This is a genomic window from Filomicrobium insigne (assembly GCF_900104305.1).
Lineage (GTDB): Bacteria > Pseudomonadota > Alphaproteobacteria > Rhizobiales > Hyphomicrobiaceae > Filomicrobium > Filomicrobium insigne.
This window is the reverse complement of record NZ_FNJC01000002.1, coordinates 113,995-341,033: the sequence shown is the minus strand read 5'-3', so window position 1 is coordinate 341,033 and position 227,039 is coordinate 113,995. Positions and strand designations below refer to the sequence as shown.

Here is a 227,039-nt window from a genome sequence, read left to right as displayed (position 1 = left end):
CGGGATTTTGGATCGTTTCGCCAGTGTACATGAGTACATGTTCGAGATGCGCGCGCACGCCGCTGTCGACGTCCCGGAAACGTTCGCCTTTTACGCCGCCACCGGTTGCGCCAAGTCCGGCGAAATTATTCTGTGATGCGTCCACGTCGCCTGTGTAAGCAAGGTTCGCCGTTTCAACGAGCATCTGAAAGAACGCAATATCCCACCGTATCCCGAGTTGTTCGCCATGACGCATGTAGGAGACGGCGATTTTGTCATAGCGCGGGTTCATGCGGGTATTGCGTGATCGCAGGAATGCCATGAGGCGCCCTGGTGTCGCGCAGGCTGGCACCACGTTGTTGGGTGCCACTTTAATCCCCGGCAAACGGGCAGCAGATGCTGGCGCCGTGCCGTATAGGACAGACATGGCAATGAGGGCCGGGATTGCGAGACGGGTTAGCATATCAAACACCTTCGGGCGTTCTGGCTTCTTCTTGCGAAGGGCGTTGGCGGCTTACACGCCCATGACAAAACTATCTATTCCGTTAACGTTAAGGGCTGGTTGACGACTGGCCTGCTTTCCGCCCCTCAACGTCCGGTCTTTGGATTGTATCGATCAATAATCCGGCATCAATTTGGGTAGTGCAGGGAAGAAATAAGGCGATCAGAGGGCTGATCTATTACAAAAGCTCGGCAACTACCCTTTGTTGGGCTGAGTTACGCCTGAGCGAGGCTCATTCGCCCATGTCAGATGCTGGCCGCCGTCTAGCGCGATCATTTGGCCTGTTAGCGCCGGTGCGGCCAGGATGAAGCGGGCGGCCGCAGCCACTTCTTCCGGGGTTGGTCCGCGGCCGAGCAATGTGCTCTCTGCTTCAGCCGCGAAGTCAGCATCTGTTTGATGTATGCTTTTGAGGACCGGCCCCGGTCCGATCGCATTGACGCGGACGCGCGGCGCCATGGCTTGAGCAAGAGTACGTGTTGCCGTCCAGAGCCCGGATTTGGAAATCGTATATGAGAAGAACTCGGGAGTCAGGCGCCAAACACGTTGATCAATAATGTTGATGACATTGCCCTGTTTATCGGAGGGAAGATCAACATAGAGGGCACGCGCAAGAAATACTGGCGTCCTAAGATTTATATCAAGATGTGTGTTCCATATTTCTTCGGTCATCTCTGCAACCGAGTCCGGAAGGAATGCCGACGCGTTATTGATCAAGCATACCGGCTGAGCGAGGGCATCCGCGCAGCGCGGTATCAACTTGGCAACGGCGTCGCCGTCGGCAAGGTCGCAATCCAGAACCGCAGCTGAGCTCCCGAGAGTTGTGATCTCGTGGGCCAGCTCCTCAGCCTCGCCGCGAGAATGGCGGCAATGGATAGCCACACGCCAGCCATGACGTGCAAGATCAAGCGCGAGGGCGCGTCCGATCCGGCGCGCTGCGCCGGTAATTAGTACAGTATCCGGTGTGCCGGTCGCGGTGGTGCTCATGATGAACTGTCGTTCCTTTGGCGGGATAGGCTCGGTTAAGCCGCCGTTGTCGTGCGGAGGATCATATTTGCCAAGTGCGACGTGTGAAGCATCTACGGATGGTGAGGGCGAAGAAGTTCGGTGCTTTGTGACGCGTCGCAATGAAGAATGTGTTGGGACTCTGTGGGTAGATCTTGCGGTCTTGGCGAGGGAGCGAAAAGCTGTGGCTGCGGTGCCTCTTCTTGAGCCCGAATCAAAAATGAATTCTCGTCTATTTGATGTGCACACTGCCCAATAAACAGACTTGCTTCATTTCAAAATTGCACTGCTCGCAGTCGAGTTATGCGCAATTGTTGTTCAGTTAACTGTGCGTGTTGCTCCATCAGCACAGTTTCCACTCAAGCGTTGTGTCCGGATCGACTTAGGACTTGTTTCCTCCAGCTGATTTGCGCTTCCTATCCATCATGGTCGCGGCAGATTCAATGGAGGATCGGGCCGCAGTGAACCCGGGGGGTGTAACCATATCATGACGACGACTTCGAAATTTGTTCGCACGGCAGCCGTGGCGGCGTTGGTACTCGGGATCGGTGCCACAACGGCTGTTGCAGGTGGTTTTGAGCGCTATGAGCGCGACGGAAGCATTAAGGATGCTCCTGTCGCAAGCGAGGGCCGGAAATTTGAATGGTCCGTCAATGGCGGCTTGATGTCCGACTATGTTTTCCGCGGCGTTTCGCAGAGCGGTGAAGATCCTTCGTGGTTCGCTGGTGCGGATGCGTCCTACGGAATCTTCTACGCCGGTGTTTGGGCTGCAAAGGTTGATCAGGCCTTCACATCTTCAGATGCAGAAGTCGACCTGTACTTCGGCATTAAGCCGGTCCTTGGTCCGGCAACCTTCGATTTTGGTGTCATTTACTATGGTTATGCTGGTCAGACCGCTAACGTTGACGTCGACTATTGGGAATTCAAGGCTGGCGTCAGCGGCGAAATCCTGCCGAAGTTGAGTGCTGGCGTAACCTATTACTATACGCCAGACGACACGTTTGAGATCGGCCCTGGCCACGCTGTCGAGGGTACCCTCGGTTACGCGCTGCCAAAGGTCTGGATCTTCGATCCATCCATCAGCGGTACGCTTGGTTATAAAGAGAACGAGGACGTAGCGAACTCCGACTACACGTATTGGAACGCTGGTCTCTCGCTCGCTGTTGAACAGCTGACTCTCGACTTCCGCTACTGGGGTACGGACACCGACCAGTTTGGTGATCTTGGCGATGACCGGTTTGTCTTCAAGGCAACGGTGGCCCTGCCATAATCTAAGATACGTCTCCTGTTAGAACGCGACGCCCGGTTCTTCCCCGAGAGCCGGGCGTTCGTTTATCTAAAGCCTGATTTGTGGTGGGCCTAGACGGCATCGCCGTAAGTCTTGCCCGCCAGATAACCCGGCCGAGTTATGCACCGGCTCAGATCAAGGGTGTCATGGCTTCATGGAGTTTCCGGGGGTGTTGTCAATCTGTCAAACTACGGGCTTATATTCGCCGTAAATATCAGACTGCAGACCGTTAGGTGCGATGTATTAAGAAGCGACGTATCGCGCGTTCCGGTTTGGTGATCGGGTGGTCTGCGTCTATCGCCCTCTCTCTTGGCGCCCACTCGACGGAGGCCAGCTCTGTATCTGCTGTCGGCTCTCTAACCCCGCTGCCGGGCGTGGCTTGGAGCTGGTCTCCATCACACAGCGTGCTTCGCCAGACGAATCAGCTATCTCTCCCGTCATCGACGCGCTCTCACGTGGTCGACTCATCCCCAGTTCTCGCTTTCGCATGTATTGCCGTTTGCGAGATGGGCGCATTAACTAGCCGAGCGCAGCCACGCGAGGGTGGGAATGGTCGTCGCATTCGTGATTGCAGGCTTCATTGTCGCGACAATAACAATCGCGGCAGTGTGGGTTGCGCCGAAAATGCTGCCACAGGTGATCGTTTTTGAGAACGACCCTGATGCCCCGAAGCCCTTCGGCTATAAGATGGCGTGGCTTGCTATCCACTCTACTGACGTTGAGCGCGTTGCTGAACTTCTTGGTTTCAGCGACGGTGAGAAGGCGAATTGGAACGCTGGCATCGGTACGGTCTACGATGATCGCCTTGGTGCCACCCATTTATTCCTCAGTCCTCCGGTTGAGGGATGGACATTCGTCATCGGTCTCACGCTCCCGCATCCGGTCGGGCCCGCCTTTGTCGATAAGCTGACGCCGTTGATGTTGCGATTGGGTCAGTCGTTTGACGATGTGCAGTACTTCTTCACCTATCCGTTGCTCGATTTCTTTGCCTGGGGGCGGGTGCGACAAGGCAAGTTGGTACGTGGCTTTGCTGTGAGCGACGAAGGCGTGGTCTGGAACAAGGGACGTGTCACCCCGGAAGAGCGTTCCTTGGGCTTACGCCTCTTTGAACTCAGAGGCGTACGAGAAAGGAGTGGTGATGCGGGCGGAGAGATGGTGCTCTATCCGACAGAGGACCATGTCTTGCAGATCGCGCGAGGTTGGAGCCTCGATCCGATGCAGCTTGAACGCATGCAAAATGCACCAGGCCATGGCTACGTGGTGCGTGTGCCGATAGCGTGGTGCGCAGAGCGCTCGGGCAAACGCGCGGCGGCATAAACAAAAATCGGCGAAGAGACAAGGTCTACGCCGATGAGGGTTTTTGTTTCGCTTTTCTTTATTAGTTCTTTGGAGCTGTGTACGTCGACCAGCGGCTTCCTGTTCCAGTCGGCGCGCGTGCCTGTTCCACGGCAAGATTCTCGCGTGTGCCTTCGGGATTGTGCGGCAGTGAACGTTCAGCTTCGGTGCAGGGACGGCTCAAGATTTCGCCTGTAGCGCGGTCTCGTGTGAAGCTGGCACAGTTCGTTTGCCCTGGAGCCGTTGCCTGGCCTTCGTTTCCACCCAGTCGTTCGGCGTTCTTTTCTAGCGAGATTGCCCCGGTTGTGATGGGAGTCGCTTCACTCGGCGGAGTGGCCTGCGAGATGGCACGGTCTATCGCGTCGGCGAATGTTCCTGAGCTTTTGTTTGTTGGCTGAGCATCGGCAACGTTCGACAAGCGATCATCGGTTCCCTGGTAGACGGTGTTTTGTACAACAGTCCAGAATCCGACGGCATGCCAGAAGACGATACCTGCTACGAAGCCAGCGACGCCGAAATAGACGGCCTGCCGTTTTGGAAGCGCGAGGTACGTCGGGACTTTGTGATCACCTGCAGCATCGTCTGCCACGGGTTCAATGCGCAATTCGATGCGTGGCTCCGAACGAGGTTCAACGCGCGGTTCAACGCGAGGTTCTGGGCGTGGCTCAACGCGAGGTTCAGAACGCGGCGGAAGCGGCGGAGGAGTCGCCGGATCGCGAGGCGTGGCGTTGGCTTTGCGCGGATCTTGCATTGATACGTCCCGTTAGTGGTTCAAGTGGAATCACTGGGGAAGCATCGCGAAAAAGTGAGGCGTTGAACTAGGACGTTAACGCCTCACTGATGGAGAACGCACCGGCTATCCACAGGTGCGCCACCTTTTCGATTCGCCAATTGTGACTGGCTGATTTTGCAAGCGAATTCGTGGCTCGCTGGGCCGCAAATTTGGTGTCCGTGTCAGCGTGGGCCAGGCAAAGGCGAATCTTGCTCGCGCATAGATTTTTTGTTGTTTGTGGAGGCCGCCGCCGTCGCACGGACAGGCGGGACATACATGCGTTGAGCCCGGCACATCCGATGCTGGTTCTCGTTTGCGCCGCACGGTCGCAAGGAGCCTGATTTCGAGAAGCAGATGCGGACCTCACGTAGGCGATTTCCAGCCCCTCGGCAGGAGATGGCCAACATGTCGTGCTTCATTCCTGGGTTCGCTGCGACGAACTCGTCAATAAGGTCATCTGGGGAAACAAGCTGCGCTTCCATCGGCTGGATGTAGCGCGCCGGGATTTTGATCGACTCGAACATGCGACGCGAGAGGTCGTAGTACCCGCGCGCATCTAAGCCCGAGCAGGTTCCGTGCTTCTTGTATTCGTGTATGACCAGCGCGGGACTCGGCATGATGTCCAGCATCTGATCGATGACGGGTTTGGGGACCCAGGGCTTATCCCTCGTCCAACAACGTTCGGGATAGCCGCGATTATGTTGGGGCCAAAGGCCATGCAACACGAATGCGTACGGCCGGGCTGCACGGATATCGCATTGACGTTCGTACCGATCCCCGGTGCGGTCCGCGCAGTATGTCGGGCTCCAAGATAGGACGAGCGCGTAGTAATCGAAGTCACCGGGGCGATCCTGCCTCGTCCGATTACTCTCATAGGTTTGGCGCTGCGCCTCTGCTGTCGCGGACAAGCACGTGGCTAGGATCAAGGCGCTAAGCAGCGTGAACGTTAGGGAACGGCGTTGCGTCATCGTTCTATTGTCCCTCCCTCAGTGAGCGCTCAGGCGGCTTCCGCCAGCCGGTCAAGGATGCGCGCCCAACTCCGTGTACCCTTCATGAAGCTGCGGAGATTGTACTTCTCATTCGGCGAGTGGATTCGGTCGTCTTCGAGACCAAAGCCAACCAACAAACTGTCCATCCCGAGAGCGTCCTTAAAGGCGGTGACGATTGGAATAGATGCGCCGCAGCCCATGAGTACCGCCGGTTTGCCCCACTCGTCTTCGAGAGCGGAGGCTGCGGCTTTGATGGCCGGCGTGTCAGTATTGAATGCAATCGCGCTGCTGCCATGACTTCCGACAAATTCTACGCTGCAGTCAGAGGGAAGACGTTCGCGTACGAATGCATGCAGAGCTTCGATGACTGCTTCCGGGTCCTGGCCCGGAACGAGCCGGCACGTTATTTTTACGGACGCTTCGGCCGGAATGATGGTTTTGAATCCTGCTCCCTGATAGCCACCCTTGATGCCGTTGAATTCCAACGTTGGGCGGGACCAGAGCTGCTCCAGCGGTGAGTGCCGTTTCTCGCCAGCGGGCGTGTCGAGGCCGATCGATCGCAGGACGTCGCCCGCGTCGAAATCTATCGCGGCCCACTGTTTGAGCTGACGTGCCGAGGGCTTTTTGATGCCGTCGTAGAAGCCAGCGATCTTTACGCGGCCGTTTGCGTCGTGCATGGCGCCGCAGATGCCGGTAAGAACACGGATGGGGTTCGCGGCTATGCCACCATAGAGGCCCGAGTGGAGATCGCGGGCGGGGCCGCGGACTATGATTTCCGTTCCGGCCAGACCCCGCAGCATTGTGGTTATTGCAGGAGTGTCGCGGTCCCACTGCCCGGTATCGCAAACCAGGACGAGGTCGGATTTAATTTCGCGGCCATGCTTTTTCAGGAAGCCTGGTAGCGAGGGTGAGCCGCATTCCTCTTCCCCTTCGATGAGGACTGAGACGGCAACGGGCAGTTCGCCATTCACCTCTTTCCAGGCGCGCGCGGCTTCAAAGAAGGTCATCAGCTGACCTTTGTTGTCTTCAGCACCGCGGGCGACGATGACCTTGCCGTTTCCTTTTTCCGTGGCAATGCGTGGCTCGAAGGGTGGCGACTTCCAGAGCTCAAGCGGATCGGGCGGTTGAACATCGTAGTGGCCGTAGAAGAGAAGGTGGGGTTTGGATTTGTCACGCTTGGGACGGTCGTGGGCGACGACCATTGGATGACCGGTTGTCTTTTTTACATCTGCGTCAAAGCCAGAATCTGCGAGCGTCTTTGCACACCATTCGGCGGCGGTTTGGCATTGTGCCGCATAGGCCGGATCGGTTGAAACGCTTGGAATTGAGAGCAACTCGAACAGGCGTTTGAGTTGTTCATCATGCGTCGCATCGATGCGTTTGAGGACTTCTGGCAAGGCGGAGGTCATCGGCTAAACAGTCCCAGGGTTGATGTAAGGGGAGAAGGGGTGGGATTTGCCGTGAGTTTAGCGCAATTGCTCACGGAGGCCTATTCGCAAAGAGGCCGAAAGCTGTCGTGTCTTAAACGGCCAGACGAAAGTGAGATTATCAGCCGAACCCTCAAGGAGTATTACACGAATAACATCGACCATTTGACGAGCCCCGACATGTGGTCGCAGACCAAATGACAAATTACAGACTTCAATCAAACGCCGTGCGCTGCTAGGCAGTCTTCCATCCGAGACAGACCGGATTTTCGTCGTGTGTCTGCCGCCCGCCTTCCTTTCGATGTTGCTTGGAGCAAGACCATGAACACTGCGCCCACTTCTGCGCCTCGCTGGGTCTATTTGTTTGGTGCTGATCGCACGGATGGCGATGCAGGAATGAAAACGCTTCTCGGAGGGAAGGGCGCCAACCTCGCGGAAATGGCAAACCTCGGTTTGCCGGTGCCGCCCGGCTTTACGATTTCGACGGACGTTTGCACCGCTTACTACGAGGCGGGGCGGAAATTGCCGGAAAGCCTTACTCCGCAAGTCGACGAGGCGTTGGAAACGATCGGGCGTATCGTTGGGGCGAAATTCGGCGATACGGATAACCCGCTGCTCGTGTCTGTGCGCTCGGGCGCCCGGGCCTCAATGCCTGGTATGATGGACACTATTTTGAACCTCGGGCTCAATGACGAGACCGTGGAAGGGCTCGTGCGGCGCTCCGGCGACCGGCGATTTGCGTACGACAGCTATCGCCGGTTCATTCAAATGTATGCCGATATCGTGCTCGGGGTCGATCACGGGGTGTTCGAGGACATTCTGGAAACGTTCAAGAACCTCAATAGCATGCAGCTCGACACGGAGCTGACGGCGGATGATTGGCTGGAGATTATTGAATCCTACAAGGCGGCTATCGCCGATGCTATCGACCGTCCTTTCCCGCAGGATACGGGGGAGCAGCTTTGGGGTGCAATCAGCGCGGTATTCGGCTCCTGGCAGAATGCGCGTGCCAAAACCTATCGTTTCCTTCACGGCATCCCCGATGATTGGGGAACGGCCGTCAACGTGCAGGCCATGGTGTTCGGCAACATGGGCGAGACCAGCGCAACAGGTGTGGCTTTCACACGCAATCCGTCCACGGGGGTGAAGGAGATATTTGGTGAGTTTCTTGTCAACGCCCAGGGCGAAGATGTTGTTGCCGGAATCCGGACGCCACAGCATTTGACGGAAGCTGCACGCATAGAGGCGGGCAGTAACCAGCCGTCGTTAGAGGCTCTGACGCCTGGGATGTTTGCCGAGCTCGTTGCTGTCTTCGATAAGCTCGAGACCCGTTACCGGGATATGCAGGATATCGAGTTCACGATTCAGGACGGCAAACTTTGGATGCTGCAGACGCGATCGGGTAAGCGCACGCTGGAAGCTGCCCTCCGTATCGCGGTGGAGATGGCCGAAGAAGGGCTCATCAGCCGGGAAGAGGCCGTGATGCGGGTGAATGCAGCGGATCTTGATCAGCTTCTGCATCCGACAATCGATCCGGACTCTGAGAAAAATGTCCTGACCAACGGTTTGCCGGCATCCCCCGGTGCGGCAGTCGGTGAGATCGTCTTTCACGCTGAGGACGCCGAGGCGGCCAAGGCGAAGGGGATCGATGTTATTCTCGTGCGGGTTGAGACGAGTCCGGAAGACATCCACGGCATGCACGCTGCTGCAGGCATCCTGACGGCACGGGGTGGCATGACCAGCCATGCCGCGGTCGTGGCGCGCGGGATGGGTCGGCCGTGCGTATCGGGCGCGAGTGCGCTGCAGATCGATGCGCGCGCCCGCACATTGAAGATTGGCAGCACCCTTCTGAAAGAGGGTGATGTCATCACGATTGATGGCAGCACGGGACAAGTGTTGCACGGGCGTGTGAAGATGCGCCAGCCGGAAATGTCCGGGAACTTTGGAACGCTCATGTCATGGGCAGACGAGTTTCGCCGGCTCGGGGTTCGCGCCAATGCTGATACGCCGCGAGATGCTGAGCAATCGCGCATCTTCGGTGCGGATGGCATCGGGCTTTGCCGTACAGAGCATATGTTTTTCGAGGCCGACCGCATTTTGGCGATGCGGGAAATGATCTGCGCTGAAGACGAAGAGGGGCGCCGGGCGGCGTTGGATCGCATTCTGCCGATGCAACGCGGCGATTTCGAGCAACTGTTCGAGACGATGGCTGGTCTGCCTATCACGATCCGTCTGCTCGATCCTCCCTTGCACGAGTTCTTGCCGCATGAGGGCAGTGAGTTGACCTCAGTTGCGGAGGCTCTCGACATCAGCGTTGAGAAGCTTCGTGCGCGTGTGCGTGAACTTTCGGAGTTCAATCCGATGTTGGGTTTTCGCGGGTGCCGTATAGCGATCCGTTACCCGGAAATCACCGAGATGCAGGCGCGAGCCGTTTTCGAAGCGGCTATCGCGGCGGGTAAAAAAACGGGTGCTCCCGTCAAGCCTGAGATCATGATCCCGCTCGTCATATACCGTCGGGAGTTCGATATCCTTGCGGATGTGATCCGAGGGATCGCGCGGGAAGTCGAAGCGGAGCATGGCGTCTCGCTTGATTATGAGATCGGCACGATGGTGGAGCTGCCGCGATGCGCGTTGAAGGCTGACGAGATCGCCGCCGGAGAAGAAGGCGCAGCGTTCTTCTCGTTTGGTACGAACGACCTCACGCAAACCTGCCTCGGATTGTCACGTGATGACGGCGGTCCCATCCTGCAAACCTATACGTCTGCGGGTATCCTTGAGATGGATCCGTTTGTTTCCATCGATGTGTCTGGAGTTGGTGAGTTGGTCCAGATTGGGACCGAACGTGGTCGGCGTGTGAAGCCCGATTTGAAGATCGGTATCTGCGGGGAGCACGCGGGGGATGAGGCCTCAATCCGTTTCTTCCATGAAGCGGGGCTCGATTATGTTTCCTGCTCGCCTTACCGGTTGCCGGTTGCACGCTTAGCGGCCGCGCAGGCTGCGCTTCGCGAGAAAGGCTTCGGCTAAGCTCCAGATTGCAGCGAGAAGCAGCTACCAGTGCTTCTCCTGTTCGTCGAGGGTGGGGCGACGAGGTCGCTCCCCTTTGAAGCGGGGCAGGAATAGCAGAACCAGAACTAGAGGTGGTAGCAGGAACGACCACGCCATCCAGAATGAGTAGTCCCGATTTTTGACTGCAGAGAGGATGCCTGCTGCTGCGGAAGCGGTAATGGCGATTATCGCCCATCCGACAATCCAATAAAGAATATCATCCATGATTCATGTCTGGTCCGCTTAATTGATCACAGCCTGAGGCCGGTACACGCCTCTCAAATGGACGGCGAACATGGCAAAAAAGCAAGCGTTGGAAGCGTAGCTTACGCGTCGGAATAACCCATATCTAGGCCTAGATCGAGTACCGGGGCCGAGTGTGTCAAAGCCCCGACGGAGATCAGATCTACACCGGTTTCCGCGATCGCGCGCACCGTCGTTAGATTAACGCCACCCGAGGCTTCCAGTAGCACGCGTCCGTGAGTAATCGCGACGGCTTCACGTAAAATTGCAGGGGGCATGTTGTCGAGGAGAACGGCATCAATGCGATGTGTTATTGCTTCGCGCAACTGTTGAAGGGTGTCTACTTCCACTTCGATTTTGACCATGTGACCAGCGGTGGTGCGAGCCCGTTCGATAGCCGCTGACAGACCGCCAGCGGCCACGATGTGATTGTCCTTGATCAGAATTGCATCGAATAGACCAAAGCGATGGTTTTGGCCCCCGCCGCACCGCACTGCAAATTTCTCCAGCGCACGCAGGCCTGGCGTCGTCTTGCGTGTGTCCACGATGGTGGCGGAAGTCCCTTCGATGGCATCGACGTAATCGCGCGTGAGGGTGGCAATGCCGCTGAGCCGGCCCAGGTAGTTCAGGGCAACGCGTTCTGCGCCTAATATAGCGCGGGCATTTCCTGACACGTGAGCTATCGGCGTTCCGGGAAAGACGCTGTCGCCGTCGTCTGCTTCGATCCGAAAATCGATTTCAGGGTCCAATGCGCGAAAAGCGTATTCGGCTAGGCTGATGCCGGAAATGACTCCTGGCTGGCGCGTGGCGATCCAGGCGGCAGCCTGCGCAGATGGCGCGATCGTTGCGATGGATGTGATATCGCCAAGCAGCCCGAGATCTTCAGCCAGGGCAGCGTCGACGGCTTGTGCAATCGTTTGATGGGGCAACGGCCCTGGTGTCGTCATGGGGCCGTCAACCGCTCATTTGGCAACTTTGGTGGAGCCGACCGTTTGTCAACGTGGCTCCGTCCGGTTGACGGCTGATGTCGGTAATGATTGCTGTCTTATCCAGGTCCGTTAAGCGCAACAGTGAATGTCGAGCCATAGGGGATGTGTCTGGGAAATCGCTGCGCATGTGTGCGCCGCGGCTTTCCTCGCGATTAAGCGCGGCGGTCGTGATCAGACGAGACGTCAGTACAATATTGGCCAACGTGATATCGCCGCCGGCTTGGTCTTCGACTTCACGGAGAACCCGGAGGGCGTGGTGCAGGCCGGACTGTTCACGGACAACCCCAACCTCGCCGGACATCGTGCGCCGTAGACGTTTGATCAGGGCCGTGCGCAACGTGGGCTCCACGTTCGAACCTTCGCGCATCAGGGACGTCAGTTTGATGGGAAGTTTTGTAGGCGTGGTTATCTTAGCAATGTCTTCGGCGACGTTTCCGCCCACGACGATAGCTTCAAGCAGCGAATTGGATGCAAGGCGATTGGCACCGTGCAAGCCGGTGCAAGCGGCTTCACCAACGGCCCAGAGCCCCTCCACGGTCGTGCGTCCATTCATGTCGGTTGCGATACCGCCCATGTGATAGTGTGCGGCCGGTGCGATTGGGATCAGATCGTTGACTGGATCGAGACCTGCTTCCCGACATTTTTGATATACGCCGGGGAAGGCGTCGGGGAAGCGCAGGCCTATTGTCTTGCGGCAATCCAGATAAGCGCCACGTCCCGCCGCGATTTCGGAGAAGACTGCACGCGCGACGAGATCTCGAGGGGCGAGCTCCGCGTCGGGATGAAGGGCTTTGAGAAAGCGTTCACCGGCACGGTTGACGAGAGTTGCTCCCTCCCCCCGCAAGGCCTCCGTCGCGAGAGGAGCGGGATCTCCCGGCACGTCGATGGCAGTGGGGTGAAACTGCACGAATTCGGGATCGGCAATGACGGCCCCAGCACGGGCAGCAAATGCGAGCGCTTCTCCGCGCGAATATGCCGGGTTGGTGGTGATGGCATAAAGCTTTCCGACGCCGCCGGTGGCGATGACGACGGCGGTGCCGGATATCACTTCATAATCCGCATGGTCGGGACCATCGTTCCGCAGCAAGCGGACACCGGTTACGCGGCCGTCACGAATTTCGAGATCTTTGGCTTCGTAGTTTTCAAGAATTTCTATCGATGGCGTTGCGCGTGCCGAAGCAATGAGCGCTTGCATGATGGCTGCGCCCGCACGGTCACCACTCACCCGGACGACGCGCTTTGCCGAGTGTGCGGCTTCGCGCGAAAGAACGAAGTGTCCGGCCAGGTCGCGGTCGAAGGGTACGCCGTAACTGAGAAGCTCGCGGATGCGCTGTGGTGCGGCCTCAGTGATGATACGCGCGACTTCTTTATCTACGAGGCCACTACCGGCCAAAACGGTGTCGGCTGCATGGGCTTCGGGCGTATCGCCTTCGCCTACGGCGGCGGCAATACCACCCTGGGCCCAGGTACTGGACGCGCCTTGGCCAAGTGGTGCGGCTGCGATCAGGACGACCGGGCGCGGCGCCAGTCGCAGTGCGGTGAACAGACCGGCAAGACCGGCTCCAACGATGACAATCCGGCCGCTGAGTTCGCAAGAAGGATCTTTGAAGCCAGCAACCGCACCGGCATGTCGAGATGATTGGGTCATTTCGGTGTGAAGCCTTTCCGGGAATTGTCCCCCTGGCTATCAGACGTCGACGATGATTGCCGCGTCGAAATCGGCTGAGATGGATCAGTTTGTTAAATTGACCATGCGCTCAACGGCACGACGTGCACGTTCGGCAATCTCAGGATCAACGGTAACCTCATTCTGCATGTAAACGAGGCTATCGAGAATCTTTTCAAGGCTGATGCGTTTCATGTGCGGACACAGATTACATGGCCGGACAAATTCAACGTTCGGTGCTTCGGCTGCGACGTTGGACGACATCGAGCACTCTGTAACCAGGATTACCTTATTAGGCTGGTGGTCCTTCACCCAATTGATCATGGCCGCCGTTGATCCGGTGAAGTCCGCCGTGTTGATGACGTCGGGCGGGCATTCGGGATGCGCGATGATCTTTACTCCGGGATCATCGCCACGCAGAGCCTCCAGTTCGTTCGCTGTGAAGCGTTCATGGACTTCGCAGCGGCCTTTCCACGCGATGATTTCGACGTCAGTCTGAGTCGCAACGTACTTTGCGAGATATTCGTCGGGAATGAGAAGTACGCGCGGTGCGTTGAGGCTTTCGACGACCTTCACAGCGTTGGATGAGGTGCAGCAGATATCGCACTCGGCTTTTACGGCTGCTGACGTGTTCACGTATGTGACGATGGGGACGCCGGGATAGGCTTCGCGCAGCGCCCGTACATCCTCTGCGGTGATGGATGATGCAAGCGAGCAGCCGGCTTCGAGATCCGGGATCAAAACCGTCTTGTTCGGGTTCATCAGCTTGGACGTCTCAGCCATGAAGTGCACGCCAGCTTGGACGATGACATCGGCGTCGACGTTTGCAGCTTCGCGCGCGAGCTGAAGGCTATCGCCGCGGAAGTCTCCCACGCAGTGGAAGATTTCCGGCGTCATGTAATTGTGAGCGAGAACGACGGCGTTGCGCTCTTTCTTCATCACGTTGATGGCCTTGATCAGCGGCGCGTAGTGCGGCCACTCCATCGGGGTGACGACATGCTTTACCTTTTCGTAGAGCGGTGCCATTTCCGCGGCGAGTTCCGGCGTGAATTGGAATTCAGGCCGCGGAACTTCCGAAAAACGCTCATTTGTGGTGCGGACCAGCCCAAGGTCCGGGGCGTTAAGGTTTGCCATGATCACTGCTCCTCCTTCATCATCGTCGATTCGATGTGCTCACATTGAGTATTTTCAATGTAGCTCACGACGCGCGAAGTGCTTTTTGTGTCTTATGCTCGCAACGAGCATTGTCAACCAAGTGTAATATAGGGGAGGTTGCGCGGAATTTGAAGGAGAAATGAGAGTTCGCGGTGCGCTTTTTGCGTCAGGTTCGCGCGCTCAAAAGCCGCCGAGAAAGTGGGCGGGCCACCAATTTTTCTGTGTGAAGACAGCCTTTTACAGTTCTGTATTGTGGCTTTCTAAAGTTAGGAATGGGCCATTGGAGAAAGCGCAAAATTTAAGAAGGTCGTTTCGGCTTTTCGTTCTCTGCACGTTGGCATCGGAGATAGATTGAAGCTCGCTGCGTTGCAGCAAAACTATAACCTTGTATGAGGCCGAACAGATGCTTGCGTTGACCGGCCCCAACGTCTAGAACCCGCGTTTTCCTGAACGCTGGGAGCAGCGGGCGGTGGGAGCTTAAATTACTCTCCGTACGTGCTGCTAATGGGACGATGAGCGCGCAAAACCAGGCAGGCCGACAGGCACAGGTCGGTATTATCATGGGAAGCCAGTCAGACTGGGAAACCATGAAACGTGCCTCGGCGCTGCTTGATGAGCTTCAGATTCCCCATGAGGTTCGGATCGTTTCGGCTCACCGGACGCCGGACCGCCTGTACGACTATGCGCGCAACGCCCAGTCCCGTGGTCTCAAAGTTATTATTGCGGGTGCTGGTGGGGCTGCGCACTTACCGGGTATGGTCGCGGCGTTGACGACGCTTCCGGTGCTTGGCGTGCCAGTATGTTCCAAGGCGCTTGCTGGCTTGGACAGCCTTTATTCAATTGTTCAGATGCCGGCGGGGGTACCGGTCGGTACACTGGCAATTGGCGAGGCGGGTTCGGCGAATGCTGCCTTATTGGCGGCACAGATCCTGGCGCTTGGTGATGAGGCTCTTGGCGCGCGACTGGCAGCATGGCGCAGAGCTCAGACGGAAGCTGTGGGCGAGGTTCCGGAGCGCAATGACTAACCAATTTGATGCACCTGATGACGGCGGTCCAACCGGAAGGGCTGCGCTATGACCGGAGTACTCCCACCGGGATCGGTCATCGGGATCCTGGGTTCGGGGCAGCTTGGGCGCATGTTGGCGGTCTCTGCAGCAGAGCTCGGCTTTCGCGTGCATGTTTTTGGGGACACATCCGGGCCTGCTTTTGACGTTGCCGCTTCGACGACGGTTGGCCCTTATGAAGATCTCGGGGCCATTACGGCATTTGCCGAGACCGTCGATGTCGTTACCTATGAGTTTGAGAATGTCCCGCTTGGTGCGGCTGCTGCGGCCGCCGCAGTCCGTCCGGTTCGCCCAGGAGCGCGCGCACTTGAAGTTGCGCAGGACCGGTTGGTCGAAAAGCGGTTTCTGTCCGATATCGGCCTGCCCGTTGCTCCTTTTGCCAACGTCGACAATTTGAATGACCTGGAAGATGCCCTGGCGACCTTGGGGACACCGGCGATCTTGAAGACCTGTCGGTTCGGCTATGATGGAAAGGGGCAGGTCCGGATCACGTCGGCGGAAGAATCGGATTGGGCGCTTGATGCTATTGGGCGTGCGCCTGCCGTGCTGGAGGGCGTGGTACCGTTTGATTGCGAGATTTCTGTTTTGTGCGTTCGCGGTATCGATGGTCGGACGGCCGTCTACGACGTACCACTCAACAGTCACAAGCACGGAATTCTGGATACTTCTACGGTTCCTGCACCGGTTCCTGCGGAGGTATGTGAAAAGGCTCGTGCTATGGCAGCGCGGGTGGCTGAGGCGCTCGATTACGTCGGCTTGCTCGCGGTCGAAATGTTTTATCTGGGGAAGGACAAGCCGGAGCCGCTCATCATCAATGAGATCGCCCCGCGGGTTCATAATTCCGGACACTGGACGCTGGATGCGTGCGGCGTCAGCCAGTTTGAAAATCACATTCGCGCCGTGGCCGGCTGGCCTCTCGGGAGCGTTGCGCGTCACAGCGATGCGGTCATGACAAATTTGATCGGTGCTGATGTGGAGCAATGGGCCGAGCTGGCTGCTGAGCCGCAGGCCTGCCTCCATATCTACGGGAAGAACGAAGCAAGACCGGGCCGCAAGATGGGCCATGTGACCCGTCTTTCGGCACTTTCAGGCAAGTAAGGTGCGTGGTGGAAGTTGTTGCCGTCTTGGTGGACAAAGCGGTGTCCGTCTGCTACCAAACGGGTTAAATTCGTGAAGCAAGTGCATGGCCCGGCCACGACTGTCCGGGCTTTTTGCCTTGTTGAAGTTTAAAAACTCTGACCGCACAAAAGGATAGGGATTCGCGTGCAGGTTCTCGTTCGCGACAATAATGTCGATCAGGCTCTCAAGGCGCTCAAGAAGAAAATGCAGCGTGAGGGCATCTTCCGTGAGATGAAACTCCGGAATTATTACGAAAAGCCATCCGAGAAGAAGGCTCGTGAAAAGGCTGAAGCGGTGCGTCGGGCTCGTAAGCTGGCTCGTAAGCGCGCTCAGCGCGAAGGATTGTTGCCTGGTAAGGTTGCGCGTCCCGCTCGCTAAGCGGGTTGTATCGCGCGAGAACGCCTGACAACGGCCCTTAATGGGTTTTATACAACATAACGGGCACCGGTTGACTGTAACCGGTGCCCGTTATTCCGTTGGCGTTTGTGCGTCGCGTTTTAGCTGTTATCCGGCGACGCGGTCTTCCTGCGCCGATATCGATGGTTTGACGGCTATGCGGTCGATCCAATCATTTACCACGTCGTAGGAGCCGTATTTGCCGTGGTCAGTGTGGCCCGCGCGGCGGAATGTGACGATTTCGGTTGGGCCGGAGGCTGATTGCGCGACTCGGCGACCCATTTCTACTGGAATGATCGCATCTTGTTCGCCATGGATCACCAAGAGTGGTGTGTGCACGTCGCCAATATAACGCATTGTTTCATAGCGATCCCGCATCATCAGGCGCGCGGGGAGATACGGATAGCAGATCTCTGCGACGTCAACGATTGATGTGTAGGGGGCGTCCAGGATCAAGCCTGCAGTGGAATTTTCGGCAGCGACGCGGACGGCAATGCCGGTTCCGATTGACTCACCGTAGATTACGATATCGTCAGCCGCCACACCCTTATCAATCAAGGTTTCATAAGCCAACTTTGCGTCCGCGATATTGGTTAGCTCCGACGGCCGTCCTGTAGAGCCGGAATAGCCACGATAGGCCATCATCATGATTCCGCGCCCACGTTTCGTGAACGCTCCGATACGTTCGGCCCGATCCGCTAGGGTTCCGGAGTTGCCGTGGATATAAAGTATTGTCGGCTGTCCCGGCTCGGCTTTCGCATACCAAGTCACGAGGGTATGGCCATCGGGGGTGTTGATTAACACTTCCTCAACGTTCGGAAGGCCCGCGGAAGCGGGACGAACACGGTTACCGACCGGATGATACATTAGTGCGCGCTCAACGATGGGAGCGCCCACCATGACCACTACGGCCAGCACAGCGATAATTGCGATGGTACTCAGCACAAAAGACATGGATTCATTTCGCCTGGGATTCTGTCACAGCTCAAGCAAGCTAGTACGCCCAGCAAGCTTGAGTGTGCGGGTGGGAATTCTTATTGCCTAGCCTCATCTTCACAATGCGGGCAGTGCCTGCAAAAATCTCAACGCACAAACATCGTTTTTTGTTCACTTCTGAGGAGTAACGGCTCCGCGTTATCAAAGCACTCCAGCAACGATTGGGCGCGGCGGGGACCGGGTAAATGTCCGAAGCGAGACCCTTTACTCGCCGCTAACCAGGGTGCGAAATCGGCCACCTCTTGGCGGCGAAAAAGGCCTGTGTCACGGCCGTAACGGATGGCCCAACAGTCGGCTTCGATCTCGTTGTTCACAGATGGCGTGTACCAATGCCCTAAAATATGGTGCGCACATTCGTGTGCGTAGAAAAATAGCTGTAACTTTACGGGCAACTGCATAAGCAGATGGGAGTCCATGACAATGAATGGCGTCATGTTCACCACCCAGGCACGTCCGACGTCGCCCAGTTCATCCACCTTCAGAGTTGTAACGTGTCTGCCTCGGAAATCCTGACACTGTACCGTCAGACCTGCGATTGTGACCTCATTTGGAGCCTTGATCGCAGTCTTTCCGGCGACCGCTCCAGACGCCACGAACAATATGGCGATGAGCACGGATGCCGTTGCAGCGGACAGAGTTCTCTTCAATTGACCTCCTCGCTAGTTGCCGGCCTCGTCTTGCAACGCTGCCAACGCTAGAGGATACATCAGTCGAGCGAGTCGAGAAGATTGTATGTGCTAACAGTAAATCAAACATGGTTGATTTCACTGCATTCGTTGTCGCACCTGTTGCAGAAACGACCAGATGTGGCTGTAAAGACCGTCTTGCACTAGTGACACGTGAGTGCTGCCAGGCATACTTACGAAGGTCTTTGGCTCGTTGGCGCGGGCGTAAAGCCGCTGTGCCTGCTCATAGGGAACCGACTTGTCCTGGTTTCCATGAACGATGAGGAGCGGCATTTTGACGTTTTGGATCTCATCGTAGGATCTGAACTGGTCGACCATCAAAAAATGAACGGGTAACCAAGGGTAACGTTCGGCGGCAACATCCACGATTGCTGTAAAGGGCGCTTCCAGGATCAATGCGCTGGCTGGAACCTCCGTCGCGAGGTGGATAGCGACGGCTGTGCCGAGTGAATAGCCGTGAAGTATGATGTCTTCAGCGGCATGTCTTTCGCGAAGCCAGTTATAAGCGGCGAGGGCATCCAAATGTAGACCGGATTCGCTCGGTGCGCCTGTTGAACCTGGAAATCCGCGATACGAGAACGCGAGGACTCCGGCGCCGTGGTCGCGAATTTTGCGCCAGCGTTCGTCGCGTTGTTCGAGTTCTCCTCGCTTGCCGTGCATGAAGAGGAACACGGGCTGATCAGCTTGAGGGGCGAGATACCAACCAGCGAGTTCCTCGCCGTCACTCGTCTTGATGACAATACGCGTGCTCCCCTCGATGGCGAGCGTTCCGGCTGTCGCCAGATTGCCGGTATCAACGGTGTCGAACAGGATGTTGCGCTGAAGAAAGAACATGCCTGCAGCGGCCGCGGCATAGCCCACGAGAAGCAATGCGACCAAAATTGAAAGTGGTCGTTTGAGCAGGTGCATGTGGCCTACCCTTACGGGGCCCTTTCGTCAGTCGATCGCTTTGACGATTTCTTCCGTCATCTTTTTGGCATCACCAAGGAGCATCATGGTGTTGTCACGATAAAACAGCGGATTGTCGATGCCGGCATAACCGGAGGCCAACGAGCGCTTGTTGAACATGACGGTGCCAGCCTTCCAAACTTGAAGCACGGGCATACCATAAATGGGTGATGAGGGGTCATCTTCAGCAGCCGGATTGGTGACGTCGTTCGCGCCGATGACGTAAGCGACATCAGCCTGCTGGAATTCGGAGTTGATGTCCTCCAATTCGAAAACCTCGTCATAGGGGACGTTGGCTTCAGCGAGCAGGACGTTCATGTGACCCGGCATACGACCGGCGACAGGATGGATTGCGTATTTAACCTCGACGCCAGCTTCTTTCAGAGCGTCCGCGAGTTCGCGCAGCGCATGCTGAGCTTGCGCGACGGCCATGCCATAGCCCGGGACGATAATCACCTTTTGGGCGTTCTTCATGATGTAGGCCGCGTCCTCAGCTGAGCCGAGCTTCACGGGCCGCTGTTCGCCGCCTCCACCTGCAGGGCCAGCAACTTCACCGCCAAAGCCGCCGAGAATGACCGATATGAAGGAGCGGTTCATGCCCCGGCACATGATGTAGGACAGGATCGCGCCAGAAGAGCCAACCAATGCGCCGGTGATGATGAGAGCAATATTGCCCAGAGTGAAGCCGATACCTGCTGCGGCCCACCCCGAATACGAGTTTAACATTGAGACGACGACGGGCATGTCCGCGCCGCCGATGGGCACGATGATCAGCACGCCGAACAGTAGCGAGATGACGGTGATGGCCCAGAACAGCTTATCGTCGCCGCCGGAAACCACGAACATGTAGATGAGCACAACCAGGGCTGCGAAAAGACCTGCGTTGATGACGTGGCGCAGAGGCAGGATAATCGGGGCGCCTGACATTCTTCCGGACAACTTCGAGAATGCGATGACGGAGCCGGTGAACGTAATCGCACCGATGGCAACGCCCAGAGACATTTCCACCAGACTGGCGGCCTTGATGCCGCTATTCGGATCGCCTGCAACTTGAAGAATGCCAAATGCGTCTGGTGCGTAGACAGCTGCTGCCGCAACGAAGACAGCTGCAAGGCCGACGAGCGAGTGAAACGCGGCAACCAATTCCGGCATCGACGTCATCGGAATATCGCGGGCAATTTTGCCGCCGATTACGCCACCGATTCCCAAGCCGAGTGCAATCAGAACCCATGTCAGCAGCTGATCGCCGCCTTTAAGCTGAGTGAGCGTCGTCACAATGGCAATGGCCATGCCGATCATGCCGTACAGGTTGCCACGGCGTGACGTTTCGGGGTGCGACAGGCCGCGCAGCGCCAGGATGAAGAGCACGCCGGAGATCAGATAAAGAATCGCGACGAGGTCGGTGGGAATCATCGGTTCGGACATTTTAGGAAAGCACCCAAGAGGTTATCTGCAATCGCACAAGGTGCGTGAAATCAACGCTTCGGCTCTTTCTTCTTGTACATGGCGAGCATGCGGCTTGTGACGAGGAAGCCACCGAAGATGTTGACGGAAGCCATCGTGAGAGCGAGGAAGCCAAAGATCTTTGCGGCTAGTCCACCGTTGGCGATGCTTTCGATGCCGACAGCGAGCAGTGCACCGACGACGATAACGGAGGACACGGCGTTGGTGACCGACATGAGCGGCGTGTGCAGGGCCGGTGTCACGCTCCAGACCACATAGTAGCCGACGAAGATCGCCATCACGAACACCATGATCTGATAGACCCATGGTGCGACGTCGCCACCTCCTGCTGCCGCGGCGGGGAGAGCTGAGGCGGAAAGCGCGAACACTGCAAAGGCGAGCGTAAGGGTACTGTTCCGGAGTGCTGAGATGGTGGGCTTGTGCATCGTCTAGTTCCGTTCCCTAGGCTGTCTTTTCCGTGAGGCTGGGATGGACGATTTCACCGTCCTTGGCGATCAACGTGCCCTTGATGAGCTCGTCATCCCAATCGATTGCGAGTGATTTGTCTTCCTTGGAGATCATCAGGTCCACGAAGGCGGCTAAGTTCCGCGCGTAAAGGTTGGAGGCATTTACGGGAACGGTGCCGGCCAAATTAATCGGACCGATGATCTTTACGCCGTTTGCCGTGGTGATGGTCTCGCCCGGCTTCGTGAGTTCGCAGTTGCCGCCACGTTCCGCTGCGAGGTCAATAATGACGGCGCCAGGTTTCATGCTGGCCACCATGTCGCTCGTGATTAGACGTGGGGCTGGGCGGCCAGGGATCAACGCGGTGGTGATGACGATGTCCTGGGTCTTCACGTGATTTGCGACAAGTTCCGCCTGCTTTGCCTGATAGGCCGCGGACATTTGCTTTGCATAGCCGCCCGCTGTTTGTGCCTGGAGGAATTCCTCGTCTTCAACGGCGATGAACTTGGCGCCGAGAGACTGCACTTGTTCCTTGGTCGCGGGTCTGACGTCAGTTGCGGTAACAATGGCGCCGAGCCGCCGCGCGGTCGCGATAGCCTGGAGACCAGCAACACCAACGCCCATGATGAAGGTTTTCGCCGCTGGCACGGTGCCTGCGGGCGTCATCATCATCGGCAGTGCGCCGCCAAATTTCGAAGCAGCATCGACGACGGCCTTGTAGCCAGCAAGGTTTGCCTGACTAGAGAGAACGTCCATGGCCTGCGCACGTGTCGTGCGCGGCATCAATTCCATCGCGAAGAGGGTCGCCTTGGTGGCGGCCAACGTCTCGATTTCAGTGCGTTGTCCGTAGGGATCAAGCATCGCGACGACGATGGCGCCTGGTTTGAGCGTATTAAATTCTTCGGGTGAGGGACGCCGCACTTTCAGGAGGATATCGGCGCGCGGTAACGCATCATTGGGCGACGAAACTATTTCTGCGCCTTGTGCTTTGTATGCGTCGTCGGAAAAACTCGACCTCAATCCGGCACCGCTTACGATTGCCACCGTACATCCAGCAGCAACGAATTTTTTCACCGTATCGGGGGACACGGCAACGCGGGGTTCATTTGAAGCTTCTGGTGTGACCGCGATGGTGACCATAAAAAAAGTCCGATTGTGCTTGGGTGGCCTTTTCGGCGATCCCTTCCGTATAAAAAACAACGGGCTCGCGTGGAACGCGAACCCGTCATGGGGTCCTCGGTTATTGAATAACCGACTAGCGTTTATCCCTCTTCATTTGCCAAACCATATAGGCAAAATCTAATGAAGGCTAGACCAGGAATATCGCCATACCGGCCAACAAAAGTACTAGAAGTACGACCATAATCTGGGTTGCACGGAGGAATGCGCGGTACGTACGCGCGTGCTCATTGTAGTCCATGTCCGGATGGCCACCCGCACCAGAAAGATCAATGCTCATTCTCATCCCCTCCTACTGGGTTCTACCTGCCGTATTACGGCGCTTTGGATCACTCGTCGCACGCGTTGGATTTCGCGTCACGCGATTGTACCGGCGCATGCCGGCCGATTGCCGCCAGTCCGCCGCTTTTTCGAGGTCTAGAGCGTTGGCGAGAAACAATCAAAGGGTTTTGTGATGTCCCGGTCTCAGTCGTGTGTCAAGCAAGGCTCAAGTATCGCTCAGTTGATGGCTTTTGGCATTTTTGTTGGTGCGTTGGCTGTCCGACCGGCGGTGGCTCTCGAAGAAACCGACGATGAAAAGGACGGCCGCAAAGCCTGCGAAGCCCAGATATGTCGGCTTATCGTTGATAAACCCAAGGAAAAGGGTGCTCTCAAGTGCGACCTTGGGAAGACGTGGGGCAAGGCTAAGATCAAAGAAGGCGCCGATTCAAAACAGATCAAATGGTCGTTTGGTGATGCGCGCTGCAAAGTGAGCGTGCGCATCCCGAAGCGAGTTATTGTTAAAGCCCTGACGCAGCCTAAGTTCACATTCGAAGCACGGCCGCATGTTGTGCATTGCGATGTGGAGACCGGAAACGGGATCGAGCCGGTACGCGCTGTTTTGAAGCCGAAGCTGAAGTTCGAGGGGGGGCGCGTGAAGAAGGCCTGGGTCGGATTGAAGGAGCTGGACGGTCCGACGCTGCTCAAGGGGCTCGTTTGGACGACAGCAAAGCTGGAAGATACGCTCGGGATCTTTCACAGCGAAATGGTCAAAGAGATCAATAAATTTGTCCACAAAACCTGCCCGGCGGACTACGGGCCTGAAAGTGAAAAGGACAAAAAGAAAAAGGGTAAGGACAAGAAGGCCAAAGATACTGAAAACGATACGAAGGTCGTAAAGAAACCCGACCCTGATAAGAGCGCTGAAAAGCCGGAAACATCTAAAGCGGATAGCAATGCGAAACCATCCAAGGAGGATGGAGGAAAATCCGAGGCGGAAGGGAAAGCCGCGTCTGACGCAACACCTAAAAAAGACTAGGAAATGGGTGTGCGCGTGTATGAAGGCGGCAGAAAAGACGCGATTTTGTCGCGATATAAATTTGAATAACAACGCCGTCACGCGACAGGCGATGGCTGCCATGTAAGTGGCAGGCCACTACAACGCGGACAACCATTCGAACGGGATCAGGCGCGGTCCGATGAGTCCATCAAAAGGTTTTCCCGGCCGAGCGCTTTGAAGGCCGTTTCCACGATGCCTGCCGCGGCCAGCCCAGCGTTCGCATACATTTGGTCAGGTTTGGCGTGATCGACGAAGATGTCGGGCATCACCATTGGCCGGACTTTCAGTCCACTGTCGAGCAGGCCGTTTTCGGCCAAGTGCTGCAACACGAAGCTGCCGAAACCACCAACGGAGCCTTCTTCAATAGTGATAAGCACTTCGTGATTGCGCGCGAGGTTATTCACGAGGTCTTTGTCAAGCGGTTTGGCAAAGCGTGCGTCGGCCACGGTGGCTGACAGGCCAAATGCTGCAAGCTGTTCGGCGGCTTTGAGAGATTCCGCGAGCCGTGTGCCGAGCGAAAGAATCGCAATCGTCGAGCCTTCGCGCAGGATGCGACCCTTGCCAATTTCGAGCGGTATGCCGCGCTCGGGAAGTTCAACGCCGACGCCGTCTCCGCGTGGGTAGCGGAAGGCAGAAGGCCGATCGTCGATTGTCACCGCGGTGGCGACCATGTGCTTAAGCTCGGCCTCGTCGGCTGCGGCCATGATGACGAACTCAGGCAAGCAGCCGAGGAACGCAATATCAAATGAGCCGGCATGGGTCGGACCGTCAGCGCCGACGAACCCTGCACGATCGATCGCAAAACGCACAGGCAACTTTTGGATCGCCACGTCGTGCACGACTTGGTCATACGCGCGCTGAAGGAACGTCGAATAAATCGCGGCGAAAGGTTTGAAGCCTTCTGTCGCCAGACCGGCGGCGAAGGTGACAGCGTGTTGCTCCGCGATGCCGACATCGAACATACGGTTCGGGAATTCTTCGCCGAACAGGTCCAATCCCGTTCCGGAAGGCATGGCCGCGGTAACAGCAACGATGCTTGGGTCTCTGCGTGCTTCCTCGACTAAGCTTTTGGCGAAGACCTTGGTGTAGCTCGGCGCGTTGGACTTCGGTTTGTCCTGTGCTCCGGTAATGACGTTGAACTTGCCAACGCCGTGGTACTTGTCCTCGGACTCCTCAGCCGGCGGGTAGCCTTTGCCCTTCTTGGTGACGACATGCACCAGGATTGGGCCCTGGCGTGCATCGCGCACGTTTTTCAGGACGGGGAGCAGCTGGCTCAGATCGTGACCGTCAATGGGGCCGACGTAATAAAAGCCGAGCTCCTCGAACCACATCCCACCCTGCCACAGGTGGCGGGTGTACTCCTCAACGCGCGCCGCGCGACGTTCCCAACTTTTTGGGAGACGTTTCGCCAACTGCTTGGCGATGTCACGCATGTAGAGGTAGGTGCCACTGGATGTGATGCGGGCGAGATACGATGATAGCGCGCCTGTAGGCGGCGCGATGGACATATCGTTGTCGTTGAGGATGACGATCAAGCGCTCGTCGCTGGCGCCGGCATTGTTGAGCGCCTCATAAGCCATGCCCGCCGACATCGCGCCGTCGCCGATAACGGCGATGACATTGTTATCTCTGCCTGCGAGATCCCGTCCCACGGCCATGCCGTGGCCGGCAGAAATCGACGTTGAGGAGTGGGCGGCGCCGAATGGGTCGTAAGGACTTTCATCGCGCTTGGTGAAACCGGACAGGCCGCCAGGTTGGCGCAGTGTGCGGATCTGGTCGCGGCGCCCGGTCAAAATCTTGTGGGGGTATGTCTGGTGACCAACGTCCCAGATGAGGCGGTCACGTGGCGTGTCGAATACCCAGTGGAGGGCAACGGTTAGCTCGATTACACCCAGTCCGGCACCCAGGTGGCCGCCGGTCACCGAGACGGCGTCGATTGTTTCCTGTCGGAGCTCGTCGGCGACCTGGTTGAGGTCGCTTTCTGGAAGCGCCCGTAGGTCCTCGGGGAACTTTATGAGATCGAGTAACGGTGTCGTTGGCACGCTCTTACTACGCTTCCTTGCTTAGTTTGCATTCAAACGGCCGGTTTAAAGCATTTGTACCGGCATAGCACGATAAGGTCTTTTAGGTTGCGATCTTTGCTAACGAGAAGCGGAGCGAGCGGATCGAGCCGGCTTTGCGTCGAACGGCCACACTATCTGTGCAGAGCGCAGATGAAAAGCACGTGGTCGTGAGCCGATCGCCGCGGACTTTCAAGCTCGGTTTATGTGGGATCGAGCGGCTCGGTGCCGGCCGGATTCCCGTTCGTGTCCAGAGTGATCTTCTCAACCTTCGCTTCCGCTTGCCGCAAAAGCTTGTCGCAGTGGGCTCTCAAAGCCTCTCCGCGTTCATATATCGTGATGGACTCTTCGAGTTCCACATCCCCGCGTTCCAGTCGGCCGACAATCGTTTCGAGCTCCTTGAGGGCACGCTCGAAGGTCATACTTGCAATGTCGGCTTGCGGCTCTGATTTCTGATTGGTGGTCATGGATGTCCGGTTGTTCGTCCTTAAACTTGGGGCGTTTTACGTTGATTCGGGAAAACGTCGTTTATTCAGCCGCGTCCATCAAGGTGCGAACGTGGACTGCGACGGAACGGGCGAGAGCTGTCAGATCATAGCCCCCTTCGAGAAGCGAAACGATCCGACCATCGCAATGGCGGTCAGCCGCTTCGGTGAGTTTCTCTGTAACCCACATAAAGTCGGCTTCCACGAGGCGCAAGCTCGCCAGCGGGTCGGCTTCATGGGCGTCGAAGCCCGCGGAAATGATGATCAGGTCCGGCGAGAAGTTCTTCAGTGCCGGGAGAATACGGCTTTCCATGGCTTCGCGGAATCGTTCGCCACCATCGCCACTGCGTAAAGGGGCGTTCCAGATATTGCCGACTCCGGTCTCCGAGAGCGCGCCCGTGCCTGGAAAAAGCGGCATCTGGTGCGTTGAGGAGAAGAACAGGTTTTTGTCGCTCCAGAAGATGTCCTGAGTGCCGTTGCCATGGTGGACATCGAAATCGACAACGGCGACGCGCTCAACGCCGTGTTTCTGGCGTGCATATTTCGCGGCGATCGCGGCATTGGCAAACAAGCAGAAGCCCATGGCCTTGTCCGTTTCGGCATGGTGGCCGCAAGGACGGACCTGACAGAAAGCGTTCTTGATGTCTGACGCTGGGTCCATCACTTCATCAACGGCCATTAAACCGGCTCCAACGGCCCGCAAAGCAGCTTCCCAACTTCCCGGCGACATCAGCGTATCGCCGTCGAGGTAGATGCGTCCTTCCCCCTCTCCGGGCCGCTGAGCGCGGATATGGGCCAAATAGCTCGTTGGGTGCGCCAAAAGGATTTGTTCTTCGACATCGTCGCGCATGGGGGCTTCTTTACGCGTCAAGTCGGTGAAGTACTCATGGGCGAGTACTTTATCGATCGCGCGCATGCGATCGGGACGCTCGGGGTGACCGGGGCCCGTATCGTGATTGAGAAACGAGGGGTGCGTAACGAGGAGTGTCGACATGTCGGCGAGCGCTGTCCTTTGAGGAACCTGTTCGTTTGGCGGGCGAGGCTTCAGGCCATGCTAGACTAAAATTACGTCCAACGCGAAGAAAGCCAGTCGTTTCGACCTTTCTAGGCTTTGGTTCCTAGCTTTGAAAGTATGGCGGCGGGGGCGATGTTCACCCCGGGCGGCGGCAAGGATCTGGCCGGTACAAAGAAATCCGGAGCGAGCATCTGGCCTGGCGTAACGCTGTAACCTTCGAAATCCGTTACATTGCCCGTTTCGTATAGAAACGTGTCGTCGATCAGGAAGTTGCCGGTGAATTCCGAGGCCGGCTGAGAGAAGATCAGGTGAGCTGCATCCGCCAAAATGTCCGGGGTGCGGCTCATATTGATCAATTGGTCGCCTCCGAGAACGTTGCGGATGGCAGCGGTCGCGATGGTGGTGCGCGGCCACAGGGCGTTGACTGCGATCCCATCGGGCGCCAGTTCGCGCGCCAGCCCGAGAACCGCTAAGCTCATGCCATACTTGGCTATGGAATAGCCAACATGCCCGGCAAACCACTGCGGCTGCATGTCAAGCGGTGGCGATAACATCAGCACATGCGGATTGGCAGCAAGCTTGAGGTGGGGCAAGCAAGCTTTAGTGACGAGCAATGTCCCGCGCGTGTTGATGGCGTACATGAGATCGAGACGCTTTGCCTCGGTCTCCGCAAGCGGTGTTAGCGAGATCGCCGACGCGTTATTTACGCAAATGTCGATGCCGCCGAAGGTTTTCGCGGTGCGCGCGACGGCTTCCTCGATCTGCTCTTCACTGCGGATGTCGCATTGGATCGCCAAGGCTTTGCCACCTGCCTTTTCGATTTCTTCAGCGGCTGAGAAGATCGTGCCTTCGAGTTTCGGATGGGGCTCAGCCGTTTTGGCGGCAATGGCAACGTTGGCACCATCGCGTGCTGCCCGTAACGCGATCGCCAAGCCGATGCCACGGCTGGCGCCCGTTACAAATAATGTCTTGGAATGGAGGTTTGCCATGGCTCGTCTCTAGGATCACATCCGCCCCATTTGTTATTGCGGAGCATGGGTTGCTATTGGGCGTCGCCGGTTCGCCTGAAGCCGAATATCCAGGTCAGAATGCGCCAGGGCAAAGTTACGATGGCCCAAAGCTGCTGTATTATACTCACGAGAGCCGCGGGCACGCCAACGAGGGGCATAAACGCAATCAAAAACACCACCAGTTTCAAGATCCGCGTCGCATAGTAGCCCGCGGTGTTTGCAAAGCTTTCCCGCTTCATTTTTGGCCAGACACGGGCCCACCAGTCTCGGACGACATTAAACCCAATCAGTCCGGCGACTAGGCTGAAGAGATAAGCGAACTGGATCGTAGAGGGAATGTTCGGGATGATGCGCAGGTCCAGTTCCGTTTGCCGTTCCCGTGAGTTTACGTGTGCTTCGACCGCGGCGGTGGCGACATTTCCTGTCACGTTTGAAACCACCTCTCCAAGGATGTCGCCGAACATATCTTGCGTGCCGGGGGTGTGATCGTATGGAACGGCATCGATCCGAATGCGTGATGAACTCTGTTTGGTTGCAGAGAGCTCAAGCTTTCCATGCTGGGCGCCGAGGGCATCAAGAAAGTCAGCGTATGTGGCTCGTTTCAGTGCGTCGCGCAGGCCGCTCACCTCTATTGATTGCCAGAACCAGTTGCGGCTGCCTGGCTGTGCGGGAGACGACGTTGCGAGCACGACGAGATTGATGTCGTTTGCTGCGGCTGCCGACTTCAAATTCTCCAGCGGAATGTTGCGTGAGATGCCCGAGATCGGTTTCACGTTGAGCATGTTGCCCTCGACGCGCCCCGTGACGACGACCGTCTGCCCCCGCAATGCATCAAGGCTTGTGATGACGTGATTGGGATCTATAGGTTCGACTAGAACCGATCGTCCGGCTTTGTCGAATTTTCGTGATGCCGCTAAAGTGCGTGGGCCGGCTTCCGTCATGGACAGAATGCGCACGTCGGCTTTCGACAGGTTCCGGGAGAGCTGCCAAATCGCTTCCTTGAACAGCGTTCGGTCCTGCGCTTCGAGTACGACGTTGGGGCGAACTTCAACTAGGGCGGAATCCTTTGGCCCCACCCGGCGCAACACAGGATAGGCTTTTCCATCCACCACGACATGGAGCTTTGCCTTTTCGGGCAAGTCTCGAAGCAGTTGGCGCTGGGTGAAGAGCGTTTCTTCGGACAGATAGAGTGCGAGTCCCGGGCTGCTGCCTGCCAGTTCCGGGGCGAGTGCGGGGACAACACGGGTCATCTCGTCGGCGTTTCCGGCCGTGAAGATTTCGCCCTTGCGATTGACAAATTTCCAGTGGCCTTCGGGTGTCGCGTGGGTCGCGAGCGCGACACTTCCGGGTGCGTGGGGGAGTTTTGAGACGACGGACGCGGCGTCATCGAGGGACGTCACGGCGAGCTTGCTCCCGATGCGGCCGGCGTCGACGCCAGCGTCACCGGCCTCCTTCAAGAGCTTGGTCAGCCAGTTGGCGCCGGCGTGATTGACGGATGCCGTTAACACGAGGCCGATGACCATGACTAGGCTCACAAAGTGTTTCAGGCGCTTCAATCTCATCCCGCTAGCCATATTCCTCTCTCTCCCTCAGGCTAGCACTTCCGTTGGGCTATTTTCAGCCGAATGATTGTTACTTTAAGAAATTTGGCGGCCGTTTTTGTGTGAATGTTGTCAGCGCTTCAACAGTTTCGGGTGCTTTGAGGCGCTCAGCGAAGTGTTCGGCTTCCTCTCGGATGCGATTTTGGACGGTGGTTGGATTTCCCCGGAGCAGGCGGCGAGATATCGCGAGCGCGTGAGGAGGCTTTGCCGCCAGGCCCGCAGCTGCTGCGAGCGCTGCCTGTTCCAGTTCATCCGGCGGCACGACGGCATTGATGAGACCTGCTTCGCGCATTCGTTCAGAAGAGAAGGGTTTGCCAAGAACGAGAAGTTCGAATGCACGCGCGTAGCCCAGCTGCAGTGGTCCGAGCAAACTTGATCCTGCTTCGGGTACGAGACCCAAATCAACAAAGGGGGTTGAAAAGGTGGCACGGTCGCTGGCGAACACCAGATCGCAATGGAACAGCAATGTGGTTCCGATGCCCACCGCGAGTCCGTCAACGGCTGCGAGCAGCGGTTTGCGGATGTGGGGCAGGAGGTGAATGAAGCGCAGTACCTCGGCCATGGCGTCATCGCGGTTCTCATCGGTCTTCAAGAAATCCGTCAGGTCGTTGCCTGCCGAGAACGTGCCTTCGCTGCCGACGATGACATGGACCCTGACATCGTCCGACGCATCGCCGTGTTCCAAGGCGTCAGAAAGAGCGCGATACATTTCTGCATTGATCGCGTTCTTCTTCTCTGGCCGTGAGAGACGCAGCACCTGGACGTGATTTGTAACCTGACCTTCGACGAGTTTGCTCATGCGGAGAGCGCGGTCGGTTCAAGGCCGAGCACAGCATCGCTTCCTGCTGTAACGGTCAATGCGAGACCCGGGGCTGTTGTCGCGATCTGTTCGGCGAAGAAGCGCGCGATTGCGACAGGGGGGGAACTTTGAGTGCCATCACGCGCAGCGGCTAACGCGCCTTTTGCAAGATAACACCCGCCTGCGGTGATCCCAAATAAGCGTAAATACGTCGTGGCACCGGCGAGGGCTTTCTGCGGATCCTGGCCAAGCTGTTCGCCCATCCAGATGGAGGCTTCCGTCAGCGCGGTGACGGCTTCCTCCAGCCGCTTTGCCATGGCGCCGAATTCGGGCTGGTTCGATGCGGATACGGCTTCCACGATCTGTTTGAGTTCAGCGAGATACGCTTTCATGACGCGGCCTTCGCCGAGCGGCAATTTGCGGGTGACGAGGTCGATTGCCTGGATACCGTTAGTGCCCTCATAGATCGGCAGGATTCGTGCATCACGGTAATACTGCGCGGCGCCCGTCTCCTCGATGAATCCCATGCCGCCATGAACCTGCACTCCAAGTGAAGCGACTTCGCAGCCAATATCGGTCGAAAATGCTTTGGCCACGGGGGTGAGCAATGCTGCGCGTGCGGCGGCCTGCTCGCGCTCTTCTGGCGTTGCTGCGCGATTGGACAAATCGAATTCGCGCGCGGTGACGAGGCAGATCGCGCGGGACGCCTGCGTCATGGCCTTCATGGCCAGGAGCATTCGACGTATGTCGGCATGCTGGATGATGGGGACCATCTCATCGCGATTTTGCGGACTGCGGCCCTGTCGACGTTCCTCTGCGTAGGCAACGGCATGTTGGGTCGCGCGTTCTGCGACGGCGACGCCCTGAACGCCAACGGCGAGGCGTGCGGCATTCATCATAATGAACATGCAATTGAGGCCGCGGTTCTCATCCCCGACGAGGAAGCCAATCGCACCATCCTGTTCGCCGAATGTCATGACGCACGTCGGGCTGCCGTGAATGCCAAGCTTGTGTTCCAAGCCGGTGCAGGTGACGTCATTGCGTTCACCGAGTGATCCGTCGTCATTGACGATGAACTTCGGTACGAGGAACAGAGAGATCCCGCGTGTGCCAGGGGGCGCATCAGGCAATCGCGCAAGGACAAGATGAATGATGTTGCCGCTCAGCTCATGTTCGCCGTACGTGATGAAGATCTTTGTGCCGAAGATACGGTACGTGCCGTCGTCTTGGGGAACTGCGCGCGTTTTTATGCCAGCCAGATCGGACCCAGCTTGCGGTTCGGTCAGGTTCATGGTTCCGGTCCATTCCCCTGAAACGAGTTTGGGTAGATAGGTTTCCTTCAGCACATCAGAGCCGCCAGCCTCAAGAGCTCCGATGGCGCCCTGGGTCAGCAGAGGGCAGAGACCGAAGGATAGGTTGGCGGCATTCCAGATCTCGCTTACCGCCATGGAGACGATCTCCGGCAGGCCTTGGCCCCCATATTGTTGAGGCCCTGGCAAGGCGCTCCAGCCTGCGGCCGTGAACTGCTGATAGGCTTCGTTCCAGCCCGGTGGCGTCGTGACTTTTCCGCCATTCAAAGCGCTCGGCTTATGGTCCCCTTCGCTGTTAAGGGGCGAGAGAACCTCCGAACCGAAACGGCCCGCCTCCTCCATGATTGCGCGGATCGTGTCGGCATCGAGATCATCATAGAAATTGCGCTCAATGAGGTCATCCAGACCGACTGCCGACTTGAGGACGTGCATGATGTCGTCTACTGGAGCCTGATAGGTCATGGGCAGCCTCATGGAGTGGTATGGATATCGCCGTGTCGGCGACGTGTCTTGCCGCGAGCTTATTCGCAATGACCGGATCGGCAAGACTGGAGGCGGAGCTGTGGGACAATTTAGTCGATGAATATCGAGAAGGCCGACGCACAGGCCGTGGCAAAAGCGGGTGCCGTGCTCCGCGCGGGTGGGCTTGTGGCGTTTCCGACCGAGACCGTCTACGGACTTGGCGCAGATGCAACGCAAGCTCATGCTGTCGCCGCCATTTTTGCTACGAAGGGCAGGCCTCGGTTTAATCCGCTGATTGTGCACGCGGTGGATGTCGCCACGGTAGAACGCTACGCAATAATGACGCCTGTCGCGAAGGTCTTGGCCGCGGCGTTCTGGCCAGGTCCGCTGACGCTGGTACTTCAACGGCGCGCGGACAGCGGCCTTTCCGACCTTGTGAGCGCCGGTATGGATACGGTTGCCATTCGCGTACCGGGCCATCCGCTTGCGACGGCTCTTCTTGCGGAGGCTCAAGTTCCCGTTGCGGCGCCTTCTGCCAATCGGTCGGGGCGGGTTAGTCCGACGTGCGCAGCGCATGTTGCAGCGGATCTTGGTGATGACGTCGATCTGATCCTGGACGGCGGGCCTGCAACGGTCGGACTTGAGTCTACCATCGTCGATTGTTCTGGAGAGGTTGTTCGACTGCTCCGCCCTGGGGCGATTGCTACCGATCTTATTGAGGAAACGATTGGGTCGCCGATCTCGCGGGTCGAGGGCGCAACGGAAACGCCGACGTCGCCCGGCCAGTTGGAGAGCCATTACGCGCCGGCTGCTCGGGTTCGACTCAATGTGGAGCGACCCGAAAAGGGTGAGGCGCTGTTGGCGTTCGGCCCCAACGTGCCCGAACATAACGGGCTAGTATTAAATTTGAGCGCGCGTGGAGATCTCACGGAGGCGGCCGTGCGATTATTCGCGAGCCTGAGAGAACTCGACCAGCCCGGGGTCTCAGCTATCGCTGTGATGCCTATTCCCGATACCGGCTTGGGTGAGGCCATCAATGACCGGTTGACACGAGCCGCTGCGCCGCGACCGAGGGTGTGATGCTCAATCGCTACGTCGACGATGCACTGTCCTTGATGGCGCGTAGTTCTTCTTCGGTTTGCTTTACCGGGTTTGGCCAGCTTGCCGCGAGCCAGTCCTTTGTGCCGAACAGCCAATACCAGAAGCGATTTCGGCGATGATCGCGTTCCAGCGCTGCGCGATGTAGATCGTCGACGCGTTGAGACATGCGGTGAAGCTGCGCGACCGGGGCCTCGTTGCTGGCGTCGATACGCGCGAGGCGGGTTTCGATCGTTTGGACATGTTCAACGCTTGCGGAACGGAAGGCCTGGATGGCCATAGCCAGCGTGTGCTGGTTCTCATTCAGCGTCATGATGGCCTGATGCACTTCATCAAGCTTGAGCAGGTCAGCTTGGCGTGTGTCATCGATTGGCTGTGTCTGCCGCGAGAGTAGTGTCTCTATGGCTTCGAGACGCTGGGCATTTTTTTCGCGGAGTGCCTGCGCGGCTTCGCGGCTTGTCGTAAGTCCGGCGAGGCTGCTTTCAATTACCGATAGAACGTGGGCTCGAGCTTCCAATTGGGTGTTGGTTGCGGCATTGGCCCGTTCTTCTGCTTCTGAAAGCTTTGCGACTAAGGTCGCTTCGAGTGCATCAATCCGCGTGGCCGTATCGGTGTCGCTGCTCAGGCTCAGGAAGGCGGATTCGATTTCGCCAAGCCGGTCTTCTATTGGGCCCAGGTCAACGCCTGTGTCGCGGTTATCAGCGATGCGATTTTCGACAGATGCCAATCGCGCGGAAACGGCTGAGAGCGACCGTCCTGACTCGCCGGTTTCTTCTCGCACCACTTGTTCCAGTGCATCAAGGCGGGTGGCAATCTTTTCAAAGATACTTTCAATAACTGTAGATGACGCACCGGACGTTGGTGGGTTTCCGAGGTCTCGTTGCAGTTTTTTGAAGGTAGACGTGAGATTGTCGCGGTCTTTTGCGAGGTCGTCGCTCAACGTCTGGATCATGCGTACGAGAGCGTCCAGGCGTGCATTTTGTGTGTTGTCGTTGAGCGGTTGGGGGATGTTGTAGCGAACCGCGCTGGCGGACGGAAAATGCTCGTCTGGATAACTTGGTCGCGCTGGGCGGCGTGGACGCTCCCGCGGCGTCGAATAATCGTTGTAGTCCGGCTCGAAGGCAGATGAGCGCGAGCGATAGTAGTCGCGATTGTTGACCAAGCTAAAGCGATGGAGGAGGTCGAGGCCTGGAAGATCCGGTCGCAGATCAACGAAGACCTGTAGGAGATCGGCAACGCCCGCCGGGCTCTTCCGGCGGAAGGCCAAGTGTGCTGCGGTTCGGAGCGCGTCTTCAAGGGCTGGCTGGCGCCGCGGCGCGCTGTCTTCTCCGTCCAATCCAACGGGAAGCTCGACAGCTATAACGATGCCACACTCGCGGCGAAGGCTGGCCACCCTGATGCGATAGCTTTCCAGAACTTCAGCGGCTTCTTCGACGCGGGTCAGGGCGTAGAGCAGATGCTCGATACGCACTTCGCCCGAGCGGTGGGCGAGCGCGATTTCATAGGCGTGGTTACAACAGGTGAGCAGGAGGTCATCGACCCATATCGGACCGTGGCCGTCAGGTGGGGATGCAAGAGGATCCAAAATCGCGTCGGGGCCGGCTGTGTCAGAGTCGCCTTCACCTCGACCACTCCAGGTTCGCGTCGTGCGCAAATCCAGGTCTTCGCCTCTGTAGCCCATACTCACTCTCCCGATACGCGGGGTTCTGCTCGCTTACATCAAGCAATGCGCCCTATGGCCATCGCTCTAATCGCCCTGAACTCACTCGGTAAATTGCGCGTCTGGGCCGTGGCAGATTAACCGCACTCGAATTGGGAAGCGAGGGGGCAGACAGTATTCGCAATTGATTTGTTCAATTTACCAAGCAGGTGTGGCGAATGTGGCGGTGCCAAGCGGGCTGCGTCCTTACAATAACGTGTCAGGCATGTTGCGCTGGACTTCAGGAAAGTCGTTCCTGGGATTGTTCAGGTCTTTGGAAACGGGCGTAATCTCCAGAGACCTATCAGGAAGCGGACTTAGCAGCTTTTTGGCTTCCTGAGACCGGCCTGAACGACAATCGAGCCACTCATCGAATTGATCGGGCGTAAGAATGACCGGCATACGTTCGTGGATTGCCGCCATTTCGGCATTGGCCGTTGTGGTCAGAATGGCCATCGTTTCCAGTTCGCTGCCATCGGCGCCCAGCCAATGTTCCCAAAGCCCGGCGAGAGCAATGAGCCCGCCGTTTTTTGGTTTGATCAGGTGGGGTTGTTTGGCACCAGCGCGTCCGGTCCATTCGTAAAATCCGTCAGCAGGCACAAGGCAGCGGCGGTGACGGAGGGCGCTGCGGAATGACGGTTTTACGTCTGCGGTTTCGGCGCGCGCATTGATGAGCATTGCAAAGTTCATCGGGTCCTTGACCCAGGGTGGGATCAACCCCCACCGAACCAATGCCAATTCCCGCTGACCGCGCAGGCCATGACGGACAATCGCGACCGGTTGCGACGGCGCGATATTATAGCGGGGTGGAAAACCTGCATCGTTCGCATAACCAAAAAGGGTCCGAACAGCTTCAGGCGGTGATGTCAGAGTATAGCGTGAACACATGGTTTCGTATGGTAGAGTCGCATTAGAAAAATACCATGCCTGCTGCGATTGCGTCGGGTCAAGGAACGTAGGCTAGAGCGCATGTCGGTGCCGCAGAGAAAAGTCGTTTTGGCGGCTAGTGCCGTTATTTTCGAGGGCGGATCGGTTTTGCTCGTCGAGCGTGCGCATCCGCCTGCTGCAGGGTATTGGAGTTTTCCCGGTGGTCATATTTGTGCCGGGGAGGCCCCTCAGGCTGCGGCTATCCGCGAAGTTCGCGAAGAAACCGGTCTGGAACCTGAGATTTTGGGGTGCTTCTGTGAGCGTGAGATTGAAAGCCTCGGGCCGGATGGAAGCCGATCGACTACATATCAGCTCAGCGTGTTTGCGGGTGTGATAAGGGCTGGAGCAGTGCCGGTTGCGGCGAGCGATGCTGCGCAAGCTAGGTTCGTTCCCTTTGCCGAACTCGAACAGTATCGTCTGACGAGCGGAGCGGAGTATGTGATTCGGTCAGCGTGGGCGTATTTGTATGACGAAGTGCTTCAGGCGGGATTACGCTGCGGGGAAAGGTGATCCGACTTCATGGAGGGACAAACGCAAGTGATGAGGTGGCGCTTACGGAGTGCGGCGATCCTTCTTGCTCTCGGTGTTGTTGGGTCGGTGGGCTTTGGGACACACGCAGCGGAAGTGAAACCTTATGACGACAAGCTGATGAGGCTGTCCGAAATACTGGGTGCGGTGCACTATCTGCGCGAGTTATGTGGCGCCGGAGAGGATCAGCTCTGGCGAGACAAGATGCGTGATCTCATTAATGCTGAAGGTTCGAGCGCGCTCCGCCGCGCACAGCTAACGCGCAGTTTCAATAAAGGCTACAATAGTTACAGCCGCACTTATAATGCTTGCACTCAGTCAGCGAAGACGGCTGTTGATCGCTTTCTTGTTGAGGGCGTGGAGCTCTCGGAGAGCCTTGTGAAAGCTTATCCCTAACACGTCGCTTGGTCATCAGCATGGGCGGTTTCTACATCAGCGGTTTACAATGAATTGTTTTGCCAACTCCCGCCGACAAAGCGGCGTGCTACAGCCATACGAATGTCGGTCGCGCAGCTCCGTGTGCTCGCGGTCCGGTCATTGCGACGGTTAGGGGAGCCGTTTGCCAATTGCAGTAACGGGAGTACACAAGCATGCCGACAGCAGAATGGACTGACCCAAGTATCGATACAAGTGATGATACCGTGCGGGCATTGCAGCTAATTCTGACTGCGTGGGACGAGGGTGAGGAAAGCGGGGTTGCCCCCGAACTGATGGCTTACGCAGCTATCTTTGCTGCGATGACAGATCTCGTAACCTTGTTTGGCGAAGATGCGGTCGCAAAAATGGCCGGATCACTGGAACAACGTGTCAAGCTCGGCGAGTTCACGCTTCGCCAATCACGCCACTAATGAATTAGCGCGGTTATCAATTTAAAGACGATCTCGCCGATCAAAACGAGGCCGAATCCCATGAGTAGGATCCCGGCCCAGAGGTTGATGCGCGTGAGATGCTCTGGCTTGAAAATGTTACGTATTCGGCCGACCATGTAAGAGAGCCCGATCCACCAGGACAGGGAGCCAAGCATGACGGAGCCGACCATCAGAAAGGCCTCGCCGGGGCCGCGGACTTCGACGAACGTGCTCGCGCCGCCAAAGATGGCGAAGAGACCTAGGACGGCGCCTGGATTCGTTACCGTCAGAAGAAACGTTTTCGGGATATCCCAGACGTAGTTGCGCAGGGGACCGCCATTGGGCGCGCCGTTCTGGGGGCGTGTATAAGGTGGCGCATGTGCGTAAAGCCGCCAACCAAAATACAGTAGCACCAAGCCGCCGATGATCTGGATTGCCGCGCGATGGTAATCGACGACGCCGGTAATTGCGCCGACGCCCAACGCTGCGAATAGCGCAATCAGACCGTCGCCCAGCATTGCGCCGATGCCGGCAATGATTCCCGCGGCCATACCATGGGCAAGTGTGCGCTGAATGCACAACACATTGACCGGTCCCACCGGAGCGGCCACAAGAATGCCAATGAACATTCCGATCGGGATGATTAGCGGATTTGGGATAAAGCTCATTGGGTGGGCCACCGAGGAACGCCACAGTGGCAGTGCGCGTGTGCGGGTATACTGTCGGTTGCCACGGAGCGTAGGCGCGAAGCCGTCACACTTAAGTGGGGGAGTAGTTGATTATGTGCAGATCTATGTCGCGTTCTTCCAAGAATGTTAGTGCCTGTCGTGTAATCCCTCAATCGCTGTTCCTCCCGATATTGGCCGCCCAGTCCCCCTGGCGTAGGTTTCGACGGCTATTCCTAGTTGGGCTGTCTAGCATTGTCTATTGTGCGGGCCTTACGGCGGGCGTATTGGCGGAACCTACAGCGGGCGTCGCGGCGTCTCAGAAGGCCGAGATGCCACAGTCCGAGGGGGAGAAAAAGCCAGAGTTAGTGCGTGTTCCTTTGGGGGAGTTGCCCATTGCCGTGCAAGAAATGCGGGATGCGATCCTTGCAGGTGTAGTCCGCGGCGATTTTGACGAACTCAGAACGGCTATCGAATGGAACGAGCTGCGTCCGGACTTTGGTCTGGATGCGAACAGTGATCCGATCGCATATTGGAAGGCGAACATGGCCGGGGACGGGATTGAGATCCTCTCGATACTTGGCGAAATACTGCAAGGGCCGCCCGCGAAGCTTCCTATCGGGCCGGATCTTGAAAACAATGCGGTCTACGTTTGGCCCTACATGTCGGAGAAGCCGCCCGCTCAATTCACGCCGGGTGAAAAAGTTGAACTTTATAGGATGGTTGGTCCAGAGCAGGCTTCAGCAATCATCAAATCTGGCAAATGGACGTGGTATCGCCTTGCCATTGGGGCTGATGGCACGTGGCACACTTTTGCACAACATGACTAAAACTGTCTACGCCCGATCTCTCATGGGCAAGTAATCAATCTATATTTGCTTGAGCGCTCAAGATGCGGATACCGATCAATTTTTTGGGATCGGAACGTTCCTTGCGGGCATGGCATTTTCCCCCCATCTTTATGCAGGTTGTCGGTCATCGGAGGGAGGCTTGTCTGCGCTCTGTCGAGATCGGCGCAACGAGTAAGATGGAGAGTTCCCGTGCTGCAACGCCGTTTCGCAATTGCTGCGATCGCAGGATTCGCATTTAGTTCTCCGGTAGCGGCCCAATCCGGCATCACGTGGGAGAATGGCCAGCCGATTTTTCACTCATCTCCGCAGTATCAGGGTGCATATCAGCCGCCCAGATATAATTCGTACGGCGGGTATGGTGGGTATTACGACGACTATTATGGCGAACCGCGCCCAAAACGGCGACCTTCAAATGAGGTCCGTTCCGGGGGCGCGCGCCCACACATAGCCGCCAAGGCTCCACAGACGACTTCTTTCGTCAGTGATGAAGAGCCTGGCACCGTGATTATCGATACCAAGGCGCGAAAGCTCTACTACGTGCTGTCGCCGACTGCGGCCTACACCTATCCCATATCAGTGGGCCGGGAAGGCTTCTCGTGGACGGGTACCGAGCAGGTCAGCCGTGTTGCGGCTTGGCCAGATTGGCACCCACCGGCTGACATGCGGAAGCGCCAGCCCGAATTGCCGAAAAAGATGCTTGGCGGGTTGCGTAACCCGCTTGGCGCAAAAGCGATCTATCTTGGTAATACGCTTTATCGAATTCACGGGACCAATGACGCGAAGTCCATTGGGCGGGCGGCTTCATCAGGCTGCTTCCGCATGATGAACTCGCATGTGATGCATCTCGCGACGTTGGTCGGTGTCGGGACGACGGTAAAGGTCGTTAAGCATTGGCCGCCTTCCGGGAAAGGCGTCGTTGCCGTCGACAATCCTGGTGGTCCGTCCTAACGGACCACCACGTTCGGGCAAGGTTCAATCGCAGCGAGTCTTAAACGCGCTGCGGTTTCACTCTGACGCCCGGAGCAGGCCGTTCCAGTAGAACTTCACGACGGAAGCTGAAGAGTTTGGCGGGACGCCCACCGGTCCGCGTCTTCATTTGACCTGTCGGTTCGACGAGGCCGGCGCTTTCGACGAGGCGTCGGAAGTTTTGCTTGTGCAGATGTGGGCCAAGAATAGCTTCCACAGTTTTCTGCAATTCGAAGAGCGTGAACTCGTCGGGCATCAGTTCGAAGATGACCGGCCGATATTTAATTTTTGCGCGTACACGACCGATCGCTGTTGCCAGTATACGGCGGTGATCAAAACGCATCGGACTGCCGAGCGTCCGCTCGGGCACGTTCATCAGCGACGCTGCCTCGGGGCGATCCCTATGAGCTTCGGCAAGGAGCCCAGCTTCGTAGAGGAGTTCGAGGCGCTCCAGAACTTTTTCTTCGTCCCAGGCAACGCCATCAAAACCGAAGCATACGCGTATGCGTTGATTGCGGTCGAGCGGACGAGCCGATGATGGTCTGCCCTGGTTGCTTTGGGCCCATCGGCGGAGTTCCGGTTCCATGACACTGTCGAGAATTTCAGGGCGGCCTTTGCGCCAATCCTCCCAAGGGAAAAAATGATACCAGCTTCGCCAGGTTCCAGACTGAAGACCTTCCGCCTGGAGTGCGCGCGTTAAGGCGAGATAGCCGATGGATACGACAGGAGGTCTTGTGTCGCCGACCTGTGCGTGCCGGCCTCGATCCCCGAACGTGTACAGCTGTTCGACATAACCGAGTTCCAGGCCTGTTTGATCTGCGACCCACGAGCGCAAACCGATTTCTAACGTTCTGTGATCGATGGGTGAAAATGGTCCAAATGGCAAACCTTCTGTTGCTCCGGCAGCGTCGGCCGCGTCTTTGACCGTCAACACAACGGGCTCATCGTTCGTGACGGCGATGATAGCTGCGTTGAGTTCGATCTCGACGGTCGACTGCTCCAGGTGCATCGAGGTTCGCAAGGGACCCCTCGGTACCGAGGTGGGCATCTCTGGGTGGCGCAGGTTTGCCTGAGACGTCATATGAGGCTCTCCGATGCGGTCTCTCGCATTCTTGTGATTGGGTCGAGCTAGAGGCCGATCATGGCGTTTTTCAGAACAGGTGTTTTGTACAAAATGATGCTAACTCGCTGATCATGCGAGTGTTCCCAAATTGTGCCTTAGTTCGTCGTGGCGGTATTCGCTCGATACCGCGGTATGTTTATGGCGCCGACTTGTCGTTTTGTAGGACTAAGTTGCGCAGTACAACGCAGATATGCTGTCAGCTCAGCGTGGCGTTGGATGCTTCGATAATAGTGCAAAACGGCGCAGGAAAAGATCTTGTGCTTCGGCGGCAGGGAAAGGTGTGAGTTTTTCCAGACGCATGCGTAGAGCCGCGGAAATACCGCTGGGCTTTCCAAAAAATCTCACCGCTTCGTTTCGCTCAAAGCCAGCAAGAACCGTTGCTTCGAAATAGGCCGCGATCCGATCAGCAGATTTTATTTCCGTGGCGACTTCGTCCGGTAAATTTGGTGGTAAGCCAAAGCGAAGGTGAATAGCTTCGTTCAATCTTATCTCAAAAGCTTTGTAGTCGAGACCGATCGCGGTCTTGAAGGGGCTAATGAGGTCGCCGACAACGTATTCTTGCGCATCATGGAGCAATGTCGCCAGCTTCCATGCGGATGACCACTTTGGATTTCGATTGGTGGCGATCTCTTCGACGATCAGCACATGCTGGGCTACCGATAGCGCGTGGTCTCCGATGGTCTGACCATTCCAACGCGCGACGCGGGCGAGACCATGGGCGATATCCTCGATCTCGATATCCAATGGTGAGGGGTCGAGGAGATCCAGCCGACGGCCTGAAAGCATGCGCTGCCAAGCGCGTGGAGGCGGTTGAGAGCTGCGTGAGATCGCGGTCTTCGCTGTTGGGGTTTTCTTGGGCTGTTTTGGGGTCATTCGTGTGCAGGCTAGCGGTTCTTGCTGTTGAGGGCGCGTTGTAGCTTCGCGCAGGGTGCATGCCGATGGCAGGAGACAAGGTGGTCGTTGACCATGCCCACCGACTGCATGAACGCGTAGACGGTCGTTGGGCCAACGAAGCGAAACCCTTCGGTTTTCAGTGCCTTCGAAATGCGTTTCGAGATATCGGTCTGCGCTGGGACATCTCCGAACTCGGTGTGTTTGTTGATGATCGGCTTTCCGTCGACGAATCCCCAAAGGAAATCCGACAAGCTCTGTCGGCGGCTTAATTCAAGGTACGCCCTTGCATTGGATATCGTGGCTTCAATCTTGCTGCGGTTCCGGACAATTCCTGCGTCGGCCATCAGGCGGCTAATGTCCGAGGATCCGTATGCGGCGATCTTCTTGGCGTCGAAGTCATCGAAGGCGGTCCTAAAGTTCTGTCGCTTCCTCAAAATGGTCAGCCAGGAGAGGCCGGCCTGAAAGCCCTCCAGTACAAGCTTTTCGAAAAGCTCACGGTCGCCGAACTTCGGTACACCCCACTCTTCGTCGTGGTAGCGTGTATATTCTGCGTCTTCGATGCCGACCCAAGGACAGCGCGTTGTTTGTTTCGCCATTTCAGCTTTAATCCGCAGAGGCCGCAATTTTGAACGTTGCCCAATCGGGAAGATCGATACGGATGTGGGTATTGCCTGAAAGCAAGGGTTCGCCCTTGCTAGCGGCCTCTGCCGCGCGGTCGATGCGCAAGAGTGCCAGGGCACGGTTGCCCGACGTGCTCGCCAGGGTCCCAATTGCCGCCGTGCCTGCGCGCACTTCTGAACCCGGATCAGGCAGATAGCCGTCAGCGACGACAGGTACGATACGCTTACGCGCTGTCCCCCGGTGCTGCATTCGTGAGACGACTTCCTGGCCCACGAAGCAGCCTTTCGAGAAGGACACGCCGTTGAGTTGGTCGAATAGCGCTTCGTGGGGAAACGCGTCGCCGAACTCGTAGTCTTTACCGCCTTCAGGAACGCCGAGTGTGATGCGATGTGCATCGTAATCTTCTCGGGGAGCCGGGTCTGCTCCGATCTCGGCTGGTATTTTGTCGTTTGCGAGCGTCAAGAGGGCCCGGAAGCCAAGCGTGGGCAGACGCGGGTCGAGGAACGCGATGACCGAACCATCCTTGGGCATTGCGTCAATGCCGTCGTCCCAGATCGCTGTGACCGTATATTCTGCGGAGCAGTCGGTTATCTCGACATTTGACCTTAGTTTGTAAAGGTTAAGCCGCTGTATTAACGCTGGGATTTGGCTACGTGTAACTTCCAGAATGTAGCCGCCTTCGATTTTGGTAACGAAGAAATCGAACAGGATTTTTCCTTGCGGCGTTAGCAGGCCGGCATATATCGCCTGCTGGGTCGCCAGGAGACCCATATCGTTGGTGACGATGCCCTGCAGGAACGTCTGTGCGTCACGTCCGACAATGCTGACGACGCCCCGATCGGGTAGGAAGGCAGACTTTAATTTAGCCATGGTATGTCCAGGGTTGCGGTAATCTAGCAGTTTACGTATGCGGGAGGACGGATCGGGGCAAGTCGGATGCTCTCAATCTTCCATTTATATCGCGGTCTCAGGAGAAGCGCATGCCAGCAATATACGATGTCGTTGTGCGAGGGGGCACCGTCGTCAACCACGACGGCGAGAGCGTGCGCGACATCGGTATACGCGACGGGGGGATTGTCGAACTCGGTTCGATAGCGGCTGATGCCGCTGGCGAGGTGATCGACGCAAAGGGGCTCACGATTCTCCCTGGTGTTATTGACACACAGGTGCATTTCCGAGAGCCGGGTCTAACGCACAAGGAAGATCTTGAGACGGGTAGCCGCGCGGCCGTGATGGGCGGAGTGACTGCCGTCTTCGAGATGCCAAACACCAATCCCCTGACGACAAGTGCCGAGGCCTTGGCTGATAAGGTTTCGCGCGCGCGCCACCGGATGTTTTGCGACTTTGCTTTCTTCGTCGGTGGAACACGGGAAAATATCGAAGATATTCCTGTGCTTGAGCGATTGCCGGGTTCTGCGGGCATCAAAGTCTTTATGGGCTCCTCGACGGGCAACCTCCTGGTCGAAGACGATCCTTCGCTTGATGACATTATTGCCAAACTCAGCCGGCGCGCGTCGTTTCATGCTGAAGACGAGATGCGGCTCAACGAACGCAAGGATCTCAGGCTGGCAGGTGATCCGAGTTCGCACCCTGTCTGGCGAGATCCGGAAGCCGCTTTGATGGCGACTAAGCGACTTGTCGCGTTAGCGGAGAAGCACAAAAAACGCGTGCATGTGCTCCATATTTCGACGGCCGATGAAATGGCTTTTTTGGCAGACCATAAGGAATGGGCGAGTGTCGAAGTCACACCGCATCATCTGACATTGGTTGCGCCTGATTGTTATGAGCGTCTTGGTACGTATGCGCAGATGAACCCACCGGTGCGGGACGATACGCACAGACAAGGGTTGTGGCGGGGGTTGGCATCCGGTGTCGTTGATGTGCTGGGGTCAGATCACGCCCCGCATGCTCGCGAGGAGAAGGATCACGCCTACCCCGCGTCGCATTCCGGCATGACAGGCGTGCAGACTTTGGTTCCCATGATGTTGGATCATGTGAACGCAGGGCGTTTGTCGCTGCAACGTTTCGTTGATCTGACGAGCCATGGTCCGCAACGTCTTTTCGGAATTCGTGGAAAGGGCCGGATTGCAGTTGGATACGATGCCGACCTAACAATCGTCGACATGAAGCGGCGGGAGACAATCCGGAACGATTGGATCGAAAGCCGGTGCGGTTGGACGCCCTATGATGGCGTGACGGTCACGGGTTGGCCCGTCGGCACGATCGTGCGCGGACATCGCGCCATGTGGGAAGGGGAGCTTGCTCCTGCCGCATCCGGCGAAGCTGTACGCTTCTACGAAGGCTAGCCTCGTTTATCGAGCGATGGGGCTTTCAGAAGCGATTGCGCACGTGACAGCGTATCCGCTTCGCTGACGGGCTTGTCCCAGCGTATGCGCGCGATGCGGGGAAAGCGCATCGCGATGCCGGATTTGTGTCGCGTTGATTTCTGCAGTGCGTCGAAAGCAACCTCGAGCACAAGTTTGGGGGAGACAGCGCGCACGGGACCGAAGCGGTCGGTCGTGTTCGATCTGATGAAGCGATCCAGTTCCAAAAGCTCTGCGTCGGTGAAACCCGAGTAGGCTTTTCCCACGGGGACGAGTTCTGCTCCGTCGTCGGGGGCGTCCCGCCAGACGCCGAACGTGTAATCGGAATAGTACGATGACCGTTTGCCGGAGCCGCGCTGCGCGTACATCAGGACACAATCGAGGGTGAGGGGGGCTCGCTTCCATTTCCACCAATGGCCCCGGGGGCGTCCGGAAAGGTAGGGGCTGTCCTTGCGCTTCAGCATCAATCCCTCGATGCCTTCGGCGCGCGTGTTCTGCCAGAGGTGGGTGAGTTCATCGAAGGTGTTGAAGGGGACGAGCGGGCTCAGGTCTGTCGACAATGGTGGATGCGCTCGATGCCAGTGCTCAAGACGTTTGCGTCGTTCGATGAGCGGCAGGTCGCGCAGATCTTTTTCGTCGATTTGGAGTGAATCGTACAGGCGGATGTGTGCCGGGTAGTCGCGCACCATGCGCGCTGAGACCGTCTTGCGATTGAGGCGTTGCTGGAGATCGTTGAAGGGGGCGACTTCATCCTCGCGGACAACCAATAGCTCGCCGTCCAGAATACAGTTTCGCCCAGTAAAGGCTGTCACAATGTCGGGAAAGCCTGCAGAGATGTCATCGCCGGTTCGGGAGAAGAGACGGACCTCTCCCATCTGGGCTGCGACTTGAACGCGGATTCCATCCCACTTCCATTCTGCGAGCAGATCGTCGGGATCAAGTTTCGTGCGGTCTTCGTCCTCGATCGGGTGTGCGAGCATCATCGGGCGGAAGACGGGACGTCCGCCCGGGTCGGGGCGTGGTCCATCGCCGTTTAGCCAGTCGAACAATGCGAGGTAGGGAGCGTCAACTGCGTGCCAGGATTCCTCGATTTCAGAAACGGGCTGCTCGAAGGCTTGGGCTAATGCGAGTTTTGCCAAGCGCGCTGATACGCCAACACGCGGGGCGCCACCGAGGAGTTTGAGAAGTGCAAAACGGCTGGACGGTTCAAGCGCGTCAAGCAGCCCTTTCAGGATTTCTGCGTGGCTCGAGTTGGGTGCGGTCGCGAACGCAGTGACAACGGAGTCAAGAGTTACTCTCGCACCATCGCGTTGGTATTCCGGCCGATCCGGCCATAGCAGTGCGACCGTTTCGGCCGTGTCGCCAACGTAGTCCCGCGACAAGTGATACAGGACCGGATCGACTATATCGGCCAGGATTTCTGGTAGGATCCGCCTTAGTGGGACCCGCAGAGGGAGCCCATCCGTTAGTGCGGCGAGTGCCCAGCCTCTGTCGGGGTCTGAGGTGGTCAGAAAGTAATCCGTCAGCAGAGACAGTTTGCGGTTGCGGCTTTGCGTGAAGGCAAGGCTGTCAACGAGGTTGGCAAAACGCTGCATATGCCCCCTACTCCGCTTCGTCCTCGAAGCCAACCAAGGCGAGCGCCTTGGCCTTGACCCCCATTTGAGACAATTGATGCACGAGGGCGTCATCGCGTCCGTGCGTGACCCAGATTTCCGCGGCGCCGGTTTCTCTGATGGTTCCGATCAATTCCGGCCAATCCGCATGGTCAGATATGACAAGCGGCAGTTCGACGCCGCGTTGCCGGGCCCGCGCACGGATCCGCATCCAGCCACTGGCGAAGGCTGATACCGAATCGGGAAAGCGACGCGACCAGCGATCTCCGAGCGCAGATGGCGGGCACATAATGATGCCTTGTGCGGTACCGCCCGGTTTTTCCGTATCGACGACGCGTAAGTCGCCGAGATCGTGGCCTAGGTCCTTATAGAGATCGCAGAGGCTGATGAGGGCGCCGTGCAGCCATATCGGATCATCGTAGCCTTCTTCACGCAGGAGCTTGATTACCCGCTGGCATTTGCCCAGGCCATAAACGCCTACAAGGTGCGGCCGGTCGGGTTCCAAGCGCAGGGATGCCAGCAATCGCTGAATTTCCTTTTGCGCTACTTCATGACGGAATACCGGAAGTGCGAAGGTCGCTTCGGTGACGAAAACATCGCAGTTTATGGGCTCGAACGCTTCGCACGTCGGGTCTGGGCTGCGCTTATAGTCTCCCGAAATAGCAATGCGACTTCCTTGATACTCGAGTACGACTTGGGCGGATCCCAATATGTGGCCCGCGGGCACGAGTTTCAGGTCGAGACCATTGATACGGTGTGTTTCGCCGTATGCGACCGTTTCGAACCGGCCGACGGCATCGGGACCGTAGCGGAGGCGCATGATCGCTGCGGTTTCGCTCGTTGTCAGAACAGCGTCATGGCCTGCACGGGCGTGATCGGCGTGACCATGGGTGATGACGGCGCGCGGAGTGGGGAGATGGGGATCGATGAAGAAATCGCCGGGTTCGCAATACAGACCCGCGTCCGTTGGATAAAGCCAACGTTCTGCGATGTGAGCCGAGTGTGTCATTACCGAGGGACCAAGTTTGCGTATCAGGCGTCTTGGCTCACTAAACGCGTGAGAGATGCCGGTGGTTCGGTAATCTTGAAACGGATCTTTAGGCGATGATGTCGGGCAGTAACTGATCTTCGATGACTTGGATGCGATCCTTGATTGCGAGTTTTCTCCGTTTCAGCCGTTTGATCAGAAGTTGATCGACCGCAGCCGAGCTTTCGAGCTCAACGATTTCCTCGTCGAGTGCCCGATGTTGCTCTCTCAACTGCACAAGTTCCTCGCGGAGTTCTCGTTCGCGTTCCCGCTGCATTTCACCACGCCGCTTGAGTTTGCCGCCATCAAACACGGCGCGCGCAATATTGTCGCGTTTGCACGATTTCGCAAGCCGTGAACGCGGTTTCTGAGGGGGACCCGAGGCTAGCTAAAGCAGCAATCCGGTTGGGGATAATGTAGGTGCCACCTCCCTTTCGGCGTATTTCGATAGAGACGGGCAAAACTGTTTAACGGCAATTAACGGGAGCGGTAGGGTGGACATAGACAACATGTCACCTATCTGTCACGATAACCATGCCTGAAACCTCAAACGGAGGGTCACGATGTCGCTTGAAGGTCATCTCGCTGAGCTCACAGAGAAGCACCGCCTGCTCGACCGACAGATAAGTGATGAATTGGGGAGACCAGGGTCTGATGACCTGCAGATCAGACGCCTCAAGCGCGAAAAACTGAAGATCAAGGAAGAGATCGAGCGTTTAAAACACGTTACACGCCATTGAAGTTCGAAGCCCCTGTGCGATGCGCCGGGGCTTTCTATTTTTTGCGGATGAACTGATGCGGGGTAATGGTTGCATCGGTTGAATTTCGCTATCGTGCGGTGAGGCGAAGCTGGCCGACATGTAGCGCGTAGCGTCACGTGGGTTCGTTGTGCCTGACGACTGCCCGGTGTGATCGGCTGGCGCTTGCAATCGCTGTGTAATTCGGAATGCTCCTTCAAGAGCGCGCTGTTGATTCGTGGCGCGCGTCAGATGGATCTTGAGGGATGCCCGCACCCAATCCAGTTCGACAAAGAGCGGCTCGCGATAAGCTTGCCGGCCTGTTCGCACACCCATCCAGTGTCTTCATCATTCACTATGCTTGTCAGAGTTTCGATGCGGAAGAGGCGCTGGGGTCACCGTGTGTTACAGCCATAGCGGCTCGGCATCTGGAAAGCGGTGAGACTAGCGTCTTTTCGATTCATATCGAGGCCGAGCTACGAAGGCTTGGTCCGATCCAGGTTCTGAGTCGGATCGAAGAGCTCGAATGCGCGATGCTTGCCAAGTTTTTCGATTTTCTGGCGACCAATCGCATGATGCGGTTCGTGCACTGGAATATGCGCGATGCGATGTACGGTTTTGCCGCTGTCGAACATCGCTATCGGGTGCTCGGGCGAGAACCGTTCTGCTTGCCTGAATCGCAAAAGCTCGATTTGGCTCGCCTTCTTATTGATATGTACGGCAGCGCTTATGTCGAGCGGCCTTATCTGGAAGGGCTTGCGATACGGAATGATCTCGCACTTCAAGGCTTTCTGTCCGGCCCGATCGAAGCAGAGGCATTCGAGCGGGGCAACTATGCGCTCGTTCAGCGTTCTGTGTTGGCCAAGGTGCGGTTGCAGTTCGATATCCTGCATCTTGCCCACGATCGGACGCTAAAGACACGCGCGAATTGGTGGACGCTGAACACGGCGCGCTTGCGAGAGGCCGTTGAGCTGTTTGAGGACAACCCAGTGAAAGCTCTGGCGGGCCTTGGCTTTGCGGGATTAAGCGCGGGGTTTCTGGTTATCTGGCGGCTGTTCTAGAGACCGCCAGTTAGTCAGCCTTCGCAATATCACGCAGTTTGAATTTCTGGATCTTTCCGGTGGGAGTCTTCGGGATTTCAGAGAAGACGACGTAGCGCGGGCACTTGTAATGAGCGAGCCGCTCGCGGCACCATGCGATGATGTCTTCCGCCGTGGTGGATGTCTCCGGCTTCAGCTCAACGAATGCGCAGGGCGTTTCACCCCATTTTTCGTCGGGCTTCGCGACGACGGCGCAATACGCGACAGAGGGATGTTTGTAGATCACGTCTTCGACTTCAATCGAAGAGATGTTTTCGCCGCCGGATATGATGATGTCCTTTGAACGATCCTTCAGCTGGATGTAGCCATCGGGATGCAGGACACCAAGGTCGCCCGAGTGGAACCATCCACCAGCAAATGCTTCTTCGGTCGCTTCGGTGTTTTTCAGGTAGCCCTTCATGACGATGTTGCCACGGAACATGACCTCGCCAAGCGATTCTCCATCCGCGGGAACCTGTTGCATGGTCAGAGGATCGAGCACCGTGAGTCCTTCGAGCGCAACGTAACGGACGCCCTGGCGTACGCGCTTTTGTGCGATGGCTTCCGGGCTGAGATTATCCCACTCAGAATTCCACTCGTTGATTGTTGCCGGCCCGTAGGTCTCGGTGAGCCCATAAAGGTGCGTTAGATCAAAGCCTGCTTCGACCATGCGGTCGAGAACTGCCTGTGGTGGAGGTGCTGCGGCGTGATTGAAGGCGACGCGGTGGGTAATTTCGCGCTTTTCATCCGGGTTTGCGTTCAACAGCGTCGACATCACAATCGGAGCGCCGGAGAGATGAGTGACGCGGTGGTCGGCGATGGCGTCGTACATACCTTTAGCGCGGACCCATCTCAGGCAAACGTGCGTTCCTGCAACGGCGGAAAGCGACCACGGGAAACACCAGCCGTTGCAATGGAACATTGGCAGGGTCCAGAGGTAGACGGGATGCGCCTGCATGCCGGTTGCCAGCGTGTTTGCATAGCACATCAGGGCGGCGCCGCGATGATGGTAGACGACGCCTTTGGGGTTGCCGGTGGTGCCAGATGTGTAGTTGAGGGCGATGGCGTCCCACTCGTCGTCCGGCATCTTCCATTGGAAGCTCGGATCACCCTTCGCGATGAATTCCTCGTAATCCGTATAGGACAGAGGCTCGCCATCCTGGGGGAATTCCAGATCGTTGTAGTCGATGACAAGTGGTTTCACTGTTGCGAGCGTCAAAGCTTCTCGCGCTACGGCAGCGAACTCGCGGTCGACAATCAATACCTTGGCTTCGGCATGGTCGAGTTGGAACGCAATAACGCTGGCGTCGAGCCTGGTGTTGATCGAGTGAAGGACGGCGCCGATCATTGGGACGCCGTAGTGTGCCTCAAGCATTGGCGGCGTGTTGGCCAGCATTACAGATACAGTGTCCCCCTTGCCGATGTAGCGTGTTGCAAGGGCGGAAGCGAGTTGCCGGCTACGGGCGTAAAAATCGGCATATGACGTGCGTTGCTTGCCATGAATGATGGCGGTGTGCCGGGGATAAACGAGCGCCGCGCGTGACAAGAATGTGAGCGGCGTCAGCGGCTGGTAATTGGCTGCATTCTTGTCGAGGTTCTGCTCAAAAGGATTGGCGGACATCTTTCACCAGGGTCAGTATGTTCGATTCAAATAAGCCCAGCTATCTAACCGAGCATGGACAGGGCGTTCCGGCGTTATGGGCGTGTGGTTTTGTCATTCACCCGTGGAGTTATCAATGCACGAGGTGTCGTTTTCCGGCAATATGACCAGTGCATTGAGCGTGTCTTCAAGGTTGGGGTGGGGCGATTGAGGACACGTGCGATAAATCTGTGATATACATTTCCATACTCTCAAGGTGGCAATTGCCGTGTTATGAATACGTGATATTTTTGGAATTGTGCGCGTCGGCTTAGGATGGCGGAGACGTAGCAATGAGCAGTCCGAGCAGATTAGACAGCATCGGCCTCTGGATACTTATGACACTTATCGCTCTTACCCCATTGCTCATTGAGTAATGTTGGATCGGGTTGGCGGCCTTGAGTGTGATGAAACGTTGGCTGCAAGCTGGTTGCGCTGTCTGATGGTCTTTCGCCTGACAGGCGTTCGTCAAAGCAGCGCACTCACGGCATCCCAAATCAGCTTAAGCGAAATCAAAAGCAGACATGCGTAGGCGATTCGGTAGAAGGGCTCCTGTGGAATTCTGCGTGTCAGCCATACACCGATAAGTGTCGCTATGGGGGCTAACGGCAAGAGCACCGCCATTGTGGACATGTTTGCCAAGCTGAATTGGCCTAGAGCTGCATAAGGGATGACCTTCACGAGGTTCACCGTCGTAAAGAACATGACGGAAGTCGCCACAAAGACGGCGTTCGGCAGCCGTTGTGGCAGCATGTAGACCTGAAACGGCGCCGAGCCAGCGTGACTGACGAAGCTGGTGAATCCGGCCACGACACCCCAAAATGAACCCTTGAGAACGTTCGGGCCTTTGGCTGATGCTGTGCGTCCATGCAACTTTATCCAATAGTCGAGGCTAAAGACGAGCCCTACGACTCCAACGATAAGCCGCACATGAGATTCGGTTACGATGGCGGCAGTGGCCCAACCTATGCCGACGCCAATTACCGCGGCCGGTAGCAGGATGCGCAAGTTCACCGGGTCGAATTCTCGCCTGTAGGCGTAGACGCCGATCAAATCCATGACAATCAGGATTGGAAGCATGATGGCAGCAGCTTCGACGGGAGAAATGGCCAAGGCCATGATCGGCACTGAGAACCCGCCGAGGCTGCCTAAAAAGCCGCCCTTGGCGAGCCCCATCAGGAAAACTGCGGGAATTGCTACAGCGTAAAAGTAGGGGTCGGTGATCATCGGCTCTTGGCGAGGCGGCACGTGTGCCTGAGCATTGGGTGACGTATCTCTGGGTGTGCGTGTTGCGACGTCGGCAAGGCGCAGAAATTATTGCGCTTGAGGGGTGCGCAGTGCTCTCATAGCGGAATAATCAAACAATTCCCATGGGAGCGCGCCGTAATGACATCCTCGCAGAGCCGTTATTTTGAGGTGTACGACTCGTGGAAGAGGGATCCTGAAGGTTTTTGGGCCGAGGCAGCCAAGGACATCTCCTGGTATCGTCTTTGGGACAAAGTACACGATCCCTACGCGGGGCATCATGGGGCGTGGTTCGCTGGGGCCGAGTGCAATACCGCTTACAACTGTCTTGACCGTCATGTCGAAGCGGGACGCGGTGATCAAACGGCTCTCATCTACGACAGCCCGGTTACGGGAACCGTCAAAACGTTCTCCTACACTGAACTGACGGCAGAAGTTGCACGCTTGGCGCATGTCCTCATCGAACTTGGGGTCAGGACCGGCGACAGGGTCGTCATTTATATGCCGATGATCCCGGAAGCGGTTATCTCCATGTTGGCGTGCGCCCGCATCGGGGCTGTTCATTCGGTGGTTTTTGGCGGTTTCGCAGCGGCTGAATTGGCAACCCGTATCGATGATTCCAAACCTGTTGCTATTCTCTCTACGTCCTGCGGGATCGAAGGCAGCCGTGTTGTTCCCTACAAACCGCTTATTGATGCTGCGATTGAACGTGCGCAACACAAACCGCGTTATTGTCTCATTCTCAAGCGGCCGATGGCAGAAGCCACTTTGATTCCCGGTCGCGATCTCGATTGGCAGGAAATGCTCGAGCGTGGGAATGGGGCGACTGTCGGTCCCGTCGCAGTAAAGGCGACCGATCCGCTTTACGTACTTTACACATCCGGTACGACTGGAAAGCCAAAAGGGGTCGTTCGCGATAACGGCGGCCACATGGTGGCTCTAAAATGGACGATGCCCAATTTCTACGACATCGCACCTGGTGAGGTTTTCTGGGCGGCTTCCGATGTTGGCTGGGTCGTGGGGCATTCGTACGTCTGTTATGCGCCGCTGCTTCACGGTGCGACGACGCTGGTCTATGAGGGCAAGCCTGTCGGGACACCGGATGCGGGTGCTTTTTGGCGCGTGATTTCCCAGCACAAAGTGTCCGCTTTGTTTACGGCTCCGACGGCATTCCGCGCAATTAAGAAGGAAGATCCGGAAGGCAACCTTGTTCGGGACTATGATCTCTCAAGTCTGCGTACTCTCTTCCTTGCCGGCGAGCGAGCTGATCCGGAAACCCTGAAATGGGCTGAAACCAAGCTGCAAGTTCCTGTGATTGATCACTGGTGGCAGACGGAAACGGGTTGGGCGATTGCCGGCAATCCGGTTGGGCTCGGACTGTTGCCAGTCAAGTATGGTTCTCCGACAGTGCCGATGCCGGGCTATGCTCTCGACGTGTTGGACGAGGTGGGAAATTTGCTACCGTGCGGCAAGCAAGGGACTATCGCGATCAAACTGCCGTTGCCCCCAGGATGTTTGCCCACGCTTTGGCAGGATGATCAGCGTTTTCGCAGCAGCTATCTCACGCAGTTTCCGGGGTACTATTCGACCTCAGACGCCGGGTTCCTTGACGAAGACGGTTACGTTTATGTGATGGCGCGTACGGATGACGTTATCAACGTCGCTGGGCATCGTCTCTCGACGGGACAGATGGAAGAGGTCGTCGCGCAGCACAAAGATGTTGCCGAGTGTGCGGTGATTGGCGTTCAAGACTCGCTCAAAGGGCAACTTCCCGCGGGGTTTGTTGTGTTGAACGCCGGTGTGGATCGGGAGGCTTCCGAAGTGGAGGCCGAGGTCGTCCAACTCGTGCGGGACGTCATCGGCCCGGTCGCGGCTTTCAAGACCGTAATGGTGGTCAATCGTCTTCCGAAGACGCGTTCGGGCAAGATACTGCGCGGAACGATGCGGCAGATGGCTGACGGACAGGCCTGGGCGATGCCCGCCACCATCGATGACCCGGCGATCCTTGAAGAGATAAAAGCTGTTCTGGAGCTGCGGGGGCTAGCGCAGGCCAAAATTGTTTAGGCCGCAAATATCGACCGCTTTAAGGAACTCACGAATCGCGAGGCTCTGAATCTTCTTCATCTTCTTCAGTCTCTGAATCCTCGTCAGTCCCTGAGCCCTCATCAGAGGAAGCTTCGGGCGTTTCCTCAGATTTTTCGTCTTCGCCCTCTTCTTCTTCGTCTTCGTCGGACGTATTGCCGCCGGAGAGCTGTTGAAGCTTCGCAAACATGCGTGCCTCTTCCTCGCTCTCGGATTCGTCGGCTGGAGCCGGAGTCTCGTTGAGGTCGGTCGTTTCGTCAGTTGGCAACAGGCTGCCACCTGGCTCCAGCGGAAGACCGGCGGCTTCACGTTCCTTAGCGGTGCGTTTCGCGGCCTTCTGGACCTCATTGTCGAGATCGATCTGGGAGCACAGGCCGAGGGTTACCGGATCCTGCGGAACCAAGTTGGCCGAATTCCAGTGTGTGCGATCGCGAATCTGGGCGATGGTCGGCTTAGTGGTGCCGACGAGGCGCATGATCTGGCTGTCTTTGAGCTCCGGATGGTTGCGCAATAGCCAGAGGACGGCATTCGGCCGATCGTGACGACGCGAGACAGGTGTATAGCGCGGACCTTTTTTTCGAGTCGCGACCTGCGGCATGTTGACCTTGGGTTCAGCCAATCTCAGGCGATGATTGGGGTCCTCTTCGCCGCGCACGATCTCATCGCGCGTCAATTGGCCGGAGGTAATGGGGTCCATTCCCTTGATGCCCTGCGCCACATCGTCGTCGGCAATGCCCTTGACCTCGAGCACGTGTAGTCCGCAGAACTCGGCAATCTGCTCAAACGTCAGGGCGGTATTGTCGACCAGCCAAACGGCAGTGGCCTTGGGCATCAACGGCTTACGATCGCTCATAAGAGTTTCTCCGGTCCGCGCGCGGTGGAGACGTCCGCGCGGGCCAATAGGCTGAATGAATTAACGGGAGGATCTGCACAATACATTGAATACTTAGCGCATTGCAACAGCTGGCGTCGGAGGTGGATGCAACAGCACGCCGCGCGTTGCCTGTGAGACCAAACCCAATAAGCGGAAATATAGTGCGGAATGGCCCTTTGTGCCTATTCCAGCTCTGTAACTTTTTTGGTCAATGACGTGTGAATGAGCGTGTTGCTCGTATGCGAAGCGGCCATTAGGGTGCGCGGGCTAAATCGCGGTGCGAATGCATCGACAGCTAAGGTGCAGGCACCGAAAAGGGCATTGATGACGGTGGTGACACGAAAAGCATATTACTTCGAGGACCTCGAGCTCGGCATGGAGGCCACCTTCGAGAAAACGGTTCAAGAGGCTGACATCGCGGCGTTCGCGGAGGTCTCGGGCGATCGCAACCCGGTGCATCTGGATCGTGAATACGCCGCCACAACAATCTTCAAAGAGCCCATAGCCCACGGGTTATTGACGGCCAGCTACATTTCGACGGTCTTTGGCATGGAGATGCCCGGGCCAGGCGCGATCTATGTCTCCCAGACGCTCAACTTCAAAGCCCCTGTACGGATTGGTGATACCGTGACGGCGAAGGTCGTCGTTGTTGATCTCGTCCCAGCCAAGAAGCGCGCGCGATTCGATTGCACCTGTTCTGTTAACGGCAAAGTCGTTCTCGATGGCGAGGCGATGATGATGGTGCCGGGACGCCCGGAGTAGTTTGCGTCCGCACAGCGGTGACGTGCTGTAAGGGTTATTCACGCTGACGCGCACATTGGTGTGCTGATGAATGGGAACAGGCCGCATGCTGGTGGTTCACGGTAGTCTTCCGGTGCCGGACGTTGCACGAGGCGCCGTGCTGGCGATCGGCAACTTCGACGGCGTGCATCGCGGACACAAGGCGCTTCTTGCAGAGGCCGTGAAGACGGCCAAGGCGTTGTCGCGGAAGGCGGGTGCGGTCATCTTTGAGCCGCAGCCGCGCGAGTTTTTTCATCCCGAAGAGGCGCATTTCCGCCTGACACCGCTATCGGAAAAATTGCGGTTGCTTGAGCTGTTCGGGCTCGATCTTGTCGCTGTTCTCGACTTCAATGCTGAGCTCGCCGGCTTGTCGGCGGATCAGTTCGTCGAAACAATTCTCGTCAGGACTTATGACGTCGCGCATGTGGTAATCGGCTACGATTTTCGCTTCGGCAAGGCCCGTGCGGGCACGCCTGAGTCATTGTGTCAGGCTGGGGAGAAACACGGATTTGGCGTGAGCGTGATCAATCAGCAAGCCGAGGAGGGCGAAGTTTTTTCTTCGACTGCCATTCGGCTGCATCTGGCTCAAGGCGATGTTCGTGGGGCTGCGCATGCGCTGGGCCATTGGTGGCGCGTTGCCGCACCAGTCATCAGTGGACAAAAGCTTGGGACCGAGCTGGGATTTCCGACGGCAAACGTTGAGTTGCCGCGCGGGACAGCTCTACGACACGGCATTTACGCCGCGCGTGTGGTCATCGGCGACGAAATACACGATGGCGCAGCTTATTTCGGAACTCGACCGAGTGCCGATGACGGTCCCGTTCGGCTAGAGGTCTTTATCCTGGATTTTCAGGGCGATCTTTATGATCGTGAAATTGCCATCGAGTTCGTTGATTTCATACGTGAAGATAAGCGGTTTGAAACCTTCGATGCGCTGAAGGCGCAAATTGTCGAAGATTGCGTGCAGGCCCGTGCGATCCTGTCGGCCGTGCGTGAAAAGCCGCCGATTATTTAGATTTTTTAGATACATAAAGGAATGCGGGTCACGTGGAAGACCAGCTCCCGTTTTTGTTGGCGATCGCCATCATCACATTAGCGGCCGTTACGGCCGGTCTTTTTATGGCTTGGCTCAAGCAGCCGCCGATGGTGGGCTATATTCTGGCAGGCGTAGCGCTTGGTCCGGCTGGTGTCGGATTTATGCCGCAAGTGGATGCGGTGCCCTTGGCGGCTGAATTCGGCGTGCTGTTTCTCCTGTTCGTCATCGGCATGGAAGTCAGCCTAAAGGCGTTCATCGATGATCTTCGGCCCGCCGTTTTGACGGTGGCGGGGCAGATCATCGTAGCATTCGGTGCGCTAGCGCTTTTTGGCGTTATCCTTGAGTGGCGTCCCGAACAGATCGTTCTGATGACCTTTGTTGTCACCATGTCATCGACGGCTGTCGCGTTGAAGCTGTTGGATGACCTTGGCGAATTGCGCACGGACCTCGGGCGTATCGTCGTCGCGGTTATGATCGCGCAGGATATCGCCATCGTGCCGATGTTGGTCATCGCGAACTCGTTCGTACCTGGGGCGTCGTTGGAGCTTTCAACGCTCCTTAAGGTCGTTGGTGCGTTCGCAGGGTTGGCCCTTTTCATCCGCATATTCGGCAAGGGCGGGAAGCTGCCGTTCCCTTGGCAGGAGAATATCCTGGGGCGCGTAGAGTTGGTTACGCTTGTTGCGCTCCTCATTTGCTGCACAGCCGCCGTGCTTACGGGCGTTGCGGGAATGTCGCCGGCTTATGGAGCGTTTCTTGCGGGGTTGCTGATCGGCAAAACAACACTTCGCACAGAGGCGATACGCGCGATGGAGCCGATCCAAGGCGTTCTGATGGTGTTGTTTTTTGTGGCCATCGGCCTCTTGCTCGACGTCGAGTTCATCATTGAGAATGCCGGTCTGGTAGCGGTCTTCGTGGTTGGGACGCTTCTGCTGAAATCCGTCGCCAACATTGTCATCCTTCATCGCGTCGGCTTGCCGTGGAAAACGGCTTATCAGGCCGGTCTCGTGATGGGCCAGATCGGAGAGTTTTCGTTTGTGCTGGCCGCTGTTGGCTTGGCGAATCAGGTTTTCGATCCTGTCGGCTACAAGCTTGCTATCTCGGTTATTGTGCTCTCACTCCTGTTCAGTCCGCTTTGGACGTTTGCAGTGCGTCGCGTGCACGAATCAACAGAGCGACGCATTGCGACGCTGGGATATGGCGTCTTTCACCCGACTGCGCGGGACGGTGGTGACATGGAAGAGAAAACCGATTGGGCCGTGCCGTCGCTCGACCTCGGACCGGTCAAAACCCGGCGCGGTCGCTCAGGCCCGTCTCCGCGGCGTTGAATCGTGCGATTTACCAAGCGAATTCCTAATGTGCCGATATGGTGCTGGTACAGCGGCGGCAGCGTTGCTAGAAGGCGGCTAACCCATAAACACTGGAAAGAACGCCGCCCGGCGTGAAGGACAAATGGCGAAACAGACTGGCCAAGGCGATAACGAAGGCGCGACGACCACGGAAGCACGCGACTGGTCGAAAACACTCTATCTGCCGAAGACTGACTTTCCCATGAAGGCGGGCTTGCCGAAACTTGAGCCCCGATTGCTCGAGCGTTGGGAGCGGATCGGGCTTTATGACAAGCTGCGCGCGGAGGCGAAGGAACGGCACAAGTTCGTGCTGCACGATGGCCCTCCATATGCCAACGGCAACATTCATATCGGGCACGCGCTGAACAAGATCCTCAAGGATCTCGTGGTCAAGAGCCAGCAGATGCTGGGGCACGATTCGAACTATGTGCCGGGCTGGGACTGCCACGGCCTGCCGATCGAATGGAAGATCGAGGAGCAGTATCGTGCCAAGGGCCGGAACAAGGACGAAGTGCCGGTCAATGAGTTCCGTGCTGAATGCCGGGCCTTTGCTGCGAAGTGGCTCGACGTGCAGCGCGAGGAATTCAAACGACTGGGCGTGATCGGCGATTGGGAACATCCCTATTCGACGATGGCGTTTCCCGCTGAGGCGACGATCGCCAACGAGTTGATGAAGTTCGCGCGCAGCGGTCAGCTCTATCGCGGCTCGAAGCCGGTGATGTGGTCGGTCGTCGAGAAGACGGCGCTCGCGGAAGCGGAAGTTGAGTACCAGGACTATCAGTCCGACACGATCTGGGTGAAGTTTCCGATCATCAGTGTTGGGGAGTCTGGAGATGATCCCGTCTCGCAAAAGCTGCTGTCGTCATCGGTCGTCATCTGGACAACAACGCCGTGGACGATTCCTGGGAACCGCGCGATCTCGTATTCGTCGAAAATCGCATATGGGCTCTACGAAGTTACGGCAGCGCCGGAAGGCAATTGGGCCAAATCCGGTGACACGTTTGTACTTGCGGACAAGCTTGCAGCTGACGTGATGAAGGCTGCCAAGGTTGAAAGCTCTGAACGGCTCGGTGACGTGGATTTTGCCAAATTGGGTGGTGCGCAGATTTGTGCGCATCCGCTTCGCGGCAAGGGCTACGATTTCGATGTCCCGCTGCTCGATGGTGACCATGTTACCGATGATACAGGAACCGGCTTCGTACATACGGCGCCGGGACATGGTGCGGACGACTACAACATCTGGACGGCGCGGCAGAAGTCTCTACGGGACCGCGACATCGACACGACGATCCCGTTCACGGTCGATGCGGACGGTGTGCTGACGGATCAAGCGCCTGGGTTCACGGGCAAACGTGTGCTCAAGGAAAACGGCGATAAGGGCGATGCCAACGACGCCGTCATCAAAGCGCTCGCAGAGGCGGGTGCGCTGATCGCGCGCGGCCGCCTCAAGCACCAGTATCCGCATTCGTGGCGGTCGAAGAAGCCGGTCATTTTCCGCAATACACCGCAGTGGTTCATTGCCATGGACCGACCTCTTGCGGCTGCCGGCAACAAGTCGTTGCGCGAGACGGCGCTGGAGGAGATCAAGCGCGTTGAGTGGGTGCCGGCTGCTGGTGAGAACCGCATCACAGGCATGATCGCCAACCGCCCGGATTGGGTGGTTTCGCGTCAGCGCGCGTGGGGCGTGCCGATCACGGTCTTCCGCAACACGGAAACCGATGAAATTATTCCCGGCCCCGGCTTTGCGAAATCGGACGAACTGCAAAAGCGGATCGCCGATGCTTTTGCGGAAAAAGGCGCGGACGTCTGGTTTGAAGAGGGGGCGAAAGAGCGTTTCCTCGATGGTCTCGTCGACGATCCGAGCGCGTGGGAGCAGGTGCGTGACGTTCTGGATGTGTGGTTCGACTCCGGTTCCACGCACGCGTTCACAATGGAAGACCCCGTGCATTTTCCGGGACTCGCCAATATCCATCGGGCTTCCGCCGGTGGCCATGATCGTGTGATGTACCTTGAGGGGTCGGATCAGCACCGCGGCTGGTTCCATTCCTCGCTTCTGGAAAGCTGCGGTACGCGGGGGCATGCGCCTTATGACGTCGTCCTGACCCATGGCTTCGTGCTCGATGAGAAGAGCGCGAAGATGTCCAAGTCGGCGGGCAATGTAACCGCGCCGCAGGACGTCATGGACAAGTCGGGTGCTGATATCCTGCGCTTGTGGGTGGCGGCTTCGGACTATTCCGACGATCTGCGTATTGGTCCCGAGATCCTCAAGACATTCTCTGAGACCTATCGGAAAATGCGCAACACCATCCGTTGGATGTTGGGGGCGCTCTCGCATTTCCGCGAGGAAGATCGCGTTGAAATTGCCGATATGCCCGAGCTCGAAAAGCTGATGCTGCACCGGCTGTCCGAGATGGGGCCAGAGGTGCGGACGGCTTATGCGGAGTACGATTTCCGGAAGGTTGTTTATCTGCTCGCGCAATTCCTGAACACGGATCTATCGGCATTCTACTTCGATATCCGGAAGGATGCGCTTTACTGTGATGCGCCTTCCAGTATGCGCCGACGTGCGGCTCTCAGTGTTATCGATGAGATCTTCAAGGCGACGACGCTTTGGCTTGCTCCGATCCTGTCGTTTACGGCGGAGGAAGCTTGGTTGGAGCGGTATCCGTCCGAAGACAGCTCGGTTCACCTGCAAGACTTTCCGCTGATTTCGCGGCTTTGGCGGAATGAAGCGGTTGATGAAAAGTGGGACCACATCCGAAAGGTGCGCCGGGTGGTGACAGGGGCGTTGGAATTGGAGCGCGCGGCGAAACGCATTGGCTCCAGTCTCGAAGCGGCTCCCGTCGTCTATGTCGACAACGCGGATACCTTGGCTGCGCTCAACGACGTGGATCTGGCCGAAGCGTTTATTACGAGCGGAGCCGAGCTCGTTAGTGGTCCGGCGCCGGAAGATGCGTTCAAGCTCCCCGATGTTGCCGGTGTGGGTGTCGTGCCGAAGCGTGCTGAGGGACGCAAATGCGCGCGCTCATGGCGTATTACTGACGATGTCGGATCTGATCCTGCCTATCCCGATCTTTCGGCGCGGGATGCCGCCGCGATGCGTGAGATAGATGCTGCTGGCGCAGGCCAGGGTTAGGTTAGGGCGTGTGGTGATGACGGGCGATCAACACTCCGGTGGATGGTTTTGGGGCGCGTTCTCGCGGTGGACGCTGTGGGCGGCGCTCATCACCTTGGTGGCCGACCAAGTAAGCAAGTGGTGGATTATCGCCCACTACAACCTAGAAGAGCGAGGGCGGGTTGTCGTGCTCCCGTTTCTCGATCTGGTCTTCGTGAAGAATACCGGTGTGAGCTACTCTATGCTCGATATGGCTCATCCGGCTTGGCAGGCCACTTTGGCGGCATTTGCTGCCGTGGCCAGCATAGCGCTGTGGATATGGTCAGCGCGTTCCACCGGGAGCGCCGTTCTCGCTCTAAGCCTAGGTCTGATCATCGGAGGAGCGATTGGAAATGGCATCGATCGGCTGGTGATCGGGGGCGTAGCCGACTTTGTTTCGCTGCATGCCTTCGGCTTCTACTGGTATGTCTTCAATGTCGCAGATGTCGCTATAGTTGCTGGGGTAATCGGCCTCTTGTATGATTTCTGGGCAACGAGTCGCAAAGACGCCGCAAAGACGTCATAGCGCTCGATGCTGCAGAGGTTGGGCCGGGGCTCGCCTAACGCGATCCACCTCTTGCGGCCAGGGAGATTCGGAAATGAGATCTGTCGGACGGATCAGGGCTTTACTGACCGCACTGAGCGTTTTCGCTGCCGCTGCTTTGGCTGGCTGCTCGCCAGGCGATGTCCAGTTCGAAGGTAAGATCTTCGATGCAATGGGCATGAACGCGCCTACGACCCGTACAACGCCTAAGATGGAATCGCGGAGCCCATTGGTCGTGCCTCCGGATTTGGCCCGTTTGCCTGATCCCAATGCTCCAGCTCAGACACCGGAAGATATCTCTCTTGCTGCGATTAACGATCCTGACCGAGCCAAAGTGGTCGACCAGGAAATGTTGAAGAAGCAGCAGGAAGAGTATTGCGCGAAGCACTATGATACGGCTGTTGCCATGGGACGCGCCGACGCAGACTCGGTCTCTGGGCCATTGGGTCCCTGCCGCAAGTCGGTTCTTTCAGCCATGAAAGAGTGGAACGCGCAGTAGGGCATTCTGGCCGGCGTTCTGACCCCAGATTATTTTGCTTGGCATCGTGGGGCGTCATGGCGCGTGGTTGAGGTGCTCATGCCAGGTAACGCAGCGCATCGTTATCAAATAATATTTATTCAGTTAAAATAATCTCTTATGCGTGTGGCGTAGCTATGTAGCAGCGCCAATTCCGTGGGAACATGGACGCGTTGTCATTTGACAAGGCAGGTCTGAATGCCGACATCCTCGGAGGCTTCGACTCGATAGGTGCACGGTAAATCGGTTACGATTTGCTTCGCTTCCGTAGCCGGGTTTGAAATGCGCGTTTGGAGGTTGAGCTTGTCCTTCATAGCGCGCCGATGTCCGGACCTTTGAGGATCTGAACTCATGCGCATTCTGGCTTCGTGCCGCTTTCCCCTTTTGGTTTCCAGCTTAGTGACGGCTCTCATGCTCGCAACGACGTTGTCCGCTACTTCCGCCCACGCTGCTCCTCGTGCCAACGAATTCAAACTCGCCAATGGCATGCAGGTGGTTGTTATCGAAGACAAGCGTGCGCCGGTCGTGACGCACATGGTGTGGTATCGCGTCGGTGCTGCTGACGAGCCGCGCGGAGAATCCGGCATCGCTCACTTTCTCGAACACCTGATGTTCAAGTCCACCGACAAGATAGCGGTTGGGGAATTTTCCAAGATCGTGGCTAGGTTGGGTGGGCAGGACAATGCCTTCACCAGCCAGGATACGACGGCCTATTTCCAGCGCGTCGCGAAGGACCGACTTGCCAAAGTGATGTCGATGGAAGCGGACCGCATGGTCAATCTTCGGCTTACCGACAATGAGGTTTTGACCGAGCGCAACGTTATTCTCGAAGAGCGCCGCAGTCGTGTCGATAACAACCCTTCAGCTATTTTGTCTGAACAGATGGATGCCACGCTTTATTATTCACATCCCTACGCCATTCCGGTGATCGGTTGGGAGCACGAGATTGCGCGGCTCGATCGGGAAGATGCTCTCAATTTCTACAAACACTACTACGCGCCGAACAACGCGATCCTGGTGGTCTCTGGGGACGTTGGCGTTGACGAGGTGCGCAAGCTCGCTGAAGAAACTTACGGTAAAATCCCTTCTAACCCCGAGGTGGGTGCAAATCGTCTCCGTCCTGTCGAGCCACCGCAGCTTGCAGCTCGCGAGCTGGTGCTTACGGATCCGCGGGCAGGTAAAGCTTCCTTCCATCGTTACTATCTGGCGCCTAGCTATGTGAAGGCGCAGAAAGGTGAGGCCGAGTCGCTCGACGTTCTCGTCCGGATACTTGCCAACGGGTCGACAAGCCGACTGTACAAGTCGCTTGTGGTCGACAAGAAAATCGCTTCGTCGGCGGGTGGCTGGTATCACGGTGATGGGCTCGATAGCGGCAAGGTTGCGCTCTACGCAATCGCGGCTGACGGCTCCGATCTTGATCAGGTAGAAGCTGAGATTGATCGGGTTATTGCAGATGTCGCGAAGAACGGCGTTACCGAAGACGAGCTGAGGCGGGCCAAGATGGGCCTGACGGCGGACTACGTGTACGAGAGCGACAATCAGTCAAATATGGCGCGGCGTTATGGCTGGGGCTTAGTCGTCGGCCAGAGCATCGAAGATATCGAGGAATGGCCAGCGGCCATTGAGCGAGTTACCGCGGCGGATGTGCAGAAGGCTGCACAGAAAAGCCTCGACATTCGGCAGTCTGTGAGTGGACGGCTTCTGCCCGAGGCCGATAACGATCCTGGCACGTCCAATAAGCGGGCGTCGGCTACGGCATCGCCACGCGGTTGACAAGGGAACGAGAAGTCATGAGCCTATTGCGACAAGCCGGGTTGCACGTTCGTGCTGTTGCCCGTGTCAATTTCGTAAATCTCCTCGCCGTTTTTTTTCTCCTTAACATCGTCGCGCTCAGCAGGCCTGCTCAAGCTATGGATATCAAGACCGTTAAAAGTGCCAGCGGCATCGAAGCTTGGCTCGTCGAAGAACACTCTGTCCCGCTCGTTGCGCTGCGCTTTGCGTTTACGGGCGGCAGCTCGCAGGATCCGGCCGACAAGGCAGGCGTTTCTAATTTTCTCTCGGCGATGCTCGATGAGGGCGCGGGTGATCTGAAGTCGGCGGAGTTCCAGGAGCGCATGGAAGATATCGCCATGCGCATGTCCTATGAGGATAGTCGCGACACGTTCTACGGCAGTGTTGAAACTCTTTCTGCGAACCGTCCGCAGGCGATGGAATTGTTGAAGCTGGCGTTGACGAAGCCGCGCTTCGATGATGATGCCATTGAACGTATTCGCGGGCAGCTTAAGGCGAGCATTGTTTACGCGTCGCGTGACCCGGATCGCGTCGCTGGCAACGCATGGTATGCCGCGGCTTTCCCGAACCACCCGTATGGCAAGCCCAAGGATGGAACGCTTGAGACGATCTCCAGCATCACGCGCGATGACCTTGAAGCCTATCGCTCGAGGATCTTTGCTCGGGAGAATCTAAAAGTTGTGGCTGTCGGCGATATTGATGCCGACGCGCTCGCCAAGCTGCTCGACGAAGTTTTTGGGGATCTGCCGCAGAAGGCGAAACTGAATTCCGTGTCGGATGTCGCGCCGCCTAAGAAGGGAAGTCTGATCGTTACGGAAATGGACGTTCCGCAGTCTGTTGCAGTGTTCGGTCTTGGCGGGTTGAAGCGCAAAGATCCAGACTTCATGTCGGCGTTCGTTCTGAACCACATCATCGGTGGTGGCGGGTTTGCCTCGAAGTTGATGGAAGAGGTGCGTGAAAAGCGCGGGCTTGCTTACTCCGTTTACAGCTATCTAAGCCCGATGGATCATTCGGCGATCTTCCTGGGAAGCGTTGCGACGAAGAACGAGGCGATCGCGGAATCTCTCGATGTCATCCGTGCGGAGCTTAAGAAGATGCTGGAAACCGGCCCGACCGAAGAGGATCTTAAGAACGCCAAGGACTACCTGACGGGCTCCTATGCATTGAGGTTTGATAGCAACGCGAAGATTGCCAGCCAGCTTCTGGGCATCATGGTCGAGGACATGGGCATCGACTATGTGAATACGCGTAATGCGCAGATTGAGGCGGTAACCTTGGAAGACATCAAGCAGGCGGCAAAACGGTTTCTCGACCTCAACGATCTCATCGTTACCGTCGTTGGCAAGCCGGCTGGTTTGGCCCCGAGAGGGTGAGTATTTTCTCTTTATTTCGCAGAGGGTTGCACGTTTTGTTTTGAGAGCGCGGGGCAATTTTCCCCGCGTTACTATCTGCGGCTCAGATTCCTGTGCCTTGGCGTGGCCGCAGAAACGGGCTAGGTGGACACACACGTTTCACCAATCCGGGATTGCTCGATGACCAACCCTGTTTCTCTCAGCAAGAATTCAGCATCAGCTGAAGGCTGCGCGCCCTTTCGTATTTCGATCGACGGCTGCATGGAGACGGTCATTGGCCGACATGGTTTGTCCGAGCATTTGCTGAGCCGGTATCTCAAACGTGCCGAGCCCGAACTCGCCAAGCTGAGAGACCACTACAAGACGGGGCGGCTGCCTCTTCTCAATATTCCCGAAGAGACGGCGGATCTTGATGACGCCCATGCAGCTCTCGCGCGGCTCAGCGAGGGGGCCCGGCTGATTGTCTTTTTCGGGACTGGCGGTTCGGGGCTTGGCGGGCAAACTTTGGCTCAGCTTGCGGGATGGAATATCCCCGGCGGTGCAGCTCCCGATCAACGCAAACGGCCTCGGACGCGCTTTTACGACAATCTCGACGGCGCGACGTTGTCCGGTGCGCTGGACATCCTTGATCTAGAGACAACGCGTTTCGTTGTGACATCGAAGTCGGGTAGTACAACCGAAACGCTCGCGCAGGCCATTGCGGCGCTCAGCGCAGTCAAAGCGGCAGGGCTCGAGGCCCGTATCCCGGAGTTGTTCCTCGGGATTACGGAGGAGGATAAGCCGGGTAAAAGCAATGGGTTGCGTTCCCTCTTTGCGGCACACGGCATTCCGATGCTTGCGCATCATGACGGGATCGGTGGGCGGTATTCGTGCCTCACGAACGTCGGATTAATGCCGGCGATGGCGCGTGGGCTCGATGCGTTCGCTGTGCGGCAGGGGGCCGCCGATGTGGTCCAGAAGATGCTGGACGCACGCCGTCCAGCCGACTTCGCGCCGGCCGTATCAGCAGCGGCAGCCGTGGCGCTTAACAAAGAAAAGGGCGTTCGGCTTAGCGTCATCATGCCTTACGCCGACCGTCTGGGAAGGTTGGCAGATTGGTACGTTCAGCTGTGGGCGGAGAGCCTGGGTAAGAATGGCCAAGGCACATGCCCGATTGCGGCAGTCGGACCGCTTGATCAGCATTCCCAGCTTCAGTTTTTCATGGATGGGCCGCCTGAACTGTGGGTCACGGTTGTCCGTGTTGCCACCGTTGGCAATGGGCCGGTCGTGGATGCCGAGATGGCCCGGCAGGCTGGCGCGGACTACATGGCGGGCCGCCATGTTGGGGATATCGTGGCTGCGCAAGCGGCGGCGTTACCGGAAGCGCTCGCGCAGGCTGGGCGGCCGGTTCGCACGATTGATGTGGATCGCCTCGATGAGCGTGCGATCGGCGGGATTTTGATGCATTTTATGCTCGAAACGATTCTCGCCGGACGGATTATGGGCATCGATCCGTTCGATCAACCCGCTGTCGAATTGGCGAAAATCCTCACGCGTAAACGGCTCGACGCCGGTATCTGATCCGCAGCGGCGTTCCGGGTACTCGACGAAGAGGGATTTCTCGGTTTGTCGATACGTCAGCTCTCGCCTGAAACAATCAATCGTATCGCGGCCGGCGAGGTCGTCGAACGGCCGGCGAGCGTCGTCAAGGAACTTGTCGAAAACGCGATCGACGCGGGTGCCCGCGACGTCGAGGTTGTGACCGCAGGCGGTGGCTTGTCGTTGATCCGTGTGAGCGACGACGGCTGCGGCATGAGTGCGGAAGATCTGGCGCTTTGTGTCGAACGTCACGCGACGTCCAAACTCAGCGAGGAAGATCTCTTCGATATTCGAACGCTCGGGTTTCGCGGGGAAGCGCTTCCTTCCATCGGTTCGATTGCGCGGCTGGAGATTGTTACGCAGGAGCAGGGCGGGAGCTCAGGCTGCGCTATCATCGTTGACCGGGGTGCCAAGGGTCCTATTCGGCCCGCAGCGATCAATTCGGGAACCCGTATCGAGGTGACGGATCTTTTCTCTGCGACACCAGCTCGCCTGAAATTCATGAAGTCCGAGCGCTCAGAGAATCTTGCAGTTTCCGATGTCGTCAAACGGTTGGCGATGGCGCATCCCCAGGTCGCTTTCACGCTGGTGACTGGCGAACGGGCCAGTCTCAAGCTGCCAGCGTGCAAGGCCGATGCGGACGGACTTTTGCAGCGCCTCGGCCGGATTATGGGGCGCGATTTTCTCGCAGACGCCTTGGAGATCGCCGGAGAACGGGACGGCGTTCGCGTGGCGGGATTTGCGGGACTGCCGACACTCAATCGCGGGGATGCTTCTCAACAGTTTCTGTTCGTCAATGGACGGCCTGTGAAAGATCGGCTGGTGGTTGGAGCGCTTCGCGCTGCCTACGGGGATACGGTGCCGCGCGGGCGTCATCCTCTCGTTGCGCTCTTTGTTGACGTCGATCCACGTGAGCTGGACGTCAACGTGCACCCAGCTAAGACGGAAGTCCGGTTCCGTGACGCTGGAACGGTGCGCAGCATCATGATCGGTGCGATTCGGCATGCTTTGGAAGGTGCAGGGCATCGTGCGTCGGCGCGGGGCGGGCAGGATACGATCGCAACATTGCGGCCCGTGGAACCGGCGGCACCGTCACGGACTACCGGGGCAGCGTGGTCTGGCGTTTCCTCACGCGTGGCCTCTGTACCTAGCAGCTCACCCCTATCGGACTTCGAGAGTCCGCAGGGCAGGGTGCATGGCTTTGCCGAGCCGGTTCAGGCAGCGTTTACTGCATTCTCGGCAACAGGTGCGGATGCGTCGGCGGACGCGGAACCTGCCCGGGCAGACCTCATGGATAGCCCGCTTGGCGCCGCGCGGGCGCAATTGCACGAGACCTATATTGTTTCGCAGACACGCGACGCCGTTGTCATCGTTGATCAGCACGCCGCGCACGAGCGTCTTGTCTATCAGAAGCTCAAGGCGATGTTGACGGAAGGTGGCGTGGCGCGACAGGGGCTTTTGATCCCCGTTATCGTCGAACTGGGCGAGGAAGGGGCTGAAACCTTAGCCGAGAAGGCGGATGAACTTTTAGAGCTTGGCCTTGTCGCCGACCGGTTTGGTCCCGGCGCGGTGGCCGTACGTGAAGTGCCTGCGCTGCTAGGAGACACCGATGTCGATGGTCTTGTCCGGGATCTTGCCGATGAGATCCTTAGCGAGTCGGATGACAGCGCTCTGAAAACCCGGCTGGAAGCCGTGGCGTCGCGGATGGCGTGTCATGGCAGCGTGCGGGCCGGTCGCCGGCTCACCGCGAGCGAGATGAACGCTTTATTGCGCGAGATGGAAGCCACACCGTTTTCGGGCCAATGCAATCATGGCCGTCCGACGTATGTGGAGTTGAAGCTCTCGGATATCGAGCGTTTGTTCGGGCGTCGCTAACGCGCGTTATCCGTTCGCCGTTGCGTCATTCGTGATAAGCGCGCTTTCGATCTCGGCAAACGTATCGTGTGCGCGCCAGTGGGGGATCGAGGCTACGGGGCTCTTGCGATAGCCCTTCGTGAACAACACGAATTTTACGCCAGCGGCTTGGGCTGTCGCAGCATCGACTTCGCTATCTCCGACGTAGATCGTTTCGTCCGGTTTGCTTCCGAGTTGCGCGATTGTAGCCAACAGGCCGCTCGGGTCCGGCTTGCGCGTTGGCAGCGTATCGCCCCCGACCACGACTCTGAATGTGCTTGTGAGGCCAAGGTCTTTCAGGACCGTGCGCGTTATCGCTTCAGGTTTGTTTGTGCAAATGCCCAGCCGGTCGCCGCGGCTCTGCAGCTTCGCAAGCAGGTCTTGCACGCCAGGGTAGATGACTGTGTGCTTTGCCGGGTCTTCAGCGTAAATCTCGAGAAAGTGAGCCACGGCTTGCTGTATGTCTTCAGGACTGGTGCTGGCGTGCGCATGATCGAGACAGCGCTGCATCAAGACCCGGACACCTTCGCCGACGAATGATTTCAATGTCGGAAGATCGAGTTCAGTGAGGCCTTGTTCGCGGAGGACGCGATTGGCCGCGGCGTGGATATCGAGGGCACTGTCGATGAGGGTACCATCGAGGTCGAAAACAACTGCGCGAACCATTCAGCTTTCCCGCCATTTTATTGAGCATCCCGCCGAGGGGATCTGTTCACGTGGGCCTTGGCCTGTTTCAGCCACTTGCTTCATTGCGAGGAAAAGGTCTCTGCGCAGATCGGCGGGGCCGGTTTCTTTCCGGGACGCATCCAAGCGGCCGCGATATTGAAGGCCGAGATCGGCGTCGAAGCCGAAGAAGTCCGGCGTACATACGGCGTCATAGGTCCGGGCGACGGATTGTGTCTCGTCGTGGAGATAGGGGAACGTGAAGCCGTGATGGGCGGCGAAGGTTTTCATGTTTTCGAATGAATCATCGGGGTATGCGCGCCAATCGTTCGCGCAAATTGCGACGCTCTCAATGCCCAGGGGCTTGAGTTCATTGGCATCGCGGACGATACGGTCGATCACTGCTTTCACGTAAGGGCAGTGATTGCAGATGAACATGATCAGCGTGCCACGTTCTCCACGCAGGTCGGCCAAGCTGTAGGTTTTGCCGTCGACGCCGGGTAGCGTGAAGTTCGGAGCTTTCCAGCCGAAATCGCAGATCGGGGTTTCTACCGCCATTGCCACTCCTCAACAGGGGATCGAGCGGGCGTTCGTTGCTGCGTCCCGGATCGCTTTGATGTTGGCCGCGTAGTGAGCAGGCGTGCCGCCTTTGAATACCGCAGAACCGGCGACGAGTGCGTTGGCGCCTGCTTCGACAATCTTGCCGGTTGTTTCCGGTGTTACGCCGCCATCAACCTCGATGTCGATCGGGCGGTTTCCGATCATCTGTTTGACGCGGCGGACCTTCTCCACCACGGCAGGAATGAAAGCCTGGCCGCCGAAGCCTGGATTGACGGTCATCAGCAGAATGAGGTCGAGGCGGTCGAGAACGTACTCGATCGTGCTTTCAGGTGTCGACGGATTGAGCGAGACGCCCGCGCGTTTTCCGAGAGCCTTGATTGCTTGCAGCGAGCGGTCGAGATGGGTGTCGGCTTCAACGTGCACCGTGATGATGTCCGCACCGGCTTCCGCGAACGCTTCGATATAGGGAACGGCCGGGTCGATCATCAAATGGCAATCGAAGACCTTGGGCGAGGCGTTGCGGATGGCTTTGATAATGGGAGGGCCAAAGGTGATGTTGGGCACGAAATGGCCGTCCATGACATCGAGATGGATCCAGTCAGCCCCAGCGGCATCAATGTCGCGAACCTCTTCGCCCAGACGGGCGAAGTCGGACGATAAAATCGAGGGGGCTATGACGATTGGACGGGTGGCGGCCATGTATCTGAATCCCGGATGACTTTGCTGCCTGCTTCATAGCCCCCGACACGCTTACCTGCCACCCCTTATCGGGCAGGAATTTCGGAGGGGGCCGATTTGTGACGGCCGCTGATGACAATAAAGACGCCGACGACGCCGAGTAATATGAGCGGGATCAATTTCCAGTCGTAGTTCGGGACGGCAAGGATGCCGAACCCTGCGGCCAATGCTTCGAGCGCCAGTGCGCTAAACGGTGTCAAGGCACTGGTTCCCAGGAAGCTTTCTGTGCCGATTTTTACCACGGAGGAGAAGGTTAAATACGTCATGGCGATGAATACAGGCGCGCCGCAGAAAAGGGCCAGGGCAAGCGTTGGCACGTGCCAGAAGGCGGCGGGTTCAGGTGTCATCGGGTTGGCTGGGAGAATGCCATAGACGACCAGAAAGACCGAACAGATCAACGCTGTCGCTGCGATCAGCGTTGTCGCCAGCACGACCAAGCCTGTGACACGCAGTTTTTCGCGTACCGTTTCCGCGCGCCGGTTCCAGGGATGAAATTCGCTGGCGAATGTTTTTATTGAGACGACAAGTGCGCAGGCGAGTGCAAGTAACGTTGCGGAAAATATGCGCGCATTGTCCAAGCCCCAGAGGATCGGGATAACGGCGACAATAATTATGGCCGCACCGAACCAAATGCGGTTCGTCATGGTGCGAGAAAAAAACAGCCAGCCGATCACAAGCGACACGGGCACAGCCAAGCGCAAAGCGAGGCTAGCTTCGGCGGGTGTTAGGATACCCAGCAGGAGGAAATATAGGGCTTCGAGGCCGACGGTGGCGGTGCCGAACACCCAGCTCTGACGCGTCAGGATGACATCGCCTGCGTCTTTGCCCCACCCCGTGATCGCCAGCATTCCGGCAGCCGAGGCGGCCATCGTGTAGAAGATGAAGACAGACATATGCGCGCCGGCGGCCTGGGCAATTGCATAGAGTACGGTCAACGCGGAGATCGCGATGACGAACAGGGCCGCTTCGAGCCATCCGTTCAAACCGCCGTGCGTTTTATCCCGCCAGCGTATGTTCACGGGTGGATCCTCGTCATGCTGTTTCGGAGATTAGCCGGGCAAAATGAACCGTGGTGTCGCCATATGTACGTTCGTCGATAAGTTCGAAGGCAGATGGCAGATCGACTGTTACGCCTGCGCGTTCTTCAAGGACGATGATTGCGCCGGGAGAGAGCCAACCTCCCTCATGAAGGGCTGTGAGTGCGGCTTCGCCGAGTTTTTTGTCGTAGGGCGGGTCAAGGAAGGCGTAGGCGTAGCTGTCCCGCGTTGCGGCTGGGCCAAGCCGGGTGGCGTCACGCCGGAAGATGCGGGTTATGCCTTGCAGTCCGAAGGCTTCGATGTTTCTGCGAATAAGCCCGCGGGCATCGGCGTTGTCTTCGACGAAAAGCGCATAAGAAGCGCCGCGTGAAAGGGCTTCCACCCCAAGTGCTCCCGTGCCGGCGAAGAGGTCGATGACACGTGCGCCCTCCAATGGAGGGCCTTCGATGCCGTGCGTGAGAATGTTGAATACGGACTCGCGGACGCGATCCGAGGTGGGGCGCGTGCCTCCGTGCTGAGGAGCAACCAAAGTGCGCCCTTTGAGACGCCCGCCTACGATACGCATGGCGTCCCCCTTGAGGGTAGGCCATTCATTCCGACTGGCCTTTTGGTTTCGCTGCTTTGCCCTCGGGTTTATGGCCTCGGCCGACGCGGTCAGGGTCAGGTGCTGCGAGGCCCAGTTCCTTTGTCAATTTCGCGCCAAGCTGGTCGGCGAGGACGCGTCGCTTCACGGGTTCGGTGGTTCCGGGAGCAAGGTCGAGCAACTGGAACGGTCCGTAGGACACACGGATCAGGCGGTTTACATCGAGCGAAAGGCTTGAGAGGATTTTGCGCACTTCGCGATTTTTGCCTTCGCGCAGGCCAAGTGTGAGCCAGACGTTGGCACCCTGCGTTGAATCGAGCGTCGCTTCGACTGGGCCATAGCGAACCCCCTCGATTTCCACGCCGTCTTTCAGTTTGTCGAGGTCGGCTTGTGTTACGCGACCGTGCGCGCGTGCGCGATAGCGGCGTAACCAGCCCGTGGACGGTAATTCGAGATGGCGGGCCAGCGCGCCGTCGTTGGTCAAAAGCAGCAAGCCCTCCGTATTGAAGTCTAGACGGCCGATGGAGACAACACGCGGCAACTCAGGCGGAAGACTGTCAAATACTGTAGGACGGCCTTCCGGATCGCGATGCGTCGTGACGAGACCTTTCGGCTTGTGATAGCGCCATAGACGTACGGGCTCGGCGTCCGGTAGTAGGTTGCCGTCAACGACAATCTTATCCAAAGAGGTTACCGTTACGGCGGGGCTGTTTAGCAATTTGCCATTCAGCCGGACACGGCCTTCGGCAATCCAGCGTTCGGCTTCACGCCGCGAGCATAGTCCTGCACGGGCAATCGCCTTGGCGATGCGCATAGGGTCGTTTTGTCCTGCAGCAGGCTCCGGCGCGCGTCCTGGTCCACGCTGTTTCTTGCGGACCGGCGTGCGAGCGGGTTTGGCTGCGGTGGGGCGTTCAGCAGACTTGCGCGTGGTGGATTTTGCCGCGTCCGCGGAGGTTGGTTTTGAACGTGCCTCCGCCTTCACCTTGCGTGCCGGCTTGGCGTGTGTCTGCCGGTCCTTGCTGATAATGTTCGGACGTCGTTTTGTAGGCGCCTTAGGCATTTGCGATTTCTGTTCGAATTGAAGGACGCGCTGTTATGACATCGATGCGGGGCAGCCGCCACATGGAACGCGCATTGGCGGAGGCCAACGCTGCGGCTCAGCGTGGAGAAGTTCCCGTGGGAGCCGTTGTCGCTGCACCGGATGGTACGTTTTTGAGTGCGGCAGGTAACCGTATCCGCGAACTTGCTGATCCTACGGCCCATGCTGAGATCCTCGCGATTCGCGCCGCATGCGAGGCCTTTGGTTCAGAACGGCTCCTAGGCTGCGACCTTTACGTCACGTTAGAGCCGTGCGCCATGTGTGCTGGAGCGATCTCCCTTGCCCGTATCCGGCGGCTTTATTTCGGAGCGGGCGATCCGAAAGGAGGCGGTGTGGAGCATGGTGCCCGGGTGTTTGCTCAGGCTACGTGCAACCACGCGCCGGAAGTATATGGTGGGCTTGACGAAGAGCGCACGGGGGCACTTCTACGCGATTTTTTTGCTGCGCGGAGATGATGCCGGGCCTTGACGCTAGCGGCGACCCAGGAGCCGTTCGGCTAGGCGGGCCCGCCTAGCGGGTTCGGGTTCTTCCAATTTAGGTTGGGGCTCAGGGTCAGGTTCGCTGACGTCGGCGGGTTCAGCAAAAAGAATGCGCTCAAGCTGTTGGCGAAGTCTCGCTTTGGCGGGCGCTGCGGCCTCAAGAACTTTGTCCAGTTTATGAAATTCGAGTACGTGGAAGTTGCCGACTTCGACATCGATCAGAATATCTGGCTTCCGGGTTCGCACTTTCTCGCGAACGATGGATTGCTGTAGAATTTGCAGGGATGTGACGATCGCCTCGAAGGCGCTGGGCTTGCCCTCACTCGCGACCCGACCGGCCCCCGTTACGTTGATTGCGATCGTGATATCTGTGTCTTCTGCGAGGACATCGAAGGGGAGCGGGTTGACGAGGCCGCCATCCAGCAGAATGGCACCGTCGATTTCGACCGGCGTGAACAGGCCGGGGAGCGCCATACTTGCCGCGACCGCCTGCAAGAGTGGTCCTTCCGATAAAACCATCTGTTTTTGTTCGCTGAATTCCGATGCGATCACCTTCAATGGGATCTCGAGCGACGCAAAGTCTGCCGCCGTTCGTGGCGGCATGATCAGGTCGAGCAATGCTTCCGCGTTGAAGATTGAGGATCGCAGTTGGAATACATTCATGAAGCGCTGGAGAGGCTCCTGGCGCGCGCTGAAAGCCTGGCGAAGGATCTCTAGCCGGCTTTTCAGGATTTCCTCCGTATGGGCGCGGATCTGCGCTGCGGTGTAGCCGGAGGCGTATGCCGCGCCGAAGATGGCGCCGATGGAGGTTCCGGCAATGAGCTGGGGGCGTAACCCCATCTCGTCGAAGACTTCCAACATAAGAATGTGCGCCAAACCTCGCGCGCCGCCGCCACCGAGCGCCAGCCCAATGCGCGGTGCGCGCGTCAGATCCCTGCTACTGAGAGAGGTTGTCACTTTGCTGCCGGTCTCATCGGGTGTCGGAACGTCATGACATTACTTTCTCGCACGATGGCGAGATGATGGTAGCTGCGCGGTTCATCAAGCCTCTGTGTCCGAAGTTTCACGCGCCAAAGAGCGCCAGCCGATATCTGATCGGCAGAAGCCGCCCGGCCAGTCGATGCAACTCACGGCTTCATAGGCTCTATCGTGTGCTTCGCGGACGGTTTTGCCGACGGCCGTGACATTAAGAACGCGTCCGCCGTTGGCGAGGATGCGCCCGGTGTCGTCACGGGCGGTGCCAGCGTGAAATACGGTCACACCATCGATTGCAGAAGCGGCATCAATGCCTTTGATCTCGCTGCCTTTTTCTGGAGTTCCGGGATAGCCGTTGGCGGCCAGGACGACCGTGAGGGCAACCGTGTCATGCCAGCGCAGATCGAAACGATCGAGGACGCCGTCTGCTGAGGCGATGAGAGCCGGAAGGAGATCGGATGTGAGCCGGGGCATTAAAACCTGCGCCTCGGGATCGCCAAAGCGGACATTGTATTCGATGAGTTTGGGACCTTCGTCCGTGATCATAAGCCCTGCGAATAGGACGCCCTTGAAGGGTGTTCCACGTCGGGCCATTTCCGCGACCGTCGGCTTGATGATCTCATCCATGGTGCGCGTGATGAGTTCATCCGTCATGACAGGAGCGGGGGAATACGCCCCCATGCCGCCGGTGTTAGGGCCTTGGTCGCCCTCTCCCACGCGTTTGTGGTCTTGGGCGGTCGCGAGGGCGAGGACGTGTTCGCCGTCAACGAGGGCGAAAAAGCTCGCTTCTTCGCCGGTGAGGAATTCCTCGATGACGACTTCGGCTCCGCTGGCGTTTCCTGTGAACAGGCTGTCGATTGCCGAGAGAGCTTCGGCCTGGGTCTGCGCGATGATGACGCCTTTGCCTGCGGCCAGGCCGTCAGCTTTGACAACGATGGGGACAGGTTGTTGTGCTGCGTAAGCTTTTGCGTCGTCAGCACTATCAAAGCGGGCATAAGCGGCTGTCGGGATGCCGATGGCCCGGCAAAGGTCTTTTGTGAAGCCTTTGGAGCCTTCAAGCTGGGCGGCGGCGGCGGACGGGCCAAAGCACTTAATGCCGGCGGCTGTCAGCGTATCGGTCAATCCGGCAACGAGCGGCACTTCGGGACCGACGACAACGAGGTCTATTGCTTTGTCCTTACAGAAGGTAACGACGGCCTCATGATCGTCGACCTTCAGATCAACGCACTGCGCGACATCTGCTATTCCGGCGTTGCCTGGAGCGCAATACAATGTGTCGAGCAGGGGGCTTGCTGATAGCGCCCATGCGAGGGCGTGTTCGCGGCCACCACCGCCGATGAGTAGGACGTTCATGTTCGTTGCGGGCCCTTAGTTTTTCACTTTTTCAGGATCGCTGTAGGTTCACGTCATGTGTTACCGAGCGTCTGCTGCCATTATTCAATGATGTATCATCGCTGATGCAGTTAACAAACCGGGACTGATTCGTGACCGAAACCCTGTCAGATAAGCGCTTAGGGGCGGGTAATGCGCCGGAGTTTTCCGTGTCCGAGTTGTCGGGCGCGATCAAAAGGTCGCTGGAAGACGAGTTTGAGCACGTGCGCGTGCGCGGAGAATTGGGCCGCATTTCCCGCCCGGCATCCGGCCATTTGTATCTCGACCTTAAGGATGATCGCGCCGTAATCGCTGGCGTCATGTGGAAAGGCGTTGCGCAAAGGTTAGCGATCAAGCCGGAACAGGGCATGGAGGTGATCGCTGTTGGGCGTGTGACGACGTTTCCCGGCCAGAGCAAGTATCAGCTTGTTATCGAGAGCTTGGAGCCGGCCGGTGTGGGCGCGCTCATGGCTTTGCTGGAAGCGCGGAAAAAGCAGTTCGCTGAGGAAGGACTGTTTGACGAGGCCCGTAAGGTGCCGCTGCCGTTCCTGCCACGCATCGTTGGTATCGTCACAAGTCCGTCTGGTGCTGTTATCCGTGACATGTTGCATGGCTTCGATGAGCGGTTTCCGACCCGCGCCATTGTGTGGCCGGTTCGGGTTCAGGGCGAAGGGTGCGCGCCGGAAGTCGCTGCCGCGATCCGTGGGTTTAATCAGCTGAAAGCAGGTGGGCCGGTACCACGGCCCGACGTGATCATCGTCGCGCGGGGTGGCGGCAGTCTTGAAGACTTGTGGGGCTTTAACGAGGAAATCGTCGTGCGGGCCGTGGCCGACAGTGCGCTGCCGGTTATCTCGGCGGTCGGGCATGAGACAGACTGGACCCTGATTGACCTTGCCGCGGATGCGCGGGCTCCTACGCCCACGAAGGCTGCGGAATGGGCTGTACCAAAGTTCGGCGATCTCGTGCAGCGGACGGCAGAATACGGGCTCCGTGCGCAGCATACGGTCCGCCGTTGCGTTGAGAGTGCACGGGCGCATTTGCGCGCGGCGGCACGTGGGTTGCCGCGCCGCGAGAACCTTCTTTTGTCGGCGCGACAGCAGTTCGACGATGTGGAGCGTCGCTTGGGTCGCGGATTGATCTCCAACACCAGCCTGCATGCGATGCGCCACGCCCGGATCTCCGGAAGGCTGGTGCCGCGCCTCGTCGAAATGCGGATTGCCCGAGATCGCGAACGATTGGCGCAGTGTGACAATCGCGCGCGTCATGCGCTTTTGCGTACGGCTGGCCAGAGGCGTACGCGGCTTGAAAGCGTCGGCGGGCGTTTGCGTCCTTCGGCATTGCGCAGCCGATTAACGCGTGGGCAAGAGATCTTTGTGGGGGTTGTCGCCCGCAGTCATGCTGCGTTCGCGAATGCGGTCGTTAACCGTCGTCGGATGCTCGATTCACAGGGGAAGCTTTTAAATACGCTTAGTTACCAAGGGGTTCTGGCGCGTGGTTTTGCGCTGGTGCGTGATGCAAAAGGTAAAACTTTGCGTAAAGCGGCCCAGATTGTGCCGCAGCAGAGCATCGAGATCGAGTTTGCCGATGGACGAGTTATGGCAAACGTAACAGGGGGTCCAGGGCAAGGGGATAAGCCTGCGCCGTCGAAAGTCTCTGAGATGACGATTGAGAAACCGAAGGACGAGCGCCGGCCGTCACGCGCGGCTCGCAAATCTGATCAGGGAAGCCTATTCTAGCAATTCGTCGAGGGGGTTCCCAAGTTAGCCCTCACGCGAAAAACATGACCAGCACTGGGTCCTGAAGTGGTGCTTGCGCGAAAGGGACGACTTGACGGGTGTCCGACAACGGGCAATCAATCTGAGGCTTCGGCACCATTGCCGGGCAGGGAGTTCCAATGAACCGGTTTGAGAAGTTTTTCGGCCCGCGGGATGAGGCGAAGGTCAAGTATCAGGGCGGTGACTTTCAGGTCACTTCGCCGGGTGATTTTGTGCGTTGCGCTATAACTGGGCAGCCGATTGCTCTCAATGAGCTGCGGTACTGGAGTGTTGAGCTTCAGGAAGCCTATGCTTCTCCCGAGATTTCTTTCCGTCGCTATCTGGAAGTCAACGGCAAGGTCTGAGGGCGCCCCGGACATGATTGCTTTATGCGGGCAGTTTACTGTCTGCGATGACGGCTTCGAGCAGCGCCCTCATGCGAGACAGATCGTTTTCCTTAAACTGTAGTCGGATGGGTAGTGGACGCGCTGACTGCCGTAGGCGGGCTATTGCCGAGTTCCCTTCTGGGGTCATCCGGACCAGATCTTTTTCGGTTGTCACCAACTGAGCGCCGCTTGCCTTAGCTTGCGCGAGCAATTTTTCCGCTTCGCTGTCAGTGAAAGTGTGATGGTCGCGATACGCCAACTTGGCGAGTACGGTTGCGCCCAATCTTTCTAGGAGCGAGAAAAAACGGTGCGGGTTTGCGATGCCCGCGAACGCGATGACGGGGGTGTCGGCTAGCCAGGAAATATCTCCCGCAGGTTCGGGTTCGGCAACGAGCACGGGGCCTAGGAAGCGGTGGCGCAAGCGGTCAAGAACTCCGGTTCCGGTATTTGACTGCCGATCGTCGTCGTGGGGCGGCTGTGATCCGTTCACGATCACAGCGTCGGTCATTGCGTATTGGAATTGGAGAGGTGCGCGTAGAGGCCCGGCCGGAATAACCCGACCGTTGCCGATGCCGCGCGCGCCATCCACGATCGCAAGGCGCAGGTCTTTTTCCAACGATGGGTTCTGCAGACCATCGTCCATGATGATGACCGTGGGACGCGGCTCACGTGTGAGGATGGCGCGTGCTCCGGCAGGCCGATCCCGGCAGATCATGGTTGGAGCTGAGCTGGCCAGCAGCAGGGGTTCATCGCCTACGTCGATGGCGGAATGCCGGTGAGGGTCCACCCATTCCGGGCCCGCAATGCGGCCAGCGTAACCGCGTGATAAGAACGCTGGGCGTTCGCCAAGTTGTGTCAGGAGTTCAGCCAGCAAGAGCGACATGGGCGTTTTGCCTGTGCCGCCAGCCGTGAAATTTCCGACGCAGATAACAGGGAGCTCGGAGCGGAAGGGTTGCGTTTTTTTGAAGCGCCGTTCGGCGGCCCAGCCGTAAATCCCTGCAACTGGTTCGAGCGCGTTTGCCCGCCAGTCGCTCGTTTGATTGCCATACCACCATGAAGGTTCCTCAAGAGGCACGCTTCATTCCTTCCTGGTCGGGGAGGTAGTGGAGTAATGCCGCGATGGTCTGGTCTAGGGCGCCTGATAACGTTCCGATGGCCAGATCGGCGTTCGCGCGCATGGTATTCAACTTGGCATCGTCGTGCATGAGTTCGGCTACGGCCGCAGCGAGTTCTTCGGAGGAACGCACTTCGCGCATCGCGTCGTGGCGCTTTAGCGCGTCATAGGCGTCGCGGAAATTGTGCCAGCTCGGGCCGGTGAGAACTGCTGCGTGATGACGGACGGCTTCAATCGGATTTTGCCCACCTTTGTCTACAAGCGAACCGCCGATGAAGGCGATCGGTGCGAGAGCATAAAGCGTGCCCAGTTCGCCGATCGTATCGGCGATATAAACATCTGTTCGCGTGTCCGGCAGCTTATTCTCGGAGCGTTGGGTGACGTTCAGGCCGTTCATTTTCAGCGCTTCGGCTATCGCTGTTCCACGTTCAGGATGGCGTGGGGCCAGCAATGTCAGGAAGCCCTCGAATTCATTGGCCAATCGGCGATGTGCTTCGCCGATGATTTCTTCTTCGCCTTCGTGGGTGCTGGTTGCGACATAGCCGCGGCGGCTGTTGACGGCTGCGGCAAGGGCGTCGAACGCGGCCTGATCTATTGGTGGTGGCGGTGCATCGATTTTCAGATTGCCGATCGAGCGGACGCGGCGTGCGCCGAGCTCCGAATACCAGCGCGCGAATTTGTCGTTCTGAGTGAGGACGAGATCGAATCGCGTGAAGAGCGCTGCTGCCATACTGGTATTGCGTCGCCAGCGCTTGAAGCTGCGATTGGACATACGCGCATTGACGAGGACGAGAGGAATTTCCCGGGCGTGTGCCTCCAAAATCAAATTCGGCCAAATTTCTGATTCCGTGAGTACAGCGACGTCCGGTTGCCATCGCTCTAGGAAACGGCGCGCATATTCTGGTGAGTCGAGCGGGAGGAATTGATGGAACGCGTTTGGTCCCAACCTTTGCGCCGCCAACCGTGCCGACGTCAGGGTGCCTGTGGTCAGTAGACAGCGTACGTCAGGGCGTAACGCTGTGAGGGTATCGACGACAGGCAGGATCGCATTGGTTTCGCCAACACTTGCCGCGTGGATCCACACTAAAGGACCTTCCGGCCGCGCTAGGTTCGATTGTCCGAAGCGCTCGTTGCGGCGTGTTGGGTCTTCTTTGCCCTTGTTTTCCCGGAACCGAAGAATGAGCGGTGCTACCGGCTGGATTATGCGTGTCGCGACCCGATACGACTTGAGTCGAAAACCGGCAGGGACCGGAGGTGTTGAAGGATCCGCTGCGCCGGGGGGGGTGGCGCGTGCAGGATCAGCTCCGGCCAATTCGTAGGCGCGTGCTGTTGCGTTATTGAGAGCCGTCTCCAGCCGTTGCCGTAGCTGTTCCATTTGCTCAGGGCTGGCATCGTCCGGAACGTAAATTGGGTCGCCCAATACGTAGCCAAATGTGGAGTACGGCAGATTGATAGTCATTCGGCTCCATGTGTCGAGGGCATGGTAGCGGGATGTGGCGGCCGCAATGGGGAGGATCGGGCGACCGGAAAGGCGTGCGAGCGTGATAATCCCCTGACCGCAGCGGCGCGCGGGGCCCGGTGGAACGTCGGCCGTCATTACGATGTTGGTATTGTCTGCGAGGGCCTTGAGGGAGGCTCTCAGGGCATGGGCTCCGCCGCGGTCTTTGCGGCGGTCCCCCGCGCCGGCGCCGCGGATCAGCTGATGCCCGAGGCGGCTCATAGCTTCGCCAACCAATTCTGCGTCACCGTGGCGCGCGACCATTGCGGCAAAACGCAGCTCTTTGGGGGCCGGGCTGGCCAGCATCATGAATTGCCCGTGCCAACAAGCCATAATTGCTGGATGGAGGGCACGCATGCGTTCTTGGAGGTCGGGAGGCTCGCCCACAAATGTCGAAGTTTGCTCAACAAGCCTTATGGTTCGGGCGATTATTCTGCCGCCCGCACGTCCCAGGGTTGTTTTCAATTTCGGCGAAAGTGCCATTAACCTGCTTGTCTTAGCTTGAGCGGAGTTGACAAACTCGTCGAGGTTGGCGGAGCGAAGACCCTTGCAGTCGCATCCTATAGCGCATAATACCGGCTGGTTAGCAATCGATGTTGCGTCGCAAAGCCTTTATATGATGCGGCTCAGTATTACACGTGTTCGGTGCAAGCGGGGTTAGGTCCAGTCTTAGGATTGGGGCGGCGTGCCGGTGGTGGGCGTGCACCTGTGACTTTCTACAGGTGATCTGCTCTAATACCGGACGCGGTGGCTGACAATCGGGTTCTTTCGGAAGGCAACATGGCAGGGTTGGCCAAACGTGCGAAACGCGCGGTCAAGCGCGTCACGATGGCTTGGCGCCACGGACTTATCGATCATTCTCCCGAATGGTTGCGCCGCCGGTTTGGCGCGCACGCGTCCTATCTCGATATGTTATTCATCGATCACGGCATTTTTCGCCTGATCTATTTGAACATGCATCGCTTGTCTCCCGAGGCATGGCGCAGTGCGCAGCCTGCTCCGCACGATTTCCGGCGTTTCAAGCGGATGGGCATCAAAACCGTCGTGAACTTGCGCGGGGAGCGTGTTTGCGGCAGCTTTTGGCATGAACGCAAGCAATGTGAAGAGCTTGGGCTCAATCTCGTGAACTTTACGATTCGTTCGCGGGCCGCACCCTCCCGTGAGGATATTCTCGCTGCCCGGGAGATGTTCGAAACAATCGAATATCCGATGGTCATGCATTGCAAATCAGGCGCGGACCGTGCGGGCCTCATGAGCGTCCTCTACAAGCATGTTCGCGGGCATCAGCCGATCGATGAGGCGCTGAAGCAGTTGTCGCTCAAATATGGACATATCCGCCAAGCAGATACGGGTATTCTCGATATGTTTTTCGAGCGGTATCTTGCGGATACCGCTGAGCGTCCGATGCCCTTCTTCGAGTGGGTCGAGACCGTTTACGACAGCGAAAAGCTTAAGGAATCATACCAGTCTAATCGCTGGGCCAACCGGCTCGTTGACCGCGTGCTCCAGCGTGAATAAGCGGGTATTGGTTTCCTAGCCAGCTGCCGCTGGATCGTCGACCAAGACCGGGTCGGCCACCAACTGGGTTTTTGCGAGCATTGCGTAGGTGCCGTCTTGCGCCATCAGGTCTGTGTGGTTGCCCAGTTCGATGATTTGGCCTTCGTCCATAACGCAAATCAGGTCGGCATTCTGAACGGTCGAGAGCCGATGCGCGATCACCAATGTCGTGCGGTTTGAGGTGAAGTGGGTCAAGGCCTCCTGGACCAGACGTTCTGACTCTGTGTCGAGTGCACTTGTGGCTTCATCGAGCAAAAGGATCGGAGCATTTTTAAGGATGGCGCGGGCCAGAGCGAGACGCTGACGCTGTCCGCCCGAAAGACGTTGTCCGCTTGAACCGATCTGTGTGTCGTAGCCACTGGGCTGAGCGATGATGAAGTCATGGGCGGCAGCGGCCTTGGCGGCAGCGACAATGTCACTGTCGCTCGCATCGAGACGACCTAGCGCGATATTGGCGCGAATGGTGTCGTCGAAGAGGGTGACGTCCTGGCTTACGATGGCGATGTTGTCGCGCAAGGACGCGAGCCGCACCTGCTGAATATCTTGGCCGTCGATAGATATGGTCCCCCCGGTGAGATCGAAGAGGCGGGGGACTAGGTTGATAAGTGTGGATTTCCCCGCACCCGACCGGCCGACAAAAGCGACGGTCGCTCCTGCTGGGATATCGACATTGATGCCGCGGAGGGCGGGCGCGTCAGGGGCGCTGTCGTAGGCGAAAGCAACGTTGTCGAAGCGGATATTTCCGCCAGTTACCTTGAGCGTTGCGGCGTCCGGGAGATCAATGATCTTAGGCTTCTCTTCGAGCAGTCCATAAAGGCTTTCGGCACCCGCCAACCCTTCCTGGATCTTCCCCGACAAATTACCGAGCGAACGGATGGGCTGGGCGGCCATCAGCAACGCCGTGATGAAGCCCATAAAGTCGCCGACTGTCGAAATTCCGCTGGAGATACGCCAATAGGCGAAGGCGATGACCCCAGCGACGGCCAAGCCCCCAAGCGCTTCTAGCATTGGGTCAAGACGGGCGCGATTGCGCAACGCCTTCATGCGAAGTTTGAAGACCTCTTCAAAGCTAGAGTGCACTTTTTCGGATGCATAGTTCTCAAGCCTGAAGGTTTTGATCAGTCGCGATCCCGAAAGTTTCTCGGACAACAAGGATGTCAGATCACCGAGTTGGCTTTGCGTGCGCTTTGCGACCTTGCGAAGACGTTCGGAAATAATGGCGATCGGCAGCGCTGCAATCGGATAAACGCCCAAGACAAACAATGACATCAGCCAGTCGAGATAGAACATCGAGATAACGAGCGCGACGACCATCAAAACGTCGCGCACCGCCGTGTTCACCGTTGCCTGCACGGCTTGTTGTATCATGTTGATATCGTTAGTCAGTCGCGAGAGCAGGTGGCCTGGGGATTCTCGTGAAAGACGAGCAAAATCAGCTTCAATAAGGTGGGTGAACGCCGCCTTTTGAATGTCGGTGCCCATGCGATGGACAATGCGTTGGGTCGATACCGTCTGCAGATACATGAAAATGCTGCGTGCGACGGTAATTGCGATAATGCCCAGAAGGATGGGTAGCAGCGTTCCGGTTTGCTCCTTCATCAAGGTATCGAACGATAGCTTGATGATCATCGGATAGCCTCCGGTGATCGCAGCGAGGCAGGCGGTCAATACAAGGGCATAGAGAAGGCTGCGCCAGCGGGGCCAGACCCAATCGTTGAGAAAGCGTGAGATCAGAAGACGCGAGTTCGCGTCGAAAGCGACCCGTTTGCGCGCCTTCGCTCCCTTCGGAGGCGTGCCGGTGCTGGCCTTGCTCACACGATCTCCTTTCGAGTGCGAACGACTGCGTTCGCAGTAGCGGCGTCGGTCTGACGATGTTCGGAACTATTATGCAGAGCTTGTATCGGGTTCGAGGAGGCGATGTAGGTGAACAACGAAATAACGCATTTCGGCATTGTCGACTGTGCGTTGGGCGGCGGCCTTCCACGCCGTGTGGGCCTCGGCGTAGTTCGGGTAAATTCCGACGATATCGAGGTTTTTCAGGTCTTTAAACTCAGGCTTATCGAGTGTGCTCACTTCTCCCCCGAAGACGAGGTGTAAAAGTTGCTTCGGCGTAACGGATTTGTCGGCGTTCATTGTCGAGAGATCCTTTGCGCTTGGTTAGATGGGCCACGAAGCCAGTGAGCTTCTTTAAGATTTCTTCCTGCCTGAGCTGCGGGACTTGAGCAAGCCCCGCGGGGATGGGCTGTGAATGTGTTTGCCGCAAATCGGTTCATAACGGAGCGGAGAGCAGCGAATTTTAGAACGTTTCTTTAACTCGGTCTGAAGTGATCCGGTGTATGGTGTGAACATCCACCGCGGAAGACGGTGATGTTCGTCAACAGGACGGCGTAGGTGCGGCACGGGAGAACGCTTTCCCCGTGCCGCATTGCTTTTGGGGCCTTGAATTATAGGTCTAACCCAAGCGCCGCGAGGACGAACTCAGCCAGGATGCCGGCGAAAAATATTACGCCGACAACGCGATTTGCCCTGAACCGTTCAAGGCAATTGTCGCTGTCAGAAATATCCAGCGTTCGAACTTGCCAAATGAAATGTGCCGCTATGATTGCCATTGCGATCAGCGAAGTCGTACCACCCCCAGAAGCGAGAGCGGCTGCCGTCCATAGAATGACGGTCAATGCGAACAAGGCGGCCAGCCAGTTGCGCGTGTGCTCTCCGAAGCGGATAGCGGTAGACTTGAGGCCGAGCATCAGATCGTCCTCCTTGTCTTGGTGTGCGTAAATCGTGTCATAGGCAATGGTCCATGCCACTGATCCCACGTACAGGAGCAATGGGGGCCAAGCGAACGAACCTATCGCTGCCGTCCAGCCGACGAGTGCACCCCAATTAAAGGTTAGTCCGAGCACGAATTGAGGCCAGTAGGTGTAACGCTTTGTGAACGGATAGAGCGCGACGAGTGCAAGCGAAGCGATGCCGGTGGCTACCGTCAACGCATTGAATTGGAGCAAAACGAGCAGGCCGACGAGCGATAAGGCCACGACGAAAACCAAGGCATGGCTCGGGGAGACCTGCCCGGATGGGATTGGGCGTGATCGTGTGCGGGCGACCTGGGCATCGAAATCACGATCGACGTAGTCATTATAGGCGCAGCCAGCGCCGCGCATGACCCAGGCTCCAATAGCGAAGAGCGCAAGGTGCCAAGGATTTGGATAGCTGGCGCCTTCGCTCAGTTCAGCGAGCGCCAGCGACCACCAGCAGGGAAACAGCAGAAGCCACGTCCCGATCGGGCGGTCGGCACGCGCGAGCCGCAGGTAGGGCCTCCACGCGGATGGCGCGTAGCGGTCGACCCAATTGCCCGGAACCGCATCCGCGACCGTCGGGTCTAAGGGAGGAATTTTTCCGGACGTTGCGTTGTTGGGCATGACGTGTGGCTTTCAGGGCAAGGCAAGTGGTGTGCGCCGACTATAGCAATTGTCAATTCGGCGCGGTCTCGGGTATCACCCGCACATGGCAGTACATGATTTCAATGCAGAGCGTCTCTTTGTCGATGCGGCGCTCGCTCCTGGCGCGACCATTACCTGCACCAATGAGCAGGTGAACTACCTCATCAACGTATTGCGGCTCAAGAATGAGGATGAAATTCTCATCTTTAACGGCCGCGACGGGGAATGGCGTGCGGCTGTCAGCGACGCTAGCAAGCGTCGATGCAACTTGATCGTGCACAAACAGGTCCGTCCGCAGGAGAGTGGGGCCGATCTCCACTATGTTTTTGCGCCACTGAAGCGCGCGCGGCTCGACTATATGGTGCAAAAGGCTGTTGAACTCGGTGCCGCGCGGCTCAGACCGGTAATTACACGGCGCACGATTGCTGAGCGGGTCAACCTTGAGCGGATGCGATCCAACGTCATCGAAGCGGCAGAGCAGTGCGGCATCTTGGCGCTGCCGGCCGTTGATGAGCCGGTCAAGTTTTCAGATTTACTCGCGGGGTGGGATGGATCTCGTCGGATCATCTTCTGCGATGAAGCAGCCGAAACGGCCAGCCCACTTGCCGCGCTGCAGAAGATCTCACCGGGACCTGTGGCCGTTTTGGTGGGCCCGGAGGGCGGATTCGATGCCACCGAACGGACTCTTCTTCTGGGACGCTCTGATACAACTGCGATTTCATTGGGCCCAAGAATCATGCGTGCAGACACGGCGGCTGTTGCTGCGTTGAGCCTTGTTAATTCCGTTCTTGGCGACTGGGCCTGAAGTCCGTGCGGCTCAGACCGTGTTCGCAATCTCGTTAACACTGATTGTAGGGCTTGTGCGCGTCGCGGCGCCTCGTCATAACTCGCAGATTCCGACTTCCTATGGCGATGGTTTAAAGCCTGCGCTGGTACGAGGTCTCCTTCGTGCGCTCAGCGGGCGTAAGAATAGAAATGCGGAAGGCCCTTTATGTCGACCCGTCAGGACGCAGCGCCGAGCGAAACGATTAACTCACGCAATGATCTTGTCGCCTGGATTGCTGCCGGCGAAAAGCCGCGTGACGCCTGGAGCATAGGAACCGAACACGAAAAGTTCGTGTTTCATGGAGCGACGCGGCAACCCGTTGCTTACGACGGCGAAACCGGCATCAACGCGCTGATGTCCGGGCTCATGAAGTGCTGCGGATGGGAACCCATTATTGAAGACGGCAACATGATCGCATTGAAACGTGCGATTGGTGAGCCTGGAGCAACGGTCAGTCTCGAACCCGGTGGGCAGTTTGAGCTTTCCGGAGCACCCCTTCGTACCGTTCATGAAACGGCAGCTGAAACGCAGCAGCACCTGGAGCAATGCCACCGTGCCGGCGGGCCGCTCGGACTTGGTTTCCTGGGCCTCGGTTTTGCGCCGACATGGACCTTCGAGGACATGCCGCGGATGCCAAAAAAGCGTTACGGCATCATGACTAGCTATATGCCGAAGGTCGGAACGCGTGGCCTCGACATGATGTATCGGACCGCGACCATCCAGGCCAATCTGGATTTTGGATCCGAAGCGGACATGGTCAAAAAGCTTCGGGTTGCGTTGGCCTGGCAGCCGGTGGCAACGGCATTGTTTGCCTCATCGCCATTCACGGAAGGCAAGCCAAACGGCTTCAAATCAATGCGGAGCGAGATCTGGCGTCATACCGATCCCAATCGTACGGGCATGATGCCGTTCGCTTTCGAAGAGGGCATGGGATACGAGGCCTTTGTCGATTATGCGCTCAAGGTGCCGATGTACTTCGTTTACCGCGACGGACATTACATCGACGTCGCGGGCGCTTCTTTCGCAGATTTTCTCGCTGGTAAGCTTGTCGGCCTGGAGGGCATTCTTCCGACGCTGGATGACTGGTCGGATCATTTAACAACGCTTTTCCCAGAAGCGCGTTTGAAGCGGTTCCTGGAAATGCGGGGCGCAGATGGCGGCCGGGTGGAGATGATCAATGCGCTGCCAGCGCTTTGGTCTGGCCTGCTCTATGACGCTGATGTGCTGGATGCGGCTTGGGACCGCGTTAAAGATTGGACGGCGGACGAGCGTCAGAAACTCCGTGATGAGGTCCCCAGGCTGGCGCTTGAGACGCCCTTCCGTGGCGGACATGTTGCTGACCTTGCGCGTGAGATGGTTGAGTTGGCCGCTAAGGGGCTCGCCAATCGCAATTTCTGCGATTCATCGGGCGCAGATGAACGGCAATATCTGGCGCCTTTAGAAGACATCGTCGATTCGCGTCGTACGGTGGCTGATCAGCTTCTCGAAAAGTATCACGGTGCGTGGGCTGGCGATATTTCGTGGGTCTTTGCTGAGACCGCGATGTAGCCCGTTCGCTTTGATACGGGCGAGGCTAAAGGTTCGCTGTGGGTTGTTGCATCCCCAGGTTGTGTTTGATTGCAAGTTCAGGTCACGTTCATCGAACCTGCGATATGAGTCATCCGCATGGGTGGCGCATTTCATTTTTGGCCTGCAGCTTGGCCGATGCGGTGTTCTTTCAAACCAAGATCTGATGAGGCTCGATTTGACACGACGCGCAATATTCTTGGGGCTCGCGGGGCTTTGCCTTTCAGCCGGGTTGGCGGTTACGGTTGCTAGCTTTGCTGAGACGGCTGCTGCCGATGGCTGCGCCAAATGTCATGAAGAGCACAACAAATGCCGCACCCGACAGGCCTCGCTCGACAGTTCGAAGTGTGACGCGCAGCTCATCAAGTGTCTGCGTTCCTGCAAGCGGAAGTAAGTGGCGTTCCGCGAAATCGATTAGTTTCAAGTGCGTTTAGTTTGTGTTGTCGATTACGACACACAGGCGCCGCGGACCGTGCGCGCCAATGACGATTTTTCCGCCGATGTCGGCAGTGCGGGAAGGCCCTGAAATAAGATTAAGCGTTCGCGGCATACGCCGCTCGCCGAGCAGGTGTCTGAGCCGAACGTAGGCGTCTTCGTAGCTTGCTACGATGTCAGAGCGGCGGACAACGACGATATGTGTATCGGGCAGGAAACAGAGGGTTACGGGATTCTCCGGCCCGGACAGCAATGCGAGTGTGCCCGTCTCGGCAATTCCGCAAAACGCGTGGGATAGGCCGATGTCGTCTTGGGCAGCGGCGGGGCCATGTTGAAGCGCCAGCGTGGGCGCGTCGCGCCATTGCAGTCGTGTGAGCCGCGAATCTGAACCGCAACGTAGTGTTGGTGGGAGAGCGGCTTCTTGCAGGTAGGCCGCGATAGATTGAGGGATCGAACCTTGTGCCTCGATCACGTTCGCTGATTGCCGGCCCAACTCGTATTTGAAGACTTCAATCAGTTCCTGTGTCGGACGTGAGACGCGTTGCAATGGTGGTGCGCTACGCGACGGCTTGGCGACACGGGCTTCGGCGGCTGCTCGGCGCTGAAGCTGTGGTGTTGCGTCAGAGATCGCGGCTCGGACCTTTGCAAGAATCTGATCGCGGCTCATTTGGAGAGCTCCCGCTTGCTCTTGTTCCACAGCTGTTGGAACGTCCGGCCCTGGGGGGCTGGCATATCGCGGTTTTTTGTCCAACCTCCCGCACCGGGCAGATTGCGTACCGCCCCGCGGCTTCCTGCGAGCAGGCGGAGAAACGAGGCCGCGAAGCGAGATGCGAGACGATAGGCCCACGGGCGTTTTGCGAAGGCAGCCCACAGCTTGAGGCCTAGTCGCGCCTGGAACGATGTCTTATTCTGTTCGAATTCGACCTCGCGCCAACGCCGCATCAGGCCGGGAAGCGGGATGCGCATCGGGCAGACGGATTCGCAGCGGCCGCAAAACGTCGACGCGTTGGGTAGGTTCGCAGCTTGTTCGATACCGATGAGGCCTGGCGTTAACACCGCACCGACGGGACCAGGGTAGACCCAACCATAGGCATGCCCTCCGACTGCGCCATAAACAGGGCAATGGTTCATGCATGCACCGCACCGAATGCAGCGTAAAATTTCGCGAAACTGAGATGCCAGCAATTCGCTACGGCCATTGTCTAGCAAGATGACATGGTAGGCTTCGGGGCCGTCAGGATCGCTCGGACGGCGCGGGCCGGTGGAAAAGGTCGTGTAGGCCGTGATGTCCTGGCCTGTTGCTGAGCGCGCGAGAAGGCGAAGCAGTACGGATACGTCTTCGAGCGTTGGAACGACCTTATCGATCGTTGCCAGGACGATGTGCACCTTGGCGAGCGATTGGGTGAGATCGCCGTTGCCTTCATTGGTCACGATGATTGAAGAGCCGGTCTCAGAAATCAGGAAATTCGCGCCCGTTATGCCGACGTCGGCGGTGAGAAATTTCTGGCGCAGGATCTGGCGGGCCTCGTCTACGAGTTCGGCAGGTTCCTTAAGGTCGCGGGAAGGTGGCAGGTCGCTGTGCTCGCGTCGAAAATCAGCTTCGACCTGTCCCTGGGTGAGATGGATCGCCGGTGCGATGATGTGGCTTGGCGTTTCCCCGCGGATTTGCAGGATGTACTCTCCTAGGTCGGTTTCGACGACTTCGAGACCCGCGTTCTGAAGCTCGTGATTTAGGCCGATTTCCTCGGACACCATGGATTTGCCCTTGGTGACGAGTTGCGCGTTCGCCTCCCGGCAAATTTCTAAAATTTTGTCGCAAGCTTCTTGGCCGGTCGCGGCCCAATGCACATGCGCGCCGGCTGCGATGGCATTCTTTTCGTAGATTTCCAGGTATTGATCGAGATGATCCAGCGTGTGGTTGCGGATATCGCGGCCGAGGTCTCTCAGCTCATCGAATTCCGGCAGTCGCGCGCGTGCCGCGGCGCGCTGTGCGACCAAGCCCGTGGGCAGCCCAGCAAGGGCTGTCTGTAGCTGTTCGTCGCCAAGGGCTTCGCGGGCGTTCGCTTTGAAGGTGCGCGTGGTTGGCTGCATGACAGAAGAAAGCTGTCCTAAAGCCCGTCCGCGGGCAACAAGACTTATTGGCTAGCCGGATTAGCGTGAAGGTGCAGCAATTACGGGATCGGATAGTTCTCCGGCAAGCACTTCGGCGATATGACGGCATCCGACGGGTGAGCCTTGTCGGCTCAGTTTACCCGCGATATTCATGAGGCAACCGAGGTCTCCAGCGAGAAGCAGTGGTGCTTGCGATGCACTTATGTTGGTGGTTTTACGTTCAACCATGGCATTGGAGATATCGGGGAATTTGACCGAAAATGTTCCGCCGAATCCACAGCAGGTTTCGCATTCGGCCATTTCGACAAGTTCCAGTCCCTCGACGGATTTCAGCAGGCGACGGGGTTGATCCTTGATGCCTAGTTCGCGCAACCCTGAACAGCTGTCATGGTAGGTGACTGTGCCGGTGTAGGCGCCTGGGACACTGACCATGCCGCGGACGTCGGACAGAAATGAGATCAATTCGTAGACTTTAGCGGCGAATCGCAGGGCGTCGTCGTGTGCCGATGGATCGTCAGCCAAAAGGGACGGATAGTGGGATTTCAGCATGCCCGCGCAGGAGCCCGAGGGCGCGACTACGTAGTCACAGTCCTTAAATGCTTCGATCGTTTGCAGAGCGAGGCTTCTGGCTGTTTTTCGGTCGCCTGAATTATAGGCGGGCTGGCCGCAGCATGTCTGTTCGCGTGGGACAACTATTTTGCAGCCCGTGGCTTCTAAGAGCTTTACAGCCGCAAAGCCTACGCTGGGCCGAAATAGATCGACGAGGCAGGTGACGAACAGGCCAACACATGGCGCTGCCGGCTCGGGTGGGGGGCCCGAAAAGTCGCGGTCACTGGATTGCTGATTCATGGACGTTGGTCGGGTAACGGAGCTGTAATTTCGACCGGCTCCCAAGGTGCGCGGCCAATGATCTCGAATGTTGCGAGGTAGGCGATCAGGTTGCGCCGCGCTTCCGCGTCATTCAACCCGATATAGGCCATCTTGTTTCCGGGAATGAACTTGGTCGGCGCAGAGAGATACTGATCGAGAAGATCACGGGACCAAATCAAACCTTCCTTCCCGGCCTCGTGCATGGCTTTTGAATAGGTATAATCCTCGAGGACGGCGGCAGGTCTGCCTACGATGCCTGTTAAATCGGGGCCAACGCGTGTTCCGGCATCCTGGCCAATGTCATGACATGCCCGGCAATTTTTATAGACAACTGCTCCGCGTGAGATGTTCGGCCCTGGCTGAGAGGTATCGATTGCTACGGATTTCGCGACTGGCAAGGGGATCCATCGCGTGATGGCTAGGGCCGGAGTACAGCAGAGGGCAAAGGTCGCCACACCGATTAGAACGTTGGCGGCCATTTTCAAATGCATGCTGGGTGTTCCTGTCATCTATTCCGGCGTGGACGGCTCGCGCGTCCAATCAACCTCTTATGTCCATTTATGTTCCGGGTCCATTGTTCCGGGAATTCGCTGGTGGGAGCAAGGCCCTAATACGAATTGGGACTGGGTTGATCGGCTGGCGCAATGTAAATTTCTTGCTATCCTCAGGGTGTGGTAAACTTGCTGCCTGCGTGTGTGCGTGCAAAAATTAATACGCCGCGTCGTTCGACGCGATGGCAGGCCGCTCTCACAAGGATTTTCAGGGGACAGAAGTCGATCGGCGCAATTCCGATCGCGGAGACTTACGCATGACTCATTTGCAGATGCCTACGCCGGATGCTTCCGTGCTGGGGCGATCGCAGCAGATCATTAAGGACCTTACCGCTCTTGCTGGTGCGGAGGCGGTCATTGCCGATGAGGAAGGCCGGCGGACCTTCGAAACGGATGGTCTTACCGCCTACCGGTGCATGCCGCTGGCCGTTGTACTCCCCACGACGACCGAGGAAGTGTCCCGCATTCTCAAATATTGCCATCGTGAAGGGATCAAGGTTGTTGCGCGTGGAGCCGGGACATCCCTGTGCGGAGGAGCGCTTCCGGTGGAAGACGCGGTTGTTGTCGGTGTATCGCGGATGAACCGGGTTCTGGAGATTGACTACGACAACCGCTTCATACGTGTGGAAACTGGTATTACCAACCTTGGCATTTCCGGTGCTGTTTCTGCTGAGGGGTTCTTTTATGCCCCGGACCCGTCGAGCCAGTTGGCGTGCACGCTCGCAGGCAACCTGGGCATGAACTCCGGTGGGGCGCACTGCCTTAAGTACGGTGTGACAACCAACAATGTCCTTGGCCTCAAGGTTGTGCTCATGGACGGAGAAGTCATAGAGCTGGGTGGCGGGCATCTTGATGCCGAAGGTTATGACCTTATGGGCCTTATGATCGGTTCTGAGGGGCAGTTCGGTATCGTCACTGAAGCGACAGTGCGGATTCTGAAAGCCGCGGAAGGTGCGCGGCCAATGCTGATGGGCTTTGGTTCAAGCGAAGCGGCTGGCGCGTGTGTCGCCGGTATTATCGGTGCTGGCATCGTTCCGGTGGCTATGGAATTCATGGACAAGCCGGCCATTGAGGTTTGCGAAGCCTTTGCGAAGGCTGGCTATCCGCTTGATGTCGAGGCGTTACTCATCATCGAGGTTGAGGGTTCGGATGATGAGATTTCGGAAATGCTGGGGCGTATTCAAGCAATCGCGGAGCCTTTTGGTCCCACAAGCATCCTGATCAGTCAAAGCGCAGAGCAAAGCGCGAAAATTTGGAAGGGACGCAAGTCCGCGTTCGGCGCCATTGGTCGAATCTCGGATTATTACTGTATGGATGGGACTATTCCACTTTCGCGGCTTCCCGATGTTCTCCGACGCATTGGCGAAATTTGCGAGGGACATGGTCTGAAGGTCGCCAACATCTTCCATGCTGGCGACGGCAATCTGCATCCGCTCATTTTGTATGATGCCAATGACCCAAGTTCTTCGGAACGCGCAGAGCTTGCTGGCGCCGATATTCTCAGGCTCTGCGTAGAGGTAGGTGGATGTCTTACAGGCGAGCACGGCGTCGGCGTCGAAAAACGCGATTTGATGAACGATCAATTCAGCGCGACCGACCTAACGGTGCAGATCCGCGTCAAGACCGTGTTTGACCCCAAGTGGTTGCTGAATCCGGGCAAAGTATTTCCGTTGAACGACACTCAGCAGGCCAAAGACGTTGCATGACCGGTCACCCTCTTAAGAGGCGCCCGGTTTGAGGAGACCCCATTGAGTAAATTGATGCGACCCGCCGCCGGCTGGGAACTGCAGAACATGCTCTTACCGATGATCGATCGGCAGATGTCGGTGGAAATCGTCGGATCCGGCTCGAAGCGGGCTATTGGCCGGCCGTTCCAGGCTGCGGCTCAGCTCACGACCGCTGCGATGCAAGGGATTTGGCTCTACGAGCCGACGGAGCTTGTGATGTCGGCTCAGGCCGGTACGCCGTTGGCTCAGGTTGAGGCCACCTTGGCATCTAACGGACAGATGTTGTCATTCGAGCCTATTGATCTTGGCCCTACGACCGGAGGACCGCGCGGCACGCAGACCATCGGTTCAATCTTCGCTTCCAATTCCTCGGGTAGCCGTCGGATTACCGCGGGGGCGGCTCGCGACAACCTGTTGGGTATCGAGGCGGTGAATGGCCGTGCCGAGTTGTTCCACGCGGGTGGCCGCGTGATGAAGAACGTTACCGGTGTCGATCTTTGCAGGGGATTGGCGGGGAGTTGGGGCACGTTAGCGGTGCTGACCGCGGTTACGTTCAAGGTTCTGCCATGGCCTGAGGCGGCGGCAACATTAGTCTATTTCGGTTTGCCTGATGATATCGGCACTGAAGTCATGTGTGCCGCGATGCGGCTGCCTTATGAGGTGTCGGGCGCAGTGCATCTGTCGCAAGCGTTAGCGCGTCGCTTGGAACACGAAGGGCTTCGACGTCAGGGCCGCTCGATTACAGCGCTGCGCATCGAGAATTTCCGCAGTTCAATCGGTTACCGTTCGGAAGCGCTAAAAGATGCGCTCAAAGTTTATGGCGATCCGGCTGTTCTAGATACGACGGATTCTTTGAGCTTTTGGGGCGAGCTACGTCATCTGTCTGTGATGCCCTACAATCGCGACACGTGCTTGTGGCGCATCTCCACAGCTCCGACGGCTGGGCCTAAAGTTGTCGCCGCGATCAAGCGCCATATGCCGGCAGAGGCCTATTATGACTGGTCAGGCGGGTTGATCTGGGTCGAAGTGCCTGCAAGTGCCGATGCAGGCGCGTCTGATATTCGCCGGGCGGTAGCCGTGAATGGCGGACACGCCACGCTGATCCGTGCCGAGCCGGAGGTTCGGGCCTCAGTGGAAGTCTTTCAGCCGCAAGCTCCGGCGGTGGAGAAACTGATGCGTGGGTTGAAGGATGCCTTTGATCCCTATCGCGTGCTCAATCCCGGGCGTATGTACGCGAGCTTCTAATCGATAAGCCGGTTAAACCGGAAGCAGGACGAACGTAATGCAAACTAATTTCAGCGCGCAGCAGTTGAGCGACCCGCGAATTGCGGAGGCGGAACGCATATTGCGGCGTTGCGTGCATTGCGGGTTTTGTACGGCTGTGTGCTCGACCTACGTGGTTCTGGGAGATGAGCGCGATTCACCGCGCGGTCGTATCTATCTTATCAAGGATATGCTTGAGCAGAACCGGGATGCGGGTGCGCAAGTCCAGCATCACATTGACCGCTGTCTGTCGTGCCTTTCCTGCATGACGACGTGTCCGAGCGGTGTGGACTACATGCATCTCGTCGATATGGCACGCGTGCACATCAACGAGACTGGCACACGGACGCCGAAAGATCGGGCAATGCGCTGGCTTCTGTCCCGCGTCATTCCTTACCCCGACCGTTTCCGGCTTGCGTTGAAATTGGTTCCGTTGGGACGTCCGTTCGTCAACGTGATGCGGAAACTGGGCCTGAAGGAACTCGCCTCCATGATTGAGCTGGCACCTCAGTCGATTCCGCCGGCTCCGCGTTATGAGGGGCCCGGCACGGCTGCGACGGATGCCAAGCGGCGCGCGCGGGTCATCATGATGGCAGGCTGCGCACAACAGGTTTTGCGGCCAGATATCAACGATGCGACGATCCGCTTGCTGGCACGACGTGGTGTTGATGTTGTTGTTGCCAACGGCGCTGGTTGCTGCGGCTCTCTGGTCCATCACATGGGTCAGGAAGAGCAGGCTCTGGAACAGGCACGGCGCAACGTCGATGCCTGGCTACACGAAATGGAAAAGGCCCCGGTTGATGCGATCATCATCAATGCGTCGGGTTGTGGCACGACTGTTAAGGACTATGGGCACATGCTGCGCCATGATCCGGAGTACGCCGAAAAGGCCAAACGCATTTCGGAGATGACGCGGGATATCACGGAGTTTCTTTCCGGATATGAACTGGGTCCACCCAAGCGCTATTCATCTTTGCGGGTGGCGTATCATTCGGCCTGTTCGATGCAGCACGGTCAGCGTATTACGGATGAGCCGAAAGAGTTGCTGGTCAAGGCAGGCTATACGGTGACTGACATTGCCGAAGGCCACATCTGCTGTGGCTCGGCGGGCGTCTATAACATTCTGCAGCCGGAGATTGCCGGGCAGCTTCGCGAGCGTAAGGTCAAGAACATCCGAAACGCGAAGCCGGACCTTGTGGCGACGGGCAATATTGGCTGCATCTCGCAACTCGAAAAAGGTATGGATATCCCCATTGCGCATACCGTCGAATTGTTGGATTGGGCGTTTGGCGGCCCCGTGCCGCGTGGGCTTGAAGGACTTGCCAAATTCGTCTCTGATGTGCCTGAGCCGCCGCGCTATGTACCCGATGATTACCTGGAGGCGGACGCGCAATAGGTTGCGTTACAACGAAGCTTCAGCCATTTTCGTCGTACTGCTGTCGTCAAATTACGGCTGATTACATCAGCCTGTGCGATGTCGCGTTGAACACGTCTTACCTCTGTCATCTGCCCAAGCGTTTTTCTGTATGAACTTTCACCAGCCGGCTTCCGACAAGCGCTGCACTTCGGCGCGTTTGTTTTTCGATGCTGGGCGCGTAGTTATGTTTGAGACCTTGGGAGCGTTGATGAGCCCGCGTGCGAACCGGTTTACTTGTTTTTTTGATGGTTCTCGTTGTGGGACGTGCGGCGCCGCGAGGAAGCCGTGATGAAGATTACGATCCCAGACTTCTGTCTTGTTGTTGTGATAGCTGCTCCAGGGTCTGGGCCATCGGGGTTTGTACGGAGCCAGTTCGGGCTTTCGGAGGTTGTCTCGGTTGAGGACGGTCTCCTCCCGGGTGGCGTACTTCCTGAAAGCATCGAACAGTTTCTCGACACACGACTGCAACGACGCTGTTTGACGGTCGTTGAGGCTCGCAACGCTCTGCAGCGGGACGAGCGGGCCATGCTGATTCACATTGCCAAATCCCACTATGCGCAAACGGTCGCCATCGTGCTCGCGCCGGAAGATGACGACCAGGTGGTGAAGCAGGTTCAGCTTCTGCAGCGAAGCCTTCCTCAGATCAGCAAGGAAAGCTTCTTGGACGTTCATGTCTTACGTTCACAGGAAGAGATCGCTAACGCTTGCGTTGAGCGCGTGCCAACTCGCACCGATAATCGTGGTGAGCACGGTCCGTTCGATATCATCGGTGATGTGCATGGGTGTGTGGATGAGCTTATCGGCTTGATGAGCAAACTCGGCTACACCATCGAAATTACTGGTGGAGGAAGAGACCGTCGCATCGTGTCACGCACGCCTGCGGGGCGGCGTGCGATCTTTGTGGGTGATCTGGTCGATCGTGGGCCGGCATCGCCGGATGTGCTCCGCATCGTCATGCATATGGTCGCACAGGGGCAGGCCTTGGCCGTCCCAGGCAATCACGACGTGAAACTGTTGCGCTGGCTCAACGGACGCAACGTCAAGCCGGGGCACGGCATTGCTCAAACCATCAGTCAGCTTGAAGTCGAGCAGGACGAGTTTCGTGATGAGGTCCGCGACTTTATTGACGGGCTCGTAAGCCACTTGTGGTTGGAGAACGGCAGACTGACGGTGGCTCACGCAGGCATCAAAGAAGAGATGATGGGGCGTGTCAGTGGAGCAGTTCGCGAGTTTTGTCTGTATGGCGAGACGAGTGGGGAGACCGATGAATTCGGTTTGCCCATTCGCTATCACTGGGCTGCGGAATATCGCGGCGAGACGACCATTGTTTACGGCCACACGCCTGTTCCAGAAGCCGACTGGCTCAACAACACGTTGTGCGTGGACACGGGGTGCGTCTTCGGCGGTAAGCTGACGGCTCTCAGGTGGCCGGAGCGTCAAATCGTGTCGATCCCCGCCGCCAGGGCTTATGCGACGCCGATCCGTCCCTTCGCGCATCCGCCTCTGCGGCCTGGGTATTCACCTGAAGCCTAAGAGGGGCGCGTGCTTTGAGCGACGTGTTTGGTGAATCTCGGCCTAATTTTCCCCGTGTAGGCGAGAATTGGGCTAGCTAAGGCGAGCGCTAGGCCGCCTGCGGCTTTGCGCCATGCGGCGAGCCGTGATAAGCGAAGCCGCGATTGTAACCGTCGGTTTCCCTCCGCCTGCGCACCGATCCCCAGTCTCCAAGGTCTGAAGTCTTCAGAGTTGCGAGTGGGCATGATCGGCACGCCTTTGTTCGTCTTCTCTTGAGGGGCGGGCAATGTCTGGCGCGGTGGGAGCGGGAAGTTGATGCAACCAATTGGAAACCGAAGAGCTAATTTCTTCTCATGGCCAAGAAAATTAAAGATAACCGCCCTGGCGCACGTCTGCCGAAGGGGCTTCGTGACATCGAAGCCGCTGAAATCCGGGCGCAGAATGCGATGCTGGCCAGCATCCGCAAGGTTTATGAGAACTATGGGTTCGAGCCGCTAGAGACGCCTGCGTTCGAATATACGGATGCGCTGGGTAAGTTCCTGCCGGATAGCGACCGGCCGAACGAAGGGGTCTTCTCGCTCCAGGATGAAGACGAGCAGTGGCTCAGCCTGCGGTATGACATGACGGCACCGCTGGCTCGCTACGTTGCCGAGAATTTCGACCGCCTGCCGAAGCCGTTCCGTCGTTATGCCACGGGGCCGGTCTGGCGCAACGAAAAGCCGGGTCCGGGCCGGTTCCGCCAATTCACGCAATTTGATGCCGACACCGTTGGGACCGAAAGCGTCGCGGCAGATGCCGAGATGTGCATGCTCGCTGCGGATACGCTGGAAGCGTTGGGCGTCCCGCGCGGTAATTTCCTCATCAAGGTAAATAACCGCAAGGTTCTGGACGGCATTATGGAAGCTGCGGGAATTGCGGGTGAGGAGAATGCCGGACGCCGTCTGACGGTGTTGCGGGCGATCGACAAGTTGGACCGTCTGGGATTGGCCGGTGTCGAACAGCTTCTGGGCGAAGGTCGCCTCGATGAGTCGGGCGACTACACGAAGGGTGCTGGCCTTAGTAAGGACGCGATCTCAGCGATCAGAGCGTTTGTTGTGCCGGCAAAAGATGGACAAGATCCCTTCGCCGAACTCGATGGACTTCTCAAGAACAGCGAAATCGGTCAGGAGGGGCGTGCAGAGCTGGCGCAAATCGCAGAGCTCATCTCTGCGGCGGGCTATTCGGATCGGGTGAAGATTGATCCGTCTGTCGTGCGGGGGCTCGAATATTATACAGGGCCGGTTTTTGAGGCGGAGCTCACGTTTGAAGTGACGGGTGATGATGGCAAGCCCGTCCGCTTCGGGTCTGTCGGCGGCGGTGGTCGCTATGACGACCTTGTTGCGCGTTTTACCGGGAAGACAGTTCCTGCGACCGGCTTTTCCCTTGGCGTCTCTCGCTTACAAGCGGCGCTCAACGCGCTGGGCCGCGGAGCTGAAGGCGATGTGCCCGGCCCCGTCGTCGTGCTTGTTATGGATCGTGACCGCCTCTCGGATTATCAGGCGCTGACGCAACGTCTTAGAAGCGCTGGTATCCGCGCCGAGATGTATCTCGGGACGTCGGGCATGAAGGCGCAGATGAAGTATGCCGACAAGCGCGGTAGTCCTTGCGTCGTGATCCAGGGATCGGATGAGCGCGAAAAGGGCGAGGTCCAAATCAAGGACCTGATCGAAGGTGCGCTCGCGGCGCAATCGATTGCTGACAATAAAGAATGGAAAGAAGCGCGTCCGGCGCAATTCTCCGTTAGCGAGGTTGCCTTGGAAGAGGAAGTGCGCAAGGTGCTGGCGCGGCACTTTCCTCAAAGCGATTGATCGCCATCCGATGTCCTGTAACGAGAAAAAATAAAGCCGGTCGACAATGGTCGCAGAGACAGCACGCGAATTCGAAGCTCTCGAAGAGCAGGCCAGAACGCTCCTTGGGGTGTTTATCAAGGCGGGGCACGAGGCCGTCGCACCTGCGGTTATTCAGCCGGCCGACGTCTATCTCGATGTGATCGGAGAGTCGCTGAGAGGGCGAAGCTATGTGTTCCTAGATCCCGATGGCGATGAACTTTGCCTACGGCCTGATCTTACGGTGCCGACATGTCGGCTGCACATCGAGCGCCATCGGAATGGCGATCGTCCGGCAAAGTATTGCTACAACGGTACGGCATTTCGGTTTCAGCCAGTGGGCGCGGGTGCTGCACATCCCCGCGAGTTCCGGCAGGCGGGTATCGAGTCATTCGGTATTGCCGATCGCGAGAAAGCGGATGCCGCGACCTTGGCTCTCGTGTTCGAGGGCCTGCGCACGGCGGGTCTGAAAGACTTCAAGCTCCGGATCGGCGATCTTGGGCTATTCCGTGCTCTTCTCGAGGCGGCTGACATGCCGGCGCGGTGGCGGCAGCGCCTTATGCACCAGTTCTGGCGTCCGGACGCCTTTCGTACGGAGCTGATGCGCTTGACGCAATCGCCCGCCGACACGCCAGGCGGGGTGCCGAATGAGCTTCTGGCTCAGCTCGATCCCGAGAAGCCGGATGAGGCTGTCCAGCTTGTGTCGAATTATCTCGATTCCGAAGATATTGAGATCGTTGGAGCACGGACCGTCGGGGAGGTCACGGACAACCTTCTGATGGTGGTGGCGGATCAGCGTGCCGAACCCTTGTCTCCACGCACGGCGGCTTTGATCAGCAGTTATATCGGTGTGACGGCGCCTGCGCGTGCTGCGGGTGCTCGGCTCAAGGATCTAATGGGCAGTGAGGGCGTTGATATTTCGGATGCGCTCGATGCTTATCACCGACGCCTGCAATTGTTGACCGAAGCGGGTGTTGACGTCGTTCATGCAGATTTTTCTGCCGAGTTCGGCCGGACGCTTGAGTACTACACCGGTTTCGTTTTCGAGGTCATAGTCCCGATGCTTGGGGAGGCGAGCCCGGTTGCCGGTGGCGGTCGATATGACAAGCTCATTCGTATGTGTGGGGCGCCGCACGATGTGCCGGCTGTTGGTGGCGCGGTTCATACAGAACGCTTGTTGGCCGCGGTGCGGGGGTAGGCCATGGGTAAAGAAGGCGAGGCTTTGACTACACGCTTGCAGATTGCGCTGCCCTCAAAGGGGCGGCTCATGGAGCAGACCCTGGAGCTATTCCGCGAGAGCGGGCTCAATGTGCGCAAGACCGGCAATGAGCGCGGTTATCGCGGAGAGATTGAAGGGTTTGCTAACGTAGATGTCGCGTTCGTGTCAGCTTCAGAAATTGCGGCGAACCTCAAATCCGGCAAGGCGCATTTGGGCGTTACCGGGGAAGATCTCGTTCGCGAGCGGATTTCCGATTGGAAAACACGCGTCGAGCTTCTTAAGCCGTTAGGCTTCGGTTTCGCCGATGTCGTTGTTGCTGTTCCTCAATGCTGGCTCGACGTTTCCACTATGGCGGATCTGGATGAGATTGCGGGTGGGTTTCGGGAAAGTCACGGCCGTTGGTTCCGCGTCGCTACGAAGTATGTGAATCTGACGCGTCGTTTTTTCTCCGCGAAGGGCTTCACCGACTACCGCATTGTCGAGAGTCTTGGGGCGACGGAAGGCACGCCTGCGGCTGGAAGCGCGGACCTCATTGTCGATATCACGTCGACAGGCACAACGCTTCGCGCGAACGGCCTGAAGATTCTTGACGACGGGGTCATTTTGAAATCCCAGGCGAACTTTGTTGCCTCGAATGTTGCCCAGTGGACGCCTAGTACGCGCCAAGCGCAAAATGAGATTATGGCCAGGCTGGAAGCGTAAGCATTAAGCGCGTGGGTTCAGGCAAGTTCTGCCAGAATACATTTCAGGACACCGTAATCGTAGCGGCTGTCGAGCGCTGCATAGGCTGGTCCGAGCTTGCCTGTTTCCAGTGTGTCGAGACGGTCAAAGACGGCGTGGATCTCATCGATATCCGATGCGTCGAGCTCAAGTACGTCTTCGGCAGTCAGCAGTCCGGCTTCGATGGCGTCTGCGAAATGGCCGTGTACGGTCGCTAGTTCAATCTTGCGCTCAGCGGCAATCGCTTCTGGGGCGAGCCCCTGAATATGCAAGGCCAATGTTGCGTTGACGCTGGCACCCAGCCTGTTTTGCAGCATGGGATGGGGTTGGAAATTTGTAATTGTCTGGATCAAGGCGTCACCGTAGCGGCGTATCTTGCTGGCTCCAAGGCCGGTGATGTTATTGAGAGCGTCGAGCGTTGCCGGTTTTAATTGTGCGAGTTCGGCCAACGTACGGTCATGACAGATGACGTAAGGGGGCACTTTAGCCGCGCTGGCTAGGCGTATGCGCAGTGCCTTGAGCGCTTCAAACAACGGCTGGTCCGTTTCGGAGACCGTGAGCTTCGGTGCGCCTTGGCTGCTTCGAGATTTCGCTCGTGGTCGTGCGGGAGCTGCCGCGCGCATCAGGAACGTTTGGTCGCCGCGCAATAACGGACGCGCCTTGTCTGTGAGGGCCAAGGTCCCACGTCCTTCTTCGTCGCCGGTTAACAAGCCGGCAGCGACGAGTTGACGAAACAGGCCGCGCCATTCTGTAGCGTCCACATCTTTGCCGATCCCGAACACGGAGAGCTTGTCGTGAGAGAGCCGAATTGCGCGCTCTTCGGCTTTGCCTGAGAGGATGTCGATCAGGTAGCCAACACCGAATCTTTGGCCGGTGCGGTAGACGGTCGAGAGGGCCTTCTGCGCGAGAACGGTGCCGTCCGTGGTTGCTGGGGGCTCCAAACAGTTGTCGCAGTTTCCGCAGGGCTCGCTCAGCGTCTCTCCGAAATAGGAGAGCAGCGCTTGCCGGCGGCAACCAGGGCTTTCGGCCAACCCAATCAGCGCGTCCAACTTTCCCCGTTGAACTTGTTTGAAAGCCTCCGAGCCTTCACTCGCCGCGATCCATTGGCGTTGCTGGATGATATCTTGCAGACCGTAAGCCAGCCACGCGTTGGCAGGTTCTCCGTCGCGGCCAGCGCGGCCGGTTTCCTGATAATAGGCTTCGATGGATTTCGGCAGGCTGAGGTGGCCGACAAACCTGACGTCAGGTTTGTCGATCCCCATGCCAAAGGCGATGGTGGCGACAATGATAAGGCCATCTTCATTGAGGAAGCGCGATTGAGCACTGGCGCGTGTCTCGGCCGGCAGGCCCGCATGGTATGCGAGCGCTTCGCGGCCCTTACGCTGAAGCCACGCGGCGGTCTCTTCCACGGCACGGCGCGATAGGCAATAGACGACGCCGGCATCTTTTGGGTGTTCGGATTCGATGAAATTCCAGAGCCGTTCGCGAGCGCTGACCGAGCCAATTTCGGCGATACGGTAGCGGATGTTTGGGCGATCGAAGCTGGCGATGTAACGATCGGCCTTTTCTAGACGAAGCTCAGTGATGATTTCGTCGCGTGTGCGCTCGTCCGCCGTGGCCGTTAATGCGATACGGGGCACATTCGGGAACCGCTCGGCCAACACTTTGAGCTGGCGATATTCGGGGCGGAAGTCATGACCCCACTGTGAGACGCAGTGCGCTTCATCGATTGCGAAGAGGGCAATGTCGGCGCGTTCGAGAAGGGTGAGCGTACGGTCCTGAAGCAGGCGCTCCGGCGCAACATACAGAAGATCGAGTTCGCCTCGCGAAATGGAGGCCGCAATTTCGCGTTGTTCGGCAGAAGTTTGGGTCGAATTGAGGTAAGCGGCGTTAACGCCCAGGATCTTAAGGGCGTCAACCTGATCCTGCATGAGAGCGATGAGGGGCGAGACGACGACGCCCGTTCCGTTACGTGCCAATGCCGGGATCTGGTAGCATAGTGACTTGCCACCGCCCGTAGGCATGAGGGCCAGAACATCCCCACCGTTCAGCAACGTCCCGATGATCGCATTCTGGTGCGAACGGAAGTGCTTATAGCCGAACACATCTTCGAGGATGCGTTGCGCAGAGTCCATGTCGGGTGCATGAAGCGTTGATTTTGCGCTGGTGTGGGCGACAACCATGGGACTCGCAAAGGCGGGAGGTTCGGGATCGGAACCGATGGTGTACGCGATTCCGTCTCGCTATGAGATGCAACAAGCCGCTCCAGCTGTGGAACAAACATCGCGTAGTGCCTCAATTCCCGCCGTTTTTTCGCTTCAGGAGTAGCTGAGGGGAATTCAGTCGCGGTTCACATTGGCCGTTGTACTCTTGCCCATAACGAGGTGTTGCATGCTGGCATCAGTCGCCGCTGAGCTTATCAATGGAGCTGCCTTCAGCGCGTTTTGGTGGAGAAACGGGTTAGATTGGGCCACTCCGGTCAGCGATAAGAGCGAATGATGTACGGCAACACCGAGGAGTTCGTAGTGAACTCCACTATTACAACGACCGGGCGAGGATCACGGGATATGACTTTGGTTCGGATGACGACTGCATTTGTGATGAGTGCTATTGCGGCGGGGACGATGCTGTTACCAGCTGCCGCGCAGGCGCAGTCGAGCTGCAAATGGTATGCGGCAACTGCACTTAAGCAACAGCAGGAAAACGAACGGTTGAGGTGTGGTTTTACCGGCCCGGCTTGGCATTCCAACGTGCCTGAGCACATGCAATGGTGCGCCAGCGTTTCGCCGTCAGCGATGAAAGAATCGGCGCAACAGCGTGACAAGATGCTGGCGGACTGCGCAAAACGATGATCGCATATATGTGAGACTTGGCGCCGTCACTGACGCCAGGATGGGAGTAAACACTCTTATTTCTCTTAGTTCAGCGGCACAGACAGCGTGGCCTTGCCGGTAGCAGCCTTGCTGGTTTCATCACCACCAAATCCTTCCAGGCTTCCTGAAAAGTCCAATTTGGCTTCAGGGGACGTGACAGCAATTCCGGCTTCTACGCGTGCACTGAGGCTTTCGTTTTTCAAAGTTTCCATCGCCTCTTCATCGATACTGATGTCTTCCGTTTGCCAAAGGGCTTTGACGGCGGCACGCGGCGTGACGCGCGTGGATTGAGAGGGGGCGAACTCGTAAGAGATTTGCGGACCGATGAGGAAGCGCTCGCTATCGGCTTTTGCTCGGATTGTTGAATCGCCGCCGACGACTTGATGGCCCTGTTCGGCAAAATGGCTGAATTGCGCGGTAGGGCTCAAGGTCCAATTGCCAGACTTCAAGTTCCCGGAGAGCGTCGCGTCGAGTAGCCAGCGGTTTGTTTCGAGGCCATCGGCCGTCAACGCGCTATCGGGTGATGCGAAGTATCTGGTTTCTCCAACGCCTCGCAAAGCTTTCAGGCTGACAAACATCTGGCGGTTGATTTTATAGCCGGCATATGGGCCCGCCATCCAGCCTTTACCGCTGATGTCGGGAGCGGATGCAATCGTCTCGGAATCGATATTGTTATAAGTGCCCATCATGCCGAGCAGCCAGCGTTGGTTGAGCCGATAGTCCGCACCAAGCGCGAGATTGGAGAATGCGTCAGAGGTGTTGTTTTGGGAATCGCGAACGTAACCCGCATTTCCTTCAATCCACCCGTCGAAGCGGGATCTTGCGACCGTGATGCCTTGCAAGTTCAAGCCGCTATCACGGATCTTCTCGCCTTGTTCGCGCGCCTTGGCGTCGGCCAGGTCGGACAGCGCGGTTGAAAATTTCGCGTTGCCGGCATTGCCGTCGGCGGTTCCCGTCAACGGAATCTGCAATGAAGATGTGCGCTGATTTTCTTCATTCGAGGATTGGCCCGTTGCTTGCGGGACCGGAATTTTGCGAACCATGGAGGCGGACAGACGCTCTGACACACGATTCGACGTAGCAGGCATGCTGCCCGCGATTGATGTTGCTGTTCGCTGTAGGGTCTGTTGGGTCAGAGTCGCTGTCTGATCTGTTGGGGGGGCGCTTGCGACCGTGGTGCTGTTCGCAAATGTGCAGGACACGGCGTCTTCAGAAACGATCGCTAGAACGGCCATACGTGCAGCAACGTCAGTGCTCGCGACTGCCCCTTCGCAATTGATATTTTCAAGATGAAGGTTTGGTGCGTCAGCCTGCGTTATTCGGAGCGTTCCCTGGTGAGACACCAGGAACGTCCGCGTGCCACTGCCGGCCTGCGTTGCCACGGAAACGTTGGTGGCGGTGGCGCCTGGTCCGGAGGACAGGCCGTAGAGCACTTCGGCATCGACTGGGTAAGCGAGGCTTTTCAGTTGTAACCTTACCTGGCTTGGTGCGTCAGCGGGCTGCGCGATGGCCGACATGGGGACGCTCGCGCATAGCGCCACTATAATGGTGGTTCTCCAAATATGATTGCATGCCATCGGACGGGCTCGGGGCAAGGGGGCTCGCGCGCGCATGTTCCTCAAGTCGCTCAGCACGTAATTTCTCCGGGGCATAATGTTTTTTTGTGCAGACCTACAGCTGTGTGCTGCCTAGGTCCCCGCTCCTGCCATAACCGCTGTTGACGGTCTTTTCAGCTGGCAAACCACGGGCCGGATTGTGCGGTGCAGCGGGGCGCTGGCATGGCAAATTTGTGGCGTTCTAGTGAAAACTGGATCTCGACCCGACGACAGTGGGGTGCGGGAAGATCAACATCGCGTGAGAAAAAAATGGCCGTCCGCAAGAGGTTCCTGCGGACGGCCAAATCGTAATGGCTCAGAAAGTGAGCGGGATGGACTTACATCATGTCCATTCCACCCATGCCGCCCATTCCACCCATGCCGCCGCCGCCATGGCTGTGGCCAGCGTCCTTCTTCGGAGCTTCAGCAACAGCAGCTTCGGTGGTGATCAGCAGGCTGGCGATCGAAGCGGCGTCCTGAAGTGCGGTGCGCACAACCTTAGCCGGGTCGATGATGCCCTTTTCGAGCATGTCGCCGTACTCGTCGTTCTGGGCGTCATAGCCGAACGACTGACCGCGAGTTTCGAGCACCTTGCCGACGACGATGGAGCCTTCAACACCAGCGTTGTCTGCGATCTGGCGGATCGGAGCCTGCAGTGCGCGGCGAACGATCTGGATGCCAGCTTCCTGGTCCTCGTTGTCACCTTCGACGTCGATGGCTGCGGATGCCTTGAGCAGCATGACGCCGCCGCCAGGAACAACGCCCTCTTCAACGGCTGCGCGGGTCGCGTTCAGTGCGTCGTCAACGCGGTCCTTGCGCTCCTTAACTTCGATTTCGGTCGCTCCGCCGACGCGGATGACAGCAACGCCACCAGCCAGCTTTGCGAGACGCTCTTGGAGCTTTTCACGGTCGTAGTCGGACGTCGTTTCCTCGATCTGTGCTTTGATCTGCGAAACGCGGGCTTCGATGTCCTTCTTCTTGCCTGCGCCGTCAACGATCGTGGTGTCATCCTTCGTGATGGTCACGCGCTTAGCACGGCCCAGCATGTCGATGGAGACGTTCTCGAGCTTGATGCCGAGGTCTTCGGAAATCGTCTGACCGTTCGTGAGGGTCGCGATGTCCTCAAGCATGGCCTTGCGGCGATCGCCGAAGCCGGGAGCCTTGACGGCAGCAACCTTGAGGCCGCCACGCAGCTTGTTGACGACGAGGGTCGCCAAGGCTTCGCCTTCGATGTCCTCAGCAATGATGAGGAGAGGCTTGCCTGTCTGCACAACCGTTTCGAGAACGGGGAGCAGAGGCTGGAGACCGGAAAGCTTCTTCTCGTGAATGAGGATATAAGGATCGTCCAGTTCGGCGATCATCTTCTCGGCGTTCGTAATGAAGTACGGCGAGAGGTAACCGCGGTCGAACTGCATGCCTTCGACGACGTCGAGTTCGGTTTCGAGCGACTTGGCTTCTTCAACCGTGATGACGCCTTCGTTGCCGACTTTCTGCATTGCTTCAGCGATCATCTCGCCGATTTCGATTTCACCGTTTGCGGAAATGGTGCCGACCTGGGTGATTTCGTTCGAGTCTTTGACCTTCTTTGCCTTTTTGCCGATGATTTCGACAACCTGGACAACGGCCTTATCGATGCCGCGCTTCAGGTCCATCGGGTTCATACCAGCGGCAACCGACTTCAGGCCTTCACGAACGATAGCCTGTGCGAGAACGGTGGCGGTGGTGGTGCCGTCGCCAGCGATGTCGTTCGTTTTGGAAGCGACTTCGCGCAGCATCTGTGCGCCCATGTTCTCGAACTTATCTTCGAGTTCGATTTCCTTAGCAACGGTGACGCCGTCCTTCGTAGTGCGCGGTGCACCGAAAGACTTTTCAATGACGACGTTGCGACCCTTGGGGCCGAGCGTGACCTTCACCGCGTTGGCGAGGATGTCGACGCCGCGCAGCATGCGCTCGCGGGCATCTGCCGAAAAGCGTACGTCCTTAGCAGCCATGTTTGCTGTCTCCTGGAGAGTTTGGTCCGGAACAGGCCGGAGGAATTGAATTCAAAATTTGAGGAGGGACCGGGCGCTTACTTCTCGATAACGCCCATGATGTCGCTTTCCTTCATGATCAACAGCTCAACGCCGTCGACCTTAACTTCGGTGCCCGACCATTTGCCGAACAGCACGCGGTCACCCTTCTTGACGTCGAGGGCGATGAGTTCGTTGTCATCACCGCGGGTGCCTGGGCCGACCGCGACGACTTCGCCTTCTTGAGGCTTTTCCGCGGCGGTGTCAGGGATGATGATGCCACCTGCAGTCTTGGTCTCGCTGTCGACGCGCTTTACGACGACACGATCGTGAAGAGGACGGAATTTCATATTGCGGAGGCTCCGTTTGCTTTGAAGCGGAACTCTTCAATGAGAGTTCAAAAAACGAAAAATGCGGCACGGCCTACGCCGTCCGGTCAACCCATCTGGGTGACGCTGTTAGCACTCACTTGCTTTGAGTGCCAGCAGGCGTGCCGTGAATAAGGGAGGCTGGGGAATATTGTCAAGAGCTTTGGCCGCAAGATTGCAGCTTTAATGGCCGTCTACCTGACGATTATGCCGATTTGAGGCCTAAGCTCGTAGAGGACAAGTTCGGTAAGGATGAAAGCTTAATTTTTTCCAACCTGGGAACGGTCGCGCCGCCGCCGGGCATTTGCTGTTCACGATTATTCTATTGTTCGGTATCATTGAACTAAAGAACCAGCTTCCTACGTCCCTCGGTGGCGAGACGTTCGTGGGCCATCCCGCGAGTCATCTTGCCGGAACAGTTTTTAGAACCAGCCGGGGATGAACACGATGGCTTCAGATGTCCTTTTCACGCCGACCCAACTCGGCGCATTGAAACTCAAGAATAGATTTGTCATGGCGCCCCTGACGCGCTCTCGTGCCAATGAGATGGGTGTGCCGGCAGATTTTGCGACCGAATATTATGCTCAGCGCGCGGGCGCAGGCCTCATCATTACGGAAGCGACCCAGGCCTCATTTCAGGGGATGGGCTATCCCCGGACGCCGGGACTACATACCAAGGCCCAGATGGTGCGCTGGAACGAGATCGTCGATGCGGTGCATGGCGCAGGATCGAAGATTGTCAGTCAGATCTGGCATGTCGGTCGTGTCGCAGCTGCTGCTAATCGCGGCGTGAAAGCCGACGTGGTGGCGCCGAGCGTGGTGCCTGCTCCGGGGCAAATTTACACCGACGCCAGCGGCTTCGTCGCGCACGACGTGCCAAGGGCGCTCGCGACGGATGAGATTGGTGCAACCGCCAAGGAGTTTGCGACGGCGGCGCGTCATGCCATCGACCTCGGTTTTGACGGTGTCGAGGTGCACAGTGCCAATGGCTACCTGCTGCATCAGTTTCTCTCCACCAATGTCAACAAGCGTGCGGATCGTTACGGCGGTTCTATTGAAAACCGTATTCGGATGCCGCTTGAGGTTATCGACGCTGTGATCGCCGAGGTTGGATCCAACCGTGTCGGGGTGAGGGTCAGTCCGGGCCACCAATTCAATGGCATCGAAGAAGACGAGATGGTGCCCCTTTATGAAAAGTACATCGCCGAACTTGATAAGCGTGACCTTGCTTATCTGCATGTGATGCGGCCGACTGCGAACACGGTCGAGGAAGATGTGGTGGCGCTGGCGCGCGGATGTTTCAGCGGTCCGATGATCGTGGCTGGAGGATACGATGCGGACAGCGCTACGGCTGTGATCGCGGAAGGGACGGCGGCTGCCGTTGCGTTCGGGCAGAGCTTTATTGCCAACCCCGACTTGCCGGAGCGTGTGCGCCGTCGCGCGGCTCTCAACGCGCCGGATGAAGCGACGTTCTACACGCCTGGCCGCGCCGGATATACGGACTATCCTGTGCTCGCCGCAGAGGAAACTCGGGCCTGAAGACTCATCTCTCATGGCGCGTGACCCTAGGGCTTTCCGCTTGTTTGTCGAAACGCGGAAAGCCCGTCTCATTACCTCCGCTTGACGCAGAACGGCCATCATCGAGCCCCACTCTTTTCGCGTATACCGCGTAATTTCCTTCCATCGTCGCTTGATCGACAACGTCTGGATGGGAGATCCGCCATGTTGCCTGCCGCAGCGTCCTATGACCTCGTTATCGTCGGGGCCAGCTTCGCAGGTCTCGTCGCAGCGCGAACGGCAGCGATGCGCGGCCTCAAGGTGGCGGTGCTTGATGCCAAGCACGGCGCGGGCCATCGCGTGGCGACGACCGGCATCCTTGTCAAAGAAGCTGTCGAGGAAATCGACATCCCGCATGCGCTGACCCGTCGCGTCTATGGCGTCCGGCTCTACGCCCCCAATCTCAAGCACGTGGATCTTTTCGCGCCGGGATACTTCTTTCTGACGACCGACACGGCGAACCTCCTGAGGTGGCTGGCCGACGAGGCGCAACGGGCGGGAGCGCATCTGCTCTGGAAGACACGTTTTGAGGGCGCGGCTCGCGAAGGCGACGTCTTCCGGCTGAGTAACCTCAACATCTGCGCCCGTTATATTCTGGGGGCTGATGGATCGCGCTCGGCCGTTGCTCGGCACTTCGGGCTGGGGCGCAACAGCCGCTTTCTCACCGGTGTCGAGTATGAGTACGAGGGGCTCTGCGATATCGACCCGCGCTTCCTGCACTGCTTTCTCAACTCGGAGATCGCTCCCGGCTATCTGGCTTGGGTCGCGTCCGCGCCTACCGTCGTCCAGGCGGGTCTCGCTGTCGGACCGGGGCGGCGTCCCGACGTAGGAAAGTTCCTGAACTATACGGACCGCATTTTTCAATTCGGCAAGGCGCGTCTGGTGGGGCGTCGTGCCGGGCGCATCCCGTGCGGTGGATTGGTGCGGCCGTGGGCGGGGAACGGTGTCATGCTTGTGGGTGATGCTGCCGGGATGGTGTCACCAGCGACGGGTGGCGGCATTCGCCTTGCCTTTCACTTCGGGCGGCGCGCCGGTCAGGCGATTGCCGACCATCTCCTGCACATGGGGCCCGCGCCCGACGTTGCGCTCGCGCCGGAGCTGCCCGGCTTTCTGCTCAAGCGCGCGATGCGTTTCGGCCTCGATCAGCAGGTGCCCAACGCCCTGATCTCGGCGGCGCTCGGCACATCGGCCATGCGGACCTTCGCTCAGCAGGTTTTCTTCCATAAACGCGGCGCCAAAGGCGTCACCTTCTCCGAGTTTGAGGAACGCTTGGCGCGGCTGTCTACGTCCATTGCTTCAGGCAATGGGGCTGCGGTTTAGGGGTTGCTACCGATACAAAGTGGTCTTCAGCCGCTAGATAGCCGTCAGCTTGCGGGCTGGTTTGGGTAGTAGTAAGTAATCCCAATTGCTTTTCTTTATGATTCGAGAAGAGGACTTCCTTGGTCTGTCCCATCTCGCGTTGCAGAATCTTATATTGTTCAAATTAATTGGCGGGTAGAGAGGCTGATCGTGGAGTTTCTTGCGCTTGGCACCCTAATTTTGGGAGGGTTTCTGTGGCAATGCTTGCTTATCCAGAAACTGTGTCTTGCGTCTAGCTTATGGCGCCCTGTGTGGGGGCAATTCGTGATAAGCGCGCCACTATTGATACTCCTTGTAACTATTGGGAAGCTGGATGGTGGCGCTTTTGCTTACTTGGCTATTTATCTAGTTGGGGGACTGGTTGTTGTACTTAGTTGGCCACTTTCTGAACTTAGGGCTTATCCAGCGTTTTGCGTAAGCTTCGCAGTCCCAATGGTCTTTGCTGCCATCGTTGCGATGGGTGTTGCCTTGAATGCGACGTTCTTGATCATGGCGCCGCCGCTAACTGTATCTTCAAGCTCATCTATAGATTTAAACCAGATGGTAATTTCCGGCCTACTATTTTCCGTTATTTTTCAAGTAAAATCTCTCGTATCCCCAATGGTTGTCTGTATCAATTTAGCGTGGGGTATCCATTCTTATATGTCACGGGGGCAATTCGCTCTTTGGGACATAATGCAAAACACCTTGCTTATTATTATGGAACCGGCCGCAGCAGCCTCGACGGCTCCGTGGTACACCTTTATCTTTGCGGTCCTTGCCTCGATTGCAACGGGGTGGGACATTTTAAGATCTGCCAGCGATATCGGAAATTAACAGAGGGATCGGTGTTTGCAAATGTTCTGGTTCTTGATTCTCTGCAGCCACTTTTCTTGTGGTGTTGACGCGTATGATTATACAATCCGCGTGATACGCAAATAGATGAAGAGAAGATCTCCGCAGGAACAATATGCGCATCTGAGAATGCTCAACGCGCGTGGTCAGCTGGTCCTGTTCGTCGGCGCAGGTGTTTCGCAGGATTGCGGCTTGCCTTCTTGGAGCAGGTTGATCGAGCGATTGACGTTAAAGGCTTTTCCGAATGACAAAGAAAATATAGAAAGCGTTCTTGGTGAATATGGTAATGTCACCAAAACGCGTATTTTGAGAAATGTTCTGAAGCAGAAGTTTAATGGAGCTGTCGCAGACTGCTTATACGAAAATTCATATAAGGGGTCCGATAACCTTGATCAAATAGCCCGTTGCGGCGTTAAGAGAATTCTGACTTATAATTTTGATGAGTTGATTGAGGAGGCGTTGGCCACGAATGACATAGAATTTGATTCATTTGAACCCGGCGATCACTTTAATAGCAACTACCGCGGCGCGGTAGTATTTCATCCTCATGGGCTTATACGGTCTGATATGAATGACGTGGAGTTGAGGCAGAAGTCGATTGTTCTCAGTGAGGAAGATTATAATCAATTAAATTTTCAACCCTACTCATGGGGAAATGTCGTTCAGCTTGGGTTGTTGACTCAATTTACGTGTCTATTTGTGGGTGTATCACTTTCTGATCCTAACACTCGAAAGCTTCTCGATGTCTGCCGCAACTTGAAAATTAGACACACTCATTATGCACTTGCGAAGTCACCTCTATATGCGAGTGCTAACTGGGATAAGCCTATGGCAAAGCTGGTGAAACGTTCAATTGAGACGGATTTTCGTAGCTTGGGCTTGGAGCCCGTTTGGATAAATCAATGGCGAGATATAGCTGACCTATTTAAGAGCATACGGTCGACTAATAACCTAAAATGGAAGCCTACCCGAACTGGACGCTAACGTTTCACGAGCCTGAGGCACATCGGGAGTCCTTGCATGCGTGCTCCATATCCGTATATGGCCTCGTTCCAAAATGTGCCGTAGGCGGCGGCTGCCGTGGTCCGTTGCCTTCTATAGAACCTCGTTCGTAGGGTGCAATTAAGGGAAGCCCAGGAGCAGAAGCCCATGGCCGCAAAGCACCGGATCTATGAAATGAGCTTCGCGAGCGTTTATCCGCTTTATGTTGCGAAAGCAGAAAAGAAGGGGCGCACGAAAGCGGAGGTCGATCAGATCATCTCCTGGCTGACGGGCTATGGCCAGAAGGAGCTTCAGGCTCAACTGAAAAAGCAGACGGACTTTGAAACGTTCTTTGCTGAGGCTCCCAAAATCAATCCGTCGCGCGCCTTGATCAAAGGCGTGGTTTGCGGTTGTCCGCGTGGAGGATATCGAAGAGCCGACCATGCGTGAAATCCGCTACCTGGACAAACTCATCGATGAGCTGGCGCAGGGAAAAGCGATGGACAAAATTTTGCGGAAGGAATGATCCCGAGCGCCGCGTTTCACTGGTCGGCGGTGAACGCATCCAGAAGGCGCTGGAAGTCTTCTGGCGGTGGAAAACCTTCGTAGCTATAACGCGCGGGTGTTTCCACCCATGGCAGCTTCTCGGCTGTCATCGTCTCAATGAAGGGGCGGCTCCAGTTCGAATCATCGAACATCGTGGGGCGGACGTTGACGATTTCGGCCATGCCGACAATGCGTGTAAACATCCATGTCTTGCAGTCGGGACAGAAGTAGTGATCGAGTTGCGGGCCCTTGATGCCACCCTTCTCCGGTTCACCGGCTGTCACGCGGAAAGCTTGCGCCGGGACCATCGCTGTCAGGGAATAGGCGCTGGCGCTCATTCGCTGGCAGCCCCGGCAGTGGCACGCCGACGTCATGATGGGAGCTGCCGCGATCTCAATGTGGACGTTGCCGCAGCGGCACTTACCGGCAAGTGGAAATTGGGTGGTGTTCATCGATTTGGCGTCGTCCTTTCGTCCGTTAGCCAAAACGGGGGCCTTCTCGGAGATGGGTCGGGAACAGCGAGGCCGTTACCGGCCCCCTGTCGTGATCTGCGTCGCTTCAAAGATGTGGCCTGAAAGGCGGTTGCCTTTGCGGGAAGCGAGATACAAGGCGAGCGCGGCAACGTCCGGCTCTCCCATGTCCGACCATTCGTCGTCGTCATATTGGAAGGGGTCGACGGCCTTCGGCACGACTGAATTAATCCGGATCGCGTTGTCAGCCCACTTCGTTGCTTCCTGCCGCGTATAAGCTGCGATGGCGGTGCGCAGCATGCCGAGCAGCATGGTCATGCCCGGGTCGGTTGTTTGGGGCATCGCGATGACGTTGAGGATCGAGCCCTCGGTCAGGGTCAGGCGCATCCGGTTCGCTAGCACATGGCTCATGCGCGTCATGGCGGAAATCTTAGCTGCGATCGCATTCTCGATGTCCTCGAGATCAGTGCAATCGGCGAAGTCCTCACGGCTGACGGAGATGAGGTTGATCACGGTATCGAGGCCGCCAAAGGCTTTCTGCGCGGGGCCCTGGGTGAACACAACGGCGCCCTTCGCGTCCGCCGCGTCCGGGTCCGTAAACAGCCGAAGGTCCGCCGCCGATTGGTTCAGCAGCGTTGCGATCTCATCAATTTCAGGAGTTTCTTCAGCCGCACGTACGACGAGGCGGGCACTATGGTCGGCGAACGCACGCGCAATGTCGATACCGCACGAGCCACTCAATCCCGTAATCAGGACACGTGCCCCCCGCAACTCAGGATAGACGGCGTCCAGATGCAACTCGTCAACAACACTCATCAACATAGGGCTGTTCTCCTCCGTGATACGCCAGGACTTTTAAGAGTGCGCCCAGGCGTGACCATAGCACGCCGATTCGGCTAACGAGATCTAAATGAGGGGACGATTCTGGGCGGGCCTTGGCCACGGCGTGGCACGAATTGGGCAGAGGCCTGAGAATTGTCCGGCTGTATTTGCCTCGGCGGTTCAGAGAAGCCGGTAGGGCCCGCAAACACTGGCGTTACGTGAGGCTGACGGGGGCGTGTGTCGTTGGATCATGACGACGAATTAACGGTGGATGGGTATTCCGCTAAGATCGCATATCCCACTTATCGTCATACTGCTAATTTCGATCCAAGATATTGAAGTGGGTGGATTTGGCGGCTCATGCCGTCCGCTTTCGTAACTCTCATGGATGATACGTGTGGCAGAGCACCTGAAGAATGAGCCGAGCGATCTTGCGGCCTATTGGATGCCGTTCACGGCAAATCGTGCATTTCAGCGCCGTCCGCGCATGGTCGTCAGTGCCAAAGGCATGCACTACACGACGAGCGACGGCCGTCAGGTCATCGATGCGACCTCGGGGCTTTATTGCGTCAACGCCGGGCATGGCCGCGAAGAGATCGCGGCGGCGATCAAGGAGGTGGCTTACCGCCTCGATTATGCTCCAGCTTTTCAGTTTGGGCATCCGCAGGCGTTTGAGCTGGCCAATCGGCTGACAGCGCTCGCGCCGGCGGGGCTGGATCACGTCTTCTTTTCAAATTCAGGCAGTGAGGCCGTGGATACCGCGATGAAAATCGCGCTCGCGTATCACCGGCAACGCGGAGAAGGCCAACGCACCCGTTTTATCGGGCGGGAGCGCGGGTACCACGGTGTCGGGTTCGGCGGCTTGTCGGTGGGTGGTGTGCCCGCAAACCGGCGGGATTTTGGGACGCTGCTCCCAGGTATCGATCATCTCCGGTGTACGTATGACCGGGAGCATCAGTCGTTTGCTATAGGTGAGCCGGAGTGGGGCCGTGAACTTGCCGATGAGCTTGAGCAACTCGTTGCGCTGCATGGCGCCAGCAATATCGCGGCGGTTGTTGTCGAGCCGATCGCGGGGTCGACGGGGTGCCTGCCGCCGCCCAAGGGGTATCTCGAGCGGCTGCGCGAGATTACCAAGCGTCACGGCATTCTTCTGATTTTCGATGAGGTGATCACGGCGTTTGGCCGCACGGGATATGGGTTTGCCTCGGAGCGGTATGGGCTTACGCCAGACATCATTGCCTTTGCGAAGGGCGTGACGAACGGTGCCGTTCCGTTTGCAGGCACGCTTGTGAGCGGGGATATCCATGCAGCCCTGATGACCGGACCGGAACACGCGCCTGAGTTCTTCCACGGATATACGTATTCCGGTCATCCTCTCGCGACTGCAGCGGCGATGGCGACGCTCGATATCTATCGCGATGAGGCGTTGTTCGAACGTGCCAGCACATTGGAAGAGGTGTTTGCGGACGTGATGATGGAAATGCAATCCATGCCCATCGTTCTCGATATCCGCCCGATCGGATTGATGTGCGGCATCGATATTGAGCCATCAGCGCGTGGTCCGGGCGTGCGCGGTTATGAATTACTGCAACGGGCTTTCCATGATCACGATCTTTATGTGCGCGTAATCAACGACACGATGATCGTAGCACCGTCGCTTATTGCGACAATCGACGAGCTGACGGACATTCGCGACCGGGCGCTTGGGGCTTTGAAATCTCTCTCCTGAGGTCAAGAGTAGAGCTTGGATTGCTAAATGCTCGGAAAGTGGTCTGTAGGCCGCATGAGTGTTGCACTTCCGCCAATCGGCGCTGTCACGTAGCGCAAAGGTCGCCGCTAGTTAAAGAAATCTGGTGACAGGGCTGATTAGGAGCGTTGCCATTTTTCACAGGTCTTCCGATGCTTCTAAGCAAGCGAATCGGAATTACGCGGTCGATGAGGCCTCAGGTTATGGAAGTGACACAGCAAGGAAGAAGGACCAGGCCGGCCGGCAAAGGGCGGTTTGCGGAAGCCCTTGTTCTCGTGTCTATGGCGCTGTTTACGTTTGCGTTGGGCACTGCAGCGCATCTGCACGGCGGTCTGGATGTGTGGACGTCACTTACGATGTCCGTGGTGATTCTCATTTGTTTGATGGCGCTGCACGCGATCGTGCGCGGGCGCAGGGCCGTCTATGCGATGAAGTCGCAGATTTCCCAACTGGAAGATCAGATTGAGCAGTTGGGCGCCAACTCAGTGGATGGTTCTCGCAACGCCAACCCCAGATTTTCGGCGAAACCTGTTGGTTCTCCACCCCGGCTTCGGCGCCGGGGTGATGGCGCGCCCGTGGATCGTACGGAATTTGGCACAGCTGACTTTGCATTGCCGGAGTTTGCATCACGGCCAGAGCCACGCCGGGATAGTCCAGGTCATGGGGTGCGTGGTCATCAGCCCGTTGTGCCGCCCCCCTTATCGGCAGATTTGGCCAAGCCGCCTCCCATGCGCAATTCTCCTTCTCTCTCCTCTGATGATGGAAAATCGCGCGCGGCCGGGTCGTCTGACTTGGCTGCGTCGACGCCAGCAGTCCGTGCGCGGGAAGGCGACGTAGAAATGCTGCAGGCGATGATCAAGAAGCTTGCGGACGAGGTAAATGCTGCAGAAGCCGCGAACGGTGGTTTTGGACGCTGGCGTTCGGAAGGAGCCGTGAACCAGTCCGTCGATGCCTTGAAATCGGCAGCAAACTCGATGCGATCTACGGATCAACCTGTGCGTGGCGGAGCCCCTGCGGGCCGTGAGGTGCGTATTCAGTCGATTAAAGATGCTTTGGTGGCCGGCCGGGTTGATGTTCTGCTGGAGCCGATTCTCACCCTCAAGGACCGCAAGCCGCGTCATTTCGAAGTGTCCCTGAGGCTGCGCGATGAGCGCGGTGACGTGCTGGACGTATATGACGACCGTGACGGTTACGCGGGCCGCGCCATTCTGCCGATTATTGATCGGGTCAATATTGAGCGGACGTCTCAGGTGGCCTTGCAACTTGAGTGCCGTGGACGGCAAGGATCGCTCTTTTCGAAGATCAGCGGCGAGTCCCTCAACGCGGACAAATTCCTGGACGGCGTCGAGAATGCTTACCGTGCCCGTGAGAACTTTTCCGGTCAGCTGGTTATGACCTTCTCGCAGGCCGATGTTCGTGCCTTCGGAGAACGGGAACGCGCGACGTTGGCTGATCTGGCCAGTCTCGGGTTCCGCTACGCGATTGGGTCTGTCACGGACCTCGATATGGATTTCGCGGAGCTCAAAGCTATCGGGTTCGACTTTGCCAAGCTTGATGCAAGTGTATTTCTCGATGGCTTGATGGCTGGCGAGACGCTTATTCCGGCTCGGGATATTTGCCGCCATTTGGCTGACATCGGGCTTACGCTCGTAGTTGGCCGGATTGACGACGAGCAGGTTGCCGCCCGCATCTTCGGCTTCGGCGTTCTGTTTGGCCAAGGCCATATGTTTGGCGGGCCGCGACCGGTGAAGCGCGGCGCGCTCGAATCCGGGAAGAACGGTCACGTCGCGGCTTGATCTTTATTGCAGTTCCAGGCTAGTGCGGTGGCGGCTTTTGTCGTCGCCGCACTCTGCGCGACGTGTCTTCTCCAAGTATCTCCGGTAACAGCTCTATGACAGCCTCCCCTCATGCGTCGATCTCTCTAATCAGATCGATCGAGCCCCTTGCTGCTGAAACGGACGCATGGCTCGTCGACATCTGGGGTGTCATGCACAACGGCGTTACGCCCTATGCGGAGGCCGTCACTGCGTGTCAGAATTTCCGACACCAAGGCGGGCTGGTACTGTTGTTGTCGAATTCCCCACGGACGATGGAGGGGGTTCAGGCGCAGCTCGATCAGATTGGTGTTCCACGCAATGCCTACGACGCGATCGTTACGTCGGGCGACGCGACACGACACTTGATCGAAGCGTTCGGTTCAAAAGGGATCTTCCATCTTGGACCCGAACGGGACCTTGGCCTCTACGGCGGGCTCAATGTTCAATTGGTTGACGCGGAAAGCGCTGAGGCCGTCGTTTGCTCCGGCTTGTTCGACGATACGAGTGAAACTCCGACTGACTATGCGGAGCTGCTTTCTGGTCTGGCGCAGCGTACGCTTCCGATGGTGTGCGCTAATCCCGATGTCAGGGTCGAAAGGGGTGGGCGTATCATCTATTGCGCAGGCGCGTTGGCGAACGCCTATGAGGAACTCGGCGGAGACGTGTCCTATGCCGGAAAGCCATTTGCGCCGATCTACAGTATGGCTGAGGAACGGCTTGCTGCGCTCAAGGGTCATCCGATCGCGCGGGACCGTTTGCTTGCTATCGGCGATGGCGTGAAAACGGATATCGCCGGTGCCGTCGCAGCAGACATCGCAGCGGTCTACGTTGCCAGTGCCGTGCATATGGAAAGGGGAGCGGTTTTGGATGCCGCCCAGCTCGAAACGTTATTTCCCGATCCTGCTGCCCGACCCATTGCAGCTATGACTGAGTTGCGCTGGTAGGCCCCCGTTGGGAGGGGCCACGTTTGCGACCCTCCACCTAGCTTATAGCGCCCGCTACACCGTCAGGACGACTTTGCCGATGTGTTCGCCTTGGTCGAGGCGCGCATGGGCTTTGCTTGCTTCGTTGAGAGGGAAGGTCGAGTCCATGACGACCTTGATGCTTCCGTCAGCCAATAACGGGAGCACGTTTTGTTCGAGGGAACGAGCAATGCGGCTTTTGACGTCAGTTGGACGTATCCGAAGTGTGGAGCCGGTAATCGTCAGACGCTTCAGCATGACCCGCATGAAATCAACTTCGGCCTTTGATCCCTTCTGATAGGCAATATTGACGAGGCGTCCATCGTCTCCAAGTGAGGCGATGTTTTTGGCGATGTAGTCACCGCCGACCATGTCCAAGATGACATCGACGCCGCGTTTGTCCGTGACAGTTTTCACGACACTGACGAAGTCGTCCATTTTGTAATTCACCGCGGCATCCGCGCCGAGCTCGCGGCAGACTTGGCATTTGCTATCCGATCCCGCTGTGGCGATGACCTTCGCACCAAAGGCTTTGGCGAGTTGGATGGCCGTGACACCGATACCGGATGTGCCACCGTGGATCATGAACCATTCGCCGGCCTTCAGTCCGCCGCGTTCGAAGACATTGTGCCAGACCGTGAAGAAGGTTTCTGGGACGGCGGCGGCTTGGATCATGGGCAGGCCGTCAGGTATTGGCAGGCATGTCGCCTCCTCGGCAAGGCAATACTGCGCGTAACCGCCGCCGTTGAGCAGCGCCATGACTTTGTCGCCGGGCTTGAAGTGATGTGTGTTCGGGCCAAGGGCCACCACCGTACCAGCCGCTTCAAGCCCAAGGGTCTCACTGTGACCCTTGGGGGCAGGATACAAGCCCTGACGTTGTAAGAGATCGGGGCGATTGACGCCTGCCGCCTCAACCTTGATCAGCACCTGCCCTGCGCCTGGTTCCGGTGTCGGCATCGAGTCTAGCTTCAGAACCTCGGGACCACCCTTGTCGCTGCAGTTGATGAAGTTCATGGATTGCGGGATGCCGGTCATGCTGTGGTCCTTCGCGGTTCATTTGGTCTTTTCAATTCTCCTGGCAGGAATGCCCGAGCGCGATGGTTGAGGCAAGCCTTGCGGCATGCCAGCATGATGAGCCAGCAAGTCGCGCGTTATGAAGGAGGCGATGATGGATTGGGATGAAGCACAACGTCGGCCGGTCGAGGCGTTCAAACAAGATCTGACAGCACTTTCGATCGATGAACTTCAGGCGCGGATCACAGCACTGGAAGAAGAAATCGTCAGGGTTCGGACGGAGCTTGAAGTTAAGCGGGCGCACGAACAGGCGGCGAGTGCCATTTTCAAAAGCTAGTCGGAGTATGCTTATCGTGGGGGGTAGGTGAAAATTGAGGATATGGTAAAGCAATCGTTAGCAACGACTGACCTCTCAATTGAGTGATTACAGATAGTATCAATTTCGAACTCAGCGTTAGGCAGTTGTTAGGTATGGGGTGCCTATAGTTTGGCGCATCCAGTGCTTCTGGATTGAGTGGTACTGTCCACTCTGTTTGACGCCTCCCTGTTGACTTTTTGAGCCGCCCTTCGAGCGGCTCATTTTTTTAATCCACTCACATTTTTTGAGCCTGCCGCTATTTTGGCGCGGTTGTTAACTATGGCCTCACTACGTTTAGCGTTATAGTGACGTCATCAATTTGTAACTGGTTGTGTCAGAGTGTGTCATGAGCAACGGCCCTTATGCGTTCGATGCTGCTGAGTCCAGCGGCGTGACGGTCCTCTTTGGAGAGAAGTTTCAGGCTTCCCAACAGTTCGACCAAGTGTTCCGGCAAGGTATGAGGCTCGTAGAAGAAGCCGCTGCTTATCTCGACGGCGCTGGACGCATTGATGCCAAGGCTCTCAAGGGTACGTCCACGGTACTTTACGCGACCGAGAGCATGCGCCTGACGACCCGCTTGCTTGACCTTGCATCATGGCTTCTGATCCGCCGTGCACTGAAGGAAGGTGAGATTTCTCCGGAAGATGCGCGCAAGAAGCGTAGCCGGGTGAAGTTACAAGCTGTTGGTCGCCCTCAGCACACAAAGGGCTATGAGAATTTGCCGGAAGGCCTGCGCAATCTGATCGAAGCGAGCTTTGCTTTGCACGATCGGATTGTCCAGCTGGACCGTGCTATGGCGATGGACACGGCGGAAGCCGAAGCTGAAGAGGATGTGATCCCGGCCAATCCGGTGATTCAGCAGATGTCACGGCTCCGCCAAGCCTTCGGGAACTGATTTCCCAGTCGTACTCGCTATTAAATTAAAAAGCCCGGCAGCTTTTGCTGCCGGGCTTTTTGTTGAGTGGTGTCTTCAGACTTGCGCAGTCTTAGAATAGGCCGTCGAACTTCTTCTTGAAGCGAGACAGGCGGCCGCCACGGTCCGTGAGCTTTTGGTCACCGCCGGTCCAGGCTGGGTGCGTCGACGGGTCGATATCGAGGGCAAGCGTATCGCCTTCAGCACCATAGGTCGAATACGTGACGAACTCGCTGCCATCCGTCATGACGACTTTGATCTGATGGTAATGCGGGTGAAAATCGGGATCTTTGTTCATCGGTCTAGTCCAAATGTTCGCAGGCGCGGCATCCCAAAATGGGAGCTGCAAGGGCCATAGATCGGCATTGCTCAGGAAATTCGTGGGTCTTCATAATCCTTATTGCGGCCGTGCACAAGTCGTCGTTTGTGACGGCGACATGACGTCACCTGCGGCGCATGGGAGCTCACGGTACTTGAGATCAGGGAGTTGGTCGGGCATATCTGCATAAGTAATTAGGTATCTGGGGGGCAGCTTCTGGCTGCAGACGTCCGCCGGGCGCGAAAAATGACAGGCTATGCCGACGTGACCAAGACACAAACAGAGCAGGATGGCGAAGCAACCCGGCGACGCTCGCTCAAACCGCTTCTGGGTCTGAAACCCTATCTTCGGCGATACAAACTTTTCCTCATCCTTGCCTGTGTTGCTCTCGTGGTTTCCGCTTTGGCGACGCTGAGTGTGCCGCTGGCTGTTCGGCGGATGATTGACCACGGCTTTGGCGGCGCAGATGGCACGCTTATTGGTCAGTATTTTGCGATGCTGATTATTATTGGCGCGGTACTTGCCGTCGCCAGTTCAGCGCGCTTCTACTACGTCAACTGGCTGGGTGAACGTGTCGTCAGTGACCTGAGAGCGGATGTCTTTGCGCATTTGACCAAGCTTGGCCCCTCCTTCTTCGACCGTTCTCATTCGGGCGAGGTCATGAGCCGGTTGACGGCCGATACTACGCAAATCAAGGCGGCGGCCGGGACTGCACTTAGTCAGGCAGCTCGAAACACCATCATGCTGATCGGTGCATTGATCATGATGATGGTCACGAGCTTTCAGCTTTCCTTACTCGTACTTGTTGCCATTCCAGCGATTGTTGTGCCGCTGGTGGCCTATGGTCGGGTTGTTCGCCGCCTGTCACGTAAAGCGCAGGACAGTCTCGCTGCCGCGTCTGCATACGCGGCGGAGAACCTGGGGGCCGTCAAAACGATGCAGGCCTTCGGCCATGAGACCGAAGTCGCCGGGCGCTACTCCCAGGAAGTCGAGGCCTCTTTCGAAGCCGCGCGCCAAAGGCTCGTTGCCCGCGCTGGCCTGACGGCGCTGGCGATCCTACTGGTCGTTGTCAGTGTTGTTGGTGTGTTGTGGTTTGGCGCCAGCAAGGTTGTTTCAGGCGAATTGAGCGGCGGCACGTTGGGACAGTTCGTCCTTTATGCGATCTTTGCCGGCGCGGCTTTGACGGCATTGTCAGAAGTTTGGGGTGAGATCAGTCAGGCTGCGGGTGCTGCGGAGCGCTTAACGGAACTCCTGGCTGTTCAACCTGAGATAAATTCACCGGCGCAGCCTACTCCGCTTGTGACACCGGCACGTGGTGACATTGCCTTTGAAGGGGTCAACTTCTCGTATGCGGAAGGTGGGGCCGATGCCACGCTTCGCGACATCAGTTTGAGCATTTCGGCGGGTGAAAATGTTGCTCTCGTGGGGCCGTCGGGTGCTGGGAAATCAACGATCTTTTCTCTGCTTCTGAGATTTTATGATCCGTCGTCCGGGCTTATCAAAGTCGATGGCGTGGATATTAAGACGGCTTCTCTGACGGAGTTGCGGCAGCGGATGGCTTTGGTCCCTCAGGACACTGCTCTGTTTGCCGATACGGTCGCAGCGAATATCCGTTATGGGACACCTGATGCAACGTTGGAGGCGGTCAAGCGTGCGGCAATCGCTGCCCAGGCTGATGAATTTATTCAGGCGCTGCCCGGAGGTTATGACGCGCAGCTGGGCGAACGGGGTGTTTTGTTATCCGGTGGTCAGCGGCAACGCATCGCGCTCGCACGCGCGTTCTTAAAAGATGCCCCGATCCTGCTTCTCGATGAGGCGACGAGCGCGCTCGATGCGGAAAGCGAGTCCGCAATTCAGCGTGCACTGGAAGGCATCATGGCGGGCCGCACCACGCTCGTCATCGCTCACCGGCTCGCCACCGTAAAGAAGGCTGATCGCATTCTCGTTCTTGACGAGGGGCGCATTGTGGAAACCGGTCGGCACCGCGATCTTATTGAGGCCGGAGGGCTCTACAGCCGGCTGGCATCATTACAGTTCGAGGGGCACGAGGCCGAAGCGGCCGAGTGATATAGCGCTGTGGTTCCCTAGAGGGCTTGAACGCGTCAACTTTGCTTTGCTTCTGTCACTACTTCTTCGTTTCCATCCCACTCGATGACGTCTTCACGGATGTCCTGCAAGCTCCGATAGGGCAATCCGACACCCGTTGAGGTGCGGCGCTTAAATTCGGTTGTGCGAATGAACTCGCGAATGCGGGGCTGGATTTCGGTTCGCCAGCGCGTGCCGTTGAAAACGCCGTAATGGCCGACGCCCGGTTGAACGTAGTGGTAGCGCTCATCCGGAGGGATCGAACTGCACAGATCGTGAGCCGCCTCGGTCTGTCCGAGCCCCGAGATATCGTCGCGTTCGCCTTCCACGGTGAGAAGCGCGGTGCGTTCAATGGCGCTGCAATCGACAGTCCGACCGCGGTGCTTCATCGTGCCCTTCGGTAGGCCGTGTTCCTGGAAAACTGTTTTCACAGTCTGCAGATAGAACTCGGCGGTGAGGTCCATCACAGAGAGATATTCCTCGTAGAAGGTTCTGTGCTGGCGGACGGAGTCGCAGTCCCCCTTAACCAGGTTCTCGAACAGCTCGAAGTGCGCTTTCGTGTGCCGCTCCAGATTCATCGTCATGAAGCCGGAGAGCTGTACGAAGCCAGGATAAACCGGCCGCATGAAGCCTGGATTGGGAAAGGGAACGTATGAAATCACGTTCTGCTCGAACCAGTCGATCGGCTTTTCTTCCGCGAGCTTGTTGACGACTGTTGGGTTGCGGCGCGTGTCGATCGGGCCGCCCATCAGAGTGAGCGTCAACGGCTGGATCGGGTCGTCATCGGCGGCCATGAGTGCCGTAGCGGCAAGAGCTGGAACGGCAGGCTGGCAAACGCCAAGGACGTGGGTTTTGGGGCCGATGAAGTGGATGAAGTCGATCAGATAATCTATAAAGTCGTCGAGGTCGAACTTGCCTTCAGTAACAGGGACTTCGCGGGCATCGATCCAATCGGTGACGTAGACATCATGCTCGGGAAGCATGGCTTCGACCGTGCCGCGCAGAAGCGTCGCATAATGTCCAGACATCGGTGCGACGATCAGCACCTTCGGATCATAACGCTTGCCGGCCTCCGACGGGTCCCGACGGAAATGTACGAGATTACAGAACGGCTTTGAGAGGACTACGTCGATGTCGACGGGTACCGTCAGTCCATGAATTCTGGTCGTTTCGATAGCCCACTCCGGCTTACCGTAGCGGCGAGTGACGCTTTCGAACACGTCAATGGCGGCTGCGGCAGACTTACCGAAGTGTGTATAGGCTAAAGGATTGTAGGGGAGCTGAAGCTGCAGCTTCATTCCCTGCGCCAGAGCGCGCCACGGCGAAAGCATCGCATGCGCAATCTCGTAGGCTTGGTAGTTCATCGCGGTATCCTTCGAGTGTCGTGTGCAGCATTGCCGTTCGCATTGCGCACTGCACAATAAGATAGTCTTTTCCGCTAAATTTTTCGACTCTTCCAGCCATTCCTTGCGAAATATGACAAAACGATAACGCAGTTGCAGACACCGGGTATGCGACGAAAGCGAATGAAAGTTCAAATTTTTAGTTAAGTGTGGCAGCAAAGTACGGTGGTTAGTGGCCTGAATGTGCCACTTGCAACCGTATACGGCCCATCTGTTGCAGTGCGGAAAGGCCGATATAACGGCACTTACAGCAGGTGCACGGTAAGCCTCAGACCTCTGGCAACCGCAGGTTTAGCGATTGGTTAGCTTCAACTCGATGCGGCGATTCTTGCGCATAGATTCGAGGTCTTGGCTCGTTTCGATGGGTGCAAACTCGCCATAACCGGCTGCAACGAGTCGCTTTGGCGAGACGCCGCGGCTTACGAGATAGCGCACCACTGAAATGGCACGCGCGGTCGAAAGCTCCCAGTTCGAGGGGAATTGAGCGGTTGCGATTGGCTGAATGTCCGTATGACCGTCAACCTGTAGCGCCCAGTCGATTTCGCTGGGAATTTGGCGCTCAAGTTCCTTGATGGCGGAGGCTAGCTGGTCCATCGCAGCCAACCCCTCGACGGACATGTCTGCGCTTCCCGAAGGAAAGAGTACTTCTGATTGGAATACAAAGCGGTCGCCGACAACGCGGATATCTTTTCGGCCTGCCAGCAGTTCACGTAGGCGTCCGAAGAAATCCGAGCGATAGCGTTTGAGCTCCTGCACCTGGCGGGCGAGGGCTGCGTTCAAGCGTTCGCCCAGATCCTTGATGCGGTCCTGAGACTGGCGGTCCTTTGCTTCGCTGGCTTCGAGAGCATCGTTTAACGCAGCGATCTGTCGGCGCAACGCGAGAATTTGCTGATTAAGAAGATCAATTTTTGCGAGGGCTTCGGAAGAGATATCTTTCTGATTTTCGAGGTCCTCGGTTAGGGAAACGATTTTGCCCTGAGCAAGTTTTGCTGCTTCATCGCCGGATAGCGCAGAGCCGCTCAGTTTCTGGTTTTCTTCCTGCAATGAGGCAAGGGTCGCTTGCAGAGCTGCAAGTTCGTCCTCGGCTTGTTTGGTGCGGCCCTTCTCAAGGGACAACAAGTTGGTCAGTTCCGCGATCTGCAGGTTGAGGCGTTTGAGAGCGGTGTCCTTGCCCGTTACTTCCTGTGTTGCGAAGAACTGCGCCAACATGAAGATGGACATCAAGAACGTCATGACGAGGAGCAACGTCGACAGGACGTCAACGTACCCAGGCCAGAACTCAGAATATTCGGCTCCGCGTCGCCCGCGCCCGTGCGCCATGGTCTAACCTTTCCGGCGGCCCAGGTTCTGTGCCAGTTCGCGTAGAGAGTCTGTGACGAGGGCCTGCTGGGATGCCTGCTCATCCACCCATTCGCGAACCACTTTCTGTTCGGCCCGCATCTGGTTCACGAGTTGATTTACGCCCCGTGCGAGTTCCGCGACTGTTTCCTCACCCGCTCCTGCCTGCTGTACGATGCCGCCATTCTGGCTCATTCGCTCGTTGAGCTCTTCGAGCACGCGCTGCATATCGTAAAGCGTTGCTGACAGTTGGCGGTTGACGGCGTCTGCGCTCGTACCGGGGGTCAATTCCGTGATACCCGACAACCATTCTTCCAACTCATTGTAGAACCGGTTGTGCGCTTGGCTGGCCTGTAGCTCGAGGAACCCCAGAACGAGGGAGCCCGCAAGACCAAGCAGCGATGACGAGAAGGCCGTTCCCATGCCTTGTAGTGGCGCGACGAGACCCGCTTTGAGGTCGCCGAATAACTGACCGGTGTTTTCCGCGCCGGTGCTTATGGTGCCAATCGCGGTGCCGACGGACTTGATCGTTTCCAGCAAACCCCAAAAGGTGCCGAGCAGGCCGAGGAAAATCAAAAGGCCGACAAGATAGCGTCCGGTGTCGCGGGCTTCATCAAGACGAGAGCCGATCGAATCCATGATTGAGCTCATGGATGCCGTTGAGAGCGAGAGTGACCCGGTGCGGTCGCGCAGCATCGTCGCCATAGGCGATAGAAGGCGCGGCTGGTGTGAAATTGAAATTCCGGGATCGGCAATCCGGAATGCATTCACCCAGCGGATTTCGGGATAGAGCCTGATGACTTGGCCGAAAGCGTAGAAGATACCGAACACCAGCACGGCGAGGATCAAGCCGTTCAGTGCCGGATTGTGCATGATCGCTTCAAGGAGCGGCTGGTAGAGGATGGCTCCGATGAAAGCCACCAGAGTCAGGAATATCAGCATCCGGATCAAGAAGACGCCTGGCGGTGTCAGTGATCGATGCAGTTGCGCGGAGCCGTATTCCGACCTTCGCTTCTTTGCCATCTACAAGTCTCCGCAGTTTCGGCCTGTCGATGCGGCGGACCTTATCCTACCCTCTTGCCTGCGGAAACGGGCAACATCGTGCTCAGATCTTCTCTGACGCCCGGTTTTCGCGAGATACACACCGAACTATGCTTTATACGGCAGTATCCTGTGCCGACTGGATTACAGGAAGCAGTTCTTTTGCCAGCGTGCCGTTTGTTGCGAGGATATGACCGTTTTCCAACATCTGATCGGCGCCTGACAGGTCGCTTACCAATCCGCCTGCCTCGCGTACCATGACGATACCGGCCGCCATGTCCCACGGTTTTAGGTTGCGCTCCCAGAAAGCATCAAAGCGACCGGCCGCGGTCCACGCAAGGTCGAGCGCGGCTGATCCGGTGCGCCGAACGCCGGCAACATGCTCCATGGTGGCGGTCAGTTCCCGGCGGAAGAGTTTGTGGCCCGGACGGCCACGGTGCGGAATTCCAGTGGCGACGACTGTGTCGTTCAGGTTGCGCCGCGCAGCTACGCGCAGCCTGCGCCGATCGTTGAGGAAAGCACCTTTGCCTTTTTCGGCCGTGTAAAGTTCGTCTGAGATTGGATTGTAAATGAGGCCCGCGACGAGCTGACCTTCCCGTTCCAGCGCGATGGAGATCGTGAACAAGGGAATGGAATGGAGAAAGTTCGTTGTTCCATCCAATGGATCGACGATCCAGCGATGTGTTTTGTCGACACCTTCGACGAGGCCGCGCTCCTCCATCAGGAACCCGTAGCCAGGGCGAGCTTTGAGGAGCTCCTTATAAATGATGTCCTCAGCGCGGTGGTCGGCGGCTGAAACGAAATTGGCGGGCCCTTTGACCGAGACCTGAAGCTGCTCGACCTCACCGAAGTCGCGCGACAGGCTACGCCCGGCCTTGCGTGCGGCGGTCATCATGACATTCATCAGGGCAGATGCGGGCATTCGATTTAATCCAGGCGAATGAAAGAGGCGCACGCAATATGAGGGAGCAGCGCGGCTAGGGCCGGCGCGCACGATCACGTGCTGATCAGAAACCTGTCGAACTGGTTCGACAACATGGGTTTTGCTAGTGGCTAAGCCTCTAACGGCAAGCAAGGGGCTTGGCAAGCGGTCCGGGCAAAACGTCATGCCCCTACTGGCTTGGCATAGCCACTTCGACTTGTTCCCGCCAGGACACGGCAGCTTGCTCGGCTTTGGTGCGGATATCGGCTGGTAGCTTGCCGACGACCTCATCAAGCTTCTTATCCTCGAAGCCGCTGGCTTTGGCGATGTAGCGCCATTTTGCCATTTCGATCTGGCTTTTGTTCACCTTAACGCCTTGCCCGTACACATACGCGAGGCGGTTCTGTGCGCCAGGGATCCCCTTCTCGGCGGCGGCTGTCAGCAGTTCAATCGCCTTGGGTTCGTCCTTGTTGATGCCCTTGCCGCTCAACAGCATGACAGCATAGTCATATTGCGCTGCTGCCATTCCCTGAGCGGCGGCACGTGAAATCCAGGTTGCCGCCTGATAAGCGTCCGGTTCGACGCCGGTGCCACTCTGATAAAGAGCGCTTAGATCGTATTGTGCCGCGGCGACGCCCTGCTCTGCAGCGTATGCGATGTGCTTGGCAGCTCTCAAGGGATTCTCTGGCTTGCCGGTGCCGTTCAGAAACAGCAAACCGAGATTGTAGTTTGCTTCCGGGTGTCCCGTTTGCGCGGCCTTTTCGAACATGGTGGCCGCGGCTGCGAGGTCCTTTTCGACGCCTCGCCCTTCCGCTAGCATAATGGCGATGGCGAACATGGAATTGACGTCGCCCAGTTCTGCCCCACGCGTATACCACCGCGCGGCGACTTCGTTGTCAGGACGAACGCCGTGCCCCTCACTGTAAATGCGGCCGATCAACGTGTGAGCCGCTGCTTCGCCTTTCGCGGCAGCGGCTTCGGCCAGCTTTAACGCGGTTAGGTATTTGCCCTGGTCGAAAGCGATATATGCGTCTTCCCCAGTGGCGTTGAGTTTGGGGCCTGCCGAGTCCTTTATTTCGGGGCCTGGCACCTGCTTCTTGAAGTGGGTGCTTGTGGTCTTGCTTTTGGGCTTCGCCTCCGTCTTGGCGACGGATGGTTTTGTTTCAGTCCCGGGTGGCCGGAATGACCAGGAACTGGTTTCGGCGTGCGCCGCGTTGATCTGAGCGACGACACCCAGGAAGAGTATGCCGATAGAGCGCGGTGACATTGCCTATCTCTCTGCTGCAGTTCTCGTCTTATTCGTTTATGGGGGGCATCTCAGTCGCCACTTCGCATTGGGTTGCCCAATTCTGAAGGTCGGCGGGAGATAGTCCTGGCGGTAAGCGACGTGCGACGAAATCAGCGCCGGCTTTTGCCAGACCTGCTGCGGCTTCGTGATCTTCCACGTCGAAAGCAACGGTGGGAATCTCGAAGATCTCGGCCCACCATGCGATTAGTTCTCGTTGGCGTTCCTTAGCCTTGAGGCGGTCCTCGACGAATGACGGGATGCCAAAGCCGACGTAATCGGCGCCGGCTTCACCCAGCGACATGGCATGGTGACGCGAGCGTCCGGCATCGACACCCACGATAAAACGTTGCCCAAGAATTTCTCGCGCTTCTTCGTAGCGTTGATCAATATCCTCAGACCAATCGAGATGGACGCCGTCAGCTTTGATTGTGCGGGCCAGCTGTGGATCGTTCGCAATGAGAACGGCGGCCCCGCCCGCTTGACCGGCTTGGACGATGGGGAGTGCCTCCTGAGGCTCGAGCGTCGATCCTTCCGCCGGTGTGACGAGGATCGATGCCGGTGCCTTATGCGCCAAGACAGGTTGCAACCGCTCAAGCGCCTGGCCATCAGGCCCGACGGTCAGAACGAGATAGAATTGGCAATTGCGTGGTTGGAGTGGGGCGCCCATATTTTTCTCAGTTACTTCCAATTGTGCCTAACTCTGACGTGAAAACGGCAGAATAGGGGCCATGCAAGGCCAGTTAAGTTTGCTCTGCGCCGGAATATTTTTTCGTCGGTTCAAAGCTGTCTTCGCGGTGCTACATCTGCACTTTGTGCTAAGTCGTGCTAAGGATGCGTCTTCCGGCGAAGCAACTTTCGGACAAGGCAAATATATTGGTTGTCCGGAGCAGACAGCTTGATTGGTACGTTCACGGTTAAGTGTTCGCGCAAATTCTTTCTCTCGTCGCATCACAGTGATGGAAGTCCCGTCACCGTGGAGGGAGGAAGCCATAATGAGTGTTGAGAGGTAGACCAATGTCAATACGCATCGGATCAACGGCTCCTGACTTTGAAGTCGATACGACTGAGGGCCCGCTCCATTTCTATGAATGGATGGGTGATGGCTGGGCCGTGCTGTTTTCGCACCCTAAGGATTTCACGCCCGTCTGCACGACTGAGCTAGGATATATGGCTGGTCTCGTTGACGAATTTGCGAAGCGCAATACCAAGATCATCGGACTCAGTGTTGATCCCGTCGAGCAGCATGTTCTTTGGAAAAAGGACATCCAGGAGGCTATGGGCAATGCCGTCAACTATCCGATGATCGGCGATAACGATCTCAAGGTCGCCAAGCTTTACGATATGTTGCCTGACGATGCCGGTTCGAGCTCGGAAGGTCGTACCGCTGCGGATAACCAGACTGTGCGCAACGTTTTCATCATCGGTCCTGATAAGAAGATCAAGGCAATGCTTTCTTATCCGATGAGCACGGGACGCAACTTCGATGAAGTTCTGCGCCTTCTGGAATCCTGCCAGCTCACAGCGAAGCATAAGGTTGCGACGCCGGTGAACTGGAAACAAGGCGAGGACGTTATCATCGTTCCTGCCGTCAAGGACGAAGAAGCCAAGCAGAAATTTCCTGAAGGTTGGAAGTCGCCGCTTCCATATCTGCGCGTCGTCGCGCAGCCGAAGGATTGATGGGTTCTTCTTCTGCTAAAAAAGCAAAGAGGCGAGCGGATGACCGCTCGCCTCTTTTGTTTTGTTGAAGCTCTTCAGCCTTGCCGAGACCGCTGATCTCAGGCGGCTTCCTCAAGTTTGTCCTGCCATTTGCCGAGCGCAGCCAGCGAATTCATCTTGGCGCGGTGAGCAAACGCACGTTGGCCAGCGGCGACGTTTTCACTTTTGCCGCCCCAAGCCTGCAGTGCGGCTGCCTGAAGGGCGCGACCATACGAGAAGGTCAAAGCCCAGGGCAGGTTGCCGATTTCATTCATGAGGGAGAGATGTCGTGTCGCTTCTTCGCCAGACTGCCCGCCTGACAGGAATGCAATGCCAGGGACAGCGGAGGGGACGGTTGCCTTCAGGCATTTGACAGTCTTTTCCGCCACTTCATTGGGGCTTGCCTGCTTTGAGCACTTCTGGCCGGCGATGACCATGTTCGGCTTCAGCACAATGCCTTCGAGATTGACGTTGGCGGCGTGCAGCTCGCGGAAGACGATGCGCAGCACCTTGTGGGTTACGTCATAGCAGCGGTCGATGTCGTGGGTTGCGCCCGGTCCGTCCATCAGGACTTCCGGCTCGACGATCGGAACGATTTTCGCTTCCTGGCAAAGGGCCGCGTAGCGGGCCAGTGCGTGAGCGTTGGCGTTCTCGCAATTCCAAGTCGGCAGGCCGTCGCCGATGGTGATTACGGCGCGCCACTTCGCGAAGCGGGCTCCCAGGTCATAGTATTCGGCGAGGCGTTCGCGCAGGCCATCGAGGCCTTCTGTGATCTGCTCGCCCGGGCTCAGTGCGAGCGGTTTTGCGCCCTTGTCCACTTTGATGCCCGGGATTGCGCCGGAAGATCTGATGAGTTCGGCGAGCGGCGTCCCGTCTGCTGCTTTCTGTCGCAGGGTTTCGTCGAAGAGAATGACGCCGGAAATGTAGTTTCGCATCGCTTCTTCGGTGCGAAACAGCATTTCGCGATAATCGCGACGGGCGTTTTCGGTGGATTCGAGGCCGATTGAATCGAAGCGCTTTTTGATTGTGCCGGTGCTTTCGTCCGCGGCGAGAATGCCTTTTCCAGGGGCAACCATTGCGGTCGCGATGTCTTCAAGTCTTTCGGTCATTTTGGACGTCCTCCGTGGACAACCTGCTATCTGAATTTTGGTTTGACGACTTAGCGTCACGGTGTGGCAAAGCCAAGTCAGGCCGATTGGTTCCGACTTGGCTGTCCCGCAATATTTTTGCTCAGATGAGCTTGCCCATGGCGACGGCAGTGTCCGTCATGCGGTTCGAGAAGCCCCACTCATTGTCATACCAGGCCAGAACGCGCACCAACGTTCCATCCATGACCTTCGTCTGATCAAGGTGGAAGATCGCTGAATGGGCGTCATGGTTAAAGTCGATCGATACGTTGGGGAGTGCCGTTGTGCCGAGGATGCCTTTGAGTTGCTGAGAAGAAGCCGCGACAATGGCCGCGTTGATTTCCTCAGCATTGGTTTCGCGCTTGGCGACGATCTTGAGGTCGACAACGGAAACGTTCGGCGTGGGTACGCGGATGGCAACGCCGTCGAGCTTGCCGGCAAGTTCCGGCAGCACAAGGCTGACCGCTTTTGCCGCGCCCGTAGAGGTTGGGATCATCGACAAAGCAGCCGCGCGCGCCCGATAGAGATCCTTGTGCATCGTATCCAACGTCGGCTGATCGCCCGTGTAAGCGTGGATCGTCGTCATGAAGCCTTTCTGGATGCCGACGAAGTCGTTCAGAACCTTGGCAACAGGGGCCAAGCAGTTCGTCGTGCAGGAGGCGTTCGAAACGACCTGGTGATCCGCCGTCAGCTTGTCGTGGTTCACGCCATAGACGACGGTGATGTCGGCGCCTTCGGCCGGTGCGGAGACGAGCACGCGCTTGGCACCTGCCTTGAGGTGGGCGGCAGCCTTTTCACGCTTGGTGAAAATACCTGTGCATTCCAGGGCAATATCAACGCCAAGTTCCGCGTGCGGCAGTTCGGCTGGGTCGCGAATTGCGGTCACTTTGATGGGGCCGGTGCCAATATCGATGGAGTCCCCGTTGACTTTGACTTCGCCTGGGAAACGACCATGCACAGAGTCAAAGCGCAGCAGATGCGCGTTGGTTTCGACCGGTCCGAGATCGTTGATGGCCACGACCTGGATGTCCTGGCGCCCGCTTTCGGCGATGGCGCGCAGAACGTTGCGGCCGATGCGTCCAAAACCGTTGATCGCGACTTTGACAGTCATTTTGTTTTTCTCCCGGAGCGGTTGCAGAACTTCTTCGTGGCTACTCATCGCATCGGTCGTATTGAACCGACGCGACTGATCAGAGGGCAAAAAGACGGGTAAGCTTAGTTGAAGCGGCCCAATTAACTTAGGCGGAGCCACTACTGTCAATGTGTAATAGACATTATTGCCGCACTTAAAGTCGCACTTTGGAAGTATGATTGACGGCGACGGCTTTGTTCGTTGACGCTGTTAGAGCGTGTCCCCTAGTGTGCGCAGCGGTGCCCCGTAGGTTTACTTAGCGTTCACGTATTCTGAGGGGGAAGCGGGGCTGCCGGATCGTTGGAATACGGTGAGTTAGAAGGTTGGTTCGCTAGTCATTGTTTTGTGGATATCGACTATCCTTCGGGAAAGTGGCCGCGCATGATTGGCAAAAGCGCTCCGACAGCGGAATTTGGGTGGGCTTATGGCCAAGAAGGACCAGCAGACAACCAAACGTGCGGCACCTGCAAAAACCGCCCGCAAGGCGAGCAAATCAGGGGTAACGCTGAAGAAGCTCGAAACTGAAGCGCGGGCCCTTAAAAAGGAGCGTGATAGTCTGCGCGCAGAGCTTACGGCGGCAAAGAAACGGATCGCTGAGCTTGAGGCGATCAATGAGAATGCGGTTAACCGCATTGATTGGGTACTCGATTCTCTTCATACATTACTTGAGAAAAAGTCGTGATTCGCTCCCGTATTCGAGTGTCCGCTGCTGCCAAGCAGCAAATTTCAGCGGGGTGGCCATGGGACAGGTCCAAGCGACCATTAATGGGCGTTTATACAAGTTAGACTGCGCAGATGGCCAAGAGCAGCGCCTGGGCGAACTTGCAAATTTTGTAGGTGACAAGGTCGAGCGGCTCGCCAAGGAATTTGGTCAAGTTGGGGATATCCGGCTGCTTATGATGGCGGCGCTGGTGACGGCTGACGAACTTTTCGATTTGCGCGAAGAACTCAAAACGCGTCAAGATTCCGAGATTGTTCGGGAGGCTAGCTCCGCAGCCGAGGTAAAAGCCGCGTCCTAGGTATTCGCATAGAGACAGCCGCTATTTTTGTAAGGTGGTGCGCGGGGCTCGTTGTTTTAGCTCAAGCCAATAATCTGATGCGCGTCTCCGAATTTCCTCCTCACGCATCCCACTTTAACATTAGTTCTCAATCGCCTACATTAAGCGTCGCTGCGGGGTGCGTTAGGAACAACGAATCTCCAGGGCCTATAAGATCTGCCAGGGAGCTGTCCCTGACCGGGACCGTGGTCCCGGATATACGGCGCCCACCTACATTGTAGGGACCCGGCGAGATCAAAACGTTCCGACGGCCTTCGCGGCTCCTTGAAGCAAGGGTCGCACGCTCACTGTTGCGCGAGCATGTGGAGCTCATTCACCGACGACGTGGAATGAGACGGTAGTGCTTTTTGGCATGGATTGTTCCTGCCATTTTTGCTTCAAGGGGAAAGAATGACTTTTACCGACGTAAACTTAGACGACCAGGAGCTGCGAGAGGCGAAAAAGCAATTGCGCCTTGCGGGTAAGAAGACGCGTGCGCGCGTTGTTCTCGAATCCGGGGCAGAGGTGGCGCAACGTCTAGCAGAACACGGGCTCAGTTTTTGCCAACCCGCTCCGGGATCTGTCGTGTCAGGTTTTGCGCCCTTTGGCGAGGAACTCGACGCGACGCCGCTGATGCTGCGTTTGATGGACGAGGGGTGCACGTTGGCGCTGCCGGTCATGGTCGGGAAGGCGAAGCCCCTTATTTTCCGGGCCTGGAAGCCGGGCGACGACATGAAAGAGGCAATGTGGGGCATCATGGAGCCGCGGGATGACGCCCCGGTAGCTATTCCGGACGTCGTCCTGGTTCCACTCTTAGCTTTTGACACGCGCGGCTACCGTGTCGGCTATGGCGGCGGCTTTTACGATCGCACTCTCGCGGAACTGAAGGCGAAGAAGTCTGTCGTGACGGTTGGCCTCGCTCTTGATGAGATGAAAGTTGATGCCGTGCCACACGACAATTATGACCAGCGCGTTGATTGGGTGCTGACACCCAGTGGCCCGATCCGGTGCGGCGACTGACGGATGCGGCTTTTATTTCTCGGTGATGTTGTTGGGCGGTCAGGACGGAAGGCGGCGATTGCCGCCATTCCGGAGCTGCGGCGGCGCTATGATCTCGATTTCGTGGTCATAAACGGTGAGAATGCGGCCGGCGGTTTCGGGATCAGCGAATCCATTCTGACGGAGCTTCTTGATGCCGGAGCCGATGTCGTTACGCTCGGTAATCATGCTTTCGATCAAAAGGAAACGCTCGTCTACATTGAGCGGCATGACCGGTTGATCCGACCCGTCAATTTTCCCAAGGGAACGCCGGGGCGCGGGGCGGGGCTTTTCAAGGCACGGAACGACGCCGACGTGCTTGTCGTCAACGTGCTCGGACGTGTCTTCATGGCTGATATGGATTGTCCTTTCAACGCTGTGGATGCTGAGGTTGAGGCCTGTCCTTTGGGGCAAGGCGCAGATGTCATTTTGATTGATTTTCACGCTGAAACGACGAGTGAGAAGCAGGCGTTCGGGCATTATTTTGACGGACGGGCTAGTGTGATCGTCGGTACACACACGCATGCACCGACTGCGGATGAGCGCATTCTTCCGTCCGGTACGGCATATATGTCGGATGCTGGGATGTGCGGCGATTACGAGTCTGTTCTGGGTATGCAGGTGGAGGAACCCATCAATCGCTTCAGGACACGGATCCCGCGGCAGCGGTTTGAACCATCCGACGGACCGGCGACGGTTTCAGGTCTAGCGGTTGAAATCGATGACCGCACGGGCTTGGCGACACGGGTCAAGGCTGTGCGTTTGGGTGGTGTTCTGCAATCTTCCGAGCCGGAATTCTGGCTCAGTTGAACGGCCTATTCCGTTAGAGGCAGGACCTTGGGCCCTTGACCGGCACGGCTTACCTCGCGCAGAAACAGGCAACCACAGTCAATATTCGGCGTTTGCCGTGATTTGCGTCTGTCCTTTTGAGACCGGGACGCACGCGACGCCGTTGCAGAGCCCAAGGAGCGCAAAGAATGGCCGGCCATTCACAGTTCAAGAACATTATGCACCGCAAGGGCAAGCAGGACGCTGCCCGGGCGAAGGCGTTCACCAAGCTCGCGCGTGAAATCACGATGGCGGCCAAAAGCGGTTCGCCAGATCCAGGCATGAACCCCAAGTTACGTTTGGCCATTCAGGCTGCGCGCGTGGAAAACATGCCGAAGGACAACATCGAACGAGCCATCAAGAAGGCGCAGGGTGCGGACGCTGATACCTTTGAAAGCGTCCGCTATGAGGGGTATGCACCGGGCGGCGTGGCCGTGATCGTTGAAGCTCTAACTGATAACCGAAACCGTACCGGCGCTGCGGTACGTGCCGCGTTCAGTAAACATGGCGGCAATCTCGGTTCAACGGGTTCGGTCTCGCACATGTTCGATCACTTGGGCGAAATTCGCTACGCAACAGAAGCTGGTTCGGCAGATGACATCCTTGAAGCAGCTGTCGAAGCGGGCGCGGATGATGCCGCTTCCGATGATAGCGGGCACTTGATCACTTGCACTTTCGACAATCTCGGCAGCGCTGCGTCAGCGCTGGAAGAGAAGCTTGGTGCGGCAGAGAGCGTCAAGGCGGTCTGGCGGCCCAACCTTTCGACTGAAGTTGACGAAGACCATGCCAACAGCATTCTCAAGCTGATTTCCACGCTTGAAGACGATGATGACGTGCAGAACGTGTATGCCAACTTCGAAGTTTCGGAAGAAGTTCTGAGCAAGTTGACCGCCGCATAAGAGGCTGTCCGGTATCATCCTTCCGGAAGAAGAGGCTGCGCGTATGCGTGCGTAAGCTCGCGAATCAGAAGCTGTGATATGCCAAAGATCATGTCACAGAGAACTGCACGCATTATCGGTATCGATCCAGGCTTGCGGCGTACCGGCTGGGGAGTCGTCGAAAGCGACGGGGTGCGCCTCACCTACGTCGCGTCGGGACATATCGCGTCTACCAACGACGAGGAGTTGGCATTCCGCCTGCGTGAGATTTACGAGGGAATCTGTGGGGTTATCGCCAGTTTCTCTCCGCAAGAGGCCGCCGTTGAAGAGACGTTTGTCAACGATAATGCGCGCGCGACGCTGAAGCTTGGGCAGGCCCGAGGCATGGCGCTGCTGGCCCCTGCGATGAGAGGGCTTCGCGTGTCGGAATACTCTCCCAACCTTATCAAGAAGTCGGTGGTCGGGACCGGCCATGCGGACAAGAAGCAGATCCAGGCGATGATCGGTTTCCTGTTGCCGAAAGCGAAGTTCGGCAGTGCCGACGAGGCGGATGCGCTTGCCATTGCTATTTGCCATGCCAATCATCGTACGAGCCCACAAGCACGGGCTTTGCGCGCGCTGCGTGCAGCGGCGTCATAGGAGACGACATGATCGGCAAATTGCGTGGGAAGGTCGACGCTATCGGCGAGAGCTTCCTCATTCTAGACGTCAACGGCGTAGGCTATGAAGTACAGGCGTCGGTACGCGCGCTTAGGGGGCTGAAGGTCGGGGAAGAAGCAAGCCTGACGATCGATACTCATGTGCGCGAGGACGCGATCCGACTTTACGGCTTTGCAAGCGAGGTCGAGCGGACGTGGTTTCGGACCTTACAGAATGTGCAGGGCGTCGGTGCGAAGGTTGCGCTGGCCGTTCTCGGTGTTTTGAGCCCTCAGGATCTCGCAAGTGCTGTCGCGCTGGGAAACTGGGGTGCGGTTGAGCAAGCGCAGGGTGTCGGCAAGAAACTGGCACAACGCATTGTTGCTGAGCTGAAAGACAAGGCGCCCGGCCTATCGGTTGCCGGACTCAAAGGTGCGCCAGCTGGTGCTGAGGCCGGCGGCGTGACGATGTCGGCGGTCGAAGGAAACGCCGTGGCGGAGGCAATATCCGCACTCACAAATCTGGGTTATGCGCCAGCTCAGGCTGCGCAAGCTGTTGCGGTTGCTTCGCAGGAGCTTGGCGGGGAGGCCGATACGGCGCAATTGCTGCGGCGGGGGCTGAAGGAATTGGCGCGTTAGCCGGGGCTGTCACAATGACCAACTGGGGAATTCGTTATGGATAAAGCCAGCAATCTACAGCGGGCATTCTGGTCGTTTCTTGGATATATGCTTGTCGGTCCTTTCTTCGGCGGACTTGCCGTTGCCATTGTACTTGGCCTTGCGCCACTCTTAGGGCTTGCGGCTTTGTTGCCTGCTGATCTGCCTCCAGCAGGGGTCGCCAGCGTTTCGGCATTTCTATGGTCTGTCGCGCCTGCCACGGTCGCGGCCATCATCGTTGCCGTCTTGATTTTGGTGCGCGGTCAGCTCGGTTGGATCGAGGCGGCGGTTGCCGGTGTGGTTGGCTTTTTCCTCGCAGCGATCGTTCTGCATATGCCGTATCAGGATCTCTTCGCGCCACTGGCCTTTCTGGGCGGATTAATATCGCTCGCGGTTCGTTACGCGTTGATCTCGGGCGGTATTCTAGAAGGGTGAGCCAGTTTCGGCGGCGCAAAATCCCGAAGATAAGGGCGGAAAGCAGATCCGCCCTCAGGTCCAAGTTTCATTTATTTATCGATAAGACTACCGACGCGCGGCCATCTCAGGCTGTGGTCGTGGCCGCCTCTTTAACGATCTTCGTTTCGCCGTCGAGGGCATCAAGTACGTATGCCTTCACCCCTGGCCCTAGGCGTTGAAGATTGATTTCCTGGCCATTGGCAAAGCGCACACCATCGCGATGTGGGCCCTCTTCGAGGCGCACGAAGGTCACCTCTTCGCGGGGACCGATGCCCAGCTTCTCACGTACGAACTCGGGTATCTGTTCGATGATGAGACGCGTGTCGCAGGACATGCAGACCGCCGTTTCCTTGTCGCCCGCGTCAACGAAGCCAACCGTACTGGATGGGAAGCGGTAGGTTTCGTAAGTCTCGCCGGTGCGTGCCGGTGTCGTGCGATAGGTTTCAAGGGAATAGTCACACATGATGGTTTCCTTCATGCTGAGCTTACAGGGGCGGATGTTTTCATCTTCCCCATCTCAAGACATGGTAGATGCAAGTTAGACCTGCAACGGGGTACAAGCTCATCAGCGCGTAGTTTTCGGCCGAGGATAGGGTTTCGGGCAAATCATGCTAGGAGCTAGCAAGAGGTGCCCGGAAGGTGTTCAAGTCCGGGCGAAATTAACAGCTAGCCGCCCGAGATCTGAGCGAAGACGGGGAATTTCGAGACCTGGACATGACTGAACGCTTGGTGACATCGGCGAAGCAAGGTGCGGATGAATTCGAAGCTAGCGTCCGCCCGCAGTCGCTCGACGAGTTTATCGGGCAGGAGCAGGCGCGCGCCAACTTGCGGATCTTCATACAGGCGGCCCGATCGCGCGGGGATGCCCTTGATCACGTGTTGTTTGCTGGGCCTCCAGGGTTGGGCAAGACAACGCTTGCGCAAATTATGTCGCGAGAATTGGGAGTTGGTTTTCGCGCGACGTCCGGGCCGGTGATTTCGAAGGCTGGCGATCTTGCAGCGCTTTTGACGAACCTGGAAGATCGCGATGTTTTGTTTATCGACGAGATCCACCGGCTCAATCCGGCGGTTGAGGAAATCCTTTATCCTGCTATGGAGGATTTCCAGCTCGATCTGATGATTGGTGAAGGACCGGCGGCGAGGTCTGTGCGGATTGATCTGGCTAAATTCACTCTCGTCGGAGCCACGACCCGCGCTGGGCTTCTGACCAATCCGTTGCGTGACCGCTTTGGGATTCCCATCCGGTTGAACTTCTATTCTGTGGAAGAGTTGCAGCGGGTTATAGAGCGCGGAGCGCGTGTTCTTGGAGCGCCAATGTTGCCCGAGGGAGCGAGAGAAATTGCCCGCCGGGCGCGTGGGACGCCGCGTATCGCAGGGCGCCTTTTGCGGCGCGTGCGCGATTTCAGCGATGTGGCAGGAAGCCCGGCAATTGATGCGGAAGTTGCCGACAAGGCGTTGCGGATGCTGGAAGTCGATAACGAGGGGCTCGATGCACTCGACCATCGCTATCTGGCGTGCATCGTACACAATTACGATGGGGGACCCGTCGGGATTGAGACGCTGGCTGCGGCTCTCTCTGAGCCTCGCGACGCGCTTGAAGAGATTGTGGAGCCTTATTTGTTGCAGCAGGGCTTCATTGGTCGCACCCCACGCGGGCGTGTGTTGACGCTTAAGGCCTACCGCCATCTCGGTCTTTCGGGCCCGAAGCGCCAGTCCGTTCCAGACTTGCCCTTGTTCGATGATGACGCCGGTGGCGGCGAGGACGATCAAAGCAGCGCGCTTTGATGGACGTTAGAACGCGAACGTGATCCGGCTCTTAACAAATTGTTTTCCATGCTTGTCGGGAATTCTCTTCTCAGCCGGAAATGGGTTCTATCGGCGGGGTAGGGGCACGGTTCTTGCTTAATTTTTGCATTAGATGAGGCCCAAAGCCGGGGACGGTTTTATCGGGCACAAGCACATGACGAACGGGGCTTTAAGCTGCTTACGCGACGAACATTCTTGAAAGGCGGCCTGGCGTTGGCTGCCGGTGGAACGCTGTTTGGCGGTTATGCGCTGGCCGAGCCGTTTCGCCTGCGTGTCAGTCGCTACGAGTTGCGCCCCAAGTTCTGGCCGCAAGGCCTGCGATTGCGCGCGGCTGTTATTGCAGATTTGCACGTTTGCGATCCTTGGATGGGCCTTGCACGCGTTCATCAGATTGTGGCGCGGACGAATGCGCTCAAGCCGGACGTAGTGCTCCTGCTTGGCGATTTTATCGCCAGCCGTCGCATGTCACGGATCTCAGGCCTCATACCTTATGCTCAACCGATCTTAAATGGCGATTGGGCCAATGTCCTCAAAGGATTAGAGGCTCCGCTCGGTGTGCATGCGGTTCTAGGCAACCATGACTGGTGGGCGGATGAAGAAGCGCAGACCAGAAGGTCAGGTCCGACGGTCGTTGGTACTGCACTTCAGGATGTCGGAATTGCTGTTTATCAAAACGATAGCGTGCGTCTTGAAACAGAGAATGGAGCGTTTTGGCTTGCCGGCTTGGCAGATCAATGGGCGTTGTTTCCTCCCTGGCGTGCCGATGGACAATACCCGCCCATTCCGTACGAAGGCCTTCATGACCTGCCCGCGACACTTGCTCAGGTGACGGATGACGCGCCGGTTGTTTTGATGGCGCATGAGCCGGATATCTTTGCAGAAATGGGAGATTTGGCGGATCGTGTGGCGGTGACGATATCGGGGCACACTCATGGCGGGCAGGTCCGTCTGTTCGGATATGCGCCGGTTGTGCCATCACGTTATGGGCGCCGATTCCTTTACGGTCATATCGTCGATGGCGACAGGAATTTGGTCGTTTCTGGTGGGCTTGGCTGTAGCGGATTGCCGATCCGTTTCGGCGTGCCGCCAGAAATTGTCGCGCTCGATATCATGGGAGCTTAGAGATGGGCGAAACGCCGTGGCCCGACGTTGCCGGGCGTATCATCGATGATGAAAATGGACGTCGCCACGTGCTGCCCGTCCGGGTCTATTTTGAGGATACGGATGCAGGCGGGGTCGTCTACCATGCCTCTTACGTGCGCTATTGTGAGCGCGGTCGCACAGACTTCCTCCGCCTTAGCGGTATTGATGCGCGTGGTTTGATTGACGGATCGCAAAGCAGTGAGCCTGCTGCTTTTGTCGTTCGCCGTATGACGCTTGATTTTCGCAGGCCAGCTCGGATGGATGATTTGCTGCAGGTGGAAACGAGTGTTCGCGAGCTGGGGGGAGCGTCTGTAACGCTGGACCAGCGAATTACTCGGGACGGTGTGACGATTTTCGAAGCGGTAGTGACCGTGGTTCTCGTCGCGATGTCGGGAAAGCCCCTCCGGCTGGGGGAACTCGTCCGGGCCGGTCTCTCATAGCGCGCTGATAAGCACTAAGTTGCTAAATCGCGGAAAAAGGCGTGGATGCGCGGCAATTCGTATCGGGTAAGGCGGTTGCTCGATGATGCGTCCAAGGTGAATGACCCGCTATATTGGGGCCATCGTACCGGTTAAAGCCCTTGTTTTGTCATATTGGCCAGCAAGAAGCGGTGCTTAATACGGGGAGCCTTACTCAGGCGATGAGCACATCGAAAGATGGATCAAGGTGGGTGCCTAGCGCGCATCTGCCTGCCCTTCCCGGTGTGCTTCCCAGAGATTTCAACAGCGAGCAATTGAAAATATGAATCCGACCGAGCTGACGACGCAGAACTTACACGCTGCTCCGGCAGCAGGTTTCTCGTTTCTCGAGCTGTTCCTGCAGGCGCATATCGTCGTGCAGATCGTTATGGTCGGATTGGTTCTGGCTTCGGTTTGGTCGTGGGCCATCGTTGTCGAGAAATTCTTCGCCTTTCGACGGGCGCAGCGGGAAACAGACAAGTTCGAGCAACTGTTCTGGTCAGGCCAATCGCTCGATGAGCTCTACAACGCGCTGGCGCGCGGACACACAATCGCCATGGCGGCTCTGTTCGTCGCGGCAATGCGCGAGTGGAAGCGTTCGGTCGAGGGCAATGCGCGCGCTCTCGGGGGGATTCAATTGCGCGTCGAAAAGGTGATGGATGTCACCATCAGCCGTGAGATGGAACGTTTAGAAAGCCGTCTTCTCTTCCTGGCCACCGTTGGCGCGACGGCTCCGTTCGTCGGTCTTTTCGGTACGGTTTGGGGTATCATGACCGCTTTCCAAGCGATTGCTATTTCCAAGAATACGAATCTGGCGGTCGTTGCTCCAGGTATCGCCGAAGCGTTGTTCGCGACCGCGCTGGGGCTTCTCGCCGCTATTCCTGCCGTGATCTTCTACAATAAGTTTTCAGCTGATTCGACGCGGGTGTCGCATCGTCTGGAAGCGTTCGCCGACGAGTTTGCGGCCATCGTGTCTCGTCAGATCGACGTGCGCAGTTAATCTGGTTTTTTGGCTGGGGCGTTGGCCAGTGAGGGAATTCGAGAATGGGCGCGAGTATCAAATCAGTCCATCAGAATACCGGGCGGCGACGCCGCTCGCGGCGCAGTGCACCGATGGCCGAGATCAACGTTACGCCATTCGTGGACGTGATGCTGGTGCTGCTGATCATCTTCATGGTGGCAGCCCCTTTGCTGCAGGTCGGCGTTCCTCTTGAATTGCCGCAGGCCCGGGGGAAGCAGCTTCAGTCGAGCAAAGAGCCTTTGGCGGTTTCGGTGAAGGCAACGGGGGATGTCTTCATCGGCGAGTCCAAGGTTGAACTCGACGAAATTAAGCCCAAGCTCGAAGCGATTGCGGCCAACGGTTACGACGAAACCATCTTTGTGCGCGGGGATAAGGGGGCCAACTATGGTCTTGTCGCACGGGTTATGGGGCGCATCAGCGCCGGTGGTTTCAAAAAGATCTCCCTCGTAACTGAGGTTGAGGAGGGGGGCTGAGGAGCGGTGTACTTCGGACTCGCTATCTCCCTCTTGCTTCACGCGGGTCTTTTGGCCTGGGCGGTCGCGAACTTTCATTCAACGTCCGAACTTCCCATGCCGGAATCGCCGACGATTGAAGCGGAATTGGTTACGGTTTCGGAATTCACGCGGCTGAAGCAGGGCGATCCGCAAGCCAAGGAATTGGAAGCGAAAGAGCAGGAAAAGCCCGAGCCTCAGATTTCCAAGAAAGAAGCGCCCAAACCGAAGCCTGAAATGGCTGAACCGCCACCGGCGGCCGCACCTCCACCTGAACCTGAAAAGACTGAACCGGAAAAGGCGGAAAAGCCCGATAAGCCGTCTCCGCTGGAAAAGCCGGATCCGATCGCCGAGCAGATTGCGGCTTTGCCACCGCAACAGCCCACTCCTGAAGAAGCTGCGAAATTGGAGGCGGAGCGGAAGGCAAAGGCGGAACAGGAGCGTAAGAAAAAAGAGGCTGAACGCAAAAAGAAAGAGGCGGAGCAGAAAAAGAAGGAAGCTGCCCGGAAGAAGCGGGAGGAAGAGCGTAAAAAGAAGCTCGCTGAGGAAAAGCGACGTCAAGAGGCTAAGAACAAGGAATCCTTCACCGATCGCATGGCGGCGCTCATCGACAAGACGCCGGAAAAGCGGGGTTCTCCGCGTTCTGGTCAAGCGCCCAGCAAGCCAACCGATTATGAGGGACCGACTGCTGGCGAGCGCGAAGGCCGTGGCAATGAGTTGACCGCGCGGGAGGCTGATTTGCTGAAAGGGCAGATCAGTGCCCAGTTGCGCAATTGCTGGCGGCTGCCAGGTGGCGGCGGTGGTATCGAGGCTATTGTGGTAACGGTCCGATGGCGGTTGCGCGAGGACGGGTCGTTGGATGGCCCGCCAACGGTTGAAAACGGACGCTCAGATCCGGTCTTTCAGGCTGCCGCGCGCGCGGCTCTTGCTGCTGTTACTGAATGCGCGCCCTTTAATCTTCCGCGAGACCGTTATACCGCGTGGCGGACAATCATTTGGGACTTCGATCCGAGACACATGCTTTGAGCGGCCACATTAAGGTCCCACTCGTGGGACCCGTTGCCAGGTGCCAGAACACAAGAAGGATTTTCGTAATGACGTCAGCCCGATGTGCAGATCGCGCTGCAATTGCATCCCAACGCAGATCCTCTGCCATGGGTCGTTTTATGGTGCTTGGGCTTACGGTGTTGGTCGGATTGGCCCTCGTTGGTGGTTCTGCGTGGGCGCAGGATGAGGGTGGCTTGCGCGGTACGCAGCGGCAGGCGACGATCGCGCCGATCCCAATTGCGATTCCGGCCTTTCTAGGAGCAGACAATCAGCTTGGATCCGATCTCGCTGGGGTCATTGCGGGTGACCTCAACAGTTCAGGCCTGTTCCAGACCCTGGCGCCTGCTTCTTATCTGGAGCAAGTGAGCGAGATCAATCAAGCACCACGTTTTCCTGATTGGCGGGCTATTCGTGCCGACGCGCTTGTCGTCGGCCGGGTCGTCGAAGCCTCCGAGCAACGGATTACAGCGGAATTCCGCCTGTGGGATGTTTCGACGGGGCGCCAGCTCGCTGGGCAGCGCTTTTCGACTTCCGGTCAAAATTGGCGCCGGCTGGGGCACATTATTGCGGACCAGATCTACCAGAAGCTCACCGGTGAAACCGGTTACTTCGATACCCGGGTCGTGTTCATCGATGAGACCGGGCCGAAGCAGCAACGCGTCAAACGTTTGGCGATCATGGATCAGGATGGGCACAACGTGCGTCGGCTTAGCAGCGGTAATGAGCTTGTGCTCACACCACGTTTTTCTCCTTCCGGGCAAGAGATTGCATTCATGTCCTACGGTGGTGGGAACCCCCGCGTTTATCTGATGAACCTTCAGTCCGGGCAACGTCAGTCGGTGGGTGATTTTCCCAACATGACGTTCGCACCACGGTTCTCACCCGATGGTCAACGCATCATCATGAGCCTGCAAGAAGGAGGCGGGTCGAGCATCTTTGAGATGGATCTGCGGACACGGCAGAATCGTCGGCTCACGCCAGCGTCCGATGCTATCGATACAGGTCCGAGCTATTCTCCGAACGGTGATCGCATCGTTTTCGAGTCGGATCGGGAGGGGAATCAGCAACTCTACGTCATGAACGCAGACGGCAGTGGCGCTCATCGGGTTAGCCTTGGCTCAGGCCGATACTCGACGCCCGTGTGGTCGCCGCGTGGGGATTACATCGCGTTTACTAAGCAACTTATGGGACGCTTCCTGATCGGTGTCATGCACCCAGATGGATCGGGGGAACGCATCTTGAGCGAAGGCTTCCACAATGAGGGGCCGACCTGGGCGCCGAACGGACGTGTGCTCATGTTCTTTCGAGAATCGCAGGGGCAGAATGGTGGTCCGCGGCTCATCTCAGTCGACATCACCGGCTACAATGAGCGAATCGTACAAACGCCTTCCTTTGCGTCAGACCCGGCGTGGTCGCCTCTTTTGAACTGACGCAGACCGGGACACCGCTTAACCTGAATTTAACTTATCTACCTCAAATTGAGGCCTGGGCTCCGGGAGCATCAGAGGTGGGAAAATCCCGTATCCTCAGTGCTATCCACTGTCATGTGAGCGCGTTGTGGGCACACTGGTGAACCTTGAACACGGAGTGGTATTTTCGCATCAAGCAGGGGGGAAAACAGTGCACATACTGCCTCGCTTCTTGATCGAAACTCGCTCCACCGGTACCCCAGTATTCGGCTAGTGCCGATCATGCATCAGGAGAGAAGGCCATGCAGGGTGTTAAGGGGCTGATCATCCTTTCGGCGGTTGTCGGCGCTGTCGCGCTGGGGGCTTGCCGTCGAGAAGTTCCGCATACGCCGATGAAGCTCGGTGCCGATGTTCCGGCAACCGCGCACGTGGCTCGCTAGGTTTGGCATTTGCCAAGGGATTAAACTAGGAGAATATGACAATGAAGGGCGCTCTCGTAATCGCTGCTGTTGTTGCTGCTGTCGCTCTCGGCGCATGCCGTCGCGAAGTTCCTCACACGCCGATGAAGCTCGGTGCTGAGGTTCCAGCACAGACCCAGGTTGCTCGCTAAGAGCACTTGGCGTTTGCTCCCTTCTCGGGAGTAAGCGAAGAGTTAGAAGGCTGAATTGCCCTCGCGAGATGCGGTGGTAGTTCGGCCTTCTTCGCGTTTTAGGGGGCGTCTGTTTCTACAAGGACCGGGGTCGTCCGTTTTATGGACGACAATGACTCATTTGGAGAGGCTGGCTTTTGCCGGCCGTATTTATATCCACCTAAGGAAAAAGACTTTTCCACATCCGGGTTGATCGCCAGATCGTGCTCATTTTTTTTTGACCTTAGAGATCGCGTACCCCGAGAACTGGCGGTGACGGAAAGCTCCTCAAGATGACAATTCGTCTGTGCGCAAAACGCAACTCTGTCTTCAGCCGGCGCTGGAATCGGTCACAATTTCGTACAATGAAACGATTAAGTGCGGTAACGCTTGGGGAATTCCCGAGGGCGAGATCGCAAGCCATGCCGGCTCAAAGCCATTCGGGCGATCCGGGAACAGAGAAGGAAATTCTATGGCCAGCATGCATTTTTTACGTGCTTTGACACGTGGGCTAGCCATCGTGCTGACCGTCGGCTTGCTGCAGGCCTGTGCAAGCAATGAAATGCAGCCGGACGGAGCTCAATTGGGGCCCGGTAGTGCCGCGGTGCCAGGCTCGCAGCGTGACTTCAGTGTCAACGTCGGCGACATCGTCTATTTCACGACAGACAGCTCAGATTTGACGCCCGAGGCTGAGCAGATTTTACGGAAGCAGGCACAGTGGCTGCAGCAGTATCCGCAGTACACGATTACGATCGAAGGCCACGCCGACGAACGTGGTACGCGCGAATACAACATCGCGCTTGGTGCGCGTCGCGCCACGACCGTACGTAACTATCTCGCACGGGCTGGCATCAACGCGTCGCGGATCAGGAAGATTTCGTACGGTAAGGAACGCCCGGTTGCCGTTTGTAATGACATTTCGTGCTGGTCTCAGAACCGGCGCGCACAGACGGTGCTGAATTCGCGGGTTGCGGGCTAAGTCAACGCACAGTAATTGCACCGGCGTTTTTGCGAGTGCGATTGTGCTCGCCGCCGGTGCGATGCGTTTAGGCTACAGTGTTGCGGCAGTTGAAAAGCAAGCTGTGAGCATACGGATGACCGCATACTTTGGCCGCAAACTCAACGCACTTTGTCAGCAGGTGATGATGGTTGGGGCAGGAGCAACAATCGTTAGCGGGCGAAGAAAATGTGGCGGTCTGTTCCAGCAATCAAGGTGAAGGGTGCAGCGATTCTGTTAGCGGCTTTGGTGCTCGCAACAGGAGGGCCTCTTCGCGCGGACGAACAACCTACAGTTACAGGCTCTACTGGCGTTGGGCTGTCCTCCCAAATTTCGGATCCGACGCCTTTGCTGGACAAGGGTATCGCTGCCTATCGGGCCGGCAGTCACCTTGAAGCGCAGATGACTTTTGAGAGCCTCGTTGGTCGGTTTCCACAGTCGGTAGAGGCTGAATCGGCGAGGCGATATCTGGCTCGTATCTATTCTCAGATGGGCGATGGCCGCCCGGAGAGCCCACAAGTCACGGAGCCGCAACGGCTTCCTGGAGCCAACTCTTCTCAGTCGCAAGCTTCCGCGCATGCAGATGTCGAACTTGTTCCCAGCGAACGGCTCAGCACCCTTTTGCGTAGCTCAGTTGGTGATCGTGTATTCTTCCCCAAAGGGAGCACGGATCTTGGTGCGCACGCGCGGAACGTGCTGCGCGGACAAGCGAGCTGGCTCAAGCGGCAGGATACAAGCGTTCGTGCTCTCGTGGCCGGACATGCGGACGAGCCATTGGACGAGGACGGCAACAGGATCCTCTCCGCACGGCGTGCGGAAGCTGTGCGCGCCAGGCTGATTGAGGAAGGCATAGCGCCTGATCGCGTCAGGGTCGTTGCCATGGGACGTAGCGAACGGGTCGCGGATTGCTCCAGTGCGCAATGTGCTGTTCAGAATCGCCGCGCAGTTACGATTGTCCTGGAGCGCCGCGTAGACCATTCCCAACCTTTAATTGGGCAAAGCTACTACAGGCCCAAAGAACGTGATGGGCCCGCAAGTTGGTAAGGCTATAAGCGCCTCGCGTTGATTGGCTTTTCCGAGCTATTGTGGGGTGCTATTGACGGCGACCGGATGGGGTCTGCGGTGCAGCGGACAGGCCTGTATGCTCTTCTGTCGCGTGCCAAGGGCAACAACGAACACTTCGTAGATCTTTAGGGGATGAGCGGGTCAGTTATGGTTTCTACAATGCTTCGATATTGCCGCCGCGCGCCATTTGCCATCGCACTTGTTGGTGGCGTGCTCGCCGCAAGCTTCTCTTCAGGAGCTGGCGCGCAACAGGGCGACAGTGTCGCGGCGCTTACGAAGCGTGTCGAGCAGCTCGAAGAACAGCTCGTGGATATGCGGGTCGTGATCGGCACTTTGGAGAGCATGTCACGATCCGGTGGTGGGACGGTGCCCGGCGCGGGAATGGGCGGCGGCTTGTCCGGCAGTGACGCGGCGCGTCTCGATGGGATGGAAACTCAAATTCGTGCGCTGACGGCGCAGATGGAACAGCTTTCCCGGCAAATGCAGTCCTCGGGCGGGTTCAGCACCCAAGCCATCGCGCCACCGCGGGGCATGGGTGGAGCGGGTTCTCAGCCGGCGGTGGCAGCCAATACGTCGGATTCGGGACTTCAGGACTTTGGTGGCTTTGGCTCGACGACGATTACCAGTGACGTTGCTCCGGAAGATCCCATTGGGGGACTTTTAAGTCAGGATGCCAACGTCTCTGCCAATACCAATCCCAACGTCAATGGCAATCACGGCGGATTTGGTGCGCAGCAGGTCGCAGCTGCTCCGATGGGTGGGGGTGACCCCAAGCAGCTTTACGAGACGGCTTATGGCTATCTCCTGCAGCAGGACTACGGTGCGGCGGAAGCCTCGTTCGAAGATTTCTTGAATAGGTATCCTAGCGATCCGCTGTCTGGAAATGCTCAGTACTGGCTCGGGGAAACGCACTTTGTACGCTCGCAGTATAAGGCGGCCGCTTCGGCGTTCCTGAAAGGCTACGAGAATTATCGCCAAAGCTCCAAAGCGCCCGACAGTCTGTTAAAGCTTGCTATGAGCCTCGATAGGCTTGGGCAGCGGGATGCAGCCTGCTCGTCGTATTCCGAGTTGACGTCTCAGTTCCCCAATGCCCCGCAGCATATCCGTGAACGTGCTGCAGCGGAGCGCAGCCGCTCCGGGTGCTAGCAGGTTATGCCATGACGGCGAACGGCAACGATGACGCGCCGATCTCTGATCGGGAAATTGCACTCTTGCTGGCGTCGTTGTCGGGGTTTTCTCTTCTCGTGCTTGCCGTTTCCGGTGGTTCCGACAGCATGGCGCTGATGCACTTGGTTTCGCGCTGGCGCGGAACATTAGAGGAAGGACAAAGGCCCGAGGTCCTCGTTGCCACCGTCGATCATGGATTGCGGCCTGAGTCCCGCCATGAGGCTGAGGTGGTGGGACAAGTCAGCGCTCAGCTCGGTTTCGGGCATGTCATTCTGACCTGGGATGGTAAGAAGCCTGTTAGCGGGGTGCAAGCTGCAGCACGCGAAGAGCGTTACAGGCTCTTGATGGGACTCCTTGCGGAGCGTTCCCGATTACAGATGCGACATCGCGCCGAAGGCGAAGGGGCGCGGGCAGCACTTGTTACAGCTCATACGCAGGACGATCAGGCTGAAACGCTGCTTATGCGGCTGGCACGCGGGAGCGGTATCCAGGGGCTTTCTGGTATTATGCCTATGACCGAGCGGGATGATGGCATCTGGCTCGTGAGGCCGCTTTTGGAGGTTCCTAAGGCGCGCCTGAAGGCAACGCTTGAGGCTGATGGACAAACGTGGATCGAAGATCCCAGCAATGATGATGTGCGCTTTGAGCGGGTTCGGTTGCGCGAAGCCCGCGAGATGTTGGCATCGCTGGGACTTACCTCCCGTGCGCTCGGCCGGAGCGCGCGGCGTCTTCAACGTGTGCAGGCGCTGGTGGCGGAGGCGGCCGGACAATGGATTGAGGCCAACGCGAACTTCAACGAGGGCGCGTATGCCACCGTTAAACTCGCAGCATTCAGCGATGCGGGCGAGGTCGCGGTGCGCGGACTTCAGGCCATTTTGAGCAGAATGGGCGGAGACGCGTCGGATCCGGAGTTGTCGCAAATCGAGACGCTTGTCGACAGCTTGGCTGACACTGCGGCCGCGAACGCCGAGATGGCCTCAACAACCTTGGGCGGTTGCATTATCGAGGTGGCGAGGCAACGCGGAGCGAACGAGCCTGTTGTGCGGATTTTCCGCGAAGCGGGTAGCTATGGTTTGCCGATACGCTATCTGCACGCAGGTGAGAGTGAGATTTGGGACCGCAGATTCCGGCTTACCGCTAGCCCTGATCTGTCTGATCCTATCTATGTTGCGGCTCTTGGAGCTGACGGATGGGCTCAGTTGAAGCGTGAGAGGCCAGATTTGGCAGACTTTGGTTTGCCGGCACGCGCAGCCGCGACTTTACCTGCCCTATGGTTGGAGGCACGGCTCGTTGCGGTGCCGTATCTTGGGGCGTTGGACGTGAACTTATCTGGCGAGGGCCGGTTAACCGAGGCTGCATTTCTTGGTGTGGAGGTGTCTGGCGGGAAGCCTCGAGTAGCCACGTGAAAGGGGCTGTTAAGCGAGGATCGTCCAAAATCATTGGCACTCTAGGGTGTCGGCCCGCATTGTTTTGGCCTGTTTCTTGCCCATATTGGAGCACAAGTCTTGTCTCGGCGGGGTTTTCCGCCTGTAACCCATCATCACTTTGGCCAAGGCAAGGTGTTTGATGTCTAACTTGGCAATAGCCTGGCAAACTCCTATCTTTACGCAGTAATCGAGAGGGTCGTCGGCATTCGCTCAGGCGTGCTGCCGATGTGACAGCCCAGGCAACGCCCCCGTCGCCGGGCTCAAAAGGAACAGAAATGAACTCAAATTTCCAGAAGCTCGCCATTTGGGTAGCAATCCTGGTTCTGTTGGCGGCGTTATTTAATCTGTTCAATAATCCTGCGCAGAGCCGGCGCGGTGACGAGATTACGTATTCGGAGTTCCTGACCGCAGTTGAGGCGGGCAAGGTGGCGGATGCGACAATCGCAGGTAACCGGATTTCCGGCACCATGAAAGATGCCGGTGGTGCGTTCCAGACCTACGCGCCTGAAGATCCCGGCCTCGTTGAGCGCCTGCGTGCGAAGGACGTTAATTTTAAGGTTGCCCCGCGCGACGAGGACGTCCCTTCCATCATGAGCGTGCTGCTCAACTGGTTCCCCATGCTGCTGTTGATTGCGGTGTGGATTTTCTTCATGCGTCAGATGCAGTCAGGTTCCGGCCGTGCGATGGGCTTTGGAAAGTCGCGCGCCAAACTTCTTACGGAGCGGCATGGACGCGTGACGTTCGATGACGTCGCTGGTGTTGACGAGGCAAAAACTGATCTTCAGGAAATCGTCGAGTTCCTGCGCGACCCGCAGAAGTTCCAGAGGCTGGGCGGTCGTATTCCGCGCGGCTGTCTGCTCGTCGGCCCTCCGGGCACCGGTAAGACGCTTATCGCACGTGCGGTCGCTGGTGAAGCCAACGTGCCGTTCTTCACTATTTCGGGTTCGGACTTCGTTGAGATGTTCGTGGGTGTCGGTGCGAGCCGCGTCCGCGACATGTTTGAGCAGGCGAAGAAGAACGCACCCTGCATCATCTTCATCGATGAAATCGATGCGGTCGGTCGGCATCGTGGTGCGGGCCTTGGTGGTGGTAACGACGAGCGTGAGCAAACGCTGAACCAGTTGCTCGTCGAGATGGACGGCTTTGAAGCGAACGAAGGCGTCATCATCATCGCAGCAACCAACCGTCCTGACGTGCTTGACCCTGCGCTTCTGCGTCCAGGCCGTTTCGACCGTCAGATCATTGTGCCGAATCCCGATGTGTTGGGACGCGAAAAGATCCTCCGCGTTCACATGCGCAAGGTGCCGATTGCTCCGGACGTCGACGCTCGCGTTATTGCGCGTGGAACGCCAGGTTTCTCTGGCGCCGACCTCGCCAATCTCGTGAACGAAGCCGCGCTTCTGGCGGCACGACGCAACAAACGTCTCGTTACGCAATCCGAGTTCGAGGATTCCAAGGACAAGGTCATGATGGGTGCTGAGCGCCGTTCTATGGCTATGACCGAGGAAGAGAAACTCGCGACCGCGTATCACGAGGCGGGGCATGCGCTCGTCAACCTGCTCGTGCCGGGCAATGATCCGCTCCACAAGGTTACGATCATCCCGCGTGGACGTGCGCTCGGTGTGACCATGAGCTTGCCGGAACGCGACAAGCTCAGCTACTCGAAGGAATGGTGCGAGGGCAAGATCGCCATGGCGTTCGGTGGTCGTGTCGCGGAGCAGCTCGTTTATGGCAAGGATCACCTTAATACGGGTGCTTCCAGCGATATCACCCAGGCAACCAACATTGCCAAACGGATGGTCACGGAATGGGGCATGAGCGAGAAGCTCGGGCCGCTGCTCTACAATGAAAATCAGCAAGAGGTGTTTCTCGGCCATTCCATCACGCAACAGCAGAACATGAGCGAGGAGACCGCGAAGGTTATCGATGAGGAAACCCGGCGGATCATCATGGAAGGCTACAACAAGGCTTGGGAAGTCTTGTCGGCCAACCGTGACAAGCTCGAAGCGATCACTCAAGCGTTGATGGAATATGAAACCATCTCCGGAGCCGAGGTGGACGCACTTCTGCGTGGCGAGAAGATCGTACGACGGACCGATGATGAAGGCTCGGAAGGCGGTTCGGCTGGCTCAGCTGTTCCGACAGCCGGTCGGGCAGTACGGCCGCGGCAGGAACCCGACCCCGATACGGGCGGCATGGAGCCACAGCCGGGTTAAGTATCTAAATCCGCCATGAGTTGGTATCAAAGCGGCCGCGAGATTGTCTCTCGCGGCCGCTTCTTTTTTGCCAAAGCGTGGATGGGCGGCTTGCAATTGACGACTGGTCGCGGGATCTACGTCCAGGACCACAACGAGGCTGGAAGTATGCAACGATCCATTTATCTGCGTCCGATCGGGTTTATTCCCAACGGTGGGAAGGCCTCCGAGGAGGAGGTGTGGGGCGGCATGCCACTGGCCGGTGGGCCGTTGGCCTTCACAGCTTTGGAGATTATCGAACGCAACGGTGCGCGCGTTGAGCGGCGTATGACCGGCTTATCTGAATTCTTCGAGCGTGATTGGGGGCGACATACCTTGCCGGCTTCGGATTTATTCGAAGCCCTGGGCACACCGCGTTCCCGTATCGGCGGGCTTTCCATGGACCGTCCCCGTATCATGGGGATCGTGAACGTGACGCCAGATAGCTTTTCGGATGGAGGGCAGCACGACACCGTACAGGCTGCCGTTGATCACGCGCTTAGGCTGGCGGACGAGGGGGCCGACATCCTCGACATTGGCGGCGAGTCCACGCGTCCCGGCTCCGATGCTGTGGCGGTCGACGATGAACTCAAGCGCGTTCTGCCCGTGCTGGAAGCGTTGCGAGACAAAACGGACAAGCTGATTTCTGTCGATACTCGTAAGGCCAAGGTCATGCGGCTGGCGGCCGAGGCGGGTGCGGACATTCTCAATGATGTTTCGGCTCTGACGTACGATCCGGATGCCTTACGTACGGCGGCGGAAACAGGATTGCCCGTCATGCTGATGCACGCGATCGGTGATCCGAAGACGATGAACGACAACCCTGTCTATGACGACGTTGTCATAGACGTTTTCGACTTTCTTGAGCGGCGAATTCATGCCTGTGAAGCTGCAGGTATTCCCCGCAGCAAATTGATCGTTGACCCCGGGATTGGGTTTGCAAAGCTGTTGCATCACAACGTTGCGGTGCTCTCGGCGATGAGCCTTTATCACGCGTTGGGTGTGCCGGTGCTGTTAGGGGCGTCACGCAAGAAGCTGATTGGTCAGCTTTGCAATGTGGATGTCGCGCGCGAGCGGGTGCCGGGATCCATTGCGGCGGCGCTCTCGTCCGTCGCGCAGGGGGTGCAGATCGTTCGCGTGCATGATGTGGCGGCGACTCGCCAAGCGATCGCAGTCTGGATGGCGGCGCTCTTCGGGGATGAGCGCGCCTTGGCTGAGCCAATCCGGTAGCGTGAGGCGTTAAACAGCGCGGCGGTCAGCGACACGCTTTTCGACGGCTTCAAGGATTGCCGCGCGCAGCGTGACGACGTCGATATCACCCGTCCGCAATTCGCGAGCTAAAACGATCTGCTGGGCCTTCGCCATGGCCCGCAGGTGCGCAACAGATCTGATTTCAGCCAGCTTAACGAGAAGGCCTTCGGCCCCTTCGCGCTTGTAAACCGGCACGAGGCCGAAGACGAAGGGGTCTGCTTCCCCGGTGGTTTCGGGAGGCGGTGCTTGAAGTTGCTCAGCCAGAGAAACCTCGGTCTTTACCGGTTCGGTGACGGCCGGCTCGGAGGCGACGGGTTGAGGCGTCTTTGTTTTGCGAGACCGTGAGGCTGGTTCGCTTTGTTTGCCACTCGTGCCCTGGGTGTCAGTTGATGGCTTCTTGGGCGCGGTCGCTGTGCTGTCGGTGTTGAGCGCTTCTACGTTCTTGCGCACGCGCACTGATGAAAAGACCTGCTTCGAGCATTCCGTCAGGCGGTCTGCCGTCGGCTCATCTAATCCACCCGCTTCCGTGAAAAAGCGCTTGAAAAAGCGATCCTTGGCGGGGCCGGAGAGTTTCTTGGTTTCGTTCATTGTTTCCGTTTCCGCGATGTCAGAGGGGAAGCGACGCGGACAATTCTTTGTAAAGCGCGTTCATTGGCGAAAGCGCTGACGCGTACTTTTCTGTCAGTGTCTGACGTTCTTCAGCCCAATAGAAGGCGTTCGCCAGATCCGGCAGCATGGGTAACTGAGTATTCAGCGTGGGATGGTCGGCTGAAATCGTTTGGATGTAAATCTGGTCCTGCCCGCCTGGGCGCACATAATTTGCCAGACAGCGATACCGACGCTCGGTTGGTGGGATTTCAGCGACGCCTTGCGCATTCTTGCCCTCGATGATCGTCGAAATCTTGTCGACCGCAAATTCCGAGACGGAGTCGGGGCGGAAGGGGACAATGACTTTGTTCGCTAGTCGCAACGCCGCAGCGGTTGCGTTGGAGATGCCTGGCGCGCAGTCAAGAATAATGATGTCAGCCAGCCTCCCTGAGGAGGTTAGCGCGCGTTTGAAGTGCTCGGCGCAGCGTTCCTTGGCGATGCGGAAGGAGCGGGCACTGAGAGAGTAATGCGAGATGAGCTCGTCCTGCATATCCTCAAAACGAAGAGAACCGGCGAGCAGATCGATCGGTGGGGCTTTGCCGTCATCGGTTTCGATATCGCCCACGCCGCGTTGGATGTAGTCCGAGATTGGGTTTTGTCCGTACATCTTGTCTTCGATGTAGGCGGCGACATTCTTTGAGGTCCTTTGGGCCTCAATCCATTGGGCGTTTCCGGTCAGGATCAAAGACGAGTTGGACTGTGCGTCAAGGTCGATAAGCAAAACCCGCTTACCGCCCCACACGGCGAATGCGTGCGCCAGCATGACGGAGACGGTGGATTTGCCCACACCACCCTTGCGGTTCGCGACAGCGAGGAAATATCCCATCCTACTTTCACTCCCTATCTGGCTCTTGGTGAAATCCGGAGCCGGCTGGGCGCATCGCGGATCGTGATGGAGCGAGCCGCGACGATTGCTGGATCTTTTGTTGAGGTATCTACGATTCCATCGCGGTGGTCAGCCCCTGAGGGCTCGCCAGGGCCGTTGGCCAACTTTTCTTCATGGATTTCGGCTATTAAGCGTGTTGGACAATTGAAATCCAGATCCGAGACGGGATGGATATCTTAAGGCTTTGCTGCTGCAACTAATCCGTGGGTAGTCCGGCGCTCTAAAGCAGGGGATGGTTATGAGATCCTGTTTAAACGTCGTATGACATCCAACACATGGATGATATTTCGTTGTCATTCGTCCAACGTAATGATGCGCTTTAGTGCACGGCTATATTGCTTACGCGTGATGGTCGCTTTTCAGCGCGGCAGGAACAGGTAGGAACCATGTCACGACGATATTTCGGTACAGACGGTATTCGCGGTTTGGCCAACCGGCACCCGATGACGTCGGAAGTTGCGCTGAAGGTCGGGATGGCGGCCGGTAAGGTTTTTCAGAACGGCACTCACTCCCATCGTCCGCGGGTCGTGATCGGTAAGGACACGCGACTGTCCGGCTATATGTTGGAAGCGGCGTTGATGTCTGGCTTTACGTCTGTTGGCATGGACGTTTTTCTACTTGGGCCGATGCCGACGCCGGCGGTCGCTATGTTGACACGGTCGCTGCGTGCCGACCTTGGTGTGATGATCTCAGCCTCACACAACAGGTTCGATGACAACGGCATCAAGTTGTTCGATCCGGATGGCTATAAGCTATCTGATGAGACGGAACTGCGTATTGAACAGCTGATTGATGAAGATTCTGCAGAGCTTCTTGCTGCCGCCGACGACATCGGCCGTGCTACGCGGGTGGAGAGTGCGCAAGAGCGCTATATCGAATACGCTAAGCGGACGCTGCCGCGAAACCTGCGGCTCGACGGACTTCGGATCGTCATCGATTGCGCTCATGGCGCCGGGTACAAGGTGGCTCCGGAAGTGCTGTGGGAGCTCGGAGCTGAGGTTATCAAGATTGGCGTTGAGCCCAATGGCCGTAACATCAATCTGAAGTGTGGATCGACGGCGCCGGAAGCGTTGATTGAAAAGGTTCACGAGGTGCGTGCAGATATCGGCATTGCTCTGGATGGGGATGCCGACCGTGTCGTGATCGTAGACGAGACGGGACGTATCGTCGACGGCGATCAGCTCATGGCGGTGATTGCAGAGAGCTGGCATCGACGCGGCCGTCTGGCTGCGGGCGGCATCGTTGCGACGGTCATGAGCAATCTCGGATTAGAGCGGCATTTGCGTGAGCTCGGGCTCGGGCTGCAGCGCACACCTGTCGGTGACCGTTACGTCGTGGAGCACATGCGCAAGCATGGCTTCAATGTCGGTGGGGAGCAGTCCGGCCACATTGTGTTGTCGGACTTTACAACGACGGGCGATGGCTTGGTTTCAGCGCTGCAGGTACTTGCGGTGGCTGTGGCTGCCGATCGGCCCGTGTCCGATGTGTGCCAGCGCTTTGAACCTGTCCCTCAGGTTCTGCAGAACGTTCGATTTGCCAGCGGGAAGCCGCTTGAGGATGAGCGGGTGAAAACGGCGATCGAGAAGGCGCAGACGCGGCTGGGTAACACTGGCCGGTTGGTTATTCGGCCTTCTGGAACTGAGCCGGTTATTCGGGTTATGGCCGAGGGCGATGACGAACAGCTCGTGGGTACGGTCGTCGGTGACATTTGTGAGGCGGTTCGTGTTGCGGCCTCGCAAGAGGCTGCGTGATGGGCGAGGCTTAAATAAACCTTAAAGCTTGCCTGTCATGGTCTACGCTGACAGCGGTTGTTATCGCTAAATAGGTTTTTGACGTCAGGTCATATGCGGACGGGCCTGATGCGAGCGGGGTAACCGGATGACCGGTTGCCCCGCTTTGATGTTTAAACGGGTGTAAAGCGCTGGTCGCCCGTCGGTCGTATGATCCTAACGTTGAGATTGCCGGACCCGGATCAGATCTGTCATTGTCGTCAGTGGGACACCTCCCCCCAACGGGAGGCTGCTACTTGGAAGGGTAGTGTACAATGACGACACTTGCTAAGCCTGCCGTTCGGCCGGCTAATCCGCATTTTTCTTCGGGCCCCTGCGCCAAGCGTCCAGGCTGGAGCCCCGCGGTTCTCAAGGACGCATTTCTCGGCAGATCCCACCGTGCGCGCGAAGGTAAGGCGCGCCTTCAGCTCGCTATCGATCGGACCAGGGCTGTTCTTGAAGTGCCGGACGATTTCCGGATCGGCATCATGCCTGCTTCGGACACCGGTGCCTTCGAAGCGGCAATGTGGACGCTTCTCGGTGAGCGCGGTGTCGATGTCCTAGCCTGGGAGAGCTTCGGCAAAGGCTGGGTCAGCGACATCGTCAATCAGCTCAAGCTGGATGATGTACGTCGCCTGGAAGCTGATTACGGCCGGTTGCCGGACCTCAGTGCAGTAGACTTCTCGTGCGATGTCGTTTTCACGATGAACGGCACCACGTCAGGTGTGCGTATTCCCAATTTTGAGTGGGTCGCGGCGGATCGTTCGGGGTTAACCCTGGTTGATGCGACGTCGGGTGCCTTCGCGCAGCCCATCGACTGGGGCAAGGTCGATGCGCTTACGTTTTCTTGGCAGAAGGTGCTGGGGAGCGAGGGGGCGCATGGCATGCTTATCCTCAGCCCTCGCGCAGTCGAAAGACTCGAGTCCTATAACCCTCGCTGGCCGTTGCCGAAGATCTTTCGCCTCACGAAGGATGGCCGGCTCATCGACGGCATTTTCGTTGGCGAGACGATCAACACCCCGTCGATGCTGGCCGTTGAAGATTATCTCGATGCTTTGGCGTGGGCCCTGGATCAAGGCGGTCTCAAGGGCTTGATGGCCCGGGCGGATGCGAATGCTCGCGTGCTCATCGATTGGGTCAACGCAACGGATTGGGTCGCCAATCTTGCTGACGATCCGGCAACTTATTCCAACACTTCGGTTTGCTTGAAGATCGTTGATCCTCGCGTGATGTCTCTGGATCGTGATGGGCAGGCGAAGTTCGCCAAAGGCATCGCGTCGCTGCTTGATGCTGAAGATGCTGCGAAGGACATCTCGTTTTATCGGGATGCGCCTCCAGGTTTGCGCATCTGGACTGGAGCCACGGTCGAAACGGCCGATGTGGCGGCGCTGCTGCCGTGGCTCGACTGGGCTTTTGAGCGGTGTATAGCCGATCTCATCCGCGAAAGCTGAACGCAGCGTGTGGCCGCGGATGGCCCCTGAGTGTCTCCCCTTTTGTTTCGTTTCTTAGGATGAACATCCATGACTACTGCCAAGGTCCTCATTACGGACAAGCTTTCTGAAACCGCCGTTCAGATCTTCAAGGATCGCGGCCTTGACGTGACGTTTGACCCGTCGCTTGGAAAAGATCCGGAGCGTCTCCTGGAAGTGATTGGCGCGTACGACGGACTTGCCGTGCGTTCGGCCACCAAGGTGACATCGAAAGTCATCGCGGCTGCGGATCGCCTCAAGGTGATCGGGCGCGCGGGAATTGGCGTCGACAATATCGACGTCAAGGCTGCGACGGCTAAAGGCATCATCGTGATGAATACGCCTTCGGGTAATTCGGTCACGACGGCGGAGCATGCCCTTTCGATGATGATGGCTCTTGCGCGCCAGATCCCGCAGGCGAATGCTTCAACGCATGCCGGCAAATGGGAAAAGTCGAAATTCCTGGGTGTTGAGTTGTTCAACAAGACACTTGGTGTGATCGGGTGCGGAAACATCGGTGCAATCGTTGCCGACCGGGCCATCGGTCTCAAGATGCGCGTGATCGCTTACGATCCGTTTCTAACGGAAGAACGTGCGGTGGCTCTCGGAGTCGAGAAGGTCGAACTCGACGCGTTGTTGGCGCGCGCGGATTTCATTTCTCTTCATGTGCCGCTTACAGATAAGACACGCAACATCCTGTCAGCGGAGGCTCTTGCGAAGACGAAGTCGAGCGTTCGCATCATCAATTGTGCGCGCGGAGGTTTGATTGATGAGGGGGCTCTCGCAAGCGCATTGCGTGCCGGACACATTGCGGGAGCGGCCCTAGACGTCTTTGAACATGAGCCGGCAACAGATCATCCGCTATTCCTCTTCGACAACGTCATTTGTACGCCTCACCTCGGTGCGTCGACCGGCGAGGCCCAAGAGAAGGTCGCACTGCAGATCGCAGAGCAGATGTCAGACCACCTTTTGAAGGGAGCGATTACCAACGCCATCAACTTCCCTTCGATTACGCCGGAAGAAGCGCCGCGATTGATGCCGTACGTTACGCTCGCAGAGCAGCTCGGCTCGTTTGCCGGGCAGTTAACGGACGTGGCGATCAAGGGTGTTCGGCTTGAATATTGCGGTGAGGCTGCCGGGCTTAATGTGAAGCCGCTGACCGCTGCGGCGCTGGGTGGATTGCTGCGTCCGTCCATGCCGGACGTGAATATGGTGTCTGCCGCCCACAACGCAGCTCAACGCGGGATCGCCGTTGAAGAGATGACGTGTTCTCAGCACGATGTTTATGAGAGTTTCGTCAAATTGACGGTGAAGACGGATAGCTATGAGCGGTCCGTAGCGGGAACGATCTCCGTCGATGGACGGCCAAGGTTTATCCAGGTGCGTGATATCGATATGGATTTCGCTCTTAGCGAGCATATGCTGTTTGTGCGCAACCAGGATAAACCCGGCTTCATCGGCAACTTTGGGACGCTGATGGGAGAAAACGGGGTCAACATTGCGACGTTTAACCTGGGGCGCGAGACCCCTGGCGGCGAAGCCGTTACCGTTGTCGCGCTCGATGATGCCGTTTCTGATGAGGTATTGAAGCAGGTTTCCCAGCTCAAACACGTTGTGCGGGCGCGCCGACTAAGATTTTGATGCTCCTTTCGGACCGGTCGTCATAATGCGGTCGCCTTGAGGCCGCACGAGGGGATATTTTCTCGGGCCGATCCGAACAAACTTAGCACTACGAGGGGCACTCAATGCTGCGCGCTGCTTTCACCTGCCTTTTTGCCGTCGTTACCGTCGCGGGAGCGGTGGCGGAAGACATAAAGGTTCACTCGCGGATCGATAGCGTGCTGGTCTTTCCCTCCGGTGCGGAAGTGACGCGCGTTGCCAAAGTGAAGTTGGACAGCGGTGCGCAGACACTCGTATTCGAGGATCTGCCTGCACAGGCTGATACAAGTTCAATACGCGTTGAAGGCAAGGCCAGCGGCGTCTTGGAAATTGGTGCGGTCGACAGCCGTCGCATCTTCATCTCTCGTGACGATGCGCAAGCGGCGGCTTCGACCCGTCGTCGTATCGATGATGAAATCGAGAAGCTCAAGGATCAAAGGACCCTTATCGAGGGGCAGATCTCCGCATATGACACTCAAGTCAGGCTCATTGAAAACCTCGCGGCTCTGCCAAACCAGCCTGCGCAGCCCGGTGCGTCCGCCTTGGTTCCGCGCGAAGATTGGTCAGCGCTTTTTGCGCTGATCGGCACGAGCATGAACGACGCACAGAGCGGTCGCCTTGAGGCCAACGTCAAAATTCGAGATCTCGACCGGCGTATCGCAGATCTGCAAAAGGAGCTTGCTCTGCTGGCCCCCAAAAGGGAGGAGCGAACAGAGATCAAGGTCTCGGTTGCGGCGCAAACGGCGCTCGATGCCGAGATGATCGTTCGTTATCAGGTGCGCGGCGCATCCTGGCAGCCGTCGTACGACGCACGGCTTTCGACAGGCTCGAAGACCGTTGAGCCAAGCCTGGATCTCGTCCGGCGTGCTACCATTACCCAACGCACCGGGGAGGCTTGGGAGGACGTATCGTTGACGCTCTCGACGACGCGACCCAAGGCCGGATCTTCAGCTCCCGAGCTCACGCCTATTACTGTTGACTTCAGAGTCGAGCCGAAGCCGCTTCCACCCCCTTCTCCTGCTCCGCAAGTGATGATGGAGCGTCGTGGTGATGCCGGAAACCGTCCCCAAGAAGAAGCCGTCATTGCGGATTCGCGCGAACGTATGGGTGCGGTCGCACGCAAAGTTGGAGTGCAGCAGCGACTGGCAACCGTTGAGAACGCGCCTTTCCAGGCGCTTTATCGCGTCTCGGAGCGAACTTCAGTTCCCGATACGGGTGAAATCAAACGCGTGCAGCTCACGCAAAATACCGTTGCGCCGCAGCTCGTTGTGAAGACCGTACCCAAGCTTGACCCTACGGCCTATCTCTACGCGAAATTTAAGCTACCCGATCGTGAGGCGCTGTTGCCGGGACAGGTCTCGCTGTTCCGCGATCAAACGTTCGTCGGAACGGGACGGTTGCCGCTGGTGAGCGGTAACGAAGAGGTGGAACTTGGTTTTGGGACCGACGACCTCGTGCGTGTCCGCTATGCGGTTGCAGGAGAGGTTCAAGGCGAGAGTGGTCTGATTTCCTCGTCCCGTAATGATCGGCGTGAATTCAAAATCAGTGTGAAAAACCTTCACGAGCGCGCCATCACTCTGTCTGTTCTCGATCAATTGCCAGTGTCTAAGCAGCAAGGAATTACGGTCGAGTTCATCGGAGCGAATAAGCCGACACGGCAGAATCTCGAAGACAAGCGCGGCATCATAAGTTGGGACAGTCAGATTGACGTCGATGAAGAGAAGGTCATTGACTTCGGATATAAGGTCGCTTGGCCGTCGCCACGCGAGATTATGTACGGCCAGTAACAAGACTACGTAAATCGGGGAGGCTCGAATGGGCAGGCGCGGATACATTTTCCTGGGGCTCATCCTGTTTGCCGTCGCGGCGGGCGTGCTTGGCTACAGACTGATGCATGAAGGCGATGCGCTGGCGCGCTATTCGTGGATCGTTGGCGAAGAGAATGCGGCACCGGAGCAGGAGCGTTCGGCGTCCCGACCGCAGGCTTCACCAGGCGCCGATAGTTTCGCGCAGGCCCGGCGTGTTGAGGGCGGTGGAACGCGCCAGGAAAAGCTCAACAATATGAAGTTGTTGGAACTCGGACTGGATATAGCCAACGTGCTGGTCGGGCTTATCGGCATAGTTCTTGCCATCAGTGGCATGCGCATGCGACGGGAAGCGCGTTCTTAAATTCTGATTATAAAAGCGTTTTTTTCTCTGTACGGCTTGTAGAGCGTCTGTCGCACTCATAAACGTTTTCAGACGGGGCAGAACGCACTATAGTATCTCAAAGCCCCGGCATGTGCCGGGGCTTTCGGTGTTTTTACGAAGGGTCGAGATGTCGAACGTCGTGGTTGTTGGCGCCCAATGGGGTGACGAAGGTAAGGGCAAAATTGTTGATTGGCTGTCGGAACGCGCCGACATCGTCGTTCGATTTCAGGGAGGTCATAACGCCGGCCATACTCTGGTTATCGGCGGGCAGACGTACAAGCTGTCGCTGTTGCCTTCCAGCGTCGTGCGCGGAGGAAAGATGGGGATCATCGGCAACGGCGTGGTGATCGATCCGTGGGCGCTGTGCGACGAAATCGAACGGCTGCGGGCGCAGGGTGTGAACGTTTCGGCAGATAACCTGCGCGTTGCAGAGAATGCGACCCTCATCCTTCCGCTTCACCGAGAGCTGGACCAAATGCGCGAGGAAGCTGCGGGAGGCGGTCGGATCGGCACGACCGGACGCGGGATTGGACCTGCGTACGAAGACAAGGTTGGCCGCCGTGCCATCCGCATCAACGATTTGAAAAACCTCGACACCCTCGGTCCAAAGGTTGAACGCATTCTCGTTCACCACAATGCTTTGCGGCGCGGGCTGGGCAAGCCTGAGGTGGGCGCAGACGCGCTAATGGCGGAGCTCTCTGAAGTGCGGACGAAGATCCTGCCCTTCATGGACGTCACGTGGGAGTTGTTGGATAGCGCTCGCCGCGCAGGTAAGCGCATTCTGTTCGAGGGTGCTCAGGGCACTCTGCTTGATATCGATCACGGCACGTATCCGTTCGTCACCTCTTCGAACACGGTGGCGGCGCAGGCGGCGACGGGATCGGGCATTGGTCCTCGTAATCTTGGATACGTTCTCGGCATTGCCAAGGCCTACACGACGCGTGTGGGTTCTGGACCATTTCCATCCGAACTTACGGATGAGATTGGTCGGACGTTGGGTGAGCGGGGCCACGAGTTTGGCACCGTCACGGGACGGGCACGTCGTTGTGGCTGGTTCGATGCCGTGCTCGCGCGACAAGCGATCAAGGTCGGTGGGATCGATGGCATCGCGTTGACGAAGCTCGATGTTCTCGATGGCTTTGACGAGGTTAGGGTTTGCGTCGGTTACGAGATCGACGGTGAGCGCATCGAACGTCTGCCGGCAGGACAAAACTCGCAAGCGCGCGTGCGTCCTATTTGGGAAACGTTCGAAGGTTGGTCAGCTTCCACACGTGGTGCACGAACGTGGGCGGATTTGCCGGCGCAGGCCGTCAAGTACGTGCGTCATATCGAGGAACTCATTGAGTGCCCCGTGACGTTACTCTCGACTTCGCCAGAACGCGACGACACGATCCTCATGCGTGATCCGTTCGAGGATTGAGGTTAGACGATCCGGTGATCCCAGCCGCTGTTCTTCAGCTTAGGCGGCTTGGATCAACCCGTGGAAACTGGCTGCTGCGCCGGTTTGAAGTTCCAGGCCGAGGATGCGTGCCGGATTGACGGGGCCCGGGAATGTGATGCTTCCTGGCGGAAGCGGCTTAAACCCGAACCGCGCGTAATAGGGCTCATCGCCGACAAGGATGACGAGGGCTATGTCGTTCGCACGGGCCAAATCTAAGCCTTCAGCGATCAACTGACGCCCATAGCCCCTATTGGCAAAAGCCGGATCAACGGCGAGTGGGCCGAGAAGTAGTGCTCTCGTGGTTCCGCCAATCGAGATCTCCGTGAAACGGAGGGCCGCGATGATGGCTCCGTTTGCAACGGCAACACGACAATAGGGAGAAACCGGCGTGCGGCCTTCGCGGACGCGATAAGCCGTACGGGCAAACCGTCCGGGGCCGAATGCGCGTGCGTGTAAGCGCGAAATTTCCGGCAAATCAGAAAGCTCTGCCGGTCGGGTGATGACGGGAGCTGCTTCAACTTTAAGCTGGTTATTCACGAGCGTGTGGTCCTCAGGGTGGTTTTTTCTTGTCGCTTCTTTCGCTCGATTGGCGGGTGGGTAGAGGTGGATTGTCTACCAGAGTTCTGCCACGGATACAGATCCTTTGATTTCGTCAATTCTGGCGCGTGTTGAGGCGTGGATTTGTTCTGGCAGGGCGTCTATCGGGAAAAAGCCGTGTTCGGCGATCTCAAAATTTGGCTTCGGGGCGACGGGTTGCTGCCATTCCCGAACTACGAAGAGTGCAATGTGATCACTGGGAAAGTAGCGAAAATTCGCATATATGCCGAAGAGTTGGGGGCGCCCCGTCATTTGAATGCCGGCTTCCTCTTTCAGTTCTCGGGCTAGTGCCGTCTCGATGGTCTCGTTCTTTTCAACGCCGCCTCCCGGAAAGTGCCAACCCGGCCTGTAGGTATGGCGGATCAAAAGAATTCGGCGGTCCGGTGCTATGACACACCCTTGAGCACCGATGGTGAGGGGGCGGGTCATGCGCCAGTAAGATTGGCGCGCGCGTTTCAAAATCCAGGATATTGGCACGGGCTAATCCTTTTACGTAGATCCGTTCGCTGGCAATGAATTTGGGCCGTCTGGAGCAGGCTGGTGGTACGAGAAAACACTGTAACGATCGCGCACATCTCAGATGTCCACCTTTCGCCCATTGCGGGATTCGGACCGCGTCATTGGAATGTGAAGCGCGCACTTGGCTATATCAATTGGCATCGCTCGCGCAAACGGGTGTGCCGGGCCGATATCGTCGCAGATATCGTTGCCGATATGAAGGCGCAGACGCCGGATCATATCGCCGTGACCGGAGATCTCGTGAACGTTGGGTTGCCGCAAGAACTGGCCGCTGCGCGTCTCTGGCTAGAAAATCTGGGCTCACCCGACGCTGTCAGTGTCATTCCCGGAAACCACGACATCTATGTGCCGATGCGCCGTGACGAGGGGGTGCAGCGTTGGGCCGACTACATGTCGCCGGACAGCTACGGTGCCGCTTTTTCAGTGGGTGACAGTGGCTTTCCTTATGTGCGGCGAATTGGTCATGTCGCGTTGGTTGGGGTCAATTCGGCAATTCCCACTCCGGTGTTCGTAGCGGCGGGTCGTGTTGGCCAAAAGCAGCGCTCGGCGCTTGGACGAATTCTCGATAAATTACGTGCAGACGGTCTCGTCCGTGTTGTTTTGATACACCATCCACCGTTGCCTGGGCAGGCTTCGCCGAGGCGTGCACTCGTTGATGCACACGAGTTTCGAGAGGTATTAGAACAGCATGGCGCCGAGCTCGTTTTGCATGGGCATAATCACCGCAATATGCGGACTTATGCGGATGGTAAACGTGGGAAAATACCCGTTATAGGAATTGCGTCGGGTTCCTATGCGATTGCAAAGGACGTTGGCGTGCTTGCGCGATATAATTTGCTGAGGTTTACGCGCCGAGAGGACGTAGACCGGATTGATCTTGTCGGCCGGGGGCTCAAGAAAAACAACGGCCCAATCGTCGAACTCGAACGGACTGAACTCTCGCCGCACCAAATTGAAACCGGAGCATCAAAATGACCGTCCTTGAGGCGCGTAAACCATTTCACGCGCGCCCGCTTTGGCTGCTCGTTCTGTCTGCGGCAAGTATTGCCGCGATTGGTATGGGTCTCAGGCAGGTTATGGGACTTTATGTCGTTCCGGTTTCCGAGGCGTTGTCTTTGGGCCGCGAAGCTTTCGCGCTGGCGATTGCGCTGGCTAATCTCGTATGGGGCATGGCCGCCCCATTTCTCGGGATCATATCTGACAAGTATGGTGCGGGGCGCGTCATTGTGTTCGGTGCGGTGTCGACGGCGGTTGGCATGCTGCTGATGTGTTGGGCCAAGACAGAAATGGATCTGATCTGGTCTGGCGTTGCCTTGGGGCTTGGGGTCGCCGGAGCGGGCATCAACGCGACCGTTGGAGCCGTCGGCCGGGCAGCTCCGCCGGAAGAGCGGACGGCTGCAATCGCGACGGTTGGCATTGGTGCAGGCATCGGGCTGCTTCTGGCGTTGCCGTATTCTCATCTGCTGATGGAGGCGCTGGGCTGGCAGACAAGCCTCATCGTGCTTGCGGGCACAGCGATGATTATTCTGTTGCTCGTATGGCCGCTGTGCGGAGGTGCGACTTACGAGGCGACGCAGAGTTCGGCTCAATCGGCAGGCGAGGCTTTCCGGGAAGCGATGCGGCTGCCGAGTTTCTGGCTCCTCAATCTCGGATTTTTTGTTTGCGGATTTCACGTCATCTTTTACGCAACGCATTTGCCGCCGTTCGTTGCGGATCAGGGGCTGGGTCCTGAGATCGGTGTGTGGGGGCTGACGGCTGTCGGTGTGGGTAACCTTTTGGGGACCTATCTCGCAGGTCAATGGGGCCGCAGACTGCCAAAGCGCTACGGGCTCAGCCTCATTTACATTTGCCGCGTCTTCATCTTCTTCGGCTTCCTGTATCTGCCTATGAATGGGCCGACGATTATCATTCTCAGTGGTCTCCTCGGCGTCCTATGGTTGTCGACCATTCCGCTAACCAGTGGGCTGATCGCAACGTTTTTCGGGGCGAAATGGTTGACCATGCTTTACGGCGTTGTCTTTTTTTCGCATCAGATCGGATCGTTTCTGGGTGTGTGGCTTGGCGGCGCGATTTATGATCGCTTCCAGTCCTATGATGCGATGTGGTGGATCTCGATCGCGCTTGGGCTATTTGCTGCGATCGTTCACTGGCCTATCGTAGAGCGGCCAGTGGCGCGGTTGAATCCGCAGATGGCGACAGCGGGTGCATCGCCCCTACGTGGAGTGGCAGAGCCATGAACAACCATGCTGACGATCGGATCGTGACTTCCGGCGATCTCGCTATGCCATCGTGGGTTCGGCGCGTGGTCTTCGCTGTCGTCGGACTGGTGATCGCCGGGGGCCTTTATCTCATAGCGGTGCGTGGGGACGCTCTGCTGGCGGATCTCTCCGCCCTTGTCACACTGATTTGCGGTTGAGCACCTACTTTGTTGCGATATCGCCTCGCGATTTTAGAACCGCGAGTGGCGCTGCATGACCTGAGTTGAGGACCGATTTGTGCGTGACGATCCCGACACCTCTTCTCCACACTCCTCTCCGAATTCGGGAAATACACTGCAAGTAGCTAAGTCTCGTTCCTCGCATATGATTTGGTTTGCTGTTGGCATTCCGTTGGTGATGCTTGTTGTCGGGGTCCTGCTAATTGTCTCGGCCGTTTCAGACGGCGATACGGCAACGCGCTCAGCATCGATGCCGGCGGAGATCGAGGTGCGGACGCCCGAAGTTTCCGCTTCTCAAGCCGATTTTCCCGAAGCTGTACGAGAAACATCTGTTGCGCCGCAAACGCCCTGGCTCGAATTGGATGCTCAAACTCGGCTCACTCGCATCGGGGTTGGATCGTGTCTCAGCCAATTGCACCCGCAGCCCATTTGGGAAGGTGTTCTTGGGCTCAAGCAAAGGCCAGAGCTTTTTCTCATGCTCGGCGACAATGTTTATGGGGATATCAAAAGCTCAGGTGGGGATGAGCTGATCGAGGCCTACCGCATGCAGGCCGTTCAACCCGAATTCGCAACAGCGCGTGCCGCGTTGCCGTTTCTCGCCACATGGGATGATCACGATTACGGTCTTAATGACGGAGGCGCGGATTTCCAGCATCGGGAGCTATCGACTGAGCTCTTTCTCGATTTCTGGAAAATGGCACCGCCTCAGCCTGCAGGTGGGATTTATTATTCGCGATATTTTGGGCCCGATGATGCGCGCGTGCAGATTATCATGCTCGACACGCGTTCCTTTCGGAGTGCTCTCAAGGTCAAAGGCGACCTATTCCCGTTCTGGGGGCGTTATGAACCGTCCTTCGACCCGGACCAGACGATGCTGGGAGAAGCGCAATGGCACTGGCTCGAGGCAGAACTCAAGAAGCCAGCCAAGATACGTCTCCTGATCTCATCGATACAGGTTTTGTCGGAAGGTCATGGCTTTGAACGCTGGGGCAATCTGGCGAAGGAACGCGCACGTCTTTTGCAGCTCTTGGGAGATGTCGGCGCCAGGGGTACGATCCTGCTTTCGGGAGACCGGCATGCGTCGGCGATTTATTATACGACAGTGAATGGCAGCCAGGTCGTGCCCGAACTTACAGCGAGTTCGCTTAACCGGCCCTATGGGCCGTCACGCGACGGGAGAACCGATGAGCTGCTTACGGCGTTATTCAGCGAGGCGAATTTTGGTCTCGTTGATATTGACTGGGAGCGCGCGCAGGTGGCGCTGACAATTAAAGGTGTCAACGGTGAGACGTTGGAGTCTCTACGATTTAAATTTGCGGATCTCGGTATCGAACAGTGAGTGCCCGCGGGCCGGTTGTTGCGAGGGCAGGACAATGCGGAGAACAAGAAAATGAAACGGCTGTTTCACCTCATTCTCATGGCAACGTTTTTTCTGCCTCAGGCTGTACGCGCGTCAGAGTTCAACAGCGTTTCAACGCAGGAGTCGTTCGCTGATGTTGCCGCTTATGTCGAGAGTGCGATCATCAATCAGGGATTGACGATCGACTACAGCGGCGAGGTGAACAAAATGCTTGAGCGAACCGGTGGAGATGTCGGTTCGACAAAGACGATTTATACCGGTTCCAAATTCTTTTTATTCTGCTCGGCGAAGCTGTCGCGGGAGATGATGGAGGCGGATCCTACCAACGTCGGCTTTTGCCCGTTCATTGTGTTTGTCTACGAAACGGCCGCCGAACCCGGTGTCGTTCATGTCGGGTATCGCCGACCGGGAGCAGGGAAAGGGGAAGCTTCCAGCAAAGCGCTGGAGAATGTCGACAAACTTCTGGAGTCAATCATCAAAGAAGCTGCGGAATAAAAGTTATCTTATTTTTGATTGCGCCGAGATCAAATGATCTTCAGGAGTATTCCGGTGGCGTCGTCCGTTGCTTTGACACGTGGATGGCTTTTGCAAGACGCATCCGCAATTTCGATTTCGCGTAGTTCTCTTACGATCGCCTCTAGGCCACGTGTGATGGCGGCGTCGATCAATTCGTTTGGCTTGTAACGTTGGTAAAGTTCGCTCAAGCGCGTGAGGCCATCGCTTGCAATCAAGATATGATCACCTGGCGTGACATCGAGGCTACCGGTTGCGACAAACTTCGGCGGCGGTGGTGTTATGGACAGAGCACCGTATCCGTCCGGCAAATTGATTTTTGCGCGGCGTTTTCGAATCTTCGGCCATATGAGCGCTTTCACCTCGTCGTGTGAGGCAGTTGCATTCTGCTCTTGAAGGCTAACAACGACTTTTGCCGTCGACCGATCACCGGCCTCCGCGCCTCCTAGCCCGACGGTGTGCGTGTTCCCATCGGCTTGTGCGATCAACGCGCAGTCACCAACCGCGACATAGTCGACGCGATCACCATTGGCGCGAATGATCATTGTTGTCGCAGACGGATATTCATGCCGGCCGGCAGGTTGGCGCGTGATTGCGCGATCGAATGCTGCAGCGACGGTTTCGCATATCCGCGCCGGAAAGTCGTCGAGGTGCTCCGGCGGCATTAGTGCGGCGGTTGAGATAGTGCGATGAACTGCTTCCGCAAACCAAGCGGCGTCGGTCCCACTGCCGATCAGTGGTGTTTCTATGACGTCAGTGGCGCCATCGATGACCCATGCCATTAGTCCGCCGCAATGTCCGTAGCGATCCTCGTTCGCCTCACCTGACGCGAGGGAGATACTGTCGATGACTTCGAAGACCATTTGTCACTCCAGCAGGATTTGCCTTTGTTCGGCGGAATAGTGCGTGGATATGCCTAGCGCAGATCTTGATAGCTATGGTCTCTCGGCAACGTGATTGTGAAGACCTAGTGTGTCGCAGTGGAGTTGATCGCACAGTGCGCCATTCTTGATCTATGGTGAGAGACGCGTGGCGGTTGGAAACCGTATTTCAGTTCACTAAGGGCAAGCCCTCACGGGCCGATCTGCGTCCATGTCTGGGTCTGGATGGGCATTATTGTTCGTCCGTAGTCTTCACTAGTCATTGCCGTTGAAGGCCTTATGAAGGGGGTGCTCCGCAATCGTGCGCATTTTTAAAAATCAGTTGACCATTAATCTGGCTTTGCAGGGTGGGGGAGCCCACGGTGCTTTTACGTGGGGCGTGCTGGACCGGCTTCTCGAAGAAGAAAATATCGAGATTGGTTGGGTTAGCGCGACCAGTGCCGGAGCAGTGAATGCGGTTGCTCTCGCAGGCGGATTGGTCAACGGCGGTCGCGTGGCGGCACGCGCTAAACTGCATGAAGTTTGGGAGTCCGTTTACAAATCAGGGGTACCTGATCTCCTGCGGATGAATCCATTTCTCTACAGTCTCAGCCGTTCACCTGCACTCACGCAGGTTGCCAGTTTGTGGTCACCCTATGACTTTAATCCGTTGGGCTTCGATCCGTTGCGCCGGATTCTGACCGATGCGATCGACTTCGATGCCTTGCGAGATGGATCACCCATCCAATTGTTGATTGCAGCGACTGAGATTGCGACGGGGCGTGCGCGTTTGTTTCGCAATCACGAACTCACAATCGAAAGTGTGCTGGCTTCAGCATGCTTGCCTACGATCCATCATGCCGTTGAGATCGATGGCAAAGCATATTGGGATGGCGGCTTTTCAGCCAACCCCGATATCGTAACGTTAGCCGGTGAGAGCCCTGTGAACGATACGTTGATCGTTCAGCTCAATCCTACGGCGAAATCAGGGTTGCCAACGGGCGTGCGAGAAATTGCGGATCATGCCAACAGGCTGACGTTTAATGCGCCGTTGATCCGCGATGTCGAGATTATCGAGACAGCGCGTGAGGCGGTTGGCCACTTTGGACGTTTCGGGCTTCGCGGCCGGCTTGCGCGTTTGGTCAAGCATCGGTTCCACCACATCGAGGCTGGCCGCTACACAAGCTCTCTTAGCCCGGAGTCCAAGATCAAACCGGATTGGGAAACCTTTATGTATTTGCAGCGGGCCGGCAGGCTGGAAGCCAGTAAATGGCTAGACCGGCATCGTGCGGATGTCGGCGTAAAATCGACTGTCGACCTCAAGGCGCGTTTTCTTGATGCCCGTGATGAAGCGGCTACGCAGGGCGGCGAAGCCGGAGAGGCTCAGCCCCGGGATCGGATCGCCGGCTGAGTTCCAGCAATCGCTTAGGGGCCGGCGACGAGACGGGCGTAGCCTTGATGAACCGTCTCGGCCAGAATTTCCGCGTACTTGGCGTAGTGCTTTGATGCCGATGTAATCTCACCAAGCTGATCAGGGCTTATCGTTTCCGTTTTCACATAGACGATCGGTGACGCAACGGGCACGAGCATGGCGCCCTGCCGGTTCAGCGTGGAGATGATGCCGCGCATATAGTCGGTTTGATCGAGCTGCGAGACCATCACCATACGCATCGCGCCTTTGGTCAATGACACGAGATGAATGAACATCGAGGATGCGGGGACGTAGATCCTTCCCCGATGCTGGAAGTTCACATCCGGCCGATCGAATTCTTCGAACAAGAGGCTGGGCCAGTCTGGGTCCCAAACGATCTGTGTCCGGTAGGCGATAATGAGATCGGGCTTGGAAAACGCCGGACGGATAGTGAGGTAAGACCCGATGTAGTGGTCGACCGCTGCCCGTGTGTAAGCGCCCATGTAAACGGGAGCTGCGAGCCCACCGTCACCACGAAGTTCCATGGGACCGGAGACTACAGAGCCGGTCCAAGCGGCTTTTATGTCAGCGTACTCAAGGCCCAGCACCATGCAGACGTCAAAGAGAGTCTGGTCCCTGACTGAGCGGCCCGCGAGCAGGTTCTGGACCGTTTTTTCATGACAGTCGGCAGCGTCAGCGAGTTCGGACTGTGTCAGCTTCTTCTCGACCATTGCTGTGCGAAGTATGGCAATTGCCGTGTCGCGATGGGAAGGCCGAGGAATATCGCTCATTAACGTGCCGGGCTGGAGGCGCAAGATCGGTGCCGGCGAAAAGCCGGAATGGAATTGTCTTCTTGCGGGAAAATACCGTTACTTGCGGGCCCTTGGCAAACGCCAAGCACGGAATATCTCGCAATTTTTAATCGTGAGTTCGATTGTCAGCACGATGAGCGATTTATGTGCCGTCAATGTGATGGGCGTGAAACGATGCTACGTCCGGCGCAAAGTTCATAAGAAAAGGCGGGGAACTCGTCGTTCCACCGCCCCAGAGTCTTCGTGATTTTTTTATTGTTTAGGCTCAGCTCTTGCCGAGAACCTCGATGCTGACCGGTACAACGCCTGCGTTCTGCATGCCGATCGAGTGAGCAGCGGCTTTGGACAGGTCGATGATGCGGCCCTTCACGTAGGGACCACGATCATTGATCTTCACGACGACGGAGCGACCATTGTGATGGTTGGTCACACGTACACGCGTACCGAAGGGCAGCGTTTTGTGAGCAGCGGTCATGGCGTTGGGGTTAAACCAGCCACCGGATGCGACGCGCTGCGGCTGCCAGTAATAGGACGCCTTGCCGGATGCCTTGTGACCGGTGCTGCGATAGGCGGTTTTAGACGAACCTGATTTCTTGGCTGCCTTGGAATAGGTCTTCTTACCGGAGCTCTTAGCACTGTACTTTTTGGTCTTCTTTTTCGTGCTGTAGCTTGCGGACGGCTGCTTGGGGGCGCTCGTTCCGAGCTTCGACTTAGAAGCCCCACCGCAGACGTAAGAAGCGCCGACGCATTTCCAGGTTTGCTGTGAGGCTTGAGCTTCCACAACCCCGAAAGACATAGCAGCGACGAACAGCCCTGTAATCAGCTTGCGCATGTTACGTTCCTTTTCTCAAACACGGCAGAGCTCAGGCGCACAAAATCTCCCCCAACCGGGGATCGGCCCGGTTGCCAAAACCAAGGATCAAGCAATTTAGAAAGTACCCTCAGTGCAGGTGCGGAGTGATGACCTCACATGTACCCTTAGCTACTCGTCAGAACTCTTTGCTGCCGTGGCCCTTATTAGAGCGTACCCACCTGTAAACATGTGTACCTGTTCTGACGGGGCGAACGTGACCACCGCGAAATGTGGCCGTCAACGCTGAAATAATCCCATTAAATTTAACTGATGGGTGCATATCTTTGAAAAGACAGCGTTTTAAATTTTAACTTTGGATGTAGCCGCGACTGCACGCCGCAGTGCCGCAGCAACTTTAACCTTTCCGAGTGGCTGAATTTGCAATTGGACGTGCACAGAGCTCCGCTCTGAATTTCTGTCGGCTCACCGTCAGATGGAGGCGAAAGTTATGAAACCATGGCAAAAACGAATTAGGACCCCAATGCTGGTGTTTGCGTTGGGCCTGGTGGGAATAACGTGCTTCGGCGCGACAGCTGACGCGCGTATCGAATGCCGTAACGGCAGCCAACTGGTTGGCGGGAATTGGATCTCAACGCCGTACTGCGAAGATCAGCGGGTCGCTGAGGTGGCGGCGGAATATGGAATGCGGGTTTCGGCAGACGCTATTCGTAAGAACCCGAACGTGAAGAAAGAGGTCTGCCGGCTTATCGGCCAGGACATACGCGTTGATATGGCTTGCCAGACGGTTTTGCCACAGTTACGCGGCCGCGGCCTCTAGTTGCCGCGGCTGATTTGGATGTGTGTTGGCTCGATCGTTGTTTTTTAGTTGCTGGTTGAAGCAGCAGTGAGCGAAGCGACGTCCAAGTTCGGGCTGAGTTCCGCGTCGTCTTTTGGACGGCGCACTCGGCCATCGAAATGTGCGCCTTCGGCGATCGATAGCGTACGGTGATGGATGTCGCCCTCGACCCGCGCCGTTGAGGTGAGTGTAACGCTGCTGCCGCGAATGGCACCGTCGACTTCACCCTCCACTGAGACAGAATGTGCGGTCACGACCCCGGTGACCTTACCACTACGGCCCACGACGACTTCCTTGCCATTAATGTCGCCTTGGATGTTGCCGTTGATGTGCACGCGGCTCTGGGAAACAATTGTGATCTTCTGGCCGACGATAGCGAGATCGTCACCAATGATCGACGTGGATGTCGGCGATTGTTGGTTTCCAGCAGGCTGTTGTTGTTGAGAAGGTAATGGAAAAGCCGGGGGACTGGGCGGTTGAGGTGGGGTTGCGTGTGACGTTGAAGGTAGCGGCTGTTCATGGGGCTTCTGATCTTGATTCGCGCTACGACCAAACACGTTCAACCTCCATATTACCCTAAGTCCAGGAGGGATAACCCTCGACACGGACTCTTCCCATCGAATCACGGCAGCATGCCTGTGAGCGTGATACCTGTCGAGCAGCATCACGTCTTTTCGGCGCTATGATGACCGTGGCCTACAATTTGAGGTTTTCGTGCTGATTTTGGGGCGACATGGAGGTTACGCGCGAACTTTTGTGGCTCGCGCGTCTGAAATACGTCACTGAGCTCGACCCTCAGGGAATGTAGAGGTCCACGAAGGGAGCCCGAATATAAAGACCGCCCCGATAGCGTCGCCTCACATAGGGGCGATAGTAGTAATCGTCGTCATAGTAATAGGGCGTGGCGCTGTATACGTACCCATACCGCCTGTAGGGACGATACCGATAATAGCGATACGGTCGATAGGCGTAGTAATCTCCGTCGCCATAGTAATAACGCCGGCCGACCTTCAGTAGAAGGCTATCATTCTCAGCTGTACTCTTGGTCGACGAGACCGCTGGATTGAGAGGGAGCGCGCTGACGGAAGTTGAGGCAAGGCCTAACATTATTAAAGCGGCGATGCCTCCCAACACGCGGCTACCCGGGATCAATGCGGACATAACATCTCTCCTTTGCCCATCCCACAGCGTAGACTGTGTAACGACAACCCGTGTTGAGCCCTAGCGGTTCCATGGCTGAAATTGTTTGGCTGGTCTGCGCGGCGGGGATAGCTAAGGGTTTGAAATATCAGTCGTGTACGAGGGCACGCGACACCAGCCAAATGCCAAAGGCTGCGATTGCCAATGCGGGCCAGATTAGAAACGCTTCCGTTTTCTCAAGGATCATGGTGCGCCCGATTGCGAGGAGGATTGCGGCGTCTTTGTTTGAAAAGAAAACAGTCCAGTATGCTATCTGTACAATGGCAGGGATTGCGACGGCGGCAGCAAAGACCCATAGCGGCCACCGCCGCAGACCTAGGCTGTGGTAGCGGGCCGTCAGTATCCATATCAGCGGAATGATTATTGCCAGAGTCGTTGTGGCGGGCCCGTAAAAGCCAAACCATCGCGTATTGAGTAGGTACAGGACCAATGCCAGCGCCGCTCCGAAGGCGGCAGTAGAGATAAAGCCCTTCAGAAATGTAGCGTGAGACATTAATCAAACCCCAGTCCAGAAGCATTTGCGGGGGCGCGTGGATACGTTTGGCCTTCGCCACGTCGCGAGATCTATGAAAACTAACTCGGTGGTCCTCAATTGGCCCTAGGGCTGGGCATATTTGTCGAAAGTTGTGGCTTCGGGGCTTCAGGGGGACACGGAATGTTTGCCGGGCCCTTGTCACGGGGATAGCAACCCGCTTCAAACAATGACTGTTGCGGGAGTTCAGGGACACGGGAAACCGCCATGCTTTTAGGCGCGCGTATCTTTGTTGCAGTCGCTTTTACAATACTCGGGGCAACCTTTATCGCCACGACCGGTGCCCTTTACTATGAGTTTGGCTATCAGGCGAAAAGCGATGCGTGGATTTCGCTCGCGACGTTCTACAGCCACTTGTTTATTTTTTTCCCGCTGTTTGGCGTGTTGGCGCTGGTGGCGTTCTATGTGCCATCGTGCGTCTTCGTAGACATGTATTGGCGGCATGTCTCCTGGGGCAAGCTGCGCTTTACATTAGGCCTGCTCCTCGTCGCCGCCATATCCGTCGGCGCGGGCTGGGGCCTTGGCGGTGGGCAACTTCGTTCCATTTGGGAAGTAAAACCAGAAGTTCTGGCTGAAGATCCGGGCGATCCGCCGGGCTGCAATTCGGCGCAGCAATCGTGTCTGCGGGTTCCTGTGATGACGGCGTTGAGCGATGTGGTGGCGCGCAGCAAAGCGCGGGCTGGCATGTCGCAGTTTGTGCGCAATTGCGAACCCGATCCCTTAATCGAGACGCCCCCTGAGCAACTGTCGCGACGATATTGCTTTGCAGCTCAGACGTTGGTCGACGCGGCGACGTGTTGCCAAGCCCAGAAGCAGTTCGGATTGGCTATCCGGAATATGTTCGAGCCTGAGGCCAACCGTTCGTTGATGGTGAAGGTTCACAAGGCGCTGCTGCCGTTCAAGATTTTCTTCCTTTTGGTGGTATTTCTTATTGCCCCGCTGCTGGCGATCCGCCGTCGCGGCATTGCCGAAAACTATGGGCCCTGGATCATTAAGATCGAACGCGGTGTTCTGGTCGGGGCGGTGGCGATGTTGTTCTTCCCAATCATGAACTTGGCATTTCTGCAGTCGTCGGGCTTGCTTTATGGAACGGCTCTCGACTCCGTCTATCGGTCGATCTCTTGGCCGTTGATGTTGACCTTCGGCGGTTGGGCGCTGTTGTTGCTGTTCTTCTTCTTCCGCGATGTCGACAAGGATATTGAGACGGTTGCACGCATCGCCGGTGTTGTCGGTTCCGCGCTGGCTGTGACCAAGTACCAGCTTATTGTCGACTACGCCGTTCGCTTTATGGGCTCCGGGGCGTCGATTACGACGCTCGGCATCATTGCCGCTCTTGTCGGCATCGCGTTCCTTGCCATTGTTCTCCAGCCTAAGCTCAAGAGGTCCAAGGCGAAAGAAGTGCAAGAAGCGCTGGAAACGGGAAGCTAGCGGACGATGATCTCCGGCCCCATCAAAAGCGTTGGCAGGAACGTTGAGATGATCGGTATGTAGGTGATTATAATCAGGAACACCACGAGGACTGCAACGAACGGCAAAGCGGCTCGGACGACCTGAATCAAGTTCATTCCGGTTATTCCGGAGGTAACGAACAGGTTCAGGCCGATGGGTGGTGTGATCATGCCGATTTCCATGTTCACGACCATGATGATACCGAGGTGGATCGGGTCCACCCCAAGCTCCATTGCGATGGGAAAGACGACTGGGGCAACGATCAGGAGAAGCCCTGAGGGCTCCATGAACTGGCCGCCCACAAGCAGCAAGAGGTTCACTGCAATCAGGAACGTGAACCAGTTGAAGCCGGCTCCTATCATCCATTCCGTGATTGCCTGAGGGATACGCTCCGAGGTCAATACGTGTGCGAAAAGCAGCGCGTTCACGATGATGAACATCAGCATGACGATGGTTTTCGATGAGTCGACCATAGATGCGCGCGTGTCAGCATGAAAGAGCGCCGGGAAGAAGACTTTCACGATGAGCCACGTGTTGCGCCCCCAGGGCGGGAGGCCTTTTAGTAGCGTGAGCGGGATGCCGCTTATGCTGCTTTCCGGATCGCGGAGCATAGGGTAAGCGAAGAGTATAATTATTGCACCGCTACCCCCAATGAGCGCTCGATTATCGAGCCCGGCGCCGGGCAGGAAAAAGAACGACAAGATTAGGAAAACGAGAAAAAAAGATCCTGCGTAGACAGAGGCAAAGAAGCCGACACGCGTGCGATGGTCGGTTCCTTCCAGAAGCCAAGGGACGTTTTTGAGTGGGCCGATATCCCGGTAAATGAAGAGAGCGACGAAGCCAGCGTAGACTGCTGCGACGGCTGCGGCTTCTGTCGGTGTGAAAGCACCTCCGTAAATGCCTCCGATTATTATAACGATGAGGAACAGGCCCCAGGCGGCGTCCTTGCCTGCTGAGATGAGTTCGTGAAATCCCTTCCATTCTTCCGCGGGAAAGTTTTTGACGCGCGCCATAATGTAGATGGCGATCATCAGCATCAGTCCAGCGAGAATGCCAGGGAGGACGCCAGCCAGAAACATTCGACCGACCGACACGTCAGTTGCGGCCGCGTAGACCACCATAACGATTGAAGGCGGAATGAGGATGCCGAGCGTGCCGGCATTGCAGATAACGCCTGCGGCGAACTCCTTCGTGTATCCGACCTGACGCATGCCGGCGATGGCGATGGTGCCGATTGCGACGACAGTTGCCGGTGACGATCCCGATAGAGCCGCAAACATCATACAGGCAAATACGCTCGCGATGGCGAGGCCACCGCGTATATGCCCGACCGCAGCTATCGCGAAACGGATGATGCGGCGCGCCACACCGCCCGTGGACATGAAGGTAGACGCGAGAATGAAGAAGGGAATTGCAAGCAGCGTATAGTTCTGTGAGCTGGTGAACAGTTGCAATGCGACGGACGACATCGAGTCGCGAGAGAAAAATGCGATGATCAGAACGCTGGAAAGACCGAGGGCAACGGCGATCGGCACACCGAACAACAGCATACCGAGAACGAGTGCAAATAAGATCCCTGCTTCCATTGCCTCACCCCGATGCGCTTTTATTCGCGAATGGATTGTTTGGTCGATGCCACGAGATCTTCCGCTTCGTGGCTGGCAATAATCGTTTCACGTTTGCCACGCGCGATGTCGATGAAGGCTTGGAGGGAACGAAAGGCGAGCAATGCCAGGCCGACGGGTAAGATCAGGTAGGAAACCCAACGGTGAACGCGATCCTGAAGGCCAAAGGTTTGCTGCACCCATTCCGGATAGCGCAGATCATCCAGGCCGATCCCGATCTTGTACATCTTCGTCCAGTAATCCATGGCGCCGCCGCGCGTGTTCGCGCCGAGCACCTGCATCCAGTCCGCACTGAACAAAATGACCGCGTACAGGATGCAAGCCAGCGCGGCGAACAAGGCCGTGATGCGGTAAATGGGTTTGGGAAACAGGCGGACGACGGCATCAATGCCAAGGTGTGTTCCGGCTTTGATGCCATAGCTCATCCCGAACAAAATCATCCAGGCGAACAGGATGCGGGTGAGTTCCAGAGCTCCGTTCCAACCCGAATTGAAGACATAACGCATGATGACCTGGGTAAAGGAAATCAGCGTAATGGACGCCAAGAGCAGAGCGAGAATGTTTTCCTCGAGCCGCGTGATAAATCGCGACAGCGTCTGCATGCGTTTCTCCCCCTCAAGGCCGAATTGGTGGCCTGTTGGCATAGCGAAAAAGCGCCCCGTTGGGGCGCCTCTCACTTGTTGTCGCGTTAGCTGTTGTTGGCCGCCACAGCGGCATCAATCACATCTTTGCCGATGTCATTTTCGAATTTGGACCAGACCGGTTTCATCGTATCGACCCAGGCTTTGCGTTGTTCTGGGCTTAGCGTACGGATCTTGCTGCCTGCATCAAGAATGTTTTGGCGGTTCTTGGCTTCTTGTTTGACGACGTTGTCGTTGGCCGTTTGCGTCACTTCCTGAGCAATTTTCAGGAACTGTTCGCGAACATCCGGATCAAGTCCGTCCAGCCATTCCTTTGACGTGACGAGCAAGTACGCGAGCAGTTGATGGTTCGTTTCGGTGATGCCGTCCTGAACCTCAAAGAACTTTTGCGTGTAGATGTTCGACCAAGTGTTTTCCTGGCCGTCAACGACGCCGGTCTGCAGCGCGCCGTAGACTTCTTTGAATGCCAGCTTTTGCGCGTTGGCTCCAAGCGCTTCGATCATGGCGACGGCCACGTCCGATGTTTGCACGCGGAACTTCAAACCCTTTGCATCGGTGGGTTCGATGAGCGGTTTGCTGGCAGAAAACTGCTTCAGCCCAGAACTCCAATATCCCAAGCCGATAAAGCCTTTATCCGCTACGACGTTGAGAAGGTCTTTGCCTGACTTGCTGTTTGTGAAGCGATCAACGGCCGAGAGGTCAGCAAAGAGGAACGGGAGATCGAAGAGGCGGTATTTCTTCGTGTAGGCTTCGAATTTGGAAAGCGAGGGTGCTGCGAGTTGGACGTCGCCCAAGAGAAGGGCTTCCATCACCTTGTCGTCGTCGAACAGCTGAGAATTCGGGAAGACCTCCATGCAGGCCTTACCGTTCATCTCTTTGTTCACGCGTTCAGCGAAGAGCGTGGCGGCGTCGCCTTTGGGGTGGCCTGTCGCTTTTACGACGTGGCTGAACTTAATGACGATTTCGCCATCGTCGCAGTTCGCCAAAGCTGGGCCGGTCGCCATGACGGTGGCCAAGGCCGCGCACGCAGAAAAGACTTTGAAACGCATGTGTTTCCTCCGTTTTATCCGCCGGGCATGCACTTGCATAGCCGGATCGGCGTTTACGGCAGGAGGGACGACACGCCTGCCGTACTTAGCCGTTTAAAATTGATTTTTCGTATTCTTTTTGAGTGGTGGGACCGAAAAAGGTGCCGCCCTGATGTTAATCTTACATACTTTTTTGTATCTGCCGAGCACGGCATTCGTTGGGTGTGGAATGCCGTGCCGGCTATGGGCGTGTGCCTTAACCTAGCGATCGATTGCTCTGTTTGATCGCTTCGGCGTCAGCCTGTTCCGCATCGACGTAGACGTTGCCGCCCATTTCCCGGAACTTTTCGCTCATTTCTGTCATGCCCGCTTCCTTGCTGTTCAAGGTTGCGGCGTAGTCGCGGACGTCCTGCGTGATTTTCATCGAGCAGAATTTTGGTCCGCACATTGAGCAGAAGTGCGCGACCTTGTGGGCTTCCTTGGGCAGCGTTTCGTCATGGAATGCCCGTGCCGTATCGGGATCGAGGCCGAGGTTGAACTGATCCTGCCAACGGAAATCGAAACGGGCCCGGGAAAGTGCATCGTCCCGGAGCTGAGCCGCTGGATGTCCCTTGGCGAGGTCGGCGGCATGTGCCGCGATCCGATATGTCACCACGCCGGTCTTGACGTCATCACGGTTCGGGAGACCCAAATGCTCCTTTGGCGTGACGTAGCACAGCATTGCTGTGCCGAACCAACCGATCATGGCGGCGCCGATGCCGGATGTGATGTGGTCGTAGCCGGGTGCGATGTCGGTCGTTAGTGGGCCGAGGGTGTAGAACGGCGCCTCGCCACATTCGGCGAGCTGCTTGTCCATGTTGATCTTGATCTTGTTCATGGGCACGTGCCCAGGGCCTTCGATCATGACCTGACAGCCCTTGTCCCAGGCAATCTTGGTCAGTTCACCCAGGGTTTCGAGTTCGGCGAACTGTGCACGGTCGTTGGCGTCGGCGATCGAGCCGGGGCGGAGGCCGTCTCCAAGCGAGAACGAGACGTCGTAGGCGCGCATGATGTCGCAAATCTCGTCGAAGTGCTCGTACAGGAAGCTTTCCTTGTGATGGGCAAGGCACCACTTGGCCATGATCGAGCCGCCGCGCGAGACGATGCCGGTGACGCGCTCGGCGGTCAGATGGATGTAGGCAAGGCGGACGCCCGCGTGGATCGTGAAGTAATCGACGCCTTGTTCGCACTGCTCGATCAGCGTGTCGCGGTAAAGTTCCCAGGTGAGCTTGATGGGGTCGCCGCCGCATTTTTCGAGAGCCTGATAGATCGGCACTGTGCCGATCGGGACGGGCGAGTTGCGGAGAATCCATTCGCGCGTGTTGTGGATGTTGCGTCCTGTGGATAGGTCCATGACCGTGTCGCCCCCCCAACGGATCGACCACACCATTTTCTCGACCTCTTCCTCGACGGAGGAGGTGACGGCGGAGTTGCCGATGTTGGCGTTCACCTTGACGAGGAAGTTACGGCCGATTGCCATCGGCTCGAGTTCGGGGTGATTGATGTTGGCGGGGATGATGGCGCGGCCGCGCGCAACTTCGTCCCGTACGAACTCGGGCGTGATGAATTCGGGGATTGCGGCACCAAAGCTTTCACCGTTGGCAAGCGCACTGGCGGCACGTTCCAGGGCCTTCTCACGGCCCAGGTTTTCGCGGTGGGCGACGTAGATCATCTCTTTCGTGATGATGCCTGCGCGTGCGAACTCCAATTGCGTAACGGGAGCTCCGTTCGCCCCGCGAAGAGGTTTTTGCTTGTTGGGGAAGTCGCGCGCCAACGCGGCACCGGCGACATTGCCGTTGTCTTCCGGCTTGATTTCGCGGCCTTCATAAGACTCAACGCCACCGCGCTCCTCAATCCAGGAGGTCCGAATGCGGGGCAAGCCCTGCTCCACGTCGATTGCCGCGTCGGATTCAGTGTAAGGGCCGGAGGTGTCGTAAACGCGGAAGGTTGGCTCGGCGGGATCGGTCAAAGCGATTTCGCGGAGTGGGACGCGGACGTCAGAATGGCCTTCCGGTGAGGAATAGACCTTGCGCGAGCCTGCGATGGGTCCGGTCGTCACCTTCGGGACCATTAGATCGGCAGTGCGCGTGATTTTATTCATACTAGCTCTCCATTCGCCTTGCGGCTTCACGCCCGCTGTCGAGCCGGTGAAATCCGCGCTGGCGCCGTCGCCAAACGGGCTGGCGGCGCGGTGATGACAAATGCGAGTCAGGCGAAAAAGGAGGTACAGTCGTGTCCGTCCCTTCGCCGGCATGACCCGGATCAGGTTCAAAGGGTGCTCGCACGGCTGCTATGAAGCAATAAGCCTTTAGCGCGATCTCAGCCAGTTGCCCGGCGCCCCTCGGAATAAGCCAAATTGTTATAGACATTGCCCTGTTTTGCAAAGGGCAATCGGATGAAAGCGAACAGAAGATAAGGGAACGATGGATGATCACGCCCGAATACGCCCGCTTGTTTGCGCGCTACAACTGTTGGCAAAACAAGAGCCTGTATGATGCAGCCAGTGCGCTTTCGGATGATGAGCGAAAGGCGAAGCGAGGCGCATTCTTTGGTTCAATACACGCCACCCTCAATCATCTGCTTTGGGGGGATCAGATTTGGATGAGCCGTTTGGCGGGGACGCCGAAGCCGACGGCTGCTTCGATCCCGGACTCCCTTGCTCAGTTCCAAGATTGGGATGGGCTTTGCGGTGAGCGCGTGGCTTTCGATCAGATTATTAGTGATTGGACGACGGCGATGACGCCAGAGATGCTTTCGGGCGACCTGACGTGGTATTCGGGATCGACAGGGCGTGAGTTAACGAAGCCGCGTTGGGTCTGCGTCGTGCATTTGTTCAATCACCAAACGCATCATCGCGGGCAGGTGCATTGTTTGCTCACGCAGCTCGGGTGCACACCAGAGGCGACGGACATTCCGTTCATGCCGGAGTAATTTGCTGGAACCGGCTTTGGTTTCTGGATTCGTCATCCCGCGACTTGTTCGCGGGATCCAAGGTTCGACAAGTGTCAACTATCGCGTTTTGCCCCACGTCTTCCGCAGACTCCCTGACGTAGGTTGGATCCCGGCAATAAATGCCGGGATGACAATAGTGCTCGAAAAAAGCGGCTAACGGCCTTCGCGCCACCAGGCGAGGGAGAGAAGGGCCAAGAGTGCGGCCAGTGCCATGAGGCCCGTGAACATCGGCGTGAGTTTCACGCCATGCGTGACGTAGGCTTCGCGATCCTTTAGGCCCATCCAGCCCGAGCCGGCCAAAACCCGAGCGTTGCTCATCATTGAGATGCGCGGCACGGTGATGGATTCCGGATCAGCAGAGGCCAAAAGTCCGGACGACTTGGTCCAAAACGCACCGCCCCCTGTGGCCTCGATGATCGGGGCCAGCTTTTTGTCGGTCGCGGTGACCTCGCTCATTTCGCGAACGTCTTCCGCACCCGCATGGGCGACGGCGGTAAGCTTGCCGGCAGGTGGTGCGGCTTCCGTTTCGGCCTTGTAAAGACCGGGCATCTTCACTTCGAGCGTTGTGCGCCAAACTCCCGGACCGGCGGGTTCGAGCGTCACCTCGCGGGTTTCTCCGCCCGGCGTTTTCAATTCAACCGGGGCAATATTCTCGCCCATGGAGCGGCGCTCCAGCGACAGGTTGAGGCCGGTTGCAGTGGCGATCAGACGCTCGTCTTCAAGGTCAGGCTCCTTCATCAGCCAATGCGACAGACGGCGGAGTAGGTCCGTATGTGGTCCGCCGCCCTCGTAACCTCTGGCCCAAAGCCATGCTTGATCGGAGGCTAGCAAGGCCACGCGTCCCTCGCCCTTGCGGTCTAGGATCAGAAGCGGTTCGTTACCAGCGCCCTTCATGATCACATTGCCGCTGGTGGGTTGAACCTCGACCTGGCGCAGCCAGCGGCCCCACGACGGCTGGCCATCTTTACCCTTCAGGCCCGGCAGGTCTCGGGTCACGGGATGCTTGATGCCATCGTCAGTGGTGCTGGCCTTGAAGGGTTCCTCGACAACGCGGCCCGTTGGCCGCGCCGGGATGATCGGTGAGAGCGGCGTCCTGTAGAGGCTAACGTTGCCTGCGTAATCGTCGCCTGCCGCGATCAAAACGGCGCCGCCATGTTCGGTGACGTAACGGGCGATGTTGTCGTAGTAGCCGAGCTGCAGAATGCCGCGATGTTGGTAGCGGTCAAAGATTATCAGATCGAAGTCGTTGATCTTTTCCGAGAATAGTTCGCGCGTCGGGAAGGCGATCAATGACAATTGGTTGATCGGCGTGCCGTCCTGCTTCTCAGGCGGACGCAGAATGGTGAAGTGGACGAGATCGACGGCGGCATCCGACTTGAGCAAGTTGCGCCATGTCCGTTCGCCGGCATGTGGTTCGCCGGAGACGAGCAATACGCGTAGATTTTCGCGCACGCCCTCAGCCGCGACGACTGCGCGATTGTTTGCCTGAGTCAATTCTCCCGGCGCCGGTTCGAGTTCGACTTCGAGAATGTTCGTACCGGCATGCGGGAAGGCGAGGTCGAAGGTTTCCGTGCGGCCAATCACCGTGCGGCGTGTCTCGTCGGGTTGGCCTTCGCGACGTACTTTGAGCGTGACGGTCTTGTCCTTATCGTCAGTTTTGCCGGCTTGGACCACACGCAATTCAATCGGCCGAGACTGGCCGACGATGCCGTAGCGTGGTGCGGTTATGATCTCTATGCGGCGATCGAATTCATCGGGGCGGCCAGTGAGTAATGCGTGTACTGGCGCTTCGAAGCCGAGTGCTGCTGCGTTCTCAGGAACGTCGTGCACCTGACCGTCAGTGACCATGATCACGCCGGCGATGCGATCCGGAGGTGTGTCAGCGAGTGCCGCATTCAGTTCCTGGAATAATCGCGTCCCATCCGATTTTCCATCGGAGCGCGACTTCACGGTGATCCATTTGACATCGAGGTTCGGCAGTTTGCCGAGTTTGGTTTCGAGGTCCTGGCGGATGGCGCGGGTCTGTTCGGGCCGTGTTTCGAGCGCCTGGCTAGTGCTCTCGTCCATGACCACAATTGCAACGTTCGCGAGGCTGTCGCGTTGCTCTTCGCGTAACGTCGGATTTGCAAGTGCGGCAAGTATGGCGAGGACGGCGAGCGCGCGAAGGGGTGCGCCGCGCGTCTTGCGGATAAGCATCAAGGCGATGAGTGCAAGAGCAAGAGCGCCACCGATCCAGAAGAACTCCGGTGGAAGGAAGGGAGCGAAATCTACTGACCAGTTCATTAGCTTCCTTACTGACCGAGACGCTCAAGCAGCGCGGGCACGTGCACCTGATCGGCTTTGTAGTTGCCTGTCAGCGCGTGCATGACGATATTGATGCCGGTCCGGAAGGCCATCTCGCGCTGACCTTCGCCACCGGGAACGGTGGGGTACAACGGGCGTCCGTTCGCATCGAGAGCCCAGGCGGCAGCAAAATCGTTGGACGTTATGAGGATCGTTGAAACGCCATCAGCGCGGCGTGCCTCACGATTGCTTTCGGCAGACGCGACGCCACCGGCTTCAACCCAAAGCTGCCCGCTATCCCAACGCCCGGGGAAGGAGCGCAGCAGATAGAACGACTTGGTAAGGACGTGGTTCTGCGGCACCGGTTCGAGGCGCGGGATATCAAGCTTGCCCAATATTCTCTGAAGAGCTGAGGATTCGCTGCCGGGAAATCCCAGTCCGGCGGGCATTCCGCGGCCTTGGTCGCGCGTGTCGAAGACGATCATCCCGCCTTGCTTCATGTATGCGTCGATCTTGGCAAGCGTTTCTTCCGGGAGGGTGGGGGTTGAATCCAAAACGGGCCAGTAGAGGACAGGATAGAAAGCGAGTTCGTCCTTCACGACATCGACCGGCATGGGATCGCCTGGAGTCACAGCGGTGCGCAAGGCGAGAACCCGGCAGAGACCAGCAAGACCAATGCGGCTCGTATCGTCAGTTTGGGCATCGCCGGTGACGACATAACCTAACGTCACCTTGCTCGTGGCAGCCATCGCTTTGGCATCGTCGGTCGCGGAATTTTGCCGAGGCGCTTGCACTCCTGCTTGAGCAAATGCAGGAGCGGCATGGAACGTCGCGGCAAGGCTCGTTGCGATTACAGCCATCGCCACCACGGATCTCGCGACGGCGGGGCCGGAGCGTCCGAACAGGCGTCCCCCTGATTGCAGGAGAAGCACTGCGATCATGTCGGCGAGTATCAGAGCGAAAGCCGCAGCAAGGAGCCAGGGTTTCAAGGGTTCCGCCTCTGCATTCTCGTAGCTGCGGTGTGCGGCCCCTGTGGGCAGAGACGTAATTGGTGCAAGCGTGTCGTTGCTGCGAATGATGTTGATGGCACGGGGACTGCCGCGCGAGCCGTAATAGCCGGGTGGGTGTTCCAAACTCGCGGTGGTGTCGGCGAACTTTGCAACTTCCACGCCGCGCGATGCGGGAGGCGGTGGTGTGAGAACGCCAAAACCATCGAGTGTTTGTAGAGGCGCCAACGTGCTCGTGTCGGATGCGACCTCTTCCCCGTTGGCAGACGTTTGGGCGTCCGTTGTTTCCGAGCTGCCGCCAAGTCGGCCCAACGTCGATACGCGCTTTAAGAGTTCAACGAATAGACCTGATATCGGCAGGTTCGACCAGTCCGAGTTTCCGGTGACGTGGAACAGTACGATCATGCCATCGCCGCGCCGGTCTGCGGTGACCAACGGTGTGCCGTCTGCGAGGCGAGCCCAGACTTGCGTCTCAGGTGTCAGGCGCGCGGGGTCGGCCAAAACCTGGCGATTTACGACAACGTCATTGGGGATGGTCAGGCCCGCGAAGAGACTGTTCTCGTCGAAGGGGGCCAGCTTCTGCGGTGTGGACCACGAGAGCGCGCCTCCGAGTGTGCGACCACCAATGCGCAAGGGAACCGGAAGCAAATCGTCGCCGCCCTTTTCAAGGCGCGGGCCAGCGAAGCGCACGAGGACGCCCCCCTTTTCGATCCATGTCCTCACTTGATCTTCCGCCTCCGGTGTCAACGTACCGATGTCGGCGAAGATCAAGATGCTGACGTTTTGCGCGAGGGCCTGATCGATGCCAGCTGCTAGGTTGGCGTCGCGAGGTTTCACGATCTCGGCGGTCGGGGCCAACGCCTTCTCGATGTAATAGAACGGCGCCAAAAGCGGCTGTGCTTGCTCGCTCGTTTCGCTTGAGATGAGGCCGACGCGTTGCCATTGCGATCGCGCATCCAAGAGGCTAACGGCACCGGCTGATCGCGAGTCGGCAATTGCTATGCGCGTGATCTGATTGCGCAGTTCTAAGGGAAGCTCGAAGGTCGCCTTCGTTTCGGAAGCGCCGCTGTTGAAGGTAAATTGAGCGGAGCCGAGTTGGGCACCGCGTGTCGAATAGGCATGAAGAATTCCGTTCGCAGGCCCGTTGGTTCCAGTACGAAGAACCCGAGCCTCGAGTTTGCCACCGGTGCCGACGTTGCCTACGAGCGCGCGCGGCGCGGACCCGGTCGGGTCATCGACGACCGTGAACGTTCCGCTTGTTGCCAAGCCGTTCATCATCTCGGCGAAGGTTGTTGTCTCGCCCTTATGATCCACGCCATCGCTGAGCCATATGACGCTGACGCCCTTGGCGTCGGCAGCCGTCAGAGTTTTAGACAGCGCTTCTGCCGCGGCGTTGCGCGTTGGTGCGAAGGGTTGGGGCATCATCGCCCGTGCCGTCGCACGCGCTTGCGCCGGCGCTTCGATCTTGGCCTCGAAGGTCTGCGCTGGAAACGCGGTTGGAACGATCACCACAGGACGCGATTGCGACTCTGCCGTGGAGATCATCCGGTCGACCATTGCTTGTCGCGCGGTCCAATCCGGTGCTGAGGCCCAACCATTGTCAACGACGATTGCGACAGGTCCATCGCCAGCGAGTGGTGCGTTGCGTTCCGGATTTAGGATGGGTTCAGCCAACGCAAGGATGACAAGAGCGGCTGCCAATAAACGGATCAGCAGCAGCCACCAGGGGCTCTTCGCGGGTGTCTTTTCACGGTTTTCAAGCCCGACGAGAATACGCGTCGGGGGAAATGTGAGTTGCTGCGGGCGCGGAGGAACGGTGCGCAGCAGCCAATAGATGATGGGCAATGTACCGAGGGCAAGCAACAGCCATGGATTGAGGAAGGCCAGAGCGCCGAGCGTCATGGGGCGCCTCCAACACCGGCTGTTTGCCAGCGGTAGCTTGCCGCTCCCTGCTGCAGTTGCATGATGAGATTGAGCAGTGGTTCGGAAGCCGGACGGTCGGTGTGGTGCACCATCATCGACCAGCCAAGTCTGCGCGTAATTTCGCGCAGGCCATCACGATGAGCATTTAGTTTGGCTTGATAACGCTCCCGCAGGCTCTCGGCACGGTCGGCGATCCAGTGTTCACCGTCTTCCGGATCCACGAATTCCATTCGGCCGGTGAAAGGTAAACTCTCTTCGGAGGGATCGAGCACCTGAATAAGGTGGCCGGTAACATGGCTCGAACCGAGTTTCTTGAGGCGTTCGGCGATAACGTCCAAGGGGTCGAGGAAATCGCTGATCAGGATGAGGCCGGAGAAATTCGAGAGGCGCGCGCTGGGCGGTAAACCGCCAGCAAGAGCCGCTTCGTGACCGTGGACGGCGATGGCTTCAGCGATGCGGCGGCTGGCACGCCGGCTGGCCGTTGGCGGCATCACGCCCAACAGACCGGCCCGTTCGCCACCGCGTACTAGCAATTCAGCGATCGCGAGTGTGAGAATGACGGCGCGATCTCGCTTGGTCATCGGCGCAAGCGCACTGGAATAGTTCATCGACGGAGAGAGGTCGGGCCAAAGCCAGACGGTATGTGCCGCTTCCCACTCGCGTTCACGCACATAGACATGTGTCGCGCTTGCGGTGCGCCGCCAGTCAATCAGCGTCGTGGAATCGTTGGGCTGGTACTGCCGGAATTGCCAGAAGGTCTCCCCCGGGCCGGCACGGCGACGGCCATGAATGCCGTGGGCCACCGTGTGCGCGATGCGCTGGGCTTCGATCATGAGGTCGGGCAACCGATCTGCCAGTTCATGAGATGCCGCTTCCAGAGCGGTAAATGTCGGGCTTCCGGCGGTTGCGGCCGTCTGCCTCGTGAACCGGATCATCCGCTTACTCCGCAGCCGCCTCGGCCAGACGGGCGATAATGCCACTGATATCCTTGCCCTCAGCGCGTGCAGAGAACGACAAGGCCATACGGTGCTTCAAGATTGGGTCAGCGAGCGCGACGACGTCCTCGACGGAGGGGGCGAGCCGACCATCGATAAGCGCCTTGGCGCGGATTGCGAGCATGAATGCTTGACTTGCACGGGGCCCCGGGCCCCACGCGATGAACTGGTCGGTTTCCTCGTTGGCCCCCGTTCCAGGGCGCGCGGAGCGCACCAATCGTAAAATGGCTTCAACGACGCGGTCGGGAACCGGCATCTGTCGAACTAACCGCTGAATAGACAGAAGATCGTTGGCGGAGAGCACAGACTGAACGGGACTGTCATCGAGACCGGTGGTGGCGTACAGCATGCGACGCTCCGCAGCGAGGTCGGGGTAGCCGACGTCGATCTGCAGCAAGAAGCGGTCGAGCTGTGCTTCGGGGAGCGGATAGGTGCCTTCCTGCTCCAGCGGGTTTTGGGTTGCGAGCACGTGGAAGGGGGTGGGGACATCATGGCGGACACCTGCTACGGTGACGTGATGTTCCTGCATGGCCTGCAGCAATGCAGACTGCGTTTTAGGCGAAGCGCGGTTAATTTCGTCGGCCATCAGCAACTGCGTGAAGATCGGCCCCTTGATGAAGCGGAACGAGCGTTGTTGGCCGGGGACTTCGTCTAGAACTTCCGAGCCGATAATGTCGGACGGCATGAGGTCAGGCGTAAACTGCACACGCGTGGCGTCCAGGCCCAGGACACGGCCGAGTGTCTCGACCAGCAACGTTTTGGCGAGGCCGGGCACACCAATCAGCAGAGCGTGACCGCCTGATAGAATGGTGATCAGCGCGCGTTCGATGACCATCTCTTGACCAAAGATCACGCTGCCCGCGGCACGGTGAGCTTTTTGTACGCGCTCGGCCGCAGCTTCGAGCTTGGGAACGATCGCTTCTTCGGTCTGAATGATATTTGTCATTTAACGCTGCCTAGATTGCTCGTATCGGTGCCAGTCGGGGATCCGGTGGCTCATCTGGATAACGCAAAGATTCCGGTCAGACTAAGTTAAACACGATCAAGCCCTGTAAAGTTCGGGTCAAGTGAATGTTACGTAAGGGCTGTGATGTTGCACAAAGGAAAAGGTTTATAGGTTCGATGCAGCAGAACGGCGGCGGCAATAGGATCAATGGCTTGGCAGAGCTGTTGACGCGATCTGGTGCTAACGTCGCGGCTCCGGTTGAGCTTTGGAATCCACCATATTGTGGGGATATCGGGCTGAAGATCGGTGGCGACGGAACTTGGTATTATCAGGATAGTCCAATTCGTCGCATGCCGCTCGTCAAGCTTTTTGCCCGCGTTTTGCGGCGAGACGAGGACGGCCGCCACTATCTCGTGACTCCGGTTGAGAAGGTTGATGTCGTCGTAGAGGACGCGCCATTTCTGGCTGTCGAAATGGAATGTAGGGGCGCGGGCGCGGACCAAACTCTGCTATTCCGGACAAACGTTGACGATATTGTTGCTTGTGGACCCGACCGGCCACTTCGGTTCGGCTATGATGTGCAAAATGGTGGGTGCAAGCCCTACGTGACCGTGCGCGGGCGGCTCGAAGCCTTGGTTTCGCGCGCCGTTACTTATGATTTGCTCGCGTTGGCCGAAGCCTTTGACGCGAGGGACGGCACGCTGGGTGTGTGGAGCGGTGGCGAGTTTTTTGCCATCGACGCATAGCTGTGCCGTCAGCCCCGAAAATGTTCGCGGTTAGTGAAGCTTGAATTCGTTGCCTACCAGCTTCAACTCCGCTGGGCTGACGAGGTGGCGGTGATTGACGGATACTTTGTATAACTTGCCGTCCAAGTTTGCTTCCCAAAAGTCCAGAAAGCTCTTCAGTTTTGGAAACTTGGGATGGAGATCGTAATCCTGCCAGAGATAGGTTTGCAGAAGCGAGGGATGATCGGGTAGGCGATAAAGAATTTCGGCTGTCGTCAGTGTATAGCCCGTTAGCATGCGGCTGAAATCCGTATCGGACATGCATCACTCCTTTTGTGTCTGTTGGCTCGTTGTCAGATACAGAGTAGATGGTAGACCGATTTGGTCGCTCTTGATAATAAAATTATTAAATTTCAATAGCTTGGCAGCATTCGCGGCAGATTGCTAGCAGTTCTGTCCTCTGTGTCCACTTAAGTGTAGAGATCCCTTCAGAGCAGCTGTCAGACGATGGAGCTTCCTCGTGTTCGAGATCATGCTCGCCAGTTTCGCTACGTTCTTTGCGACCGTCGGGCCGGTCGAGGCGGCTGTACTTTTCGCTACGTTCACGGCGAATTTGCCGAGATCCCAGCGTAATATCATGGCCCTTCGCGCGGCATTTCTGGCGACACTTATCCTGTTTGTGTTCACGCTTCTCGGGCAGCCGTTGCTAGCCCGTTTAGGGGTTTCTATAGCCGCGCTTCAAACAGCCGGCGGAGCCGTTCTGGCCTTGATCGCGCTGGATATGATTTTCAGCCCGTTGGGGACTGGGTTTAAGCTCACCGTCCCGGAAGGCGAGGAGGCGCTTGAAAAGCACGACCTTGCGGTTTTTCCAATGGCGACGCCGTTGCTCGCCGGTCCTGGCGCAATGAGTGGGGGCATTTTGCTCGCGGCCAATGCCGGGGGAAACACTCTCTTAATTATTGGGGTTCTCCTGGGGCTTTTGGCGGTGATGGCGATCACGCTCGTGCTGTTGCTCCTAGCACCGGAGGTCTCAGCGGCGCTGGGTGTCACAGCGCAGCGTGTTCTCATGCGGGTCGTCGGGTTGCTCCTCTCAGGCATTGCCGTTCAAGCGATGTTCGATGGTATTCGCGCCAGTGGTTTGCTCGGTGGAGCCGGCTAACCGCCCACTCCCGCTAACTTCTTCATCCGCGCCCACTCCGCCTCAGGAAATTTGGGTCAGATACGCACGGCTTTTAGGCGGGCATTAACTACGTTCGTGATTGCATAGGGAGCATTCAGGTCTGTCTTGCCGTTCGCCGAAGGTTAGAGCGGCGGTGTGCCTGATGGTCACGAGTTTGTTTCGCGGGCCGCGTTTCCTTGTTGGGGGGCCTGTGCGTATCTAAGGGCGTAATTGTATGTGTTTGTTGTGTTCCGGCATTATGCCGTTGCGTCGTAAGCGCCGGATGCTGCGCGGTGCGGTGCTGGCGCTTACCATTCCGTTGGCGGCGTGTGCGGCTAATACTGCTCAGCGGTCGGATTCTTGGCCTGGCGAGGGACCAACGCGCCTTGCCGGTTATACGGCTGAAGGCAAGCCGACGGCTCACCGCCGCGTGCGGATGGAAGCAGACGGCATGGAAAGCCAAGCGCTTCCGTTGAGCCGTCAGGCCAATGAGCCGGATGACCCGTCAGAGCCTTTCAGCCCTAACTACGGGCGCGTTCAGGTTTATCGTACGGATGCTGCAAGTCCAGTCGAAGCAATACCGATTCCAGCTGATCTTCCGGCTGATTTTCGCGAAAAGCTGGTCTACGCGACCGCGAACTGATGCGTAGAGCAGCTGGAGGGCGGAGCCCTTTCGGGAAATCTTACGTTGGATAAAAAAACGGGCCTGTCCGACAAGCCCGTACATTTTCGGTTTTTTCAGTGAAACCAAGCGTCGGGCCTCGCCGTCGCGATTAGGCTTTGTGGCCGAAATACTTATCTACGACGAGCCGTCCGGCTTCCTGGGTCGGTACACCTCGAGCGCGCAAGTGCGAATAAGCATGCTGCGCGGCGCGGCCCGACTTCAAGCCCTCAATTGCTGCAGAGACCCAGCTTTTCTGGGGCTGAGGAACAGTGTGCTTTACCCGGCCCAACGCGAGGTGGCTTTGATGTGTGGCAGAATTCAACATGGCCTTTTCCTTTGCGAATTTGGTGACCAGTTGGGCTACCCCCCTGGGTAGCTGCTCGATCATCTCTTGTGATTGGTATATGGTATGCCAATGTTGCGCCGCAAGGTTATTGGTGCTGTTGCACGGCTGATATGCCGGATTTGCATGGCTTCGAGCTGTGGTTTGGTTATTGCGCGCGCGTGGTCGAATGCTGCGCTAGCGAACTCCAAGGTGGTGATGTGGGTGGGAGCAAAGCGTTAGAAGGCTCTGCAACTTTTCGTTTCGCTCAAGCCATAGGAGACTTAATCGCGTTGCTTCCGGTGGCGCACGTCGGGCACGGCTGGTGATTGGATGTCTGGGACGGGAACAATAGAACTTAAGCGATGGTTGGAAGTGATGCGATCGGAGGACCTTGTCGCAGGCATCGATGCTATCTTTTTCGCGGCGAGCGCCACTCAGCACTTCGAGAGTGCATCTGTGCGGGAGGCTTTCCGTGACCGGTGGCTTGGCCGCTATCTGGAGCACTATCCCGAGTGGTTTTATGTGGCCGTTAGTTCGGGGCAGGCCGTTGGCTACCTTGCGGGTTGTCTTGAAGACCCGGCTTTATCTCCCCGATTTTCTGACATTGCATTTTTTGAGACGTTTGCGGATCTCACGCCTGCTTATCCAGCTCACCTGCATATCAATTTGGATGCGAGTTATCGTAATGCAGGGCTGGGAGGGCGTTTGATCGATTTATTTGTAGCCGATGCGGAGGCAGCAGGCGTCGCAGGAATTCATGTCGTCACTGGATATCGATCCCGCAATCGCACCTTCTATCTGCGTAATGGATTTGAGGTGCTTCGGGAGCTGCCCGATGTTGATCCCGCCCTCGTCTTTCTTGGTCGCCGGCTCTCTGTCCAAACGGAGTGCAGTTGATTTTGCTGCGTGTTTGTTTGCCTCTTGGGGCTGGGTTCGGCATAGTTCAGCGCGAACCTGGCCGGGTACGGCGGATAGCTTCTTCGGCGTCCTGGCGGTCCGATTGAAAATGGGAGTTTTATAGTGCCATCACGCCGGCTTGATGCATCCACTGCCGACGCGGGGTTACCGGCTGTTTCAATGGTCGGGGTCAATAAATGGTTTGGTGACTTTCACGTCCTCAAGGATATCAACCTGGAGGTTGAAGAAGGCGAACGCATCGTCATTTGCGGGCCTTCCGGGTCCGGCAAATCGACGTTGATCCGGTGTATCAATCGACTTGAGCCCCATGAGGAGGGGCAGATCATTGTCGATGGTCATCAGCTTACCGACGATCTTCGGCAGATCGACAAGATCCGATCCGAAGTCGGGATGGTGTTTCAGAACTTCAACTTGTTCCCGCATTTAAGTGTGTTGGATAACTTGTGCTTGGCTCCGCAATGGGTACGCAAGATGCCGCGCGCTAAGGCCGAGGAGGTCGCGATGACCTATCTCGAGCGGGTCAAGATCCCGGAACAGGCGCATAAATTTCCCGGTCAGCTTTCGGGGGGACAGCAGCAGCGGGTCGCGATCGCCAGGGCCCTATGCATGAATCCGCGCATTATGCTTTTTGATGAGCCGACGTCTGCACTCGATCCGGAAATGGTCAAGGAGGTGCTCGACGTCATGATCGAATTGGCTGAACAAGGCATGACGATGCTTTGCGTCACTCATGAAATGGGGTTTGCCAAGGCGGTCGCCGACCGGGTCATCTTCATGGACTTTGGAGAGATCGTTGAAGTTGCGCCGCCAGCGGAGTTTTTCGCATCGCCAAAGTCGGACCGTACACGTACTTTTTTGTCCCAGATACTCGAGCACTAAGTAAAATCCGGCCTTATGCTCGCCACGGAGGTTCAGCACCAAGGCCGTACAGGCTGGGCTCTAAATCACAGGCCATTTTGAATCGTTCAGTTGTGAACGCGGGAGGAGAGATCGGATGAAGCAATTGGTGAGAGTGGCAGCGGCGCTGACGGCAGGCGTGCTCTTTTGCGCAACGCCAGCAGCGGCTCAACAATCATCGGTGCTGGAAACCGTGAAATCTCGCGGTCAGCTTTTTTGTGGTGTCAACACGGGGCTTGCCGGATTTGGCGCGCCCGACGACAAGGGCAATTGGAAGGGACTCGACGTCGATCTTTGCAGAGCGATCTCGGCCGCGATCTTCAAGGATCCGAACAAGGTCAAATTCGTACCGCTCACGGCGAAGGAGCGGTTTACGGCGCTTCAATCGGGTGAGATCGACGTTCTTTCACGTAACACGACCTGGACCATGAGCCGGGATACATCGTTTGGCTTGAGCTTTGCCGGCATCAACTACTACGACGGCCAAGGGTTCATGGTGAAACGGTCGCTTGGTGTCGTATCCGCCAAGGAATTGTCGGGGGCAAGCATCTGCGTGCAGGCCGGCACGACGACAGAGAAGAATCTCGCCGACTATTTCCGCTCCAACAAGATGGAATACAAACTGGTCGTGTTCGAGAAGCTGCCGGAGACGATCGCAGCCTACAACGCAGGGCGCTGTGATTCCTTCACGACGGATGTCTCGCAGCTGTATGCGATCCGGCTGACGTTGGGCAAAGCCGATGACCATGTTGTTTTGCCGGAGATCATTTCGAAGGAACCGCTTGGTCCGGTTGTGCGACAGGGCGATCCGCAGTGGTTGAATATCGTTCGATGGACTCTCAATGCGATGCTCAATGCCGAGGAACTCGGCGTGAACCAATCGAACGTGGATTCAATGCTGAACTCGGACAACCCGTCGATCAGGCGTCTGCTTGGGAAAGAAGACACATTCGGAGCTGCGATCGGACTCGATAACGATTGGGCGTTTCAAATCATCAAGCTTGTTGGAAACTACGGCGATAGCTTCGCTCGCAACGTCGGTGCGCAATCCCCACTTGGGATCGCGCGCGGTCAGAACGCACTCTGGAAGGACGGCGGATTGCAGTATGCACCGCCGATCCGGTAACGCCGGGCCACTCGAAATTGTGGTGGCTTTATTGGGTGTAAGGGGTGGGAGGCATCTGCGTGCATCCCACCAAGGGCGTTAGGGGCGGCCACGGTGGCGAAACTAGCTAGGCGCGACGGAGCTGTGAAGCAAACACGGCAACTCACTGACTATTTCTATGACCCCAAGGTGCGGGGCATCCTTTTTCAGGTCATCGTCGTCGCTTTGATCTCATGGCTCGTTTACGGCGCTGTTCTTAACACGGTCAACAATCTGGAGGCTCAGGGGATTGCGTCCGGCTTTGGGTTTCTGGACCGTACTGCCGGCTTCGATATTTCCCAGTCCCTAATCCCTTACGAAAATACGATGACCTACGCCCGGGCCTTTTGGGTCGGGCTTCTCAATACACTGCTCGTTGCCGTGCTCGGGATCGTTTTCGCGACGACCGTCGGCTTTATGATCGGCGCTGCACGTCTTTCGCAGAACTGGCTCATTGCGCAGCTCGCGACGGCCTACGTCGAGATCCTGCGGAATCTGCCTCCGCTGCTCATGTTGTTTGCTGTCTATTTTGGGGTTCTGAAAACGCTCCCGTCACCGCGTGAAAGTCTCGCGCTGCCGTTTTCGAGCTACCTCAATTCGCGCGGTCTCTATGTTCCCGCAGTCCATTGGGAGCCGGGCTTCGGTGTCGTTGTCGCCTCTTTGTTTGTAGCGGCGATATGTGTCATCGCTTATTGGGCTTGGGCACGCTGGCGACATACTCAGACGGGCCGGCAAATGCCGATCCTACTGCCTAGCCTCGGTGTCATCGTCGGCATTCCTCTCCTTGCCTTTTTGCTCATGGGTATGCCGCTGTCGTTCGACCCACCGGTTCAGGGCCGCTTCAACCTTACTGGTGGCATTGCGTTGTTGCCCGAGCTGATCGCGCTGCTGGTGGGGCTGGCGCTTTATACGAGTGCTTTCATTGCTGAGATCGTTCGCGCTGGAATTATGGGCGTCCCTACGGGACAACGGGAAGCGGCTGCCGCTCTTGGGCTCAAACCAGGTCAAATTCTTTGGCTTGTCGTTTTTCCGCAGGCGATGCGCATCATCATACCTCCGCTGACTAATCAGTATCTCAATCTGACTAAGAACTCGTCCTTGGCCGTTGCGATCGGTTACCCTGACCTTGTGTCCGTTTTTGCTGGGACGGTTCTCAACCAAACGAACCAAGCGGTCGAAGTCATTTTGATTACGATGTCGGTTTATCTCGTGCTCAGCTTGCTGACGTCGCTCTTCATGAATTGGTTTAACCAGCGCATGGCGCTGGTGGAGCGGTAGGAGCGCGAAATGGCAACGAATCCCGTACGCAGCGCCGCCGTTAACCGACCCAGGCCCGTTGGCCCGTCAGGCTTGAACGCAATCACGCAGTGGCTTCATCAAAACTTGTTTTCGAGTTGGGGCAACACGTGCTTGACCCTCTTAGGCGGCGCTCTGGCCTATTGGGTGATCGCGGGGTTTCTCGACTGGGCTGTTTGGCACGCGGTGTATACCGGTACTGACGGATCTGCGTGCGACGTGGTTGGAGCCGGGGCGTGCTGGCCGTTTATCAGCGCGAAGCTCCAGATCTTCATGTACGGGCGCTACCCTACGGAAGAACTCTGGCGAGTTAATCTCACCTACGTTCTTGCTCTGGTCGGGCTTGTTCCCCTGATGTTGCCGAGGGTGCCGGGCAAAATCTGGCTGACGGCCTATATGCTCCTCGTTTTTCCGGTCGTCGCGTTTTTCCTGCTGACTGGCGCCGAACCACTTGGTTTGCCGGTTGTGCCAACCTCACGTTGGGGTGGGCTGCTTGTCACATTGGTCGTCGCCTGTGTGAGCATCGCGATATCGTTTCCGCTCGGTATCATTCTGGCTTTAGCGCGGCGTTCGGATTTGCCGCTGATCAAGTGGCCCGCGATTTTTTTCATTGAGTTTGTACGCGGCGTTCCGCTGGTAATGGTGCTCTTTTTCGCGTCGGTGATGCTGCCACTATTCCTGCCCGAGGATCTTACGATCAACAAGTTGCTGCGGGCTTTGATCGGCGTTGCTTTGTTTTCGGCGGCGTATCTGGCGGAGGTGGTGCGCGGTGGATTGCAAGCCATTCCGCGCGGGCAGTACGAGGCTGCGGAGGCTTTAGGCCTCTCTTATTGGAAGACGATGGGGTTCGTCATCCTACCTCAGGCGCTGAAGCTCGTCATTCCGGGTATCGTCAACTCGTTCATTGCGCTCTTCAAGGATACCAGTCTCGTATTGATTATCGGGTTGTTCGATCTTTTGGGGATCGTCCAGCAAGCGGTTGCGTCCGATGCCAAGTGGTTCTCGCCCCAAACGGCGGCGACGGGATATGTCTTCGCCGGCTTTGTGTTCTGGATTTTTTGTTTCGGGATGAGCCGCTATTCAGCGTGGCTCGAGCGGCGGCTCGCGACGGGGCATCGCAGTTAAACGTTTAGCCGATCAATTTTCTGACATGGTCAGCGATTGATAGGCAGCAGGTCAGGCCTGGGCTTTCAATTCCGTAGAGTCCGATAAGTCTCGGGATGCCGTGTATCTCGGGGCCGTGAATTGCAAAGTCCGCCGTTGAGGTTCCGGGAGGATGAATTTTGGGCCGTATTCCTGTGTAGCCTGGCTGTAGAGAGGCTTGAGGCAGCGAGGGCCAGTATCGGCGGATCGCGGTTTCGAAATCGGCTTGGCGTCGTCCGTCCGCGTCATCAAAAGTGTAATCCACCTGGTCGATCCAAGTAAGATCGGGGCCGAAGCGCGCCTGACCCGCCATATCGAGCGTGAGATGAATGCCGAGCCCTGCTTGGGGAGGGACGGGATAGATCAGGTGCTTAAACGGCACGCAGGTCGACAGCGTGTAGTAGTGTGCTTTGGCGAGATACCGCTTCGGGGGCATGTAGCTGCCATTCGTTTTTCCGTGAATGAAAGCGGCCAGATGTTGGGCTTCGAGGCCGGCTGCAATAATCAGATTGCGTGCCGTGAGCGTCGTCGTTTCGCCGTCTGAACTTTGCGTAGTGACGACGAAATTACCCTGCGCGTTTTGTGACAAGTTCTCGACGGAGACATTCAGTACAACTTGACCGTTTCCAGCTTCGATCAATCCTTCCAGCGCTAGCATCAGGGCGTGGGCATCGATTATCCCCGTGGATGGGGAATGGAGGGCTGCGACGCAGGCAATGTCGGGCTCAATCTCCCGCACTTCCTTAGGACTCAAGCTGCACAAATCCGAGACGCCGTTGGCTTTTCCAGCCGCCGAGATCCGATCAAGTTGCGGAGTTTCGTCCGGAGACGTTGCGACGAGAATTTTTCCGCAGCGCTTGACGGGAATACCGGCCTGCTGCGCAAAATTATAAAGCTGGTCCTTGCCCCTTACGCAAAAGCGGGCGCGCATGCTGTCGCGTGGATAGTAAATCCCGGCATGGATGACTTCGGAGTTGCGTGAAGAGGTTTCGGCGCCGATCAGCTTGTGCCGTTCAAGGACCATGACTTCGCCACCGTCGTCCGTGAACGCGCGTGCGATCGCTAAGCCGATCACACCTGCGCCGATAACAACGGTTTCGATATCTGCGGACATTGCCGGTGATCCTGTAGCGTTTCGGGGCTCCGGTTAGATCCGAAATTGTTCGCCTACAGCTTAACAAAAAAGGACCTGCCGCGTTATCGGCAAGTCCCTTGTCATGATTGGTGCCAGTGCCGGTTTTAGCCGACTGAATTCGGAGTGGGTGCGAGCATCGGGGGCATTTCGCTTTCCGTCACGTTCGCCATGGGGTCTTCGCTTCGCCGCGACTTGCCTTCGAAGAAGGCGCCCTGCTCGATGGCGAGGGCTTGGTGATAAATGTCACCTTCGACGTGGCTTTGAGCCTGCAACATAACGCGACGGCCGCGGATTGAGCCCATCACATGTCCCCGCACAACTACTTCGTCTGCGAGAATGCCGCCGGTGATGCGGGCACGTTCGCCGACGATGATGTGGGTCCCGTGGATGTCGCCTTCAACGTCGCCGTCGATCTGGACCTGACCCTTGGAACTCAGGTTGCCATGGATTGTCAAATCCGGGCCGATAATGGATGGTGGGAGACGGTCACCGTTGGTGCGTGCGCCTGCAGTAGCAGAACGGGGTATAGCTGGTTGGGAAGGGGCGCCGGCACTCGGTGTGGCGGGTGGCTTGGGTGGTTCGGTCTCATTCTTTTTAAAATTCGGCAGCATGACGTCAAAGATCTCCACCTCAACGCAACAGGAACGCGTGCAATGGCGCGTAAGGGGTTACGCGTCTCCAAATTAATTTCAACCCGAAGCGGTTTTCCCTTGTTCAGCCTCTAGCATGTTTCCCCTAGCAGGTCACGCGGGCTTCAGCGCGACAAGTTGTGGAAATGGGGGATCGCCTGGACTTCGGAAGGCTAGCGTAGAAGGCCGAACTATTGTGCCAACTCTTGGGCAGCAGCCAAGACTTCGGCGGCGTGCTCCTTCACCTTAACTTTGCGCCATATGCGGGCGATCTTGCCGTTTTTATTGATCAAGAACGTGCTTCGCTCGATACCCATGAACTTGCGGCCGTACATATTTTTCTCGACCCAAATGCCATAGGCGTTTGCCGCTGTTTGTTCGGGATCGGAGATCAAGCGCACGGTGAGCCCGTGTTTGTCGCGGAATTTGCAGTGGCTGCTGGGGCTGTCGGGTGAAATGCCGAGCACTATTGTGCCGGTGTTGGCGAATTTCTCGCTCAGGGCAGTAAAGTCCAGCGCTTCGGTGGTGCATCCTGGTGTGTCGTCTTTCGGGTAAAAATAGAGGACAACCTGCTGGCCCTTCAGGTCTGACAGAGTGACGGTGTTGCCGTCGCTGTCGGAAAGTTCGAAGTCCGGTGCGCGATCACCTTCTTGAGCCATGGATAAGTGCCTTTCTTTCGTCGTTTTTTGACCAACACATCTGGTCTAATCGAAGGCTGGTGCGGATGGTTTCTTATGTAAGGAACCGTTTCGGGGATGGCGCGAGACAGAGCGCCTGTGGGTTGGCATCGGAAACATCATAGTCGGCTTCGGTTTGGAAGGGTATTGCGCGCTTACTTCAGGTTCAGTGCGTGATGCTCCTGAAGAATCGGATTTGCGACCTGTTGTTGCCGTAGTCGTGCCAGTGTGAATAGTCGGAGCAGGTGACGGGTGGATCGTCGACAGGGGTATCCTCGACAATACAATTCGCCACAGCAGCGTGCGCCACGACGTAAGCCGGTTCGTGGCCCCGTTCGCCCACGCGAACTTCCGGATGGAGAGCGCTCGGGGTGGCTTCGGGGAACCGCGAAGTTTTGCGGTCTGAGCCTCATCCCGGTCGTTCTGCTCGTTCTGCTCTCGGTTGGCCTCTTGTATTTCCGCCTTCTGCAGGGGCCGGTGTCTCTGAACTTTCTCGTCAAATCTGTGGAGCAGGGCATCAATGCCGAGCTCACCGGACTTGATGCAGCGATCGACGATATTGTCGTGACATTAACGGACAATGGTGCGCTGGAGTTCAGGCTAGAGAACCTGCAATTCTCTGAACGTGACGGCGATCTCGTCGTGGCTGCTCCGCAAGCGGCGATGGAGTTGAACTATGCGGCGCTTTGGCGCCTGCAGGCGACGCCGTCTCGTGTCGAACTGATCGAACCGCGCTTGTTTCTGTTCTACTCGGAAGAAGCTGGTCTATCGCTCAAGTTTTCACCGGGTGGCTCGGCTGGCCTTCCAAGTGACCTTTCCGATAGCATCATCGCGCCATCCCCGGTTCCCGCGCGTCGGTCGTGGCCGGGCGCGGATACGGTTGCTGCTGGCGCGCAGCCGTCCGGGCAGACCGTAGATTTTACGAGTATTGTCGAATTGGCTTCGGAACGCGCACGACGCGGAGGCGGAGCCACATCTTACCTTCGGGAGATTGGCCTTCGAGATGCGACGGTGGTCCTGGATACGGGCGGACAGGCGAGTGTTTGGCGCGTGCCACGGTTCAGCGTTGATATGGATCATCACGATACCCGGAGCATCATTTCGGGTTCGGCGCGCATTTCTTCGCAGGGACAAATTTGGACGTTGTCGTTCAGAGCGGAGGACGTTCAGGACGACAAGGGAATTTCACTCACCACGTCGATCCGTGGACTTGTTCCGAGATGGCTTGGCGATGCGTTGCCGCAATTGGCGGTGCTTAAGCATTTTGATATTCCGATTGCGAGCGACGGCCGGATTGATTTCAACCAGAAGGGTAGCGTAGCGGGTGGTGAAGCAACGGTCGAAATCGGAGAAGGCCGTGTTGATTTGGCGGGTTTCTCGGAGGTCCCTTTTACAGTCGATTCAGGATTGTTCACGTTCAAGTATGACGCAACCACAGAACGCGTAATCCTTGCATCCTCCAACTTGCGTTGGGGCGACAGCAGCCTAACGCTCGGGGGGACGCTGGCGCATGTCGCTCAAAGTGAGGGTAGCGGTGAAGAAAGCGGATGGCGTTTTGATATTGCTGCCGAGCAAGGTGTTTTGGGCGCGACCGAATTTGGTATCCCACCTCTTCCGGTTGATAAGTGGCATGCTCAGGGAACGGTTGCGCCTGAGCGAGGGCTTCTGAAATTCGATCGGTTCGAAATTGCTGCCGGCGGTGGGCATGTCTCTTTAATGGGCGAACTTGCTACCACGGGCTCGAGTGCGGGGTCTCACTTCGAGGCTGAAATTGGCGCGATGCCGATCGCGACGATGAAAGTGCTTTGGCCCCGCGGTATGGCGGAGGATGCTCGGCAGTGGGTTGGCCGCAGGATCCATGATGGTGTGCTGCAATCGGGGACATATCGATACCTCAATGGGCGATATCTCGCACAAGCGGATCCTGACAGCCAAGACACGTATCGGATGAGCTTGGCGTCGACGCTGGAAAACGTCGTTATGATGCCCGTTGAGGGCACGGCGCCGATCACCTTGTCGCGCACTTTAGTTAAGCTTGAGAATCAAGCTCTGGAAGTGATTGTGCCCGATGGCTCGATGCCCGTGAGTTCTGACCACGTGTTAGGTCTCAAATCGGGACGCTTCACGATTGCTGATGTGTATGGAACGCCACCGGTTGGCGAAGTCGCATTTGCAACGGGCGGCAAAGTAGGGGCCATGCTGGCGTTGCTTGAATTGCCGGCGTTTGACCACCTCAGAAAACCTGAAGCGTTACCTGATAATATCTCCGGTGAAGTGGCGAGTACCGTCACTCTGAGCTTTCCTCTGTTGAAGGACCTCCAGGCGGAGGACGTCAGAATCAAAGCCAAGGCGCGCTTGACCGATGGGCGCGCGGAAGATCTGCTCGGCGAATACGACCTCAAGGGTGCGACGATCAATTTTGATCTGAGCGAGACTGCTGTCGATGCGCAAGGCGAGGTTCTTATCGAGGGCGTGTTAGCGAAGCTCAATTGGCAACGTATTTTTGGGGCAACCGACGCCCAACAGCCGCCTATTCGCGTTACGGCTACGCTCGATGAAGCGGATCGCAGACAACTTGGGTTGGATCTCGGGGATGGGTTGCATGGTGACGTGGCAGTTGAAGTAACTGTTCAGCCGCACTCAAATACGCAGTCCGATGTGCGGCTCCGCGCTGATCTGACCAACACCGACGTCGCGATAGAAGAAATTGCGTGGCGCAAGCCGACCGGGCGTAGTGCGTTTCTTGAATTTGATGTGGTCAAGGATGCATCAGGCCGTAGCGAGCTTAGGAACTTCCGGCTTGAAGGCGACGATCTGAGCATCGAAGGGGTGATCGGGCTTGGCCAGAAGAAGCAGGTCGTCAGTTTTTCGTTTCCGAAGTTCTGGCTCAATCTTGTTACGCGGTTAGAAGTCAGCGGAAAGCTCGACTCGAAGAACGTATGGCAGATACGTGCGAAAGGTCCGACATATGACGGGCGAGCGTTCTTCCGCACACTCTATTCCATTCCGGGTGCGCGGACGCAGGGTGAGCGTCAGAAGAAGCAAGCCGGGGTCGACCTAACCGCCGAAATTGACAATGTTCTGGGCTACGGTGACGTCAATTTGCGGGGGGTGAAACTTAAGCTCTCAGAACGGAACGGTCAGCTCTCGGCACTTGACATTAAGGGGAAGCTCAGCGGCGGGCAGGCGTTAGATGTCGCGTTGCGCAATGACCGCTCGAACGGGCGGCAACTTTTGGCGACATCGCGTGATGCCGGTGAAGCGTTCAAGCTCGTTGGCTTCTATCCCAACATGACTCAAGGTTCGATGCGTCTCGAGGTTAATCTCGATGGACGTGGACCTGCTCAGAAAACGGGAATTTTGTGGGTCGATAATTTCCAGGTTCTTGGGGACCCGGTTATTTCGGAGGTTGCTGGCAGCGCGGATGCTACCGGACCATCGATTGATGGGGGGCGTACCGCGAAACGGCGAATGGTGCGGCAGGTCTTTCAGTTTGACCGGATGCGCGCACCGTTTTCGGTGGGTTATGGCCAGTTCGTGCTTGAGGACGCGTATTTACGCGGCCCCCTCCAGGGCGCCACAGTTCGCGGCAAGGTCGATTATAGCCGGCAGATGTTGGAGCTTGGGGGAACCTATGTGCCGCTACAGGGGCTCAACAATGCGTTTGGCGCCATTCCTGTTCTGGGCGAGTTGCTGTCAGGTCCGCGTCAGGAAGGTATCTTCGGCGTGACCTACGCAATTCAGGGCTCGATGGACAATCCACAAGTCGTGGTGCATCCGTTGTCGATGATTGCGCCAGGTATTTTCCGTGAAATGTTCCAGCTGACGCCTCAGGCTCCGAGCGTCCAGCCTCGGCAAGGGCGTACTGGCGGCGGCGATTACGGAGCAGCGGTGCGCTCCTCCAGCAGTCCGGCTGATGCCGGTCGTGGGGGAGGAAACTCCCCCACGAAATCGGGTGTGGATGGTTGGTCTTCGGAGACCTCTCCGGCGAAGAACTAGCGCACTCCGCCGTCGCTATGTGCTGTGTTCAGTTTGGACGCAGCAGGACGTGTCTCTTCTTGCCAAGCGACAATTTGATAACGCCCTCATTTGAGAGGTCTGCTGACGTCAGTGTTGCAGACTCGTCAGCAACGGCAGTGTCGTTGACCCTTAGGCCACCACCTTTGATCTGACGCCTGGCCTCACCGTTGGATTTGACGAGCCCGGCGGAGACGAATGCGGCAAGTACTCCCAGTCCAACATCCAAATCCTGCCTTGCAATATCCACGGTGGGGAGGTCTTCGGCGAGAGCACCAGTTTCGAAGGTGATCCGCGCTGTTTCAGCGGCCTTCGTTGCGGCGTCGCGGCCATGGATGAGCGCTGTTGCTTCCGTTGCCAGGATCTTTTTGGCTTCGTTTACCTCGCTGCCGGCAAGAGCGCCGAGGCGTGCGATTTCATCCATCGGCAACAATGTGAAGAGCTTCAGGAAGCGGCCAACATCAGCGTCTTCGGTATTGCGCCAGAACTGCCAGTAGTCGTAGGGCGAGAGCTGTTCGGCATTGAGCCACACAGCTCCGGAAGCCGTTTTGCCCATCTTTGCGCCGGACGCTGTCGTGAGCAGCGGGCAGGTCAGGCCGAAGAGTTGGTGGGTGCCCATGCGGCGACCAAGGTCGATGCCGGTGACGATGTTGCCCCATTGATCGGATCCGCCCATCTGCAGGTTGCAGCGGTAGCGCCGGGCCAATTCCACGAAATCGTAGGCTTGAAGCAGCATGTAGTTGAATTCGATGAACGAGAGCTCCTGCTCGCGTTCCAGACGCAAACGGACAGAGTCCATGCTCATCATGCGGTTGACCGAGAAGTGGCGGCCGACATCGCGCAAGAAATCGATGTAGTTGAGCGGCGCAAGCCATTCGGCGTTATCGATCATGATCGCATCGCCAGGGCCATCGCCGAATTTAAGGAAGCGCTCGAAGACGCCTTTGATCGTGTTCTTGTTGGCTTCGATTTCCTCGACCGGGCGCATAACGCGCGTTTCGTCCTTACCCGAGGGATCTCCGACGCGCGTAGTTCCGCCGCCCATCAGCGCGATGGGCTTATTGCCGGTATGCTGAAGCCAGTGCAACATCATGATCGAAATCAGATGGCCGACGTGCAGCGACGGTGCTGTGCAATCGTAGCCGACATAAGCGATCACTTCGTTGCGGCTGGCCAGATCATCAAGGGCCTCATTGTCGGAACACTGGTGAATGAACCCGCGTTCGGTGAGGATCTTTAGGAATTCCGATTTTGGCTGTGACATTACTTCGGTGTCGCTGTTTTTTGGGGTCCCGTTTGAGGGGCGAGTTGGTGACTGGATCTAGAGATCGTGCGGGACCATGCACAGGAAGGCGCGATTGGGCAAGGTGATATGCGCGAGATGATACGGGCGCTGGGGCTTATGAGCGGGACGTCGATGGATGGCATCGACGTGGCCATGATCGAAACGGACGGGGAGCGCGTTGTGCGCAGCGGAGCTTCCATGACGTTTGACTACAGTCCGGAGATGCGAGAGCGTTTGGCGACAGGCATCGACCAAGCCCGTTCAATCAACGGGCGTTGCGAACGCCCGGGGCTGTTGGCCGATATCGAGCGGGAGCTGACGGAACTCCATGCGAGCGCGGTGTCGGCCTTCCTGCGAAAGTCATGCCTTGTCCGTTCAGATATTGATGTCATTGGCTTTCACGGACAAACGGTGCTTCACCGGCCAGAAGATCATTTGACGGTGCAAATTGGCGATGGGGCCTTGTTGGCGAAATTGACGCACCGCCCGGTTGTTTATGATTTGCGTGCACGGGACATGGAGCTAGGTGGCCAGGGCGCTCCCTTAGCGCCTGTTTATCATCGGGCACTGTTGGCGGAACTTGCCCCGCGGCCAGCGGTCGTCGTGAATATTGGCGGCGTGGGCAATGTGACGTGGATCAGCGCCCAAGGCGATCTTATTGCTTTCGATACGGGGCCTGGGAATGCGCTTATCGACGATTGGGTGCGCGCGAAGGCTGGTCGCGCTTGTGATATCGGCGGCGCATTAGCCGCGCAGGGACGCGTCGATGAAGCGGCTGTCGCGCAATTTGGTATGCATCCCTATTTGGAGCTGTCCGCCCCGAAATCGCTAGATCGCAATACATTCTCGCTCGATGTGGTCGCGGGGATGTCTATCGAGGATGGCGCAGCAACTTTGACGGCCATTACGGCTGAAACAATCGCACGCGCACGATCGCTTATGCCGGAGGCGCCGCTGGCGTGGATCATCTCGGGCGGTGGCCGGAAAAACCCAACGCTCATGGCCATGCTTCAGGAGCGTTTGCCTGGAGAAGTCCTCAGTGCGGAGGTGGCCGGCTTAAACGGGGACAGCGTTGAAGCCGAGGCGTGGGCATTTATGGCGGTAAGATCTCTGAAGGGCTTGCCCATTACGTTTCCCGGGACGACGGGCGTGCGCTTTCCTGCGTCTGGTGGGGTGCTCGTAGATCCTGCGAGCATTTGAGCTAAGAAAAAATCCCGGCCATTTGGGCCGGGATTTGCTCTATTCGTCGTTGTGCGGATTTTTTATTCTTCTTCGTCGCCCGGCTCAACTTCCGCGGGGGCAGGCGGCGGAGGTTCTTTGCTCGCCTTCGCTTTTTCTTTCTCTTTCGGGATCTGCGTCATCCGCATGTCGACGTAGCGACCGACGATGTCGGTCAGTTCGTCCATCTTGCCCTCAAAGAAGTGGTTGGCGCCGGGCACGATCTCATGGTCGATCTTAATGCCCCGCTGGGTTTTGAGCTTACCGGTCAATTCCGCGATGGAGCTGGATGGCACAACCCTGTCGATGTCGCCATTGATCATGAGGCCAGATGAGGGGCAGGGGGCGAGGAATGAGAAGTCATACAAGTTGGATGGCGGTGCGACACAGATGAAGCCTTCGACCTCGGGGCGGCGCATCAGCAACTGCATGGCAATCCAAGTGCCGAATGAAACGCCGGCGATCCAGCAACTGCGTGCGTCGGGCTTTACAAGCTGAAGCCAGTCGAGTGCGCATGCGGCATCGGCGAGTTCGCCTGGGCCGCCATCCCAGAAGCCCTGGCTACGGCCAACTCCGCGGAAGTTGAAGCGAAGCACCGAAAAGCCACGTTCTACGAACGTGTGGTAAAGGCTGTAGACAACCTGATTGTTCATCGTTCCGCCGAACTGCGGGTGCGGATGCAGGATCAGGGCGATTGGGCTATCGCTGGCCGACTCGTGGTGGTAGCGCGCCTCCAGGCGGCCTGCGGGTCCGTTAATGATCAATTCGGGCATGTGTGATCGCGTATCCTGTGTGAATGCTACGTAACCTTATTGCGCTCGAACGGCGCATTTTGCTGCCGTTGTACCGGCTCCGTAGCCAAATTCTGTTATCGGGACTGTGTGCGACGCGGTCCAAGTAGCCGTAGCGACAGCGCATCCCGCGAAGACTCTCCAGACACTGAATGGGCTGCTACGAGCCTCGATGCAACCTTAGGCGTAGCACTGATCTGCCAATACTTGACTTCGTGGCTCGGAATTTTCATATTCAAACCAAGTTTAGAACTGTTCGAAAGTACCAGCCTCGTTTTGGCAGCTCCGAGCGAGCGTTCTTAGCACATGGATGAGCCTTATGCGCAAGAGGCTGCCCTACCGACCTTGCGGACGGAGTGGGGTGCGCGCGAAGGGCGATTATTCCGAGACGGTTTAATGGAACTGAGCACTAAGGGACGATACGCGGTCATGGCATTGGCCGACTTGGCAAAGTATGGCGGCGCGGATGCAATTCCGCTGTCGGCTGTTGCCGAGCGCCAACAGCTTTCGATCGCGTACCTGGAGCAAATCTTTGGGCGCCTGCGCAGGGCTGGTCTCGTGGATAGCGTGCGGGGACGGGCTGGCGGGTACTGTCTCATGCGTCCCGCAAACGAGATTACCGTCATCGAGATTCTCCGAGCGGTTGACGAAGGCACGCGGATGACCCGCTGCACGGATGGACCTGATGGCGGCTGTTTGGGTGAAGCGCGTTGCCTGACCCACGAGCTTTGGCACGCGATGGGCGCGCATATCGCAGCTTTCCTCTCTGTGGTGACGCTTCAGGAGGTTGTGGACGGTATTCCAGAAGAAAAACTGGCACAGCCCGTTCTGGCGAAAAGTGTGGCGGCAGCAGAATGACAGTCTCGCGGACATATCTTGATTTCAACGCGACGGCGCCCCTGCGCGAGGAAGCCAAGGTGGCTGTGATCGCGGCTTTGGAGGATTTCGGTAATCCGTCCTCGGTTCATGTCGAAGGGCGTCGTGCGCGTTCGCTCGTAGACGCAGCGCGCCGGGATGTGGCCGCGCTCGTTGGGGCGGTGCCTGGCGAAGTGGTCTTCACGGCGAGCGGGACTGAGGGTGCCGGTGCTGTTCTGGCGATGGACTGGGATACGATCATCGTGTCCCAGGTTGAGCATTCCGCAGTATTGGCCGCTGCACGGCGCGCGGCCGATCGGGGCGTGCAAGTCATCGAGGTCGGTGTTGGCCCGGATGGTGTGATTGATGCCGAGGCCTGCGCGCGGGTGCTGGAGACTGCAGCTGCGTCTGGCGGACGGACTCTCTTCGCATTGCAGATGGCGAATAATGAAACGGGCGTTCTTCAACCGTGTCGAGTGCTGTTTCAAATGGCGCGCGCGCAGGGTGTCGCGGTTTTGTGTGACGCTGTCCAAACAGCGGGACGCATGCCGATCAATCTTGCGGAATTCGGCGCCGATTACCTGGTTGTGTCGGGGCACAAAATCGGTGCGCCGAAGGGGACTGGTGCACTGGTCATTCGCGATGGTGCACGTTTTGTGCCGCTGCTCACCGGGGGCGGACAGGAACAGAACCGGCGTGCCGGTACGGAAAATGTCGCTGGGATTGCGGGCTTTGGTGCCGCGGCACGTGCGGCGAGCGAAGACTTTGCTGCTTTCGAGCAGTTGAGCGCGTTGCGTGACCGATTGGAAGAAGGCGTTACTGCGCAGACTCCTAATGCGTCGGTGATTGGCCAGAACGTCGACAGGCTCGCCAATACGAGCACGGTTGTTCTGCCGGGGTGTCGCGCGGAGACCCTCGTGATCGGCTTTGATCTGGCCGGAATCGCCGTGAGTTCGGGGGCCGCATGTTCGTCAGGCAAGGTCGGCCGCAGTCACGTGCTTGAAGCGATGGGATTGGAGCCCGAGACAGCGCAGTCCGCGATCCGGATCAGTCTTGGGTGGACGAATACGGCAGAGGATGTCGAACGATTTCTAATCGCCTGGGCGGATGTCGCCGGGCGCGCGAGCGTTGCGCGAAGGGTCGCGTAACGGAACGGACAACAACGTGGTGGGCCGGGGGCTCGCCCTTAAAGAAGTGAAGTGAGGAGAAGGCAATGGCAACGGTCGAGACCATCGAACAGGTCAAGCAGATCGACGTCGACCAGTATAAGTACGGCTTCGAGACGCAGATCGAATCGATCAAGGCGCCGAAGGGGCTCGACGAGAATACGATCCGCTACATTTCGGAGAAGAAGAACGAGCCGCAGTGGATGCTGGACTGGCGACTGGATGCGTTCGAGCGCTGGCAAGCGATGAAGGAGCCGACATGGGCTCGAGTTAGCTATCCAAAGATCGATTTTCAGGACCTCTATTATTATTCTGCACCGAAGAACGCGGAGGGTCCCAGAAGCCTCGAAGAGGTGGATCCTGAGTTGCTCGCGACCTATGAAAAGCTTGGTATTCCTCTGAAAGAGCAGGAGATCCTGGCGGGCGTGCAGAATTCACGCGTGGCGGTCGATGCCGTGTTCGACTCGGTTTCGGTTGTGACCACGTTTAAGGAAGAGCTGGCGAAAGCGGGCGTAATCTTCTGCTCGATCTCGGAAGCTCTGCGTAATCATCCTGATCTGGTGAAGAAGTATCTGGGTTCGGTGGTGCCGAAGTCTGATAACTTCTATGCGGCGCTCAACTCGGCAGTCTTTTCGGATGGTTCGTTCGTCTACATTCCGGAGGGCGTGCGCTGCCCGATGGAATTGTCGACGTACTTCCGTATCAATGAGAAGCAAACCGGACAGTTCGAGCGGACTCTCATTATCGCCGAGAAGGGGTCATACGTTTCGTACCTCGAAGGCTGCACGGCGCCGATGCGCGACGAAAACCAGCTGCACGCGGCCGTCGTCGAACTCATTGCGCTCGATGACGCGGAGATCAAGTACTCGACGGTGCAGAACTGGTATCCGGGCGATGCCAACGGTCAGGGTGGCATCTATAACTTTGTGACGAAGCGCGGCGACTGTCGCGGCAAGAACTCGAAGATCTCCTGGACCCAGGTCGAGACCGGTTCGGCGATCACGTGGAAATATCCCTCGTGTATTCTGCGTGGCGATAACTCACGCGGCGAGTTTTATTCGATCGCGATTTCCAACGGGCATCAGCAGATCGATAGCGGCACGAAGATGATCCACCTCGGCAAGAATACGTCGAGCCGTATTATCTCGAAGGGTATCGCAGCCGGCGTTTCGCAGAACACGTACCGCGGTCTCGTTTCGGCGCATCGCAAGGCGACCAATTCGCGAAACTACACGCAGTGCGACTCGCTGCTGATCGGCGATCGGTGTGGTGCGCACACGGTGCCATACATCGAGGCGAAGAACTCGTCTGCGCACTTCGAGCACGAGGCGACCACCTCGAAGATCTCGGACGACAAGCTGTTTTACTGCATGCAGCGCGGGCTCTCAGAAGAAGAAGCAGTGACGTTGATCGTCAACGGCTTCGTGCGGGATGTGCTGCAGCAGTTGCCCATGGAGTTCATGGCGGAAACGCAAAAGCTGATCGGGATCTCGCTGGAAGGAAGCGTTGGCTGAGGCATCGCATGGGCGAGTATTGGTTTAAGCCTAAGAGGCATGGCTATGGCGCCACGCCGACGAACTGGAAAGGCTGGCTTGTCACGCTGGCCTTCTCCCTGGCGTTACCTCTAGCTTCTTTGCCGTTTTTACTGTCGCTGACGGACGCAACTCGCACGGTGGGATTGCTGGCTTGGGCTGCTGTGGTGCTGGCATGCGTCTGGGCATTCACGGCCTTTGCCAAGTCCAAGACCGAAGGGACCTGGGAGTGGCGCTGGAACGGCAAGCCTTACCGCTCGATGTTTGACGAAGAAAAATGAACCGCCGTCTTGGTGCGGCGCAAGGATTTGGTGCGGACGCGATGGAAGCGCGCCACTCAGGACTTAGATACGGAGACAGACTGTAAAATGCTTGAGATCAAGAATTTGCATGCGAAGATCATCGAAGAGGACAAGCCGATCCTGAAGGGGATCAACCTGACGGTTCCAACGGGTGAAGTCCACGCGATCATGGGGCCCAACGGGTCGGGTAAGTCCACTCTGGCATACATCCTCGCGGGCCGTGATGATTACGAAGTCACCGAAGGTGATATCCTCTGGAACGGCAAGTCTATTCTGGATATGTCGCCGGATGAGCGCGCGGCTGAAGGTGTGTTTTTAGCGTTCCAATACCCTATGGAGATCCCGGGAGTCGCGGGTCTTACGTTCCTGCGCACAGCACTTAATTCGGTTCGCACGAAGCGCGGTCAACCCGAGCTGACGACACCGGAATTTATGAAGCTCGTCCGGGAGAAGGGCGCTGAGCTCAATATCGATGTGGAAATGCTGAAGAGGCCGGTGAACGTCGGGTTCTCCGGTGGTGAGAAGAAGCGTTCCGAAATTCTGCAGATGGCTTTGCTGGAGCCGACGCTATGCGTACTCGACGAGACGGATTCCGGTCTCGACATCGACGCACTGCGGGTCGTTTCCGATGGTGTGAATGCGCTGCGTTCGCCTGAGCGTTCGATGCTGGTGATCACGCACTATCAGCGTCTGTTGAATCACATCGTGCCTGACAAGGTGCACGTTCTATCGGATGGCAAGATCCAGCGTTCGGGCGGTAAAGAGCTGGCCCTTGAATTGGAGAAGTCAGGTTACGCCGAATACCAGGCTGCCTAATGGGCGCGACTGTTGGAGCGACCATCGTGCGTGAGCCGAGTTCGGGATTTACTAATCGGGTGCGCGCGGGAGGCGCGGAATGAATTTAGCAGTGATGAAAACGAAGGCCGAACAAGGCTTGCTTGAGGCATTTCAGTCTGTCGCCGACACTTTGCCGGGTGGTGCAGACGTGCAGAAGGCGCGTCGCGAAGCCGCGGATAGATTTGAAAATCTCGGACTGCCGCACCGGCGTATCGAGGAGTGGAAGTATACCGATCTGCGGCAGGTGCTGAAGGAAGCACTTCCGCCGAGTATCGGCGATTCCACGGAGTTGACGATCGCGGACGTTATCGTTGCGCTCGGATCGCTGGCCTCGCTCGACGCGCACAAGATCGTATTCGTCAACGGCGCATACCGGCCAAAACTTTCGACGCCAATGGACCTCGAGGGCTTGGAGTTTTCGCCCTTGTCCTCAGCGTTGGTGAATGGCGAAAGCAAGACCGGACTGACGCGCACGTCGGGTCCCAAGGACGATGCCACTCTTGCGCTCAATACCGCGTTCATGAGTGACGGAGCTGTTGTCCGTATTCACGATGGCGCAGAGCTCGCCAAGCCAGTGCTCATCGTGCACGTACGTGCCGGGAAGGAAGCGTTCTCCGCGACCGTCCGGCATGTGATTGATGTCGGTGCAGGCGCCAAAGTGACGATCGTCGAAGCTTTCGTTTCGTTGCCTGGCGTTACGGACGAAGGACAGATCAATACGGCCAGCGAGATCGTTGTTGGCGACAAGGCTTACGTGACGCACGTGAAGTGCGCGGTCGACAAGGGTGCGGTGACGCATCTTTCGAATTGGATGGTGCGGGTCGGGAAAGAGGCCGAGTATCGCGGTTTCCAGCAGACGCAGGGCATCGCGTTGGCGCGGAACCAGATCTTCGCGACTTTCGATGGCGAGGACGCCAAGCTCAATCTGTCCGGCGCATTTCTGGGCCGCGGTGGCGATCACATCGATACGACGCTTGTTGTCGATCACGTTGTGCCGGGATGTGAAAGCCGGGAGCTTTTCAAGGGTATTCTCGATGGGCACGCCCGGGGCATCTTCCAGGGCAAGATCGTCGTGCAGCAGGCTGCTCAGAAGACCGACGGCAAGCAGATGGCACAGGCCATGATGCTGTCCCCGGATGCGGAATTCGATTCCAAGCCGGAGCTTGAGATCTTCGCCGACGATGTGGCTTGTGGGCACGGTTCGACGGTTGCAGAAATCGATGAAGAGATGCTGTTTTACTGCCGATCCCGCGGTATTCCCGAGGAGAAAGCGCGTGTGTTGCTGACGGAGTCGTTTATCGCCGAAGCAATTGAAACGGTGGAAGACGAGCCCGTTGCAGAAGCGTTGAAGATGTTTGCGCGCGGTTGGTTGCAAGCTGACTGATGGCAATCCCTATTCAAGCGCAGCTTTTATACAACGCTAAAGCAGAGAGGTCAGAATGAGCGGTGAATCGACAGCAGCAGCGGTTGGAGCGGCAGAGGATCACCGTTACGACGTCGAAAAAATTCGCGCCGACTTTCCGATCCTGAGTCGTGATGTTTACGGCAAGCCGCTCGTTTATCTTGATAACGGGGCTTCGGCGCAGAAACCCCGTCAGGTTATCGAGGTGATGGACCACACCTATCGCTTCGAATATGCGAATGTGCATCGCGGTCTGCATTACCTCTCGAACACGGCGACAGCCAAATTTGAGGAAGCGCGTGAGACGGTTCGGAAATTCCTAAACGCGCCGAGTTCAGACGAGATTATCTTTACGCGAAATGCGACCGGGGCGATCAATCTTGTCGCTCAGTCGTTCGGTGGCATGGTGGTCGGCGAGGGCGATGAGATCGTCCTCTCGATCATGGAGCACCACTCCAATATTGTCCCCTGGAACTACCATCGGGAACGCCGGGGCGCGGTGCTGAAGTGGGCGCCGATTGCAGACGACGGTTCATTCCTAATTGATGAGTTCGAAGCCCTTCTGGGGCCTAAGACGAAGATGGTCGCCATTACGCACATGTCGAACGTGCTTGGGACCATCGTGCCAATCAAGCAGGTGATCGAGATTGCGCACGCCCGTGGCATCCCGGTGCTGGTTGATGGCAGTCAAGCGGCTGTTCACATGCCGGTGGACGTGCAGGATCTAGACTGCGACTTCTACGCGTTTACGGGGCACAAAACATACGGCCCTACAGGTATCGGAGTACTCTACGCGAAGGCGGAACACCTCGATCGGATGCCGCCTTACGAGGGCGGCGGCGAGATGATCGAGATCGTGACGCGTGACAAGGTTACCTATGCTCAGAGCCCGCACAAGTTCGAGGCGGGAACGCCGATGATCGTGGAGGCTATTGGTCTCGGTACGGCGCTTAATTACATGATGGATGTGGGGCGCGATCGCATCGCTGCGCATGAAGCGGAGCTTGCGGCTTACGCCAAGGAACGGTTGGCGCCGTTCAACTGGCTGACGATCCATGGTACGGCACCGGGCAAGGGTGCGATCGTCTCCTTCAGCGTCGAGGGGCTGCATCCGCATGATGTTTCGACGGTTATTGACCGGTCGGGCATTGCGGTGCGTGCAGGGCACCATTGTGCACAGCCGCTTATGGAGCGCATTGGGGTGACGGCAACGTGTCGAGCCTCTTTTGCGATGTACAACACGAAGGCAGAAATCGATGCGCTTGCTGAAGCGCTTGAGCGTGCCCGGGCCTTGTTCGCTTGAATTGGAGGTGAGGAACATGACGGACGATACGTCAATCACCGATGACGTGGTTTCGCCATCCGTGGAAGCGACTGAAATGCAGCCGGGCGATGTGTCTGAAACGGGTGTGAAGTCTTCTGTGCCGAGTGTTGCGGATGGCGGAACGCCGGTTGCCGGGTCGTCTTTGTCTCAGGAAGAACTGGACGAGATGACGGCCAACGTGGTGGCCGCGCTCAAGACGGTGTACGATCCGGAAATTCCAGCGGATATCTACGAACTTGGGCTGATCTATCGGGTTGATATTGCCGACAATCGTGACGTGGAGATTGATATGACGCTCACAGCACCGGGATGTCCCGTGGCTGGCGAGATGCCTCAGTGGGTTGATAATGCCGTGCGCGCTGTGGCTGGTGTCGGTGATGTGAAGGTTAATCTCGTCTTTGATCCGCCCTGGGACATGAGCCGGATGTCGGACGAAGCCCGGTTGGCGCTGAACATGTTTTAGAATCCGGTTGTGGCCCCTATATTAGAGGTAGCCGATACAGGATTTAGCACTGGAATTTTACCTATCATGACGAGCTCTAGACCCCGTCCTCAGGTGATGACCTTGACTGATGCCGCCGCGAAGCGGGTTAGCGAGATCATGGCTCAGAAGCCCAATATCGTCGGCTTGCGGCTCGGCGTAAAAAAGGGCGGCTGCGCAGGCATGGAATATACGATGACCTGGGCGGAATCTCAGGACAAGTTCGATGAGGTTGTGGAAGACAAGGGCGTGAAGCTGCTTATCGAGCCGATGGCCATTATGTATTTGCTTGGCACAGAGATGGACTATGTCCAGGACAAGCTTTCATTCGGTTTCGTATTCAACAACCCCAATCAGCAAAGCGCCTGCGGCTGCGGTGAAAGCGTCAATCTGGCACCTGCGGCCGCGGACAAATTAGCGGCTTTGAAGGTCTCCTGACCTGCTGGTCTTTGGCGTGGAGCACGTGCAATGGGTTCGGAGATTGCCGAGGATTCCTGGGCACAGAGGGTCGTCAAATTCTGGTTCGATACGCTCAGTCCCAAAGACTGGTTCCAACCTCCAACTGAGGTTGATGCGGAGATAGTCTCGCAGTTCTCAGACCTTCCAGACGAGATTTTCGGTAAACCTGATGCGGTGTTGCTGACGAGCCCATATGTTGCTCTTGCTGCGATTGTCGCTCTCGATCAGTTTCCGCGCAATTTATATCGGGGTACGGAGCGTGCCTTTGCGTATGACGAACGTGCGCTCGGGTTGGCCAAGGCCGTCGTTGCGCGCGGGTTTGATCGTGACGATGGCTTAAGCACCGACCAACGCGTTTTTATGTATTTGCCCTTTGAACACAGTGAATCTATCGCCGATCAGGAGCAGGCCGTTACCCTAATCAGGGCGCTCGGGAACGATGTTTATACGCAATATGCCGTCGCCCATCGGGACGTCATTGCCCGCTTCGGGCGGTTTCCTCATCGCAACAAGATTCTTGCGCGCGATTCTACTGAGCAGGAAGCGGAATTCCTGCTGCAGCCGGGAAGCTCATTCTAGCGAAATCGGTTTTGCTCCTCTTTCGCGTTTATTCGCTCGGCACCTTTGCACGGGCCGGGTCGGTCTTCGTGGTCGCTGTGCGGCTTGGCCGACGTACCGGGCGACGGAGGAAAGCCGGAATGTTGTCCGCGAAGCCCTGCGCAGGGGCTACCAAGTCGCTCCCGTCGCTGGATTTCGCGATAGCGCGTTGGCGCTTTTGGGTGCTGTCGGTCTTTTTGATGGGTTCTGACGCGGTCTCTTCGGTTTTGGCGGCAGCCTTAGGCGGGGCATCGGGCTTGCGCGCACGCTTCGGTTTTGAGACCTTTTGTTTGGCGTCGGTTTCTTCTAGCATGACCGGTTGTTCGGTCACGGCTTGCTCGTCTTTTGAACTCCTGCGCGACGGTCTTGGAGCTCCTCTGCCGCTCCCACGTCCACGCTCGGGGGAACGTTGACCGCGTGCGCGGCGGCGCTTCTTTGAAGAGCTGTCGGCCATGTCCTCCTCGGAGGGAGGTTCGCCGATCCAATTCGCCGTTGTTCCGGTGATCTTTTCAATGTCGCTCACGAGCTTCAGGTCCTCGAACGTCACGAGGGACGTTGAGTTGCCTTCGCGGCCTGCCCGGCCCGTTCGGCCAATGCGGTGAACGTAATCGTCGGATTGCCAGGGCAGATCAAAATTGAAAACGTGGCTAACGGCCGGGATATCCAACCCGCGTGCAGCCACATCGCTCGCTGCGAGAATTGTGATTTCGCCAGAGCGGAATTTATCGAGTGTTTCGGTGCGGCTCTTCTGGTCCATGTCACCATGCAGCGCTCCGGCATTGAAACCGTGCTTCAGCAGTGACTTGTGCAGAATGGCGACATCGCGTTTTCGGTTGCAAAAGACAATGGCGTTCTTCACGTCGTCAGAGCGCATCAATTCGCGCAAGACTTCGCGTTTGGCCCAGTCTTCGCCATCGGGGCAATACCGGAACAGCTGCGTGATGGTTGTCGCGGTGGTTGCCGGCTTGGCCACTTCGATGCGCATAGGATCATTCATGAACTGATCCACGAGGCGCGTGATCTCTGGTGGCATCGTCGCAGAGAAGAACAGCGTCTGACGGCGCGGCGGAAGGAGTTTGCAGATTTTCTCGATATCGGGAATGAAGCCCATATCCAGCATGCGGTCCGCTTCGTCGATGACGAGTATTTCTACACCCATCAGCATGACGCGGCCGCGCTGAAAATGGTCTATCAGGCGGCCGGGCGTGGCAATGAGGACATCTACGCCGCGATCTAGCTTTTTGGTCTGCTCGTCCATGGAGACGCCGCCGATCAACAGCGCCAAGTTGAGCTTGTTGTTGGCGCCGTATTTTTCGAAGCTTTGTGCGACCTGTGCGGCAAGTTCACGGGTTGGCGCGAGGATCAGGGATCGCGGCATACGTGCACGCGCTCGTCCGGTCTCAAGACGGCAAATCATCGGCAAAGTGAAAGATGCGGTTTTGCCGGTACCGGTTTGTGCGATACCGAGTATATCGCGGCCTTGAATAGCAACGGGAATAGCGGCCGCCTGAATGGGTGTCGGCGTTGTATAACCTGAGCTATCGACCGCCGCCTGGACCTTTGGGCTCAGGCCGAGCTCAGCAAATGTCAGTGTCGTCAAAAGTCATTTACTCCAATTTCGGACGTGGCACGCCCGGACAATCGACACGGACCTGCCGTCGGGAGCGCAGAAATTTTTTGAGACAAGCGAGCATTCGATATGAAGGCTGAGGTCTCGGTAAGGGAAAATGTTGGTCTACCCTCTGCGCCCGAGTTGTTAATGGCAATTGCACATGGGCCTCAACAACGCAAGAAAAACCCGTATCTTATGCTTATTTGCCACGGGATTTTCGTTGCGGAATTGTCATCAATCGCTTCCCAGCTTCATATGCTGGATCAATCATGCAGCCATAAAGCTCTTTAGAGTGGCTATTCTTCGTTAAGCCATCGGGCGATAAGGCCGCCCGTCACAGCTCCGAGAATTGGGGCAACCCAAAACACCCAAAGCTGAGCCAGAGCATGTGCGTCAGTGAAAATTGCCGCTGCCGTAGCGCGCGCTGGATTAAGCGCAGCGTTAGACACCGCCAACGCCATTATGTGGAACATGGTGATGGAAAAGCCGATCGCCAAGGGCGCGACGCCTGAGGGCGCGGTGCTGGATGTGGCCCCCATGAAGACGATGACGAGCAGTGCTGTCGTTAGCCATTCGATAAGCATCACACTCATCAACGAAAACTGGCTCTTACCGCCAAAAGTACTCGCGGCTGCGGATAACGTTGGCCAGTCGCCGCTGCTTGCTCCAGCCCGGATGACATAGATCAAGCTTGCGGCTGCGATTGCGCCGACCAGTTGCGCTGCGATGTACCCAAGGGCCTGGGCGGGCGCAAAGCGCCCTCCCGCCACGAGGCCCAGTGTTACGGCGGGATTGAAGTGGCCGCCGGACACGTGGCCAACGGCATAGGACATGGCGATAAATGCAAGACCGGGTGCCAGCGCCGTCGCGACGAGGCCGCCGCCAGCGGGTTCCGCGAATAAGATGGCGGCGAAAAGCGCCGCAACACAACTGAACGAGCCGATAAGTTCTGCTGAAATGGACCTGAGATTCATGCGTTACCGCCCCCCATTTTAATTGCCGGTTTTGAATGCGCGCTAGAGGATTTTTTCTCGCACTGCGTTTGCCGGAGTCGCAGAAGTTTTAAAACCGCGGATGGCGGTTCAATATGGCAAGGGCCATTTAATCCAAGTCTGGAATGGTCTGTCCGCGATGGAACAAACATCATTTACACGCGGTTTTACCCGATGCGAGGGGCTAGTGCTGCGTACAACTTTGTTGATCTGGGAACTTTCGGCAGATGCCGAAGGCTAGAACGCGCAGCTACACGAGTTTTTGATGCGGCAAGAGCCCGCACGTTAAGCCAAGCATGTGATTTAATGAGATGCAGGTTTAATATTTTGTTTTAAGACGTTGATGTAATGGGGCTAGACCAGGGCGCTGATCGGGGACACAAATCCCGGCGCCTAATGAAGTGAAGAAACGATCTCGGGGTACTGTCATGGGATCTCAGAGCACGGCCGTCCAAAACGGTATTGATGCTGACGTAGATATGGACACGAAGCGCGATTATCGTGCTGTGATCCGGTCGCTCAAAGAGCGCGACAATTACACCAACTTTGCGTACATCGCGCAGGTATGGGCCATCATCATTGGTACTATTGTTCTTACAGTCTGGAGTTTCTCCGTTGTTGCGTGGGAGGGACTCGGATGGTGGTGGAATATTCCAATGGTCGTTGTAGCGGTTTTCGTCATTGGGGCTTCCCAGCACCAACTCGGGGGAATTGTGCACGAAGGCACGCACTTTATTCTCTTTGAGAATCGCAAATTGAACGAACTGGCCTCGGATTGGTTCGGTGCCTTTCCGATTTACACGTCTACGTATGCGTTTCGGCTGCATCATCTTGCGCATCATCAATTCGTCAATGATCCGGAGCGTGATCCGAATTTCTCGCAAGCCAAAGATTCCGGTCACTGGTTGGATTTCCCTGTTGCGCACATCGATCTCGTTTGGGGGATTATCCGGCAGCTCAATCCCGTTCTCTTGGTTAGCTATATTGCGGCGCGCGCGCGCTACAGCGCTTTGGGCGTAGACACCAATCCCTATGCAGATCCTAAGTCTCCAGGTTCGCCCTGGGCGATCCGTTGGGGTGTGCTCTATGCCGTAATGGTGCCCTTCGCCGTGATCGCTTTGTCGTCTGCGGGAGAGCTCGGATACGCAGATTCAGCTTCCATGACGGCTTGGGCGATGGGCATCATCGTCGTCGCTACAGCTGTGCTCGTCGTCTACTACGCTGTGATCCCTGACGACGCCTTCGCGAAGAGTCGGCTTGACCCGATCATTTCGCATCGCGCGACCGCTATCAGCCGTTTGTCCTTCATGGCTATTTTGTACAGCGGTTTGACCCTCGGGGAATACTACAGCGGCGGTATGCCTATGTGGGGCTACTTCGGGCTTTTCTGGATCCTGCCCTTGTTCTCGACGTTTCCGCTATTCATGATCCTGCGGGAGTGGGTCCAGCATGGCAATGCCGATCGGGGTCGTTATACGAATTCGCGCATTTTCCTTGTTAATCCGTTCGTGCGTTATGCCGTGTTCCCGTTTGGCATGGATTACCATTTGCCACACCATCTCATGGCGGCTGTTCCCCACTATAAGCTCAAGGGTTTGCACGAACTGCTTCTTGAGAAGGACGCGCAATACTCATCGCGTGCGCAGGTTGTCGAAGGCTGGTCGCTTCACAAGGGAACGCAGGATAACCCAACGATTGTCGATGTCCTCGGGCCTGATTTCGCGCCCTCCGGCAATACGGCATATGTCGATGACGCGACGCTGGAATATGCCAGCGTCAACGACAAGGACGCGATTGCGGCTCAAAAGCAGGAATCTCTGAACAATCACTGAGATTGGCCGCAATGCTCGCGACCGGAAATAAGCTGAGGGCTCGCAACCAGATTGAATCGGTTGCGAGCCCTCTAATTGTTTTCGTGCTCTTGCGTTGAGTTTACTTACAGACGCGTGCCCAGGCTTTGCACTTAACCAGGAGGTCACGGTCTGATTTCGTTTTGTGATGGGTCGGTCCGACGTGAGGCTTCACGCCCTTTTCGCGCGCCCAGCGAGCGATGGAACGCTTAAGAGCAGTGTCTGCGAACGAGCAGGCGATCGTCTTTTCAACACCGTAGCCCTTGCCCGTGAATTTGTAGCAGTTACCGGCAGCTGCGGGTGCGGATGCCGAAACGGCAAGTCCGGCGATAAGCGCTGCGCTTGCGGCAGCCTTTAAAACCAACTTCATAGGGAAAAACTCCAAGCCCGTTTCAATCCGTCAACGGCATATCCGTAGCCTGGGTATTTGACAATTCTCTTGTAGCTCAAACTTTCTCTGAGTTGTGATCGCGCAACAGCAACTGATGGTTGACGCATTGCGTTGCAAGGGGAATCAAGCTGTTCGCGCGTGGTTGGTCTTACTTTCTTGCTCTGTCGTAATTCGCAGAGTGACGCGCAGGCGTTCCGTGCCATCTTTTGTCGTGCACGTGAAGGCGTCCGCAAAGTCTTCGTCATGAATGGTCCGGCTATAAATAAACGTGCCATCTGCGCGAATTGTGAGTGTGCCAAAGTTCCCGGGGATTTGGACGGGCCGGGTTTCAGGAACGGCAAACGACATGCCTTCGAATGAGACCTCGCTGACACATGTGGTCGCCGTGAAGTCAGATCCCGCCATGAGAGACCCAGCGGCGGTCGTTGACCCCGAAAGGGGGAATTCTTTTGTCTCTCCGGCGTTCAAAAGGTGCGCAGCGTTCGCGTCATCATTATCGGCATAGGAGCTCAGAATGACGTTCGCCGGCGGCTCGAAGTCCGCGTCACCGATCAGGTGAAAAAAGTCTTTAGATACTGTTTTGCTGGGGCTCGGCGTGATTGGAGCTTCCACGCATGTCCGCTCCGTTGGCGCCGGAGCGTCGCTGCTGCTCTCGTTGCAATTCACGTTTGATGGCACAAGGGCCATAGACCCGTGGGCAAAAGCAGCCATTGGTACGCAATACTCCAAACTCACTCGCGGTTCGCAACACCTGGGCGTCCCGCGCGCTTACTCTGTCCGTTTGAACTAAAATTATTCCTAACGAGGAATGCCTGAGCGCTGTTTTTGCTTTCTTGATTATTGAGAATGCCTGAAAATCCGCTCATCCGTGGGCTCGTTGGAGCCGTGTCTGAGTGGTGCGTGTCGTCTACTCAATCGGGCTTAGAGGGAGTGCGGTATGGCCATGCCTTCCGAGCCAGACCTTTCTCAGATTGAGGTTTTCGAGGAACTTTCCGCTGCCGAGCGTATGCAACTGGAACACCGACTAAGTTCCATGACCGTGCCGCGCGGGACCCTCCTTATACGTGAGGGTGAAGAGGCGGATGCGCTGTATATCGTCGTTTCAGGCCGGTTCGCGGTTATTCGCGATGGTGAGGCGTCCATTATCGCCGAGATCGGTGTGGGGCAACCGATCGGGGAGATCGCTTTTTTCGGAGGCGGACGCCGAACCG

Annotated in this window: 212 protein-coding genes, 1 other RNA gene, 1 pseudogene and 1 riboswitch (2 of these 215 only partly in view); of the genes and pseudogenes, 114 read left to right on the top strand and 100 right to left on the bottom strand. The window is 57.4% G+C overall.

All coding sequences use genetic code 11. The features are described 5' to 3' along the window. Positions 1-442, bottom strand: the start of a protein-coding gene (locus BLS30_RS07590) for a glucosaminidase domain-containing protein (RefSeq protein WP_046475292.1). Its footprint begins 764 nt before the window's first position; 442 of the gene's 1,206 nt are visible here — the first part of the coding sequence; it begins with the start codon at positions 440-442; its stop codon lies off the left edge, out of view. Between the two features lie 234 nt (positions 443-676). Next, positions 677-1,465 (bottom strand): SDR family oxidoreductase, encoded by a 789-nt coding sequence (locus BLS30_RS07585; RefSeq protein ID WP_090227838.1) that lies wholly within the window; start codon positions 1,463-1,465, stop codon positions 677-679. Positions 1,466-1,970: 505 nt separating this feature from the next. On the opposite strand from BLS30_RS07585, the gene BLS30_RS07580 reads away from it, so the two are divergent. Both BLS30_RS07580 and BLS30_RS07575 read left to right on the top strand, forming a co-directional pair. Further along, positions 1,971-2,753 (top strand): TorF family putative porin, encoded by a 783-nt coding sequence (locus tag BLS30_RS07580; RefSeq protein ID WP_052743578.1) that lies wholly within the window; start codon positions 1,971-1,973, stop codon positions 2,751-2,753. A gap of 567 nt (positions 2,754-3,320) precedes the next feature. Then, positions 3,321-4,088 carry a hypothetical protein gene (locus BLS30_RS07575; protein ID WP_046475296.1) on the top strand — a complete coding sequence of 256 codons (768 nt, stop codon included), beginning with the start codon at positions 3,321-3,323 and terminating at the stop codon, positions 4,086-4,088. 61 nt (positions 4,089-4,149) lie between these two features. On the opposite strand, the gene BLS30_RS07570 is transcribed toward BLS30_RS07575, so the two are convergent. The 3 genes from BLS30_RS07570 to BLS30_RS07560 all read right to left on the bottom strand — a co-directional run bounded on the left by BLS30_RS07570 (position 4,150) and on the right by BLS30_RS07560 (position 7,276). Next, the gene (locus BLS30_RS07570) at positions 4,150-4,857 is read right to left on the bottom strand and encodes a hypothetical protein (protein ID WP_090227833.1); all 708 of its coding nucleotides are present in this window, start codon (positions 4,855-4,857) and stop codon (positions 4,150-4,152) included. A gap of 203 nt (positions 4,858-5,060) precedes the next feature. Continuing rightward, positions 5,061-5,846 carry a ribonuclease T2 family protein gene (locus BLS30_RS07565; RefSeq protein ID WP_090227830.1) on the bottom strand — a complete coding sequence of 262 codons (786 nt, stop codon included), beginning with the start codon at positions 5,844-5,846 and terminating at the stop codon, positions 5,061-5,063. Between the two features lie 29 nt (positions 5,847-5,875). Continuing rightward, on the bottom strand, positions 5,876-7,276 hold the full coding sequence (locus BLS30_RS07560; protein WP_090227827.1) for a dipeptidase: 1,401 nt from the start codon (positions 7,274-7,276) through the stop codon (positions 5,876-5,878). A gap of 339 nt (positions 7,277-7,615) precedes the next feature. Between BLS30_RS07560 and ppdK the strand changes: the two genes are divergently transcribed. Beyond that, on the top strand, positions 7,616-10,318 hold the full coding sequence (gene ppdK, locus BLS30_RS07555) for a pyruvate, phosphate dikinase (protein WP_090227825.1): 2,703 nt from the start codon (positions 7,616-7,618) through the stop codon (positions 10,316-10,318). Between the two features lie 24 nt (positions 10,319-10,342). On the opposite strand, the gene BLS30_RS07550 is transcribed toward ppdK, so the two are convergent. The 4 genes from BLS30_RS07550 to nadA all read right to left on the bottom strand — a co-directional run bounded on the left by BLS30_RS07550 (position 10,343) and on the right by nadA (position 14,371). Further along, positions 10,343-10,564, bottom strand: a complete 222-nt coding sequence (locus BLS30_RS07550; protein ID WP_046475304.1) for a hypothetical protein — start codon at positions 10,562-10,564, stop codon at positions 10,343-10,345. A 101-nt stretch (positions 10,565-10,665) separates the two neighbouring features. Beyond that, positions 10,666-11,529, bottom strand: a complete 864-nt coding sequence (gene nadC, locus BLS30_RS07545) for a carboxylating nicotinate-nucleotide diphosphorylase (RefSeq protein WP_090227822.1) — start codon at positions 11,527-11,529, stop codon at positions 10,666-10,668. A 7-nt stretch (positions 11,530-11,536) separates the two neighbouring features. Further along, positions 11,537-13,219, bottom strand: coding sequence for an L-aspartate oxidase (locus BLS30_RS07540; RefSeq protein ID WP_090227819.1), 1,683 nt, complete (start codon positions 13,217-13,219; stop codon positions 11,537-11,539). A gap of 84 nt (positions 13,220-13,303) precedes the next feature. After that, positions 13,304-14,371 carry a quinolinate synthase NadA gene (nadA, locus tag BLS30_RS07535; protein WP_090227817.1) on the bottom strand — a complete coding sequence of 356 codons (1,068 nt, stop codon included), beginning with the start codon at positions 14,369-14,371 and terminating at the stop codon, positions 13,304-13,306. Positions 14,372-14,904: 533 nt separating this feature from the next. Here nadA and purE point away from each other — a divergent pair. The 3 genes from purE to rpsU all read left to right on the top strand — a co-directional run bounded on the left by purE (position 14,905) and on the right by rpsU (position 16,953). After that, on the top strand, positions 14,905-15,417 hold the full coding sequence (gene purE / locus BLS30_RS07530) for a 5-(carboxyamino)imidazole ribonucleotide mutase (protein ID WP_046475315.1): 513 nt from the start codon (positions 14,905-14,907) through the stop codon (positions 15,415-15,417). Positions 15,418-15,465: 48 nt separating this feature from the next. Further along, positions 15,466-16,554 carry a 5-(carboxyamino)imidazole ribonucleotide synthase gene (locus tag BLS30_RS07525; protein WP_090227813.1) on the top strand — a complete coding sequence of 363 codons (1,089 nt, stop codon included), beginning with the start codon at positions 15,466-15,468 and terminating at the stop codon, positions 16,552-16,554. Positions 16,555-16,707: 153 nt separating this feature from the next. Continuing rightward, entirely contained in the window at positions 16,708-16,953 is a 246-nt protein-coding gene (rpsU, locus tag BLS30_RS07520; protein WP_244465087.1) for a 30S ribosomal protein S21, read from the top strand. Positions 16,954-17,079: 126 nt separating this feature from the next. On the opposite strand, the gene BLS30_RS07515 is transcribed toward rpsU, so the two are convergent. The 7 genes from BLS30_RS07515 to BLS30_RS07485 form a co-directional block, all read right to left on the bottom strand. After that, positions 17,080-17,925: an alpha/beta hydrolase gene (locus tag BLS30_RS07515; protein WP_090227811.1), complete on the bottom strand. Its 846-nt coding sequence runs from the start codon at positions 17,923-17,925 to the stop codon at positions 17,080-17,082. Positions 17,926-18,053: 128 nt separating this feature from the next. After that, complete coding sequence (locus BLS30_RS07510) at positions 18,054-18,614, bottom strand: hypothetical protein (RefSeq protein WP_139165304.1); 561 nt, start codon at positions 18,612-18,614, stop codon at positions 18,054-18,056. A gap of 117 nt (positions 18,615-18,731) precedes the next feature. Beyond that, positions 18,732-19,562, bottom strand: coding sequence for an alpha/beta hydrolase (locus tag BLS30_RS07505; protein ID WP_090227808.1), 831 nt, complete (start codon positions 19,560-19,562; stop codon positions 18,732-18,734). A 27-nt stretch (positions 19,563-19,589) separates the two neighbouring features. Beyond that, positions 19,590-21,026, bottom strand: coding sequence for an NAD(P)(+) transhydrogenase (Re/Si-specific) subunit beta (locus BLS30_RS07500; RefSeq protein ID WP_425284152.1), 1,437 nt, complete (start codon positions 21,024-21,026; stop codon positions 19,590-19,592). Between the two features lie 50 nt (positions 21,027-21,076). Continuing rightward, entirely contained in the window at positions 21,077-21,490 is a 414-nt protein-coding gene (locus BLS30_RS07495) for a proton-translocating transhydrogenase family protein (protein WP_076605260.1), read from the bottom strand. A gap of 16 nt (positions 21,491-21,506) precedes the next feature. Beyond that, positions 21,507-22,649 (bottom strand): Re/Si-specific NAD(P)(+) transhydrogenase subunit alpha, encoded by a 1,143-nt coding sequence (locus BLS30_RS07490; protein WP_046475338.1) that lies wholly within the window; start codon positions 22,647-22,649, stop codon positions 21,507-21,509. Between the two features lie 169 nt (positions 22,650-22,818). Further along, positions 22,819-22,968 carry an aa3-type cytochrome c oxidase subunit IV gene (locus BLS30_RS07485; RefSeq protein ID WP_139165303.1) on the bottom strand — a complete coding sequence of 50 codons (150 nt, stop codon included), beginning with the start codon at positions 22,966-22,968 and terminating at the stop codon, positions 22,819-22,821. 174 nt (positions 22,969-23,142) lie between these two features. On the opposite strand from BLS30_RS07485, the gene BLS30_RS07480 reads away from it, so the two are divergent. Continuing rightward, a complete protein-coding gene (locus BLS30_RS07480; RefSeq protein WP_090227806.1) occupies positions 23,143-23,985 on the top strand; it encodes a hypothetical protein in 843 nt (280 codons plus the stop codon). Positions 23,986-24,131: 146 nt separating this feature from the next. On the opposite strand, the gene dxs is transcribed toward BLS30_RS07480, so the two are convergent. From dxs to BLS30_RS07445, 7 genes are all read right to left on the bottom strand, one after another. Then, positions 24,132-26,048 carry a 1-deoxy-D-xylulose-5-phosphate synthase gene (gene dxs / locus BLS30_RS07475; protein ID WP_046475345.1) on the bottom strand — a complete coding sequence of 639 codons (1,917 nt, stop codon included), beginning with the start codon at positions 26,046-26,048 and terminating at the stop codon, positions 24,132-24,134. 221 nt (positions 26,049-26,269) lie between these two features. Further along, positions 26,270-26,533 (bottom strand): exodeoxyribonuclease VII small subunit, encoded by a 264-nt coding sequence (locus BLS30_RS07470; protein ID WP_046475349.1) that lies wholly within the window; start codon positions 26,531-26,533, stop codon positions 26,270-26,272. Positions 26,534-26,594: 61 nt separating this feature from the next. Further along, complete coding sequence (locus tag BLS30_RS07465; protein ID WP_046475352.1) at positions 26,595-27,545, bottom strand: histone deacetylase family protein; 951 nt, start codon at positions 27,543-27,545, stop codon at positions 26,595-26,597. Positions 27,546-27,655: 110 nt separating this feature from the next. Then, complete coding sequence (locus BLS30_RS07460; protein ID WP_046475355.1) at positions 27,656-28,555, bottom strand: SDR family oxidoreductase; 900 nt, start codon at positions 28,553-28,555, stop codon at positions 27,656-27,658. Positions 28,556-28,608: 53 nt separating this feature from the next. Beyond that, on the bottom strand, positions 28,609-30,138 hold the full coding sequence (locus BLS30_RS07455; protein ID WP_139165302.1) for a hypothetical protein: 1,530 nt from the start codon (positions 30,136-30,138) through the stop codon (positions 28,609-28,611). A 70-nt stretch (positions 30,139-30,208) separates the two neighbouring features. Continuing rightward, positions 30,209-30,976 carry a crotonase/enoyl-CoA hydratase family protein gene (locus BLS30_RS07450; protein ID WP_090227800.1) on the bottom strand — a complete coding sequence of 256 codons (768 nt, stop codon included), beginning with the start codon at positions 30,974-30,976 and terminating at the stop codon, positions 30,209-30,211. Next, positions 30,973-32,748, bottom strand: coding sequence for an acyl-CoA dehydrogenase family protein (locus tag BLS30_RS07445; protein WP_090227796.1), 1,776 nt, complete (start codon positions 32,746-32,748; stop codon positions 30,973-30,975). The genes BLS30_RS07450 and BLS30_RS07445 overlap by 4 nt, the downstream gene beginning before the upstream one ends. A gap of 117 nt (positions 32,749-32,865) precedes the next feature. Here BLS30_RS07445 and BLS30_RS07440 point away from each other — a divergent pair, with 117 nt between their 5' ends. Further along, a complete protein-coding gene (locus tag BLS30_RS07440; protein WP_046475369.1) occupies positions 32,866-33,828 on the top strand; it encodes an L-threonylcarbamoyladenylate synthase in 963 nt (320 codons plus the stop codon). A 10-nt stretch (positions 33,829-33,838) separates the two neighbouring features. Here BLS30_RS07440 and BLS30_RS07435 read toward each other — a convergent pair whose 3' ends face one another. Together BLS30_RS07435 and BLS30_RS07430 are read right to left on the bottom strand one after the other, a co-directional pair. After that, the gene (locus tag BLS30_RS07435) at positions 33,839-35,527 is read right to left on the bottom strand and encodes a Clp protease N-terminal domain-containing protein (protein ID WP_090227795.1); all 1,689 of its coding nucleotides are present in this window, start codon (positions 35,525-35,527) and stop codon (positions 33,839-33,841) included. Between the two features lie 225 nt (positions 35,528-35,752). Beyond that, a complete protein-coding gene (locus BLS30_RS07430; protein ID WP_090227792.1) occupies positions 35,753-36,433 on the bottom strand; it encodes an SOS response-associated peptidase in 681 nt (226 codons plus the stop codon). A gap of 81 nt (positions 36,434-36,514) precedes the next feature. Here BLS30_RS07430 and BLS30_RS07425 point away from each other — a divergent pair, with 81 nt between their 5' ends. The 3 genes from BLS30_RS07425 to BLS30_RS07415 all read left to right on the top strand — a co-directional run bounded on the left by BLS30_RS07425 (position 36,515) and on the right by BLS30_RS07415 (position 37,848). Then, the gene (locus tag BLS30_RS07425) at positions 36,515-36,982 is read left to right on the top strand and encodes an NUDIX hydrolase (RefSeq protein ID WP_090227789.1); all 468 of its coding nucleotides are present in this window, start codon (positions 36,515-36,517) and stop codon (positions 36,980-36,982) included. A 30-nt stretch (positions 36,983-37,012) separates the two neighbouring features. Beyond that, entirely contained in the window at positions 37,013-37,396 is a 384-nt protein-coding gene (locus BLS30_RS07420) for a TIGR02301 family protein (protein ID WP_244512389.1), read from the top strand. 194 nt (positions 37,397-37,590) lie between these two features. Continuing rightward, positions 37,591-37,848, top strand: a complete 258-nt coding sequence (locus tag BLS30_RS07415; protein ID WP_046475385.1) for a hypothetical protein — start codon at positions 37,591-37,593, stop codon at positions 37,846-37,848. On the opposite strand, the gene BLS30_RS07410 is transcribed toward BLS30_RS07415, so the two are convergent. Further along, on the bottom strand, positions 37,845-38,516 hold the full coding sequence (locus tag BLS30_RS07410) for a LysE family translocator (RefSeq protein WP_046475389.1): 672 nt from the start codon (positions 38,514-38,516) through the stop codon (positions 37,845-37,847). The two genes, BLS30_RS07415 and BLS30_RS07410, sit on opposite strands and share 4 nt — an antisense overlap. A gap of 284 nt (positions 38,517-38,800) precedes the next feature. Between BLS30_RS07410 and BLS30_RS07405 the strand changes: the two genes are divergently transcribed. Both BLS30_RS07405 and BLS30_RS07400 read left to right on the top strand, forming a co-directional pair. Next, complete coding sequence (locus tag BLS30_RS07405; protein ID WP_052743581.1) at positions 38,801-39,343, top strand: hypothetical protein; 543 nt, start codon at positions 38,801-38,803, stop codon at positions 39,341-39,343. A gap of 210 nt (positions 39,344-39,553) precedes the next feature. Then, positions 39,554-40,312 carry a L,D-transpeptidase gene (locus BLS30_RS07400; protein ID WP_046475392.1) on the top strand — a complete coding sequence of 253 codons (759 nt, stop codon included), beginning with the start codon at positions 39,554-39,556 and terminating at the stop codon, positions 40,310-40,312. Between the two features lie 40 nt (positions 40,313-40,352). On the opposite strand, the gene BLS30_RS07395 is transcribed toward BLS30_RS07400, so the two are convergent. The 4 genes from BLS30_RS07395 to ygfZ all read right to left on the bottom strand — a co-directional run bounded on the left by BLS30_RS07395 (position 40,353) and on the right by ygfZ (position 43,838). Beyond that, positions 40,353-41,378, bottom strand: a complete 1,026-nt coding sequence (locus BLS30_RS07395) for an NUDIX hydrolase (protein ID WP_244512410.1) — start codon at positions 41,376-41,378, stop codon at positions 40,353-40,355. A 276-nt stretch (positions 41,379-41,654) separates the two neighbouring features. Next, a complete protein-coding gene (locus BLS30_RS07390) occupies positions 41,655-42,239 on the bottom strand; it encodes an HD domain-containing protein (RefSeq protein ID WP_046479751.1) in 585 nt (194 codons plus the stop codon). Between the two features lie 98 nt (positions 42,240-42,337). Further along, a complete protein-coding gene (locus BLS30_RS07385; protein WP_046475399.1) occupies positions 42,338-42,943 on the bottom strand; it encodes a DNA-3-methyladenine glycosylase I in 606 nt (201 codons plus the stop codon). 7 nt (positions 42,944-42,950) lie between these two features. Next, complete coding sequence (gene ygfZ, locus BLS30_RS07380; protein ID WP_090227780.1) at positions 42,951-43,838, bottom strand: CAF17-like 4Fe-4S cluster assembly/insertion protein YgfZ; 888 nt, start codon at positions 43,836-43,838, stop codon at positions 42,951-42,953. A gap of 110 nt (positions 43,839-43,948) precedes the next feature. Between ygfZ and BLS30_RS07375 the strand changes: the two genes are divergently transcribed. Further along, positions 43,949-45,274, top strand: a complete 1,326-nt coding sequence (locus BLS30_RS07375) for a dihydroorotase (protein WP_090227777.1) — start codon at positions 43,949-43,951, stop codon at positions 45,272-45,274. On the opposite strand, the gene BLS30_RS07370 is transcribed toward BLS30_RS07375, so the two are convergent. The 3 genes from BLS30_RS07370 to BLS30_RS07360 all read right to left on the bottom strand — a co-directional run bounded on the left by BLS30_RS07370 (position 45,271) and on the right by BLS30_RS07360 (position 48,209). Further along, the gene (locus BLS30_RS07370; RefSeq protein ID WP_046475409.1) at positions 45,271-46,887 is read right to left on the bottom strand and encodes a cisplatin damage response ATP-dependent DNA ligase; all 1,617 of its coding nucleotides are present in this window, start codon (positions 46,885-46,887) and stop codon (positions 45,271-45,273) included. The two genes, BLS30_RS07375 and BLS30_RS07370, sit on opposite strands and share 4 nt — an antisense overlap. A 7-nt stretch (positions 46,888-46,894) precedes the next feature. After that, entirely contained in the window at positions 46,895-47,914 is a 1,020-nt protein-coding gene (locus BLS30_RS07365; protein ID WP_090227774.1) for a ligase-associated DNA damage response exonuclease, read from the bottom strand. 88 nt (positions 47,915-48,002) lie between these two features. Next, complete coding sequence (locus BLS30_RS07360; RefSeq protein WP_046479752.1) at positions 48,003-48,209, bottom strand: YdcH family protein; 207 nt, start codon at positions 48,207-48,209, stop codon at positions 48,003-48,005. A gap of 286 nt (positions 48,210-48,495) precedes the next feature. On the opposite strand from BLS30_RS07360, the gene BLS30_RS07355 reads away from it, so the two are divergent. Together BLS30_RS07355 and BLS30_RS07350 are read left to right on the top strand one after the other, a co-directional pair. Next, entirely contained in the window at positions 48,496-48,672 is a 177-nt protein-coding gene (locus BLS30_RS07355; protein WP_076605261.1) for a YdcH family protein, read from the top strand. 263 nt (positions 48,673-48,935) lie between these two features. Next, entirely contained in the window at positions 48,936-49,730 is a 795-nt protein-coding gene (locus BLS30_RS07350) for a hypothetical protein (protein WP_046475419.1), read from the top strand. A 10-nt stretch (positions 49,731-49,740) separates the two neighbouring features. Here BLS30_RS07350 and BLS30_RS07345 read toward each other — a convergent pair whose 3' ends face one another. Then, entirely contained in the window at positions 49,741-51,369 is a 1,629-nt protein-coding gene (locus tag BLS30_RS07345; RefSeq protein ID WP_046475425.1) for an acyl-CoA synthetase, read from the bottom strand. 486 nt (positions 51,370-51,855) lie between these two features. After that, a complete protein-coding gene (locus tag BLS30_RS07340; RefSeq protein ID WP_090227772.1) occupies positions 51,856-52,614 on the bottom strand; it encodes a sulfite exporter TauE/SafE family protein in 759 nt (252 codons plus the stop codon). A 159-nt stretch (positions 52,615-52,773) separates the two neighbouring features. Between BLS30_RS07340 and BLS30_RS07335 the strand changes: the two genes are divergently transcribed. Then, positions 52,774-54,696, top strand: a complete 1,923-nt coding sequence (locus BLS30_RS07335; protein WP_090227770.1) for a propionyl-CoA synthetase — start codon at positions 52,774-52,776, stop codon at positions 54,694-54,696. A gap of 28 nt (positions 54,697-54,724) precedes the next feature. Here the strand turns inward: BLS30_RS07335 and BLS30_RS07330 are convergent, their stop codons facing one another. Next, on the bottom strand, positions 54,725-55,567 hold the full coding sequence (locus BLS30_RS07330; protein ID WP_090227768.1) for a DUF1013 domain-containing protein: 843 nt from the start codon (positions 55,565-55,567) through the stop codon (positions 54,725-54,727). Between the two features lie 345 nt (positions 55,568-55,912). On the opposite strand from BLS30_RS07330, the gene BLS30_RS07325 reads away from it, so the two are divergent. From BLS30_RS07325 to BLS30_RS07300, 6 genes are all read left to right on the top strand, one after another. After that, entirely contained in the window at positions 55,913-56,350 is a 438-nt protein-coding gene (locus tag BLS30_RS07325; RefSeq protein ID WP_090227767.1) for a MaoC family dehydratase, read from the top strand. Positions 56,351-56,435: 85 nt separating this feature from the next. Then, positions 56,436-57,383: a bifunctional riboflavin kinase/FAD synthetase gene (locus BLS30_RS07320; protein ID WP_046475443.1), complete on the top strand. Its 948-nt coding sequence runs from the start codon at positions 56,436-56,438 to the stop codon at positions 57,381-57,383. A 32-nt stretch (positions 57,384-57,415) separates the two neighbouring features. Then, complete coding sequence (locus BLS30_RS07315) at positions 57,416-58,729, top strand: cation:proton antiporter (RefSeq protein WP_090227764.1); 1,314 nt, start codon at positions 57,416-57,418, stop codon at positions 58,727-58,729. Between the two features lie 124 nt (positions 58,730-58,853). Beyond that, positions 58,854-61,886, top strand: coding sequence for an isoleucine--tRNA ligase (gene ileS / locus BLS30_RS07310; protein ID WP_090227761.1), 3,033 nt, complete (start codon positions 58,854-58,856; stop codon positions 61,884-61,886). A 16-nt stretch (positions 61,887-61,902) separates the two neighbouring features. Further along, positions 61,903-62,430, top strand: a complete 528-nt coding sequence (gene lspA / locus BLS30_RS07305; RefSeq protein ID WP_046475451.1) for a signal peptidase II — start codon at positions 61,903-61,905, stop codon at positions 62,428-62,430. 73 nt (positions 62,431-62,503) lie between these two features. Beyond that, the gene (locus tag BLS30_RS07300) at positions 62,504-62,947 is read left to right on the top strand and encodes a hypothetical protein (protein ID WP_046475455.1); all 444 of its coding nucleotides are present in this window, start codon (positions 62,504-62,506) and stop codon (positions 62,945-62,947) included. A 194-nt stretch (positions 62,948-63,141) separates the two neighbouring features. On the opposite strand, the gene BLS30_RS18115 is transcribed toward BLS30_RS07300, so the two are convergent. After that, entirely contained in the window at positions 63,142-63,318 is a 177-nt protein-coding gene (locus BLS30_RS18115) for a hypothetical protein (RefSeq protein WP_160298672.1), read from the bottom strand. On the opposite strand from BLS30_RS18115, the gene BLS30_RS07290 reads away from it, so the two are divergent. From BLS30_RS07290 to mutL, 4 genes are all read left to right on the top strand, one after another. Beyond that, positions 63,317-64,738: a M16 family metallopeptidase gene (locus tag BLS30_RS07290; protein WP_076605262.1), complete on the top strand. Its 1,422-nt coding sequence runs from the start codon at positions 63,317-63,319 to the stop codon at positions 64,736-64,738. The two genes, BLS30_RS18115 and BLS30_RS07290, sit on opposite strands and share 2 nt — an antisense overlap. Before the next feature lie 17 nt (positions 64,739-64,755). Further along, entirely contained in the window at positions 64,756-66,129 is a 1,374-nt protein-coding gene (locus tag BLS30_RS07285; protein ID WP_090227758.1) for a M16 family metallopeptidase, read from the top strand. Between the two features lie 159 nt (positions 66,130-66,288). Further along, entirely contained in the window at positions 66,289-67,668 is a 1,380-nt protein-coding gene (locus BLS30_RS07280; RefSeq protein WP_090227755.1) for a glucose-6-phosphate isomerase, read from the top strand. A 45-nt stretch (positions 67,669-67,713) separates the two neighbouring features. Further along, positions 67,714-69,561, top strand: a complete 1,848-nt coding sequence (gene mutL, locus BLS30_RS07275; RefSeq protein WP_090227753.1) for a DNA mismatch repair endonuclease MutL — start codon at positions 67,714-67,716, stop codon at positions 69,559-69,561. 6 nt (positions 69,562-69,567) lie between these two features. On the opposite strand, the gene gph is transcribed toward mutL, so the two are convergent. From gph to BLS30_RS07245, 6 genes are all read right to left on the bottom strand, one after another. Next, entirely contained in the window at positions 69,568-70,245 is a 678-nt protein-coding gene (gene gph, locus BLS30_RS07270) for a phosphoglycolate phosphatase (RefSeq protein WP_046475471.1), read from the bottom strand. Next, on the bottom strand, positions 70,246-70,800 hold the full coding sequence (locus BLS30_RS07265; protein ID WP_046475473.1) for a thioredoxin family protein: 555 nt from the start codon (positions 70,798-70,800) through the stop codon (positions 70,246-70,248). A gap of 9 nt (positions 70,801-70,809) precedes the next feature. Then, positions 70,810-71,502: a ribulose-phosphate 3-epimerase gene (gene rpe, locus BLS30_RS07260; protein ID WP_046475476.1), complete on the bottom strand. Its 693-nt coding sequence runs from the start codon at positions 71,500-71,502 to the stop codon at positions 70,810-70,812. Between the two features lie 65 nt (positions 71,503-71,567). Continuing rightward, complete coding sequence (locus tag BLS30_RS07255) at positions 71,568-72,560, bottom strand: hypothetical protein (RefSeq protein ID WP_090227750.1); 993 nt, start codon at positions 72,558-72,560, stop codon at positions 71,568-71,570. Positions 72,561-72,573: 13 nt separating this feature from the next. Further along, positions 72,574-73,143, bottom strand: coding sequence for a 16S rRNA (guanine(966)-N(2))-methyltransferase RsmD (gene rsmD / locus BLS30_RS07250; RefSeq protein ID WP_046475481.1), 570 nt, complete (start codon positions 73,141-73,143; stop codon positions 72,574-72,576). Positions 73,144-73,168: 25 nt separating this feature from the next. Next, positions 73,169-74,221, bottom strand: a complete 1,053-nt coding sequence (locus BLS30_RS07245) for a pseudouridine synthase (protein WP_090227747.1) — start codon at positions 74,219-74,221, stop codon at positions 73,169-73,171. A gap of 35 nt (positions 74,222-74,256) precedes the next feature. Here BLS30_RS07245 and BLS30_RS07240 point away from each other — a divergent pair, with 35 nt between their 5' ends. Then, positions 74,257-74,715: a nucleoside deaminase gene (locus tag BLS30_RS07240; protein ID WP_244512388.1), complete on the top strand. Its 459-nt coding sequence runs from the start codon at positions 74,257-74,259 to the stop codon at positions 74,713-74,715. A gap of 15 nt (positions 74,716-74,730) precedes the next feature. On the opposite strand, the gene BLS30_RS07235 is transcribed toward BLS30_RS07240, so the two are convergent. Further along, positions 74,731-75,696, bottom strand: coding sequence for a patatin-like phospholipase family protein (locus BLS30_RS07235; protein WP_244512387.1), 966 nt, complete (start codon positions 75,694-75,696; stop codon positions 74,731-74,733). Between the two features lie 84 nt (positions 75,697-75,780). Next, positions 75,781-77,067 carry a phosphoribosylamine--glycine ligase gene (purD, locus tag BLS30_RS07230; protein ID WP_090227745.1) on the bottom strand — a complete coding sequence of 429 codons (1,287 nt, stop codon included), beginning with the start codon at positions 77,065-77,067 and terminating at the stop codon, positions 75,781-75,783. 131 nt (positions 77,068-77,198) lie between these two features. Here purD and xseA point away from each other — a divergent pair, with 131 nt between their 5' ends. Beyond that, positions 77,199-78,821 carry an exodeoxyribonuclease VII large subunit gene (xseA, locus tag BLS30_RS07225; RefSeq protein ID WP_090227742.1) on the top strand — a complete coding sequence of 541 codons (1,623 nt, stop codon included), beginning with the start codon at positions 77,199-77,201 and terminating at the stop codon, positions 78,819-78,821. 158 nt (positions 78,822-78,979) lie between these two features. Beyond that, positions 78,980-79,204 (top strand): DUF2093 domain-containing protein, encoded by a 225-nt coding sequence (locus BLS30_RS07220; RefSeq protein ID WP_046475492.1) that lies wholly within the window; start codon positions 78,980-78,982, stop codon positions 79,202-79,204. Between the two features lie 22 nt (positions 79,205-79,226). On the opposite strand, the gene lpxK is transcribed toward BLS30_RS07220, so the two are convergent. Both lpxK and BLS30_RS07210 read right to left on the bottom strand, forming a co-directional pair. Further along, positions 79,227-80,300, bottom strand: coding sequence for a tetraacyldisaccharide 4'-kinase (gene lpxK, locus BLS30_RS07215; RefSeq protein ID WP_090227740.1), 1,074 nt, complete (start codon positions 80,298-80,300; stop codon positions 79,227-79,229). Further along, positions 80,290-82,146 (bottom strand): glycosyltransferase N-terminal domain-containing protein, encoded by a 1,857-nt coding sequence (locus BLS30_RS07210; RefSeq protein ID WP_244466783.1) that lies wholly within the window; start codon positions 82,144-82,146, stop codon positions 80,290-80,292. The genes lpxK and BLS30_RS07210 overlap by 11 nt, the downstream gene beginning before the upstream one ends. A 471-nt stretch (positions 82,147-82,617) precedes the next feature. Between BLS30_RS07210 and BLS30_RS07205 the strand changes: the two genes are divergently transcribed. Beyond that, positions 82,618-83,355 (top strand): fused DSP-PTPase phosphatase/NAD kinase-like protein, encoded by a 738-nt coding sequence (locus BLS30_RS07205; RefSeq protein ID WP_076605263.1) that lies wholly within the window; start codon positions 82,618-82,620, stop codon positions 83,353-83,355. A gap of 15 nt (positions 83,356-83,370) precedes the next feature. On the opposite strand, the gene BLS30_RS07200 is transcribed toward BLS30_RS07205, so the two are convergent. From BLS30_RS07200 to ubiA, 3 genes are all read right to left on the bottom strand, one after another. Further along, the gene (locus BLS30_RS07200) at positions 83,371-85,209 is read right to left on the bottom strand and encodes an ABC transporter ATP-binding protein (protein ID WP_090227737.1); all 1,839 of its coding nucleotides are present in this window, start codon (positions 85,207-85,209) and stop codon (positions 83,371-83,373) included. Between the two features lie 69 nt (positions 85,210-85,278). Next, complete coding sequence (locus tag BLS30_RS07195; RefSeq protein WP_090227734.1) at positions 85,279-85,527, bottom strand: DUF4170 domain-containing protein; 249 nt, start codon at positions 85,525-85,527, stop codon at positions 85,279-85,281. A 311-nt stretch (positions 85,528-85,838) separates the two neighbouring features. Next, on the bottom strand, positions 85,839-86,813 hold the full coding sequence (gene ubiA, locus BLS30_RS07190) for a 4-hydroxybenzoate octaprenyltransferase (RefSeq protein WP_090227733.1): 975 nt from the start codon (positions 86,811-86,813) through the stop codon (positions 85,839-85,841). Positions 86,814-86,898: 85 nt separating this feature from the next. Here ubiA and BLS30_RS07185 point away from each other — a divergent pair, with 85 nt between their 5' ends. Both BLS30_RS07185 and BLS30_RS07180 read left to right on the top strand, forming a co-directional pair. Next, on the top strand, positions 86,899-87,639 hold the full coding sequence (locus BLS30_RS07185; protein ID WP_090227729.1) for a 16S rRNA (uracil(1498)-N(3))-methyltransferase: 741 nt from the start codon (positions 86,899-86,901) through the stop codon (positions 87,637-87,639). 186 nt (positions 87,640-87,825) lie between these two features. Further along, the gene (locus tag BLS30_RS07180; protein ID WP_046475517.1) at positions 87,826-89,208 is read left to right on the top strand and encodes a glutamate--cysteine ligase; all 1,383 of its coding nucleotides are present in this window, start codon (positions 87,826-87,828) and stop codon (positions 89,206-89,208) included. A 448-nt stretch (positions 89,209-89,656) separates the two neighbouring features. Here BLS30_RS07180 and BLS30_RS07170 read toward each other — a convergent pair whose 3' ends face one another. The 4 genes from BLS30_RS07170 to BLS30_RS07155 are packed head-to-tail and all read right to left on the bottom strand — an operon-like array spanning position 89,657 to position 93,134. Then, positions 89,657-90,328 (bottom strand): LutC/YkgG family protein, encoded by a 672-nt coding sequence (locus BLS30_RS07170; RefSeq protein WP_090227727.1) that lies wholly within the window; start codon positions 90,326-90,328, stop codon positions 89,657-89,659. Further along, positions 90,325-91,752: a LutB/LldF family L-lactate oxidation iron-sulfur protein gene (locus tag BLS30_RS07165; RefSeq protein WP_046475528.1), complete on the bottom strand. Its 1,428-nt coding sequence runs from the start codon at positions 91,750-91,752 to the stop codon at positions 90,325-90,327. Before BLS30_RS07165 ends, BLS30_RS07170 begins: the two co-directional genes overlap by 4 nt. A gap of 60 nt (positions 91,753-91,812) precedes the next feature. Then, positions 91,813-92,622, bottom strand: coding sequence for a (Fe-S)-binding protein (locus BLS30_RS07160; RefSeq protein WP_082100926.1), 810 nt, complete (start codon positions 92,620-92,622; stop codon positions 91,813-91,815). After that, complete coding sequence (locus tag BLS30_RS07155; RefSeq protein ID WP_076605264.1) at positions 92,619-93,134, bottom strand: c-type cytochrome; 516 nt, start codon at positions 93,132-93,134, stop codon at positions 92,619-92,621. The genes BLS30_RS07160 and BLS30_RS07155 overlap by 4 nt, the downstream gene beginning before the upstream one ends. 317 nt (positions 93,135-93,451) lie before the next feature. On the opposite strand from BLS30_RS07155, the gene BLS30_RS07150 reads away from it, so the two are divergent. From BLS30_RS07150 to hisG, 7 genes are all read left to right on the top strand, one after another. Next, positions 93,452-94,900, top strand: a complete 1,449-nt coding sequence (locus BLS30_RS07150; protein ID WP_090228527.1) for an FAD-binding oxidoreductase — start codon at positions 93,452-93,454, stop codon at positions 94,898-94,900. A gap of 42 nt (positions 94,901-94,942) precedes the next feature. Next, positions 94,943-96,166: an FAD-binding protein gene (locus BLS30_RS07145; RefSeq protein WP_090227724.1), complete on the top strand. Its 1,224-nt coding sequence runs from the start codon at positions 94,943-94,945 to the stop codon at positions 96,164-96,166. A 37-nt stretch (positions 96,167-96,203) separates the two neighbouring features. Continuing rightward, entirely contained in the window at positions 96,204-97,580 is a 1,377-nt protein-coding gene (glcF, locus tag BLS30_RS07140; RefSeq protein WP_046475537.1) for a glycolate oxidase subunit GlcF, read from the top strand. A gap of 309 nt (positions 97,581-97,889) precedes the next feature. Next, positions 97,890-99,134, top strand: coding sequence for a metallophosphoesterase (locus BLS30_RS07135; protein ID WP_090227722.1), 1,245 nt, complete (start codon positions 97,890-97,892; stop codon positions 99,132-99,134). Between the two features lie 332 nt (positions 99,135-99,466). Continuing rightward, on the top strand, positions 99,467-100,960 hold the full coding sequence (hisS, locus tag BLS30_RS07130) for a histidine--tRNA ligase (RefSeq protein ID WP_090227719.1): 1,494 nt from the start codon (positions 99,467-99,469) through the stop codon (positions 100,958-100,960). 46 nt (positions 100,961-101,006) lie between these two features. Further along, on the top strand, positions 101,007-102,176 hold the full coding sequence (locus tag BLS30_RS07125; RefSeq protein WP_046475546.1) for an ATP phosphoribosyltransferase regulatory subunit: 1,170 nt from the start codon (positions 101,007-101,009) through the stop codon (positions 102,174-102,176). A gap of 3 nt (positions 102,177-102,179) precedes the next feature. After that, on the top strand, positions 102,180-102,899 hold the full coding sequence (gene hisG, locus BLS30_RS07120) for an ATP phosphoribosyltransferase (protein WP_046475551.1): 720 nt from the start codon (positions 102,180-102,182) through the stop codon (positions 102,897-102,899). A gap of 17 nt (positions 102,900-102,916) precedes the next feature. On the opposite strand, the gene recQ is transcribed toward hisG, so the two are convergent. Continuing rightward, positions 102,917-105,100 (bottom strand): DNA helicase RecQ, encoded by a 2,184-nt coding sequence (gene recQ, locus BLS30_RS07115; RefSeq protein ID WP_210184019.1) that lies wholly within the window; start codon positions 105,098-105,100, stop codon positions 102,917-102,919. A 312-nt stretch (positions 105,101-105,412) separates the two neighbouring features. Here recQ and BLS30_RS07110 point away from each other — a divergent pair, with 312 nt between their 5' ends. After that, positions 105,413-105,769, top strand: a complete 357-nt coding sequence (locus BLS30_RS07110) for a hypothetical protein (protein ID WP_090227717.1) — start codon at positions 105,413-105,415, stop codon at positions 105,767-105,769. Positions 105,770-105,834: 65 nt separating this feature from the next. Here BLS30_RS07110 and BLS30_RS07105 read toward each other — a convergent pair whose 3' ends face one another. The 3 genes from BLS30_RS07105 to BLS30_RS07095 all read right to left on the bottom strand — a co-directional run bounded on the left by BLS30_RS07105 (position 105,835) and on the right by BLS30_RS07095 (position 109,744). Then, positions 105,835-107,307, bottom strand: a complete 1,473-nt coding sequence (locus BLS30_RS07105) for an autotransporter outer membrane beta-barrel domain-containing protein (RefSeq protein WP_170832431.1) — start codon at positions 107,305-107,307, stop codon at positions 105,835-105,837. A 416-nt stretch (positions 107,308-107,723) separates the two neighbouring features. After that, a complete protein-coding gene (groL, locus tag BLS30_RS07100; protein WP_046475566.1) occupies positions 107,724-109,376 on the bottom strand; it encodes a chaperonin GroEL in 1,653 nt (550 codons plus the stop codon). A gap of 77 nt (positions 109,377-109,453) precedes the next feature. Further along, positions 109,454-109,744: a co-chaperone GroES gene (locus BLS30_RS07095; RefSeq protein ID WP_046475572.1), complete on the bottom strand. Its 291-nt coding sequence runs from the start codon at positions 109,742-109,744 to the stop codon at positions 109,454-109,456. Positions 109,745-110,209: 465 nt separating this feature from the next. Between BLS30_RS07095 and BLS30_RS07090 the strand changes: the two genes are divergently transcribed. The 5 genes and pseudogenes from BLS30_RS07090 to BLS30_RS07070 all read left to right on the top strand — a co-directional run bounded on the left by BLS30_RS07090 (position 110,210) and on the right by BLS30_RS07070 (position 115,019). Next, positions 110,210-111,301 carry an alkene reductase gene (locus tag BLS30_RS07090; protein WP_090228521.1) on the top strand — a complete coding sequence of 364 codons (1,092 nt, stop codon included), beginning with the start codon at positions 110,210-110,212 and terminating at the stop codon, positions 111,299-111,301. A 183-nt stretch (positions 111,302-111,484) separates the two neighbouring features. Then, positions 111,485-112,639, top strand: coding sequence for an NAD(P)/FAD-dependent oxidoreductase (locus BLS30_RS07085; RefSeq protein WP_090227712.1), 1,155 nt, complete (start codon positions 111,485-111,487; stop codon positions 112,637-112,639). Positions 112,640-112,942: 303 nt separating this feature from the next. Continuing rightward, positions 112,943-113,494, top strand: a complete 552-nt coding sequence (locus tag BLS30_RS07080; RefSeq protein WP_139165301.1) for a hypothetical protein — start codon at positions 112,943-112,945, stop codon at positions 113,492-113,494. A 105-nt stretch (positions 113,495-113,599) separates the two neighbouring features. After that, complete coding sequence (locus tag BLS30_RS07075) at positions 113,600-114,496, top strand: SIR2 family protein (RefSeq protein ID WP_090227706.1); 897 nt, start codon at positions 113,600-113,602, stop codon at positions 114,494-114,496. 165 nt (positions 114,497-114,661) lie between these two features. Continuing rightward, positions 114,662-115,019: pseudogene (locus BLS30_RS07070) on the top strand (DUF2200 domain-containing protein). Positions 115,020-115,035: 16 nt separating this feature from the next. Here BLS30_RS07070 and BLS30_RS07065 read toward each other — a convergent pair. Both BLS30_RS07065 and BLS30_RS07060 read right to left on the bottom strand, forming a co-directional pair. After that, on the bottom strand, positions 115,036-115,491 hold the full coding sequence (locus BLS30_RS07065; protein WP_046475586.1) for a GFA family protein: 456 nt from the start codon (positions 115,489-115,491) through the stop codon (positions 115,036-115,038). Positions 115,492-115,566: 75 nt separating this feature from the next. Continuing rightward, positions 115,567-116,331: an SDR family oxidoreductase gene (locus BLS30_RS07060; RefSeq protein WP_090227703.1), complete on the bottom strand. Its 765-nt coding sequence runs from the start codon at positions 116,329-116,331 to the stop codon at positions 115,567-115,569. A 397-nt stretch (positions 116,332-116,728) separates the two neighbouring features. Here BLS30_RS07060 and aptA point away from each other — a divergent pair, with 397 nt between their 5' ends. The 3 genes from aptA to BLS30_RS07045 all read left to right on the top strand — a co-directional run bounded on the left by aptA (position 116,729) and on the right by BLS30_RS07045 (position 120,839). Beyond that, a complete protein-coding gene (aptA, locus tag BLS30_RS07055) occupies positions 116,729-118,060 on the top strand; it encodes an omega-aminotransferase AptA (RefSeq protein WP_483099030.1) in 1,332 nt (443 codons plus the stop codon). A 221-nt stretch (positions 118,061-118,281) separates the two neighbouring features. Continuing rightward, positions 118,282-119,874, top strand: coding sequence for an EAL domain-containing protein (locus BLS30_RS07050; protein ID WP_170832430.1), 1,593 nt, complete (start codon positions 118,282-118,284; stop codon positions 119,872-119,874). Between the two features lie 95 nt (positions 119,875-119,969). Then, positions 119,970-120,839 carry a TIGR01459 family HAD-type hydrolase gene (locus BLS30_RS07045; protein ID WP_090227694.1) on the top strand — a complete coding sequence of 290 codons (870 nt, stop codon included), beginning with the start codon at positions 119,970-119,972 and terminating at the stop codon, positions 120,837-120,839. A gap of 54 nt (positions 120,840-120,893) precedes the next feature. On the opposite strand, the gene BLS30_RS07040 is transcribed toward BLS30_RS07045, so the two are convergent. Further along, complete coding sequence (locus BLS30_RS07040) at positions 120,894-121,892, bottom strand: NAD(P)H-quinone oxidoreductase (protein ID WP_090227691.1); 999 nt, start codon at positions 121,890-121,892, stop codon at positions 120,894-120,896. A gap of 130 nt (positions 121,893-122,022) precedes the next feature. Between BLS30_RS07040 and BLS30_RS07035 the strand changes: the two genes are divergently transcribed. Further along, positions 122,023-122,208 carry a DUF1192 domain-containing protein gene (locus tag BLS30_RS07035; protein WP_244466784.1) on the top strand — a complete coding sequence of 62 codons (186 nt, stop codon included), beginning with the start codon at positions 122,023-122,025 and terminating at the stop codon, positions 122,206-122,208. A gap of 367 nt (positions 122,209-122,575) precedes the next feature. Beyond that, entirely contained in the window at positions 122,576-123,124 is a 549-nt protein-coding gene (rcdA, locus tag BLS30_RS07030; protein WP_046475598.1) for a protease adaptor protein RcdA, read from the top strand. Positions 123,125-123,215: 91 nt separating this feature from the next. Here rcdA and rpmE read toward each other — a convergent pair whose 3' ends face one another. Beyond that, positions 123,216-123,440, bottom strand: a complete 225-nt coding sequence (gene rpmE, locus BLS30_RS07025) for a 50S ribosomal protein L31 (protein ID WP_046475600.1) — start codon at positions 123,438-123,440, stop codon at positions 123,216-123,218. Positions 123,441-123,707: 267 nt separating this feature from the next. On the opposite strand from rpmE, the gene BLS30_RS07020 reads away from it, so the two are divergent. Further along, positions 123,708-125,528 carry an ABC transporter transmembrane domain-containing protein gene (locus tag BLS30_RS07020; protein ID WP_046475603.1) on the top strand — a complete coding sequence of 607 codons (1,821 nt, stop codon included), beginning with the start codon at positions 123,708-123,710 and terminating at the stop codon, positions 125,526-125,528. A 35-nt stretch (positions 125,529-125,563) separates the two neighbouring features. Here BLS30_RS07020 and BLS30_RS07015 read toward each other — a convergent pair whose 3' ends face one another. The 6 genes from BLS30_RS07015 to BLS30_RS06990 all read right to left on the bottom strand — a co-directional run bounded on the left by BLS30_RS07015 (position 125,564) and on the right by BLS30_RS06990 (position 132,205). After that, entirely contained in the window at positions 125,564-126,910 is a 1,347-nt protein-coding gene (locus tag BLS30_RS07015; protein WP_090227688.1) for a polyhydroxyalkanoate depolymerase, read from the bottom strand. Positions 126,911-127,240: 330 nt separating this feature from the next. Further along, positions 127,241-128,269 (bottom strand): peptidoglycan -binding protein, encoded by a 1,029-nt coding sequence (locus tag BLS30_RS07010; protein WP_046475610.1) that lies wholly within the window; start codon positions 128,267-128,269, stop codon positions 127,241-127,243. A gap of 3 nt (positions 128,270-128,272) precedes the next feature. Next, on the bottom strand, positions 128,273-129,310 hold the full coding sequence (locus tag BLS30_RS07005; protein WP_046475613.1) for a flagellar motor protein MotA: 1,038 nt from the start codon (positions 129,308-129,310) through the stop codon (positions 128,273-128,275). Between the two features lie 133 nt (positions 129,311-129,443). Continuing rightward, positions 129,444-130,250, bottom strand: a complete 807-nt coding sequence (locus BLS30_RS07000) for an inositol monophosphatase family protein (protein WP_170832429.1) — start codon at positions 130,248-130,250, stop codon at positions 129,444-129,446. A gap of 190 nt (positions 130,251-130,440) precedes the next feature. Further along, on the bottom strand, positions 130,441-131,517 hold the full coding sequence (locus tag BLS30_RS06995) for a tetratricopeptide repeat protein (protein ID WP_090227685.1): 1,077 nt from the start codon (positions 131,515-131,517) through the stop codon (positions 130,441-130,443). 28 nt (positions 131,518-131,545) lie between these two features. Further along, on the bottom strand, positions 131,546-132,205 hold the full coding sequence (locus tag BLS30_RS06990) for a thiamine phosphate synthase (RefSeq protein WP_052743587.1): 660 nt from the start codon (positions 132,203-132,205) through the stop codon (positions 131,546-131,548). Between the two features lie 347 nt (positions 132,206-132,552). On the opposite strand from BLS30_RS06990, the gene BLS30_RS06985 reads away from it, so the two are divergent. Continuing rightward, positions 132,553-133,215, top strand: a complete 663-nt coding sequence (locus BLS30_RS06985) for a peroxiredoxin (protein WP_090227683.1) — start codon at positions 132,553-132,555, stop codon at positions 133,213-133,215. Positions 133,216-133,313: 98 nt separating this feature from the next. Here BLS30_RS06985 and BLS30_RS06980 read toward each other — a convergent pair whose 3' ends face one another. Next, positions 133,314-134,342, bottom strand: a complete 1,029-nt coding sequence (locus BLS30_RS06980; RefSeq protein WP_046475626.1) for a class I fructose-bisphosphate aldolase — start codon at positions 134,340-134,342, stop codon at positions 133,314-133,316. A 121-nt stretch (positions 134,343-134,463) separates the two neighbouring features. Further along, entirely contained in the window at positions 134,464-135,471 is a 1,008-nt protein-coding gene (gene gap, locus BLS30_RS06975; protein WP_046475629.1) for a type I glyceraldehyde-3-phosphate dehydrogenase, read from the bottom strand. A 445-nt stretch (positions 135,472-135,916) separates the two neighbouring features. Here gap and BLS30_RS06970 point away from each other — a divergent pair, with 445 nt between their 5' ends. The 9 genes from BLS30_RS06970 (at position 135,917) to BLS30_RS06930 (ending at position 141,000) form a co-directional block, all read left to right on the top strand. Continuing rightward, entirely contained in the window at positions 135,917-136,174 is a 258-nt protein-coding gene (locus tag BLS30_RS06970) for a hypothetical protein (RefSeq protein WP_046475631.1), read from the top strand. Between the two features lie 58 nt (positions 136,175-136,232). Further along, positions 136,233-136,511 (top strand): cell division protein ZapA, encoded by a 279-nt coding sequence (locus BLS30_RS06965; protein ID WP_170832428.1) that lies wholly within the window; start codon positions 136,233-136,235, stop codon positions 136,509-136,511. A 144-nt stretch (positions 136,512-136,655) separates the two neighbouring features. Beyond that, a non-coding RNA gene (gene ssrS / locus BLS30_RS06960) (6S RNA) lies at positions 136,656-136,817 on the top strand. A 123-nt stretch (positions 136,818-136,940) separates the two neighbouring features. After that, positions 136,941-137,549 carry a 5-formyltetrahydrofolate cyclo-ligase gene (locus BLS30_RS06955; protein WP_046475636.1) on the top strand — a complete coding sequence of 203 codons (609 nt, stop codon included), beginning with the start codon at positions 136,941-136,943 and terminating at the stop codon, positions 137,547-137,549. A gap of 3 nt (positions 137,550-137,552) precedes the next feature. Continuing rightward, positions 137,553-138,377 (top strand): TIGR00282 family metallophosphoesterase, encoded by an 825-nt coding sequence (locus BLS30_RS06950; RefSeq protein ID WP_046475638.1) that lies wholly within the window; start codon positions 137,553-137,555, stop codon positions 138,375-138,377. A gap of 167 nt (positions 138,378-138,544) precedes the next feature. Beyond that, complete coding sequence (locus BLS30_RS06945) at positions 138,545-139,294, top strand: YebC/PmpR family DNA-binding transcriptional regulator (RefSeq protein ID WP_090227677.1); 750 nt, start codon at positions 138,545-138,547, stop codon at positions 139,292-139,294. Positions 139,295-139,372: 78 nt separating this feature from the next. Further along, complete coding sequence (gene ruvC, locus BLS30_RS06940) at positions 139,373-139,912, top strand: crossover junction endodeoxyribonuclease RuvC (protein WP_244466785.1); 540 nt, start codon at positions 139,373-139,375, stop codon at positions 139,910-139,912. Between the two features lie 8 nt (positions 139,913-139,920). Continuing rightward, on the top strand, positions 139,921-140,547 hold the full coding sequence (gene ruvA, locus BLS30_RS06935) for a Holliday junction branch migration protein RuvA (protein ID WP_090227674.1): 627 nt from the start codon (positions 139,921-139,923) through the stop codon (positions 140,545-140,547). A gap of 36 nt (positions 140,548-140,583) precedes the next feature. Beyond that, positions 140,584-141,000 carry a hypothetical protein gene (locus BLS30_RS06930; protein ID WP_090227671.1) on the top strand — a complete coding sequence of 139 codons (417 nt, stop codon included), beginning with the start codon at positions 140,584-140,586 and terminating at the stop codon, positions 140,998-141,000. A 106-nt stretch (positions 141,001-141,106) separates the two neighbouring features. Here the strand turns inward: BLS30_RS06930 and BLS30_RS06925 are convergent, their stop codons facing one another. After that, positions 141,107-141,484, bottom strand: a complete 378-nt coding sequence (locus BLS30_RS06925; RefSeq protein ID WP_046479772.1) for a hypothetical protein — start codon at positions 141,482-141,484, stop codon at positions 141,107-141,109. A 251-nt stretch (positions 141,485-141,735) separates the two neighbouring features. Between BLS30_RS06925 and ruvB the strand changes: the two genes are divergently transcribed. From ruvB to folP, 15 genes are all read left to right on the top strand, one after another. After that, entirely contained in the window at positions 141,736-142,806 is a 1,071-nt protein-coding gene (ruvB, locus tag BLS30_RS06920) for a Holliday junction branch migration DNA helicase RuvB (RefSeq protein ID WP_046475645.1), read from the top strand. 216 nt (positions 142,807-143,022) lie between these two features. Beyond that, positions 143,023-143,949 (top strand): metallophosphoesterase, encoded by a 927-nt coding sequence (locus BLS30_RS06915; protein WP_244512386.1) that lies wholly within the window; start codon positions 143,023-143,025, stop codon positions 143,947-143,949. Positions 143,950-143,951: 2 nt separating this feature from the next. Then, a complete protein-coding gene (locus BLS30_RS06910; RefSeq protein WP_046475650.1) occupies positions 143,952-144,410 on the top strand; it encodes a YbgC/FadM family acyl-CoA thioesterase in 459 nt (152 codons plus the stop codon). A gap of 301 nt (positions 144,411-144,711) precedes the next feature. After that, positions 144,712-145,428: a protein TolQ gene (tolQ, locus tag BLS30_RS06905; RefSeq protein WP_046475652.1), complete on the top strand. Its 717-nt coding sequence runs from the start codon at positions 144,712-144,714 to the stop codon at positions 145,426-145,428. A gap of 44 nt (positions 145,429-145,472) precedes the next feature. Then, positions 145,473-145,922, top strand: coding sequence for an ExbD/TolR family protein (locus BLS30_RS06900; protein WP_046475655.1), 450 nt, complete (start codon positions 145,473-145,475; stop codon positions 145,920-145,922). Between the two features lie 6 nt (positions 145,923-145,928). Further along, on the top strand, positions 145,929-146,966 hold the full coding sequence (gene tolA, locus BLS30_RS06895) for a cell envelope integrity protein TolA (protein ID WP_046475657.1): 1,038 nt from the start codon (positions 145,929-145,931) through the stop codon (positions 146,964-146,966). 128 nt (positions 146,967-147,094) lie between these two features. Next, positions 147,095-148,417, top strand: coding sequence for a Tol-Pal system beta propeller repeat protein TolB (gene tolB / locus BLS30_RS06890; protein ID WP_090227666.1), 1,323 nt, complete (start codon positions 147,095-147,097; stop codon positions 148,415-148,417). A gap of 281 nt (positions 148,418-148,698) precedes the next feature. Further along, positions 148,699-148,836 (top strand): hypothetical protein, encoded by a 138-nt coding sequence (locus BLS30_RS18110; protein WP_170832427.1) that lies wholly within the window; start codon positions 148,699-148,701, stop codon positions 148,834-148,836. Positions 148,837-148,877: 41 nt separating this feature from the next. Continuing rightward, entirely contained in the window at positions 148,878-149,006 is a 129-nt protein-coding gene (locus tag BLS30_RS18420) for a hypothetical protein (RefSeq protein WP_280136717.1), read from the top strand. Positions 149,007-149,505: 499 nt separating this feature from the next. Next, on the top strand, positions 149,506-150,003 hold the full coding sequence (gene pal, locus BLS30_RS06885) for a peptidoglycan-associated lipoprotein Pal (RefSeq protein ID WP_046479773.1): 498 nt from the start codon (positions 149,506-149,508) through the stop codon (positions 150,001-150,003). Between the two features lie 207 nt (positions 150,004-150,210). Continuing rightward, positions 150,211-151,065: an OmpA family protein gene (locus BLS30_RS06880; protein WP_090227663.1), complete on the top strand. Its 855-nt coding sequence runs from the start codon at positions 150,211-150,213 to the stop codon at positions 151,063-151,065. 168 nt (positions 151,066-151,233) lie between these two features. Beyond that, positions 151,234-152,232, top strand: coding sequence for a tol-pal system protein YbgF (gene ybgF, locus BLS30_RS06875; RefSeq protein ID WP_170832426.1), 999 nt, complete (start codon positions 151,234-151,236; stop codon positions 152,230-152,232). 11 nt (positions 152,233-152,243) lie between these two features. Continuing rightward, positions 152,244-153,659 (top strand): tRNA lysidine(34) synthetase TilS, encoded by a 1,416-nt coding sequence (gene tilS / locus BLS30_RS06870; RefSeq protein WP_090227658.1) that lies wholly within the window; start codon positions 152,244-152,246, stop codon positions 153,657-153,659. Between the two features lie 296 nt (positions 153,660-153,955). Continuing rightward, positions 153,956-155,896 (top strand): ATP-dependent zinc metalloprotease FtsH, encoded by a 1,941-nt coding sequence (gene ftsH / locus BLS30_RS06865; protein WP_046475661.1) that lies wholly within the window; start codon positions 153,956-153,958, stop codon positions 155,894-155,896. Positions 155,897-155,911: 15 nt separating this feature from the next. After that, the gene (folP, locus tag BLS30_RS06860; RefSeq protein WP_244512385.1) at positions 155,912-157,144 is read left to right on the top strand and encodes a dihydropteroate synthase; all 1,233 of its coding nucleotides are present in this window, start codon (positions 155,912-155,914) and stop codon (positions 157,142-157,144) included. 9 nt (positions 157,145-157,153) lie between these two features. On the opposite strand, the gene BLS30_RS06855 is transcribed toward folP, so the two are convergent. Together BLS30_RS06855 and BLS30_RS06850 are read right to left on the bottom strand one after the other, a co-directional pair. After that, a complete protein-coding gene (locus BLS30_RS06855) occupies positions 157,154-157,753 on the bottom strand; it encodes a hypothetical protein (RefSeq protein WP_046475664.1) in 600 nt (199 codons plus the stop codon). A gap of 19 nt (positions 157,754-157,772) precedes the next feature. Then, on the bottom strand, positions 157,773-158,639 hold the full coding sequence (locus BLS30_RS06850; RefSeq protein WP_090227655.1) for a ParA family protein: 867 nt from the start codon (positions 158,637-158,639) through the stop codon (positions 157,773-157,775). A gap of 446 nt (positions 158,640-159,085) precedes the next feature. Between BLS30_RS06850 and glmM the strand changes: the two genes are divergently transcribed. The 6 genes from glmM to BLS30_RS06820 all read left to right on the top strand — a co-directional run bounded on the left by glmM (position 159,086) and on the right by BLS30_RS06820 (position 167,206). Then, the gene (gene glmM, locus BLS30_RS06845; protein ID WP_046475670.1) at positions 159,086-160,450 is read left to right on the top strand and encodes a phosphoglucosamine mutase; all 1,365 of its coding nucleotides are present in this window, start codon (positions 159,086-159,088) and stop codon (positions 160,448-160,450) included. A 293-nt stretch (positions 160,451-160,743) separates the two neighbouring features. Next, entirely contained in the window at positions 160,744-161,919 is a 1,176-nt protein-coding gene (locus tag BLS30_RS06840) for a phosphoserine transaminase (protein ID WP_090227653.1), read from the top strand. 69 nt (positions 161,920-161,988) lie between these two features. Next, complete coding sequence (serA, locus tag BLS30_RS06835; RefSeq protein WP_090227650.1) at positions 161,989-163,578, top strand: phosphoglycerate dehydrogenase; 1,590 nt, start codon at positions 161,989-161,991, stop codon at positions 163,576-163,578. Positions 163,579-163,682: 104 nt separating this feature from the next. Further along, positions 163,683-165,383, top strand: coding sequence for a mucoidy inhibitor MuiA family protein (locus BLS30_RS06830; protein ID WP_090227648.1), 1,701 nt, complete (start codon positions 163,683-163,685; stop codon positions 165,381-165,383). A 28-nt stretch (positions 165,384-165,411) separates the two neighbouring features. Then, on the top strand, positions 165,412-165,765 hold the full coding sequence (locus tag BLS30_RS06825) for a hypothetical protein (RefSeq protein ID WP_046475685.1): 354 nt from the start codon (positions 165,412-165,414) through the stop codon (positions 165,763-165,765). A gap of 148 nt (positions 165,766-165,913) precedes the next feature. Then, positions 165,914-167,206, top strand: a complete 1,293-nt coding sequence (locus BLS30_RS06820) for an adenylosuccinate synthase (protein ID WP_046475688.1) — start codon at positions 165,914-165,916, stop codon at positions 167,204-167,206. Positions 167,207-167,245: 39 nt separating this feature from the next. Here the strand turns inward: BLS30_RS06820 and BLS30_RS06815 are convergent, their stop codons facing one another. Both BLS30_RS06815 and BLS30_RS06810 read right to left on the bottom strand, forming a co-directional pair. Next, positions 167,246-167,764, bottom strand: a complete 519-nt coding sequence (locus BLS30_RS06815) for a GNAT family N-acetyltransferase (RefSeq protein WP_170832425.1) — start codon at positions 167,762-167,764, stop codon at positions 167,246-167,248. A 75-nt stretch (positions 167,765-167,839) separates the two neighbouring features. Further along, the gene (locus BLS30_RS06810) at positions 167,840-168,301 is read right to left on the bottom strand and encodes an NUDIX domain-containing protein (RefSeq protein WP_244466786.1); all 462 of its coding nucleotides are present in this window, start codon (positions 168,299-168,301) and stop codon (positions 167,840-167,842) included. A gap of 63 nt (positions 168,302-168,364) precedes the next feature. On the opposite strand from BLS30_RS06810, the gene BLS30_RS06805 reads away from it, so the two are divergent. The 5 genes from BLS30_RS06805 (at position 168,365) to BLS30_RS06785 (ending at position 172,635) form a co-directional block, all read left to right on the top strand. Then, positions 168,365-169,318, top strand: a complete 954-nt coding sequence (locus tag BLS30_RS06805) for a metallophosphoesterase family protein (protein WP_090227645.1) — start codon at positions 168,365-168,367, stop codon at positions 169,316-169,318. Continuing rightward, positions 169,315-170,580 (top strand): MFS transporter, encoded by a 1,266-nt coding sequence (locus BLS30_RS06800; RefSeq protein WP_046475699.1) that lies wholly within the window; start codon positions 169,315-169,317, stop codon positions 170,578-170,580. Before BLS30_RS06805 ends, BLS30_RS06800 begins: the two co-directional genes overlap by 4 nt. Continuing rightward, positions 170,577-170,759 (top strand): hypothetical protein, encoded by a 183-nt coding sequence (locus BLS30_RS06795; protein WP_046475703.1) that lies wholly within the window; start codon positions 170,577-170,579, stop codon positions 170,757-170,759. Before BLS30_RS06800 ends, BLS30_RS06795 begins: the two co-directional genes overlap by 4 nt. A 166-nt stretch (positions 170,760-170,925) precedes the next feature. Further along, on the top strand, positions 170,926-172,119 hold the full coding sequence (locus BLS30_RS06790; protein ID WP_090227641.1) for an alkaline phosphatase D family protein: 1,194 nt from the start codon (positions 170,926-170,928) through the stop codon (positions 172,117-172,119). 51 nt (positions 172,120-172,170) lie between these two features. After that, positions 172,171-172,635, top strand: a complete 465-nt coding sequence (locus BLS30_RS06785) for a DUF302 domain-containing protein (RefSeq protein ID WP_076605364.1) — start codon at positions 172,171-172,173, stop codon at positions 172,633-172,635. A gap of 29 nt (positions 172,636-172,664) precedes the next feature. Here BLS30_RS06785 and BLS30_RS06780 read toward each other — a convergent pair whose 3' ends face one another. Then, a complete protein-coding gene (locus BLS30_RS06780) occupies positions 172,665-173,516 on the bottom strand; it encodes a protein phosphatase 2C domain-containing protein (RefSeq protein ID WP_090227638.1) in 852 nt (283 codons plus the stop codon). 319 nt (positions 173,517-173,835) lie between these two features. On the opposite strand from BLS30_RS06780, the gene BLS30_RS06775 reads away from it, so the two are divergent. Continuing rightward, on the top strand, positions 173,836-174,924 hold the full coding sequence (locus BLS30_RS06775; RefSeq protein ID WP_244512384.1) for a patatin-like phospholipase family protein: 1,089 nt from the start codon (positions 173,836-173,838) through the stop codon (positions 174,922-174,924). Between the two features lie 14 nt (positions 174,925-174,938). Here BLS30_RS06775 and BLS30_RS06770 read toward each other — a convergent pair whose 3' ends face one another. Together BLS30_RS06770 and BLS30_RS06765 are read right to left on the bottom strand one after the other, a co-directional pair. Then, positions 174,939-175,715, bottom strand: coding sequence for a helix-turn-helix domain-containing protein (locus BLS30_RS06770; protein WP_046475715.1), 777 nt, complete (start codon positions 175,713-175,715; stop codon positions 174,939-174,941). Positions 175,716-176,001: 286 nt separating this feature from the next. After that, positions 176,002-176,568, bottom strand: a complete 567-nt coding sequence (locus BLS30_RS06765) for a septal ring lytic transglycosylase RlpA family protein (protein ID WP_046475718.1) — start codon at positions 176,566-176,568, stop codon at positions 176,002-176,004. Positions 176,569-177,037: 469 nt separating this feature from the next. Between BLS30_RS06765 and BLS30_RS06760 the strand changes: the two genes are divergently transcribed. Continuing rightward, positions 177,038-177,367 carry a hypothetical protein gene (locus BLS30_RS06760; protein WP_244466787.1) on the top strand — a complete coding sequence of 110 codons (330 nt, stop codon included), beginning with the start codon at positions 177,038-177,040 and terminating at the stop codon, positions 177,365-177,367. Between the two features lie 44 nt (positions 177,368-177,411). Here BLS30_RS06760 and BLS30_RS06755 read toward each other — a convergent pair whose 3' ends face one another. The 3 genes from BLS30_RS06755 to BLS30_RS06745 form a co-directional block, all read right to left on the bottom strand. Further along, entirely contained in the window at positions 177,412-177,942 is a 531-nt protein-coding gene (locus BLS30_RS06755) for a bactofilin family protein (protein WP_170832424.1), read from the bottom strand. Between the two features lie 238 nt (positions 177,943-178,180). Further along, positions 178,181-178,546 carry a hypothetical protein gene (locus BLS30_RS06750; RefSeq protein ID WP_090227633.1) on the bottom strand — a complete coding sequence of 122 codons (366 nt, stop codon included), beginning with the start codon at positions 178,544-178,546 and terminating at the stop codon, positions 178,181-178,183. 127 nt (positions 178,547-178,673) lie between these two features. Next, a complete protein-coding gene (locus BLS30_RS06745; RefSeq protein ID WP_090227631.1) occupies positions 178,674-179,078 on the bottom strand; it encodes a hypothetical protein in 405 nt (134 codons plus the stop codon). 246 nt (positions 179,079-179,324) lie between these two features. Between BLS30_RS06745 and BLS30_RS06740 the strand changes: the two genes are divergently transcribed. Next, a complete protein-coding gene (locus BLS30_RS06740) occupies positions 179,325-180,545 on the top strand; it encodes a hypothetical protein (protein ID WP_090227628.1) in 1,221 nt (406 codons plus the stop codon). Here the strand turns inward: BLS30_RS06740 and BLS30_RS06735 are convergent. The 4 genes from BLS30_RS06735 to thiC form a co-directional block, all read right to left on the bottom strand. Continuing rightward, the gene (locus BLS30_RS06735; protein WP_090227626.1) at positions 180,542-182,152 is read right to left on the bottom strand and encodes a TRAP transporter large permease; all 1,611 of its coding nucleotides are present in this window, start codon (positions 182,150-182,152) and stop codon (positions 180,542-180,544) included. The genes BLS30_RS06740 and BLS30_RS06735 overlap by 4 nt on opposite strands. Before the next feature lie 20 nt (positions 182,153-182,172). Next, positions 182,173-182,793 (bottom strand): TRAP transporter small permease, encoded by a 621-nt coding sequence (locus tag BLS30_RS06730; protein ID WP_046479782.1) that lies wholly within the window; start codon positions 182,791-182,793, stop codon positions 182,173-182,175. Positions 182,794-182,879: 86 nt separating this feature from the next. After that, on the bottom strand, positions 182,880-183,881 hold the full coding sequence (locus BLS30_RS06725) for a TRAP transporter substrate-binding protein (RefSeq protein WP_046475736.1): 1,002 nt from the start codon (positions 183,879-183,881) through the stop codon (positions 182,880-182,882). 235 nt (positions 183,882-184,116) lie between these two features. Next, positions 184,117-186,000 carry a phosphomethylpyrimidine synthase ThiC gene (gene thiC, locus BLS30_RS06720; protein WP_046479783.1) on the bottom strand — a complete coding sequence of 628 codons (1,884 nt, stop codon included), beginning with the start codon at positions 185,998-186,000 and terminating at the stop codon, positions 184,117-184,119. A 121-nt stretch (positions 186,001-186,121) separates the two neighbouring features. Further along, positions 186,122-186,251: riboswitch (TPP riboswitch) on the bottom strand. 75 nt (positions 186,252-186,326) lie between these two features. On the opposite strand from thiC, the gene BLS30_RS06715 reads away from it, so the two are divergent. Next, entirely contained in the window at positions 186,327-186,830 is a 504-nt protein-coding gene (locus BLS30_RS06715; protein WP_090227623.1) for a DinB family protein, read from the top strand. Between the two features lie 174 nt (positions 186,831-187,004). Here BLS30_RS06715 and BLS30_RS06710 read toward each other — a convergent pair whose 3' ends face one another. Genes BLS30_RS06710 through BLS30_RS06695 form a run of 4 tightly spaced genes read right to left on the bottom strand, consistent with a single transcriptional unit; the run spans position 187,005 to position 194,005 of the window. Further along, the gene (locus BLS30_RS06710) at positions 187,005-189,134 is read right to left on the bottom strand and encodes a hypothetical protein (RefSeq protein ID WP_090227620.1); all 2,130 of its coding nucleotides are present in this window, start codon (positions 189,132-189,134) and stop codon (positions 187,005-187,007) included. An 8-nt stretch (positions 189,135-189,142) separates the two neighbouring features. Next, positions 189,143-192,043, bottom strand: a complete 2,901-nt coding sequence (locus BLS30_RS06705) for a DUF4159 domain-containing protein (RefSeq protein WP_090227618.1) — start codon at positions 192,041-192,043, stop codon at positions 189,143-189,145. After that, positions 192,040-192,999 carry a DUF58 domain-containing protein gene (locus BLS30_RS06700; protein WP_046475748.1) on the bottom strand — a complete coding sequence of 320 codons (960 nt, stop codon included), beginning with the start codon at positions 192,997-192,999 and terminating at the stop codon, positions 192,040-192,042. The genes BLS30_RS06705 and BLS30_RS06700 overlap by 4 nt, the downstream gene beginning before the upstream one ends. Before the next feature lie 4 nt (positions 193,000-193,003). Continuing rightward, positions 193,004-194,005: an AAA family ATPase gene (locus tag BLS30_RS06695; RefSeq protein WP_090227615.1), complete on the bottom strand. Its 1,002-nt coding sequence runs from the start codon at positions 194,003-194,005 to the stop codon at positions 193,004-193,006. Between the two features lie 176 nt (positions 194,006-194,181). On the opposite strand from BLS30_RS06695, the gene BLS30_RS06690 reads away from it, so the two are divergent. Then, positions 194,182-194,751 (top strand): DUF1285 domain-containing protein, encoded by a 570-nt coding sequence (locus tag BLS30_RS06690; RefSeq protein ID WP_046475755.1) that lies wholly within the window; start codon positions 194,182-194,184, stop codon positions 194,749-194,751. A 30-nt stretch (positions 194,752-194,781) separates the two neighbouring features. On the opposite strand, the gene BLS30_RS06685 is transcribed toward BLS30_RS06690, so the two are convergent. Beyond that, positions 194,782-195,051 (bottom strand): usg protein, encoded by a 270-nt coding sequence (locus BLS30_RS06685; RefSeq protein ID WP_046475758.1) that lies wholly within the window; start codon positions 195,049-195,051, stop codon positions 194,782-194,784. 199 nt (positions 195,052-195,250) lie between these two features. Here BLS30_RS06685 and BLS30_RS06680 point away from each other — a divergent pair, with 199 nt between their 5' ends. Both BLS30_RS06680 and BLS30_RS06675 read left to right on the top strand, forming a co-directional pair. Next, positions 195,251-195,889 carry a MarC family protein gene (locus tag BLS30_RS06680; RefSeq protein ID WP_046475761.1) on the top strand — a complete coding sequence of 213 codons (639 nt, stop codon included), beginning with the start codon at positions 195,251-195,253 and terminating at the stop codon, positions 195,887-195,889. Between the two features lie 235 nt (positions 195,890-196,124). Then, on the top strand, positions 196,125-196,532 hold the full coding sequence (locus BLS30_RS06675; RefSeq protein ID WP_139165300.1) for a hypothetical protein: 408 nt from the start codon (positions 196,125-196,127) through the stop codon (positions 196,530-196,532). 130 nt (positions 196,533-196,662) lie between these two features. Here BLS30_RS06675 and BLS30_RS06670 read toward each other — a convergent pair whose 3' ends face one another. Then, a complete protein-coding gene (locus BLS30_RS06670) occupies positions 196,663-196,878 on the bottom strand; it encodes a hypothetical protein (protein WP_139165299.1) in 216 nt (71 codons plus the stop codon). A gap of 330 nt (positions 196,879-197,208) precedes the next feature. Here BLS30_RS06670 and BLS30_RS06660 point away from each other — a divergent pair, with 330 nt between their 5' ends. The 5 genes from BLS30_RS06660 (at position 197,209) to BLS30_RS06640 (ending at position 202,258) form a co-directional block, all read left to right on the top strand. Next, positions 197,209-197,775, top strand: a complete 567-nt coding sequence (locus BLS30_RS06660; RefSeq protein WP_210184018.1) for a GNAT family N-acetyltransferase — start codon at positions 197,209-197,211, stop codon at positions 197,773-197,775. Positions 197,776-197,955: 180 nt separating this feature from the next. Continuing rightward, positions 197,956-198,675 carry an amino acid ABC transporter ATP-binding protein gene (locus BLS30_RS06655; RefSeq protein WP_046479785.1) on the top strand — a complete coding sequence of 240 codons (720 nt, stop codon included), beginning with the start codon at positions 197,956-197,958 and terminating at the stop codon, positions 198,673-198,675. Positions 198,676-198,790: 115 nt separating this feature from the next. Next, positions 198,791-199,819, top strand: a complete 1,029-nt coding sequence (locus BLS30_RS06650) for an amino acid ABC transporter substrate-binding protein (RefSeq protein WP_046475778.1) — start codon at positions 198,791-198,793, stop codon at positions 199,817-199,819. A gap of 93 nt (positions 199,820-199,912) precedes the next feature. Further along, positions 199,913-201,115, top strand: a complete 1,203-nt coding sequence (locus BLS30_RS06645; protein WP_244512383.1) for an amino acid ABC transporter permease — start codon at positions 199,913-199,915, stop codon at positions 201,113-201,115. A 9-nt stretch (positions 201,116-201,124) separates the two neighbouring features. Further along, complete coding sequence (locus BLS30_RS06640) at positions 201,125-202,258, top strand: amino acid ABC transporter permease (protein ID WP_090227604.1); 1,134 nt, start codon at positions 201,125-201,127, stop codon at positions 202,256-202,258. Positions 202,259-202,262: 4 nt separating this feature from the next. Here BLS30_RS06640 and BLS30_RS06635 read toward each other — a convergent pair whose 3' ends face one another. From BLS30_RS06635 to bcp, 3 genes are all read right to left on the bottom strand, one after another. Further along, complete coding sequence (locus BLS30_RS06635) at positions 202,263-203,390, bottom strand: NAD(P)/FAD-dependent oxidoreductase (RefSeq protein ID WP_090227602.1); 1,128 nt, start codon at positions 203,388-203,390, stop codon at positions 202,263-202,265. A 125-nt stretch (positions 203,391-203,515) separates the two neighbouring features. Then, positions 203,516-204,022: a bactofilin family protein gene (locus BLS30_RS06630; protein WP_046475794.1), complete on the bottom strand. Its 507-nt coding sequence runs from the start codon at positions 204,020-204,022 to the stop codon at positions 203,516-203,518. A 209-nt stretch (positions 204,023-204,231) separates the two neighbouring features. Further along, entirely contained in the window at positions 204,232-204,699 is a 468-nt protein-coding gene (gene bcp, locus BLS30_RS06625; protein ID WP_090227599.1) for a thioredoxin-dependent thiol peroxidase, read from the bottom strand. Positions 204,700-204,969: 270 nt separating this feature from the next. On the opposite strand from bcp, the gene BLS30_RS06620 reads away from it, so the two are divergent. Beyond that, entirely contained in the window at positions 204,970-208,716 is a 3,747-nt protein-coding gene (locus tag BLS30_RS06620; protein ID WP_052743598.1) for an AsmA-like C-terminal region-containing protein, read from the top strand. Positions 208,717-208,744: 28 nt separating this feature from the next. On the opposite strand, the gene tyrS is transcribed toward BLS30_RS06620, so the two are convergent. Beyond that, positions 208,745-209,998, bottom strand: a complete 1,254-nt coding sequence (tyrS, locus tag BLS30_RS06615) for a tyrosine--tRNA ligase (RefSeq protein WP_046475799.1) — start codon at positions 209,996-209,998, stop codon at positions 208,745-208,747. A 66-nt stretch (positions 209,999-210,064) separates the two neighbouring features. Between tyrS and BLS30_RS06610 the strand changes: the two genes are divergently transcribed. After that, a complete protein-coding gene (locus BLS30_RS06610) occupies positions 210,065-211,219 on the top strand; it encodes an anhydro-N-acetylmuramic acid kinase (RefSeq protein WP_342027534.1) in 1,155 nt (384 codons plus the stop codon). A gap of 62 nt (positions 211,220-211,281) precedes the next feature. On the opposite strand, the gene BLS30_RS06605 is transcribed toward BLS30_RS06610, so the two are convergent. Next, entirely contained in the window at positions 211,282-212,010 is a 729-nt protein-coding gene (locus BLS30_RS06605; RefSeq protein WP_046475803.1) for an alpha/beta hydrolase, read from the bottom strand. 324 nt (positions 212,011-212,334) lie between these two features. Between BLS30_RS06605 and BLS30_RS06600 the strand changes: the two genes are divergently transcribed. The 10 genes from BLS30_RS06600 to BLS30_RS06555 all read left to right on the top strand — a co-directional run bounded on the left by BLS30_RS06600 (position 212,335) and on the right by BLS30_RS06555 (position 220,965). Then, positions 212,335-212,886, top strand: a complete 552-nt coding sequence (locus BLS30_RS06600) for an Rrf2 family transcriptional regulator (RefSeq protein WP_244512382.1) — start codon at positions 212,335-212,337, stop codon at positions 212,884-212,886. Continuing rightward, on the top strand, positions 212,883-214,031 hold the full coding sequence (locus tag BLS30_RS06595) for a cysteine desulfurase family protein (protein ID WP_046475807.1): 1,149 nt from the start codon (positions 212,883-212,885) through the stop codon (positions 214,029-214,031). The genes BLS30_RS06600 and BLS30_RS06595 overlap by 4 nt, the downstream gene beginning before the upstream one ends. Before the next feature lie 65 nt (positions 214,032-214,096). Beyond that, positions 214,097-215,563 carry a Fe-S cluster assembly protein SufB gene (gene sufB, locus BLS30_RS06590; protein WP_046475811.1) on the top strand — a complete coding sequence of 489 codons (1,467 nt, stop codon included), beginning with the start codon at positions 214,097-214,099 and terminating at the stop codon, positions 215,561-215,563. Between the two features lie 8 nt (positions 215,564-215,571). Beyond that, positions 215,572-215,862, top strand: a complete 291-nt coding sequence (locus BLS30_RS06585; protein WP_046475815.1) for a hypothetical protein — start codon at positions 215,572-215,574, stop codon at positions 215,860-215,862. 87 nt (positions 215,863-215,949) lie between these two features. Further along, a complete protein-coding gene (gene sufC / locus BLS30_RS06580; RefSeq protein ID WP_090227594.1) occupies positions 215,950-216,699 on the top strand; it encodes a Fe-S cluster assembly ATPase SufC in 750 nt (249 codons plus the stop codon). 79 nt (positions 216,700-216,778) lie between these two features. Then, the gene (gene sufD, locus BLS30_RS06575) at positions 216,779-218,104 is read left to right on the top strand and encodes a Fe-S cluster assembly protein SufD (protein ID WP_244512381.1); all 1,326 of its coding nucleotides are present in this window, start codon (positions 216,779-216,781) and stop codon (positions 218,102-218,104) included. 55 nt (positions 218,105-218,159) lie between these two features. Continuing rightward, on the top strand, positions 218,160-219,425 hold the full coding sequence (locus BLS30_RS06570) for a cysteine desulfurase (protein WP_046475822.1): 1,266 nt from the start codon (positions 218,160-218,162) through the stop codon (positions 219,423-219,425). 61 nt (positions 219,426-219,486) lie between these two features. Further along, complete coding sequence (locus BLS30_RS06565) at positions 219,487-219,909, top strand: SUF system Fe-S cluster assembly protein (RefSeq protein ID WP_425284159.1); 423 nt, start codon at positions 219,487-219,489, stop codon at positions 219,907-219,909. A gap of 66 nt (positions 219,910-219,975) precedes the next feature. Further along, entirely contained in the window at positions 219,976-220,365 is a 390-nt protein-coding gene (gene sufA / locus BLS30_RS06560; RefSeq protein ID WP_076605267.1) for a Fe-S cluster assembly scaffold SufA, read from the top strand. A 30-nt stretch (positions 220,366-220,395) separates the two neighbouring features. After that, positions 220,396-220,965: a DUF924 family protein gene (locus tag BLS30_RS06555; protein WP_046475828.1), complete on the top strand. Its 570-nt coding sequence runs from the start codon at positions 220,396-220,398 to the stop codon at positions 220,963-220,965. Positions 220,966-220,993: 28 nt separating this feature from the next. Here BLS30_RS06555 and BLS30_RS06550 read toward each other — a convergent pair whose 3' ends face one another. Both BLS30_RS06550 and BLS30_RS06545 read right to left on the bottom strand, forming a co-directional pair. After that, positions 220,994-222,583: a DEAD/DEAH box helicase gene (locus BLS30_RS06550; RefSeq protein WP_052743599.1), complete on the bottom strand. Its 1,590-nt coding sequence runs from the start codon at positions 222,581-222,583 to the stop codon at positions 220,994-220,996. Between the two features lie 308 nt (positions 222,584-222,891). Beyond that, complete coding sequence (locus tag BLS30_RS06545) at positions 222,892-223,569, bottom strand: aquaporin (protein WP_046475833.1); 678 nt, start codon at positions 223,567-223,569, stop codon at positions 222,892-222,894. A gap of 446 nt (positions 223,570-224,015) precedes the next feature. On the opposite strand from BLS30_RS06545, the gene BLS30_RS06540 reads away from it, so the two are divergent. Continuing rightward, on the top strand, positions 224,016-225,419 hold the full coding sequence (locus BLS30_RS06540; RefSeq protein WP_090227588.1) for a fatty acid desaturase family protein: 1,404 nt from the start codon (positions 224,016-224,018) through the stop codon (positions 225,417-225,419). A 100-nt stretch (positions 225,420-225,519) separates the two neighbouring features. On the opposite strand, the gene BLS30_RS06535 is transcribed toward BLS30_RS06540, so the two are convergent. Both BLS30_RS06535 and BLS30_RS06530 read right to left on the bottom strand, forming a co-directional pair. Beyond that, complete coding sequence (locus BLS30_RS06535; RefSeq protein WP_046475837.1) at positions 225,520-225,807, bottom strand: hypothetical protein; 288 nt, start codon at positions 225,805-225,807, stop codon at positions 225,520-225,522. A gap of 144 nt (positions 225,808-225,951) precedes the next feature. Beyond that, positions 225,952-226,539 (bottom strand): VCBS domain-containing protein, encoded by a 588-nt coding sequence (locus BLS30_RS06530; protein WP_046475841.1) that lies wholly within the window; start codon positions 226,537-226,539, stop codon positions 225,952-225,954. 226 nt (positions 226,540-226,765) lie between these two features. Here BLS30_RS06530 and BLS30_RS06525 point away from each other — a divergent pair, with 226 nt between their 5' ends. Further along, positions 226,766-227,039 carry the 5' portion of a patatin-like phospholipase family protein gene (locus tag BLS30_RS06525; protein ID WP_052743601.1) on the top strand. Its footprint extends 1,517 nt past the window's final position, so only the first 274 of its 1,791 coding nucleotides appear in the window; the start codon lies at positions 226,766-226,768; its stop codon lies off the right edge, out of view.

Excerpts from the sequence above, each read along its gene's own strand:
- BLS30_RS07585 (WP_090227838.1), bottom strand. The coding sequence starts at position 1,465 with ATGAGCACCACCGCGACCGGCACACCGGATACTGTACTAATTACCGGC.
- BLS30_RS07580 (WP_052743578.1), top strand. The coding sequence starts at position 1,971 with ATGACGACGACTTCGAAATTTGTTCGCACGGCAGCCGTGGCGGCGTTG.
- BLS30_RS07575 (WP_046475296.1), top strand. The coding sequence starts at position 3,321 with ATGGTCGTCGCATTCGTGATTGCAGGCTTCATTGTCGCGACAATAACA.
- BLS30_RS07570 (WP_090227833.1), bottom strand. The coding sequence starts at position 4,857 with ATGCAAGATCCGCGCAAAGCCAACGCCACGCCTCGCGATCCGGCGACT.
- BLS30_RS07565 (WP_090227830.1), bottom strand. The coding sequence starts at position 5,846 with ATGACGCAACGCCGTTCCCTAACGTTCACGCTGCTTAGCGCCTTGATC.
- BLS30_RS07560 (WP_090227827.1), bottom strand. The coding sequence starts at position 7,276 with ATGACCTCCGCCTTGCCAGAAGTCCTCAAACGCATCGATGCGACGCAT.
- ppdK (WP_090227825.1), top strand. The coding sequence starts at position 7,616 with ATGAACACTGCGCCCACTTCTGCGCCTCGCTGGGTCTATTTGTTTGGT.
- BLS30_RS07550 (WP_046475304.1), bottom strand. The coding sequence starts at position 10,564 with ATGGATGATATTCTTTATTGGATTGTCGGATGGGCGATAATCGCCATT.
- nadC (WP_090227822.1), bottom strand. The coding sequence starts at position 11,529 with ATGACGACACCAGGGCCGTTGCCCCATCAAACGATTGCACAAGCCGTC.
- BLS30_RS07540 (WP_090227819.1), bottom strand. The coding sequence starts at position 13,219 with ATGACCCAATCATCTCGACATGCCGGTGCGGTTGCTGGCTTCAAAGAT.
- nadA (WP_090227817.1), bottom strand. The coding sequence starts at position 14,371 with ATGGCAAACCTTAACGCCCCGGACCTTGGGCTGGTCCGCACCACAAAT.
- purE (WP_046475315.1), top strand. The coding sequence starts at position 14,905 with ATGAGCGCGCAAAACCAGGCAGGCCGACAGGCACAGGTCGGTATTATC.
- BLS30_RS07525 (WP_090227813.1), top strand. The coding sequence starts at position 15,466 with ATGACCGGAGTACTCCCACCGGGATCGGTCATCGGGATCCTGGGTTCG.
- BLS30_RS07515 (WP_090227811.1), bottom strand. The coding sequence starts at position 17,925 with ATGTCTTTTGTGCTGAGTACCATCGCAATTATCGCTGTGCTGGCCGTA.
- BLS30_RS07505 (WP_090227808.1), bottom strand. The coding sequence starts at position 19,562 with ATGCACCTGCTCAAACGACCACTTTCAATTTTGGTCGCATTGCTTCTC.
- BLS30_RS07500 (WP_425284152.1), bottom strand. The coding sequence starts at position 21,026 with ATGTCCGAACCGATGATTCCCACCGACCTCGTCGCGATTCTTTATCTG.
- BLS30_RS07495 (WP_076605260.1), bottom strand. The coding sequence starts at position 21,490 with ATGCACAAGCCCACCATCTCAGCACTCCGGAACAGTACCCTTACGCTC.
- BLS30_RS07490 (WP_046475338.1), bottom strand. The coding sequence starts at position 22,649 with ATGGTCACCATCGCGGTCACACCAGAAGCTTCAAATGAACCCCGCGTT.
- BLS30_RS07485 (WP_139165303.1), bottom strand. The coding sequence starts at position 22,968 with ATGAGCATTGATCTTTCTGGTGCGGGTGGCCATCCGGACATGGACTAC.
- BLS30_RS07480 (WP_090227806.1), top strand. The coding sequence starts at position 23,143 with ATGTCCCGGTCTCAGTCGTGTGTCAAGCAAGGCTCAAGTATCGCTCAG.
- BLS30_RS07470 (WP_046475349.1), bottom strand. The coding sequence starts at position 26,533 with ATGACCACCAATCAGAAATCAGAGCCGCAAGCCGACATTGCAAGTATG.
- BLS30_RS07465 (WP_046475352.1), bottom strand. The coding sequence starts at position 27,545 with ATGTCGACACTCCTCGTTACGCACCCCTCGTTTCTCAATCACGATACG.
- BLS30_RS07460 (WP_046475355.1), bottom strand. The coding sequence starts at position 28,555 with ATGGCAAACCTCCATTCCAAGACATTATTTGTAACGGGCGCCAGCCGT.
- BLS30_RS07455 (WP_139165302.1), bottom strand. The coding sequence starts at position 30,138 with ATGAGATTGAAGCGCCTGAAACACTTTGTGAGCCTAGTCATGGTCATC.
- BLS30_RS07450 (WP_090227800.1), bottom strand. The coding sequence starts at position 30,976 with ATGAGCAAACTCGTCGAAGGTCAGGTTACAAATCACGTCCAGGTGCTG.
- BLS30_RS07445 (WP_090227796.1), bottom strand. The coding sequence starts at position 32,748 with ATGACCTATCAGGCTCCAGTAGACGACATCATGCACGTCCTCAAGTCG.
- BLS30_RS07440 (WP_046475369.1), top strand. The coding sequence starts at position 32,866 with ATGAATATCGAGAAGGCCGACGCACAGGCCGTGGCAAAAGCGGGTGCC.
- BLS30_RS07435 (WP_090227795.1), bottom strand. The coding sequence starts at position 35,527 with ATGGGCTACAGAGGCGAAGACCTGGATTTGCGCACGACGCGAACCTGG.
- BLS30_RS07430 (WP_090227792.1), bottom strand. The coding sequence starts at position 36,433 with ATGTGTTCACGCTATACTCTGACATCACCGCCTGAAGCTGTTCGGACC.
- BLS30_RS07425 (WP_090227789.1), top strand. The coding sequence starts at position 36,515 with ATGTCGGTGCCGCAGAGAAAAGTCGTTTTGGCGGCTAGTGCCGTTATT.
- BLS30_RS07420 (WP_244512389.1), top strand. The coding sequence starts at position 37,013 with ATGAGGTGGCGCTTACGGAGTGCGGCGATCCTTCTTGCTCTCGGTGTT.
- BLS30_RS07415 (WP_046475385.1), top strand. The coding sequence starts at position 37,591 with ATGCCGACAGCAGAATGGACTGACCCAAGTATCGATACAAGTGATGAT.
- BLS30_RS07410 (WP_046475389.1), bottom strand. The coding sequence starts at position 38,516 with ATGAGCTTTATCCCAAATCCGCTAATCATCCCGATCGGAATGTTCATT.
- BLS30_RS07395 (WP_244512410.1), bottom strand. The coding sequence starts at position 41,378 with ATGCCCACCTCGGTACCGAGGGGTCCCTTGCGAACCTCGATGCACCTG.
- BLS30_RS07390 (WP_046479751.1), bottom strand. The coding sequence starts at position 42,239 with ATGCTTTCAGGCCGTCGGCTGGATCTCCTCGACCCCTCACCATTGGAT.
- BLS30_RS07385 (WP_046475399.1), bottom strand. The coding sequence starts at position 42,943 with ATGGCGAAACAAACAACGCGCTGTCCTTGGGTCGGCATCGAAGACGCA.
- ygfZ (WP_090227780.1), bottom strand. The coding sequence starts at position 43,838 with ATGGCTAAATTAAAGTCTGCCTTCCTACCCGATCGGGGCGTCGTCAGC.
- BLS30_RS07375 (WP_090227777.1), top strand. The coding sequence starts at position 43,949 with ATGCCAGCAATATACGATGTCGTTGTGCGAGGGGGCACCGTCGTCAAC.
- BLS30_RS07370 (WP_046475409.1), bottom strand. The coding sequence starts at position 46,887 with ATGCAGCGTTTTGCCAACCTCGTTGACAGCCTTGCCTTCACGCAAAGC.
- BLS30_RS07365 (WP_090227774.1), bottom strand. The coding sequence starts at position 47,914 with ATGACACACTCGGCTCACATCGCAGAACGTTGGCTTTATCCAACGGAC.
- BLS30_RS07360 (WP_046479752.1), bottom strand. The coding sequence starts at position 48,209 with ATGCAGCGGGAACGCGAACGAGAACTCCGCGAGGAACTTGTGCAGTTG.
- BLS30_RS07355 (WP_076605261.1), top strand. The coding sequence starts at position 48,496 with ATGTCGCTTGAAGGTCATCTCGCTGAGCTCACAGAGAAGCACCGCCTG.
- BLS30_RS07350 (WP_046475419.1), top strand. The coding sequence starts at position 48,936 with ATGCCCGCACCCAATCCAGTTCGACAAAGAGCGGCTCGCGATAAGCTT.
- BLS30_RS07345 (WP_046475425.1), bottom strand. The coding sequence starts at position 51,369 with ATGTCCGCCAATCCTTTTGAGCAGAACCTCGACAAGAATGCAGCCAAT.
- BLS30_RS07340 (WP_090227772.1), bottom strand. The coding sequence starts at position 52,614 with ATGATCACCGACCCCTACTTTTACGCTGTAGCAATTCCCGCAGTTTTC.
- BLS30_RS07335 (WP_090227770.1), top strand. The coding sequence starts at position 52,774 with ATGACATCCTCGCAGAGCCGTTATTTTGAGGTGTACGACTCGTGGAAG.
- BLS30_RS07330 (WP_090227768.1), bottom strand. The coding sequence starts at position 55,567 with ATGAGCGATCGTAAGCCGTTGATGCCCAAGGCCACTGCCGTTTGGCTG.
- BLS30_RS07325 (WP_090227767.1), top strand. The coding sequence starts at position 55,913 with ATGACGGTGGTGACACGAAAAGCATATTACTTCGAGGACCTCGAGCTC.
- BLS30_RS07320 (WP_046475443.1), top strand. The coding sequence starts at position 56,436 with ATGCTGGTGGTTCACGGTAGTCTTCCGGTGCCGGACGTTGCACGAGGC.
- ileS (WP_090227761.1), top strand. The coding sequence starts at position 58,854 with ATGGCGAAACAGACTGGCCAAGGCGATAACGAAGGCGCGACGACCACG.
- lspA (WP_046475451.1), top strand. The coding sequence starts at position 61,903 with ATGACGGGCGATCAACACTCCGGTGGATGGTTTTGGGGCGCGTTCTCG.
- BLS30_RS07300 (WP_046475455.1), top strand. The coding sequence starts at position 62,504 with ATGAGATCTGTCGGACGGATCAGGGCTTTACTGACCGCACTGAGCGTT.
- BLS30_RS07290 (WP_076605262.1), top strand. The coding sequence starts at position 63,317 with ATGCGCATTCTGGCTTCGTGCCGCTTTCCCCTTTTGGTTTCCAGCTTA.
- BLS30_RS18115 (WP_160298672.1), bottom strand. The coding sequence starts at position 63,318 with ATGAGTTCAGATCCTCAAAGGTCCGGACATCGGCGCGCTATGAAGGAC.
- BLS30_RS07285 (WP_090227758.1), top strand. The coding sequence starts at position 64,756 with ATGAGCCTATTGCGACAAGCCGGGTTGCACGTTCGTGCTGTTGCCCGT.
- BLS30_RS07280 (WP_090227755.1), top strand. The coding sequence starts at position 66,289 with ATGACCAACCCTGTTTCTCTCAGCAAGAATTCAGCATCAGCTGAAGGC.
- gph (WP_046475471.1), bottom strand. The coding sequence starts at position 70,245 with ATGGTTCGCGCAGTTGTTTTCGACCTCGATGGTACCCTCATCGACAGT.
- BLS30_RS07265 (WP_046475473.1), bottom strand. The coding sequence starts at position 70,800 with ATGGCGGTAGAAACCCCGATCTGCGATTTCGGCTGGAAAGCTCCGAAC.
- rpe (WP_046475476.1), bottom strand. The coding sequence starts at position 71,502 with ATGGCCGCCACCCGTCCAATCGTCATAGCCCCCTCGATTTTATCGTCC.
- rsmD (WP_046475481.1), bottom strand. The coding sequence starts at position 73,143 with ATGCGTATCGTAGGCGGGCGTCTCAAAGGGCGCACTTTGGTTGCTCCT.
- BLS30_RS07245 (WP_090227747.1), bottom strand. The coding sequence starts at position 74,221 with ATGCCTAAGGCGCCTACAAAACGACGTCCGAACATTATCAGCAAGGAC.
- BLS30_RS07240 (WP_244512388.1), top strand. The coding sequence starts at position 74,257 with ATGACATCGATGCGGGGCAGCCGCCACATGGAACGCGCATTGGCGGAG.
- purD (WP_090227745.1), bottom strand. The coding sequence starts at position 77,067 with ATGAACGTCCTACTCATCGGCGGTGGTGGCCGCGAACACGCCCTCGCA.
- BLS30_RS07220 (WP_046475492.1), top strand. The coding sequence starts at position 78,980 with ATGAACCGGTTTGAGAAGTTTTTCGGCCCGCGGGATGAGGCGAAGGTC.
- BLS30_RS07210 (WP_244466783.1), bottom strand. The coding sequence starts at position 82,146 with ATGATGCTGGCCAGCCCGGCCCCCAAAGAGCTGCGTTTTGCCGCAATG.
- BLS30_RS07205 (WP_076605263.1), top strand. The coding sequence starts at position 82,618 with ATGGCAGGGTTGGCCAAACGTGCGAAACGCGCGGTCAAGCGCGTCACG.
- BLS30_RS07195 (WP_090227734.1), bottom strand. The coding sequence starts at position 85,527 with ATGAACGCCGACAAATCCGTTACGCCGAAGCAACTTTTACACCTCGTC.
- ubiA (WP_090227733.1), bottom strand. The coding sequence starts at position 86,813 with ATGCCCAACAACGCAACGTCCGGAAAAATTCCTCCCTTAGACCCGACG.
- BLS30_RS07185 (WP_090227729.1), top strand. The coding sequence starts at position 86,899 with ATGGCAGTACATGATTTCAATGCAGAGCGTCTCTTTGTCGATGCGGCG.
- BLS30_RS07180 (WP_046475517.1), top strand. The coding sequence starts at position 87,826 with ATGTCGACCCGTCAGGACGCAGCGCCGAGCGAAACGATTAACTCACGC.
- BLS30_RS07170 (WP_090227727.1), bottom strand. The coding sequence starts at position 90,328 with ATGAGCCGCGATCAGATTCTTGCAAAGGTCCGAGCCGCGATCTCTGAC.
- BLS30_RS07165 (WP_046475528.1), bottom strand. The coding sequence starts at position 91,752 with ATGCAGCCAACCACGCGCACCTTCAAAGCGAACGCCCGCGAAGCCCTT.
- BLS30_RS07160 (WP_082100926.1), bottom strand. The coding sequence starts at position 92,622 with ATGAATCAGCAATCCAGTGACCGCGACTTTTCGGGCCCCCCACCCGAG.
- BLS30_RS07155 (WP_076605264.1), bottom strand. The coding sequence starts at position 93,134 with ATGCATTTGAAAATGGCCGCCAACGTTCTAATCGGTGTGGCGACCTTT.
- BLS30_RS07150 (WP_090228527.1), top strand. The coding sequence starts at position 93,452 with ATGACTCATTTGCAGATGCCTACGCCGGATGCTTCCGTGCTGGGGCGA.
- glcF (WP_046475537.1), top strand. The coding sequence starts at position 96,204 with ATGCAAACTAATTTCAGCGCGCAGCAGTTGAGCGACCCGCGAATTGCG.
- BLS30_RS07135 (WP_090227722.1), top strand. The coding sequence starts at position 97,890 with ATGAAGATTACGATCCCAGACTTCTGTCTTGTTGTTGTGATAGCTGCT.
- hisS (WP_090227719.1), top strand. The coding sequence starts at position 99,467 with ATGGCCAAGAAAATTAAAGATAACCGCCCTGGCGCACGTCTGCCGAAG.
- BLS30_RS07125 (WP_046475546.1), top strand. The coding sequence starts at position 101,007 with ATGGTCGCAGAGACAGCACGCGAATTCGAAGCTCTCGAAGAGCAGGCC.
- hisG (WP_046475551.1), top strand. The coding sequence starts at position 102,180 with ATGGGTAAAGAAGGCGAGGCTTTGACTACACGCTTGCAGATTGCGCTG.
- recQ (WP_210184019.1), bottom strand. The coding sequence starts at position 105,100 with ATGGTTGTCGCCCACACCAGCGCAAAATCAACGCTTCATGCACCCGAC.
- BLS30_RS07110 (WP_090227717.1), top strand. The coding sequence starts at position 105,413 with ATGATGTACGGCAACACCGAGGAGTTCGTAGTGAACTCCACTATTACA.
- BLS30_RS07105 (WP_170832431.1), bottom strand. The coding sequence starts at position 107,307 with ATGTCGGCCATCGCGCAGCCCGCTGACGCACCAAGCCAGGTAAGGTTA.
- groL (WP_046475566.1), bottom strand. The coding sequence starts at position 109,376 with ATGGCTGCTAAGGACGTACGCTTTTCGGCAGATGCCCGCGAGCGCATG.
- BLS30_RS07095 (WP_046475572.1), bottom strand. The coding sequence starts at position 109,744 with ATGAAATTCCGTCCTCTTCACGATCGTGTCGTCGTAAAGCGCGTCGAC.
- BLS30_RS07090 (WP_090228521.1), top strand. The coding sequence starts at position 110,210 with ATGGCTTCAGATGTCCTTTTCACGCCGACCCAACTCGGCGCATTGAAA.
- BLS30_RS07085 (WP_090227712.1), top strand. The coding sequence starts at position 111,485 with ATGTTGCCTGCCGCAGCGTCCTATGACCTCGTTATCGTCGGGGCCAGC.
- BLS30_RS07075 (WP_090227706.1), top strand. The coding sequence starts at position 113,600 with ATGAAGAGAAGATCTCCGCAGGAACAATATGCGCATCTGAGAATGCTC.
- BLS30_RS07065 (WP_046475586.1), bottom strand. The coding sequence starts at position 115,491 with ATGAACACCACCCAATTTCCACTTGCCGGTAAGTGCCGCTGCGGCAAC.
- BLS30_RS07060 (WP_090227703.1), bottom strand. The coding sequence starts at position 116,331 with ATGTTGATGAGTGTTGTTGACGAGTTGCATCTGGACGCCGTCTATCCT.
- BLS30_RS07050 (WP_170832430.1), top strand. The coding sequence starts at position 118,282 with ATGGAAGTGACACAGCAAGGAAGAAGGACCAGGCCGGCCGGCAAAGGG.
- BLS30_RS07045 (WP_090227694.1), top strand. The coding sequence starts at position 119,970 with ATGACAGCCTCCCCTCATGCGTCGATCTCTCTAATCAGATCGATCGAG.
- BLS30_RS07040 (WP_090227691.1), bottom strand. The coding sequence starts at position 121,892 with ATGACCGGCATCCCGCAATCCATGAACTTCATCAACTGCAGCGACAAG.
- BLS30_RS07035 (WP_244466784.1), top strand. The coding sequence starts at position 122,023 with ATGATGGATTGGGATGAAGCACAACGTCGGCCGGTCGAGGCGTTCAAA.
- rcdA (WP_046475598.1), top strand. The coding sequence starts at position 122,576 with ATGAGCAACGGCCCTTATGCGTTCGATGCTGCTGAGTCCAGCGGCGTG.
- rpmE (WP_046475600.1), bottom strand. The coding sequence starts at position 123,440 with ATGAACAAAGATCCCGATTTTCACCCGCATTACCATCAGATCAAAGTC.
- BLS30_RS07020 (WP_046475603.1), top strand. The coding sequence starts at position 123,708 with ATGACAGGCTATGCCGACGTGACCAAGACACAAACAGAGCAGGATGGC.
- BLS30_RS07015 (WP_090227688.1), bottom strand. The coding sequence starts at position 126,910 with ATGAACTACCAAGCCTACGAGATTGCGCATGCGATGCTTTCGCCGTGG.
- BLS30_RS07010 (WP_046475610.1), bottom strand. The coding sequence starts at position 128,269 with ATGGCGCACGGGCGCGGGCGACGCGGAGCCGAATATTCTGAGTTCTGG.
- BLS30_RS07005 (WP_046475613.1), bottom strand. The coding sequence starts at position 129,310 with ATGGCAAAGAAGCGAAGGTCGGAATACGGCTCCGCGCAACTGCATCGA.
- BLS30_RS07000 (WP_170832429.1), bottom strand. The coding sequence starts at position 130,250 with ATGCCCGCATCTGCCCTGATGAATGTCATGATGACCGCCGCACGCAAG.
- BLS30_RS06995 (WP_090227685.1), bottom strand. The coding sequence starts at position 131,517 with ATGTCACCGCGCTCTATCGGCATACTCTTCCTGGGTGTCGTCGCTCAG.
- BLS30_RS06990 (WP_052743587.1), bottom strand. The coding sequence starts at position 132,205 with ATGGGCGCCCCACTCCAACCACGCAATTGCCAATTCTATCTCGTTCTG.
- BLS30_RS06985 (WP_090227683.1), top strand. The coding sequence starts at position 132,553 with ATGTCAATACGCATCGGATCAACGGCTCCTGACTTTGAAGTCGATACG.
- BLS30_RS06980 (WP_046475626.1), bottom strand. The coding sequence starts at position 134,342 with ATGACCGAAAGACTTGAAGACATCGCGACCGCAATGGTTGCCCCTGGA.
- gap (WP_046475629.1), bottom strand. The coding sequence starts at position 135,471 with ATGACTGTCAAAGTCGCGATCAACGGTTTTGGACGCATCGGCCGCAAC.
- BLS30_RS06970 (WP_046475631.1), top strand. The coding sequence starts at position 135,917 with ATGGCCAAGAAGGACCAGCAGACAACCAAACGTGCGGCACCTGCAAAA.
- BLS30_RS06965 (WP_170832428.1), top strand. The coding sequence starts at position 136,233 with ATGGGACAGGTCCAAGCGACCATTAATGGGCGTTTATACAAGTTAGAC.
- BLS30_RS06955 (WP_046475636.1), top strand. The coding sequence starts at position 136,941 with ATGACTTTTACCGACGTAAACTTAGACGACCAGGAGCTGCGAGAGGCG.
- BLS30_RS06950 (WP_046475638.1), top strand. The coding sequence starts at position 137,553 with ATGCGGCTTTTATTTCTCGGTGATGTTGTTGGGCGGTCAGGACGGAAG.
- BLS30_RS06945 (WP_090227677.1), top strand. The coding sequence starts at position 138,545 with ATGGCCGGCCATTCACAGTTCAAGAACATTATGCACCGCAAGGGCAAG.
- ruvC (WP_244466785.1), top strand. The coding sequence starts at position 139,373 with ATGCCAAAGATCATGTCACAGAGAACTGCACGCATTATCGGTATCGAT.
- ruvA (WP_090227674.1), top strand. The coding sequence starts at position 139,921 with ATGATCGGCAAATTGCGTGGGAAGGTCGACGCTATCGGCGAGAGCTTC.
- BLS30_RS06930 (WP_090227671.1), top strand. The coding sequence starts at position 140,584 with ATGGATAAAGCCAGCAATCTACAGCGGGCATTCTGGTCGTTTCTTGGA.
- BLS30_RS06925 (WP_046479772.1), bottom strand. The coding sequence starts at position 141,484 with ATGTGTGACTATTCCCTTGAAACCTATCGCACGACACCGGCACGCACC.
- ruvB (WP_046475645.1), top strand. The coding sequence starts at position 141,736 with ATGACTGAACGCTTGGTGACATCGGCGAAGCAAGGTGCGGATGAATTC.
- BLS30_RS06910 (WP_046475650.1), top strand. The coding sequence starts at position 143,952 with ATGGGCGAAACGCCGTGGCCCGACGTTGCCGGGCGTATCATCGATGAT.
- tolQ (WP_046475652.1), top strand. The coding sequence starts at position 144,712 with ATGAATCCGACCGAGCTGACGACGCAGAACTTACACGCTGCTCCGGCA.
- BLS30_RS06900 (WP_046475655.1), top strand. The coding sequence starts at position 145,473 with ATGGGCGCGAGTATCAAATCAGTCCATCAGAATACCGGGCGGCGACGC.
- tolB (WP_090227666.1), top strand. The coding sequence starts at position 147,095 with ATGGGTCGTTTTATGGTGCTTGGGCTTACGGTGTTGGTCGGATTGGCC.
- BLS30_RS18110 (WP_170832427.1), top strand. The coding sequence starts at position 148,699 with ATGCAGGGTGTTAAGGGGCTGATCATCCTTTCGGCGGTTGTCGGCGCT.
- BLS30_RS18420 (WP_280136717.1), top strand. The coding sequence starts at position 148,878 with ATGAAGGGCGCTCTCGTAATCGCTGCTGTTGTTGCTGCTGTCGCTCTC.
- pal (WP_046479773.1), top strand. The coding sequence starts at position 149,506 with ATGCATTTTTTACGTGCTTTGACACGTGGGCTAGCCATCGTGCTGACC.
- BLS30_RS06880 (WP_090227663.1), top strand. The coding sequence starts at position 150,211 with ATGTGGCGGTCTGTTCCAGCAATCAAGGTGAAGGGTGCAGCGATTCTG.
- ybgF (WP_170832426.1), top strand. The coding sequence starts at position 151,234 with ATGGTTTCTACAATGCTTCGATATTGCCGCCGCGCGCCATTTGCCATC.
- tilS (WP_090227658.1), top strand. The coding sequence starts at position 152,244 with ATGACGGCGAACGGCAACGATGACGCGCCGATCTCTGATCGGGAAATT.
- ftsH (WP_046475661.1), top strand. The coding sequence starts at position 153,956 with ATGAACTCAAATTTCCAGAAGCTCGCCATTTGGGTAGCAATCCTGGTT.
- folP (WP_244512385.1), top strand. The coding sequence starts at position 155,912 with ATGAGTTGGTATCAAAGCGGCCGCGAGATTGTCTCTCGCGGCCGCTTC.
- BLS30_RS06855 (WP_046475664.1), bottom strand. The coding sequence starts at position 157,753 with ATGAACGAAACCAAGAAACTCTCCGGCCCCGCCAAGGATCGCTTTTTC.
- BLS30_RS06850 (WP_090227655.1), bottom strand. The coding sequence starts at position 158,639 with ATGGGATATTTCCTCGCTGTCGCGAACCGCAAGGGTGGTGTGGGCAAA.
- glmM (WP_046475670.1), top strand. The coding sequence starts at position 159,086 with ATGTCACGACGATATTTCGGTACAGACGGTATTCGCGGTTTGGCCAAC.
- BLS30_RS06840 (WP_090227653.1), top strand. The coding sequence starts at position 160,744 with ATGACGACACTTGCTAAGCCTGCCGTTCGGCCGGCTAATCCGCATTTT.
- serA (WP_090227650.1), top strand. The coding sequence starts at position 161,989 with ATGACTACTGCCAAGGTCCTCATTACGGACAAGCTTTCTGAAACCGCC.
- BLS30_RS06830 (WP_090227648.1), top strand. The coding sequence starts at position 163,683 with ATGCTGCGCGCTGCTTTCACCTGCCTTTTTGCCGTCGTTACCGTCGCG.
- BLS30_RS06825 (WP_046475685.1), top strand. The coding sequence starts at position 165,412 with ATGGGCAGGCGCGGATACATTTTCCTGGGGCTCATCCTGTTTGCCGTC.
- BLS30_RS06820 (WP_046475688.1), top strand. The coding sequence starts at position 165,914 with ATGTCGAACGTCGTGGTTGTTGGCGCCCAATGGGGTGACGAAGGTAAG.
- BLS30_RS06800 (WP_046475699.1), top strand. The coding sequence starts at position 169,315 with ATGACCGTCCTTGAGGCGCGTAAACCATTTCACGCGCGCCCGCTTTGG.
- BLS30_RS06795 (WP_046475703.1), top strand. The coding sequence starts at position 170,577 with ATGAACAACCATGCTGACGATCGGATCGTGACTTCCGGCGATCTCGCT.
- BLS30_RS06790 (WP_090227641.1), top strand. The coding sequence starts at position 170,926 with ATGATTTGGTTTGCTGTTGGCATTCCGTTGGTGATGCTTGTTGTCGGG.
- BLS30_RS06785 (WP_076605364.1), top strand. The coding sequence starts at position 172,171 with ATGAAACGGCTGTTTCACCTCATTCTCATGGCAACGTTTTTTCTGCCT.
- BLS30_RS06780 (WP_090227638.1), bottom strand. The coding sequence starts at position 173,516 with ATGGTCTTCGAAGTCATCGACAGTATCTCCCTCGCGTCAGGTGAGGCG.
- BLS30_RS06770 (WP_046475715.1), bottom strand. The coding sequence starts at position 175,715 with ATGAGCGATATTCCTCGGCCTTCCCATCGCGACACGGCAATTGCCATA.
- BLS30_RS06765 (WP_046475718.1), bottom strand. The coding sequence starts at position 176,568 with ATGCGCAAGCTGATTACAGGGCTGTTCGTCGCTGCTATGTCTTTCGGG.
- BLS30_RS06760 (WP_244466787.1), top strand. The coding sequence starts at position 177,038 with ATGAAACCATGGCAAAAACGAATTAGGACCCCAATGCTGGTGTTTGCG.
- BLS30_RS06750 (WP_090227633.1), bottom strand. The coding sequence starts at position 178,546 with ATGTCCGCATTGATCCCGGGTAGCCGCGTGTTGGGAGGCATCGCCGCT.
- BLS30_RS06745 (WP_090227631.1), bottom strand. The coding sequence starts at position 179,078 with ATGTCTCACGCTACATTTCTGAAGGGCTTTATCTCTACTGCCGCCTTC.
- BLS30_RS06740 (WP_090227628.1), top strand. The coding sequence starts at position 179,325 with ATGCTTTTAGGCGCGCGTATCTTTGTTGCAGTCGCTTTTACAATACTC.
- BLS30_RS06735 (WP_090227626.1), bottom strand. The coding sequence starts at position 182,152 with ATGGAAGCAGGGATCTTATTTGCACTCGTTCTCGGTATGCTGTTGTTC.
- BLS30_RS06730 (WP_046479782.1), bottom strand. The coding sequence starts at position 182,793 with ATGCAGACGCTGTCGCGATTTATCACGCGGCTCGAGGAAAACATTCTC.
- BLS30_RS06725 (WP_046475736.1), bottom strand. The coding sequence starts at position 183,881 with ATGCGTTTCAAAGTCTTTTCTGCGTGCGCGGCCTTGGCCACCGTCATG.
- thiC (WP_046479783.1), bottom strand. The coding sequence starts at position 186,000 with ATGAATAAAATCACGCGCACTGCCGATCTAATGGTCCCGAAGGTGACG.
- BLS30_RS06715 (WP_090227623.1), top strand. The coding sequence starts at position 186,327 with ATGATCACGCCCGAATACGCCCGCTTGTTTGCGCGCTACAACTGTTGG.
- BLS30_RS06710 (WP_090227620.1), bottom strand. The coding sequence starts at position 189,134 with ATGAACTGGTCAGTAGATTTCGCTCCCTTCCTTCCACCGGAGTTCTTC.
- BLS30_RS06705 (WP_090227618.1), bottom strand. The coding sequence starts at position 192,043 with ATGACGCTCGGCGCTCTGGCCTTCCTCAATCCATGGCTGTTGCTTGCC.
- BLS30_RS06700 (WP_046475748.1), bottom strand. The coding sequence starts at position 192,999 with ATGATCCGGTTCACGAGGCAGACGGCCGCAACCGCCGGAAGCCCGACA.
- BLS30_RS06695 (WP_090227615.1), bottom strand. The coding sequence starts at position 194,005 with ATGACAAATATCATTCAGACCGAAGAAGCGATCGTTCCCAAGCTCGAA.
- BLS30_RS06690 (WP_046475755.1), top strand. The coding sequence starts at position 194,182 with ATGCAGCAGAACGGCGGCGGCAATAGGATCAATGGCTTGGCAGAGCTG.
- BLS30_RS06685 (WP_046475758.1), bottom strand. The coding sequence starts at position 195,051 with ATGTCCGATACGGATTTCAGCCGCATGCTAACGGGCTATACACTGACG.
- BLS30_RS06675 (WP_139165300.1), top strand. The coding sequence starts at position 196,125 with ATGTGTTTGTTGTGTTCCGGCATTATGCCGTTGCGTCGTAAGCGCCGG.
- BLS30_RS06670 (WP_139165299.1), bottom strand. The coding sequence starts at position 196,878 with ATGTTGAATTCTGCCACACATCAAAGCCACCTCGCGTTGGGCCGGGTA.
- BLS30_RS06660 (WP_210184018.1), top strand. The coding sequence starts at position 197,209 with ATGTCTGGGACGGGAACAATAGAACTTAAGCGATGGTTGGAAGTGATG.
- BLS30_RS06655 (WP_046479785.1), top strand. The coding sequence starts at position 197,956 with ATGGTCGGGGTCAATAAATGGTTTGGTGACTTTCACGTCCTCAAGGAT.
- BLS30_RS06650 (WP_046475778.1), top strand. The coding sequence starts at position 198,791 with ATGAAGCAATTGGTGAGAGTGGCAGCGGCGCTGACGGCAGGCGTGCTC.
- BLS30_RS06640 (WP_090227604.1), top strand. The coding sequence starts at position 201,125 with ATGGCAACGAATCCCGTACGCAGCGCCGCCGTTAACCGACCCAGGCCC.
- BLS30_RS06635 (WP_090227602.1), bottom strand. The coding sequence starts at position 203,390 with ATGTCCGCAGATATCGAAACCGTTGTTATCGGCGCAGGTGTGATCGGC.
- BLS30_RS06630 (WP_046475794.1), bottom strand. The coding sequence starts at position 204,022 with ATGCTGCCGAATTTTAAAAAGAATGAGACCGAACCACCCAAGCCACCC.
- bcp (WP_090227599.1), bottom strand. The coding sequence starts at position 204,699 with ATGGCTCAAGAAGGTGATCGCGCACCGGACTTCGAACTTTCCGACAGC.
- tyrS (WP_046475799.1), bottom strand. The coding sequence starts at position 209,998 with ATGTCACAGCCAAAATCGGAATTCCTAAAGATCCTCACCGAACGCGGG.
- BLS30_RS06605 (WP_046475803.1), bottom strand. The coding sequence starts at position 212,010 with ATGCCCGAATTGATCATTAACGGACCCGCAGGCCGCCTGGAGGCGCGC.
- BLS30_RS06600 (WP_244512382.1), top strand. The coding sequence starts at position 212,335 with ATGGATGAGCCTTATGCGCAAGAGGCTGCCCTACCGACCTTGCGGACG.
- BLS30_RS06595 (WP_046475807.1), top strand. The coding sequence starts at position 212,883 with ATGACAGTCTCGCGGACATATCTTGATTTCAACGCGACGGCGCCCCTG.
- sufB (WP_046475811.1), top strand. The coding sequence starts at position 214,097 with ATGGCAACGGTCGAGACCATCGAACAGGTCAAGCAGATCGACGTCGAC.
- BLS30_RS06585 (WP_046475815.1), top strand. The coding sequence starts at position 215,572 with ATGGGCGAGTATTGGTTTAAGCCTAAGAGGCATGGCTATGGCGCCACG.
- sufC (WP_090227594.1), top strand. The coding sequence starts at position 215,950 with ATGCTTGAGATCAAGAATTTGCATGCGAAGATCATCGAAGAGGACAAG.
- sufD (WP_244512381.1), top strand. The coding sequence starts at position 216,779 with ATGAATTTAGCAGTGATGAAAACGAAGGCCGAACAAGGCTTGCTTGAG.
- BLS30_RS06570 (WP_046475822.1), top strand. The coding sequence starts at position 218,160 with ATGAGCGGTGAATCGACAGCAGCAGCGGTTGGAGCGGCAGAGGATCAC.
- sufA (WP_076605267.1), top strand. The coding sequence starts at position 219,976 with ATGACGAGCTCTAGACCCCGTCCTCAGGTGATGACCTTGACTGATGCC.
- BLS30_RS06555 (WP_046475828.1), top strand. The coding sequence starts at position 220,396 with ATGGGTTCGGAGATTGCCGAGGATTCCTGGGCACAGAGGGTCGTCAAA.
- BLS30_RS06545 (WP_046475833.1), bottom strand. The coding sequence starts at position 223,569 with ATGAATCTCAGGTCCATTTCAGCAGAACTTATCGGCTCGTTCAGTTGT.
- BLS30_RS06540 (WP_090227588.1), top strand. The coding sequence starts at position 224,016 with ATGGGATCTCAGAGCACGGCCGTCCAAAACGGTATTGATGCTGACGTA.
- BLS30_RS06535 (WP_046475837.1), bottom strand. The coding sequence starts at position 225,807 with ATGAAGTTGGTTTTAAAGGCTGCCGCAAGCGCAGCGCTTATCGCCGGA.
- BLS30_RS06530 (WP_046475841.1), bottom strand. The coding sequence starts at position 226,539 with ATGGCTGCTTTTGCCCACGGGTCTATGGCCCTTGTGCCATCAAACGTG.